200 protein-coding genes, 34 tRNA genes, 6 rRNA genes, 2 pseudogenes, 2 riboswitches and 2 other annotated features (2 of these 246 cut by a window edge) are annotated in these 230,686 nt (G+C 41.6%); of the genes and pseudogenes, 55 read left to right on the forward strand and 187 right to left on the reverse strand.

From position 1 onward, the window contains the following. The 5 genes in view from B7E06_RS18660 to B7E06_RS18680 are tightly spaced (at most 60 nt apart) and all read right to left on the reverse strand, a layout consistent with a single transcriptional unit that may run on beyond the window. On the reverse strand, positions 1–280 hold the 5' portion of the coding sequence (locus B7E06_RS18660) for a nucleoside recognition domain-containing protein (protein ID WP_082235429.1). The gene continues 1,388 nt to the left of window position 1, outside the view; 280 of the gene's 1,668 nt are visible here — the first part of the coding sequence; it begins with the start codon at positions 278–280; its stop codon lies beyond the left edge, outside the window. Then, entirely contained in the window at positions 270–1,385 is a 1,116-nt protein-coding gene (locus B7E06_RS18665; RefSeq protein ID WP_082235430.1) for an NAD(P)/FAD-dependent oxidoreductase, read from the reverse strand. The genes B7E06_RS18660 and B7E06_RS18665 overlap by 11 nt, the downstream gene beginning before the upstream one ends. A 56-nt stretch (positions 1,386–1,441) precedes the next feature. After that, entirely contained in the window at positions 1,442–2,425 is a 984-nt protein-coding gene (locus B7E06_RS18670; protein ID WP_082235431.1) for a CobW family GTP-binding protein, read from the reverse strand. Beyond that, positions 2,412–2,852, reverse strand: coding sequence for a Fe-S cluster assembly sulfur transfer protein SufU (gene sufU, locus B7E06_RS18675; RefSeq protein WP_082235432.1), 441 nt, complete (start codon positions 2,850–2,852; stop codon positions 2,412–2,414). The genes B7E06_RS18670 and sufU overlap by 14 nt, the downstream gene beginning before the upstream one ends. Positions 2,853–2,912: 60 nt before the next feature. After that, complete coding sequence (locus B7E06_RS18680) at positions 2,913–3,365, reverse strand: hypothetical protein (protein WP_082235433.1); 453 nt, start codon at positions 3,363–3,365, stop codon at positions 2,913–2,915. Between the two features lie 206 nt (positions 3,366–3,571). Between B7E06_RS18680 and B7E06_RS18685 the strand changes: the two genes are divergently transcribed. Next, on the forward strand, positions 3,572–4,507 hold the full coding sequence (locus B7E06_RS18685) for a CobW family GTP-binding protein (protein ID WP_082235434.1): 936 nt from the start codon (positions 3,572–3,574) through the stop codon (positions 4,505–4,507). A gap of 46 nt (positions 4,508–4,553) precedes the next feature. Here B7E06_RS18685 and B7E06_RS18690 read toward each other — a convergent pair whose 3' ends face one another. From B7E06_RS18690 to B7E06_RS18745, 12 genes are all read right to left on the reverse strand, one after another. Then, entirely contained in the window at positions 4,554–5,054 is a 501-nt protein-coding gene (locus tag B7E06_RS18690) for a YehS family protein (RefSeq protein ID WP_082235435.1), read from the reverse strand. Positions 5,055–5,109: 55 nt separating this feature from the next. Next, the gene (locus B7E06_RS18695) at positions 5,110–6,294 is read right to left on the reverse strand and encodes an alanyl-tRNA editing protein (RefSeq protein ID WP_179134092.1); all 1,185 of its coding nucleotides are present in this window, start codon (positions 6,292–6,294) and stop codon (positions 5,110–5,112) included. A gap of 120 nt (positions 6,295–6,414) precedes the next feature. Next, a complete protein-coding gene (locus B7E06_RS18700) occupies positions 6,415–8,550 on the reverse strand; it encodes a type IA DNA topoisomerase (protein WP_082235437.1) in 2,136 nt (711 codons plus the stop codon). Positions 8,551–8,782: 232 nt separating this feature from the next. Continuing rightward, positions 8,783–10,045, reverse strand: coding sequence for a nickel-dependent lactate racemase (gene larA, locus B7E06_RS18705; protein WP_082235438.1), 1,263 nt, complete (start codon positions 10,043–10,045; stop codon positions 8,783–8,785). 181 nt (positions 10,046–10,226) lie between these two features. Further along, on the reverse strand, positions 10,227–10,859 hold the full coding sequence (locus B7E06_RS18710) for a 2OG-Fe(II) oxygenase (RefSeq protein WP_082236066.1): 633 nt from the start codon (positions 10,857–10,859) through the stop codon (positions 10,227–10,229). Positions 10,860–11,088: 229 nt separating this feature from the next. After that, positions 11,089–11,475, reverse strand: coding sequence for a YbaN family protein (locus B7E06_RS18715; protein ID WP_082235439.1), 387 nt, complete (start codon positions 11,473–11,475; stop codon positions 11,089–11,091). Between the two features lie 222 nt (positions 11,476–11,697). Next, entirely contained in the window at positions 11,698–13,140 is a 1,443-nt protein-coding gene (locus tag B7E06_RS18720) for an aldehyde dehydrogenase family protein (protein WP_082236067.1), read from the reverse strand. 3 nt (positions 13,141–13,143) lie between these two features. Then, positions 13,144–13,890 carry an SDR family NAD(P)-dependent oxidoreductase gene (locus B7E06_RS18725; protein ID WP_082235440.1) on the reverse strand — a complete coding sequence of 249 codons (747 nt, stop codon included), beginning with the start codon at positions 13,888–13,890 and terminating at the stop codon, positions 13,144–13,146. After that, positions 13,887–14,966, reverse strand: a complete 1,080-nt coding sequence (locus B7E06_RS18730) for a tartrate dehydrogenase (protein ID WP_082235441.1) — start codon at positions 14,964–14,966, stop codon at positions 13,887–13,889. Before B7E06_RS18730 ends, B7E06_RS18725 begins: the two co-directional genes overlap by 4 nt. Further along, the gene (locus B7E06_RS18735) at positions 14,963–16,195 is read right to left on the reverse strand and encodes a M20 family metallopeptidase (protein WP_082235442.1); all 1,233 of its coding nucleotides are present in this window, start codon (positions 16,193–16,195) and stop codon (positions 14,963–14,965) included. Before B7E06_RS18735 ends, B7E06_RS18730 begins: the two co-directional genes overlap by 4 nt. 3 nt (positions 16,196–16,198) lie before the next feature. Then, positions 16,199–17,668, reverse strand: coding sequence for a sodium/pantothenate symporter (gene panF, locus B7E06_RS18740; protein WP_082235443.1), 1,470 nt, complete (start codon positions 17,666–17,668; stop codon positions 16,199–16,201). Beyond that, positions 17,665–17,943, reverse strand: coding sequence for a YhdT family protein (locus B7E06_RS18745; RefSeq protein WP_082235444.1), 279 nt, complete (start codon positions 17,941–17,943; stop codon positions 17,665–17,667). The genes panF and B7E06_RS18745 overlap by 4 nt, the downstream gene beginning before the upstream one ends. A gap of 223 nt (positions 17,944–18,166) precedes the next feature. Here B7E06_RS18745 and B7E06_RS18750 point away from each other — a divergent pair, with 223 nt between their 5' ends. Further along, the gene (locus tag B7E06_RS18750; RefSeq protein WP_082235445.1) at positions 18,167–18,865 is read left to right on the forward strand and encodes a FadR/GntR family transcriptional regulator; all 699 of its coding nucleotides are present in this window, start codon (positions 18,167–18,169) and stop codon (positions 18,863–18,865) included. Between the two features lie 78 nt (positions 18,866–18,943). Here the strand turns inward: B7E06_RS18750 and B7E06_RS18755 are convergent, their stop codons facing one another. The 6 genes from B7E06_RS18755 to B7E06_RS18780 form a co-directional block, all read right to left on the reverse strand. After that, positions 18,944–19,981, reverse strand: coding sequence for a C45 family autoproteolytic acyltransferase/hydrolase (locus B7E06_RS18755; RefSeq protein ID WP_245807777.1), 1,038 nt, complete (start codon positions 19,979–19,981; stop codon positions 18,944–18,946). After that, complete coding sequence (locus B7E06_RS18760; protein ID WP_082235446.1) at positions 19,978–21,603, reverse strand: amidohydrolase; 1,626 nt, start codon at positions 21,601–21,603, stop codon at positions 19,978–19,980. The genes B7E06_RS18755 and B7E06_RS18760 overlap by 4 nt, the downstream gene beginning before the upstream one ends. A gap of 18 nt (positions 21,604–21,621) precedes the next feature. Further along, the gene (locus B7E06_RS18765) at positions 21,622–23,124 is read right to left on the reverse strand and encodes a sodium:solute symporter family protein (protein ID WP_082235447.1); all 1,503 of its coding nucleotides are present in this window, start codon (positions 23,122–23,124) and stop codon (positions 21,622–21,624) included. Beyond that, positions 23,124–23,342, reverse strand: coding sequence for an LPXTG cell wall anchor domain-containing protein (locus B7E06_RS18770; protein ID WP_082235448.1), 219 nt, complete (start codon positions 23,340–23,342; stop codon positions 23,124–23,126). Before B7E06_RS18770 ends, B7E06_RS18765 begins: the two co-directional genes overlap by 1 nt. Continuing rightward, a complete protein-coding gene (locus B7E06_RS18775) occupies positions 23,326–24,594 on the reverse strand; it encodes a M20 family metallo-hydrolase (protein WP_082235449.1) in 1,269 nt (422 codons plus the stop codon). The genes B7E06_RS18770 and B7E06_RS18775 overlap by 17 nt, the downstream gene beginning before the upstream one ends. A gap of 243 nt (positions 24,595–24,837) precedes the next feature. Beyond that, on the reverse strand, positions 24,838–26,466 hold the full coding sequence (locus tag B7E06_RS18780) for a PucR family transcriptional regulator (RefSeq protein WP_245807778.1): 1,629 nt from the start codon (positions 26,464–26,466) through the stop codon (positions 24,838–24,840). Between the two features lie 177 nt (positions 26,467–26,643). On the opposite strand from B7E06_RS18780, the gene B7E06_RS18785 reads away from it, so the two are divergent. Both B7E06_RS18785 and B7E06_RS18790 read left to right on the forward strand, forming a co-directional pair. After that, positions 26,644–28,002: an aspartate aminotransferase family protein gene (locus B7E06_RS18785; RefSeq protein ID WP_082235451.1), complete on the forward strand. Its 1,359-nt coding sequence runs from the start codon at positions 26,644–26,646 to the stop codon at positions 28,000–28,002. Positions 28,003–28,029: 27 nt separating this feature from the next. Continuing rightward, complete coding sequence (locus B7E06_RS18790) at positions 28,030–29,490, forward strand: CoA-acylating methylmalonate-semialdehyde dehydrogenase (protein ID WP_082235452.1); 1,461 nt, start codon at positions 28,030–28,032, stop codon at positions 29,488–29,490. Positions 29,491–29,581: 91 nt separating this feature from the next. On the opposite strand, the gene adhP is transcribed toward B7E06_RS18790, so the two are convergent. The 5 genes from adhP to betA form a co-directional block, all read right to left on the reverse strand. Continuing rightward, entirely contained in the window at positions 29,582–30,595 is a 1,014-nt protein-coding gene (gene adhP / locus B7E06_RS18795; RefSeq protein ID WP_082235453.1) for an alcohol dehydrogenase AdhP, read from the reverse strand. Between the two features lie 236 nt (positions 30,596–30,831). After that, positions 30,832–32,301 (reverse strand): sigma-54-dependent transcriptional regulator, encoded by a 1,470-nt coding sequence (locus B7E06_RS18800; RefSeq protein WP_082235454.1) that lies wholly within the window; start codon positions 32,299–32,301, stop codon positions 30,832–30,834. A 1-nt stretch (position 32,302) separates the two neighbouring features. Continuing rightward, entirely contained in the window at positions 32,303–33,988 is a 1,686-nt protein-coding gene (locus B7E06_RS18805; protein WP_082235455.1) for an ATP-binding protein, read from the reverse strand. 14 nt (positions 33,989–34,002) lie between these two features. Beyond that, entirely contained in the window at positions 34,003–35,151 is a 1,149-nt protein-coding gene (locus tag B7E06_RS18810; RefSeq protein WP_082235456.1) for an iron-containing alcohol dehydrogenase, read from the reverse strand. A gap of 254 nt (positions 35,152–35,405) precedes the next feature. Beyond that, positions 35,406–37,097: a choline dehydrogenase gene (gene betA / locus B7E06_RS18815; RefSeq protein WP_082235457.1), complete on the reverse strand. Its 1,692-nt coding sequence runs from the start codon at positions 37,095–37,097 to the stop codon at positions 35,406–35,408. Between the two features lie 589 nt (positions 37,098–37,686). Here betA and B7E06_RS18820 point away from each other — a divergent pair. Further along, positions 37,687–38,136, forward strand: coding sequence for a C40 family peptidase (locus B7E06_RS18820; RefSeq protein ID WP_082235458.1), 450 nt, complete (start codon positions 37,687–37,689; stop codon positions 38,134–38,136). Between the two features lie 129 nt (positions 38,137–38,265). Here B7E06_RS18820 and proB read toward each other — a convergent pair whose 3' ends face one another. After that, positions 38,266–39,366 (reverse strand): glutamate 5-kinase, encoded by a 1,101-nt coding sequence (gene proB, locus B7E06_RS18825; RefSeq protein ID WP_082235459.1) that lies wholly within the window; start codon positions 39,364–39,366, stop codon positions 38,266–38,268. Positions 39,367–39,810: 444 nt separating this feature from the next. Between proB and B7E06_RS18830 the strand changes: the two genes are divergently transcribed. After that, on the forward strand, positions 39,811–40,140 hold the full coding sequence (locus B7E06_RS18830; RefSeq protein WP_082235460.1) for a four-helix bundle copper-binding protein: 330 nt from the start codon (positions 39,811–39,813) through the stop codon (positions 40,138–40,140). A 316-nt stretch (positions 40,141–40,456) separates the two neighbouring features. Here the strand turns inward: B7E06_RS18830 and B7E06_RS22455 are convergent, their stop codons facing one another. Beyond that, positions 40,457–40,621 carry a multicopper oxidase domain-containing protein gene (locus B7E06_RS22455; RefSeq protein ID WP_082235461.1) on the reverse strand — a complete coding sequence of 55 codons (165 nt, stop codon included), beginning with the start codon at positions 40,619–40,621 and terminating at the stop codon, positions 40,457–40,459. 151 nt (positions 40,622–40,772) lie between these two features. On the opposite strand from B7E06_RS22455, the gene B7E06_RS18840 reads away from it, so the two are divergent. Then, positions 40,773–41,384 carry a YdhK family protein gene (locus B7E06_RS18840; protein WP_082235462.1) on the forward strand — a complete coding sequence of 204 codons (612 nt, stop codon included), beginning with the start codon at positions 40,773–40,775 and terminating at the stop codon, positions 41,382–41,384. A gap of 194 nt (positions 41,385–41,578) precedes the next feature. After that, positions 41,579–42,145 carry a hypothetical protein gene (locus tag B7E06_RS18845; protein ID WP_082235463.1) on the forward strand — a complete coding sequence of 189 codons (567 nt, stop codon included), beginning with the start codon at positions 41,579–41,581 and terminating at the stop codon, positions 42,143–42,145. 234 nt (positions 42,146–42,379) lie between these two features. On the opposite strand, the gene B7E06_RS18850 is transcribed toward B7E06_RS18845, so the two are convergent. The 6 genes from B7E06_RS18850 to B7E06_RS18875 all read right to left on the reverse strand — a co-directional run bounded on the left by B7E06_RS18850 (position 42,380) and on the right by B7E06_RS18875 (position 48,721). Further along, positions 42,380–43,048, reverse strand: coding sequence for a response regulator transcription factor (locus B7E06_RS18850; RefSeq protein ID WP_082235464.1), 669 nt, complete (start codon positions 43,046–43,048; stop codon positions 42,380–42,382). Continuing rightward, complete coding sequence (locus B7E06_RS18855; protein WP_082235465.1) at positions 43,045–44,421, reverse strand: sensor histidine kinase; 1,377 nt, start codon at positions 44,419–44,421, stop codon at positions 43,045–43,047. The genes B7E06_RS18850 and B7E06_RS18855 overlap by 4 nt, the downstream gene beginning before the upstream one ends. A gap of 259 nt (positions 44,422–44,680) precedes the next feature. After that, positions 44,681–45,616, reverse strand: coding sequence for a F510_1955 family glycosylhydrolase (locus B7E06_RS18860; protein WP_082235466.1), 936 nt, complete (start codon positions 45,614–45,616; stop codon positions 44,681–44,683). 154 nt (positions 45,617–45,770) lie between these two features. After that, positions 45,771–45,974 (reverse strand): copper ion binding protein, encoded by a 204-nt coding sequence (locus B7E06_RS18865; protein ID WP_082235467.1) that lies wholly within the window; start codon positions 45,972–45,974, stop codon positions 45,771–45,773. 25 nt (positions 45,975–45,999) lie between these two features. Continuing rightward, positions 46,000–48,405 carry a heavy metal translocating P-type ATPase gene (locus B7E06_RS18870; RefSeq protein ID WP_082235468.1) on the reverse strand — a complete coding sequence of 802 codons (2,406 nt, stop codon included), beginning with the start codon at positions 48,403–48,405 and terminating at the stop codon, positions 46,000–46,002. A 13-nt stretch (positions 48,406–48,418) separates the two neighbouring features. Next, complete coding sequence (locus tag B7E06_RS18875) at positions 48,419–48,721, reverse strand: metal-sensing transcriptional repressor (protein ID WP_245807779.1); 303 nt, start codon at positions 48,719–48,721, stop codon at positions 48,419–48,421. A 304-nt stretch (positions 48,722–49,025) separates the two neighbouring features. On the opposite strand from B7E06_RS18875, the gene B7E06_RS18880 reads away from it, so the two are divergent. After that, on the forward strand, positions 49,026–49,643 hold the full coding sequence (locus B7E06_RS18880; RefSeq protein ID WP_082235469.1) for a class I SAM-dependent methyltransferase: 618 nt from the start codon (positions 49,026–49,028) through the stop codon (positions 49,641–49,643). A gap of 349 nt (positions 49,644–49,992) precedes the next feature. Here the strand turns inward: B7E06_RS18880 and B7E06_RS18885 are convergent, their stop codons facing one another. Beyond that, positions 49,993–50,511: a hypothetical protein gene (locus B7E06_RS18885; protein ID WP_082235470.1), complete on the reverse strand. Its 519-nt coding sequence runs from the start codon at positions 50,509–50,511 to the stop codon at positions 49,993–49,995. Positions 50,512–50,754: 243 nt separating this feature from the next. Between B7E06_RS18885 and B7E06_RS18890 the strand changes: the two genes are divergently transcribed. Then, positions 50,755–51,072 carry a hypothetical protein gene (locus B7E06_RS18890; protein ID WP_082235471.1) on the forward strand — a complete coding sequence of 106 codons (318 nt, stop codon included), beginning with the start codon at positions 50,755–50,757 and terminating at the stop codon, positions 51,070–51,072. A gap of 297 nt (positions 51,073–51,369) precedes the next feature. Here the strand turns inward: B7E06_RS18890 and B7E06_RS18895 are convergent, their stop codons facing one another. From B7E06_RS18895 to B7E06_RS18925, 7 genes and pseudogenes are all read right to left on the reverse strand, one after another. Continuing rightward, complete coding sequence (locus tag B7E06_RS18895) at positions 51,370–53,454, reverse strand: heavy metal translocating P-type ATPase (RefSeq protein WP_082235472.1); 2,085 nt, start codon at positions 53,452–53,454, stop codon at positions 51,370–51,372. An 18-nt stretch (positions 53,455–53,472) separates the two neighbouring features. Beyond that, a complete protein-coding gene (locus B7E06_RS18900) occupies positions 53,473–53,709 on the reverse strand; it encodes an SHOCT domain-containing protein (protein WP_082235473.1) in 237 nt (78 codons plus the stop codon). Between the two features lie 140 nt (positions 53,710–53,849). Next, a complete protein-coding gene (locus B7E06_RS18905; RefSeq protein WP_082235474.1) occupies positions 53,850–54,974 on the reverse strand; it encodes an MBL fold metallo-hydrolase in 1,125 nt (374 codons plus the stop codon). 370 nt (positions 54,975–55,344) lie between these two features. After that, positions 55,345–57,074: pseudogene (gene atzF / locus B7E06_RS18910) on the reverse strand (allophanate hydrolase). A gap of 23 nt (positions 57,075–57,097) precedes the next feature. Continuing rightward, positions 57,098–60,730 carry an urea carboxylase gene (gene uca, locus B7E06_RS18915; RefSeq protein ID WP_082235475.1) on the reverse strand — a complete coding sequence of 1,211 codons (3,633 nt, stop codon included), beginning with the start codon at positions 60,728–60,730 and terminating at the stop codon, positions 57,098–57,100. A gap of 62 nt (positions 60,731–60,792) precedes the next feature. Continuing rightward, positions 60,793–61,443 (reverse strand): urea amidolyase associated protein UAAP2, encoded by a 651-nt coding sequence (locus B7E06_RS18920; protein ID WP_082235476.1) that lies wholly within the window; start codon positions 61,441–61,443, stop codon positions 60,793–60,795. A gap of 22 nt (positions 61,444–61,465) precedes the next feature. Continuing rightward, on the reverse strand, positions 61,466–62,185 hold the full coding sequence (locus B7E06_RS18925) for an urea amidolyase associated protein UAAP1 (protein ID WP_082235477.1): 720 nt from the start codon (positions 62,183–62,185) through the stop codon (positions 61,466–61,468). Between the two features lie 56 nt (positions 62,186–62,241). After that, positions 62,242–62,358: riboswitch (guanidine-I (ykkC/yxkD leader) on the reverse strand. A 357-nt stretch (positions 62,359–62,715) separates the two neighbouring features. On the opposite strand from B7E06_RS18925, the gene B7E06_RS18930 reads away from it, so the two are divergent. Then, complete coding sequence (locus B7E06_RS18930) at positions 62,716–64,074, forward strand: APC family permease (protein WP_082235478.1); 1,359 nt, start codon at positions 62,716–62,718, stop codon at positions 64,072–64,074. A 405-nt stretch (positions 64,075–64,479) separates the two neighbouring features. Here the strand turns inward: B7E06_RS18930 and B7E06_RS18935 are convergent, their stop codons facing one another. From B7E06_RS18935 to B7E06_RS18945, 3 genes are all read right to left on the reverse strand, one after another. Continuing rightward, entirely contained in the window at positions 64,480–65,190 is a 711-nt protein-coding gene (locus B7E06_RS18935; RefSeq protein WP_082235479.1) for a nitroreductase family protein, read from the reverse strand. Between the two features lie 112 nt (positions 65,191–65,302). Then, a complete protein-coding gene (locus tag B7E06_RS18940) occupies positions 65,303–65,716 on the reverse strand; it encodes an RrF2 family transcriptional regulator (protein ID WP_082235480.1) in 414 nt (137 codons plus the stop codon). Positions 65,717–65,970: 254 nt separating this feature from the next. Further along, a complete protein-coding gene (locus tag B7E06_RS18945; protein WP_082235481.1) occupies positions 65,971–66,486 on the reverse strand; it encodes a pyridoxamine 5'-phosphate oxidase family protein in 516 nt (171 codons plus the stop codon). Positions 66,487–66,776: 290 nt separating this feature from the next. On the opposite strand from B7E06_RS18945, the gene B7E06_RS18950 reads away from it, so the two are divergent. Then, a complete protein-coding gene (locus B7E06_RS18950) occupies positions 66,777–67,730 on the forward strand; it encodes a calcium/sodium antiporter (protein ID WP_082235482.1) in 954 nt (317 codons plus the stop codon). A 133-nt stretch (positions 67,731–67,863) separates the two neighbouring features. Here B7E06_RS18950 and B7E06_RS18955 read toward each other — a convergent pair whose 3' ends face one another. Beyond that, the gene (locus B7E06_RS18955) at positions 67,864–68,685 is read right to left on the reverse strand and encodes a 5'-methylthioadenosine/adenosylhomocysteine nucleosidase (RefSeq protein WP_082235483.1); all 822 of its coding nucleotides are present in this window, start codon (positions 68,683–68,685) and stop codon (positions 67,864–67,866) included. Positions 68,686–69,147: 462 nt separating this feature from the next. Between B7E06_RS18955 and B7E06_RS18960 the strand changes: the two genes are divergently transcribed. Genes B7E06_RS18960 through B7E06_RS18970 form a run of 3 tightly spaced genes read left to right on the forward strand, consistent with a single transcriptional unit; the run spans position 69,148 to position 71,747 of the window. Beyond that, positions 69,148–69,888: a metal ABC transporter ATP-binding protein gene (locus B7E06_RS18960; RefSeq protein ID WP_082235484.1), complete on the forward strand. Its 741-nt coding sequence runs from the start codon at positions 69,148–69,150 to the stop codon at positions 69,886–69,888. A 3-nt stretch (positions 69,889–69,891) separates the two neighbouring features. Then, positions 69,892–70,749, forward strand: coding sequence for a metal ABC transporter permease (locus B7E06_RS18965; protein WP_082235485.1), 858 nt, complete (start codon positions 69,892–69,894; stop codon positions 70,747–70,749). A 41-nt stretch (positions 70,750–70,790) separates the two neighbouring features. Further along, positions 70,791–71,747, forward strand: a complete 957-nt coding sequence (locus B7E06_RS18970) for a metal ABC transporter substrate-binding protein (RefSeq protein WP_082235486.1) — start codon at positions 70,791–70,793, stop codon at positions 71,745–71,747. A 93-nt stretch (positions 71,748–71,840) separates the two neighbouring features. On the opposite strand, the gene B7E06_RS18975 is transcribed toward B7E06_RS18970, so the two are convergent. The 7 genes from B7E06_RS18975 to B7E06_RS19005 all read right to left on the reverse strand — a co-directional run bounded on the left by B7E06_RS18975 (position 71,841) and on the right by B7E06_RS19005 (position 80,647). Then, positions 71,841–73,100, reverse strand: coding sequence for an ABC transporter substrate-binding protein (locus tag B7E06_RS18975; RefSeq protein WP_082235487.1), 1,260 nt, complete (start codon positions 73,098–73,100; stop codon positions 71,841–71,843). Positions 73,101–73,190: 90 nt separating this feature from the next. Beyond that, a complete protein-coding gene (locus B7E06_RS18980; protein ID WP_179134094.1) occupies positions 73,191–74,420 on the reverse strand; it encodes a family 1 glycosylhydrolase in 1,230 nt (409 codons plus the stop codon). A gap of 54 nt (positions 74,421–74,474) precedes the next feature. Next, complete coding sequence (locus B7E06_RS18985; protein ID WP_082235489.1) at positions 74,475–76,229, reverse strand: glycoside hydrolase family 2 protein; 1,755 nt, start codon at positions 76,227–76,229, stop codon at positions 74,475–74,477. A 22-nt stretch (positions 76,230–76,251) separates the two neighbouring features. Then, positions 76,252–77,085, reverse strand: coding sequence for a carbohydrate ABC transporter permease (locus tag B7E06_RS18990; RefSeq protein WP_082235490.1), 834 nt, complete (start codon positions 77,083–77,085; stop codon positions 76,252–76,254). Then, the gene (locus B7E06_RS18995; protein WP_082235491.1) at positions 77,085–77,984 is read right to left on the reverse strand and encodes a carbohydrate ABC transporter permease; all 900 of its coding nucleotides are present in this window, start codon (positions 77,982–77,984) and stop codon (positions 77,085–77,087) included. The genes B7E06_RS18990 and B7E06_RS18995 overlap by 1 nt, the downstream gene beginning before the upstream one ends. Positions 77,985–78,071: 87 nt before the next feature. After that, complete coding sequence (locus tag B7E06_RS19000; protein ID WP_425432211.1) at positions 78,072–79,322, reverse strand: ABC transporter substrate-binding protein; 1,251 nt, start codon at positions 79,320–79,322, stop codon at positions 78,072–78,074. A 311-nt stretch (positions 79,323–79,633) separates the two neighbouring features. Next, complete coding sequence (locus tag B7E06_RS19005) at positions 79,634–80,647, reverse strand: family 43 glycosylhydrolase (protein WP_082235493.1); 1,014 nt, start codon at positions 80,645–80,647, stop codon at positions 79,634–79,636. A 138-nt stretch (positions 80,648–80,785) separates the two neighbouring features. On the opposite strand from B7E06_RS19005, the gene B7E06_RS19010 reads away from it, so the two are divergent. Beyond that, entirely contained in the window at positions 80,786–81,970 is a 1,185-nt protein-coding gene (locus B7E06_RS19010; protein WP_082236070.1) for an ROK family transcriptional regulator, read from the forward strand. Between the two features lie 413 nt (positions 81,971–82,383). On the opposite strand, the gene B7E06_RS19015 is transcribed toward B7E06_RS19010, so the two are convergent. Then, complete coding sequence (locus B7E06_RS19015) at positions 82,384–83,502, reverse strand: 2-methylaconitate cis-trans isomerase PrpF family protein (protein ID WP_082235494.1); 1,119 nt, start codon at positions 83,500–83,502, stop codon at positions 82,384–82,386. A gap of 138 nt (positions 83,503–83,640) precedes the next feature. Here B7E06_RS19015 and B7E06_RS19020 point away from each other — a divergent pair, with 138 nt between their 5' ends. From B7E06_RS19020 to B7E06_RS19035, 4 genes are all read left to right on the forward strand, one after another. Further along, positions 83,641–84,510, forward strand: coding sequence for a LysR family transcriptional regulator (locus tag B7E06_RS19020; RefSeq protein WP_082235495.1), 870 nt, complete (start codon positions 83,641–83,643; stop codon positions 84,508–84,510). Positions 84,511–84,601: 91 nt separating this feature from the next. Then, on the forward strand, positions 84,602–85,729 hold the full coding sequence (locus B7E06_RS19025) for a Bug family tripartite tricarboxylate transporter substrate binding protein (protein WP_245807780.1): 1,128 nt from the start codon (positions 84,602–84,604) through the stop codon (positions 85,727–85,729). Between the two features lie 15 nt (positions 85,730–85,744). Then, positions 85,745–87,226, forward strand: coding sequence for a tripartite tricarboxylate transporter permease (locus B7E06_RS19030; RefSeq protein ID WP_082235497.1), 1,482 nt, complete (start codon positions 85,745–85,747; stop codon positions 87,224–87,226). Position 87,227: 1 nt separating this feature from the next. Continuing rightward, the gene (locus B7E06_RS19035; protein ID WP_082235498.1) at positions 87,228–87,671 is read left to right on the forward strand and encodes a tripartite tricarboxylate transporter TctB family protein; all 444 of its coding nucleotides are present in this window, start codon (positions 87,228–87,230) and stop codon (positions 87,669–87,671) included. A gap of 166 nt (positions 87,672–87,837) precedes the next feature. Here B7E06_RS19035 and B7E06_RS19040 read toward each other — a convergent pair whose 3' ends face one another. Continuing rightward, positions 87,838–88,689, reverse strand: a complete 852-nt coding sequence (locus tag B7E06_RS19040; protein WP_082235499.1) for a DegV family protein — start codon at positions 88,687–88,689, stop codon at positions 87,838–87,840. A 267-nt stretch (positions 88,690–88,956) separates the two neighbouring features. Between B7E06_RS19040 and B7E06_RS19045 the strand changes: the two genes are divergently transcribed. Continuing rightward, the gene (locus B7E06_RS19045; RefSeq protein WP_082235500.1) at positions 88,957–89,811 is read left to right on the forward strand and encodes a hypothetical protein; all 855 of its coding nucleotides are present in this window, start codon (positions 88,957–88,959) and stop codon (positions 89,809–89,811) included. A gap of 66 nt (positions 89,812–89,877) precedes the next feature. Further along, on the forward strand, positions 89,878–91,005 hold the full coding sequence (locus B7E06_RS19050; protein WP_082235501.1) for a toxic anion resistance protein: 1,128 nt from the start codon (positions 89,878–89,880) through the stop codon (positions 91,003–91,005). Positions 91,006–91,117: 112 nt separating this feature from the next. On the opposite strand, the gene B7E06_RS19055 is transcribed toward B7E06_RS19050, so the two are convergent. From B7E06_RS19055 to B7E06_RS19120, 13 genes are all read right to left on the reverse strand, one after another. Further along, entirely contained in the window at positions 91,118–92,974 is a 1,857-nt protein-coding gene (locus tag B7E06_RS19055) for a sigma-54-dependent Fis family transcriptional regulator (RefSeq protein WP_082235502.1), read from the reverse strand. 139 nt (positions 92,975–93,113) lie between these two features. Further along, the gene (locus tag B7E06_RS19060; RefSeq protein WP_082235503.1) at positions 93,114–94,598 is read right to left on the reverse strand and encodes an aldehyde dehydrogenase family protein; all 1,485 of its coding nucleotides are present in this window, start codon (positions 94,596–94,598) and stop codon (positions 93,114–93,116) included. Between the two features lie 41 nt (positions 94,599–94,639). Beyond that, complete coding sequence (locus B7E06_RS19065; RefSeq protein WP_082235504.1) at positions 94,640–95,692, reverse strand: zinc-binding dehydrogenase; 1,053 nt, start codon at positions 95,690–95,692, stop codon at positions 94,640–94,642. Between the two features lie 405 nt (positions 95,693–96,097). After that, complete coding sequence (locus tag B7E06_RS19070) at positions 96,098–96,997, reverse strand: AEC family transporter (RefSeq protein WP_082235505.1); 900 nt, start codon at positions 96,995–96,997, stop codon at positions 96,098–96,100. Positions 96,998–97,060: 63 nt separating this feature from the next. Then, positions 97,061–98,494: an aldehyde dehydrogenase family protein gene (locus tag B7E06_RS19075; RefSeq protein WP_082235506.1), complete on the reverse strand. Its 1,434-nt coding sequence runs from the start codon at positions 98,492–98,494 to the stop codon at positions 97,061–97,063. Positions 98,495–98,514: 20 nt separating this feature from the next. Continuing rightward, on the reverse strand, positions 98,515–99,405 hold the full coding sequence (locus tag B7E06_RS19080) for a class II fructose-bisphosphate aldolase (RefSeq protein WP_082235507.1): 891 nt from the start codon (positions 99,403–99,405) through the stop codon (positions 98,515–98,517). A gap of 14 nt (positions 99,406–99,419) precedes the next feature. Next, positions 99,420–100,151: a GntR family transcriptional regulator gene (locus B7E06_RS22285; RefSeq protein WP_082235508.1), complete on the reverse strand. Its 732-nt coding sequence runs from the start codon at positions 100,149–100,151 to the stop codon at positions 99,420–99,422. Further along, positions 100,141–101,307, reverse strand: coding sequence for a diphosphate--fructose-6-phosphate 1-phosphotransferase (locus B7E06_RS19090; RefSeq protein ID WP_082235509.1), 1,167 nt, complete (start codon positions 101,305–101,307; stop codon positions 100,141–100,143). The genes B7E06_RS22285 and B7E06_RS19090 overlap by 11 nt, the downstream gene beginning before the upstream one ends. Before the next feature lie 15 nt (positions 101,308–101,322). Then, positions 101,323–102,666 carry a sulfoquinovose isomerase gene (sftI, locus tag B7E06_RS19095; protein ID WP_082235510.1) on the reverse strand — a complete coding sequence of 448 codons (1,344 nt, stop codon included), beginning with the start codon at positions 102,664–102,666 and terminating at the stop codon, positions 101,323–101,325. Between the two features lie 85 nt (positions 102,667–102,751). After that, entirely contained in the window at positions 102,752–104,800 is a 2,049-nt protein-coding gene (locus B7E06_RS19100) for an alpha-glucosidase (protein ID WP_082235511.1), read from the reverse strand. A 31-nt stretch (positions 104,801–104,831) separates the two neighbouring features. After that, positions 104,832–106,592, reverse strand: coding sequence for a solute:sodium symporter family transporter (locus tag B7E06_RS19105; protein ID WP_082235512.1), 1,761 nt, complete (start codon positions 106,590–106,592; stop codon positions 104,832–104,834). After that, complete coding sequence (locus B7E06_RS19110) at positions 106,589–107,278, reverse strand: DUF4867 family protein (protein ID WP_082235513.1); 690 nt, start codon at positions 107,276–107,278, stop codon at positions 106,589–106,591. The genes B7E06_RS19105 and B7E06_RS19110 overlap by 4 nt, the downstream gene beginning before the upstream one ends. 1,013 nt (positions 107,279–108,291) lie before the next feature. Further along, entirely contained in the window at positions 108,292–109,110 is an 819-nt protein-coding gene (locus tag B7E06_RS19120) for a DUF1206 domain-containing protein (protein ID WP_082235515.1), read from the reverse strand. Positions 109,111–109,914: 804 nt separating this feature from the next. Here B7E06_RS19120 and B7E06_RS19125 point away from each other — a divergent pair. The 3 genes from B7E06_RS19125 (at position 109,915) to ppdK (ending at position 115,032) form a co-directional block, all read left to right on the forward strand. Further along, positions 109,915–110,964, forward strand: coding sequence for an FUSC family protein (locus B7E06_RS19125; RefSeq protein ID WP_082235516.1), 1,050 nt, complete (start codon positions 109,915–109,917; stop codon positions 110,962–110,964). Between the two features lie 580 nt (positions 110,965–111,544). Next, positions 111,545–112,363 carry a pyruvate, water dikinase regulatory protein gene (locus B7E06_RS19130; RefSeq protein WP_082235517.1) on the forward strand — a complete coding sequence of 273 codons (819 nt, stop codon included), beginning with the start codon at positions 111,545–111,547 and terminating at the stop codon, positions 112,361–112,363. Then, positions 112,363–115,032 carry a pyruvate, phosphate dikinase gene (gene ppdK / locus B7E06_RS19135; RefSeq protein WP_082235518.1) on the forward strand — a complete coding sequence of 890 codons (2,670 nt, stop codon included), beginning with the start codon at positions 112,363–112,365 and terminating at the stop codon, positions 115,030–115,032. The genes B7E06_RS19130 and ppdK overlap by 1 nt, the downstream gene beginning before the upstream one ends. 1,061 nt (positions 115,033–116,093) lie before the next feature. Here the strand turns inward: ppdK and B7E06_RS19140 are convergent. The 4 genes from B7E06_RS19140 to B7E06_RS19155 form a co-directional block, all read right to left on the reverse strand. Beyond that, positions 116,094–117,869 (reverse strand): glycoside hydrolase family 66 protein, encoded by a 1,776-nt coding sequence (locus B7E06_RS19140; RefSeq protein ID WP_082235519.1) that lies wholly within the window; start codon positions 117,867–117,869, stop codon positions 116,094–116,096. Between the two features lie 57 nt (positions 117,870–117,926). Continuing rightward, complete coding sequence (locus B7E06_RS19145) at positions 117,927–120,479, reverse strand: glycoside hydrolase family 31 protein (RefSeq protein WP_082235520.1); 2,553 nt, start codon at positions 120,477–120,479, stop codon at positions 117,927–117,929. A gap of 541 nt (positions 120,480–121,020) precedes the next feature. After that, on the reverse strand, positions 121,021–124,152 hold the full coding sequence (locus B7E06_RS19150; RefSeq protein ID WP_082235521.1) for a CBM35 domain-containing protein: 3,132 nt from the start codon (positions 124,150–124,152) through the stop codon (positions 121,021–121,023). 315 nt (positions 124,153–124,467) lie between these two features. Then, the gene (locus tag B7E06_RS19155; protein WP_082235522.1) at positions 124,468–125,475 is read right to left on the reverse strand and encodes a LacI family DNA-binding transcriptional regulator; all 1,008 of its coding nucleotides are present in this window, start codon (positions 125,473–125,475) and stop codon (positions 124,468–124,470) included. A 298-nt stretch (positions 125,476–125,773) separates the two neighbouring features. Here B7E06_RS19155 and istA point away from each other — a divergent pair. Both istA and istB read left to right on the forward strand, forming a co-directional pair. Next, positions 125,774–127,329: pseudogene (gene istA, locus B7E06_RS19160) on the forward strand (IS21 family transposase). Beyond that, positions 127,319–128,074, forward strand: coding sequence for an IS21-like element helper ATPase IstB (gene istB, locus B7E06_RS19165; protein WP_179134095.1), 756 nt, complete (start codon positions 127,319–127,321; stop codon positions 128,072–128,074). The pseudogene istA and the gene istB overlap by 11 nt, the downstream one beginning before the upstream one ends. A 423-nt stretch (positions 128,075–128,497) precedes the next feature. On the opposite strand, the gene groL is transcribed toward istB, so the two are convergent. Both groL and groES read right to left on the reverse strand, forming a co-directional pair. Beyond that, positions 128,498–130,132: a chaperonin GroEL gene (groL, locus tag B7E06_RS19170; protein WP_082235523.1), complete on the reverse strand. Its 1,635-nt coding sequence runs from the start codon at positions 130,130–130,132 to the stop codon at positions 128,498–128,500. 53 nt (positions 130,133–130,185) lie between these two features. Next, positions 130,186–130,470: a co-chaperone GroES gene (groES, locus tag B7E06_RS19175; protein WP_082235524.1), complete on the reverse strand. Its 285-nt coding sequence runs from the start codon at positions 130,468–130,470 to the stop codon at positions 130,186–130,188. 259 nt (positions 130,471–130,729) lie between these two features. On the opposite strand from groES, the gene B7E06_RS19180 reads away from it, so the two are divergent. From B7E06_RS19180 to B7E06_RS19190, 3 genes are read left to right on the forward strand one after another with little or no spacing between them, the layout of a single operon-like run. Beyond that, the gene (locus B7E06_RS19180; protein ID WP_082235525.1) at positions 130,730–131,443 is read left to right on the forward strand and encodes a CPBP family intramembrane glutamic endopeptidase; all 714 of its coding nucleotides are present in this window, start codon (positions 130,730–130,732) and stop codon (positions 131,441–131,443) included. A gap of 22 nt (positions 131,444–131,465) precedes the next feature. Beyond that, on the forward strand, positions 131,466–131,654 hold the full coding sequence (locus tag B7E06_RS19185; protein ID WP_245807829.1) for a DUF4305 domain-containing protein: 189 nt from the start codon (positions 131,466–131,468) through the stop codon (positions 131,652–131,654). Between the two features lie 23 nt (positions 131,655–131,677). Next, positions 131,678–132,238 carry a GNAT family N-acetyltransferase gene (locus tag B7E06_RS19190; protein ID WP_082235527.1) on the forward strand — a complete coding sequence of 187 codons (561 nt, stop codon included), beginning with the start codon at positions 131,678–131,680 and terminating at the stop codon, positions 132,236–132,238. A gap of 295 nt (positions 132,239–132,533) precedes the next feature. On the opposite strand, the gene B7E06_RS19195 is transcribed toward B7E06_RS19190, so the two are convergent. Both B7E06_RS19195 and B7E06_RS19200 read right to left on the reverse strand, forming a co-directional pair. Further along, entirely contained in the window at positions 132,534–133,940 is a 1,407-nt protein-coding gene (locus B7E06_RS19195) for an MDR family MFS transporter (RefSeq protein WP_082235528.1), read from the reverse strand. 59 nt (positions 133,941–133,999) lie between these two features. Continuing rightward, a complete protein-coding gene (locus B7E06_RS19200) occupies positions 134,000–134,893 on the reverse strand; it encodes a phosphotransferase family protein (RefSeq protein ID WP_179134096.1) in 894 nt (297 codons plus the stop codon). Between the two features lie 66 nt (positions 134,894–134,959). Between B7E06_RS19200 and B7E06_RS19205 the strand changes: the two genes are divergently transcribed. Continuing rightward, positions 134,960–135,262 (forward strand): hypothetical protein, encoded by a 303-nt coding sequence (locus tag B7E06_RS19205; RefSeq protein ID WP_082235530.1) that lies wholly within the window; start codon positions 134,960–134,962, stop codon positions 135,260–135,262. A gap of 143 nt (positions 135,263–135,405) precedes the next feature. Here the strand turns inward: B7E06_RS19205 and B7E06_RS19210 are convergent, their stop codons facing one another. Genes B7E06_RS19210 through B7E06_RS19235 form a run of 6 tightly spaced genes read right to left on the reverse strand, consistent with a single transcriptional unit; the run spans position 135,406 to position 137,509 of the window. Further along, positions 135,406–135,609, reverse strand: coding sequence for a hypothetical protein (locus B7E06_RS19210; RefSeq protein WP_082235531.1), 204 nt, complete (start codon positions 135,607–135,609; stop codon positions 135,406–135,408). Positions 135,610–135,625: 16 nt separating this feature from the next. Then, the gene (locus tag B7E06_RS19215) at positions 135,626–135,850 is read right to left on the reverse strand and encodes a hypothetical protein (RefSeq protein ID WP_082235532.1); all 225 of its coding nucleotides are present in this window, start codon (positions 135,848–135,850) and stop codon (positions 135,626–135,628) included. Between the two features lie 16 nt (positions 135,851–135,866). After that, entirely contained in the window at positions 135,867–136,388 is a 522-nt protein-coding gene (locus B7E06_RS19220; protein ID WP_082235533.1) for a GNAT family N-acetyltransferase, read from the reverse strand. Between the two features lie 15 nt (positions 136,389–136,403). Next, positions 136,404–136,766 (reverse strand): VOC family protein, encoded by a 363-nt coding sequence (locus B7E06_RS19225; RefSeq protein ID WP_082235534.1) that lies wholly within the window; start codon positions 136,764–136,766, stop codon positions 136,404–136,406. Positions 136,767–136,781: 15 nt separating this feature from the next. Then, positions 136,782–137,126: a VOC family protein gene (locus tag B7E06_RS19230; protein WP_082235535.1), complete on the reverse strand. Its 345-nt coding sequence runs from the start codon at positions 137,124–137,126 to the stop codon at positions 136,782–136,784. 11 nt (positions 137,127–137,137) lie between these two features. Next, positions 137,138–137,509 carry a hypothetical protein gene (locus tag B7E06_RS19235; protein ID WP_082235536.1) on the reverse strand — a complete coding sequence of 124 codons (372 nt, stop codon included), beginning with the start codon at positions 137,507–137,509 and terminating at the stop codon, positions 137,138–137,140. Between the two features lie 147 nt (positions 137,510–137,656). Between B7E06_RS19235 and B7E06_RS19240 the strand changes: the two genes are divergently transcribed. Together B7E06_RS19240 and B7E06_RS19245 are read left to right on the forward strand one after the other, a co-directional pair. After that, a complete protein-coding gene (locus tag B7E06_RS19240; protein ID WP_082235537.1) occupies positions 137,657–137,863 on the forward strand; it encodes a helix-turn-helix transcriptional regulator in 207 nt (68 codons plus the stop codon). Then, positions 137,860–138,330, forward strand: coding sequence for a hypothetical protein (locus B7E06_RS19245; RefSeq protein WP_082235538.1), 471 nt, complete (start codon positions 137,860–137,862; stop codon positions 138,328–138,330). The genes B7E06_RS19240 and B7E06_RS19245 overlap by 4 nt, the downstream gene beginning before the upstream one ends. A gap of 175 nt (positions 138,331–138,505) precedes the next feature. Here B7E06_RS19245 and B7E06_RS19250 read toward each other — a convergent pair whose 3' ends face one another. Then, complete coding sequence (locus tag B7E06_RS19250) at positions 138,506–139,201, reverse strand: hypothetical protein (protein WP_082235539.1); 696 nt, start codon at positions 139,199–139,201, stop codon at positions 138,506–138,508. Positions 139,202–139,340: 139 nt separating this feature from the next. On the opposite strand from B7E06_RS19250, the gene B7E06_RS19255 reads away from it, so the two are divergent. Next, on the forward strand, positions 139,341–139,655 hold the full coding sequence (locus tag B7E06_RS19255; protein WP_143414525.1) for a DUF3892 domain-containing protein: 315 nt from the start codon (positions 139,341–139,343) through the stop codon (positions 139,653–139,655). A 92-nt stretch (positions 139,656–139,747) separates the two neighbouring features. After that, positions 139,748–140,158 (forward strand): ion channel, encoded by a 411-nt coding sequence (locus tag B7E06_RS19260; protein ID WP_342743645.1) that lies wholly within the window; start codon positions 139,748–139,750, stop codon positions 140,156–140,158. Positions 140,159–140,221: 63 nt separating this feature from the next. On the opposite strand, the gene fdhA is transcribed toward B7E06_RS19260, so the two are convergent. After that, positions 140,222–141,439: a formaldehyde dehydrogenase, glutathione-independent gene (gene fdhA, locus B7E06_RS19265; RefSeq protein WP_143414526.1), complete on the reverse strand. Its 1,218-nt coding sequence runs from the start codon at positions 141,437–141,439 to the stop codon at positions 140,222–140,224. Between the two features lie 336 nt (positions 141,440–141,775). On the opposite strand from fdhA, the gene B7E06_RS19270 reads away from it, so the two are divergent. Together B7E06_RS19270 and clpP are read left to right on the forward strand one after the other, a co-directional pair. Further along, positions 141,776–142,438, forward strand: a complete 663-nt coding sequence (locus B7E06_RS19270) for a sigma factor-like helix-turn-helix DNA-binding protein (RefSeq protein ID WP_082235542.1) — start codon at positions 141,776–141,778, stop codon at positions 142,436–142,438. Between the two features lie 25 nt (positions 142,439–142,463). Beyond that, positions 142,464–143,048 (forward strand): ATP-dependent Clp endopeptidase proteolytic subunit ClpP, encoded by a 585-nt coding sequence (gene clpP, locus B7E06_RS19275; RefSeq protein ID WP_082235543.1) that lies wholly within the window; start codon positions 142,464–142,466, stop codon positions 143,046–143,048. Positions 143,049–143,080: 32 nt separating this feature from the next. Here clpP and B7E06_RS19280 read toward each other — a convergent pair whose 3' ends face one another. From B7E06_RS19280 to moaC, 9 genes are all read right to left on the reverse strand, one after another. Continuing rightward, entirely contained in the window at positions 143,081–143,377 is a 297-nt protein-coding gene (locus tag B7E06_RS19280) for a hypothetical protein (RefSeq protein WP_082235544.1), read from the reverse strand. Between the two features lie 12 nt (positions 143,378–143,389). Beyond that, entirely contained in the window at positions 143,390–143,854 is a 465-nt protein-coding gene (locus tag B7E06_RS19285; RefSeq protein WP_082235545.1) for a DUF4825 domain-containing protein, read from the reverse strand. A 75-nt stretch (positions 143,855–143,929) separates the two neighbouring features. Continuing rightward, positions 143,930–147,346: a hypothetical protein gene (locus B7E06_RS19290; RefSeq protein ID WP_082235546.1), complete on the reverse strand. Its 3,417-nt coding sequence runs from the start codon at positions 147,344–147,346 to the stop codon at positions 143,930–143,932. A gap of 24 nt (positions 147,347–147,370) precedes the next feature. Continuing rightward, positions 147,371–147,547, reverse strand: coding sequence for a hypothetical protein (locus B7E06_RS21955; RefSeq protein WP_179134097.1), 177 nt, complete (start codon positions 147,545–147,547; stop codon positions 147,371–147,373). 15 nt (positions 147,548–147,562) lie between these two features. Next, positions 147,563–147,922, reverse strand: coding sequence for a hypothetical protein (locus tag B7E06_RS19295; protein WP_082235547.1), 360 nt, complete (start codon positions 147,920–147,922; stop codon positions 147,563–147,565). A gap of 168 nt (positions 147,923–148,090) precedes the next feature. Continuing rightward, positions 148,091–148,453: an MmcQ/YjbR family DNA-binding protein gene (locus B7E06_RS19300; RefSeq protein ID WP_082235548.1), complete on the reverse strand. Its 363-nt coding sequence runs from the start codon at positions 148,451–148,453 to the stop codon at positions 148,091–148,093. 118 nt (positions 148,454–148,571) lie between these two features. Then, entirely contained in the window at positions 148,572–150,080 is a 1,509-nt protein-coding gene (locus B7E06_RS19305; protein ID WP_082235549.1) for a flotillin family protein, read from the reverse strand. Positions 150,081–150,919: 839 nt separating this feature from the next. Then, on the reverse strand, positions 150,920–151,573 hold the full coding sequence (locus tag B7E06_RS19310) for a redox-sensing transcriptional repressor Rex (protein WP_082235550.1): 654 nt from the start codon (positions 151,571–151,573) through the stop codon (positions 150,920–150,922). 20 nt (positions 151,574–151,593) lie between these two features. After that, positions 151,594–152,079 (reverse strand): cyclic pyranopterin monophosphate synthase MoaC, encoded by a 486-nt coding sequence (gene moaC / locus B7E06_RS19315; protein ID WP_082235551.1) that lies wholly within the window; start codon positions 152,077–152,079, stop codon positions 151,594–151,596. A gap of 160 nt (positions 152,080–152,239) precedes the next feature. Here moaC and B7E06_RS19320 point away from each other — a divergent pair, with 160 nt between their 5' ends. Then, positions 152,240–154,174 carry an ABC-F family ATP-binding cassette domain-containing protein gene (locus tag B7E06_RS19320; RefSeq protein WP_082235552.1) on the forward strand — a complete coding sequence of 645 codons (1,935 nt, stop codon included), beginning with the start codon at positions 152,240–152,242 and terminating at the stop codon, positions 154,172–154,174. A gap of 276 nt (positions 154,175–154,450) precedes the next feature. Here the strand turns inward: B7E06_RS19320 and tsaD are convergent, their stop codons facing one another. From tsaD to B7E06_RS19560, 46 genes are all read right to left on the reverse strand, one after another. Further along, positions 154,451–155,479 carry a tRNA (adenosine(37)-N6)-threonylcarbamoyltransferase complex transferase subunit TsaD gene (gene tsaD, locus B7E06_RS19325; protein ID WP_082235553.1) on the reverse strand — a complete coding sequence of 343 codons (1,029 nt, stop codon included), beginning with the start codon at positions 155,477–155,479 and terminating at the stop codon, positions 154,451–154,453. Continuing rightward, complete coding sequence (rimI, locus tag B7E06_RS19330; protein WP_082235554.1) at positions 155,476–155,922, reverse strand: ribosomal protein S18-alanine N-acetyltransferase; 447 nt, start codon at positions 155,920–155,922, stop codon at positions 155,476–155,478. Before rimI ends, tsaD begins: the two co-directional genes overlap by 4 nt. Then, positions 155,922–156,608: a tRNA (adenosine(37)-N6)-threonylcarbamoyltransferase complex dimerization subunit type 1 TsaB gene (tsaB, locus tag B7E06_RS19335; protein WP_082235555.1), complete on the reverse strand. Its 687-nt coding sequence runs from the start codon at positions 156,606–156,608 to the stop codon at positions 155,922–155,924. The genes rimI and tsaB overlap by 1 nt, the downstream gene beginning before the upstream one ends. Next, a complete protein-coding gene (tsaE, locus tag B7E06_RS19340) occupies positions 156,605–157,063 on the reverse strand; it encodes a tRNA (adenosine(37)-N6)-threonylcarbamoyltransferase complex ATPase subunit type 1 TsaE (protein ID WP_425432213.1) in 459 nt (152 codons plus the stop codon). The genes tsaB and tsaE overlap by 4 nt, the downstream gene beginning before the upstream one ends. Beyond that, on the reverse strand, positions 157,050–158,030 hold the full coding sequence (gene thiL / locus B7E06_RS19345) for a thiamine-phosphate kinase (protein WP_082235556.1): 981 nt from the start codon (positions 158,028–158,030) through the stop codon (positions 157,050–157,052). Before thiL ends, tsaE begins: the two co-directional genes overlap by 14 nt. Positions 158,031–158,154: 124 nt before the next feature. Then, a tRNA-Asp gene (locus B7E06_RS19350) sits at positions 158,155–158,231 on the reverse strand. Positions 158,232–158,291: 60 nt separating this feature from the next. Continuing rightward, positions 158,292–158,368 (reverse strand) — tRNA-Met (locus tag B7E06_RS19355). A gap of 47 nt (positions 158,369–158,415) precedes the next feature. Further along, a 5S ribosomal RNA gene (gene rrf / locus B7E06_RS19360) occupies positions 158,416–158,529 on the reverse strand. Between the two features lie 64 nt (positions 158,530–158,593). After that, a 23S ribosomal RNA gene (locus tag B7E06_RS19365) occupies positions 158,594–161,518 on the reverse strand. Positions 161,519–161,683: 165 nt separating this feature from the next. Further along, positions 161,684–163,250: ribosomal RNA gene (locus B7E06_RS19370) — 16S ribosomal RNA — on the reverse strand. Together the 16S, 23S and 5S rRNA genes with 12 tRNA genes alongside form the textbook arrangement of a ribosomal RNA operon. 125 nt (positions 163,251–163,375) lie before the next feature. Continuing rightward, a tRNA-Ile gene (locus B7E06_RS19375) sits at positions 163,376–163,452 on the reverse strand. Positions 163,453–163,474: 22 nt separating this feature from the next. Further along, positions 163,475–163,548, reverse strand: a tRNA-Gly gene (locus B7E06_RS19380). A gap of 50 nt (positions 163,549–163,598) precedes the next feature. Continuing rightward, positions 163,599–163,675: transfer RNA gene (locus tag B7E06_RS19385), tRNA-Pro, on the reverse strand. Positions 163,676–163,683: 8 nt separating this feature from the next. Then, a tRNA-Arg gene (locus B7E06_RS19390) sits at positions 163,684–163,760 on the reverse strand. Positions 163,761–163,832: 72 nt separating this feature from the next. Beyond that, positions 163,833–163,916, reverse strand: a tRNA-Leu gene (locus B7E06_RS19395). A 38-nt stretch (positions 163,917–163,954) separates the two neighbouring features. Continuing rightward, a tRNA-Leu gene (locus B7E06_RS19400) sits at positions 163,955–164,036 on the reverse strand. A gap of 8 nt (positions 164,037–164,044) precedes the next feature. Further along, positions 164,045–164,120 (reverse strand) — tRNA-Lys (locus B7E06_RS19405). Between the two features lie 116 nt (positions 164,121–164,236). Further along, positions 164,237–164,311: transfer RNA gene (locus tag B7E06_RS19410), tRNA-Gln, on the reverse strand. A gap of 6 nt (positions 164,312–164,317) precedes the next feature. Beyond that, positions 164,318–164,394, reverse strand: a tRNA-Asp gene (locus tag B7E06_RS19415). A 23-nt stretch (positions 164,395–164,417) separates the two neighbouring features. After that, positions 164,418–164,489 (reverse strand) — tRNA-Glu (locus tag B7E06_RS19420). A gap of 69 nt (positions 164,490–164,558) precedes the next feature. Further along, positions 164,559–164,835, reverse strand: a sequence feature (16S ribosomal RNA rRNA prediction is too short). 61 nt (positions 164,836–164,896) lie between these two features. Continuing rightward, positions 164,897–165,796: a sequence feature (16S ribosomal RNA rRNA prediction is too short), on the reverse strand. Between the two features lie 133 nt (positions 165,797–165,929). Continuing rightward, positions 165,930–166,006: transfer RNA gene (locus B7E06_RS19435), tRNA-Ile, on the reverse strand. A gap of 22 nt (positions 166,007–166,028) precedes the next feature. Beyond that, a tRNA-Gly gene (locus tag B7E06_RS19440) sits at positions 166,029–166,102 on the reverse strand. A gap of 50 nt (positions 166,103–166,152) precedes the next feature. Beyond that, positions 166,153–166,229, reverse strand: a tRNA-Pro gene (locus tag B7E06_RS19445). 8 nt (positions 166,230–166,237) lie between these two features. After that, a tRNA-Arg gene (locus B7E06_RS19450) sits at positions 166,238–166,314 on the reverse strand. Between the two features lie 11 nt (positions 166,315–166,325). Next, a tRNA-Leu gene (locus tag B7E06_RS19455) sits at positions 166,326–166,414 on the reverse strand. Between the two features lie 50 nt (positions 166,415–166,464). Next, a tRNA-Gly gene (locus B7E06_RS19460) sits at positions 166,465–166,539 on the reverse strand. Between the two features lie 6 nt (positions 166,540–166,545). Continuing rightward, positions 166,546–166,627, reverse strand: a tRNA-Leu gene (locus B7E06_RS19465). A 7-nt stretch (positions 166,628–166,634) separates the two neighbouring features. Further along, a tRNA-Lys gene (locus B7E06_RS19470) sits at positions 166,635–166,710 on the reverse strand. Between the two features lie 22 nt (positions 166,711–166,732). Next, positions 166,733–166,808, reverse strand: a tRNA-Thr gene (locus tag B7E06_RS19475). A gap of 4 nt (positions 166,809–166,812) precedes the next feature. Next, positions 166,813–166,888: transfer RNA gene (locus B7E06_RS19480), tRNA-Val, on the reverse strand. A gap of 12 nt (positions 166,889–166,900) precedes the next feature. After that, positions 166,901–167,014 (reverse strand): 5S ribosomal RNA (gene rrf, locus B7E06_RS19485). Between the two features lie 127 nt (positions 167,015–167,141). Continuing rightward, positions 167,142–170,066: ribosomal RNA gene (locus B7E06_RS19490) — 23S ribosomal RNA — on the reverse strand. 166 nt (positions 170,067–170,232) lie between these two features. Next, positions 170,233–171,799, reverse strand: a 16S ribosomal RNA gene (locus B7E06_RS19495). A gap of 125 nt (positions 171,800–171,924) precedes the next feature. Continuing rightward, positions 171,925–172,001, reverse strand: a tRNA-Ile gene (locus B7E06_RS19500). A gap of 22 nt (positions 172,002–172,023) precedes the next feature. Beyond that, positions 172,024–172,097: transfer RNA gene (locus B7E06_RS19505), tRNA-Gly, on the reverse strand. Between the two features lie 50 nt (positions 172,098–172,147). Then, positions 172,148–172,224, reverse strand: a tRNA-Pro gene (locus B7E06_RS19510). 8 nt (positions 172,225–172,232) lie between these two features. Beyond that, a tRNA-Arg gene (locus B7E06_RS19515) sits at positions 172,233–172,309 on the reverse strand. Positions 172,310–172,381: 72 nt separating this feature from the next. Continuing rightward, positions 172,382–172,465, reverse strand: a tRNA-Leu gene (locus tag B7E06_RS19520). Between the two features lie 38 nt (positions 172,466–172,503). Then, positions 172,504–172,585 (reverse strand) — tRNA-Leu (locus tag B7E06_RS19525). 8 nt (positions 172,586–172,593) lie between these two features. Then, a tRNA-Lys gene (locus B7E06_RS19530) sits at positions 172,594–172,669 on the reverse strand. A 116-nt stretch (positions 172,670–172,785) separates the two neighbouring features. Further along, positions 172,786–172,860: transfer RNA gene (locus B7E06_RS19535), tRNA-Gln, on the reverse strand. Positions 172,861–172,866: 6 nt separating this feature from the next. Next, positions 172,867–172,943, reverse strand: a tRNA-Asp gene (locus B7E06_RS19540). Positions 172,944–172,966: 23 nt separating this feature from the next. Continuing rightward, positions 172,967–173,038, reverse strand: a tRNA-Glu gene (locus B7E06_RS19545). A gap of 16 nt (positions 173,039–173,054) precedes the next feature. Beyond that, positions 173,055–173,145, reverse strand: a tRNA-Ser gene (locus B7E06_RS19550). 4 nt (positions 173,146–173,149) lie between these two features. Further along, positions 173,150–173,224, reverse strand: a tRNA-Asn gene (locus B7E06_RS19555). A gap of 166 nt (positions 173,225–173,390) precedes the next feature. After that, entirely contained in the window at positions 173,391–173,831 is a 441-nt protein-coding gene (locus tag B7E06_RS19560) for a SprT family protein (RefSeq protein ID WP_082236074.1), read from the reverse strand. Between the two features lie 83 nt (positions 173,832–173,914). Between B7E06_RS19560 and cmpA the strand changes: the two genes are divergently transcribed. After that, positions 173,915–174,025: a cortex morphogenetic protein CmpA gene (gene cmpA, locus B7E06_RS21625; protein WP_143414527.1), complete on the forward strand. Its 111-nt coding sequence runs from the start codon at positions 173,915–173,917 to the stop codon at positions 174,023–174,025. A gap of 68 nt (positions 174,026–174,093) precedes the next feature. Here cmpA and B7E06_RS19565 read toward each other — a convergent pair whose 3' ends face one another. The 15 genes from B7E06_RS19565 to acpS all read right to left on the reverse strand — a co-directional run bounded on the left by B7E06_RS19565 (position 174,094) and on the right by acpS (position 186,579). Further along, positions 174,094–176,247 (reverse strand): Tex family protein, encoded by a 2,154-nt coding sequence (locus B7E06_RS19565; protein WP_082235557.1) that lies wholly within the window; start codon positions 176,245–176,247, stop codon positions 174,094–174,096. Positions 176,248–176,347: 100 nt separating this feature from the next. Further along, positions 176,348–176,947 carry a SpoIIE family protein phosphatase gene (locus tag B7E06_RS19570; RefSeq protein WP_082235558.1) on the reverse strand — a complete coding sequence of 200 codons (600 nt, stop codon included), beginning with the start codon at positions 176,945–176,947 and terminating at the stop codon, positions 176,348–176,350. After that, positions 176,947–177,726: an RNA polymerase sigma factor SigB gene (sigB, locus tag B7E06_RS19575; RefSeq protein WP_082235559.1), complete on the reverse strand. Its 780-nt coding sequence runs from the start codon at positions 177,724–177,726 to the stop codon at positions 176,947–176,949. The genes B7E06_RS19570 and sigB overlap by 1 nt, the downstream gene beginning before the upstream one ends. Further along, complete coding sequence (gene rsbW / locus B7E06_RS19580) at positions 177,698–178,174, reverse strand: anti-sigma B factor RsbW (protein ID WP_082235560.1); 477 nt, start codon at positions 178,172–178,174, stop codon at positions 177,698–177,700. The genes sigB and rsbW overlap by 29 nt, the downstream gene beginning before the upstream one ends. A gap of 2 nt (positions 178,175–178,176) precedes the next feature. Then, a complete protein-coding gene (locus B7E06_RS19585) occupies positions 178,177–178,506 on the reverse strand; it encodes an STAS domain-containing protein (RefSeq protein ID WP_082235561.1) in 330 nt (109 codons plus the stop codon). A gap of 66 nt (positions 178,507–178,572) precedes the next feature. Next, positions 178,573–179,583, reverse strand: a complete 1,011-nt coding sequence (locus B7E06_RS19590; protein WP_082235562.1) for a PP2C family protein-serine/threonine phosphatase — start codon at positions 179,581–179,583, stop codon at positions 178,573–178,575. A gap of 12 nt (positions 179,584–179,595) precedes the next feature. Then, on the reverse strand, positions 179,596–179,997 hold the full coding sequence (locus B7E06_RS19595) for an anti-sigma regulatory factor (protein WP_082235563.1): 402 nt from the start codon (positions 179,995–179,997) through the stop codon (positions 179,596–179,598). A gap of 2 nt (positions 179,998–179,999) precedes the next feature. Then, on the reverse strand, positions 180,000–180,356 hold the full coding sequence (locus tag B7E06_RS19600) for an STAS domain-containing protein (RefSeq protein ID WP_082235564.1): 357 nt from the start codon (positions 180,354–180,356) through the stop codon (positions 180,000–180,002). Positions 180,357–180,361: 5 nt separating this feature from the next. Beyond that, positions 180,362–181,231, reverse strand: coding sequence for an RsbT co-antagonist protein RsbRA (locus B7E06_RS19605; protein WP_082235565.1), 870 nt, complete (start codon positions 181,229–181,231; stop codon positions 180,362–180,364). A 193-nt stretch (positions 181,232–181,424) separates the two neighbouring features. Continuing rightward, on the reverse strand, positions 181,425–181,775 hold the full coding sequence (locus B7E06_RS19610) for a type II toxin-antitoxin system PemK/MazF family toxin (protein WP_082236075.1): 351 nt from the start codon (positions 181,773–181,775) through the stop codon (positions 181,425–181,427). 5 nt (positions 181,776–181,780) lie between these two features. After that, the gene (locus B7E06_RS19615) at positions 181,781–182,062 is read right to left on the reverse strand and encodes a CopG family ribbon-helix-helix protein (protein WP_082235566.1); all 282 of its coding nucleotides are present in this window, start codon (positions 182,060–182,062) and stop codon (positions 181,781–181,783) included. 159 nt (positions 182,063–182,221) lie between these two features. After that, positions 182,222–183,373 (reverse strand): alanine racemase, encoded by a 1,152-nt coding sequence (gene alr, locus B7E06_RS19620; RefSeq protein WP_082235567.1) that lies wholly within the window; start codon positions 183,371–183,373, stop codon positions 182,222–182,224. Positions 183,374–183,557: 184 nt separating this feature from the next. Continuing rightward, a complete protein-coding gene (locus B7E06_RS19625) occupies positions 183,558–184,613 on the reverse strand; it encodes a LolA family protein (RefSeq protein WP_082235568.1) in 1,056 nt (351 codons plus the stop codon). A 61-nt stretch (positions 184,614–184,674) separates the two neighbouring features. Further along, positions 184,675–186,165, reverse strand: a complete 1,491-nt coding sequence (locus B7E06_RS19630) for an NAD(P)H-hydrate dehydratase (RefSeq protein ID WP_082235569.1) — start codon at positions 186,163–186,165, stop codon at positions 184,675–184,677. A gap of 57 nt (positions 186,166–186,222) precedes the next feature. After that, on the reverse strand, positions 186,223–186,579 hold the full coding sequence (gene acpS, locus B7E06_RS19635; RefSeq protein ID WP_082235570.1) for a holo-ACP synthase: 357 nt from the start codon (positions 186,577–186,579) through the stop codon (positions 186,223–186,225). A gap of 125 nt (positions 186,580–186,704) precedes the next feature. Between acpS and B7E06_RS19640 the strand changes: the two genes are divergently transcribed. Further along, the gene (locus B7E06_RS19640; protein WP_082235571.1) at positions 186,705–187,466 is read left to right on the forward strand and encodes a rhomboid family intramembrane serine protease; all 762 of its coding nucleotides are present in this window, start codon (positions 186,705–186,707) and stop codon (positions 187,464–187,466) included. A gap of 530 nt (positions 187,467–187,996) precedes the next feature. On the opposite strand, the gene cshA is transcribed toward B7E06_RS19640, so the two are convergent. After that, positions 187,997–189,469, reverse strand: a complete 1,473-nt coding sequence (gene cshA, locus B7E06_RS19645; RefSeq protein ID WP_082235572.1) for a degradosome RNA helicase CshA — start codon at positions 189,467–189,469, stop codon at positions 187,997–187,999. Positions 189,470–189,812: 343 nt separating this feature from the next. On the opposite strand from cshA, the gene B7E06_RS19655 reads away from it, so the two are divergent. Then, the gene (locus B7E06_RS19655) at positions 189,813–190,730 is read left to right on the forward strand and encodes a DMT family transporter (RefSeq protein WP_082235574.1); all 918 of its coding nucleotides are present in this window, start codon (positions 189,813–189,815) and stop codon (positions 190,728–190,730) included. A 55-nt stretch (positions 190,731–190,785) separates the two neighbouring features. Next, positions 190,786–191,655, forward strand: coding sequence for a DegV family protein (locus B7E06_RS19660; protein WP_082235575.1), 870 nt, complete (start codon positions 190,786–190,788; stop codon positions 191,653–191,655). Between the two features lie 47 nt (positions 191,656–191,702). Here B7E06_RS19660 and B7E06_RS19665 read toward each other — a convergent pair whose 3' ends face one another. The 8 genes from B7E06_RS19665 to B7E06_RS19695 all read right to left on the reverse strand — a co-directional run bounded on the left by B7E06_RS19665 (position 191,703) and on the right by B7E06_RS19695 (position 197,763). After that, on the reverse strand, positions 191,703–192,404 hold the full coding sequence (locus B7E06_RS19665) for an alpha/beta hydrolase (RefSeq protein ID WP_342743647.1): 702 nt from the start codon (positions 192,402–192,404) through the stop codon (positions 191,703–191,705). A gap of 95 nt (positions 192,405–192,499) precedes the next feature. After that, positions 192,500–192,931: a YppG family protein gene (locus B7E06_RS19670; protein ID WP_082235577.1), complete on the reverse strand. Its 432-nt coding sequence runs from the start codon at positions 192,929–192,931 to the stop codon at positions 192,500–192,502. A gap of 94 nt (positions 192,932–193,025) precedes the next feature. After that, the gene (locus B7E06_RS19675; protein ID WP_082235578.1) at positions 193,026–193,307 is read right to left on the reverse strand and encodes a glutaredoxin family protein; all 282 of its coding nucleotides are present in this window, start codon (positions 193,305–193,307) and stop codon (positions 193,026–193,028) included. Positions 193,308–193,404: 97 nt separating this feature from the next. Then, positions 193,405–194,031 (reverse strand): SDR family oxidoreductase, encoded by a 627-nt coding sequence (locus B7E06_RS19680; protein WP_082235579.1) that lies wholly within the window; start codon positions 194,029–194,031, stop codon positions 193,405–193,407. 121 nt (positions 194,032–194,152) lie between these two features. Beyond that, positions 194,153–195,967, reverse strand: coding sequence for a ribosomal protection-like ABC-F family protein (gene abc-f / locus B7E06_RS19685; RefSeq protein WP_082235580.1), 1,815 nt, complete (start codon positions 195,965–195,967; stop codon positions 194,153–194,155). Between the two features lie 109 nt (positions 195,968–196,076). Further along, complete coding sequence (locus tag B7E06_RS22290) at positions 196,077–196,181, reverse strand: RAxF-45 family protein (RefSeq protein WP_281249131.1); 105 nt, start codon at positions 196,179–196,181, stop codon at positions 196,077–196,079. 62 nt (positions 196,182–196,243) lie between these two features. Continuing rightward, a complete protein-coding gene (locus B7E06_RS19690) occupies positions 196,244–196,705 on the reverse strand; it encodes a MarR family winged helix-turn-helix transcriptional regulator (RefSeq protein WP_082235581.1) in 462 nt (153 codons plus the stop codon). Between the two features lie 113 nt (positions 196,706–196,818). Then, complete coding sequence (locus B7E06_RS19695) at positions 196,819–197,763, reverse strand: YegS/Rv2252/BmrU family lipid kinase (RefSeq protein WP_082235582.1); 945 nt, start codon at positions 197,761–197,763, stop codon at positions 196,819–196,821. Positions 197,764–198,634: 871 nt separating this feature from the next. Between B7E06_RS19695 and B7E06_RS19705 the strand changes: the two genes are divergently transcribed. From B7E06_RS19705 to B7E06_RS19720, 4 genes are all read left to right on the forward strand, one after another. Next, positions 198,635–199,309 (forward strand): hypothetical protein, encoded by a 675-nt coding sequence (locus B7E06_RS19705; protein WP_082235584.1) that lies wholly within the window; start codon positions 198,635–198,637, stop codon positions 199,307–199,309. Between the two features lie 14 nt (positions 199,310–199,323). Continuing rightward, complete coding sequence (locus tag B7E06_RS19710) at positions 199,324–200,577, forward strand: efflux RND transporter periplasmic adaptor subunit (protein ID WP_179134100.1); 1,254 nt, start codon at positions 199,324–199,326, stop codon at positions 200,575–200,577. A 194-nt stretch (positions 200,578–200,771) separates the two neighbouring features. Next, a complete protein-coding gene (locus B7E06_RS19715; RefSeq protein WP_082235586.1) occupies positions 200,772–201,779 on the forward strand; it encodes an LLM class flavin-dependent oxidoreductase in 1,008 nt (335 codons plus the stop codon). A 14-nt stretch (positions 201,780–201,793) separates the two neighbouring features. Beyond that, the gene (locus B7E06_RS19720; protein WP_082235587.1) at positions 201,794–202,444 is read left to right on the forward strand and encodes a VOC family protein; all 651 of its coding nucleotides are present in this window, start codon (positions 201,794–201,796) and stop codon (positions 202,442–202,444) included. Between the two features lie 57 nt (positions 202,445–202,501). Here the strand turns inward: B7E06_RS19720 and B7E06_RS19725 are convergent, their stop codons facing one another. Then, positions 202,502–202,756, reverse strand: coding sequence for a DUF2164 domain-containing protein (locus tag B7E06_RS19725; protein ID WP_082235588.1), 255 nt, complete (start codon positions 202,754–202,756; stop codon positions 202,502–202,504). 321 nt (positions 202,757–203,077) lie between these two features. Between B7E06_RS19725 and B7E06_RS19730 the strand changes: the two genes are divergently transcribed. After that, positions 203,078–203,725, forward strand: coding sequence for a TVP38/TMEM64 family protein (locus B7E06_RS19730; protein WP_179134101.1), 648 nt, complete (start codon positions 203,078–203,080; stop codon positions 203,723–203,725). A gap of 31 nt (positions 203,726–203,756) precedes the next feature. Here the strand turns inward: B7E06_RS19730 and B7E06_RS19735 are convergent, their stop codons facing one another. From B7E06_RS19735 to B7E06_RS19770, 8 genes are all read right to left on the reverse strand, one after another. After that, positions 203,757–204,800, reverse strand: coding sequence for an NAD(P)/FAD-dependent oxidoreductase (locus B7E06_RS19735; protein WP_082235590.1), 1,044 nt, complete (start codon positions 204,798–204,800; stop codon positions 203,757–203,759). An 82-nt stretch (positions 204,801–204,882) separates the two neighbouring features. Next, a complete protein-coding gene (locus B7E06_RS19740) occupies positions 204,883–205,200 on the reverse strand; it encodes a thioredoxin family protein (protein WP_082235591.1) in 318 nt (105 codons plus the stop codon). Between the two features lie 73 nt (positions 205,201–205,273). Next, a complete protein-coding gene (locus B7E06_RS19745) occupies positions 205,274–206,089 on the reverse strand; it encodes a DUF368 domain-containing protein (RefSeq protein WP_082235592.1) in 816 nt (271 codons plus the stop codon). 98 nt (positions 206,090–206,187) lie between these two features. Continuing rightward, entirely contained in the window at positions 206,188–206,754 is a 567-nt protein-coding gene (locus B7E06_RS19750; RefSeq protein ID WP_082235593.1) for a nucleotidyltransferase domain-containing protein, read from the reverse strand. Positions 206,755–206,817: 63 nt separating this feature from the next. Continuing rightward, positions 206,818–207,669, reverse strand: coding sequence for an NmrA family NAD(P)-binding protein (locus tag B7E06_RS19755; RefSeq protein ID WP_082235594.1), 852 nt, complete (start codon positions 207,667–207,669; stop codon positions 206,818–206,820). An 80-nt stretch (positions 207,670–207,749) separates the two neighbouring features. Next, positions 207,750–208,361 carry a metal-dependent hydrolase gene (locus tag B7E06_RS19760; RefSeq protein ID WP_082235595.1) on the reverse strand — a complete coding sequence of 204 codons (612 nt, stop codon included), beginning with the start codon at positions 208,359–208,361 and terminating at the stop codon, positions 207,750–207,752. 102 nt (positions 208,362–208,463) lie between these two features. Then, positions 208,464–208,748, reverse strand: a complete 285-nt coding sequence (locus B7E06_RS19765) for an iron-sulfur cluster assembly accessory protein (RefSeq protein WP_082235596.1) — start codon at positions 208,746–208,748, stop codon at positions 208,464–208,466. Positions 208,749–208,880: 132 nt separating this feature from the next. Continuing rightward, the gene (locus B7E06_RS19770) at positions 208,881–209,300 is read right to left on the reverse strand and encodes an organic hydroperoxide resistance protein (protein ID WP_082235597.1); all 420 of its coding nucleotides are present in this window, start codon (positions 209,298–209,300) and stop codon (positions 208,881–208,883) included. Positions 209,301–209,750: 450 nt separating this feature from the next. On the opposite strand from B7E06_RS19770, the gene B7E06_RS19775 reads away from it, so the two are divergent. Next, positions 209,751–210,290 carry an NADPH-dependent FMN reductase gene (locus B7E06_RS19775; RefSeq protein ID WP_082235598.1) on the forward strand — a complete coding sequence of 180 codons (540 nt, stop codon included), beginning with the start codon at positions 209,751–209,753 and terminating at the stop codon, positions 210,288–210,290. A 38-nt stretch (positions 210,291–210,328) separates the two neighbouring features. Here the strand turns inward: B7E06_RS19775 and B7E06_RS22295 are convergent, their stop codons facing one another. The 4 genes from B7E06_RS22295 to B7E06_RS19795 form a co-directional block, all read right to left on the reverse strand. After that, positions 210,329–210,922 carry a lytic transglycosylase domain-containing protein gene (locus tag B7E06_RS22295; RefSeq protein ID WP_281249132.1) on the reverse strand — a complete coding sequence of 198 codons (594 nt, stop codon included), beginning with the start codon at positions 210,920–210,922 and terminating at the stop codon, positions 210,329–210,331. Positions 210,923–211,085: 163 nt separating this feature from the next. Then, positions 211,086–211,970, reverse strand: coding sequence for a diacylglycerol/lipid kinase family protein (locus B7E06_RS19785; protein WP_342743648.1), 885 nt, complete (start codon positions 211,968–211,970; stop codon positions 211,086–211,088). Between the two features lie 23 nt (positions 211,971–211,993). After that, positions 211,994–212,425, reverse strand: a complete 432-nt coding sequence (locus tag B7E06_RS19790; protein WP_082235600.1) for a GNAT family N-acetyltransferase — start codon at positions 212,423–212,425, stop codon at positions 211,994–211,996. Between the two features lie 16 nt (positions 212,426–212,441). After that, the gene (locus tag B7E06_RS19795) at positions 212,442–212,714 is read right to left on the reverse strand and encodes a GNAT family N-acetyltransferase (RefSeq protein ID WP_082235601.1); all 273 of its coding nucleotides are present in this window, start codon (positions 212,712–212,714) and stop codon (positions 212,442–212,444) included. A gap of 101 nt (positions 212,715–212,815) precedes the next feature. On the opposite strand from B7E06_RS19795, the gene B7E06_RS19800 reads away from it, so the two are divergent. Beyond that, positions 212,816–213,598, forward strand: a complete 783-nt coding sequence (locus B7E06_RS19800) for a carbon-nitrogen family hydrolase (protein WP_082235602.1) — start codon at positions 212,816–212,818, stop codon at positions 213,596–213,598. A gap of 784 nt (positions 213,599–214,382) precedes the next feature. On the opposite strand, the gene B7E06_RS19805 is transcribed toward B7E06_RS19800, so the two are convergent. Then, entirely contained in the window at positions 214,383–215,456 is a 1,074-nt protein-coding gene (locus B7E06_RS19805) for a nitric oxide synthase oxygenase (RefSeq protein ID WP_082235603.1), read from the reverse strand. A gap of 65 nt (positions 215,457–215,521) precedes the next feature. Next, on the reverse strand, positions 215,522–216,850 hold the full coding sequence (locus tag B7E06_RS19810) for a CoA-disulfide reductase (RefSeq protein WP_143414528.1): 1,329 nt from the start codon (positions 216,848–216,850) through the stop codon (positions 215,522–215,524). A 131-nt stretch (positions 216,851–216,981) separates the two neighbouring features. Here B7E06_RS19810 and B7E06_RS19815 point away from each other — a divergent pair, with 131 nt between their 5' ends. Beyond that, positions 216,982–218,157 carry a pyridoxal phosphate-dependent aminotransferase gene (locus B7E06_RS19815; protein WP_082235604.1) on the forward strand — a complete coding sequence of 392 codons (1,176 nt, stop codon included), beginning with the start codon at positions 216,982–216,984 and terminating at the stop codon, positions 218,155–218,157. A gap of 113 nt (positions 218,158–218,270) precedes the next feature. Here the strand turns inward: B7E06_RS19815 and B7E06_RS19820 are convergent, their stop codons facing one another. Beyond that, entirely contained in the window at positions 218,271–219,725 is a 1,455-nt protein-coding gene (locus tag B7E06_RS19820) for an aldehyde dehydrogenase family protein (protein ID WP_082235605.1), read from the reverse strand. Positions 219,726–219,791: 66 nt separating this feature from the next. Next, on the reverse strand, positions 219,792–220,244 hold the full coding sequence (locus B7E06_RS19825) for a GNAT family N-acetyltransferase (RefSeq protein WP_179134102.1): 453 nt from the start codon (positions 220,242–220,244) through the stop codon (positions 219,792–219,794). Between the two features lie 184 nt (positions 220,245–220,428). Between B7E06_RS19825 and B7E06_RS19830 the strand changes: the two genes are divergently transcribed. Together B7E06_RS19830 and B7E06_RS19835 are read left to right on the forward strand one after the other, a co-directional pair. Beyond that, positions 220,429–221,322: a cation diffusion facilitator family transporter gene (locus B7E06_RS19830; protein ID WP_082235606.1), complete on the forward strand. Its 894-nt coding sequence runs from the start codon at positions 220,429–220,431 to the stop codon at positions 221,320–221,322. 3 nt (positions 221,323–221,325) lie between these two features. Then, positions 221,326–221,640: an ArsR/SmtB family transcription factor gene (locus B7E06_RS19835; RefSeq protein WP_082235607.1), complete on the forward strand. Its 315-nt coding sequence runs from the start codon at positions 221,326–221,328 to the stop codon at positions 221,638–221,640. Between the two features lie 38 nt (positions 221,641–221,678). Here the strand turns inward: B7E06_RS19835 and B7E06_RS19840 are convergent, their stop codons facing one another. Continuing rightward, positions 221,679–222,104 carry a pyridoxamine 5'-phosphate oxidase family protein gene (locus tag B7E06_RS19840; RefSeq protein ID WP_082235608.1) on the reverse strand — a complete coding sequence of 142 codons (426 nt, stop codon included), beginning with the start codon at positions 222,102–222,104 and terminating at the stop codon, positions 221,679–221,681. A 139-nt stretch (positions 222,105–222,243) separates the two neighbouring features. On the opposite strand from B7E06_RS19840, the gene B7E06_RS19845 reads away from it, so the two are divergent. After that, on the forward strand, positions 222,244–222,969 hold the full coding sequence (locus B7E06_RS19845; protein WP_082235609.1) for a Bax inhibitor-1/YccA family protein: 726 nt from the start codon (positions 222,244–222,246) through the stop codon (positions 222,967–222,969). Between the two features lie 124 nt (positions 222,970–223,093). Then, positions 223,094–223,948, forward strand: coding sequence for an alpha/beta hydrolase (locus B7E06_RS19850; protein ID WP_082235610.1), 855 nt, complete (start codon positions 223,094–223,096; stop codon positions 223,946–223,948). A 90-nt stretch (positions 223,949–224,038) separates the two neighbouring features. Here B7E06_RS19850 and B7E06_RS19855 read toward each other — a convergent pair whose 3' ends face one another. From B7E06_RS19855 to B7E06_RS19870, 4 genes are all read right to left on the reverse strand, one after another. Further along, positions 224,039–224,563, reverse strand: a complete 525-nt coding sequence (locus tag B7E06_RS19855; RefSeq protein ID WP_082235611.1) for a hypothetical protein — start codon at positions 224,561–224,563, stop codon at positions 224,039–224,041. Positions 224,564–225,578: 1,015 nt separating this feature from the next. Continuing rightward, the gene (locus B7E06_RS19860; protein WP_082235612.1) at positions 225,579–226,973 is read right to left on the reverse strand and encodes an L-cystine transporter; all 1,395 of its coding nucleotides are present in this window, start codon (positions 226,971–226,973) and stop codon (positions 225,579–225,581) included. A gap of 177 nt (positions 226,974–227,150) precedes the next feature. After that, entirely contained in the window at positions 227,151–227,837 is a 687-nt protein-coding gene (locus B7E06_RS19865; protein WP_082235613.1) for a class I SAM-dependent methyltransferase, read from the reverse strand. A gap of 13 nt (positions 227,838–227,850) precedes the next feature. Continuing rightward, a complete protein-coding gene (locus tag B7E06_RS19870) occupies positions 227,851–228,597 on the reverse strand; it encodes a class I SAM-dependent methyltransferase (protein ID WP_082235614.1) in 747 nt (248 codons plus the stop codon). A gap of 169 nt (positions 228,598–228,766) precedes the next feature. Then, a riboswitch (cobalamin riboswitch) is annotated at positions 228,767–228,939 on the forward strand. Positions 228,940–229,097: 158 nt separating this feature from the next. Here B7E06_RS19870 and B7E06_RS19875 point away from each other — a divergent pair. Continuing rightward, positions 229,098–230,686, forward strand: the 5' portion of a protein-coding gene (locus B7E06_RS19875; protein ID WP_082235615.1) for a ribonucleoside-diphosphate reductase subunit alpha. 634 nt of this gene lie beyond the right edge of the window; 1,589 of the gene's 2,223 nt are visible here — the first part of the coding sequence; it begins with the start codon at positions 229,098–229,100; the stop codon falls past the right edge of the window.

The following is a 230,686-nucleotide window of genomic DNA, read 5'->3' on the forward strand; positions in this document are numbered from 1 at the left end:
GAGCCTTAACTACTAAGATGATTTCACGCAAATCTCCAGCTTCATCCATAGTCATTTGAGTAGTCTTACTGTCATCTTCGTATCGGATCCCGGGTGTATCTACCACTTGCACTCCGCCATACCTTTTTAATCTCCCCCTTGTAAAAACAACAGTGGAACCTTTCACATTTGTTTCAAGCCCTGCCTGATTTCCCGTTAAATGCCTAAAAAGGGCTGACTTCCCTACTGATTCGAGGCCTGCCAGTGCTATTACACCTTCCATTCTTCCCTCAGCAATCACAGCGCTCGCCACATCCTGAAAGATCTTCCAGATAGAAACTTTCCTTACGATAAAGGTCAAGAATATCCAAATTCAAACGAAGCCTGGATCCAACAGCCTTAGCAAGTATAGGAAATCGTTGACGAAACTTATAGATATAGCAGAATACATGACTATCATGCCGCAATTCTGGACCGCATAGAAACAATCCTTCGCATTTCGTAGATTCATCATGCTCATTGACTAAAGGTTTTCCATGGTCACCAAATTCAAAAAGATGGGAAACCATTGAAGTACTTCCTTTAAAACCTGTTGCCAATATAGGCGGGGTCTTAGAGGTAAATGAACGACCCTCTATTGTATTCACATAATAGCCACCATGGTCTTCCTTCCTTACAGATTGAACCGTTTGGTGTTTAAAGATTTTGATTCTTCCTTCAGGCACTGCTTCCTGCATTCGTTGAAACGTATAAGGAGATAAAATAACACTAGGATCACTGCTATCGAGCTTCCATGTTGGTGTTTTAGCGAGAACACGAGAACTTTTCTGAATTTCATTCAGCTGATAGGCAGCATCAAGTCCGCTTTCATAACCACCTATAACAAGGTAGTCATCCCCCTTCAATTCTTCCCACGAATGAATGTGGCTGTTATGGATACACAACTCTGCACCTGGGAATACCTCTAAATCCGGGTACTGGAACTCGCCAGCTGCCCAAACCACGAACTTACTGGAAAGCCCACCCCTTGAAGTGTTGATTTCAAATTGATGATTCCGCTTGTTTATCCCCTTTACTTCCACTCCTGTTTTTACAGGCAGATCATAATGTTCGGCAAGCAGCTCCAAATACTCCGCATACTCTTCTCCTGTAGGATGCTCTTCATTCAGCGTATAACCAGGAGAGGTCTTTGGAGCTGCCGCATTAAGGTCTGTCTGGCCAAACCCTTGTGATGGAAAAGACGGGGTGATAAACCTCATTTCTTGCGGCCAGCTCCGAAAGGATTCTCCTATCTCCCCACGATCAATAAGACAAAAACTTTTACAGCCCATCTGTTTCAAGAGGACACCTACTCCTATACCAGAAATACCCGCTCCTACAATAAGTACATCGTAATGTTTGTCCATACAAGCCCACCTCACTTTAAAAGTAATAATTACGATTTAAAAACAACAAAATTTTTTTACTCTGAAACGCATTTTCTGAATTGTTCTTCTAGGTTTTTTTTGTTTAAGTTTTTTCCGATAAATACAAGTTCACTTTTCCGAGGATCGCTTCCCCATAAACCCTTTTCTTCGCCGGCAAAAAGCATATGTACTCCTTGGAAAACAAAACGCTTATCTATTCCTTCTACATTCAGCACGCCTTTATAACGGTACAGGCTCTCCCCTTGCATTTGAACAAGAAACGAAATCCATAGGTTTAGCTTTCGTAAATCGAGGGGTCTATTTTCTTGTAAGGATATAGAAGAGATTTCATCATCATGATAATGGTTCTGATCGTCATTGGGTGAAAATCGGGAGGGAACTTCGACCTTTTCCTTCAGGTCAAATGAATAAATCCCCAGCACCTTTTCCAATTCAATCAGACTGTTTTCACATAAATACTTCGCAGCAACAGGGTTAATTTTTTCTAACCGTTTCATTAACCGTATCAAGTGTTCATTTGAGACTAAATCTGTTTTATTAAGTAGAAGAATATCAGCAAAAGCAATTTGGCTTAGTGCTTCATCTTTCTGATCTAAATGTTTTGTTACATGTTTGACATCAATCAAAGCGCACACACTGTCTATGACAAAGTCTTCAATCATTTCCTTATCCATTAAGAATGTTTGAACTACGGGAGCAGGGTCGGCAAGCCCTGTCGTTTCTATAACCACACGGTCAAACTCGATCATTCTTTCCTTTCTAGAAATAGCGAGCATAGATAGAGTATCAATTAAGTCTTTACGCACATTACAGCAAATACAGCCACTATTAATTTCTATAATCTCTTCTTCCGTTTTCTCAAGCAGTTGATCATCAATCCCTATATCTCCAAACTCATTGACAATAACAGCTACTTTCTCATCAGAATTTTTAAGGAGATGGTTAAGAAATGTTGTCTTCCCTGCTCCTAAATAACCTGTTACGATTGTTACAGGAATTCTTGCCTCATTCTCTTTCATCTTCCTGCTCCTTTAACCATTTGTCTAAAGCTTGCCAAGGCATCAGTGCACAATTATGTCTTGCTCTAAGTTTGTGTACACCTTGCAGTGCAGCAGCATCCCCTAAATCGATATCTTCCTCTATTTCACCATCCCTTATTAAACGTTCAAAAGCATCTCTCTTAATAAATACTTCCTCCATCGATTGGTTTTTCAATAGATCTGTCATCATCGAACAGGACGCCATACTAATACTGCAGCCTTCTCCTTTGAAAGATAGATCTTCAATACCTGCGGGTCCTGTTCGTAAATACAAGGTCATGACATCACCACAGGTAGGGTTTTTATAATGAACCTTGCTTATATTACTCTGCTCAGATAGTTCCCTGTAGTTACGTTTATATTTCGCGTGATCTAACACAACCTGACGATATAAATCGTCCAGCATGAAAACCCTCCTTCATATGCGTTCACTTATCAAAAGAAAGATTATGCAATAGATTAAAAGCTATCGAGGGAATGTTAACAGGAATATTTTTTGATCAAAAGGAACCCGCATTTGCATCCGTGCTAATTCTGTATAGTCTTTCCAGCTGACCGATTTGATCTTCGTATCAAGCTGATTGGCAATCTCTCTGTCAATTTGGTCGACTGTTTGCAAAAGGTCATAAAAAGTCATATTAAAGTGTCTGGCTGCACGTTCATGTGGAGACTCGCTTTTGAGACGAACCATAAACTCTTCTTTAGTAACTGATTCTTCCGCCATTTGATCTTCCATTTTGATAACATAGTTATAAATCTCTCGCTGCTCCTTAGGCAGAGTAGCGACTATCTTCTCCGTTAGTATATTTATTAAATAAATATTCATAATCTCACCTCTGAGTTTGTCAATATCCAGCTTCAAGTCTTTTTGATCACTGATATTTCCTTTTTCTCTCTTAACGCCTTCTGCAGGCAACATTAGTTATTACCCAATCTTAAATAGTAACCATTACTATTTAAGATGTTTAGAAATTAATTTAACACTTAATGCTTTAAAAAACAAGTAAAAGTTGCTTTTTTATTAATAGGAAGATAAACTATGAGCCATTAATCGTAATCATTACTTTATATTTCTAACAGGAGAAATGTATGTTAAATAGCACAACTAAGGAGTGAAAATATTATATGAAACATACTGAAATAAATATATTGTCAGGGTTTTTAGGTTCCGGCAAGACAACTTTACTTCAACAACTCTTAAAATTGGAAAAAGAGAGAAAGCGAGAGGTTGGTGTTATAATGAATGAAGCAGGTGAAATATCCATTGATTCTCATTCACTGCCCAACCACTCTCCGTTAAAGGAATTATTAAATGGTTGTGTTTGCTGTACGCTTTCTGGGAAATTAGAGTCGCAAATTGCCGATATTCTTTTTCAATATGATTTAGACGTTATCTATATTGAAACTACAGGGGTCGCACATCCAGTTGAAGTGTTAGATGCCTGTTTAACTCCCTATTTGTCCAATAAGATTAAAATTGGCTCAATCATAAGTATGGTTGATCCTAACAGCTGGACAGCACGCCACAAAATGAGAGGCCCCTTAAGAAAGCTGATTACTGAACAAGTTAAACATGCGGATATAATACTCAATAAAACCGACCAGTTAAAAAAGAAACATAAAGAAAAAATCATAGAGCAATTAGAATCCATAAATTCTAATGGAAGAATCATCCCAGCTAAATTTGCAGAGGTACCTCAGGATACGTTATTTAATATAGAAAGAATTCAACCAAGAGATCATGATCGAGAACAAACGATAGACCATCTGCATATAAAAACTTATGTTTACAAATTTTCTTGTCCTATAGATTATGAATTACTCGAAGAATTCCTCCAATTCATGCCAGATCAAATTTTTCGTATTAAGGGTTTTATACGTCTGAACGGTCAAAAGGAAACTTATCTTTTTCAATATGCATATGGAATGCCAAATCTCACCCCCTCTCCCCTGAAACTTGATAATAATTTAGTGTTTATTGGCGACAACCTTGATCACTCTCTTATAGAAGAAAAACTAAAAACCATCGAAAAAATGTCTGTTCACACAAGCAGAAATTAAAAAAGACAAGCAGAGCTTCTTAGCTCTGCTTGTCTTACTTTCACGTTCAGCCTCTATACTTTATAGCTAGTCCTTTTAAGAAATTTCTCGCGTACTGATCACCGAATTCCTTATAGTTTTTATGGCCTTCTTTTCTTAAAAGCGCACTTAATTCCCCTTTTGTAATCTTAACGTCTGCTGCATCTAATATATCGATAATTTCTTCACTTGTTAGCTGCAATGCAATTTTTACTTTCTTCAGCATCACATTGTTTACACTGGAATAATTCTTAATTGACCGATCCGGCTTATTAGGCTGGCCTGGCTTAGTTTCCTGCGGGCCTCTTTTGAACGTAATTAATCCATTCAAAAAGGATTCCAAAGTACTATTTGTACATTTAATATGAGCATCATTTTCAATAGCTTCCTCATCATCTGATCGGGTAAGCACCTTGGACACTTCTTCTTTCGTGAAATCTACACCGCCAAGTTTAAAAATTTCCACCATATCCTGATCTTTTATATCGAGTGCATATCTTAATCTGATTAATATATCATTATTATCCATTTAAAAACCTCCATAATTCTTACTTATTATTCTAAACTGTCCTTATCTCGCCATACTATAACAGGCTTTTTACTTGTTCAGCAAATGCTTCCCCATCGATTACCTTACGGCCGCCTCCTTGAACGAAATGCGGCCGTCCTCCACCTTTTCCTTCAATTAAAGGTAAAACCTGTTTGGCAACCTCATTCATATTCCGTTCAATCTCTTCACCATGTGCTAGTACAAACTGCAGCTGCTCATCTTGTTCACTGATCAGAATAATGTAGGAATCTTCAATTTCTGTAACCATCGATTTTCCTAAAGTCTGGAGGGACTGCATGGAACGATCTTTAAAAACACGGTGAATAACCTTGTCCCCTTGTGACGCTGAAATGATCTCCTGTGCTTCATAATGAATCAGCTGCTCTTCAAGCTCGGCAATTTGCTTATCTTTCGCTTTGCCAGCCTGCACCAGTTCTTCAACCTCCTGTACAAGTTGAGGTTCTGGTCTTGGAATAATTTTTTTCATATTTGTCAGTATCTCGTGCTTCTCTTCAAGCTTTTGTAACACTCGAGTTCCGCAAATAAACTCCAGGCGTACCTGCTTCTTGCTTCTCGTCCAGCCTAGAAATTTAACAGCCCTGACTTCCCCTGTAGTGCGCGGGTGTGTGCCGCCGCAACCGTTATAATCAATGTGGGGAATAATGACAAGACGAACTTTCCCATCTACAGCGAGAGATTTGCGAAGGGGATACTTCTCTGCTTCTTCAACAGACATCCATTTCGTTTCAACAGGTGAGTTGCCAAGGATAATCTCATTTACCCTCTCCTCCGCTGCTTTCATAACGTCTGCAGAAAGCTGTTCCGTATCAAGGTCGATCGTCGAAGTCTCTTTTCCTAAATGAAAGCTTGTCGTCGGAATTCCAAACTGATCATGAAAAACAGCTGAGATGATATGCTGGCCGTTGTGCTGCTGCATATGATCAAAACGCCGCTTCTGATCTACAATTCCCCGAACGATTTCTGTTTCGGCCGGAAGACTTTCTTCTATATAATGGCGCACCTCGCCGTCAGCTTCTTCTACATCGATTACTTTTACCCCATTCAACATTCCTTTATCATGAGGCTGCCCGCCTCCCGATGGATAAAAGGCTGTCTCCTCAAGCACCAGAAAAAAACCATGCTCATCCTGATCTCTCTTTATAACCTTTGACTCAAATTCCATCTGATAAGGATCTATGTAGTATAGCTTTCTCGTCATTATAACTTCCTCCTAAGTTTTCCTAGAGGTATCGTAACACGTTTTAGCTTATAGAGGGGAGGGCACAAAAATTGCCTGTTTGCTTCCACATCAATTGCGTCAGCGAACAGGCAGGAGAATTTAAGCTTTCTTTTTGTCAAAATCAAATTTAATTTTATAGTCTTCATCCAGTGTTAATGCAGTACTAAATGATTTCTTTCCTTTAAACCCTTTTAGGACCTTCGTTCGTTTCTTCTCACATAACGTTTTTATCATATTACTTGTTAATGTCTTTCCAGCTAATCTTTTTGGAAAGGTAACTGTACATCCTTCTTTATAATTGGAACAGGCGTAAAATTTATAGCGGTCGATAATTGAACCCGTTGAACAGGCCGGGCATTTAGCGACAGGCTCATTCCACTTTTTCTTTTCTCCCGTACTCTTCACTTGAACCTGCTGAATCGAATCGGGAGTCTCTTGAATGAGCTTTTCAATAAACTGACCCGTCTGCTTAAGAAACACTTGCTGTGATCCTTCACCACTGCCTATTTTCTTTAAATATGATTCCCACTTTGCTGTCAGAGATGGACTTGACAGCAGCGTACCTTCAATGGCTTCACAAAGCATAATTCCTTTAGAAGTGATATAAACGTTGTTCTTTTTTACTTCTATATATTTCTGTGCCTTAATTGTCTCAATAATACTGGAACGGGTGGCTTCAGTTCCGAGCCCTTCGACTTCTTTTAAAATCTCTACATCTTCCACATCGTCCATCAGCTTTCCACATGTTTTCATCATGTTGATCAGCTGGCCTTCGGTATATGGTTTAGGCGGCTGTGTCATGCTCTCTTTTATATGAACATGTGCACCTACCTGTTCGCCTTTTTGAACATGCGGCAGGTCTGCTTCCTTCTCCTGTTTTGCCTTAGGCTTTGGAAACAGTTCCTTCCAGCCGCGTTTCACTTCTCTCCTGCCTGTTGATTTAAATGGCAGGTCGTGGACATGTGTAAAAATTGTCGTTTCTTCATATACATAATCTCCGTGAAACATTGCCAGCGTCGTTGCCAGCACTTCACGGTAAATATTTTGTTCTTCACGAGTTAATCCATTCAGTTTCTTTTGTGAAGGCACAGATTTCGTTGGAATAATCGCATAGTGCTCCTGAACTTTACTGGAATTCACATAGCGTTTATTTGGCTTTAAGGAAACCGGAGAAAAGGATACATTTAACGTATCCTGATAGGCATTTAAATTTTTTACTAAATAGGAAAATTCACTTTCTGTAATAAAGTTGCAGTCCGTTCTCGGGTAAGAAACTAAACGCTTCTCATAGAGTTTCTGCATAATTTTAAGAACTTGAGACGGAGTATATTTCCAGCGTCTGTTCGCTACACTCTGCAGCGTGGAGAGAGAATGCAGCTTCGGAGCTTTTTGATACTTCGTTTTTTTGTCTACCTTCTCAACAATCCCTGTTAAGTCTTCCTTTTCTTTAAGTCCGTGTTTATCCATAAGCGCCTGAACCTTCGCCTTGTCCTTTTCCTTTATTTCAGCAAGACCTTTATAGTCTCCATCCTTTGATTGAAAAAGTCCTTCGATCTGGTAAAACGGCTCCGATTTAAAATTCTCGATTTCCTTATGCCTTTGGTAGATTAAATAAACGGTAGGCGACTGTACACGTCCTATCGACAGGTAGCTTGCATAACCTTTTTTTTGCAAAAGCAAAGTGAACAGACGACTGGCATTAATCCCAACAAGCCAGTCACTAATTTGACGAGCTTTCGCTTCCTCAAATAGTCGTAAGTCCTTCTCGTTCGTTTGTAAATTTTTAAAACCTTTCCGAACTTCATCCTTCTCCAGGGAATTGATCCACAATCGTCGAACAGGCTTGCCCTTTACACCGGTTAACCGGAGAATGCTGTAGAAAATATTGGATCCTTCGCGATCCACATCGGCCGCATTCACAATTACATCTGCCTGTTGGAACAGCTTCTTAACCGCTTGAAACTGGTCCCACTTTCCTTTAGAAACTTTTTCAAGGTAACGGTCAGGAACGATCGGAAGCTGATCAAGCTTCCACCGCTTCCATTCTGGTTTATAATCATGAGGCTCTTTTAATTCAACAAGGTGACCGACTCCCCATGTAATCGTTGCACCATCCGGAAATGTTTCGTCCGGCTTTAACTGTATATATGTTTTTGCTTTTTCCTGAATCGTAAATGCCTCTGCATAAGCCTTGGCCTGAGAGGGCTTTTCGGCTAAGATGACCACTCGTACCATGGTCTCTCCACTCCCTTCAATAGACCTTAAGATTACTATGGGATGAATTGGAAAGCAAGAGATGTGAGAGGAAGAAAATTAGATTAAATCTATTGTACTTTTAAAGTATGACGTTCTGCTGCAGACTGTATGAAAAAAAGCCTTACATTCAAACAACTGTAAGACTTACAAAGAATGCTCCCATTTTACAATGTAATCTGCCTCTAAACTTGTTCTCTACATAACTATGTTATTATTCTTCCACATAAGGGATCGTTAGCGGTCCTAACGGGAGAACAGCTATACTCATATCTTCCCCGTACGTTTCCTTCAAATCCAGGATCGTTTGTTCAATGGAATCTATAGGATGCAGCATAGCCCCTTTGACTTGTTCATTTGTCAGAGTAGAATAAATGTGAACATCGGCCCATACTTGAACAACCGCTTGCTTCTGGACTTGCCATTGATCAAACATCTTAAATTCCGGGTCATTGATCATGTTCAGCAATTCCTGCGGCGACTCGGCCATATCAAAAATCTTTGAATAGTTTCCGTGGTCTGGGAGTCCATCTGAACATTCTGCAGCTACAATAATGGATCCGCCTTTTTTAACAATTTTGTGGGCAGCACTCATTCCTTTTACGGCCTGATATAAGTTTTGATCCAGAGGATAACCAGAGTTGGAGACTATGACAACATCGAATCGTTCTTCACATTTAAACATCGAATGTTCTTTAGCAAAATCGCAGCCTATATCATGAGCTTCATATAATTCACCAGCAAACACCTTTGTAATGTCTTTCTCCCGGTTCAAGGTAACGTTCAGCATAAAATCAGGTTTACAGTAACTATTGATTTCACGGGTCATATCTTGAACCGGGTTATTCACCATATTGCCCCAGGTCGATAAAGGATCACCAATCATCCGGGCATTATGAAAGGTCATAATCGTTTCAATTCCCGCAATACCAGGCATAATTCCTTTTGGCCCTCCGGAAAACCCTGCAAAAAAATGCGGTTCAATAAACCCTGTTACAATACGAAAGTCGGATTCTACATAATCTTTATTTAAATAGATATCACATCCAAATTTACTTTCCCCCAAATTAACGAGCTGCTCCTTATCGTGACATCGATTGTTTACGATGCGGATATTGTCGACGACCCACTCGCCCAGCATCTCAATAAATTCTTCTCTTGTTTGGTCACGGTGAGTTCCCGTACCGTTAATAATGACAAAATTCTCAAGAGGCACATGGTCCAATTCTTCAATCAATAAAGGGACCAATATATGATTTGGAGTAGGACGTGTGATATCACTGATTACAATCGAGACAATGTCCGTAGGGGCGACAAGATTTTTCAAAGAATCTTGCCCGATTGGCTTCCTCAAAGCCTCTCGGACAGCTTGCTTTTCATCTTTCAATTTCGGTAAATTTTTCGGTTCTATAATTAATGAATGGTCTGGAAGATCAACAGATAAACCGTCTTTTCCATATAAAATTTCGGTTTTCATAACTTCCCTCCTTGCACTATTAATTTTATCATAATATGGCTATCGCATTTCTGAAAGTAATGAAAAATCAGTTATTTTGAACCTTGTACTTACGAAAAGTAAAAAGAGATCAATCCAAACGCTTGGAATTGATCTCTTATCGATTGAGAATGTAGTTTTGAAGTAAAAGCTAAAGCTCTTCTTACCGATACTGCTTTCTTCGAACCCACATCGTCGCTGCCCATTTCTCTCGAGCAGTCACAGGGTAACCACCATGGAGGGTACGCTCATTGATCACAGGATTTGAATAAAAATATTCAAAGTACACACCCATACCTTTATGAGGGGACACCGATAAATTCATTTTTGGGAAGTAGGTTTCTCCTCCCTCTTCTACATCATTTAAGTAAAGAACAAGCGTGCTGATTCTCGGATTGTTCACTGTTTTGACTTTTGATTTAAAGTAATCGTAATGTGCTTTATATTCCTGACCTTGTTTGTAATTTAAAATATGAAGTCCTTCCCCATGTTCGACGGGTACGTTCATAATTTGGGCTATTCTCTTTTCGATCCTGGCTGCAGTGATATCATCATCTGGCAAAAAGGTGCTGCTGCTCGTCCGAATGTTATTCACTTCATGCTGTGCTCCTATTTTCGATCGGTTCAAGCGGTCTTTGGAAAGACGAATAAGCTCTTCGCATTCAGCGTCTGTAACTATATTTCCTAGTATAGCAATCTTAGGCTCTTCCATCTTAGCAATAATCGTTATTTCACGGTCTTCCGTAATAATTTTGTTCCCCGCATGATCGAAAATTGATGTTTCTTTCACATGCATTGTCACTTTTCATCAACCTCTTCTGTCATTGATAAAACGCTTACAAAAAAGCGTATATCCTCGAGGAAATAAAAGGATACAATGATATAATATCACCATTTTACTATTTTTTCTTTATTTTCCATAAATTTTACAATAAAAGTTTTATAGTCATGACCAGTGTCTAGTAAAATATTTTACTTAGAAAAAGCATTCCTCCAGGAAGAGGATGATTTCCTTAAAAGTTCATTCAGGACTCGTCCTCTTCTCTATACGTTTTAGTCAGATAAATGACGATTGTGAAAAAACATCCTCCGAAAACAAACCCTATTTTCATCCAAAGGGTCGGGGCGATATAAAACGCAGAAAATAGAAAAGAAAACCAGATCATAATGAGCATTGAGATTTTCGCTTTCACAGGGATCCCTCTGCCTGATTTATAATTTTGAATGTACGTGCCGAACCATTTGTTCGTCATCAGCCAGTTGTATAGACGATCAGAGCTACGAACATAACATGCTGCCGTTAACAACAAGAAGGGAGTAGTCGGCACGAGTGGCAAAACGATTCCAAATACTCCGAGAACAAGCGAAATACTTCCTATTATAACTAAAATGATTCTTACAAATTGTTTCATGAGTAAACTCCTTAACCCATAAGGTATAACTTCTTCCTATTCCCATCGTAACCTTGATACTATTAATTATTCCAGCGTTACTGCTCAACAATTCTTACCAAATACCTCACTATCCAAAAAAATCCTCCTGCCTTTAATTTCGGCAAGAGGTGATAAATCAACCTTTATTTAATATTATTCTCAGCTTTCAATCCTGAGATAAGCTAACTACGCCTAAGAGTTTTATCTGTATTTAATAGCCACATTTTTGACAGTAGTATAATTCTTCAATGCTTCCAGCCCTTTTTCACGGCCAAAACCGCTCTTTTTAAACCCTCCAAAAGGCATCTGGATCCCACCGCCTGCTCCATAGTTATTGATAAAAACCTGGCCGGAGCGAATCCGGTCGGCAATTCGATGAGCCTTGCCAATGTTTTCTGTCCACACTCCTGTCACGAGTCCATATTCCGTATCATTAGCAAGACGGAGGGCCTCATCTTCTCCTTCGAATTCAAAAACGGTCAGAACAGGGCCGAATATTTCTTCCTGGGCCGCTGGGTGGTTATGATCCAGCCCGTCAATTATAGTTGGAGCTATATAATATCCGCGATCATATCCACCAATGTCTAATTGTCTGCCACCTGTAAGAATTTCCCCGTCTTTATCCGCCAGCTTAAGATAGGCGATAATTTTTTCAAATTGTGATTTAGACAAGATCGGGCCAATATCTACATCATCTTTACCGGGGCCTACCTGCAATTCCTGGAAAGCATTGGTAACTTTTTCTAAAAATTCATCCTTCACTGTGCGGTCTATTAACAAACGCGATCCTGCTGAACAAGTTTGGCCGGCATTTTGGATGATCGCTTTGACTACACCTTGAATGGCTTTCTCCTGATCACAGTCAGCGAATACAATATTAGGCGACTTGCCGCCAAGCTCGAGGGTTACGGGGACTACATTCTCTGCCGCAGCTTTCATAACAGAAATTCCTGTCGGCACAGACCCTGTAAAGGTGACATGGTTAATATCAGGGTGTCCAGCCAGGCTTGCTCCTGCTTCCTTCCCGTATCCGGTTACCAAATTGAATACACCCGGCAGCAGATCCGTTTCATCAAAAAACTGCGCCAGCCGGTATGCAGTAGCTGGTGTGTCTTCAGCACTTTTAACTACAGCGGTATTCCCTGTCGCTATGGCTGCTGCGACGCTCCTTGAGATGATTTGGATCGGATAATTCCACGGAACAATATGTGCGGTGACACCAACTGGTTCTCTTACTGTAAAATCGAGAATGCCGTCTTCAATAGGGATGGTTTCTCCCAATATTTTATCAGCCACTCCTCCGTAAAACTCAAAATAACGAGCGGCTGCTTCCACATCTGCCTTTGCTTGAGTAAGCGGCTTACCGACATCCTGTGTTTCCATCATGGCGAGGGATTCTTTTTCCTCGCGAATTCTGTGAGCTATTTTATTTAACAGGTAACCTCTTTCATGTGGTTTAACTTTTTTCCATTCTTCGCTTTCGAATGCTTTCCTTGCAGCTTCGACTGCCTTATCAACATCTTCTTTGCTTCCTTGTGGAATTTTCCCATAAACACTCTGATCAGCTGGATCCATGACATCGATGAACTTACCACTGGTGGACTCCTTCCATTGGTTGTTAATATACATGAGCATTTCTTTCATCACTTAAAGTCCCCTTCCTCCATCAACGTGGAGCACGGCTCCTGTTACCATCATTGCCTCATCAGTCAAAAGAAAAGAAACGGATGCTGCGATATCTTTTGGTGTCACCAGTTCTCCCATTGGGACACTTTGCTTAAAAATGGTCTCTTTAGCCTGATCAACGTCTGTGCCGGCTGCTGCAAATTGGCCCAGCATGCTCGTATCACAGGGCCCGGGATGAACGGTATTAACACGGACTTTATGTTCAGCCAATTCAATGGCCAACGCTTTTGAAAAGCTTTCAGCCGCTCCTTTTGAGGCAATATAAGATTGCAGACCAGGGCGTGGTCTTACGGCAGATATGGAAGCAATATTTACAATCGAACCTTTTTGATTACTTTTCATATATTTAGCCGCTTCCCGACAAGTTAAAAAAAGCATGGTCGTATTAATGTCGATCAGCTTTCGCCATTCACTCAAACTGACGGATTCAATCGGTGCCGCCTGCTGGGCGATTCCTGCCGAGTTAACAAGGCCGTCTATTTTACCGAAGGTGTCGTTAGATTCCTGAAAGATTTTTTCAACTTGGAATTCATCAAGCATATTCCCTTTTATAACAAGGAGCCTTTCATGACTAAGTTCCTGGAGTTTATCTGTCTGAATATCACATGCCGTTACCATTGCTCCTTTTTCAAGCAGCCTCTCAACAATGGAAATCCCCATTCCGCCATTGGCCCCTGTGACGACGATTGCATGATTTTCAAGATTCATACTTTTACCTCCTCCAGCTGTTTTCGTACGTTTGACCGTATCGCTTCTCCCATTTCTCCCGTCGTGTGCTCTCCACCCAAATCTTTTGTCCGATATCCTTCTGCAAGGGTTTTTTCAATTGCTTCCACTATGATGTTATGTAAATCTTTTCTCCCCAGATGATCCAGCATGAGCGCTGTCGACCAGATTTGTGCAATCGGATTGGCCATTCCTTTACCGGCAATATCAGGGGCCGATCCGTGTACTGGTTCGAACATGGAAGGATAATCTCCCGATGGATTCAAGTTGCCTGAAGGAGAAATGCCAAGCCCTCCTACAAGAGCGGATCCTAGATCAGAAAGGATATCTCCAAATAAATTTGAAGCTAACACAACTCGAAAAGTGTGAGGACGCTGAACGAAATAGGCAGCCAATGCATCAACATACACTTTCTCGAATTCTACTTCAGGAAATTCATCGGCGGCTTTCTCCACCACTTCATCCCAGAATTTCATAGAATGAATGACCGCATTCGATTTGGTTGCACTTGTAACGCTTTCTCCATTATCTTTAGCATAATGAAAAGCAAAATCAGCTGCCCTCCTAATTCCTTTTTCCGTCATGATGGTATTCTGGACGACCATCGCTTCACTGGTATGGTCATACAGCCTTCCTCCGGAATTAGAATACTCTCCTTCGGCATTTTCTCGAATGATAACAAAGTCCACATCCTCACTGTCGGTTAAAGGAGAATGAATGCCTGATAACTTTTTAACAGGGCGAAAATTAATATACTGATTAAATTGTTTTCTGATCGGCATGATAAACTCCCAGACGGTAACTTCATCAGGTACTCTGGCATCCCCCATAGCACCAAACAGGATGGCATCAAACGAACGAAGCTTTTCCAACCCGTCTTCCGGCATCATTCTCCCATGTTCCAAATAGTATTCGGAATTCCAGGAGAACTCGTTCATTTCAAAAGAAACCGTCTTATCGTATTTTTCGATGTCTTGTAAAAGCAGTACAGCTTCTTTCATTACTTCTGGACCTATTCCATCTCCCGGCAAGACAGCAATCGACGTCTTTTCTCTCAATTCACCTCACCCTTTTCATTTAAAAAGTGCAGGGCGGTTTCACGATAGATTTCCGTCGTTTCTGCGAGTTCTTCCACCTCTACATATTCATTGATTTGGTGAGGGAGATCCCTGTCTCCTGCTCCAATTGTTACAATTGGTACTCCGGCCATATGCAGGAAAGTACCATCTGTTGCTCCAGGCACACCATTGTAAACGGGTTCTTTTTCCATTACTTTTCGTACAGCATTGGATACTGATTGAACGATCGGTTCATTCCTATCGGTTTCTGTCCATGGCCGGTCTTCCACCACTTCGAATTCCATGCGAAAGTCTTCATCTTCTTCTGCCAATCGATCAATAATTTTTTGCAGATCCTTTTTAAATTCTTCATGATCAAAGCCGGGAACAGAGCGGACATCCAGTGCAGCCATGCATTGTTCCGGTATGACATTAATTTGCGGTTCTCCTTTAACAGGAGCCTGAAGAATGGTTGGTGTAATGCTCGGCCAGCCGAGTGTCGGGTGTTTACCGAGACGCTGATGTTCACTTTTCTCCAGTTTCTCTAATTCCACAATCATACGCGCCATCCGCCAGTTTGGATTAATACCGCTCCACGAAATCGCACCGTGTGCCATCTTTCCATAAGCTGTCAGCTTGATTCTCATGGCTCCCCTCTGTGTGATACAAACTTGATTCTCTTCAGGTTCACAAATGACGGCTCCATCTACACCTTTGGCCCAACCTTGTTTTATGAAATGCTTAATGCCAATCATCATGCCCTCTTCATCACAGGGAATGCACAGAATAATTCTGCCGCTCCATTCTTCTTTATCCTGCAGCAGCGAATGAACGGCTGTGATCATACAGGCGAGATTCCCTTTCGTATCATTCGTTCCTCTTCCATACATTTTCCCCTCTACAATTTCAGCGCTGAACGGCGGATGGTCCCATTGATCGTGGTCCCCTTCTGTAACGACATCTGTATGACCCTCAAAAAGCAAGGTCCTGCCTGGTTTACCTGAATCGATGACACCGATGACATTCGGCCTTCCTGGCACGACTTCTTCCACATGTGTTTCAATCCCAAGTTTTCTTAGATAATCTGCAGCGAAGCGGGCTGCTTTTTCTTCGTTGCCTCCTTCAATCCCCGGACGATAAACACTGGGAATCTGCACTAATTTCTTTGTTAATGAAATCACTTCATCTCTATCCCTTAACCTTCGTTTTGATAGTTCCGTAGTCTGCATCGTTTAAATGCTCCTTTCTATATTTTCAAAGTTACTTCCCTCTGCTTCGTTTACTCCTTTTGTTAATAAGCTGAAAATAATGTAGGCAACAAAAGACAAGACGACCGGTAAGACGACGGTATGAAGACCCAACGCTTCCGGGATAAAGTTATGGAATAAAACATAGGAAACGATACCTGTCACCATCGAAGCTAATGCTCCATACTTGTTACCCCGGCTCCAGTACAACCCTAATACGACAGGCCATATAAATGCTGCTTCCAGCCCGCCAAAGGCAAACAGGTTCAGCCAGATTAATAGATTAGGAGGGTTCAATGCCATAAGAAATACTAGGACACCCAACACAGCCGTTACGGCGATACTCAATTTCTTTACTTTTTCGTAAGAAGCTTTCGGTTCAATATAGTTGAGATAGACATCTTTCACGACAGAAGAACTTACTAGCAGCAACAAAGAATCGACGGTGGACATGATGGCCGCCATCGGTGCAGCCAGGACAATCCCGGCTACCCATGCCGGCAGAACTTCCATAGCAATTAATGGCATAACCCTGTCTCCAACTTCGATACCAGGAAGAATGGGCCGTGCGAATACTCCAATTAAATGCATATTTAACATAATGAAACCTACTACAATCGTTCCGATAATGAGGGCACGGTGCATCGCTTTAGAATTTTTATAAGCCATGGCACGGACAGTCACTTGCGGCAGCCCGACGACACCGACTCCGACTAGAATCCAGAAGGAGGAGACATAAGCGGCGCTCAAATTACCTTCTGATCCATACGGAGTAATCAAATTAGGGTTTTCTGCCCGCAGTCCATCCATAATATTAGAAATACCGCCGCCGGCAATAATAACACCGATTAAAAGGATCAGAGTTCCGAGGAACATGACGACACCTTGTACGGAGTCCGTTAATGCTACTGCTCTAAAACCCCCGATAATGACATAGACGAGTACGGACACAGCAAAAATAAATAAAGCACCTAAGTATGAGATTCCAGTTAGTGATTCGATTAATCTTGCACCGCCGACCCATTGAGCCGCCATGGCAGAAAATAAAAAGATAATAATGCTGAGAGCTGAAATCAATACGACCCACTTACTATTGTTATAACGGCTTTTTAAAAAGTCGATCAATGTGACGGCATCATAACGCCGGGCCATAATGGCAAACTTCTTACCAAGGATCATCAAAACAAAATAACCAGTGGCTACCTGGGACATAGACAAGAGCACCCATCCGAGTCCCTCTGTATAGGCAACACCCGGGCCGCCAATGAAGCTGCTGGCACTTCCATAAGTGGCAATCATCGTCATTGCAAGGATAAAACCACCTAATTCCCGTCCGCCAAGGAAATATTCAGAAAGAAAAGAATCGGATGACCGAACAAATTTGCTAGACCAGAATCCGATGGCGAATATTAAAACTAAAAATATGAATAACGGAATAATGACTGCCCAATTCAAGAACCATCTCCTCCTTCTTCGTCAAAGGACACATCAACAAACCAGAACTTAACAATAACGGTTACAAGAACAGCCATTACGATAAAACCGAGGACACAGCTATAGAAAAACCAGGCCGGCAATCCTAATATGTATGAATACGAATCAGGAGACTTTCCGCCCAGACCGTATGCAAAGCCAAACCACCAAATGAAATTGAAAATCACTAATCCTACTCCAATCAGTGCCTCCCGGTGAGCGATCCTGAATCTCGGATCCACTTTTCCCTTTTTCATTCTTCCACTCCTTTTAATAATTTTTTTGACCTCTTTTAACCTTAGCAAAACACTTGTGCACTCAAAAATAGGATGCCTATACATTTTACATGAAGTGTAGTATATTTTACTTGTACATATTACGTATGATGTAATATCTTGTATGTTACCGAATTAAAGGAACGTTGTAAATATAATTGATTGAAAATTTATTTTATTTAGAAAATAATTGCGGAGGAATAATATGCCGATAACTTTTGAGCGATTAAACACATCGAAGACGATTTCAAAAGAAATTGTTGCCATCATTAAAGATAATCTGGTTAATGGGGTACTGAAACCAGGAGATAAACTGCCCACTGAAAAAGAACTGATTGAACAGCTTGGGGTAAGCAGAACACCCGTACGTGAAGCTATCAAAATTCTTGAATCCCTCGGCGTTATCCAAATAAAGCGAGGAGAGGGCATGTATATTACAGATCAGCCTTCCCAGTTAACCTTAAATCCACTGATTTTCAGTTTAATAATGCATAATACAGATGTGCACAAACTCATTGAATTCCGTCAGCATTTTGAAGTATTGCTTTTAAATATGCTGCTTACTAAGGAGAACTTAAATATAGAAAAAATTGAAGCAGTCTATCAGTCACAGGTTGAACGGATGGACGCTTCCCACAGCCCTGAAACTCTTGTAGATATAGATTTAGAATTCCATCACGCGGTATTAGAAGAGACAGATAACCCGTTTCTTATCGAGATTGGCCGAACCATATATGAACTGATTCGTCCTCGAATGATCCATTTTAAACATTCCAAGAATATTGAAAGAACCCTGACCACTCATCAAACCTATTTAAATTATCTTAAAGGAAAAGATAGCTTCCACCCTACGGAAGCTGTAACCTGGATGATACAAAATAATGAAGAAATGATAAGGGAATAGAAAGTCTGGTAACTTTAAAATTTGGAGCAGACTGAAACAGCCGTAGCATCATGACGGCTGTTTTGTATATCATTCACTTTATCTTTCACATGGCTTACCGATTGACCACGATAATTTATTATCAGTCAGATTCATAACAATACTAAATACTGTCTCCATCTTTGCCCGTCCTACCTGCGCAGGAGAAGAATGCCGGCAAATAGAGCTTGGATAATTTTCGTGACTTGATAGTATTTCAAATAGATTCTCTTTTTCTATTTCTTTATCTTTTATTTCATCGACCAGCTTAGTAACCATTGAGAAACGATTAAATGAATCAGGAAGTGCATCCTCTTTCACTTCCTTTTTCATATTCTCTGAGCAGATATGGTTGGTGTGTGTTAATGCTCCGTTACTACCTCGTCTCTCAGCCGTATGGACAGGCGATACTTCCATACTTATCATCTCTTCGGATTTTGAAGCTATTAAAAAATGGGCCGCAGAAGCCATCTGATTCTTTTCGACCTTAGCATATGCTTCTTCCATGGTGGTAGATTCTAAGATAGCCCGCAAGCCTAAATGAATAGGCACTTTCGGCTTCCACGTATCGGTTACTAACGCATTAAGACAAACACCTATTCCTCTATCATTCATTCCGATTTTTCCAATAATGCCTGCTTCCGTAATCATTTGTATAGCAGGCAAGGACTCTTGTTTGATCTCAAGATGAACAATGGAGTCGTTTTGCTCTCCCTTCCAATCCCAGTTTTGGGCTAACCATGTTTTAGTCGTTTTCGGTGGAGTAAGGGCAAAAGCGGTACAGCCATCCATTGTATTAATAAGAGCTATTTCACTTCGGGCATTAAGGACGAGTACATCTTCAAATGTCACACCTGCCCCTTTGGCCAGTCCTTCTATTTCCTTTAAATAACTGAGATTATATTTTTCGATTGCATGGAGGTGTAAGCTAGCTTTCTCAATCGCTTCTTTCCATGACATAGAGGCATATTCCTTAAACATTTTTTCATATGTCTGCAAACTATTCAGAACTTGTTTTTTCGCTTTTTGACCATGCTGATAACCAATTTCAAATGATGAACCAGTTAATTTAATACTTGCATGCTGGGCTGTATTCATGAGGGCACGCCTTTCTTATTTTTGTCATACACAACTTCTCCATCAATCATCGTCCACTCTATTTGCGCCTCCAGTAATTCATCTGTATCTGAATCAATAATGGAACGGTCAAATAAAATGAGATCCGCCAATTTCCCTGACTCCAGGCTGCCTTTGCTATCTTCTTCAAAGGAGGCATATGCCCCATTAATTGTGTACATACGGATCGCTTCCAGCAATGATACTTTTTGGTCTTCCCCTATAGTTTGGCCTGTGCTGGATTTCCGGACAATTGAACTATGGATACCGCGCATCGGCCAAAAGTCAGTAACCGGACAGTCAGAAGCGATTGCCGCAGGAACACCCTCTCTTAAATAGTCCCCTAATGGATACATGTGGTCTGCTCGTTCGCCATAATTCTTTACATACCCGTCGCCATACTCATAGTGAAAAGCAGGGTTTGGAATAGGAACTACATTTTGTTCCTTCATTCTCTTAATCAAATCCGGCACAGCGACTCCGGCATGCTCAATACGATGCCTGGCATTTGGACGAGGGTGTAGTTTATTTGCCTTTTCAATACAATTTAACAGCATATCGATAGCTGCATCCCCTTGAGCATGGGCAGTAATCTGCCAGCCTTTTTCGTGGGCAGGAATAAATAGTTCATCTACTTCCTTCTGGGAGAAATAATGGACTCCGTAATTTTCCGGATCACTTGTATAGGGCTCCCGTGTCCAAATGGTCGGACCGCTGCTGCTGCCATCGAGGAACAGCTTAACCGGACCTAGGCGAAAACGGTGATCTCCTAATCCTGTCGTTATCCCCGAATCTACCATATGTTTCACCACATCCTGCGCATTACTCAAAGCGCCTACCATTGCATAAACCCTTTGCTTAATTACACCATCTCGCACAGCAAGCTGTAGGGCTCGAAGATTATCCATCCCATACCCTGTCGCATCGTGAATGGATGTGATTCCTTTCTCAGCAAACTTCCCGGAGGCTATTTTATGAGCCTGTTCCATTTCTTTTTCAGTAAATGCAGCTATACTGAACATCTTCATATGGGCGTTTTCAATCATAAGCCCTGTAAGCTCTCCGTCTTCATTCTTATCATAAGAGCCGCCTTCCGGGTCTGGTGTAGAGCTGTCGATTCCTGCGATCTGAAGAGCATGATTGTTTACGGCAGAGATGTGGCCGCAAGTTCTTACTATTATAATAGGATGTTCTGTTGAGACACTGTCCAATTCTTCTTTCGTTGGAAAGCGTCCTTCCTCCATGTTTTGTTCATTGTATCCCCATGCCCGAATCCACTCGCCTTTTGGTGTATCGATTGCTCTATTTCTTAATTCTGAAAACAAATCTTCTATAGAGTTCATATGGTTGCTTTTACAGGATACCGAAAGCTCATTTGTTCCATACATCGTAATATGAAGGTGTGAATCAATAAATCCCGGCATCAGCGTTCTTCCATTTAAGTCAATTACTTCACTGTTTTCATTTTTCAACTGAAGGATATCTTTCGTAGAACCAACGGCGATAATTTCATTTCCTTCAATCGCCATCGCTTCCGCAATTTCATTATCACGGTTTACTGTAATCACTTCTCCATCAATATATAAGCAGCGTTTATTATTCATGAAATCTCCTCCCTATTTTCATTTGGCTTCTTTTTGAGTGGAAGTTATATGGTCCTCATACAAGTCATCTACCATATCTGGGAAGAAACGTTCGATCGTTTCCCTTGAAGCAGGTTTCGTTAACAAAGACACCACTACAAAAACTGACATGTTCAATAGTAATCCCCAGATGCCAGCATGGATTCCTAGTGGATGTGGGTAAATGAATGAAAAGGCAACAGTAACGAGAAAACCTGCAAACAGCCCCCAGAAGGCCCCTTGCTTCGTAGCTCTTGGCCAGAAGAACATTCCAACGATAGATGGAAATGCCTGTCCAATAAAGCCATACCCGATTAAAAGAATATAAACTAAACTTGCCGGTTCCATAATGGATATAGGCGCGATGATAAAGGCCATGATTGGAAAAATTAATCGTCTTGTCCATTTACCTGCAGTGGCGTCATCCCATCTCAACAGTGGCTGCAGCACATCTTTACTATAGCTGAGAGCTGTAGCATGTACACAAGGTTCACTAGAAGACATAGCCGCTGCGAGGGTACCTGCCCCAAGCAGCCCGGCGACGATGACTGGCATATTATCCACCGCCATTTGAATGGCAACCGTATCTGGATTTCCAAGGTTGGGATACATAAAAATGCCAATAAATCCAACCACAATCATAGGAATCAGGACAATATAAAAAGTTGGCAATAAGGTTGCTGCCCTTTTAATAGACTTTTTCGAACTCGCCCCCATCCATTGGATCCAGTGGGTCTGCCAAATAGAAAAAACAGAAATTAAGATAGAGGTTGTCCAGAATTGGACGTTCATGTCACCCAGTCCTCCAGGTAACGTTAAAAATTCTGGAATATCAGCTTGGACCCGCTCAAAGACTGGTCTGAAAGAATAGCCGCCAGTAAACTGCTGGGTCGCCCAAAGTCCTACGAACCACGATACGACTAACATTAAACCGCCTTGAAAAGCATTCGTAACCCCGATGGCCTTCAAACCACTTCGGTATAAATAGATGGAAATCACTCCAAGGGATAAAAAGACACCTGCCCATGTTGGAATCAGACCATAACTCATCACATTTAAAATATAAGCTGCCCCCGTCGTTTGAAGGATGGCATATGCCAGTATCCCGATTGACGTGACGATGGAAGCCAATGCTCCCAGCTGCTTGCTCTCATAACGATCTGTAATGGCAGCTGACTGTGTGACATGATTATATTTCTTCCCAAGTTCCCATACTTTCGGGCCAAAATACCATGCGATGATCCCCATATAAGTTAAATAGATGACAACATAAAGCGCAGGTACGCCTTTTGAGAAAGCCCAGCCAGGTGAGCCCATAAATGTGTAGGCACTGACTCCGCCTGCGCCAATTAACAGGTACATCATAACCGGTCCCATACTCCGGCTTCCTACTCCCCACTCTTCTGCAGTGTCCATCTTTTTCCCTCTTCCGGCTGAATATCCGAGGATAACGGCAATGACCATATAAGAAACTGTAATGATAAAAGGAATGTAAATACCCATTAATCCGCACCTCCTATTTTATTGATCAGTATTAAGGTGAAGGTTGTAATGAAGATAATAGCTACCGACAAAGTCATTAAGATTGGCATACCGAGAATAATCATCTCATTGTTGACAAGAGGGATCACTGGCCAGCTGCCTAACATAATGACTACAATTATAAGGGCGAAGCTAAACCACCCTTTTCCTGTTTTAGGAAGTTTAAATGTTGCTTTCATTTCTTCTCACTCCCACAATAAAGTTTTGGTTAGTAACTACCCGAAGGACCGTTTGATAAAGGAGCTGTGTGCCAATAGTTATATCTTCGATCGAAGCATACTCGCTGGGATGATGACTAATCCCTTCTTTACAACGTACAAAAATCATTCCATAGGGGCAGATGTCAGCCATTATTAACGAATCATGAAATGGACCGCTCATTAATTTGAATGGTTCCTGCCTCATGTCTAGTAACTCTTCCTCCATAAGGGTCTTTATCCAGTCAGCACAGTATTTGGGATCACTGTTCGTTTCCTCTGTGACTTTAACTTGTAACTGGTACATTTCTGCAGTTGTATAAATAAGCTGATTCAACTTATCTTCATATTGTTTTCTCCTCTCAGGTAAAAGGTCGCGTAAATCTATCGTAAAAGTAACTTTTTCAGAGATTGTATTTCTGGAATTAGGAAAGTTATTGATAAAACCTACTGTTCCAACAGTTGGTTGTGACAAATCGCTTTTTACTATGTCATCAAACAAATGAATCACTCTGGCAGCTCCTACTAGTGCATCGCGTCGCAGTTTCATCGGAACAGCACCTGCATGGCCGGAACGTCCTTCGAATTCAACAGTCAGCCATAGAGGACCCGATATTCCTGAAACAATACCTACAGGAAGATTTTGATTCTCCAGCACTGGCCCTTGCTCAATATGCATTTCTAAAAAAGCGTGTACAGTTTCGGGGGTGTAGCGGGGAGGATTTGGATTCCCAGGGGAAAGCCCTATTTCTTTTAAAGCTTGAGCTCTTGTAGTTCCATCTTTACGTTCTAATTCTCCAGGCTCTAAATTTCCAGTAAGGCCCCTGGCACCAAACAAGCCTTTGTTATAACGAGCGCCTTCTTCATCTGCAAATGAAACGACTTCAATAGATCTATCAGGTATAACCTGTTGTTCATGCATCAACTGAATAACTTCGATTGAGCCAAGCACACCAATAGTGCCATCAAACCGGCCGGCGTTTGGCTGTGTGTCTATATGTGAACCAATGACAAGGCGCGGTAAGGAGGGATTAAACCCTTCATAGACACCAATTAAATTACCAAAATTATCGATAGTTGACGTCATTCCTGCTTCATTCATCCATCTGGAAACTAGATTCATCGCCTTTTTATCCTCTATTGAATGGGCTAATCGACAAACACCAATATCACTGATTTTTCCTATCTCAGCCAAATCACTTAATCGTCGTTGTAAACGCTGTTGATTTACCAGTGAGACTCCCCCCTATTTAAATATTTAGAATTTAATGAAGATTATAATATTACTATAAAGAAATTTACAGATTGCTACACTTATCAAAATGTTAAAAATGATGGGAACCTCTTTTACACTTTGTCCAATGTAGATTGAAGAATGATTGGAAAAAGGCCGTAGGATAAATACTTTCACTCGATTAATTCCTCGTAATTTGTCATAAAAAAAACCAAAGAAAATTTTTCTTTGGAGGATGAAGGATTATTTCGGAATAAATTTCATAAATTTATTCGCTTCGATTGCCGTCTCTAATGCTAATCGGTTTACACCAATCGTATAATCAACGTTAAGCAACTGCTCGATTTTGTCCAAACGATGATATAAGGTCTGCCGCACGATATACAGCTTCTCTGCTGCTTCTTTTTTCGAGCAGCCACTTTCTAAATAAATTGTAAGCGTGTTAAGCAAGTCACTATCATTCTCTGCGTCATGGACTAACAAACGCCCCAGGTAATCTTCGACATACTGTTCTAATTCTCCACTTTTTCTTAACTGAAGCAGAAGCCTGTAAATTCCTGCTTTATCGTAAAAAATGGTTGAACTAATATTAGCAGCAGCCAGCTGAAGGATATCTTTCGCCTGGTTATAATGCTCGCTTACATTTTCAATATCTTTAAAAACTGCGCTCACTCCTGCCTGACATTGCCTCCCGTCCAAAACGTTTTTTTCATCTACTGTATAAATGGAATTGATAAGTTTAGAAAAGTTGCTCGTATCCTTTTTAAATTCTTCTGTAGATATAAAGGAACAGATTACAGCAATTTCATGCCTTCTGACAGAAACCGCCGGAAAGAAGCCGTGCCGTTTAAACAGAGATCGGATGACCATCGACCTTTTCAACTTCATTTCTTCCCAATCCCCTTCTCCCATTTGAAGATCCGGAAGTGCAGTTTTAAAAACGATCACTCGATAATATAAGTTATTTCCGGCAAACGTAAGAAAAGTCTCGAGGTCGTTTCTGTCATATTCCTTTCCCTCCATTAAGTTACGGACAAGATCATCTTCTGATTTTAATTTCCTTTCTTCTATTGTTCTATTTCTTAATAAAATTTGTGCAACCGCTAATGAGGCCCTATCTAAAATGGAAAAGAAAAAGTCATCTGGAGAAAAACCATTAATCTGCACACATAAATATCCCCACACCTGGCCAAATCCGATAACTGGACAGATGGCAAATCCTTGATTATCAATCATTAACACCTGGTGTTGGAAGTTCTCTTTTTTCCACATTTTCACATGAGCGTGAATCAACTCTTCCAGTTCTTTCGTTTCAGGAGGGTGGTAATAGGATTTCACATCATCTGCCGCAAACAGAACAGGAAGTCCAAAATAGTCGTACAGCTTTTTCAATATTTTTAATGAGCCATTATGCGAAAGGGAGAGTTGAGTAAATTCTTTAGTCAGTTCACTTAACTCGTGCAGCTTTCTGTGATGCTGATTAATGATTAAAGTATGTAAATCCTGTGTAATATCCACGAACTTAACGATTTTCTCAAAGATGATGATAGGAAAGTTATGCTGATTCGCTAACTCTGCGATGTCTTCTGAAAGCTCACTAAAATACTCCCCCTTCTCTATACAGATTCCAGCCGCCCCTTTATCAATTAAACGTTGAAATGGCTGCTGATCATCTGTGTCCAGCTGCAGCCCGAATCCTGTAGTAAGAATGAGTTCCCCGCCATTAATTAAGGAATCGAAATCCTGTGTCTCCAAGATATGAGTCCATTTCACCGGACGATTTAATCCGCCAGCCCCAGCAGCCAGCCGTGCATCATTAAACATATCCCTGACTACCACGTCATTAACAGTAAGCTCCAATCCTTTTGGCACATTACCCCCTCCAAAATGTAAAAATAAAAGCTTTATCATTTGACACTATGTAACATGATAATCTTCTGAATTGTCTGTAAAATATAGTATGAAATATTGCTCCCCTAGTGTCAACTAAATGACAGTTAAAGGAAAATAGACAATGAGTAAAATTTATATCCGGAAGGAGAGGTATTTATGGAAAGTGTGAAAGCAGGAGTACAGTCTCTCATAGAAAAAGACAGAGAACACGTGTGGCATCACATGGCTCAGTATAAGAATGGGAATTCGCCAATGATTGCTTCTGAAGCAAAAGGTTCGTGGGTAATTGATCACGAGGGAAACCGATATTTAGACGGGATGTCCGGATTATGGTGTGTAAACGTAGGCTATGGACGTGAAGAACTTGCTGAGGCTGCCTATGAACAAATGAAACAGATGGCTTATGCGCCTCTCACACAAAGTCACGAGTCTGCTATCCTTCTTGCCGAAAAAATAAATAGCTTGTTGGAAGATGATTATATGATCTTCTATTCCAACAGCGGATCTGATGCAAATGAAGTCGCCTTTAAGATGGCCCGCCAATTTCACCATCAAAGCGGTCAACCGTCTAAATACAAATTCATATCACGTTATCGCGCCTATCACGGAAACTCCTTTGGTGCCTTATCAGCTACAGGGCAGTCACTGAGAAAGTATAAATATGAACCACTTTCTAACGGCTTTATTCACGTCTCTCCTCCTGACAATTATCGAAGACCTTCCGGACAGTCCGTAGAGGAATATAATTTGCAGCGTGCCCAGGAAATTGAAGACAAAATTATTTGGGAACAAAAAGAGACAATTGCCGGTATTATTATGGAGCCTCTAATTACAGGAGGCGGAGTACTGATTCCTCACCCTGTATATGTGAAAAAAGTTGAAGAAATCTGCAAACGCCATGGAGTTCTGCTCATAATTGATGAAGTGATCTGCGGGTTTGGCAGAACAGGCAAAATGTTTGGTCATATGCACTTCGATATAAAACCGGATATCATTACAATGGCCAAGGGATTAACAAGCGCTTATCTTCCTTTATCAGTTACAGCAGTAAGAAAAGATATCTATCAGAAATTTGTTCAGGATGAGAGTAACAGTCATTTCCGCCACCTTAACACATTTGGCGGCAACCCGGCTGCCTGTGCCCTCGCTCTTAAAAACATTGAGATTATCGAAGAAGAAAATCTTGTAAGCAGATCGGCTCTATTAGGAGAACGGCTGCAGAAGGAATTAGAAGACTTAAAAAGCCATCCTTTCGTCGGGGATATTCGCGGTTTAGGGTTTTTACTTGGAATCGAATTAGTTGAAGATAAAGATACGAAGCAGCCGGCGAGTGCCGAAAGAGTTGCCAATATTATTAAAGGCTGTAAAGCGAATGGCCTGATTATCAGTAAGAACGGTGACACAGTGGAAGGTTATAATAATATTCTTACCCTTAGTCCTCCGCTTTCCAGTACAGACGATGATTTAGAATTTATTGTAGCGGTCATTAAAAAAGTTTTTAAAGAAAATGAATAAGTTGAACACCAATCAGGAGGTTTTTATATGACGAAGACGATTGTTGAAACATTAAAAAACTATGTAGGTGGTCAGTGGATCGAAGCAAAATCTGACAAGACGGAGAAAGTTTATAATCCAGCTACAGGCGAAGTGATCGGCCATGTTCCCCTGTCTTCCACTGAAGATGTGGAACATGCAACGGCTGTCGCTGCTGAAGCCTTTCAATCGTGGAAGAAAGTGCCTGTACCAAAGCGTGCTCGTATTCTATTTAAGTATCAGCAGCTGCTAGTCGAAAATTGGGATGAACTTGCCAAACTCATCACACTTGAGAATGGAAAAAGCTTTAAAGAAGCGTATGGAGAAGTTCAACGCGGAATAGAAAATGTCGAGTTTGCAGCAGGCGCTCCCTCACTGATGATGGGACAGCAGCTGCCATCTATTGCGGAAGGATTAGAGTCTGGTGTCTACCGTTATCCGATTGGAGTAATTGGCGGTATCACTCCCTTTAACTTTCCAATGATGGTTCCCGCCTGGATGTTTCCAATGGCGATTGTAACAGGAAACACTTTTATCCTTAAACCTTCAGAACGCACGCCGCTGCTCGCTAACCGTCTGGCAGAATTGTTTGAAGAAGCCGGACTGCCAGCAGGTGTATTCAATATTGTCCATGGCGCTCATGATGTTGTAAATGGACTGCTCGATCATAAAGACATTGCTGCCATTTCGTTTGTAGGCTCACAGCCTGTTGCAGAATATGTTTATAAACGAGGCACCGAAAGCCTGAAAAGGGTGCAGGCGTTAGCAGGAGCTAAAAACCACTCTATCGTATTAAAAGATGCAAACATCGACAATGCAGCGATTCAAATCCTGAATGCAGCCTTCGGTTCTGCCGGCGAACGTTGTATGGCAGCTTCCGTCGTCGCAGTAGAAGATTCTGTGGCAGACGATTTCATCGAACAATTAGTAAATAAAGCAAATGAAATAAAAATAGGGAACGGCCTTGATGAAGGAGTATTCTTAGGGCCTGTAATCCGCGAAAGCCATAAAGAACGGACATTGCAATATATTGAAGCCGGTGAAAGTGAAGGAGCTCAGCTCATTCGTGATGGACGCCAGGATGAAGATGCGAAGAGAGAAGGTTATTTTGTCGGACCTACGATCTTCGATAACGTAACATCTGAAATGAAAATCTGGCAGGACGAAATCTTTGCCCCTGTCTTGTCGATTGCTAGAATTAAAAACCTGGAAGAAGCAGTAACGCTTACAAACCAATCTCCCTTTGCTAACGGAGCCTGTATCTTTACGAACGACGGAGGAAGTGTACGACAATTCCGGGAAACGATTGATGCCGGAATGCTTGGTGTGAACATCGGTGTTCCCGCTCCCATGGCCTTCTTCCCATTCTCCGGATGGAAAGATTCTTTCTACGGTGATTTACACGCCAATGGAAAAGATGGGCTAGCGTTTTATACACGCCAAAAAGTTGTTACGTCACGCTGGGTATAATAGAAATACTAAAAAGAAAGATCAGCTGGTTCGGCTGATCTTTCTTTTTATGATAAATAGCGCTTTCATTATCCGTCTTTGAGTTTCACTATTACTCCATTGTCACGACCACTCTTCCATCAATCTTACCATTTTCCATTCGCTCAAAAATATCATTTATATTTTCAAGGGGTTCTACTGTAATATTTGTTCTTACCTTCCCTTGAGATGCAAAAGCTAATGCTTCCTGTAAATCTTTTCTTGTACCGACAATAGATCCTCTTACAGTGACACCGTTTAACACTGTATCAAATATTGGAATTGGTAACTCTTCATTCGGAAGCCCCACTGCAACAACAGTTCCGCCGCGCTTCACAGATTGATAGGCTTGTTCGAAAGGTTTCTTGGCAACCGCTACACTGATTGAAGCTTGAACTCCTCCTAACTCATCTTGAATAACTTGAACCGGATCCGTATTCATTCCATTGATCGTTTTATCTGCTCCCAGCCTTTCCGCCAGGGCAAGCTTATCATCATGTATGTCGACGGCCACAACGTTAAATCCCATGGCTTTGGCGTATTGAAGGGCTACATGACCAAGCCCGCCTATCCCATAGATAGCCACCCAGTCACCTGGCTTTGCTTCTGATACTTTTAAAGCCTTATATGTTGTAACACCTGCACAGAAAATAGGGGAAATTTGAGCAAAATCCAGATTTTCTGGAACTTTTACGACATAATCAGATGGGGCTTTGCAGTATTCTGCATATCCTCCGTCAACAGAGTAACCTGCGTTTAACTGATAATGACAAAGGGTTTCTCTGCCTGTCAGGCAATACTCACACTCGCCGCACGCAGAATAGAGCCACGGGACTCCAACCCGATCACCAACTTTGATTGTCTTCACCCCATCTGCCACTTTTTCAACGATTCCAACTCCTTCATGTCCTGGAATAAGAGGCAGTTTCGGCTTAACCGGCCAATCTCCTGTTGCTGCGTGTAAATCAGTATGGCAAACACCACAAGCCTTAATTTTGACTAGAATTTCTCCGTATTCCAGTTCAGGAATAGGTACGTCCTTGATCTCCAACTTTTGAGAAAATTCATTAACGACTGCTGCTTTCATTTATAAAACCTCCCTGAAAGTGTTTTCATTATTCTTAGATGCAATTTTCATGCCAACTTCAAAACATTTACAGTTCGACAATATCGCCTAATAAATCGGCCGAAAAAATTGACAAAGTGCCGATTTTTCGGCTGACCAGCCAATATTTTGGCACCATTCGCCAACTTAAAACACAAATAAACGACATAGCTTTACAGCCATGTCGTTCTCTTAATTAAAATTTATAATTTATTTATCTACCTTCCCGTCTGTTCCTGTATCATCTTATCTTTTTCATTTAAAATGTAACGTAGTTTTCTTTCAGTTATATTTAATCGTCTCGCTGCATCTTTTCGGTTTCCATCTGAAAGAGATAGTGACTCCTTTACAAAAGCTTTACTCACCTGTTGTTGAAGTTCTTTCAGCTCCATTTCAATCCAAGTAAAATCCTCATCAGAGAAATTCTTTAAAGAACGGATGATCTTATGATTCCATTCTGATAAATAACTTTCCAGGTCCCTCTCCCTTTTATGCGGCAGCACTTGATTTCTTTGCAGAGCGGCCCTATTCTCTATTCCAGAGACAAGTTTCTCAGGCAAATCCTCAGGAGTAATCACTCTCTTTTCTCCTTCATTGAAAGAGATAAGGTGGAGTATTGTATTTGAAAGCTCCCGTATATTTCCCGGCCAACTATATTTTTTCAGAAAATACATAGCATCTTCCGAAACTTTTAAATGTGATTGGAATTTATTCAGGAAATGGTCTACAAATAACGGAATATCATTTACTCTCTCTCTTAATGAAGGGAGTTGCAGTTTAACAACATCCAGGCGGTAAAATAAATCCTTCCTGAATTTATTTTGAGTAACAGCATCTTTTAAGTGAGTGTGGGAAGCAGCAATGATTCTCGTATTTGTTCTGTGGGATTTTTCTCCTCCGATTCTCATATACTCACGTGTTTCCAGCACTCGAAGCAACCTTACCTGCATGGAGGTGGAAGTCTCAGCTATTTCATCCAGCAATAATGTACCCTGACTCGCAATTTCAAATATGCCTCTTCTCTTATTGACTGCACCCGTAAAAGCCCCTTTTTCATGGCCGAAAAGCTCACTTTCCAAAAGGGAATGAGACAATGCTCCACAGTTAATCCCGATAAATGATTGATCTCTTCTCACACTTGCCTGGTGAATGAAACGTGCTAAAACTTCCTTACCTGTCCCGGTCTCCCCTTCAATTAATACATTTACATTTTTAGAGGCAATTTTATAAGCTATTGCTGCTAAGTGTTCCATTTCTGAGTGTTTTCCTATTAAAAAGCCGATTTCATTTGCAATTCTATGAATGATATTACTTGCTACGTCGTTATTATTTAATAATAAGTCATCAATTTGCTTTTCCAATTGATCAATGTCATCAAATGGCTTTTCTATATAATCATCTGCTCCCAGCTTAATCGCTTCTACGGCTGTTTTTACAGTGCTGTATCCTGTCATAATAATAATTTTACACGCCGGGAATTTACGCCTTATATCCTTTAACAGATTCAGTCCACTCGCATCAGGAAGCCTGACATCGATAATGGCTAATCCATAGCTGCCCTGGTTTAATAAATTCTTAGTTTCTTTTCCACTTTCGGCCAATACCACAGGATGACCTTTTTCTGTCAGCAATACTTTAAGAAAGTTACCAACTTCACGCTCATCATCTATGACTAGAATGTTTTCCATATTAGCCCTCCCCTTCTACGTCATTTACGATTGCCGGTATTTTTAAAAAGAAACAACTGCCTTCGCCTTGTTCACTATGAATTTCCAGACTGCCCCCATGTGTTTTTGCGATCCCTAAACTAACCGACAGACCTAAGCCTGTTCCTTTAGAAGCAGCTTTTGTCGTAAAAAATGGATAAAAAACATCTGTTTGGTTTGCCTCTGGTATTCCCCTGCCATTATCACAAACCTTAAGAATGACCCATTCAGTTTCATCAATGATTTGGAAATGAGTTTGAACTTTAATTGTTTTATTTGAGTTCCTACACTCTTCCAATTCATCTTTCGCATTAATCAGAAGGTTAATGACAATCTGCTCAATTTGCTGTAAATTCCCATCGAATTGCGGCAGATCATTACTCAGCTGAAGTTCCAGATCAATATTCTGCCGTTCAATTTGATAGCCAATCAAACTAATTACCTGCTCAACAGCTGCATTAATAGAGCACCCTTCAAATAACATGTCATCCTGCCGTGAAAAAGTAAGCAGATTGCTAATAATCCTCTTACTTCTATTCCCACAGTTACGAATGTCTTCCAACATACGATAAGGCTGCTCTTCTTTATTAAATTTTCTCATTAAGAGCTGGGAGTTCCCAAGAATAGCTGTTAAAGGACTGTTGAGTTCATGAGCTACTCCAGCTGCCATTTCACCGATCGCTGCCAATTTCGCGGATTGCATCAATTGGGACTCCATATGTACTCTTTCTGTTACATCTTTCATATTAAGAATTGCTCCCTGATTTCCTTCTGTTTCTTCTTCGTAAACCGGAAAGATGGACACATCAAAAATACGGTTGTCTCTTAAAAGAATTTGTTCGTTAACCTGACTTCCTTTGAAAAGACTTTTTACTAATAAACTTTCATTCTCAGTATCAGTCAGAGAAAACACTGTTTGTAATGATTGACCATATATTTGATCGTCTGCCGCTTGAAGAAAACGAGATACCGCGGTATTAAATCTTTGAATAAAGCCTTTTGTGTCGACAACTACCAAAAGATCCTGAACACCATGAAAGGTATCTTCCCATTCTTTTTTGCTTTGAACAACTTCACTGTACAGCCGGGCATTTTGAATACAAACGGCAAATTGATTGGCCAGCTGCTGGAAAAAGGATTGATCAGCCTGGCTGTATTCAATAATTTCTTTGCTTCCCAGACTAAACACACCAATCACCTTTCCATTTGAAACGAGAGGCAGAATGCATTGACTTCGTAGTTGCAGATGACTAAATGTTTCTTCCTCAACATACGAAAGCTTCTCTTTAGGAGGCTGTGTCCGAAAAATCGCTTTTTGTTGCTTTATTGACTGCCAATAGAGTGATTTATTTTCATGAATTTCACTGCCGATTTTCAAACTGTGCAGATTTAATGGATACACGTGCTTTAAAAACAGATGTCCACCTTCAATGAGTGCTAAACCGAGGCGCGTAAAGTTAAAAATTAGATTTAGTTTATTTAAAAGATTTTCAAGCATTTCCTCCAATGGCATTTCTACATTAAAATTTTTCATCATATCGTTGATAATTTCTAACTCTGTATTCTTTTTCTTCATTTGAGCAACAGTTTTTTTCAGCTCTGTGTAATAGCTTTTCTTTGAAGACCTGATTCCTGTTAAAGACTCAATCAGGTCTTGCTTTTGATTCATGCAGACTCCCCTCCTTACAATGCCCGGCGAAATAATTCATCAATATCCTGGACAGTAACATCACGCGGGTTAGTAATCATACAAGCATCTTCCAAGGCAACTTTACTCATAATGGGGATCGCCGCTTCTTCTAATCCCATTTCAGAGAATCGCTTAGGGGTGCCAATATCCTGAGCCAGCTGTTTCACATGCGAAATTGATTTCCGGCCAGCCTCCATTACCGTCAAACCTCTTGTATCTTCTCCCATAACCTCCGCAATATGAGCAAGATGTTTAGGAACGGCTATCAGGTTATATTCCATGACATAAGGCAGTAAGACAGCATTAATTTCTCCATGAGCAAGTGGAAACCGTCCGCCTATGGCATGAGCCATTGCATGTACAGCCCCTAAAATAGCATTAGAGAAAGCCAACCCAGCCTGTAAGCTTGCCATTGCCATAGAGTTTTTAGCCTCTTTATTAGATCTGGAGGCAACAGAGGGGCGTAGATATTCAGATACGAGGGCGATGGCATTTCTTGCCTGAACATCTGTTAACGGCGTAGCAGCCACACTCACATAAGATTCAATCGCATGTGTTAAAGTATCCAGACCCGTGGACGCTGTAAGGGCAGGATCTTTTGTTGAGAGAGTGACAGGGTCTACGATCGCAATATCGGGAACTAGAGATTTGGATATGATCGTCAGCTTCTTTTTAGCTTTCTGATCGACTATAATAGCAAACTGCGAAACTTCCGATCCTGAACCCGCTGTAGTAGATACCATAACTAAAGGAGGTAACGGCAGGTGAATTTTGTCGACACCCTCATAATCTTCAATGGCACCGCCATTTGTTGCAATAATAGCAATTGATTTTGCCGCATCTAGGGCACTTCCGCCCCCAACTCCTACTACCGCGTCACATTCATTTTCTATATATACTTTTGCCCCGTGTTCTACCTCAAAGTCCTTCGGGTCAGAAGTAATATTATTAAAGACTGCATACTCAAGATGAACAGCCTTGCAGTTTTGAATAACTTTTTCTTCCCAGCCCGCATTCCTTACACCTTCATCACTAACAATAAGTACTTTTTTTGCGCCCAGTCTCAAACAGCTTTCCCCCACCTGCTGTATCGCCCCATCACCAAATATGATCTCAGGAGTAACAAATTTATTAATATACATCACTTATTCCTCCATTCCTTATTATTAACTTCTCCATATTTGATGTATTTCCTGTCTATAACCCAAGAAGGCAGTAATTTAGAATAGATGAGTCAAATTAGTATTCAGCCGTTTTATTAGCGAAATACCAGGACTGATAAATTTCCATAAATCTATCCCTCCTCTACCAATAGATTGCTGCATATCCGCATAGCTAATTCCTCAAAAAAGAAGGCACTCTATCAAAATGATAGAGTGCCTTCTCATGAAAAACATTATTTAACTGTACCTGCATCAGCTGGGTGTATTCCATGACGATAGAAGTCAGCATCCATAGGGTCCAGTGGTTTACGTCCACGGATGAGGTCGGCTGCTTTTTCTGCCAGCATCAACACAGGTGCGTGAATATTACCGTTTGTAACGTAAGGCATAGCAGAGGCATCAACAACTCGTAGATTTTCGAGTCCGTGAACCTTCATCGTATTCGGGTCTACAACAGACATTGGATCTGAAGCAGGTCCCATCTTAGCCGTACAAGATGGGTGAAGGGCAGTTTCAGCATCTTCTTTTACCCATTCTAAAATTTCTTCATCTGTTTTTACCGTAGGGCCAGGAGAAATTTCCCCAGCATTGTAAGGTTTCATAGCTGGCTGGGACATAATTTCACGAGTAACTCTGATTGCTTCTACCCACTCGCGGCGGTCCTGGTCTGTAGAAAGATAGTTATACACCATGCTTGGATGCTCTTTCGGATCTTTTGAACGAATCTTTAAGGATCCGCGGGCATCAGAGTACATTGGTCCGATGTGTACCTGGAATCCGTGGTCTGTCGGCGCTTTTTGTCCGTCATAACGTACGGCTACCGGAAGGAAGTGGAACATCAAGTTTGGATAATCCACGTCCTCATTTGAACGTACAAATCCTCCACCTTCGAAGTGGTTGGTTGCTGCCGGTCCTGTGCGTCCGAGCATCCACTGCAAGCCGATCCAAGGCATTTTCAACTTATTTAAGTTCGGCTGTTCAGAAACAGGAAGCGGACATGCGTGCTGTACATAAACTTCAAGGTGATCCTGAAGGTTTTCCCCTACACCTGGAAGGTTGACTACCGGTTTAATACCCAGTGAACGAAGATGCTCAGCATCCCCAACACCTGACAACTGAAGGAGCTGCGGCGTATTGATGGCACCGCCTGAAAGTATGATTTCGCCTGCTTCCACTTTGTGTGTCTTACCGTTTCGCTGGTAAGTCAATCCTTTGGCTTTAGTACCTTCAAAATCAATATTTGTAACATAAGCACGTGTCTTCACTGTCAGGTTTTCACGATTCATAACCGGGTGCAGATAAGCACGTGAAGCTGATAAACGCTGACCTTTGTAAACATGCTTATCAAATGGTCCGAAACCTTCCTGACGAAAGCCGTTTACATCAGGAGTTTTATTATAACCAGCTTCTACAGCTGAGTTAAAGAACGCTTGGAATAAAGGATTTTTAGCTGGTCCGCGTTCCAATTTAATTGGTCCGTCATGGCCGCGAAGATCATCATCAGGTGATTCTAAAGCATTCTCCAGGCGTTTGAAATACGGAAGGCAGTGAGCCCAATCCCATGTTTCCATACCAGTGTCTGCTCCCCAACGTTCATAGTCCATTGGATTTCCGCGTTGATAAATCATACCGTTGATCGAGCTGGAACCTCCAAGAACCTTACCACGGGCATGCTTGATACGACGGCCATTCATATATGGCTCAGGCTCTGATTCGTATTTCCAGTCATAAAGGCTCTTACCTGCTGGAAACGGTAGAGCTGCCGGCATTTGAATCAATAGATCCCATGCATAATCACTGCGTCCTGCCTCTAAAACTAGGACACTTTTATCTCCATCTTCACTTAGACGATTACCGAGAATAGAACCGGCACTACCGCCACCCACTACAATATAGTCATAAGATTCATTTACTGCTTCTTTCATCTTCCAGACCTCCTCAGAAATTAAAAAATTGAATTTTAGTAATCAAAAATGATTTCAAAAACTTATTCTTCATAACTCTGGTTCCATTGCAAAACCCATATTTATGTTTTTTCTATTAAACTATTTAATTCTTTTCTGCCTCACGTCAATCGGAGGTTACGGAACTGTTTCAATTCCAATTTTCGCTCGTTATTAAATTTGTTAAATAATTATTTAACGTATTGAACGTTTTTAATATTAACATGAGCTTATTTTTTTGTAAACCGATGATTTTCGACATTTTTTTATGATAAGCGGAGAATGCAGAAGGATAGAAAAGATAAGTCTCCCTGGAAGATTTATATAAGAAAAAACGACGAGCAGAAGAATCGTTTAAAGAAAGAGGGGGTTTCGCTTCTATCCTTATAGGGGCAGAAGAGCATTCTTTAAACGTAACTCCTGATATCTAAAGCGGGACATAGGCTGACTCATAGATTGATAGGCCAAGAAATCTGTTTGTTACATAACTGTAAAACCCTGTCGAATTATAATATGCTACGATATTCTATGGAAAAAACTATATAACCATACATAATCAGGAGGAATTTTAATGTTTAGGAAATTTGCTAGTGTCGTTTTAGCCAGTCTTATGGTAATGTTCTTATTTGCGCCAAATGCTCAAGCTGCATCATCTTCAGGGGATGAAGTGATTAACATCGCTGAAAAGTACCTTGGAACTCCATACGAATGGAGTGGAGAATCCCCAGATGGTTTTGATTGTTCAGGATTTACATACTATGTAATGAATAAAGTTGGGGTTGATCTTGAGAGAGGTTCCTATGATCAATACACACAAGGAACATCTGTAACGGCCTCCAATCTTCAAATAGGAGATTTGGTTTTCTTTTCTGGTACATATAAAGTAGGAGTTTCACACGTAGGAATCTATATTGGGAATGGAGATATGATTTCCGCTACGAAAAGTAAAGGAGTTGCCATTGACCCTGTATTCTCTGGATATTGGGGAGATAAATACACGGGGGCCAAAAGGTTCTTCTAAAGGTTAGTGTTTCAAAAAAGAAGAGGCTTCTTAAAAGTTTGATTACCTTTTAAGAAGCCTCTTTTATTACTATTGTTACCATATTACTGGTACTTTCCTTACCTTATTTGTGTCAAAACCCCTTATTCTTCATTGACTCACCCAATAATCTCTATGAATCACAACCTTTTGATCACTATTAGCTTTGATCATTGCCTCTGAACTTGATAATCCCTTAATTTCTAATAGTTGATTAGAAGAGAAATTCACAATGCCTTTTCCGATAAGCTGTCCCTTTCCATTCACTACTTCAACTACATCATTAATCCTAAAGTTCCCTACAATGTTTGTTACACCTGCAGGCAGGAGACTTTTCCCATTATTCAATAGAGCTGCTACCGCCCCATCATCTACTTCAATTTTCCCATCTGGAATGGAATGCAGCGCCAGCCACTGTTTGGAATTATTCATACTGGACTGTGAGCAGCCGCCGATATAAGTGCCATCTCCTTTTCCAACTAAAATATCAACAATTTTTTCCTCACCCGTTCCAGATCCAATAAATACTTTCACTCCTAAAAGCAGTGCTGTACGAGCTGCCTCTATTTTTGATTTCATCCCGCCGGTACCAACTTTTGAACCAGCTTCAGAAGCCCCTTTTACCAACTCATCATCAATTTCAGGAAGGTAGTTGTACTTTTTGGCATCTGGATGCGTTCGCGGGTTTTGGTCATATAACCCATTGATATCAGTTAAGATCATTAAAGAATCAGCATGTACGAGACCGCTAACCAGTGCCGATAGCATATCATTATCGCCAAAGTTTAATTCATCAACGGATACTGAATCATTTTCATTAATAATAGGGGTAACATTCCGCTTTAAAAGTTCAGATAAAGTAGCGTGTGCATTTTGATATTGTTCTTTATGCAAGAAATTTTGTCGGGTTAAGAGTAATTGGGCTGTTACAATGCCATGTTTCTTAAACTCTTCTGTATAACCTCTTAATAATTGCCCCTGTCCTACTGCCGCTGCCGCTTGTTTACCGGCAATCGTTACAGGACGAGAGGAGTAGCCAAGGTCTGTAAAGCCGGCCGCCACTGCTCCTGATGATATTAAAATCACCTCATGCCCAAGCTGCTTCAAGCGTGCAATCGCATCGACATGTTCACACAGCTTTTCAACGCTTAATCCACCTTTTGTATTCGTTAAGGAGCTGCTGCCTATTTTAACAACGATCCGTTTCTTCATATATCATTCACCATCCAATTTTTATGTAAAAAACGCCCTTCTATCCTTATATAAAGGACAGAAGAGCAGGGGATTCGCATTACCACCTTCATTGAGATTAGCTGCAACTAAAATCTACTATTCGAAAATTCTTCATCTAGGAAAATGTAACAGGTTCAATGACGACAGGTTTTAATTTTATTATTTGAGTGAAATATTCCTATTTAATTAGCTTCTATATTAATAGATTATTATGTATTAAATTTAATTAGGAGTCAATGTGAAATCAAGCTGATATACATGAAAGTTTAAAAGATGTCCTTCATATTTTATTTAAATAATTTTTCTATCTGCATAAAATCTGCAAATTTACGGGGTAATAGAAAAATGAAGACAAAGAAAATAGTATCCCGATTATAAGATACTGTATCTATGTCTAATTACTTTTTCTTAGGAGGAATGGAAATGTCTCATGAAAAGTATCAAAATGCTATTGAGAAACTGCACGAATGTATGGCTGCTTGTAATCACTGTTACGATGCATGTCTCCAGGAAGACGACGTAAAAATGATGGCACAATGTATTCGTATGGATCGCGAATGTGCGGATATTTGCGCTTTCCTCGAGAAATCTCTTTCCAGCGGAAGCCCATTTGTTTCCGAATTGGCAGAAGCCTGTGCTAAGATTTGTGAAGCTTGTGGAGAAGAATGTAATAAACACGACCATGACCATTGCCAGAAATGCGCAGAGGCATGTTTTAATTGTGCAGAAGAATGCCGCAAGCTTGTATCTTAGTAAGTGAAAATAAAAAATTACTTTAAAAGAAGGCTGGACGAGGAAAATATCGTCAGCCTTCTTTTTTGGTTTACCTGTATTACAAAAAAATATTAGGCATTAATGGCAGATGTAATCCAGTCATTAATACCTAATTTTACTTTTCTCTCTTTTCCCCAATAAAAGCTTCTATTTTACACTGGTCCAGGTAACCAGTGCAGCTTTTTTGTTACTATTAACTTTCGGTAACCAGAATTGGAGTTGTCTATCAAATATTACTGAGGATGATTTTCATATTTGCCACCGATATCAAACGGAGAATAAACCCCTTTATAGTCTACAATTGGCAATGAAATAACCATTCTCCCTTATTATTAGCTTTAAAATAAATTGTATATTCTCGGCCAGGCTTAACGTGTATCAAGTCTTTGACAATAGGGTTTTCATACGTACTGCGATTTTTAGAAGCCACCTGGAACCGGTGCCTATGGAGATGCAGCAGATTAGATTTCTACCTTCCATTCCTCCAATACCTTTCAGTAAGCTAAAAAAATTTCTCAATAACAGTCTTTCTGCACTAAAAATGCATAAAAGGAAGATATATTAAAAAGGTAAACTTTATAAATAGTGGTAAATAATTGGAGGGAATAAAGATGAAAAAATTGAAATTTCTTTTAAACATATCTTTTCTAGTTTTATTGCTTGGATTAGCTGCTTGCTCAGAGGGAAATGAAGGGGAACAGAAGGAATCGTCTGATAATAACGAAAACCAATCTGAAGAGCAGGCTTCAGATGAAAATACGAAAGAAAGTTCTGAAAGCCATGAAGGGATGGAGCATTCAGGATCCGGTGAAGTACCGGAAGGTCTGAAAGCAGCAGAGAACCCGGAATTTGAAGAGGGCAGTACAGCGATCATTCAAGAGGCTCATATGAGTGGGATGGAAGGAGCACAGGCTACGATTGTAGGGGCCTATGATACGGTAGCTTATTCTGTTTCTTACGATCCGAAAAATGGCGGGGAACGTGTGGAGAATCATAAATGGGTCATCCATGAAGAAATTGAAAAGGCTGGGGAAGAAGCCCTCGAACCAGAAGAAAAAGTGGCCCTTAAAGCGTCACACATGGAAGGAATGGCTGGAGCAGAGGCTGTCATTGACTCAGCTGAAGAAACCACCGTTTATATGATTGACTTTACTCCAACGGATGGAGGAGAAGAAGTCACCAACCATAAATGGGTTACAGCGAATGAACTTTCAAGTGAGTAATATAAGATCGACCGGTAACATTTTCTTGGCGAAATCAATAGATTTCGCCCTTTTTTATGGCTTATATATTATTGATTGAGCTGAATTCTGCTTTTATACATTTCATCTGAAGGCATTTTTTTATGCTGAGAAAATATATATAAAAGGAAAGTTGGTTTGCTAATTTAACTATAAATCTTCCGAGGAGAATAAGAATGAGTGATTTTCAGATGTTTATCGCAATTGTCTTCCTATTAATTATTATCTTCTCATTCCTATTAGCAAAAAGATTCCACCTATCTCTCCATCATAACCAGCGCATGGTCATTTCAATGATTTCTGGTACATGTTTGGGGCTTGCAGCAGGAGGAATGTTTGGATCGGTCTTTCAAGGAAATTTATTTATCGCTACAGTATTAGGAGTTACAACGGGAGCTTTTATCGGAGGAATTTGCAACTGCAGGTTAGGAGTAGTTTCTTGTATTGAGGGTTTAACAGCTGGATTAATGGGTGGTATGATGGGAGCTATGTTAGGAGATATGATCTCCATTACTGAGTCCATCATGCTAATAAAGTTATTTATAACCTTAGCAGTATGTTCTCTTATTTTGTACCCTTTTTTAGCTAGCATCTCTTGTGCTGACTCATCCATACCATCAAAAATTTGGTTTCTTAAACCTTTCCTTGTTTTCTTAATAGTAACTGGCTTTTTAATAGGAGGAACCTTGATTGTAGATGAGCCTATAAATGATCAAGTTCCACATAGTGAGCATTCATCATAGCGAGTCAAAGAATCCCGCAGTTTGGCATCCATTACTTCCAACTAGTAGTGGCATGTTTAATATCTCAAGAGAAAAGACTAGCACAAGTGCTAGTCTTAATTAATGTTCTATTCGTAAGGACTTTATGTAATACTTTTACATTTTTGAAGCAAGGATCGGCACAGTTTTGCCAATGAGCAAGGTCAGGTGGTTTATATTCATTTCCACACACTTCTCAAATCTTCTCACAAAAGATTATTTCATCCATTTATATCCAACGCCCCAGATCGTTTTCAAGTGATTATCAATAGGAAAGCCTTCTCTTCGAATTTTTTCTCTCAAATTTCGAACGTGAGAATCAATCGTTCTTCCCCCTGTATCTGTTTCAAATCCCCAGACCAATTCTAAAAGATATTCACGTTCATATACTTGATTTGGTCGTTTGATAAGTATTCCAAGGATTTTAAATTCCTTAGGGGTTAAATGAATTTCTTTATGTTCATAATGCAGCTGATGTGATTCTTCGTTCCATATTAGACCATTTATTTCAATATTCTTATGGTTAACCCCACGCCTTAAAAGCGCTTCTATGCGAGCAAGCAAGATCTCCTCATCGAACGGTTTAGTAATATAGTCGTCGGCTCCTATATTCAAACCATGAAGGATATCTTTCTTTTGATCTTTCGCCGTAAGCATAATAATTGGAATATTCGCTTTTTCTTTTATTTTTTTACATGTCGCAAACCCATCTAAATCTTTCATCATAATATCTAACAGGATTAAATCATAGTTTGTTTTATCCAATTGCTTGATAGCCTGATGTCCACTTAACTCCTGATCACAAATAAACCCATGAGGCGTTAAATATAAGGAGAGTAAATCCAGCATTCTCTGTTCATCATCAACAAGTAAAATTCTAGTCATAAACTTCCTTCCTTTGGCCAAGATAATTGAATGCATAAACCGTTTTGATTCAAGGCTTCTACTTTTCCTCCATGTATCTCTACTATTTCTTTAACGATAGCAAGTCCCAATCCTGTTCCACCTAAGTTCCTTGATCTTGACTTATCAATGCGATAAAGGCGATCAAATAGGTAAGGAAGGGACTCTTCCGGGACACCTGGTCCTTCATCTTTAATGGTAATGAGAACTCTTTTTTGTTGATTTTGAACTTTTATAAACACCCTTGGATGCCCTCCGGAGTAACGAAGGGCGTTATCTAGTAAGTTCATAATCACTTGATTAAAACGTACTGGATCTGCATAGATATCGATCCCTTCAGAAGAATCTATATTTACTTCAGCCTTATTTGTTGAGATTAAAGGGTACATCTTTTCTTTTGCTTCTAAAAGCAATGGTTTAAGTTCACATATTTGCGGATTAATGGCAAACGTATTTTCATCCATTTTAGCTAATTGAAACAGTTGATGGATCATACTAGTAAGGCTTTCAGTCTCTTCTTTGATAATTTCAAGGTATTTCCTTCTATCTACTTCAGCTGTCTGCTCTCGTGATGCAATATCAGCGTACCCTTTTAGATACGTTAAGGGTGTTCTTAATTCATGAGCAATCGAAGATAAAAAGTCATTACGTTCCTGTTTTATTCTTTCTAAATCTTCAGATAAACGGTTGATGGATTGAGCCAGCACTCCTAGTTCATCATTATAATGCTCATTTAACTCTACATTTGTTTCCCCGCTGCTCAGCTTTTCAGTCTCTTCTTTCATTCTAATGAGAGGCTTTGTAACTAGTTTTGAAAGAGTAAAAACGACAATCATAGTTACAACAAGTATGAGCCCCATGACAAAAATAAACTGTTGGGAAAGATGGGTGATAAGATTCCGTATAATTGAAGAGGGAGAAAACATATACACGTTTCCTTGAAGCTCACTATTTATAATAATGGGAGATAAAGTGGCAACGTAAGGGGCGGTTTTCCATTGCCCTTCAATAATTATTCCCTGATCTTTTGGACTTCTCTTGTATTCTTTAATGAGTTCTCTTTGAAATAAATCAATAGGTGCGGAACTGGAAAGAACTTCCCCTTTATTGTCTGTAATGACTACCTCTGTAACTGTTTCTGATTCCATTAATGCTACATGGTTTAGCGTTGATTGATCAAACCTCTTCTCCAATACATCGCGGTGACTGCCTCCACGTGTTAAAAGGCCATCTAGTATTTCATCTATTTGGTAATTGGATATATTGGTATATAAAACAAAAAACAAGGATAACTCGATAATGGTCATTAGAATAAAGAATAACATCCCGATTTTCAGTGAAATACTTTTCTTCATATTATCTCCCTTATTTAAAAGCAGTCATCCTTCCAAAAAACAGAATACCCCAACAGGAATTATAACCGACAAATTTCACAATGTTACATGATTTTTATACATTTCATACGACCGATGAATATGGCCATCATGGAATAGAAAAACCAGCACGTAAATGTTCCTATGGATAACAGCCAATCAGGCGATGCAGCACCTAGAGCAATAAGAAAAGGCAATTGCGATTAAATTATCGAAAAACCAATGCGGAAGAACACTACAACTATTTTGTTTGCCCTTGATCGATGATTTGTTTCCATGACTCTCCAGAGTCTAAAGTTAAATAGCTGCTTCCTTTGATAGTGAAAATAACAAATTCACTCTCGCTATCCGGGTTTTTTGAGAAATACATGACAGCATCTTCTTTCAACTGAGGAAGTGTAATATCTTCTTTTGCTTGATCATTCCAATTAAAACTTTTTAATGAAGGCACTCCATTATAAAGACCGTAGTATAAACGATCTCTTGTAAAAAATAATCCACTTCCTTGTCCTTGCTCAGAAATCTTCGTAAAGCTCTCTCCTCCGTCTTCACTCAGAAAAACACCTGTTGAACTTGCTACTGCTACACGGTCCTCATCGTCCGGATGCACCGCAATTTGAAATATTTCCTCTCCTAAGTTATCAGCCTTGATCTTTTCCCATGTCTTTCCGTCATCCGTACTTTTGTAGAGACCCTTTTCCATCTTGGAATTGGGACGCTCATTCCATACATAAATCGCATGATTCCTTGCCCCTACTCCCATTGCATGGAAATCGCTTTCTCCTTCAAAAGCAAGAGCGGATAGCTTCTCTTTAGTCACATCCCCTTTTTGAAGTCCCACAGGATTGGGTAAATCACTTTGTCCTCCTGGATGGCCAGACGTATAAAAACCGTTCTCCACAACATTAAAACCCATATAATCATTTTTGTGATACTTAGATTCCAGCCACTCCCCATTCTGGTAAAGCTTGATTCCTGAATGGGCAGCATAAGCAATTGTTTCGTCATTTACGTAGCCCATTCCATGGACATGCTCCAGAGACCCATCAAATGATTCTGTAGAAGCTTGTAAGGTTTCTTTTCCCTCTTCTTTTTGGCTGCTTTCTTTATCTGATTGGCTACATCCCGTAATAACTGTAATTGAAGCCAATATCATAAGGGTTAATTTAAATTTCATTTCAACCACTCCTCAAAAAAATCTCAACTGATGCTCTCAAAAAAATATCGAGAAATTGTGAAGAATTCTATATTTCCTTAGCTTTGTTTAAATAAGAAAAAATCCCAAAACTACCAACTTTGTAGTAGCTTCAGGATATCAATTTTCCATCTTATTAAGAAACTACATCGTACCCCTGTTCTTCTATTGCTTCAGTCATTTCTTGTTTACTAACATTCTCATTTGCGGAAATGTCAACGTTCCCTGTTTTCAAATCTACGTGGACTTCTTGGATTCCTGGAATCTCTTTCAATGCACCTTTCACCGCTTGCTCACAATGGCCACAGGTCATTCCTTCTACTTTAATAGTCGTTTGCATGAATGATTCATCCTTTCCAAATTGTTTATATTTTTACTCGCTTCAACCGAAGCGAATTACTCACGACACTTACAGAACTGAAGGCCATAGCTGCTCCAGCCACCCATGGGGCTAATAATCCAATGGCAGCTACTGGAATACCCGCTGTGTTATAAGCAAGGGCCCAGAACAGGTTCTGTCGAATATTCTTCATTGTTTTACGACTTAGCTGGATGGCTTTACTTAAGTGTTCAAGATCTCCACCAATCAGCGTTATATCTGCTGTTTCGATAGCGACATCTGTACCAGTTCCAATGGCAATACCAATATCTGCTGTAGCTAAAGAAGGGGCATCATTGATCCCATCACCTACCATCGCCACTTTTTGACCTTGTTTTTGCAGTTCCTTCACTTTCTCAGCTTTTTCTTCTGGTAAAACTTCGGCAAAGACACCGTCGATCCCAACTTGGTAAGCAATGGCTTTAGCCGTACGCTCATTATCCCCTGTGACCATGATAACCTGAATTCCTAATTCTTTAAGGTCAGAGATCGCTTGTTTAGAGGTATCTTTGACGGTGTCTGCAACAGCGATATACCCTTTGATTTCTTCGTCAATCGCAATAAACATGGCTGTTTTACCTTCATGTTCTAGTTCTGAAAAAGCCTCTTCATATTGAAGATAAGATAAGCTCTCACGTTCCATCAATTTTCTTGTACCCACAAAGACTTGTTTCCCCTCAACTTTTGCTTGAATTCCGTAACCAGGAATCGCTTCAAAGTCAGTTGCTTCCTTAATCTCTATATTTTGTTCTTTTCCATAAGCAACAATTGCCTCAGCTAGAGGGTGTTCAGATGCTTTTTCTGCAGCTATTAGATTAGCCAGCCACTCCTCTTCATCACCAGCAAAAGCAACAAAATCAGTAACTTCAGGTTTTCCTTTTGTCACTGTACCTGTCTTATCCAATAGAACAGTGGTTATACTCTGAGTACCTTCTAAATATTCCCCACCTTTAAATAAGATCCCTTGTTCGGCTCCTTTTCCGGTACCTACCATGATGGAAGTTGGCGTTGCAAGTCCAAGGGCACAAGGACAGGCAATGACGAGTACAGCAATGGAAGCTTCAAGTGCTGCAGGCAGTTCTCCGGGAGTTACAAATATATACCAACTAAAGAACGTAAGAATAGCTATTCCCACCACAATTGGCACAAAAATTCCCGATATGATGTCTGCCGTTCTTTGAATAGGGGCTTTTGAACCTTGTGCTTCTTCCACAATGCGTACAATTCCGGAAAGTGCTGTATCTTTCCCTACTCGCTCAGCGTTCATCTGAATCGTCCCGTTTTTGTTGATAGTCGATCCAATAACAGGGTCTCCTTCATTTTTTTCAACAGGGATGGACTCTCCTGTAATCATGGACTCATCAACAGATGAGTTTCCTCGGACTATATTTCCATCCACGGGGATTTTCTCTCCTGGTTTGACTAACAAAATGTCCCCAACTTCAACTTGATCTACAGGAACCTTTTCTTCTTCACCATTTCTGAGAATCGTCGCTTCTTTTGCTTGAAGGCTCAAAAGCTTTGTTAATGCGGCTGTAGTACGGCCTTTCGCAAGTGATTCAAATAGTTTTCCAACGAGTATTAAGGTAATCAGCACAGCGCTGGTTTCAAAATAGAGTTCTGGCATAATCTCAGGGTTCATCTGCCAGCGAATAGTCTCGACCAAACTATAAAAATAAGCCGCTGATGTTCCTAAAGCTACCAAAACATCCATATTCGCACTTTTATTCCTTAAGGATCTATAGGCCCCTACATAGAACCGAGCACCGATATAAAACTGCACCGGCGTGGCAAGAAGAAATTGAAACCAAGGGTTCATTAATAGATTAGGAACAGGTAATCCAATCTCCCATGGCAAGTGGGCAACCATCGTGTACAATAATGGAAAGGAAAGCAGAGCAGATAACCATAATTGACGCTTCTTCTTCTTAACTTCCTCTTCCTTGTAGTCTTTTTGTTCCTCACGATCCTGTTTAATCACCGCATCATAGCCCAGTTTCTTTACTTTTGCAATAATATCATCGACAGATACTCGATTCGGCTCGTATTCAACGAAGCCTGCCTCAGTAGCTAAATTGATTGTAGCTTGATCAATTCCATCCATCTTGTTCAATACTTTTTGAATACGTGATGAGCAGGCCGAGCAAGTCATTCCGTGAATGTCCAATTCTACCTGTTCCTTCTGCACCCCATAGCCCAGAGTTTCAATTTTTGCCGTAATATCTGACGGTTGAACTCGCTCTTCATCATAATGGATAGTCGCTGTTTCCATCGTCAGATTTACATTCGCCTCAACGCCGTCCATTTTATTCAGTACTTTTTCAATGCGCGTTGAGCAGGCCGAGCAAGTCATCCCAGTAATTCCTATATTCATGTCCTTTTGTTCACTCATAGATATTCACCCCCTATTTGGAGAAATGTTGGGCCACTTTCATTAATTCATCAATAGCTTTTTCGCTATTACCATTTTTAATAGCATTTGCCACACAATGATGGGTGTGACGTTCCAGTAATGAATGACCAACTTTATTTAATGCGTTATTTATAGCGGTAATTTCTACACTGTATCGGTCGTTCTCCACCATACTTTGAATGCCTCTAACTTGTTTTTCAATATGTTTCAAGCGATTTATAACAGCCGCTTTTTCTTGGACCGATCGTAGTTTTACAGACTTTTTACTACTGTTTTCGGGTAAGATTTGTTTCAAATTTCATTCCCCCTATTGAGTTTTAATATACCCCTATAAGGTATTATAAGTCAAATATTATGCTTAATGATAAAGAAATTTACGTTTTCCAAATTACCGTAACCGGGTATAAATAACGGAATATATTAAACTTGCCCCTGGACCTTCTCTATCACCATAGTTGATATTGGAAGATTATAAATTTTGGATGGTCACATAACGGGGTGTTTTTATAATGAGAACCATCATTTATGATAAAAATTACTATAATTCCAAGTGCGATAAAAAAAGAAACGTAAAATAAAGGGGCGGAGGGAGAGATCATATGGTGAACGAAAAGCAAACGAAAACGATTAAAAAAAGATATAATCGGATATCTGGCGTTTTTGACCTTATGGATCATATGATAAGGGATGAATGGAGAAAAACCCTGCTTCAGGAAGCTTATGGAGAAACTCTCGAAGTGGGTGTGGGAACGGGGGCTAATTTGAAGTATTATAACGATCATGCTAGAGTGACAGGCATTGACTTCAGCCCTAAAATGCTCCATAAAGCTCAAGAGAAGGCCGGTCACCTTACTGGACACTTCGAGTTGATGGAGATGGATGCTCAAAATTTAAAATTTAATGATAATACATTTGATACGGTGGTATCTACTTGTGTTTTTTGTTCTGTGCCAGATCCAATCCAGGGACTAAAAGAAATCAGGAGAGTTACTAAACCTGCGGGGCAAATCATCATGCTTGAGCATATGAGAAGTGATGTGGAGTGGCAAGGAAAAATCATGGATATATTAAATCCAATCGGCCTAAAGATTATAGGTGCAAACATTAACAGAAGGACAATGGACAATATTGAAAAGGCAGGTTTAAAAGTTATTCGCCAAGAACAATTAATTTCCTCAATTATGAGAAGAATAACTCTCTCCCCCAATAAGAAGTAAAGACGATCCTATTTTGGATCGTCTTTACTTCTTATTGAATAATGTTGGTTGTTTTTTCAGCTGGAACAACAGAAAAGCCTGCCCTCATAACCCTCCCATAGCAAAAATACTACCAATAACCTTCCCAAGGGAGATAATGGACGGAAACGCTTGCTCAAACTGAAAAAGCCTCCCCCACAATAATTGGGTGGCTCTCTAAGTCCTAATATTTCATCGAGAGTAACAAGTGCTGTACTACAACTTAAGCAATTTGCTTATCCATCAGCAGACAATTCAAAATTTGTGGCTTCGGCAATCCTATTGATAACCTGTTTGCCTGAAGGACATGAGAGGGGAGATGTTTTTCTTCTCAAAGGTGAAACATGTTTTTAAATGTATGAAACGTTTTTTCCTGCTCTTTTCGCGAACTCTCCGGGGCGGTATCCTTGATGAATTTATTCTTTAAAGCAATGTACCGATTGAGGATCATCATTTGCTGCAGGGCCATATGGATATGAATATTACGGACATTTTCAGCTTTCATCCTTAATCCTGAATTAAAATTCTTATTAGCCATCGTTTCTGCAGTATTCATGAGTTCAATTAACATATTCTCTTGACTCATGCCTATGGAGATTTGTTGACAGTTTAACTGAACAGGCTCCCATTTATGTAAATCATTGATTCCGATGTTTTCATTTTGAATGGGATTCATAAGGGCAATCATAACTTTCACATGGTTCTGCATGATCATGTATTGCTCTGTAGCTACCTGCTTAATTTCAGAGTTTTGAATATTGCAAATATACAACTCCAATTTATCCAATTCAGCTTTATGAACAGGCAGGTGCTCAGCCATTAAACTTAAGTCTATCATTTTTAGAATCATACGATCATTCCTCCTTCCCTTCATTTTTATTCCTTTGAATCAGAAAAATTACCGAAGAAAGAATAACTGATTGACTTAATTCTGGACTTTTTGACCAGTTATCCTGAAAACTGGCGGCTGGTCAAAAAAAGGAGAAGGAAATGTAGCAGGTTCAATATTGTAGCTAGTTCTTAACAAATTCTCCATGGATTCTCGACAGTTTATCTTTATACTAAATTTATTTCTAAAAAGGAGCTGAGTAACATGAGAAGGTTTATTATTATTGGAGCATTATCATTCGGATTGGTTGCTGCTGTCGGCGTGACAGGAGTCAGCGCTCAAAGTGGACAAATGGAGATCCTACACGAGGAAAGCATGCAAAAGATGGCAATGGAAGAGATGCATCAAAATATGCTGGATTCAAGTGCAGTCATCAATTTTGGTCAGACAAAAAAATTGATGAAAGAGATGCATCCTGAAATGACTACCCAGCAAATTAAAAACATGTACAAGCAGATGCATGGCACTAATGGAGCGGCACCCAGTGCAAACTTCAAAGAAATGAATATGAAGAAAAAATAACAAATCGAAAAAGGTGCCCTATCATCCAATTGGGATAGAAGGCCACCTTTTTTTTTAATGCCCGTTATGGCAGTTATATGATATCCTCTGAAAGGCTCAAGTTTTCAGGAAGTTTCTTATTAGAGGGCAACCGAGGGCTTCCTGATTCATAAAGTTTCCCAATCTGCCGCCTTCCTGCCTAACAAGAAACCCCCGTGTTATCCATTAGATAAAATCCACTTTACCAGTTTCCTCAGCAAAAAATTTAATCAGAAAAATAGTGGTGCGAGCTTCCAGACACCACTATTTTCTATAGTCTTATGCTTTTAAAAGCTTGGCATTGATGGCAACTATGACAGTACTGAGACTCATCAGAACCGCTCCGACGGCCGGGCTTAATATTAACCCAATGGAAGCTAATGCGCCAGCCGCTAGCGGTATGGCAACAATATTATAGCCGGCAGCCCACCATAAATTCTGGACCATTTTCCGGTACGTCTTTTTCGATAACTCCATAACACTTACTACGTCTTGAGGGTTGCTTTTCACTAGTACGACGTCTGCCGTTTCCATTGCAACATCAGTCCCGCTTCCGATAGCGATACCTAGGTCGGCAGTGGCAAGAGCTGGAGCGTCATTGACACCATCGCCTGTCATAGCCACTTTCCAGCCTTTCTGCTGGATTTTTTTAATCTGATCTGATTTATTATGCGGAAGGACTTCTGCATAGACATCCTCAATCCCTATTTGCTCTGCTACCCAATCAGCAACCTTTTGATTATCCCCTGTAAGCATGATCGGATGGATATCCATTTCTTTTAGCTTTGCGACCGCATCTTTTGCAGAGTCACGGACCATATCTGCTAACGCAATCATACCAACAAGTTCATCATCCACGAGTACAAAGACTACTGTTTTTCCTTTTTCTGAAAGGGAATTGAACTGCTCCTTATTATAGTTGAAAGAACGTTCATTGACATAACCGGGACTGACGACCATTACTTCTTTTCCTTCTACCGTTCCTTTCAAGCCTTTACCTGTCATTGATTGAAAATCAGATACTTCTTTCAGCTTCAATTCTTTTTCCTGAGCTTTATGAATGACCCCTTCTGCAAGCGGATGCTCAGAGTTCTGTTCGGCGCTGGCTGCCCATAACAAAACATCTTTTTCACTATGAGATCCTTCAGGCACAATGTCGGTTACACCGAATTCCCCTTTAGTCAGTGTACCTGTTTTGTCAAATACCACAGCATTCAAATTACGGGCCCCTTCAAAATTAGTACGGTTTCTGATCAATAAGCCTTTTTTTGCGGAAATAGACGTGGATACGGCTACTACCAATGGAGCTGCCAATCCAAGCGCGTGTGGACAAGTTATAACCATAACTGTAACCATACGCTCTAATGCCACATCGAATGCATAGCCTAACGCAAGCCAGATGAACAAGGTGCCAAAACCTGCGGTCAATGCTATATAAAACAACCACTTAGCTGCACGGTTCGCCAGATCCTGGGCTTTTGACTTAGACTCCTGAGCTTCTTTTACAAGGGTGATAACTTGAGAAAGGTAAGTATCTTCACCCGTTTTCTTTACTTCAACGATTAAAGAACCTTCCTGGTTAACTGCGCCTCCGATAACTTCCTCGTCGACATTTTTTTCCACAGGCAGGGATTCGCCCGTCAGCATCGATTCATCGATTGCAGATTTCCCTTCTGAGATAATACCATCTACAGGAATTTTTTCCCCTGGTTTTACTCGAACACGGTCCCCAGTATTCAATTCAGTTACTGGTACATCTTCAGTTTCACCATCGTCCTTGATCCGGTGCGCTTCATTTGGCATCAGCTTGACTAATTGTTCCAGCGCATTGGACGCACCCATGATCGAACGCATTTCGATCCAGTGCCCCAGCAGCATAATATCGATCAGTGTTGCCAGTTCCCAGAAGAAGTTCTTTCCGCTCCATCCAAAAACGACGAGCGAGCTGTAACCATAAGCTACGACTATAGCTAAACCAATTAATGTCATCATGCCTGGGTTCTTTTGTTTGAGTTCACTGATCCCGCCAGTAAGGAATGGCCAGCCTCCATAGAAAAAAACAATGGTGGAAAGACCGAATAAAATCCATTGATCAAATGGAAATCTCCAATCCACTCCTAAAAAATCCTGGATCATAGGAGATAGGATTAAAATCGGGATTGTCAGTAATAATGAAATGTAAAAGCGTTTTTTGAAATCCGCTACCATATCTCCATGGTCATGATGATCATGGCCGCCACTATGGTCTTCATGGTTATGGTCGTGACCGTCTTTATGGCTTTCATGGCCATTATCTTCATGGTGTGCGTGTTTGTCGTGGCTCTCTGATTCGTGTTTCACTTTGTTTTTGTTTTCCTCACTCATATTGATCCTCCTTTTCCATTACTGATCAAGCTTTCGTTTCAAACGGTCATATTCTTCTTCAGAAATTTCTCCTTTTGCCAATCTTTCCTTCAAAGTGTCGAGCGATTTATTGCTAGAAAAATTTTTCGATTTATCATTTGGACTCGGCTTCATCATCCATATAATAATTGCTATAATTGCCAGAATAATGATAATACCAATGAATCCAAACCCGAAAAATCCCCCTCCCATTCCTCCGTTCATGCCACCATTCATACCTTCGTTCACTCCTTTTCCTCATTTATGATTAATCTCCCAATTTTAACCAGAAGTATTCATTAACAATTAAATTAGGAAGGGATCCAAACTCCATACGGTGGTTTGGATCCCATTGTTCTTCTTCCTCAACCGTATGGTTAGACGGCACACCTGTTTGGGCCTACTTCCATTTCTCTTTGTTCATCTTCTTCAAGATTATTTTTCCCCATGTTGGTTTTTCTTATTTCTTCATGACTGTTTGGCTGTGGCGGCAGGTTATCCGTGACCAGGTGTATAAATTCCTCTTTATCCTTCACTTGTAATCGGTCATTCTTGTTATAGAGGTTTTCCAGCTTGTCCTGTACCGTACCATGCTCATTGATTTCTTTCATTTCTCCAAAGTGAGCAGGAAGGACAATTAAGTCTTGGGATAAGCCTTCGTAACGACCATATAAGGTTTGGTGAAGGTCATCTACCCAATCATCTGCTTTCCCTGCAAGGTCAGGCCGTCCAATGGAATCTATAAATAATATATCTCCCGTCATCAGATATTTATTGTCTACGATAAAGCTTGTACTCCCGATTGTGTGTCCAGGAGAGTAGAATGCAGAGATTTTAACAGTGCTTCCAACGGTGATTGTTGTGCCATCTCTCAGCTCATTGTAGTTAAATGCCATGCCTTCATCATCCCTTGTAGGGAAATAGTATTCAGCTTCTGTTTGTTCTGCTAATTTTTTACCACCTGATATATGGTCCGCATGAAGGTGCGTGTCTAAAACATATTTAATGGCTGTATCGTTTTCTTCGGCAAAGTTTTTATAGGTTTCCGTCGTCCTTACTGGATCGATCACAACTGCTACCCCATTTGACATGACCATGTAAGATAGACAGCCTTTCCCAATTCGAATAAATTGGTACAGCTCACCGCCGTTAGATAAATCGCTGATCTTCATTGGTTCCAGGTGCTCACTCCAGGCGGTCATTCCACCCTCAAGGTAAGTGATATCCTTAACTCCTGCTTCTTCTAGTATTTCTACTCCCTTTTGAGAAGAGATTCCTTTTGCACACACTACATAGATCGTTTGATTTTCAGGGAGCTGTTTTTTTATATCTTCCGTTTCCTGCTCTAATTTTTTAAATGGAATATTCATGCTGTTAACATTCCGCCCTTGGATAGACCAATCAATGTAGTCTTCTTCCTTGCGAATATCCAACAGGAATACGTCTTCCTCCGCGAGTACTTTTTGAGCCATTTCTTTTACTGTAATCGGTTTTAATGCCATGTTAATCCCTCCACAAAATTTTAAACATATATGGACCGCTAAGATGTATGAGGTTTAGGCAAAGAGATTTAATTACGCCAGTATAAAGATTTTTACTCTTTTTGAAGAAGTTCTTGAAATGTTAAGCAACTTCTCCTTCTGCCTATACACTTCACGGCTTAACAATTTTCAAGCCGAGGTCCACATTCTTTGAAAAACTACTAATCTCCACCCACATAAAACCATACCCCGTTAAGGTATTATAAAACGTTAAATTTTAATTACTTCTGGTCAATGTACCTCTTAAATTATAGGAAATATAAATAAAGAGCCCCTCATTAGTTCAGTTAACTAATGAGGGGCTCTATTTAAAATAGTGTAAATATTTCCTTTAATTCCTTACAGCCTCAACCTGTCTCCATCCGCCAAGAGAAGAAATATCTTCTGCTCTGGCTACAGCATATCCTTCACAAATAAAGCCTGGTACTTCAGATCCATCTTCCAGCTCTACTTTTCCGATTCCTAAAGGGGAAGGTATCAAAGTTGTGAAGTTTCCAAGGGATTCTAAAGGCATTTCCCATACCTCCACACTAATAGCTGTTCCTCCTTTATTCTGCTTAATCATACCTGGTTTAGCGGGATGACCCGGAAGCTTTATTAGCTGGTACTTCGGAGCTGTTAAAGTTTCTCTAATAAAATATGCACCACATTCACGCATTTGTTTTTCTAATGGATAGCCTCTCATATGCAGACCACAAACAACTAGATTTGTCGTTTCTCTTTTTTCATTATCCCGCTTAGTTTGCTCGTCTGCTTTTGAGCGATTCACCCAAAGATTGGCAGTACCTGCTGCTAGTCCCTCTTGTTCAGAAAGGCTGAAAATAGTAATACCAAATGGAACTTGGGGAGCCGCTTCTCCCGCTGGAACAGCTACTGCTGACAGATCAAGTAAATTGCAATGGTTCGTGTAGAGACCCATTTTGTTATTAGTTGCGATAGGGTCCTGGCTGACTTCCTCCCTTGTCCATGTCCCTCCACAAGTAGGCATGACGAGTGCAGCGTCTTTTAATAAGTTCTTCACATCTCTCTTTATAGCTTGTAGTTTGTGAATCGCTTGAAATAAGGATGGAGCGTCATAGTTTTCAGGTGAACCGGAACGTAACACTTCTTCTGTTTCAGGAACAGCTGTGGCCGGATTCGAATCGATAAACTCACCTAGTGCTGCCCAACGTTCCGCTATCCATGGGCCGTCATATAAAACTTTTGCTGCTTCTGTGAATAACTCCGTATTCACATAGACGACCGGCACCCCTAGTTCTTTCACCTTTATTACTGCTGCTTCCCAGGCTTTTTGATATTTCTTAGCAAAAGGCCCATAAAATTCAGGCGATTCTTCAGGAAGACAAATTTTTACTGGATGTTCAGGAACCAGCTTGGGCGTTTTCTTTGACCAGGGGTCTGTTGATTCTTCTCCACGGGCTTGTTCATCTATTTTTATAGCTTCGTCTAATGTATGAGTAAATACAGTGACACAGTCGATACTTTCACAAGCCGGCACTACTCCTTCTTTAGACCAGGCACCAAGGATAGGTTTAAAACCAATCAGATTATTTAAGGCAGCCGGAACGCGACCTGAGCCAGCCGTATCTGTTCCAAGAGAAAAAGCAGCCTGCCCTCTTGCAACAGCTAGGGCAGAACCTGAACTGGATCCTCCACTGATAAGTTCTTCTTTAAAAGCATTAAAGGACTTCTTGTTCCCACTAGTCCAGTAGCAAATTGGTCTAAATTTGTTTTTCCAACTGGAATCGCCCCATCAGCAATCAATCGACTGACTACCTTCGCATGCTCACCAGGTACATATGCATAATCCGCACATCCTGCCGTTGTAGGGATGGCTGCTAGATTGATATTGTCTTTAACCGCAAAGGGGACGCCCCATAGTTGAGCATCGGCCATATTTATAGTTTCCAAATGATCGAGATATGGCTGGATCCATGTGAGATCAGGAGGAGTTATCCATATATTCATAGACCGATCCTTTTCTGCACGTGAAATGATTTCCCTTATAACCTGCTTCGGACTTATTAAGCCATCCTTGTAGTTCTGCTGAAGCCAGTCCATCGTTATAAGTTCTGGTAGTTTACTCACTTAGCTGCCACCACGCTTTCTTCTTTAATTGAAGCAATCAATTGCCCTGCCTGGACTTCTTCTCCCGGCTCAACATAAAGGGATGTAATAAATCCATCACAAGGAGATTGCTGAGGGAACTCCATTTTCATACTTTCTTCTATTATAATAGGGTCCCCTTTTCTTACATATTCACCTGGAGATACGAGAACCTTCCAGACACTCCCGGGCATTTGTGAGCGGGCAGCTGTTTCTCCAACCGGGATTTCTCCTTCAGGTACGGCTTCTTCATTATCCATTTCAGATACATGCTCAGCAATGCCGGCTTCCTTCCATCTTTCTCTTTCCGCCTTGAATGCAGCCTGCTGATGTTCTTTGAATGAAGCGGCACTTTCTTTAATAGATTCCTGGAATTGCAGATATTCTCCAAGCTTGAAGGTTGTTTCTGTGATATCTGCCTCAAATCTGCCTCGTAAAAAGTCTTCTCTCATTTCCAGAAGTTCATCTGGTTCCACCGGATAAAATTGAATCTGATCAAAGAATCTAAGCAGCCATGGTTTTCCTTGTTCAAAACTCTCTGTTGAACGCAGGCGATTCCACACCTGAATCGTGCGACCGACAAACTGATAACCGCCAGGACCTTCCATTCCATACACACACATGTATGATCCACCGATACCTACCGCGTTTTCGGGTGTCCATGTTCTCGCTGGGTTATATTTCGTTGTAACTAGACGATGGCGAGGATCGGTAGGAGTCGCAAGTGGGGCTCCTAAATACACATCGCCGAGTCCAAGAACGAGGTAATTAGCATCAAAAACAATCTTCTTCACATCTTCAATGCTGTCTAAACCGTTGATACGGCGGATAAATTCCAGATTATCCGGACACCATGGTGCGTCTGGGCGCACATTTTTTTGATAACGTTCAGTGGCCAGCTGAGTGGATGGATCATTCCAGGAAAGCGGCAAACTCACTATTCTGGAAGGCACCTCAATCGATTCAAGTGGTGGCAACTGGCTATCCACTTCAAGTACTTTTTCACAGGCCTCTTTTATCGTCATTTTCAAAGGGTCAATGTGGATCTGTAAAGAACGTACACCCGGGGTCATTTCTATGGCTGGGAGACATTTTGTTTCTTTTAAATGTTCCATTAATACTTGCACCTGGAACCTTAGAAGCAGATCAAGCTCCATTTCCCCATATTCCACTAGCAGGTATTCATCACCGCTGCATCGAATCGTAATTGGGAAGCGACGGTCTGAATCCCCATAAGCAAAGATCGGATAACTTGAATCCAGCTCTTCAGTTGGGACTGGAAGATAAATTTGCGGAAGATCTTTACGCACTCCCTGGCCGATTTTCTCAATCTTTTCTTCTTGTACCTGTCGTAAGACATTGGCTTCTTCAATTGTAAGCAATTGAAAGTGTATCGTATCGCCCGGGTGCAACTGTCCGAGCTTCCAGAACTCTGCTGATGCGGTAGTCACAGGACAGACAAACCCGCCTAGACTCGGGCCGTCCGGACCTAATAATATTGGCATATCTCCAGTTAAATCAAGGGTGCCAATTGCATACGCGTTATCATGAATATTCGAAGGGTGAAGCCCTGCTTCTCCTCCATCTTCACGTGCCCATTTGGGAACTGGCCCCTTAAGACGAACCCCAGTCCTAGAACTATTAAAATGGACTTCCCACTCAGTTTCAGTCAGCTGCTCGAGATAGGTTTCGTCTAAATACTCTTTTGTACAGTGTGGTCCGGGAATCACGCCAATGGTCCATGTATTTGAAATAGCCGGCTGGTCTTCCTTAACTAGCTTTTGCAGGTTTTCGGGAACATTTCCTTTTTTCACACCGAGCACGTCTCCCGTGCGGAGTGCTCTTCCACCATGGCCGCCGAATCCTCCTAAAGTGAAGGTTGAGGAACTGCCGAGTATTTTTGGCATGTCCAAACCGCCTTCAACTAAGAAATATGTTCTCATACCTGCTTTTGCTTCATGGAAGGTCAAAACCTGCCCTCGGTTAGCGAATACAGGCTTGAACATCGGTACAGCTTGATCGTCCAGCTCTGCTTCCATATCCGCCCCTGTCAGACAGAACCACATATCATTGCGAAATCTATAAGATCCTCCTTGAAGAGTCAGCTCAAGTCCGGGTGCCTCTCGCTCATTACCTAACAGTTCATTCCCGATTCGGAAGGAATAAGGATCCATCGCTCCACAAGGTGGTACCCCTACGTCCCAGTGCCCGGTTCTCCCAGGATAGTCCTGTACAGTGGCTTGAATTCCGCCATCTAAAACTTCGATAGCATTTTCAGATGGTTGAAAGTCATTCAGCAATTGAGTAAAAACCTGTCCAAATTGAAAGCTATCTTCTTGAAGAAGCGCTTGAAGGTAAGAGAGGTTGGTTGTGATCCCGTACATTTTAGTTTCTGAAAGGGCCTGAATCAGCTTTTGGATTGCTTCACTACGGTCCTTGCCATGGACAATAACTTTGGCAAGCATCGGATCATATAAGGTGGTAATCGTGATTCCGTTCTTCACCCATGTTTCATTTCTTGCTTTTTCAGAGAAATGAGCCTGGTCCAGATAACCTGCACTTGGCCGGAAATTATGAAGGTAATCTTCGGCATATACTCGCGCCTGGATACTGTGACCTTCCATTGCCGGAACCTTTTCTTCCAGACGATAAAGTTGATCGGAAGCCTCCTTCACCATCCACTCCACTAAATCTACACCTAAGACTTCCTCTGTTACACCGTGTTCGACTTGCAGCCTCGTGTTAACCTCTAAAAAATAAAATTCTTCGCTCTTAGTGTCAAACAAAAATTCTACTGTTCCTGCACTGCGATAGCCCGCTTCTTTAGCAAGTCGTATAGCTGCTGCCGCCATATTTTTTCGTACGAACTCAGACAAGTCAGGAGCGGGACTCTCTTCGATCACTTTCTGGTTCCGTCTCTGAATGGAGCAATCACGCTCACCAAGAGATACGACTTCTCCCCTGCTGTTTCCAAAAATCTGTACCTCCACATGCCGAGCTTTACGAATATATTTCTCTAAAAATAAGCCGCCATTATTGAAATTTGATTCAGCAAGGTGGCGGACGCTTTCAAAGGCTGTACGCAGTGCTTCTTCATCGACACAAACCCGCATACCAATACCGCCTCCCCCAGCTGTACTCTTTAAAATAACAGGATAACCGATCTCTTCTCCCTTAACCACAGCTTCTTCAATCTCTTCTATTAAATCGGTTCCCGGCAGTAGTGGAACTTCAGCTCGCTCTGCCATCTCCCTCGCTGTATGTTTTAATCCGAAGATTTCCATTTGATCCGGGGTTGGCCCAATAAAAGTAATGCCTTTATCCTCACAAGCTCGAACAAAATCTGGGTTTTCACTAAGGAAGCCATAACCTGGATGAATAGCCTGTGCACCGGTATTAATAGCCGTTTGCAGAATAAGGTCTGCATTTAAATAACTATCCTTTGCGGATCCTTCTCCAATAAGTACCGCTTCATCCGCATAATCGACATGGAGACTGTCCTGATCTGCTTTTGTATAAACAGCTACAGAGGCAATTCCAAGCTTTTTTAATGTACGTTCAATTCTTACTGCAATGGCACCACGGTTCGCAATCAATACTTTTGTAAACATACAGTGTTTCCCTCTCCTTTTTACTATCGGAATATTCTGATCTTTACATTTAAAAAATGGAGCTATTGATCCCATATTAAGAGTCTTATCGGCGTTGGATTAAAACCGCTGCACGGATTATTCAATTGCGGGCAGTTGCTGATTAACACTTTAGTACGGCATCTCGCCTTCATCTCGACATAATGGCCAGGTCCGGAAATTCCGTCTTCAAAGGATAATCCTCCTTCCGGTGTAAGGGGTACATTCATGAAGAAATTAATATTAGGGGCTAGATCTCTTTTTGTATAATTCTCCCCATGCTTCGCAAGCTGGTTCATAAAGTTATCGCGGCAATTATGCATATGCAATCGATCATGGGCGTATCGGACAGTGTTACTTTGAGCGGAACAGGCACCGCCAAGCGTGTCATGACGTCCCACTGTATCTGCAACGATTTCTATAAGCTCTTTGCCCGACTCTGCTCTAAGAATTGAACCTGTCGTCAAATAGACATTTTTTTGACCCGCTATTGTAGTAAGGGCACTGTAATGATCCTCTGGCTTTTCTGCATCATAAAACAACGTATCTGCCGCTTGATTTCCCTCTTCATCTACTATTCGAAGCACCTGACCCGGAAGCAATTCGTACATCCACCCGTCTCCCGCAGGAAGCGAATAATCATACACTGCATTTTCTACTTTTCTAGAATTTATTTTGTTTGTTATCACACTCATGATTTATTCCTCCTTTAATTTTTTATTGACTGACCAATGAATAGTAATCCCAAGTATTTTCAAATGCTCGTTTGTTTTCAGGATGGTAGTTCAAACAATAATCGTCGCCTCTGACTGGAGCTGCCGGCAATACTTCCACTTTCACTGACGCCTTTGAAAAAGCCGCGGTTGGATCGAAGGGATTGGGTGTATTGGAAAGCAGCAGCAGAACATCCATCTCTGTTCGAAGAGTGACACTGTCCCCTTTCTTACTATGTCCTTCTACAAAGTGCATATCTCCACTCTCATCCACAAAGATCTTTGAAAATAAGTTAACAACTGGCCCCATGTCCCGGCTCTCCAGTCCATTTCTCACTAATTCCATTGCAAAGTTTTCCTGGCCGCTTCGATACCACTCATTTTGAATTTGCTGATAGGTTGTTTTACCATATTTTTCATCCGTAAGCTGCCTTGTCGTATAACCGCCGATTGGATCATGCCACCCAAGGTCATCTTCCAAAATGCTTACCATAGCCTGCCCATTATCACTCATTAAAATATTTCCCTTCGTTAAATGAGAAGTATGCTGAGCTTTCAATGTATCCGGCATGTTGTACTTTTCGCTTCTATTCCTTTCATTAAAAAATAAACAAGAAAGATTGGCTCCCTCCTCAAGCGCCGTAATTTTAATTTGCTTTCCTCTCGATATGCTGCCTGACCACTTTGCTCCTGCACGTAATGTCCGAGTCCAAAGGTTTCCCATCAAAATTCCTCCTTAAGATAATTTCTAATAAAAATAAAAAGCCTGGGAGATTTAGAATCTCCCAGGCTTTTGTCCCTCCGTGTATATAGGTTAATTATTGAACACTAACCTATACCGCTCTCTCTTGGACCTGACTTGATACTTTAATCAACGGAACCCTAGAAAGCTTTTTTGTCCTCGACTTCGAGAACCTTTATTAAATTTTGATTGTAATTGGAATTATAGCTACTAATCCATCTTCCCCGCAACACACATGTGAGATTATCTTACATAGTTTTTAAATCTATTAATAAATTAATTATGCGATCAAAAACTATAATGATTTCGTTTTTAAAACTTTGCATACTCCCTGTATTTATTAAAAGAAGGACAAAAAACATAAAAAAGGCAAACCAAAAAATATGTAAGAAAACCTTACATGATAGTTGTATTTTAAATTTTTCCAATGAAGAATTAGACACAAGCTTAAATTACCAATTACTTTTATTTATCTGTCGACTGGTATTAACAAAAAGTGGAAGGAGTTCCCTATGAATGAGCAACCAAAATTAAAAAGAACATTAACGTTATGGCAGGTTATTTTTTTAGGCCTTGCCTGGAACACTCCAATGATTTACTTCTCAGTTTTTGGCGTCGCTTTTGAAGGCGCCAACGGTTTTTTAACAGCAGCCTACTTTATAGCTGTCTTGGCAGTCCTATTTACAGGGGCAAGCTATGCCATTATGGCAAAGAAAATTCCGATTGCCGGATCTGCTTATACCTTCGCAAAAAAAGCCATCCATCCGAATGTCGGCTTTCTCGTTGGATGGGTATTATTATTAAACTATCTATTTGCACCAATTATCGCTGCTATTACATTCGGTATATTCCTAAACGCTGAGTTCCCAGCTGTTCCTGCATATGTATGGATTATGGGATTGATTACACTGCTGGCATTCATCGCTATTCGCGGTGTGAGTTCTTCAGCCAATATCAGCCGACTATTCGTTATCCTGCAAATCATCTTTATGGTAGTGTTCTGTTCCTATTTGGTCTATGGAATTTTAGGAGACGGCGGGACTGGAAGCCTAGTGTCTACAGCTCCTTTTATAAATGTAGATTTATCACTTTCTGTTGCCCTGGCAGGTGCCTCAATTGTTGTTTTTTCTTTCTTAGGCTTTGATACGATGACCACCTTATCTGAAGAAACGATTAATCCTAAAAAAACTATTCCAAAAGCCATTTTTATTATGATAGCCATTGTCGGAGTTCTGCATATTAGGACCTCTTATTTTATTCAGCTATCCCATCCTGGTTTCACTTTCAGCAATCCTGATTCCGCTGCACTGGAACTCGTCAGTATTGTGGGGGGGAGTTTACTGCGATCTATATTCATAACCGTCTTGATTGCTGCCATTTTTACACAAGGATTGGCTTCAGTGACCAGTGTATCCAGATTGTTATATGTTATGGGGCGAGATTCTATTCTACCGAAGAAGATATTTGGCTATGTTCACCCTAAGTTTAAAACACCAGCAATCAATATCATCATTGCCTCTGTTATTTCATTACTGGCTATCTTTATCAACATTGATGATGCGATTCGCTTCGTGAACTTTGGAGCACTAAGCGCCTTTTTCTTCGTAAATGTTTGTGTCATCAGCCTCTTCTTTAAAAATAAAGAAAAGCACAGAATTTCTTATGTCCTCGCAAACCTTCTATGTCCTATAATTGGTGCTGTGTTTATCGCCTGGCTTCTTGCTTTACTTGATACTCCCACCATTATGGGCGGGTTATTATGGATGGCTGCAGGATCCATTTATTTAATTTATCTTACGAATGGATTTAAACTGCCGCTGCCGAGAAGCACGAAAGAAAAGACTGTTGCCGAACAGAATCAGGCGATTTAAAAGCCATCTATCTTATAAAAAAAGGACAGGCTATGTTCTAAATGAACACAGCTTGGCCTTTTTTGTTATATGATTTAAAGTTTAATTGTCCTCATAGATCAGAAATTGTTGAATTAGTTATTTCCTGGGAAATTAGAGTCCTATTTTAGGGGATTTTGAATTTAAAGAGAGTTATAATTTACCTTTCATATTTTCATATTAAAATGGGTGAAATTATTTTCAGCTTGTTTATCGCTAATTTGCCTTTTATTGTGAATCACATTTAGTTCCCCAGAAATTCTTATATAATAACTAGACTCTTATTTCTGTATAACTTCACCTGTTATCGTAATAACGTTATTTTCATTCTAGATATAAAAAAGCTTCTCAAAAGTTCAGTGAACTAATGAGAAGCTTTTTGCAATTTTATTCGTAACGATCCCACTCAACCACACTTTCCATAGGAAGACGTGTTTTCTGGAAGCCAGCTTTAACTCCTTTACCAAGGGAAATCAACATAACTGTTGTATAATTCTCTGGTACATTGAAGGCTTTCATGAATTGTTCTTCATCATATCCTCCCATTGGTACGGTATCGAATCCTTTCGCTTTTGCAGCAAGCATGAACTGCATGGCAACAATTCCTCCGTCAATGTGAGCAATTTTTTCAAGTCGCTCTTGAGGGAAGTTTCCGTAGGTATCAAAGATGCTGTTGACGTACATATTCTTCACATCTTCGGGCATATTGCCTTTTTCAGCGATTTGAGAATAGATTTGTTCGGCATTTTCATAGGCTTTTTTATCTCCGAGTACTGCAATGACAGCTGACGCATCTACTATTTGCTGCTGGTTATTTGCAATAGGAAGCAATCGTTCTTTATCTTCCTGCTTGTCCATCACTAAAAAACGCCAGGATTGCAGGTTAGAAGAAGATGGTGCTAATGTTGCGGTTTCCAGCAGCTCTTCAATTTCTTTACGGTCAATCTTATATTCTGGATCATACTGACGGACAGAGCGTCGCTCTTTTGCTACCGTTAGAAATTCGGTATTTTCAAGGTCTTTTGGAGCTTCCTTCGTCGTATCGATTTCTTTTACTTTATTGAGGTATTCTTCTTTTGTCATAGTTTCCTTGGACATAAGTATGCCCTCCTTTAATTGTATCTTTCAAAAATACAGTATAGAGAAGTAACTGTTACTTTGTCAAATACAGTTACTTATAAAAAGAAAACGAAACGGCTATCGTTTCGTTTTACTGTTCGATAAGATCAGACAAAGCCTTCGTTCTTAATCCTCCCAAAATCCAAGACTCCATTTCACTTTGCAAATCACAAAGAGACTGTTGAGACGTATCTGAAAAACAGTGTTTCCCTTCCGTCTCAAAATAGTCTTTCACCACCGTCTCAGCGCTTATAGCTTCATATACCTCAGAAAGCTTAATATCTTCTGGTTTTTTAATGAGAGAATACCCACCATCCCGGCCTTCTTTAGCACTTATGATCCCGGCCTTAACTAAGTGAGTTAGAATCTTACGGAGATAGACAGATTGAGATTCAAGCTTCTCAGCAAGCTTTCCACTCGGGCAGCGATTTTCGTTTTCAGCTAAAACGATTAATGCTTTCAGGGCCATACTAAACCAACGTACATTATTCATTTTTTCTGCCATCGTTTCACCTCTTTATCTAAGATATATTTTGTTACATGTGTAAGCAAAAGTCAAAACAATAGGCAGATCAATCCTTACAGTTATTCAATAGTAAAGCTTTGATACCGCTAAACAGACCCATTACGCGTGCCCTTTCAAACAAACCTAAAAGAGCCTATTTCCTCTATAAGGAAATAGGCTCTTCCGTTCAAATATATTAATTATATTCAGGATATCGTACCCATAAAATCATCCTGATTTTCTATCCCAAAAAGTTATCTCTCGTTTTCATTAAAGTTAACAGTATCTTTTAATTTGTTGTCATCATCTAATGTATTCTTGCTGGCCATCTTTTTCACAAATTCTTTAACGACCTTGACGCTCAAGCCAGACTCCCAGTATTCAGCGATTTCAGGGGTCACTTTGACGAGTACCACATTCGGATCATCGGCAGAAGCGTTGAGCACTTTTTCGACAATCTTATTCCAGTATTCTTTCTTTTTCTCATCATCCTGGACAAATTCAGCCGTTCCGCTGATTGAAACGTAAGAACTGCCGGCATATGCCAGGTTAATAGCAGGGTTACGGTTGATCTCCTCATATTTCTCTGTATCTTTTTTTGTAATGAACCAGATCTCTTCCCTATCCATAAGTACTTCCTGTGTATGCATCGGGCGGGACATCAATCTGCCTTCCTGAGATACCGTTGTGAGCATTGCCACCTTCTCATCTTTAATCAAGTCTTTAATGTACTTAATGGTTTCCTTGTTTTCTGTGTTTTCATTAGCCATTTATATTACCCTCCTTATGTTTCTTGGCCTTTACTTTTTTCTTTTTCAAAGAGATTCTTCTTCTTCCTTTTCCCAGAAACAAACAAATTTACACTTTTCCCTCTTTAGGGGCCCCAATCATTTCCACTATCCAGGGGTTAGCAGACGATACCAAACTAAAAGACCTCCCCCTCCTTTTCTCTACTAGAACATATACTTACCAGCTTTTAAGGAAAATCCAAAACATTTTAAATTAAGCAAAAATAGGGTATGAGTAAACTATTAAAAATGAAGGAGTTTGAACAGAAACTATGCCATACATTTTATTAATTGCAGGCTTCGGTTTATTAATTAAAGGAGCCGATTGGTTCGTTGATGGTTCTTCTAACATTGCCAGGCTGCTCCGTGTTCCACCTATATTGATAGGGTTAACAATTGTAGCTTTTGGCACAAGTTCTCCTGAGGCAACTGTCAGCATCATTGCAGCTTTACAAGGAAATGCTGAAGTTTCACTCGGTAATGTTGTAGGGAGCAATATCTTCAACATTACTTTAGTTGTAGGTATAGCAGCCTTCCTATATCCATTAATGGTAGAGAGTGAAACAACCAAAAAAGAAATTCCATTCATATTGCTTGCTAGCGGAGCTTTACTCGTGCTTATAAGTGATACGGAATTACAGGGGTTAAGTGAAAATTTGCTAACACGCAGTGACGGCATTATCTTTTTATTGTTTTTATGCATTTTTATGTACTATGTAATTGAAGTTGGCCTGAAAAGTCGAAAAGAATCGATACATGAACCAGTTCCTTCAAATATTACATGGGGAAAAAACACTGGTTTATCGTTAGCAGGTTTAGCAGCTATTATTTTTGGCGGCGACTTGGTGGTAGACAACGGTACAGAGATTGCTTATGATCTGGGGATGAGTAATACATTAGTGGGGTTAACCATCATTGCGATTGGAACGTCGCTTCCAGAACTTGTGACCTCCATATCCGCTGCAATAAAGAAAGAAAGCGGAATTGCACTGGGGAATGTGGTAGGTAGTAATATTTTCAATATTTTATTTGTACTTGGAGCTTCCGCAGTGATTTCGCCTTTAAATGTAAATGGAAAGATATTTATCGATGTGATGATCATGATTGCATTAAGTTTGTTATTGTTCTTATTTTCAAGGACCAATTATAAAATTGGCAAAACAGAGGGTTTCGTCCTTATGACCTTGTACATTATTTATCTAGTTTACATTATTTTAAGAAACTGAGATTTTTTATTTAGTTTATTGAACAAAAATAAATAAAAAAAGACAGAAAGATAGGCTTTCTGTCTTTTGTTCAACCTAGCCTAACCTTCACTATCTCTGAAGAAAATTGAAATCAGGCTTTTCTTTTTCATTCTTATAAGTTTTTTAACATTTCTTCAATCACATGACTTGAGTTCTTCGCTGCTTCTTCTACAAAGTTTTCTTGAATTCCAGCAGCTTCTTCTCCAGCATCATCGGAAGCTGAGCGAATGACTACGTACGGGATTTCGTTTAAGTAAGCAACTTGTCCAACCGCTGCTCCCTCCATCTCAACTACATACGCATCAAACGTTTCATAAATCCAGTCCGTTTTTTCTTCGCTTGCGATGAATTGGTCACCTGTCGCAATCGGTCCCTTGAATACATCAACATAATCAGGAAGACCTTTCGTACCTTTCTCAGCTAGCTTAACCAGATCTTTATCTGCTTCAAAATACCTTGTATCCATGTATGGAATTTGTCCTGGTTTGAAATCTTTAGCCGTTTCGTCCATGTCATGATGCACGGTCTTCGTAGAAATAACGATGTCTCCAAGACCTAGATCAGGATGGATACCGCCTGCAACGCCAGAGTTAATTAATACATCCGCTTCAAAATCACTGATGAGCATTTGAGCCGCGGAAGCTGCATTCACTTTCCCTATTCCTGATTTTACAAGTACAATGGGCTGACCTTCTAAATTTCCTTCGTAAAAGGTTAATTCCCCTTTTTTAGTTGTTTCTTCCACTTCCATATGAGAATGAAGAATGTCAATTTCTACTTGCATTGGACCAATGATTCCTATTACTTTCTCTTCCTCTTTTTTCTCCTCTTGGTCAGCCGCTCCTGTATCCTTTGTCTGGTCTCCGCAACCCGCAAGCAAGAAAGCTAAAAACACAGCACCAATTAAACAACTTACCTTTTGCTTTAAACTCATGCTATTCCTCCTGTTAACAAAATAAAATACGAACATTATGTATTGAAAATATAAAAATGTACGTGTTTTATTTTACACAACTCCCTCCCCATTGCCAACCCTACTTTTCGAATTTGTATAAACCGAATTTAAATGGTGCTTACACACCCGCATACCTACTTAATTTTTAATTCGTATAAGTTTAAATCTCCATAAAGCACCTTCCCTGAAGCATGCTCTTTTTTAATAAAAAAAGTTTTTTATTAAAATTGTTGACTTTTTATGGATTCAACCATATATTTTGTATACAGGAAACTTTTTAGTTTACACGCAATCCCTATTTCAAAAAAGGGTCATTTTTTTACCCAAAAATTTGCACAAAGGAAAATTAAATGCTTAAAGTAAAATTTCGTGATATCACGCTAAATTAACTCATATAGTCTCATTACATCTACCGAGCTTTAGCGTTTTAGGAGGAAAATCATGAAGAATCCTGCAATCTCTATAGAAAATCTACATGTTTCCTATTATGGAAATGAAGCAGTGAAAGGAGTTAGTTTATCCATAAATCCAGGTAACCTTGTTGGAATCATTGGCCCGAATGGTGCTGGGAAATCCACCTTTATAAAAGCGATACTGGAGCTTATTCCAATGGATAAAGGAACCATCAAAGTATTAGGAAAACCAGTTAAAGAAGTACGGAAAAAAATTGCCTATGTTCCCCAGCGTAATGATATTGACTGGGACTTCCCTATAACGGTACTGGATGCGGTTCTTATCGGGACTTACCCTGGATTAAAACTTTTCAGACGTCCTAAGAAAATAGATAAAGAATGGGCGCTGAAATGTTTGCAACGTGTCGGCATGGAAGATTTCAGCAAGAGACAAATTGGTGAACTTTCTGGTGGTCAGCAGCAGCGAGTATTCCTTGCGCGTGCACTTGCTCAAAAGGCTGATTTATTTTTTCTTGATGAGCCTTTTGTCGGTGTTGACGTATCCAGTGAAGAGACGATTGTTAATATTTTAAAAGAACTTTGCCAGCAAGGAAAGACGGTTATTGTCGTTCACCATGACCTAAGCAAAGCAAATGATTATTTTAATAAACTTATCCTGTTAAACAGGGAATTGATCAGCTACGGAGCGGTCAGCGAAGTATTCCAGCCCGGTATTATTGAAAGAGCTTATCAAGGACAATTCGCTTTTATGAAAGAGTTAGGGGTGTAGATCATGGCATTTGTGGAAGCGGTTATGCAGTATGGATTCTTGCAAAAAGCATTATTAACGTCCGTTATGGTTGGTATTATCTGTGGAGTTATAGGCTGTTTTATCATTCTCAGAGGAATGGCACTTATGGGAGACGCCATTTCACATGCGGTCTTACCAGGGGTCGCTATCTCTTATGTATTAGGCATTAATTTTTTCTTCGGTGCTATTTTCAGTGGTGTACTGACAGCCATTGCAATAGGATTTGTCACTCAAAACAGCCGGATTAAACATGATACCTCCATTGGCATTATGTTCACCGCAGCATTCGCGTCTGGGATCATAGTGATTACGATGCTGAAAAGCAGTACGGATTTATACCATATCTTATTTGGAAACGTACTGGCCGTCCGACCCTCAGATATGTGGATTACCTTAGGAATCGGGCTCCTTGTTCTTTCAGCCGTCTATCTCTTTTATAAAGAATTGCTTGTCACATCGTTTGATGAAACGATGGGTGCGGCTTACGGATTACCCGTGCGCCTGATTCATTATTTCCTTATGACCCTGCTCACAATGGTTACTGTTGCTTCCCTACAGACGGTAGGTATTGTTCTAGTTGTAGCCATGTTAATCACGCCGGCAGCAACGGCCTACCTTTTAACTGAACGTTTATGGATCATGATTTTTCTGGCCGCAGGAATTGGAACCATTTCCTCGATTGTCGGCCTTTACTTTAGTTTCACTTACAACCTGGCTTCGGGAGCCACCATTGTTATTTCAGCAACAGCCATCTTTGTTCTCGTATTCCTTTTCTCTCCGAAGCATGGATTGGTATGGAAAACATTAAAAGTCAGAAAGAAGAGAGCTTCATTAACTTAGTATTCTAACAAAATATATAAATAAACTTGGAGGAAAGTCGAATGATTAAGAAGAAATTAATTATTTTAGCAACTTCTCTATTTACCCTAATACTGCTAGCAGCCTGTGGAGGCGAAGAAACCAGTCGGAATGAATCGGAAGCCACGGAAGACAGCAAGGGAAAAGTTCAAGTCGTCACCACATATTCTGTAGTATATGACATCGTAAAGAATGTCGGCGGAGATTTAGTTGACATTCATAGTTTAGCCCCTATCGGATCGAACCCTCATGAATATGATCCACTGCCAGAAGACGTACAGAAAACGACCGATGCAGATGCTGTTTTCTACAACGGTTTAAATTTGGAAGCAGGTAACGCCTGGTTCGACAACCTGATGGAAACGGCTGGAAAAGATGGCGAGGATGCTCCTGTTTTCCTTATGAGTGAAAACGTCGAAGCGATGTACTTAACAACAGAAGGCAAGGAAGGCGAAGAGGACCCTCACGCATGGTTAGATATACGTAACGGCATTAAATATGCTGAAAATGCTAGAGATGGACTGATCGAAGTAGATCCTGAAAACAAAGAAATCTATGAAGAGAATGCCAAAAATTATATTAATAGACTACAGGAACTGCATGACAAAGCTGTAAAACAGTTCAATGACATCCCTGAAGAGGAACGGATTCTCGTTACAAGTGAAGGAGCATTTAAATACTTCAGTGAAGCCTATGGGTTCCAGGCCGAATATATCTGGGAAATTAACCAGGAAAACCAGGGAACTCCAGATCAAATTACGCGTATTGTTGATATCATCAACGACAATGAGCTTACAGGATTATTCTTGGAAACAAGTATTGATGCTAGAAGCATGGAGTCTGTGTCTGCTGAAACCGGTGTGCCAATAGAGGGTAAAGTATTTACGGATTCTTTAGCTGAGCCAGGCGAAGATGGAGATACCTATATTGATATGATGGAATGGAACATTGAAACTATTAAAGAGGGATTAAGTAAATGATAAAAAAGCGGTTATGCCTTCAGAAGCATGACCGCTTCTTTACTCTTAGGAGGAGGAAACAAAAAAAGAAAGAGCGGAATCCGCCCTTTCCCTTTACTCCATTTTTGCTTTTGATTCTTTAACTGCGTCTTCCATGGCTTGTTTCGCATCTTTTTGGCCAAGCAGTACAAGGTTTACCTCTTCAAACAGAGGATCCGAAGTTTGTCCCCAGTTAGGAACATCAGGCGGAAATTTAACATAGTCAAACTGTTGGGCAACATTTGGCTGGTGGTCAAGCTCCTTAAATTTGTCGCTTTCTAGCACAGCCTTTGATGCTGGTGCCTGACCAGCTTCTGCCCAGGATATACTGTTTTCTCCAACGTAACTTATGAATTCTTTAATCCCTGCAATTTTTTTCTCATCTTTTACACTATCCAAAATAACAAAATTATGAGAGTTTCCATATACAGCCTGCGTATCCGTTCCTAATTGGGGAATCGGTGCACTGCCAAAATCTATATCTGATTCTTTAAACTGATTGATCATCCACGGCCCATTGAGTATCATACCGGCTCTCTGTTGTAAAAAGAGTGGAGTAGGACTGTCCTGAACGTCACTCGGTGCTACGTTATACTTTTCTATGAGATCTCTTTCAAATTGAAGGGCATCTATAACAGGCTTTGTGTCATAATTAATTTCTTTGTCGTCTGTAATTAATTCACCGCCGTTTTGATATACAATCGTAGGAAAGATAAAGTCCTGCAATCCTCCTGTTGGCACAACTGTTCCATATTGACCTTTATCCTTATTCGTAAGTTTTTTAGCAATTTCCAGAAATTCCTTTCTGTTTTTCGGAGGTTTGTTTGGATCCAGTCCCGCTTCCTTAAACATATCCTTATTCCAATATAAAATAAGAGGGTGAATATCCAGCGGAACACCATAGAGTTTACCATTATAAGATGCACCTTCCCATGCATTTTCGTGATAATTCTCTTTCTTTACAAGATCGCCTGTCAAATCATCCATCTGCTTTAATATGCCTTTGTCTGCATAAGTAGGAAGGTGATTAGCATGTACAATAGACAAATCTGGCACATTCTTCTTATCTTGTATCGCTAGGTCAAGTGTTTTGTAATAGTCCTCATTCGGTTTAATTTCTAGGTTAACTTCATATTGGTTCTGCGAATCATTAAATCCATCAACAATTTCTTTCATTTTAGGACCGTCTGGACCTGAGAATGGAGTCCAGAAAGTTATTTTCTTCACATTTCCTTCATCCTGTCCGTTTTCCCCGCTGCTTTCTGAGGAACATCCCATAACACCGATAACTAATAGGACAGAAAGCATACATGCCAAAAAATATTTCACCTTCATTTGTATCCCCCTTTTGTTATATGGTTTCAGCCAAATAAAATCACTAAATAAACAACTAAAGCTATATGTACCTTATTACGGATAAACACATTAATTTAATTTTGTCCTCTTAACTAATTCTTTAAATTTTCTGCCCGCTCTATTTTCCTTCCGAATCATTTGCCCTTTGTCATTCATTTTTAACGTGTACAGCCCAAAAGGCATGAGCTCCTCTTCTGCACTTTTTCCGGATGTACGATACTCCCAATCTACTAAATCAAAGAAAGGGAACCATGTATAACCAAGCAGTTCTATCCCCTCTTTTCTAATGGAAAAACAGGCTTCGACTGACTCTTTCAGCCAGTCTACCCTTTCTTCTTCTGAACCTCTAAAACTAGTCTCCGTAATCATGATAGGGGTATTATAACGACTTACCGCTTCGCGGATAATATCCTTAAGCTCTTCACCTGTACCTAAGACATGAGGATAAATGATATATCCCTTCTTATCTCGTTTCACTTCATGTACACTGAATTGCGGATAATAATTGATGCCCACTATATCAAAGCTGCAATGATGTTCCTGGAACCATTTCAATTGTTCTATCGTTAAACCATATTGCAGCATAAGATTGTACAATGGATGCCCATCATTCACGCGGCCACTTAGAAGCTCCCACATAACAAACCGATTTTCATTCCATATATCCACCTCTGGCTGCAGTTCTTCGTCATAAGTGAAGTATTTCTTCGTAGCGTCAACGTGTACCATCACTGCATCTTTATCAATGGATTGGATGGCCTTGATGGTTTTGATAATACCTTTTCCTAATTGCATAATCATGTGGTAAAACCCTTGAAGCCCTGTATGATAAGGCGGCCATACACCATTCAGCCCACAAAATTCCGCATTTACATATGGCTCATTGAGGGGAGTATAGTATTTGACAATATGACTATACCTTTTTGTAAATGCAGCAGCATATGCAGCGACACATTCAGGGTATCTTCCATTACTAAACTCATTCTTTAACCAGTGAGGGGTCCCATAATGCATAAGATCTATGATTGGTATCAAATCCGTATGATTATGGAAATACTCCATAACTTCATCTACCCATTCCCAATCATAGGCCCCTTCTTTTTTCTCAACCTTATACCATGGGATTCCATAACGAATCATCCTTGCCCCGGACTCCCGTGCCAGCTCCAAGTCTTCTTTCCACAATTCATAATGCTGAGTTAGCGCATATTCATCTAACGGACGTTCTCCTTTTTCTACCTGAGTTACGAAAGTATCCTCAATCCCTACAGCCCATATAAAGTCCTTATGTTGCTCCACTACAGCATCACCCCTATAAAAAAATCGGATGGCATCATACCATCCGATATTTAATTATTTCTGGTCATTAATTTTTTTTATTTTTTCTAATTCACATTTTGGCTTTCGATCATAGGTTAACAATCCATTGATCTCCTGTTCGACATCGGTAAGCTGTGTATAGCAATAACCTTGCAAGATTGGTGATTGCTGTAAGGTTTCTGTTTGTCTGCGATATTCTTCAATAAGGTCCTCACTCTTGCTTACTGAAGAATAACCCCAGCCTTTTTCTCCGATTTCATAAGCAATTCCACCATATTCTGTTACCATGATAGGTTCGCCACGATATGAAAAGCCTTCAGCGTATACAGGTCGGTCAGCAGCTGTCATCCCAGTTGCTGATTCAATGTCTTTAAAATAATTAGCCATTATATCGGCTGATCGGTAGTTATGGACACCGCAAATATCTGAAATAGTATGTTCCCATCCTTCATTAGAAAGGACCGGCCGGGTAGTATCAAGGGATTTGGTTAAGTAGTACATGCCTAACGAATGATGCTGCTGCTGGGTTTCCTGTGCCACTCTGGAAATTCCCCAGCTCTCATTTAATGGGACCCAAGCAACTATACTAGGATGACTATAATCCCTTTTGACCGCCTCTCCCCATTCAGCAGATATTCTTCTGACAGCATCTTCACTATATTCGGCAGTGTTAGCCATTTCTCCCCAAACTAGGAATCCCAGCTTATCTGCCCAATAAAAGTAACGGGGGTCTTCTACTTTCTGATGTTTACGTGCTCCATTGAAACCCATTTCTTTAGCAAGGACAATGTCCTGCTTCAAGTCTTCATCTGCAGGTGCTGTCAACAATGCCCCTGGAAAGTATCCTTGGTCAAGAACCAGTTTTTGATAGTAAGGCTTATTATTTAGACGGAATTCGCCATTATCTATCGACACTTTTCTCATACCGAAGTAGCTATTGACTTTATCAGCCTCTCGACCATCTTTTATCAATTTCAATTCCACATCAAACAAATGAGGCGATTCCGGGGTCCAGTACCATCCAGCGTGGTGGATATTACTGCGATCGGTAAACCTGTTTCTTAAATTGAAACTTTGCTTCTTATATTTTTCAAAAACGGTGGCACGGTCAGAAATGATGGTTTGACCTTCAAACTGTATTGTCACATTCAACTCCACATTTTCACCGATTTCCCCGGCGAACTCTGCTTCCAGCTCGATGTCGCCTCTGTCAATCTGTGGCGTCCAGCGTATAGATTCAATATGAGTTTTTTCTACAGCTTCCATCCAGACTGTCTGCCAAATTCCTGTTGTCCTTGTGTAAAAGATAGATTCTGGTTTCTCATGCCAATACTGTTTTCCACGCGGAATTGTTTCGTCTTTAGAAGGATCCTCTACACGTACTACTAAATCGTTGCTTCCTTCTTTGATCGTATGTGTGATGTCTGCTTGGAACGGAGTGTTTCCGCCTTCATGGAAAGTGACCATTTCTCCATTAACATACACCCAGGCTCGATAATCTACTGCTCCAAAATGAAGCAATATCTCTTTCCCCTCCCACTTTTCAGGGATATCAAATTCGCGATGATACCAGACGATATCATGGAAAGAAGGATCATTGATGCCGCTCTCCTCTGTCTGATAGGCAAAAGGAACAAGAATTTTTTTCTCCTTCGGAAAGGACTCATACCATTTTTCCCTCAACCCTTTATTACTATCATCGAAGGAAAAATCCCATTCTCCATTAAGATTAACCCAATCTTCTCGTACAAATTGCGGCCGGGGATATTCATTACGGATATTACTCATCGTTCTCCTCCTATTCCAATGACTACTTAATACCTGTTTGTGTAATACCTTTGATTAGTTGTTTTTGCCCAATTAAGAAAATGACAATGATAGGAACAGTTGCGATAGACGTTAAGGCCATCAACTTACCATAAGACGATACAAAACTACCCTGCTGCATGATAGCAATACCAGTAGTGATGGTTCTCATTTCTGGTGAGCTTGTAGCCACTAATGGCCACAAAAAATCATTATAGATCGTCATAAAAGAGAAAATGCCTAGTGTCCACATAATAGGCCTGGCTGAAGGCACGACTACTTTCATGAAAACCTGCCATTTGTTCGCTCCATCCAGATGGGCAGCTTCCTCCAATTCTTTCGGGAATGAACGGAAGAATTGATAGAGCAGGAATACACCGAAAGCATTAGCTGTATATGGGAAAATTAATACAGCATATGTATTTAACAATCCTGCATTGCTGAACTGCATATATAATGGCAAGAATGTGATGACCCAAGGAATCATCAATGTACTGATAAACATCGGCAATAATATTTTCTTAAAGGGTACATCTAGTCTGGCAAGTGCATAGGCTGCCATTGCATCAATAAATACAATAATCAATGAACCGGTTATCCCGGCAAATAGGGAATTGAACATCCACCTGAGCACCGGCACATTCAGCCCCTGACTAAGTAAAGTGTAGACATAATTCTCAGTGGTGAATTCTTTTGGCAGCCAATTCAGACCACCCGATATAGCCTCGATATCAGATTTAAAAGAAGTAGAAAACATCCAGAAAAGCGGGGCAACGAAAATAATGGCGATAACAGTCGCTAACAAGACTAAAAATAGAGTTTTTGTTTTATTCCTCATTATTTTGCACCACCCTTTTTAGCAGGATTTGATAATTTGAATTGTACGATGGAAACAACAATCATAATTAAGGCCATTACGATTGCCATTGCAGAAGCTGAGCCTAACTGTCTTTGTTCAAAGGCTTGCTCGACAATCCCCATCAAAAGAACCTCTGTTGAATCACCCGGTCCGCCGCCGGTCATCAAATATGGCTGACCATAAATGTTGAAGGAAGCAATCGTTGAAGTGACTACCACAAACAACATAATCGGCCGAATAGATGGAAGTGTAATATGGATAAAGTTCTGCCAAGCACTCGCCCCATCAATAGCACTGGCTTCATATAAATCTCCAGGCACCTCGTTCAGTGCATTAATGAAAATGATCATATTAAACCCAATGGTCCACCACAAGGTTGCAACGACAATAGAAATCCAGGCATATGGAAGACTTGTCAGCCAGGGGATCGGGTCAAAACCCATGTTTATTAAGTAATTGTTGATCAAACCTGAATTTGTGTCCAAAAGCCATAGCCATATGATAGCAATGACAGATACTGAGATGGAATAAGGGATGAAATATAAAGTTCTGAAGAGACCTCTTATCTTTGCTGGTAAACTGTTTACCAGCAAAGCCAGCCCCAGCCCCACAACTACCAATAAAGGCACAGAATAAATAACAAATTGCAACGTATTCCAAAGGCCTTCAAAAAACAAGGAATTTAAATAAGAATTTGGGTTAAAGATGGCAATGTAATTTTTCAAACCCACTAAAGGACGATCACTCGATAAAAGATCCCATTCATGAAAACTGATATACACCCCATACACCAACGGGATGACCAAAAAAGTCATGAACATAATGAAATAGGGTAAAACAAACAATGCTGAGGTGAAAGAAGACTTTCTAGTGTTCATGATTAATACCTTCCTTCTGTTTCCAAGAATTCTTTTAAATACTATATTTAAATAGAGAAGGGCAGGTTAGATACCTGCCCTTTTTAGTTATTGCAACCTTTCATCTGCCTGCTGCTGAGCTTCCTCTAAGGCCTCTTGAATATCTTTTTGACCTAGTAATACCTCATTGATTCCATTGTAAAGAGGATCTGAAATTTGACCCCAATTTTCTACTTCTGGTGAAAACACAGCGTTGTCAAATTGCTTTGCAACCTGAGGCTGTTGTTTCAGTTCCTGGAATTCATCACTTTCATAAGTTGCTTTTGCGGCTGGTGCTTGGCCAGATTCTGCCCAGGCCATGCCGTTTTCACTTACATAATTCAAGAAGTCTGTGATGCCTTCTACTTTTTCATCACTTACCTCTTTAGGAATTACAAAGTTATGAGAGTTTGCGAATACAGCTTGCTGCTCCGTTCCTAGTTGTGGAACTGGGGCTACTCCATAGTTGATTCCTGATTCTTCCCACTGATTCATCATCCAAGGACCATTAAGGTGCATGGCATTCTTCCCTTGCAGGAACAAAGTAACTTCACCGTCTTGTTGGACATCTGCTGGAGACACTTTATGTTTCTTGATCAAATCAAGCTCAAATTGCAAGGCCTCTACAACCGGGTCAGAAGTGAATTGTGCTTTTCCATCTGCATATAAATCTCCTCCATTTTGGTGAACGAGAGTAGGGAAAATGAATTGCTGAGGCCATAGTGTCGGAACCACAAACCCATATTGCTGTTTATCTGCATCAGTTAATTTCTTAGCATATTGGAGGAATTCTTCACGATTAGCCGGTGGAGTATCTGGGTCTAACCCCGCTTCTTCAAACAGGTCTTTGTTCCAGTAGAACATTAATGGATGAATATCTAATGGCACTCCATAAAGTTTCTCATCTACTGTTGCGCTCTCCCAGCCTTTTTCATGATAATCATCTTCTTTTACTTTGTCGCCAACGATATCGTCTAAGTTTTTAAGTACATCTTTATTCGCATATGAAATGAGCTGGTCACCATGCATTACTAAAAATTCCGGCATGTTTTTCTCTCCGTTGACCGCTAAATCGACTGTTTTATAATATTCCGATTGAGGAACGATTTGGAGATCTACATTATATTTGTCTTGTGACTTATTATACTCATCAACAATTTCCTTCATTTTAGGACCATCAGGGCCAGAGAAAGGCGCCCATAGTGTAATCTTATCTCCGCTGCCTCCTGAATCTCCCCCGGATTCTTCACCACTTGAACAAGCAGCCAATACAAATACCATTAAACTAGCAAACAATACGGCTAACCACTTTTTACTCACTAACATTCTACCCCCTATTAATATAGTGATATTAGAAACCGCTTACAAAACGATCGAAAAATATAAGTTAATTAAATAAATTAACTAACTTGTTAAAACAAGGTTACTATTAATAGATTTTTCTGTCAACATAATATCTCGATAAAATTCTAAGTATTTTCATTTTTCCTTTTTACCTCTGCCTTTTGATATCTTTTTTCTATTTTAAAAGTCACTAAGTACTTTCTCAGCAAAATACTCTCTGGAATATTTTATACAAAAGATTGATCTTAATTTTTGTATATTCATAATCTCCTTCTATACTTTTCCACTTAAACATCAGGTGTTTTTTGAAGGTTCTCCTCTGGATCGTCTCCTTTAATCACAGGCCAACCATCTTTCCATTTAATTGGATCTAACATTAGAGGTCTTCTACTGGCCCCTGTCCATAGCAAGGGCTCTTCTTTATCAATAGCATGATAGACCATCCAATCGTTATCTGCATCATCCTGGACAATGGCATTATGTCCTGGCCCCGCAAATGTATTATTTCCTTCTAGTATTACTGTGCCTCCGTTATTTGTCAGTTGATTTCCTTCCTTGTCTACATAGGGTCCTTTTAAATTTTTTGACCGCCCAACAGCGACATTATACGTACTATTTGCTCCTTCACAACAGGAACCTCTTGAGCCAAAGAAATAATAATAGTCCTCTCTTTTGATGATATATGGAGCTTCATAATCGGTTCCTGCAACTTGGAATTTCTCTCCTTTCACCGAGGTACCATCTTTGGCCATTTCTATGCCATAGATTCCATGAAAACTTCCCCATATTAGATAGGGAGTGTCATCCTGGACATAGAAAAAAGGGTCAATGGAGTTTTGCACACCTATTTCTTCACTATCAAATATTTTTCCCTTATCTTCAAAGGGTCCTTCTGGACTTTCCGAAACAGCAAGCCCAATACCAGGATTGGAATCTCCCCAAATCGATAAGGAATAATAAAGATAATACTTCCCATTATAATTCGCTATTTCAGGAGCCCATAGAGAACCACTCCCTTTCCAGGAGGGTTTTTCTTCAAATGCTTCTCCAACATATTCCCAATCGACAAGGTTTTTAGACCGGACGATCGGTATTAACTTGGGCTGTGTGTCATCTCCCCAAGCGTCCTCCGTTCCATATGCATAATAGTATCCGTCTTCCCCTTCGATTATAGAAGGATCCGCCAGCACAGGTTCAAAAACGGGGTTTTCGAATTCTTTGGTTACAGAATAGTTGTATGTAATATAACCTGCCCCTCCCGCTATTAGCACTAACAAAGCTATAATCCATTTTTTCTGCATAACATCCCCCTTAAATGAAATACTTAAGTTAATTAATTATTTTAATTAACTTTATGTTATTATAAGCAAAAGTATATTTCAATTATTTTTCTAGTAACGGAGGTATTTAATTTGCAGGTGAAAGGCAGCTTTCAGTTAATGAAATCCCTAAATCGATCAGCAATACTTAATAAAATAAGAACAGATGGCCCTATATCGAGAGCAGATATTGCTAAAGAAACAAACCTTACTCCTCCTACTGTGAGCAGTATCGTTAAAGAGTTATTGGATACAGGTATGGTTATGGAAAGCTCCCAAGGTATATCTAAGGGGGGGCGAAAACCTACCATGCTCATCATAAATGCCCAAAACTTTTATATTATTGGTCTTGATGTTGGACCCACACTAATGAAGTCATTATTAACTGACTTGAATGGCACAATAATAACGGAAACCCAAACTCCCATCCCAGAACCTACTTCAAACAATGAATTACTGGAGCTTATGAAAGCAACGGTCCAAAATTTAATATCTTCTCAGATAGAACAGGATAAAATAATCGGAATCGGCATTGGCATGCATGGAGTAGTAGATGTTGAAGAGGGAGTATCACTTTTCGCTCCTAACTTACAATTGCGGGACATTTTTATTAAAGATTTTCTGGAAAAAGAGTTTGGTATTCTCGTAAAAGTAGAAAACGATGCTAGAGCCATGGCTCTTGGTGAAATATGGTTCGGTAATGGGAATGAAGCTGAAAATATCGTCTCTGTAAATCTCGGTCGAGGCATTGGAGCGGGGATCATCATTAATGGAAAACTGTTTCATGGAGAGAATTCAATCGCAGGTGAAATAGGTCATATGACCATAGATATACGTGGCCCCAAATGCAGTTGTGGGAATTATGGGTGCCTGCAAACACTCTCTTCTGGACCAGCCATAGCGGAAAAAGCTGCAAGGGAAATAGCTATTGGAAAACAAAGTATGCTGCAAGATATGGTTGATAATAACCTTGAAGAAATCGGCGGCAGTTTGATTCACAAAGCAGCTAAAAATGGAGACCAGCTTAGTATCGACATATTAAAAGAAGCAGGAGTTTTTCTTGGAATTGGATTAACTAACCTTATTCATATTCTTAATCCAAAAAAGATAATCATAAGCGGCGGGGTTTCCCAAGCCGGAGAATTCCTTTTAGATAGTGTAAAGAAAACGATACAAAGCAGGGGATTGACTAAATCTGCTAAAAATACTGAAGTTTTAATTTCACAATTAGGCTCACACGCCACAGCGCTGGGTGCTGTTTCACTGATTCTGGTAGAGCTTTTTTCCAGAACCGATACGGAATAAATTATAAAAAGCCTTCCAAAAGTTCAGCGAACTTATGAGAGGCTTTTTGGATATGTTGTGTTTTCCCCGCCTGGTATGTCAAAAGTATGACAATCTAACTTCAGTAGGAAGTTAAACCCAGCCGGCTTACACTAACTTATATTGAACTTATATCAACAACAAACCGATAGAGTACATTAGAATAGACTAATCGCTAGAAAGCTTCGTCAATATTGTCAGCAAAACTAATCTCGATCTTTGAACGTAAAATCCCTAAGGCCCCCCCTGCTACTACTTTTCAGGTTCTTATAGCGGAAAAAAACACTACCAAACCATTGTCTAATAAGACTTAAAATTCCTCAAAAACAAACAAGTAATTTTTCACTCGTCTACTTTAAGTGTACATTCAAAACACTGCGTTTAAATGTTAATGTTTAAATTACAGACTGACTCCCATAATGACTCTTTGTGTACACCGTTCCTTCCATTAATAGACGAGCGGTTCTGCCGACTTTAATGGACAATGGAAATTCATTATATATAGTTTCCATAATTCCCGCCGGGTGACCAATAGAAATGGTGTATGTGTTCCTATCTATAATGTCAGAAAGGATAGTTCCTTCAATTTTACTGGCTGCTGTGATACATACCGCTCCTGTTATAGCCAATGCTTTATGTGGACGCTGCATGGACATCATCCTCACTAATACGTCAAAATCTTTTTCATTGTGGTATTTGCCGGCAGTATCTTGATAATCTAAGGGATTTGAAACAACTGTTAATTTAGGTGTGGCCGGGGAAAGCTTCGTAGCTTCAGCCTTGGATGCGAATCCACACTTCTCGGCGGCGTCTGCTCGTAATTCTTCTAAAAGTTCGATTTGCTCTATTGAGTATTCTTCTGGTAACTCATCTCCACGAAGACCTATATCCTGAGCGCGGACAAATACTAATGGATTAGCTATATCAACTATAGACGCTCTTATATCACCTAAGGAACAGGAAAGAATATCTATCGGTCTACCTGTAGGAAGCACTTTTCCTGTTACAGCTCCTTCTGGATTTTCAAACGATAAGAATATAGGAGAACCACTGCCTGGCACGCCAGGAATCACATAATCTCCTTCTGTCTTTACTCTTCCATTTTCCACTTCTACCTCTGCTGTAATAATTTTTTTTGTATTTGTATTAAATATCCTTACCTTCGTGATAGGTTCTTTTATTGAAACAAGCCCCTTAGCGATTGCATAGGGACCGACTGCTGAAGAGATATTTCCGCAATTCCCCTTAAAATCTACCATTTGATCATATAAGCTTACTTGTGCAAAAGTATATTCAACGTCATATGAAGGGTTGCTGCTCTTATCAATAATAGCCACTTTGCTTGTAAGAGAATTGGCTCCACCTAATCCGTCTATTTGATTAGGATCTGGACTCCCCATGATGTCCAGCAGAAACCTTTCTCTTTCCTGGTCAGTTACAGGCAAATCCTTCTTTCGCAAAAAAACCCCTTTACTCGTTCCTCCACGCATTAAAGTAATAGGTACTTTATTCACTTGTAATGCCCTCCTTAAAGAAAAATGAATGTTGTCCAGATGGTATCCATAGCGTACAATGGATTTAATTATAAGAAAAATCAAAATTTTATATGGAAGTGCATAAAATTATTTTATAAATAAGGAGAGTATTATCTTATGGACCAAAAGGATTGGCAGATTTTAAATGCCATTGCAGAAGAAAAAAGCTTAACAAAAGCGGCTGAAAAGTTATTTATTACTCAACCTGCTCTTAGTTACCGATTGAAGCAGCTGGAAGAGGCTTTTCAGACTAAGCTCTTCTTTCGTACAAAAAAGGGCATTGAATTCACTTCTGAAGGTGAGTATCTTGTCGAATACGCTAAAAAGCAGATTCAAGGTTATGCCACATTAAAAGATGAGCTCTTTAACATAGGCAATGAAGTGAGAGGCACTCTTAGGATTGGAGTTTCAAGTAACTTTGCCCAATATAAGCTTCCTGCACTATTAAAGAAATTCTCTACTTCTTATCCTAATATCCAATTCAAGGTACAAACTGGATGGAGTACTGAAATCATGAACTTATTGAATCAATCTCAAATTCACTTAGGAATTCTGCGGGGGGATTATGATTGGGAAGGAGAGAAATCCCTTTTAACAAAAGAGCAATTATATATTATTTCTAAAAACGAAATTTCCCTGGAAGAACTTCCTCAGCTTCCCTTTATTTATTATAAAACCGATAACTCACTTAAACGGCTGATCAGCAAATGGTGGAATGATCAATTTTCTCAATCCCCTTTAACCGCAATGGAAGTGGACAGACAAGAAACGAGTAAGGAGATGGTGAAAAATGATTTAGGTTTTTCTGTTGTTCCCGAAATTTGCTTAACACCTTCAGATAGTCTATATACAGAAGGATTAACCTACAAAAATGGAGAGCCTGTCTTGCGTGATACTTGGTTAATGTACCGTACAGATTTTATCCAGCTTCATATTGTGAAAGCTTTTATTGATTTCTTAATTAAGCAGCAGACTGTTAAAATATAAAAAAATTTTATAGATCACGATAATATTTACCTATTTTACTTATGGAGATGAGTTTTATAACCTTATGACAACACAAAAAAAGAAGGAGGACATGCTAGTGAGAAAAATGTATGCGCTTACTTTGATCCTAATTATTAATCTTTTTTTAGCAGGTTGTCAGCCCTTATCGCTTGTCAGTTCTAATGTAACGAATGGTAAAGAAGAAGAAGGATATAATGAAGAACTGCTAACGATGGTCGTTCCTTATGAGTCAGGAGGCGGGACAGATGTATTTGGAAGGTTTATGACGAAACCGCTCTCCAAACATATCCAGGGCAATCCAAGTATTCAAGTTGAAAACGTTCCTGGGGGCGGAAGTATTACAGGAACGAACGAATATGTAAATTCTTATGATAAGGATGGAACTAATCTAGTAACAACAAGTGCTTCTACTCATATCCCTTATTTACTGGATCAGTCATCCGTTCAGTATAGTTTTGATGAACTGACTCCCCTCGTTGGGGCTCCTACAGGTGGTGTGGTTTACGGTTCTTCAGATTTAGATATTAAAAATGGTTTTGAACTAGGACAAGTAAAAGAAAAGCTTTTTTATGCAGGGATGTCTCCCACCGGTTTAGATTTAACCACATTAATCTCTTTTGAAGTACTGGAGATAGATGCCAAAGCAGTACTGGGTTACGAAGGAAGAGGTCCAGCAAGAGTAGCTTTTGAACAAGGGGAAAGTAATATTGATTTTCAAACAACGACAGCCTATAAACAGAACATAGAGCCTAAGGTAGAAGATGGGAAAGCTGTCCCGCTCTATAGTTTAGGACAAATCGATGAAAACGGTGAAGTTGTCAGAGATCCGCAATTCCCTGATCTTCCAACTGTAAAAGAAGTTTATAAAGAACTTCATGGTGTTGAACCTGAAGGCCAAGCATGGGAAACGTATAAACATTTTCTAAATGCAACCTATACTTTACAAAAGATAATATGGGTTCATAAAAGTGCTCCGGAAAGTGCAAAAGAGGAATTGAAGGAAGCAGCCAACAAATTAGTGAAAGATGAAGAATTTAAGCAAGAGTCTTCAACGATTCTGGAGGATTATGAAATTTATTCTCAGGATGAGTTGGAAAAAAGGATCGAGGACTTAGAAAAGAATACGAATGAGGAAACGATCAAGTGGGTTTACGATTTTCTCTTAAAAGAACACGGAGTGGATGGCCGAAAACTATAGAAGTGAGGGGATACTATGATTGAAAGTGCAATAGAAGCCTTAAGTATTGTTTTAGATCCATCGAGAATGTTATTCATGTGCCTTGGTATTGGGCTGGGCATTGTAGTTGGGCTTCTGCCAGGTTTAGGCGGAACTGTAGGCATGTCACTTTTACTGCCATTTGTATTTGGGATGGATCCCTTCGTAGGTATGGCTTTGTTAATCGGTATGGTAGCTGTTGTCCATACGGGAGATACCTTTCCTTCTGTATTACTTGGCATTCCAGGCTCTTCCGGTTCACAAGCAACCATTATGGACGGATTTCCTTTGGCTAAAAAAGGCGAAGCATCCAGGGCTATGGGGGCTGCTTTATTTTGTTCTATGATCGGTGGAATTATCGGCGGTGTAGTTCTTTATTTGGCAATTCCTTTCGCCACCCCTATCATTACCAGCTTTACTTCACCTGAGTTATTTATGTTAACGATGTTAGGGTTAAGTATGGCCGGCCTTTTGGCAGGAGAATCACCTGCAAAGGGAGCCTTATCTGGTTTATTAGGGTTAATGATCGGCTCAATCGGAAGTGCACCTGCTATTACGGAGTATCGCTACACCTTCGATTTACTTTACCTATCCAATGGGCTTTCCCTTCCAGTCGTCGCTCTGGCCATCTTCGCATTTCCTATACTCATTACAATGCTGACCCATAAGGGGAGCGTGGCACAGGAGAATCACTTAACAGGCGGAGTTTTGAATGGAGTAGGTGATGCTATAAAAAACAAATTCTTAATTATGAGAAGCGCTGCCTTAGGAAGCCTGATTGGCTTTATTCCGGGTTTGGGAGGAAGTGTCGTCGATTGGCTTGCTTATGGAGCAGGTAAAAAGACAGTTAGAAATAATCAGTTTGGTGAGGGAGACATTCGAGGAGTTATTGCTCCGGAAAGTGCAAACAACGCCAAAGAAGGCGGATCTCTCATTCCGACTCTCCTATTTGGCATTCCTGGCAGCGGAACGACCGCAATCTTGCTAGGCGGATTAATTTTAATGGGGTTAGAAGCAGGACCGAAAATGTTGACAACTGATTTACCTGTCACCTTGTCTATCGTTTGGACACTTGTTATTGCTAACATAATTGGAGCAATTCTATGTATGACTTTAGTCAAACCGATTTCCAAGCTGAGCTTGATTCCCGGTGAGAAGCTTGTCCCCTTCCTGACTATCTTGTTACTAATTGGAGCTTACCAAAGTAATTTTGCCTGGGGAGACATTATAGCTTTTATTGCTATCGGTTTATTAGGATATATTATGACAATTCTTGATTGGCCAAGACCTCCATTACTTATCGGATTCGTACTAGCCATCTCCGCGGAAAGATACTACTGGATATCCATCGAAAGGTACGGCTGGGAGTGGCTTAGCAATCCTATTGTTATTACAATCGGTATTTTAATAGTCATCCTATTAACAGGAGGATCCATAATGAAAAAAATCAGCAATAACTTGCAAAGAGAAGGTGTGTAAAATGACTAAACAATCATTAAATATAATCTTTACCTTTTTTATATTTATTGTTTTTATCTGGGCAGCTGTTACTGCCCTAACCTTTTCCCGTTTAGCCCAGTTCTTCCCTTTATATGTTTCTATCGCCGGGAGTATTGTATCCGGTATTTATCTAGTAATGGAAGTTCTAAAAATAATGAAACAAAAAGACAAAAGTTCTCATTCAAAAGTTTTAATTATTAAACCAATTGTATATATAGGATGGATTATAGGATACGTATTCACTATTTTTTTAGTGGGACTGTTTATTGCTTCAGCCATTTACCTTATTACCTTTTTACTTATAGAATCTAAGTTTACTTTCTTTAAGGCCCTCTACTCCACTGGTATTGCTTTAGTTATTATCTCAGTTATAAGCAATTTACTAAACATTGCATGGCCGCAGAGTATATGGTTAGGTCTATAAATATCTAAAAAACTAAAACCTCCCATTAGTTTTACTGGGGAGGTTTCTTACATTATTATTATTGATAGAAAGTATGTTATTAAGTAATGTTCTCTATTCTTTCGGCAGGAACCCTAAGCATTTTCTAGTTTCGAGTTTTCTGCCCTCACTCCAATTTTAGTTCGTACTATTGCTCTAATCCTGCTACCCCGAAGCCCCCGGCTCCAGAGTGAGTCGAAATCATACCGCCCGCTCGGATCCAGCTTATATTTTTGAATCCTTTTTCTTTGGCAACTTCCTCCAACTGCTGCTTGATTCTTTCATCAAGTCCGATAGAGTAGATAAAATATAGCTGCTCTCTATCAATGTTGAATTCATTTAAGTAATCATTTAAGAGTTTTTCAGTAGCTCCACTCATTTTTCCACGGTACTTCTTTGTAGAGATAAGTTTTCCGTCCTTCAATTCTATGCATGGTTTTATTTTCAATAGTGTTCCAATTAAAGAAGCCATGTTACTTACCCTTCCACCCGCTTTGAGAAACTCTAGGCTCCCTGGAATGAAAGCCAGTCTTGATTTAGGAACGACTGCCTCTATTTCTTCAATTAATCGTTCCGGTTCCATGTCAGGTTCTTTTTCTAAAACTTTAGCGGCATACAGTACAATTGCAGCCAATCCTCCTGTAACGTTTAGAGCATCTATAAGAAATATGTCTTCAAACTCTTCCGCAGCAATCACAGCATTTTGAAAAGAAGAAGACGCTTTCGATGTATAACCAATATGTATAATGAAGCAATCTGGAAATTTTTCTTTTATTGTTGCAAAAAACTCTTGATATTCATGAGCATTAGTCGAGGTCGTAGAGGGTATTTTCTTCGTACGTTCATAATAGTCGTAAATATCCTGGACCGGCAAAGAACCGTCTAAGTAATCTTTTCCATCCATAATGATGTGCATAGGAACTACTTGAATATCGTACTTTTCAGCTTCATCACCCGGTAAGTCGGCACCGCTTTCGGTCGATAAGATTATCCTTCTCATTTTATCTCCCCCTAGGTTTTATTTAGGACCGTCATCACTCTTGCTTCCTTATGCTTTAACTATACATGAGATAACCGTATTACACTTGTGATAACTTTTATTTCTCTTCCATTTAGGGCTTATTTCTATTACTGCCGGTAGAATGGTTTTGCTGATGGAGAATACATAGGCATTTCTTCATATCAAACTATGATTTGTGGTATTCTTGAAGTATATTGGAAACATTTTTCCACGGAAAAGGAAGGACTTAAAAGGGGCTGAAGAAGCATGGAAAACCTCTACTCTTCTACACTTGAAAATTTGGAAAGAACGTTCATGCCGCATACCTCCGCATATCAGCGGTACATCGATTTTCATACGATGAGAGAAATGAAGCAGGTTATTAAAGAAAAACGGCCCATTTATTTCGGTCTGAATATAAAAGAACTAGTAGAGGTGAACAAAAGATATATTTTGGATGGATTTTGGAACGGTGTCTTTTTCACCGCAGTGATTCCGACTTCCAACATGTTCAATTGTACTATTGAGGTGTACGGAAAGCCGCCGAAAATGCTGCTTGGCCGCTTTGAAATGGGAGAAGATGAAGATTCATTTTTCCCTACGTTTTTAAAAGAAGAATTCACGAGAAGAAAAGGGCTTGGAGACACATTGCGTGATTTTTCGCAGGTTTTGTATACGTATGTGGAATCTTACGTGGAGCGCAAGGAAAGATCTGGAGAAATAGCCACTTCTGAACACGTCGATGAAGAAGTCCTCGAAGGCTGGAACTTCCCGTTTCTCGAGAAGCAGCCTGATCTTCAAAAAGAGTGGTTTTCTTTAAAGAAACGGACAGTGAAACAATTCAGTCGAATGGAAGAACTCACAATTGAAGAACAATACGCCCTGGAGACGATGATGGATAAAGACGTTCCTAACTTCATCGAATCGTTTCAGCAATTGTCGGAGGTTAATAAGGAAAAACGAAAAGATGAACTGTTGGAGACGATGTACGATTTACGTACGTTCATTGAAACACTTGAGCAAAAGGAAGAAGAAAGTCATGCACAGAATTTTGCCAGAAGCAAGGGGATTATTGCTTCCAAGTATAAGAAAGAAGATGAGAGTTTCTACTCCCAGAAGTAAGAAATGTTTTGCAACCGTCCCTTTTGTTTTTCTTGAAACTACTATTGTCAGATAGGAGATATGGACATGAGTGAAAATTCTTTCCTTAGAGACAAAGAAGCTGAAATGAACGCCCAGGACTTGAAAGAAGCGATGACACTTATTGAAAAAGAAGATATCGCCCGCCTGAACGAAGAGGCGGAAGCCTACGCGGAAAAGTTCGAATCTTCAAGAGACGACTCCCTTTCAGAAGTGATGAGAGAGCTCGGGGATCTCGGAGAAAAGGAACAGCGCATCGCCGGAGAGACGATGGAAACGTTGAAGCGCCCGGTAAACGATCTCAAATCTAAAGGCAATAAAGACATTCCTGAAACGTTAAGTGAACTAGAGGCCATCGTGTCAGACCTTGATCCGAAACGTACGGAAGGTAACGGCATCCAGAGATTCTTCTATAAACTAAGCAAAAAGCAGCCAATCGATCGCTACATGAAGAGGTATGAAACGGTCGACTCGAAGATTGATACGGTTGTTCGCAGTCTGCTGGCGGGGAAAGACCGGCTGGAAGAAGACAGCGTCGAATTACAGCTTATTAAGGAAAACGCCCAAAAGCGCATCTATGACCTTGACAAGCAAATCTATCTTGGGAAGAAGCTGTTTGAGCTTTTGCAGGAAAAAGAAGCTAAGGGCGAACACGATCTGGCGCTGCTTACAGAAGGAAAAGAGAAGATCATTACACGTACGAGAAACATGACACAGATGAAAATTGTGCTGCATCAGAGTATTTCTTCTGTAGATATTATTAAGAAAAACAATGAAAAACTAAAGGAATCCATTCGGAATGCCGTTACGCTGACGAAAAATATTATTACCGTTTCCGCTTCGATTCAGCTCGCTTTAAATAATCAGCGGAAAGTGATCGATACGGTGAACGGCGTCAATAAAGCAACAGAGGAGATGCTGCTGTCGAACTCCAGAAATCTAAGGCAGAATGCCGAAGAGACTACACAAATGATGGAAAATCCCGCAATTAGTATGGAGGCTCTCCAAGAGTCATTCGATAACATATTCGAAGCACTGAAAACGACAGAGCAGTCGTCCGAGCGAATCATCGCTTCGAGTGAACAGTTCATCGAAGAAATGGATGCTTTAAACGAAAATGTCAGGAAAAAATTATCCCAGACGGGCAGTCATACACAAAGAGCGCTTCGTGACTGAAGCGCTCTTTTATATTTGGCCAATTATAGCAATATAAATTCGCAAAACTGTGGGACGAGACCTTTCAGCCCATAGAGGGAAAACGAAATTTATGAACTATCAAGCCAGAGAATTATACTTTTATTTTATATTTTTTCATTCTGCGGTAAAGGGTGCTCCGTGATATTCCCAAAGCTTTAGAGGCCTGAGTCAAATTGTAGCGGCACGATTCTATAGTTTCTATGAGCTGCTTTTCTTCTGTTTCCTGACTGGTTGTATCTCTTTCTGGCACTAAGCGTAAATCCATTGCTTGTTCTTCCTGGTTTTCGTCTTCTACCAGCTCAGCTGGTAACTCTTGCTCTGTAATTTGATAATTTTGAGCGTACAACACAGCACACTCTATTGCATTTTGAAGCTCTCGCACATTACCTGGCCAATGGTAATGCTGTAAAATCTGCATGGCCTTTTGATTGATATGAAAGTTTCCGCCATGCCTTTGCAAAAAATAATTCACGAGCAAGCTAATATCAGTTTTTCGTTTACGAAGAGGTGGAAGATGCAAACGAGCAATGTTTAAGCGAAAATATAGATCTGAACGAAATTTCCCTGTATTTACCCATTCTTTTAAATTACGATTGCTTGCCGCAATGATGCGTACATCAATTGTTCTAGGTTTGCGTTCTCCAATACGGACAATCTGCTTTTCCTGTAATACACGCAAAAGCATCGCTTGAATAGCAGGCGGCATTTCGCTGATTTCATCCAAAAATAAGGTTCCACCGTCAGCTGCTTCAAACCATCCTTTATTTCCAGTTTTGAGTGCTCCGGTAAATGCTCCTGGTACATACCCAAACAATTCACTCGGCGCTAAGTCTTGTTGGAGGGCGGCACAATTTGCGGCTAGAAAAGCTTTGTTTTTTCTATCACTTGTTTCATGTACCGCCCGCGCAATTAATTCTTTTCCGGTTCCGCTTTCTCCTGTAATAAGAACCGCTGTATCGGCTTTTGCTGTTCTCTTTGCATTTTCAATAACTTGAATCCACGATTGGCTTTCCCCTTGTAAAACAGAAAAAGCTGATGGATTTTGGTTGTTAACAATTCGTTTGCTGTTTGCACTTTTTATTTGCACAATATTGCCTACCAGTCGGCCATCTCTTCTAACCGGTACTATTTTTCCTTCACTTGTTTGTCCATTTTCTAATTGAATCTTACCTTCGTAAACCTCTGGACGTACTAGACCCGGGTCCACATATTCTTTCATCGTATTTATACTTGTTCTATATTTATCAATGATGGTGCCTTCGGTATCAATAGCAATTACTTTGTCTTCCTGTATGTTTTCGATATAGGCTTTAAATTCGTCTCTAAGTTTTTCGATATCCTGAAGAATTTCTGCATGCCAAAGCGATTCAATCGATTGTACAAACACGGCAGTCAGACTTAAAGCGTTTTCAGGAAAACATTTATTAATGGTTGTCAAATCCAATACACCCGCTGTTTTACGGTGAAGAGGATGACGAATGGGAACTCCGGCACAAGAAAAGGGATGCCAATTTTCACAAAAGTGCTGAGGACCTTTAATTACAATATCATTATCAATGGACAAGGCAGTCCCTATGGCATTTGTACCTGAGTGAGCTTCATTCCAATGCCCTCCTTCAAAGAAACGAAATTCTTGCAGTTGTTCTTTTAAACTGCCTTCAACAAAGGAAGAAATAATGCGGCCTTCACTATCCGCAAGGTTGAGTGAAAAATCATTTTTGTTGAAGTATTTCTCCATTTCTCTGCTCACTTGTGTGAAAATACGATGGATTAGACTACTAGAAGCAATTTTTTGTATATCTTGATAGTTAAAGATTTGAGGAGCTTTTTTCAAATCAGGTCGGATCCCGTGGCGAACGCTGCGTTTCCATGACTGAATAATATCTTCAGGAATTTCTTCAGATACTTGGTTTTTTATAATAAAATTCTCCCAATCTTTCTGGTGCATGCTCTGCCTCCCAACAAGATCATAGTCCTTTAACCAAATTCCTTAATATGTCAGATTTATTATAACATTTTGAATAAAACAATAATAAAAAACAGGATGCCTTTTCATAAGACATCCTGTTTAAAAGTATTTTATTGGTTTAGTTCATATTAATCCAGACGCTTTTAACTTCCGTATAGTTTTCTAACGCATACGATCCCATCTCACGGCCGCTTCCCGATTGTTTGAAACCTCCAAATGGAGAAGCAGGATCAAAGACGTTATAGCAGTTAACCCATACGGTGCCCGCCTGCAGGTTATTGGCAACATAATGAGCATTTTTTACGTTTTCTGTCCATAACCCAGCCGCCAGTCCATATGCTGAATTGTTCGCACGTTCAATCACTTCATCCAAATCTTCAAAAGGCATGGCAGCTACAACCGGTCCGAATATTTCTTCTTTGGCAATCGTCATGCTGTCATCGACATTAGCAAATACCGTCGGCTCTACAAAGTAGCCGTTATTGAATGGATTCTGGCCGCCTGTCAGCATTTCTGCACCTTCATCTTGTCCCTGCTGAATATAATTCATGACACGGTTTTGCTGAACGTCTGATACAAGAGGTCCCATCTGTGTTTCCATATCAAGACCAGGCCCTTGTTTAATGCTTTTCGAATGAGACACCATATCAGCAACGAAATTATCATATGCTTTCTTTTGAACGAATACACGAGAACCCGCACTGCAAACCTGCCCTTGATTAAACATAATTCCGGTAAGGGCTCCCGGTATAGCTTTGGACATATCTGCATCTGGAAGAATAATATTCGGAGATTTACCGCCAAGTTCTAATGTAACTCGTTTCACCGTGTCAGATGCCTGGCGCATAATTTGTTTTCCAATCTCCGTTGAACCAGTAAAAGCTACTTTATTTACTTTTTCATGGTTTACAAGAGGTTCACCAGCCGTCGGTCCGAACCCAGGAATAATGTTGATAACCCCTTCAGGGAAGCCTGCTTCTTCTGTTAATTTTGCCAGATAAAGAGCGGATAGCGGCGTTTGCTCGGCAGGCTTTAAGACGACCGTACATCCTGTAGCAAGTGCGGCGCCTAACTTCCATGCGGCCATAAGAAGTGGAAAGTTCCATGGGATTATTTGTCCTACTACACCTACCGGTTCATGTCTTGTATAGTTAAAATAATTGCCCGAGACCGGAATCGTCTGGCCGACTATTTTAGTAGACCATCCTGCAAAATATCGGAAATGTTCAATAGCCATAGGGATATCGCCATTACGAGTTTCATTAATCGGCTTACCATTATCAAGTGTCTCAATTTGAGCGAGCTCTTCCAAATTTTCTTCCATTAAATCAGCCAGTTTATAAATCAAGCGGCTGCGTTCGGCTGAGGTCATTTTTGACCACGGACCGTAATCAAAAGCTGCCCGGGCTGCCTCAACAGCACGGTTTACGTCTTCCGCTTCGGCTTCACTTACATTAGCCAATACTTCACCAGTAGCCGGGTTTTTCGTTTCAAATGTCTTTCCGTTCGCCGATTCCATCCATTCCCCATTAATGAACAGCTTTTTTTGCCCTTCCAAAAATTCTGCAGCTTTCGGTTGAAGATCTACCGTCTTTTGCATCATGATTCCTCCTTATTTTTATTAATATAAATGTTAAGTAAGCGCTACCATTTGTTCACAACAGATACTCCAACATTATTGTAAGTTCCCATACCTTCAATAACGCTGCTCACATCTTCAATGGCTACATGATTTGTGACAAGTTTGCCTGGTTGTAGTTTTCCTGTACCAATCATCTCCAGCATAGAAGGGTAGTTTGGAGCCTGCATGCCAAATGAACCGAGAAACTGAAGCTCTTTCATCGTTATCAAGTCAGCTGGAACAGGAACTATTCCTGCTTCCTCACTAGTTGTTAAACCAATTTGAATATGGCGGCCGCGTTTTCTAAGCGACAAAATTGAATTTGTAATCGTTTCTGTAATACCAAGCGCATCTATAGACACGTGCGCTCCGCCTTTTGTTATTTCTTGGATGGCTACTGATGGGTCTGTTTCCCTGCCGTTTATCGTTATCGCGGCACCGACTGATTTTGCTAAATCCAGCTTTTCCTTACTAATATCCACAACAATCACATTAGCTCCTGCTGCATTTGCAATATGCGCAGCAGCCAGCCCCACACCGCCTACTCCGTAAACAGCCACCCATTCCCCTGGCCTTACTTTAGCCTGTTCTGTAACGGCGTGAAAAGAAGTCATAAAACGACAGCCGACACTCGCTCCTTCTTCAAAGTTCACCGATTCTGGCAGAAGCACCATATTTAAATCTGCATTAGGAATGGCCGTGTACTCCCCAAAGCCTCCCCAGTAAGAAAAGCCCGGTATTTCCAAGTTGTCACATATGTTTTGATGACCAGACAAGCACTGTTCGCAAGTTCCATCTCCCTGGCTGAACGGAACAATGACTCGATCTCCTACTTTAAAGTTTTTCACGTCCTTGCCAATTTCCTCTACCACACCTGTAAACTCATGACCCAATACCCAAGGAAGTTCCAGGTTCACATCTACCCAGCTGAGATCTCCCATCCAGCCGTGCCAATCGGAGCGGCAAATTCCATTCGCTTGCACACGAACGATCGCTCCATTAGCATCTACTTTAGGATCTTCGACTTGACGAACTACCAATGGACTCTTTAATTGTTCCATGACTGCAGCTTTCATGTACATCCCTCCTAAAATGATGATGGTATATTCTCCCCTCACCTTATATAATGCAAAAAACATGCCAATTTAATTTGGCTGTCATTTTAGGAGTTTACTAGTGTGAGCAAGTACTCGTGACACAGAATGTTCCAAGCTGCTGAAACAGTTTGTGGCATAAAATGAAACAATATGTGTTTTTCCAAAACCCCCTCTCTTACAACACAATTTGTTCTAAAAAATAACAAAAGAACTCGAATTCTTCCTAATATATTTACTATAAAATTTATTTTGTTAAAGAAAAACCTCCCATAAGTTCATTAAACTAATGGGAGGCTTTTAAGCCAAATTTTATTTATAATTCTTATCTATCAAATTTTTTTGAGGACAGCATATATATTCTTCACAATAATCATTCATCTATATTTAACTTACCAGGTAAATAACGCATGGAATTGTAAGTATACTTAACACAGTTGTTGTAAGAGTGGCACTTGTCACCATCTGTGGATCTGTTTGAAATTGAATGGCGTACATGGTTGTGTTTGCAGCCGTTGGAGTCGCGGCCATTATTATCATAATTTGTTTCATTAATGAATCGACTGGCAACCCCCATACAATTAAAGCAGCTATAATAGGAGCAGCCACCAATTTCAAAATTACCGCAGTAGATATTTTTTTGAAATCTACGACCAAAGGTTTTATTTTTGCGAGCTGCATTCCTAAAGTGATCATAATCACAGGGATCGCGGCATCTGCAATTAGGTTAACTCCATCTAGCAGAGGACCAATAGATACATTGAAACTATTGCAAATAAAGCCTAATATTGCTCCATAAACCATTGGCATATTACGTACCGACCGAAGCGCTGCTCTTACCCCATCTGCATGGTCGCTTCCCTTCGCTGCATAATAAACCCCAAGCGTACTCATTAACAGTTGTTGTAAAACCATAAGTACAATCGCTGTTTTCAATCCAGCAGTTCCGAATAAAAACAATACAAGAGGCGTACCATAATTTCCATTATTCATGAAAGCACAAGAAAGGATTAAAGCACACTTTTCTTTTTCTGTGTAGTGTTGATATTTTGATAAAAGCGTCACAGTAAATATGATTAAAAAACAAAGTCCAAGCATGTATATAGTTATATACACATAAGAGAAATTAATAGATTCTTCATAGAAAGTCCGAAACACTAAAAAAGGAACCAAAATATAGAGGGCTAACTTCGAAAAATTGGTTATGTCAAAATCAAATATTTTTTGAACGAGATATCCGGTGCCAAAAACAAAAAAGATAGGCAATAATATTGTAAAAAATTCCATATTATTTTCTCCTGATAAATATTTAATGAAAAAAGGGAGCCGGTATTAGGACTCCCCACACTTTTAATTATTTAATACAATTATTTTTTCTTCAGTCATTTCTTCAATGGCATAACGAGGCCCTTCTTTTCCAGTTCCACTTTTCTTCACGCCGCCATATGGCATATGGTCTACTCTATAGCCTGAAGTGTCATTAACAATTAGCCCTCCAACATGGATCCCATCCATGGCTTTCATAACAAATGACATGTTATTGGTAAAAAGCCCTGCCTGCAAGCCATAGTCAGAATCATTAACTCGGGTGATAACTTCATCTTCTTCTCTATAAGTGTCGATTGCTACTACAGGTCCAAAAACCTCCTGTCGACAAACTTTCATGTTATCATTCACATTTGTTAAAACCGTTGGGTGATAAAAGACTCCTTTTCTAGCACCACCTGTCGCTACCTTAGCTCCTGCCTCAACAGCTTCATTTACCCATCGTTCCACTCTCATTGCTTCTTCTTCTGCGATCATTGGACCCATTTGTGTATCTTCTTCCAATGGGTCACCTAGCTTTATTTGTTCCGTAGCCTCACAAACTTTTGATAAAAATTCCTCATATATCTCCTCATGAACGTAAACGCGTTGAACAGAGATGCAGACTTGGCCAGCGTTGTTAAAACTTTTTTGTGCTACAAGTTTAGCAGCTTGTTCAATATCAGCATCGTTATGAACAATTGTTGCTGAATTGTTCCCTAGTTCAAGTGCTACATTACGCAATCCTGCTTGTTCCCGGATTAACAATCCAACTTTTGGACTTCCTGTGAAAGTAAACATATTGATCTCTTGATTAGAAGTCAATAACGGGCCAACGTCTTCTCCTTTTCCTGTCAATACACTCAAACGACCTTTTGGTAAACCAGCTTCTTCGAATAGACGTGTGAGTAGCAAAGATGACACTGGTGTCTGCTCTGCTGGTTTTAATATGACACTATTACCAGCTGCAATCGCAGGGCCAATTTTGTGACAAACAAGGTTAAGAGGAACATTAAAAGGTGTAATGGCTGCTACAATGCCAACTGGATAACGTCTTGTGAAAGCTTTACGGTTTTCTGAACCGGGAGCTGCTTGCACAGGAATTTCTTCACCGTGAATCCGTTTGGATTCTTCAGCAGAAATTTCTAAAGTTAAAGCCGAACGTTCTACTTCGCCCCGAGCTTCTGTAATTGGTTTTCCTACTTCTTCAGCAATCGCTCTCGCAAATTCTTCCTGGTTGCTTCGTAGTAACTGAGCGACCTTAAGTAACACCCCATAACGCTCATACTGAGAAAAAGGTTTAGAGAATGCTTCTTTGGCACTTTTCACAGCACGTTTAACATCTTGTTCTTCTGTTGCAGCGGTTTTGGCAAATACTTCTTGCGTGTACTTATTTAAAACGGTATCCTTTTCATCTTTTTCTATCCATTCACCACCAATAAATAATCCAAAAGAATAATCTATAGCAGTTTTATACATAGCAACGACCTCCTAATTGATTATAACGTTACGATCTTTTCTTTTATAGAATAGTCACTGGCACGTCCTGTACTTCCAAAGACATCAATTTTTTCTTTGACTTTCTCTTTCATTTGCTCAAGACCTGCTCCTAAAGAATTAGCAAGTACAAAATCTTCCGGCTGATTTTGCATATAGGTTTGTAATCCTTGAGTAAAAGCCTGACGTAGTTCTGTATCGACATTAATTTTCGAAATTCCTAAGGAAATGGCACGTCTAACTTGTTCATCAGGTACATCAGAACCTCCATGAAGAACAATTGGACGCTGGATAGCATGGGAAATCTCTTCTAAGCGATCGAATTGGAGATTAGGAGTTTGGTGATATATACCATGGGCCGTGCCAATGGAGACTGCTAAATAATCTACATCCGTAGCAGTAACAAAATCGACCGCTTCCTGTGTTGTTGTAATCAAAGCATCTTTCTCCTCAACAGTAATATCATCTTCTGTACCGCCGATTTTTCCAATCTCACCTTCTGAACCAATCCCTAAAGCACGGGCAGCCTCAACGACTTGTTTTGTTACTTTCGTATTTTCTTCAAAAGATAAGGCTGAGCCATCAAACATAACCGATTGAAAACCTAATTGGATAGCTTCCATTGTTTGTTCATATTGACGGCTATGGTCTAAGTGAACACAAAGCGGCACACTAAAGCTATCAGCAAAGCTATCGAGCATATCTTTCATAGGCTTTAACCCAAGAGTTTGAATAACCTTCTGACCAATCTGGATCATAACTGGGGATTGTTTTTCTTCTGCAGCTTGCAATATGGCCAGAATAGTTTCTGCATTATGGGCACTAAAAGCCCCTACTCCATATCCATTCTTAAGTGCTTGATTTAACATAGTTTTTCCATCAATAAATGGCATTCTCATTTCTCCTTTTATCGCTTTAATTCAAAACTATAATGATATTGATCATGACGATACTTGGTTTTTGTATATTCAATAGGACGATCATTAACCCCAAAACTTAATCTTGTCATTTCCAACAAGGCTTCTCCCGCACGAATACCAAGTTCATCCGCTTCATTTATGGTTGCATTAATGGCAGCGATTTTCTCTTTTGCCCGATTCAAGTAAACGTTGTATTTTTCAAGGATTTCATAATACCGAGCTTCATCAAGATCGTATTTAATTAAGATATCGCCAATATCTTTCGGCCAACACGTTCTCTCAAGCGCTACAGGCATCTCGTCAGCAAATCGAATTCTTTCTATTAAAAGAATGGGTTGATCATCTTTGATATCAAGCATAGACTTTTCATGGTAAAGGTTGTCCTTAAATTCTGCACGAATTAAACGACTCTTTGGCGTTTGGCCTCTTTCTAATACTTCTTCGGCAAACCCTTTCAACTGACTAAGATTCCCACTTAATTTTCTTGGTTTAACAATCGTGCCTCGCCCCTGTTTCTTTTCGACCAGTCCTTCTTGCACTAAAATGGAAACTGCTTGACGAATCGTAGTTCTACTGACATTAAATTCTTTCATCAATTCTTGCTCAGTTGGGATTAATTGATCTGGTTTCCAATGACCGTTTTGGATCCGGTCAATAAAAACTTCTTTTAATTGTAAATATAGGGCAAGGTCTTTATTTGGATTAATATCAGTACTCACTAAGTTCCACTCTCCTCTGTTTAACTGGAGGATAGGAAGGACTGTCACCTCCTAACAATGGGGTAAGCCATTGATAATATGCCTGGTGACTTTCAATGAAAGCAGGTGGCATTAGTCTTTCTTCCTCAGCTATTACATCTTCTAACTTAACGGGTTTTAATTCCATTGTATAACAAACAGAAGGCTTACGCTCAATAGATACCATATATCCATCATAGTCTTGCTGCAGCCATTGACCTCCCGTGTAGCCAACTTGATAAGCTTCGTTGGCATCTACTTGGGATTTACAAGAAGAAGAGGATCTTTGATTCATCCCTAAGAGCTCGGCTCTTGTGGTTACGTTCAATTCCTGCTTAACAAATTCCCCTATTTCATTAGAGATACCTCCCAAAATAGAACGACCATTCACTTGTTCTAATTTAGCCTGTTCCCCTTTCTTCCATTGGACCCCTTCACTAACAACGATGAGGGCATAGCCATAAGAAACCAAAGCTTCCTGAACAGAGTTAATCATAAGCTTTTTATCTATAGGTTTCTCCGGGATTGCTATAAAATGCGGTCCTTCTTCATCATATTCTTTAAATGCTCCTGAAGCAGCAGCCAACCACCCGGCATTTCTCCCCATAGTTTCCAAAACACGTACTTGCTCAAAGTTTTTCATGGAGTATAAGTCACGACTCATGTCTTTGGTTGTTTGTGCAATATATTTTGCGGCGCTCGCAAATCCGGGGGCATGATCAGTTGCACCCAAATCATTGTCTACTGTTTTTGGCATTCCGAGAACTTTAAGCTCAACACCTTGCCTCTCTGCTTCTTGCTTCACTTTATATAAAGCTTCCATCGTCCCATTCCCTCCGATGAAAACTAATGTATCAATATTGTGTTTATTAAGGTTTTGAACGGATTTTTCAATAGCTTCCTCATTAAATGGATAACGTCCTGATCGTAAACAAGCTCCTGGGAGATCTTGATTATCAAGCACCCAATTCAGCATAGAGGAATCACCTGAACGAAATTTTTCTTCTACAAGACCTTCGTAGCCATCTTCCACAAAGGTAACTTCGAATTTGTCTTTGACACTTTCTATAAAGCCAGCAAGTGTAGCGTTAATAACAGCTGTAGGTCCTCCCGCTTGCCCAATCGCAATTTTATTCATAGGGTGTTCTCCCCTTTAATCATTAATATAGACCACCGTTTCCAAGCCGAGCTGGCGGCCAAGTTCAATCAATTCATCAGCAACATCTTCATAGACAAGAGCATAATGTGGTTCGAACCCTTCTTCCATTAAACTGTATAATGTATCATTAATATCTGTTTCTAATTCCACTTCTACCGATGTTCCATTAAACCGCTGAGGTGTATCCAATGCATTCCCTCGCATTATTAACAAACGGTACCCTTCAGGTGTATAACCTACACGGAACATAGTCACTTGCCCTGGTTTTAACCCAAACTCCATGGTAAAACCAAGCTTTCGATTTGGATGTACTCCAGGACGTGCTCCCTGGTCTGGGTGGGCAAGTGAATAGGCTCCAGCTCCACAATGCCAAAATACAACAGAATTGCTGGCTTCATTTACATGAACCATATCCCCAAGATATGGGGCATTCCCTCCACTTAATTGTTGTAAAATGAACATGGACACCGATCCATGAATATCAGATTCACACGAAGAAACAATACCATCCTCTGTAAATTGAGATAGAGTAGAACAAGCAGCAGCTCCCAATTCATTAAAGAAGTCGGGCCAGCAACGTATGGCTAAACCTGAAAGGTTTTCTTCCTGAATAATAGATTCGACATACGTAGTAAACTGGGCAAACCTTTGAACCGTTTCTTCATTACGATTCAGACCGATCACCTGCTGTTCTGCACGGTCTATAGCATGCTCCCACTGTTCCTGTGGCAGCTTTTTAGATTCTTCAAATGCCTTCATCAAATCTACTTTTTTGATCTCAACACCTAACTGTTTATGTAACAGTTCTTCATCCGTTCCCGAAAAAAAGAATCCAGGTGGATGTTCACCAATTACGCCAATTTTAAATTGCTTAAGCTCTTGAATTACATATTGGACTTTTAAAAACTTAAGCAGGCGGCTGCGGATTTGTGCCTCTTCAGGATTTCCAAATAAGAAGCCATACGGGTGGTGTGCGCATTTCAATACATGACTCGTACTATTTCCACCTGTGAGTGAATTCAATCGTAGTCTGCCATTAATGCTCGGCTCCCTAATTGACCAAACCATCACCGGAGCCTCCACTTGTTTGATCAGTTCCTCAACAAATTCTCCATCGGCAAAGGTGACACTTTGGTATATGGATGTCAAGATGTTTTCTTTGTCAATTCCTTTCAGGAAATCACTTAATTCATCAGGAGAAGTCAATATCTCTTCCGGTTCTATTACTTCAACCCCAAGACTATTCAGCATGGTTGAACTTTTTTTCCTTTGAGCTTCCCCTGCGTCTAAATCAAATGTCTTTCTGCCTATTGGGACATATAAAACAGTCATACTCATTACGAGGTACCCACCTTTGTTGTATTTGAATTAATTTTAACATACATTACTACCTTTAACAAAAGGTTACTATCTTTAATGAGAGTTATAGTGCGTAATTATTTTGAATGTGTTTAAATAGGTCTTTATAAAATGAATCTTTTCTGTAAAAAACAGGTGGTTCCCCAAAATTAGTTTTAACTTCATACGTTCCCGCTTGGTACTCTTGTCCACTCCACAAGTGCACCCAGTCATCATCTGGAAGGTACACGGACCAAGATGATCTGGCCTCTTCATAAACAGGAGCAACTAAAACATCTTCTCCAAGCATGTACTGATACTGAATGTCATACGTCTTTTCATCTTCTTCATATTCCATAAAGAGAGGACGTTGAACTGGTATTCCTTTGTCTGTATTCTTTTTAACAAGCTCTTTTAAATAAGGTGCTAGCTCTACATGGATGTTAGTCATGCGGGCAAAATGCTTCATTGTTTCTTCGTCTTGATCATATTGGTAATTATCATCCGGCCGATTTCCTTCATGACTTCTCATAACTGGTGTGAACGCAGCCAGTTCCAGCCATCGAAGAAGCAATTCCTTTGTTCTTTTATTTCCATGGAGAGAGGTATATCCCCCAATATCACTGTGGTGAAGACCATTTCCGCAAAGTCCTGCCGACAAGGCTGCTGGTATGACAGATGCTATACCGTCATCCAATTCCCAGTTCACACTTTGATCACCAGCCCATAACAACCGGCAATACTGCTGGCTTCCGGTATAACCGGCACGCATGAAATAAACAATATTATCTTGATTACCTGATTCTTCCACAGCTTCATAATTGACCTTAGCCCACAGCATTGGCCAAGCATTATGCATTAATTTTGCTGAAACTTGGTTATATAGTTTAGCGTCTGTTGGTAAATACTCTCCAAAGTCAGCCATCCAGCCATCAAGTCCAAAATCGATCATATTAACCTGGATAACTTTTTTATACCAATTAAAAGCATCGGGGTTGGTTAAGTCGACTATCCCACAATCGAACTCTCCAAAATCAACTAGATAAACCTCGTCCTCTTGATTCAGGACAAGGTACTCCTGCTGAATGGCTTCTCTATATAAATCACCATCATTAATAAGGTATGGATTGATATACCCTAATAATCGAATGCCATCCGCTTTCCATTCTTTCAATTTCACATCAAGATTTGGATACTCTTTTTCGTCCCATTTCCAATTCCAATTTAACCTTCTACCGAAGGAAGTGACTCGTTTGCCTTGCCAATCTTGTGCCCAAACAGCTCCAATTTTAATTCCACTCTGTCGTGCCTGATCGATCTTCTCTTGTACCTTCTCCGTTCCACCTTGCATACCAAGCCATATACCATCATAAACCCACTCAGGCAGTTCGGGCTGACGGCCCAAATGAGCAGTAATACGTGTTACTAGATCCTTATAAGTTTCTCCACTTTCAAATAAAATGGATTTTGGTACTTCCCATACTTGGAGTTCATGAAAGTCATTATTTCTAAAATCAAAATCTGCATATGCCGTTGTTTCTACATGGCAGAAATATTTCATCGTAGATATGAAAGTCGGCTGGGGATAATTCGTGTGGTAATAATCCCCACCTGCTTTGTCATGGATATCTGCTTGCCATGTAGTATAAGTAGATTTATTTCGTCCCACCCCAGGTTCAGAAGTCCAAAGAGGGAAGTGCTTTCCCTTTAAATTTAAATGGGACATTTGCTGCCCACATCCATAGATTCTTTCATTATCTTCTGAATTAATTCGAATCCAGAAACGATTAAACATCTCCCGATCCCCATTAAACTCTAAACGAAGACTATTATCTTCATACACCAAGTTCATCAGCAATATAGCCTTGTCTTCTTGTGACCGTTTCAACTGAATTTGGTATCCTGATTCATTTTCTTCAACTAATGAGTATCTCAATCCATTTCGTTCTATTAGATAGTCGTCAATATCAAAGTTTCCTCTATACATTTCCATTTTCTCGTTTCCTTGTCCTACAAATACACATGGCGATTCTGGTGTATGGTGAAGAAGTAAACGACCATCCAATTCTATTTCAAATTGATCTCCTCGAGCGTGTACATTTAATCCTTGTTGTGAACCTGTGGCTGTTCCCATGAAACAGACCCCCATTCCATTTATTAAAATATTATAGATTGCCTGCTTTTTTTAACTGATCTTCTTGTAAACTGGCATATTTCTTCTCCCAATTCTTTTTCGCAATCATTAGAATAGCCACTGTTATTGCTGCTAAACCTGCGGAAGCCATCCAGAATCTATTAGAAACAATTGCATTTGGGTAGGCCAACCCAATTGGCGAGAAGACGATATAAGCGAATATCATTAAGCTCACTAGTAATACGGCTGTAGGAAGTGCATATTTCCAAGGAACCATATCGACTTTAGGGCTATACTTGACAGAATAAGGTGTTGCAAGAGGGCGAATGTAACCGACAACGAGCATAATTGCTATCTCAATAACAAAAAGGATCGCTGAAATATGAATAAAATTCATTGTAATTTCAATACCGAATAGCTGGTCCAATCCCCACACCAGCATATAATAAGTAACAACGTGGAATATCACAGCGATCTTTGCACCTAGCGGCGGTACAAATTTAGACGCTATCCCAATGAGAACGATAGCAATAATTGGGATGTTGAAAAAACCTGTGAATTGGCGAATAATATTCCAAAGCCCTTCTGGTGCATTCATAAGTAATGGTGCAATAAAAAATGAAACCAGTGCTAAAATAGTGCCAAAAAACTTACTGACTCGAACTAATTGCTGGTCGGAGGCTTCCGGCCTAAATCCAGGCTTATAGATATCTAATGCAAACATAGTTGCGGCACTATTCAACAATGAGTTGAAGCTTGAAAACACTGCCCCTAAAAGGACTGCCAAGAAAAGACCGGAGAAAATAGTAGGCATCAGGTTAGATACCATTGTCGGATAAGCTAAATCCATTGTCTGCATTCCACTTCCATACAAATGAAAGGCGAGCACTCCTGGAATCATCATAAGAATAGGAACAATTAACTTATAAAATCCAGAAAACAGAACTCCTTTTTGGCCCTCTGCCAAGTTTTTAGCTCCTAGCGCCCTTTGAATGACGTACTGGTTAGTGCCCCAATAAAACATGTTCATAAAGATCATTCCAGTAAAAATTGTAGAAAATGGAACAGAGTCTTCACTGGATCCAATGGCATTCAACTTATCCGCATTATCGGTAGTCATTGTCTTGAATCCTTCAAAGAAATTCCCATCACCTAAAGCAAACAATCCTAAAATAGGAATCATAAGACCAATGACCAATAAACCGATCCCGTTTAAGGTATCTGATACAGCAACCGCTTTCAATCCGCCGAAAATTGCATAAATGGCACCAATTATTCCTATTATCCATATGACTAACCAAATGGATGATTCGTATGAAATACCTAGTAAACCTGGAACATCAAATAACTTTAAAACAGCTAATGCCCCAGAATACAAAACAGAAGGGATCGTAACAAATACATATCCAAGCATAAATAACAGAACAATATATCTTCTTACACCATCATCAAACCTTGTACTAAGAAACTCTGGTAAAGTAGAGAACGCTCCGCCAAGATATTTCGGCAACAGCACCAAAGCCATTATAATAACAGCAATTGGAGCTGTTACTTCCCAAGCCATATTAGATAAATTCGCGCTATACGCTTGTCCATTTAACCCAATCAATTGTTCAGCGGACAAGTTTGTTAATAATAAACTACCAGCAATAAATCCTCCTGTAAGACCACGTCCAGCTAAAAAGTATCCATCGGAGTCATTTACTTGCCCCTTTGCTTTCCGATAAGATATCCAACCGACAAGTCCCATAAAGAATACACATGTAATTAAAGTAAAAGCAATGCTATTCATGATCTTCCTCCTTGAATGAATTCATTTTCTAAAAACTGGACAAATACATTCGGACCCTTTATCCCAACATGCGCTCCACTAGAGACAAACCGTAAATGCTCTTCATGTGCCAACAACCACTTATTTTTCATATATAATAGAGAATCTTCTCTTTTCTCTTCTTCATTAAGGGGGCTATTTGTACCTTCAGGTAAGATAACCACACATTTAAAACCATCAGAAGTAACTTTACAGGGTGCAAGGTGCAAAGTAGTTTGATAGATTTCTATTGCTGTGCCTTTTGGTATGTAGAATGCTTTGAGAAACTTGGTATCAAAAGTTTTTTGCTCGACTTCATTTAAATGGCCTAATAACAAAACCAGGTCAGTAACAGCAACATTAATTTCACTGCCTTTATGGTACTCTAACCCCCCTAAGTTTGAATTGTTTCCATTACAATAACCAATTTGACAACTCATTCCACCATAATACTTTCTTTCAATTAGTGTCTTTAACTCTTGATTTTCTAGCTCTGCTGCACTAGGGAGGTATTGGTTTCCTTTTTCAGGGACAGGTATGGTATCCATCTTCTCCTCAAACTTATCCACTGGAAAATCTTCTAATACTCTTCCGTAGCGTATAAAAGAACTGTCTTTGACATCATGAACCTTCAATGAATCATTAATAGCCTGTAATTTTTCTATCATATTGTTCCTCCTAATAAAAGGTATCTACCTTTAAACAAACATCACTATCTATTGTTGTACTCTATTCTAATGGAAGCGTATTCAAAAAATCAAGTGAATTTTTAAATTTTTAGAATTTTTATTACGGGTTCTTTTTTATCGTTTTTCATTATGCAAGCAGACTATCTTTGTTCTCCTTACTTAACTATTAAAAAACACAAAAAAAGACTACCACCTTTTTCTAAAGTAAGTAGTCTTCTTAATGTTTTATACAGTTTTAATTTAAGCTAGGGGGGAGTGTAAGAAAGACCTTACATCATAGCCCCATTCTCATAGTAAATGAAATACTTAGTTTTACCTGGAACATTACTTGAGACTTTTTCCAGAACTAAATTTGCAGTAGATGTCCATACAACGGTAGTCACCCAAGGGGCATCGGAAATTTATTTACAAAGCGGGATGTACGAAGACCACATACATAAATTAAGAAGACAATACAAGAGAAAAGGTACACTACTCAAAAAGGGGTATCTCGCACACCTTCCGGAAGAGGCAGAGTTTACAGGCGGGGAGTCTGGTTTTTATTCGACCATTATACTGCCTGAACGAATAAAAGGGATGCAGCTGGTGGATCACCTTAAACATAAGAATGTACTTCTACAGGATACAACAGCTATGTATCTCAAAATATCGGAAAGAAAACGTAGTTCGACTAAGTGTGTCACAGGTTGAAGATAAGAATATCCCGATAGGTATTGAAAAGATTGGTAAAGGAATTCGTGAGTTACTATGATAGCTGCGTCCAGATACTCTTTGCCACTCTTCTACCGTCTTCATAGTTTAGGTTGGTTTCTGTGTGTAAAAGTTTATTGCTAACTATGTAAAAATGTTGTATAGTTTAAGAGCGATGAGCTATTTGTATAAGACGAATTATAAGCTTAAAAGCTAAACGGCGAATGTGGTCGTCGGTATATTCGCGACAAAAATCGAAAAGCCTTCCCCTTAGAGGGAAGGCTTTTTTGCGTACTAGAGACTTATTTAATCTTTCCAAAGCTCATATGTTCATGACGTCCACGTATAATCTGATAGACCCCGTATAAAATTAAGCCTAATGCGACCACGCCTAAAACCCACTGGCCGTAGGGTGTTTGGGCTAGTTCAGAAAGGGCTCCATCAAGTCCCTTCGCTTGATCAGGATTAGAGTTTACGGCTGTCTGTACAAAGAAAAACCCGATAAGTCCTAATACCACTCCTCGTGACATTAATCCCATTTTCCCTGATTTACAAGCAATTTTTTGTTCGTGAGGATCCATTTGGCCCGTTTTAAATTGCTTCATAAACCTTTCGCTCCATCCGGTGAAAAGCTCGTAGAGGCCGTAACCGATAATGATAATACCAATTGCACCTAAGATCCATTGCCCAAACGGCTGGGATAACAACTGAGCTGAAAGTGATTCTTCTGATTTGCTGCCACTGCCTGCGTGCATGGCTATCTTGAGTGCTTTGAAAGCAAGGGCACCATAAATGACCCCACTTACGGCATAACCTATCCGGGAAATAGCTCCCTTATTCTGAGGGTTTTTAATAGCCTTAATAAATCCCCAGATGACATAACCAATTAGACCAATTCCTACTAACCATAGCAGGATTTCTCCAAATTTGACTCCCGCTAAGGTACGAAGCATCCCGCTCGTTCCGGTTGTTTTTCCTCCTACACCGATGGCCGCCATAAAGGCGAGAATCCCTACAAGGCCGTAAACCGTCCCTTTAGCCATGTAACCGAACCTGCCAAACCGACGAATCCAGGGTTTGATTTCTTCTTTTGTTTGTTGAGATTGCGTTCTAGTTGTCATTGCTGAACTCACGACTCCTCACTCATTTTCCTTAGAATTTTTATTCGCCTAGCTATATCCCAAGATACTCTGGAAAAATATTTGCAACATGATTCTTAGATGTGCACCTAAATTGTATAGTATTCTAAGAAAAAAGGGATGTTCATGTATTTAACTATAAAAGAAACAACAGATTACTGAGACCTGCTGAAGAATTACTTTTCTTTTCCTAATCCATTTATTTTCAACAGAGTACCCATTAAAGAAGCCATGTTGCTCACCCGTCCTCCCGGTTCAAAAAACTCCAGACTCCATCCTGGTCCACCTTTACTACTCCTCCATAATGATTTAACTATACATGATAAATCCGTATTAGCATTGTGGTAACTTTTATTTTTCGTACTTTTACTACTGCAGGTGTTATTCTTTATTGATATCATTAAGTCCTTTGAATTCTTCAATCACAATATCAACATTCATACTTTCAGGGTTGCTGACTGCTGCTAGATCGATTTTCATTCCCAATGGGTATCGGGGTCAGCGGGCGACATAATCGAGCTTTCACTTTGCCTTCTTGTTTATCAAAAAACAAGCTGATGGTTGAATGACGAATTATAAGCTTAAGAGCTAAATGACGAAAGCGGTGGTCGGTACATTCGTGACAAAAATCTAAAGCCTTCCCTTTTTATAGGGAAGGCTTTTTTGCGTACGAGAGATTTAAATAATCTATAATTATAATTCTCTCTTTGCAATAGTTTACACAATTGCTTATGATAAGAGCGTGAAAAAAATCCTTTGTCAATGTTAGAGTAAAGGAGGAATCAGATGAATATTGGAGCTCGCATGCTTAAAACAGGGATCGCTGTTACCCTCTCCTTGCTCTTATGTCATGCTTTTAATTTTACAACAACTGGATTTGCTGCGATCGCCGCTTTTTTAGCCATCCAGCCTTCCGTTTATCGATCATGGAAACATTTGCTCGATCAAATTCAAGCCAATGTCATCGGCGCCCTCTTTGCCTTTGGCACGCTTTATCTCCTTGGGAACCATCCTGTGGTTACTGGAATTATTGTAATTCTTTTAATCGGTATAAATTCACGGTTAGGTGTTGAAAACGTCGGACTTTCTGTCGTAACTGCCATTGCGATTTTAGAAATACAAGATCCGCATGTATTTCAGTTTGGCATGGAGCGATTTTTATCCGTCATGGTCGGAATCGTTTCCGCAGTGCTCATCAATATGATATTTTTACCACCTAAATATGAAGAACGATTGCTCTCCCATATAGAAACCACCGGCGAACAACTTTCCATGCTTCTTCGCTCGCTTGTTTTTGGAGAACTAGAGAAAGAAGCCTACCGGGAAGCGAAGGAAAGCGCGGAGATAAACATAGAAAAAGCTGAAAAACTTTTTGATTTTTACCGCGATGAATTCAACCGTTTGTTTAGAAATGCTCCTTACAGTCGGGCGAAAAAGCTTGTACTTTTCAAACAAATGATCATGATTTTAAAAAAGGAGCTTGAAGTCATAGACCATTTCGAACATCAATCTTCCGCTCTTTTATATGTCAGTGACGGTCTGAAAGATGATATTCAGGAATTTTTGTACGCTTTAACGAATTATGAGGAAAAAATATTTATGAAATACGAACGTAAAATCAAGCGATCCTACTCAGATGACCTGCATGATAAAATAGAAGAACAGAAAATTCGACTTCTTTCCCATTTAAGCAAGACCACGCCTGATAGAATCACAGATTTAGAAGATGTAAAAAAGCATTCCTACTTGTTTGCCCTAGTGTCCTCCCTCTCTCACCTATCAGACGAACTGGAGAAATTAGACATACTCGTAGAACGTTATCATAAATACGAATGAAAAAATTCCAGGTTTTTGGGCTTTTTTTATTTTATGTAATCTGAAAAATTCTCTTCCTTCCTAATGCTAATGAACAGATATATTTTATACGAAGAAGGGTGGCGACTTTGCTTCCGAACCTATTATTGATCCTCCAGTTACTAATATTGTCCTTCCTCCTGACACTATCGGAAAGACTGCCTTTGATGTGTTATTAACAAAGATTCATAACCCTAAATATATGAGTCACATTGAATTGCCCCCTCTCTAATTACTCGTAAATCATGTGGCTGTAAATAAACTATTTAAACATTAACTAACTTTAGAACAGAGTCTATAACTAAGACTCTGTTTATTTTGTTACTTCATTATCCCCCTCCCCCTTTCAAAATATTAAAACAGAGATCGCTTGAGCGTCTCTTTATCACTTTCACCTGCTATTATCTCCCACTTTATCAAAAAGAGATCTTTTTCTATTGCCACTAAATTAAAATAGTGTTACTATACTACCCAATATAGTATGACATATTAAAAGTAAATAGATTATTAGTATGTCACTTTAGAATGAAAGTCATATTAAAAGGAGGATAAGAAAATATAAATGCGGAAAAAAGAAACTGTATATGTTGTTTCAGATTCAGTCGGTGAAACAGCTGATTTAATGGTAAAGGCTGTGTCCAGTCAATTTACAGGGCAGGACATTGAAATCAAGCACTTTTCCTATGTAGAAAACAAGCAGGACATTAACAATGTTATTACGGTAGCGAAGTACAGTGATGCTATCATTGCCTACACCATTGTCCTCCCTGGATTAAAGGAATACCTCGATGTTAGAGCAGCAGATGAAAAGATTCTGACAGTTGATCTCATGCTTCCTTTAATAGATGCATTCACTCAAAAATTTAACAGTGAACCCCATGGTCAGCCCGGACAGATGAGAAAGCTTGATGAAAACTATTATAAAAGAGTAGAAGCTATTGAATTTGCTGTGAAATATGATGATGGACAAGAAGTAAGAGGGCTGAGACTTGCAGATATTGTACTTATAGGTGTTTCCAGGACTTCTAAAACCCCTCTCTCCATGTACTTGGCAAATAAAAAGTTCAAAGTGGCCAATGTCCCTTTGATTCCAGAGATACCACCTCCTCAAGAGCTTTTTTCCATCCCAAGAAGCAAATGTGTAGGATTAATGATTACACCAGAAAAACTGAATGATATTCGCCGAGAACGGCTGAAAAACTTAGGTTTAACTTCGTCTGCGAATTATGCTTCACTCGATAGAATCCTTCAAGAACTTCATAGTGCGGAAAGTATTATGAGAAAAATCGGCTGTCCAATTATTGATGTTTCTAATAAAGCAATTGAGGAGACAGCCGACATTATTTTAGCGATGTTTAATAAAAGGGGGAGCTTTGTATAATGGATAAAAATTTTGTATTCATGTTCGATCAACCAGAAAAAGGGAGCAAGGAACTTCTAGGAGGCAAAGGCGCTAACTTAGCTGAAATGACACGTATTGGTTTACCAGTTCCTTATGGATTTACGATAACTACTGCAGCCTGTAATTCCTATTATGACACAGGACAGGTGATCCCGCCTGAGGCAGAGCTTCAAGTGTTGAAAGCCCTTAAACTACTTGAGGAAAAAACAGGTAAGAAATTAGGCGATGCAGCAGACCCTCTCCTCGTTTCCGTGCGTTCCGGAGCGGTACACTCCATGCCCGGCATGATGGACACGGTGTTAAACCTTGGTTTAAATGATGAATCTGTACAAGGAATGGCAGAACTGACTAATAACCCGCGCTTTGCTTATGACTCCTACCGTCGGTTTATTCAGATGTTCAGTGATGTTGTCCTCCATGTAGACAATTTTCATTTCGAACGTCAGCTGGAAGAACTCCGCGAAGAAAAAGGCTATGATTCCGATACAGAAATAACCGCTGAAGAATGGCAGCAGGTTATTGGAAATTTTAAAGATATTGTAAAAAAACATGCAAAACGCAGCTTTCCTGAAGATCCAAAGGACCAGCTGTTCTTAACCATCAATGCAGTGTTTGACTCCTGGAATAATCAGCGGGCAGTCTTGTACCGCCGTCTTCACCAGATACCTGGACACCTGGGAACCGCAGTAAACATTCAAAGCATGGTATTTGGAAATATGGGAAATGATTCAGGCACAGGGGTAGCCTTTACCCGTAACCCCTCTACCGGTGAATCCAAACTTTATGGAGAATACTTAATGAATGCTCAAGGTGAAGATGTAGTGGCAGGCATTCGCACTCCTCAACCTATCGCAAGTCTTCAGAAAGAAATGCCGACCGTCCACCAGCAGTTAATAGACACCTGTCAGCTGTTAGAAAACCACTATAAGGACATGCAAGATATCGAATTCACCGTTGAACGCGGAAATCTTTTTATCCTTCAGACACGAACAGGGAAACGCACCGCCCAAGCTGCCATTAAAATTGCGGTTGAACTCGTTAAAGAAGAAATCATAGATAAGCAGGAAGCCGTTTTACGTGTAGATCCTGACCAGCTCAACCAGCTGCTTCACCACCGGATTGACCCAGACCATAAAAGGACACCATTAACTTCTGGCTTACCCGCTTCTCCAGGAGCAGCTACAGGACAAGTCATCTTTGATGCGGATGAAGCAGAAGAGCTCGCCAAAAACGGAAAAAGGGTTATTTTAGTCCGTCCAGAGACTACGCCAGATGATATCCATGGAATTGTAGCTTCACAAGCCACAGTGACAAGTCGAGGGGGAATGACAAGTCATGCGGCAGTAGTGGCTAGAGGCATGGGAAAAGCCTGTATCTGCGGCTGTGAATCTTTGAAAATACATTTAAACTCAAAACAGTTCTCCGTAGAAGATGTGGTAATTAAGCAGGGAGATACAATTACAATCGACGGTTCAACAGGTGAAATCTTCCTCGGAGAAATACCCATGATTGAACCACAGCTTTCCGACGAATTTCAGCTGCTTTTAAGATGGGCAGATGAACAAACTAAAATGGGGGTTAGGGCAAATGCTGATAATCCACAAGACGCGGCAAAAGCACTGGAGTTTGGAGCAGGAGGCATTGGTCTGTGCCGTACCGAGCATATGTTTATGGATGCTGGCCGAATCCCTCTTGTCCAGGATATGATTCTGTCTGAAACCAATCAGGAACGTAACCATGCACTTGATAAACTGTTACCTATGCAACAGCAGGACTTTGAAGAAATATTTAAAACGATGCAGGGATATCCGATTACAGTCCGGTTATTAGATCCTCCCCTCCACGAGTTTTTACCGGATAAAGAAGACCTGCTCGTTGATGTAACAAAGCTGCAAATCACAGACCCTTCTTCTAAGGAACTCAATGAAAAGCAGGAACTTCTGCGGAAAGTCCGTCTACTTGAAGAATCCAATCCAATGCTGGGGCATCGCGGCTGCCGCCTTGGAATGATACACCCTGAAATATACGAAATGCAGGCTAAAGCCATATTTCATGCCATCTCTGCCGTAAATAAAAAAGGGATTCAAGTTAACTCAGAGATTATGATTCCTTTAGTCAGTCATGTAAATGAACTAAAAAATATGCGTCAACTGGTCGTAAATATCGGAGAACAGATTAAGGAAGAAACAGAAGAAGACTACAATTACCTTATCGGTACCATGATTGAAACACCACGAGCCGCGTTAACAGCAGATCGAATCGCACAGGAAGCCGACTTTTTCTCTTTTGGAACGAATGACTTAACTCAAACCACCTTTGGATTCAGCCGCGATGATGCAGAAGGCAAGTTCCTGCAGCATTACGTTGAAAACGAAGTGCTGCCAAGTAATCCATTTGTTTCTTTAGATCAAGATGGAGTAGGAAAACTTGTTGAAAACGGTGTGAAAATGGGAAGAGCGACAAAGCCTGCGCTTAAAACCGGTATTTGCGGAGAGCATGGTGGTGAAAAGAAATCCATACAATTCTGTTTTGATTTAGGTATGGATTATGTAAGCTGTTCCCCATTCCGCGTTCCAACTGCACGTCTTGCAGCAGCTCAGGCAACTATACGCAGTAAGCAGAAGGAGCAGGTGCTTCAATATAATTAAAACTGAAATGCAATTAAAGTACCCTAAACTCAATTAATTTGATGTTTGGGGTTTTTTCTTACTAATTGAGTTTCTTCTGTTAATATAGTGACCCAAAATTACATATAACGTTATAACGGTATCTCCCTCGTTTGATTGCAAACCAAAATAAGAGTGAAACATATACTTTCAAATTTTGAGAGAATTATTTATAACAATGGGTTCTTTATGAGTAACCTAATGGCTTTCTTTCTTACACCATTTATAAAGATGTACTTTAAAAACCACAATACCTTACACAAAAATAGCACAGTATCTCTAAACTCAGTCCCACTAACCTGCCCCTATACTTGAATACTCAGTTTTGAGATTAATTGTCGTGCCACTTAAATCTTTGCCATATGTATCTTCAAATTTAAGAACAAAAAAAGCCTCTCAAGAGTTTACAAACTCGAGGCTTTTAGATCAAGACTCAAATATCAAAAATCCATTCAACATATAATTATTGTGCTTCAAATCCTCATTCCTTAACTATAAAGGGTTTGAGGACAGCTTACATCATGCCGCCCATGGTTTCAGCATGATAAATAAAGATTAATAATACACGTTTTAATAGAAAAAATTCGCTTTAAATAAGCTCTACTCAATTTCCATATATATTATAAATAATCACTAAATGAGTGAAAGTATGTCAAAAAGTATGTCATCTATTGCTCAAACAATTATCCATTTCGATTTACTCAGAAATTAATTTTCAAACAGTTACTCAAAATTGTTAATCGTTATTTTTGAAAATGAACTTTTACTCAAGTTCATTTTCAGGAATTCTTTAGCTGGTTTATTAATTCGGACATTTTTGTTAAGTAGAGTAAATCAGCTGGCCCTTCAACCAATAGGTTGTTCTTAGAAACAAATAAATTTTGAGCTACTTCATACCTTAAGCTGTCCATTTTATGGGGCACAGTTCAATGATCCCGAAAAGGAAACTGCATTGATAATGCCGTTAAAAACTAAACTGCCATACACCAATTGAATGTAGTGCCGTGGCTACTTGATATTTTTTAGTCTAATATAACTGTGTGTCATTCCATTTCAGGATTGGGATCTTCATATTCTATGGTAATCATACTCCAGTACTCGAGGTTAGGGACAGTCAAGAATAACATTCCTGCCTTTTGTTCAAATTCTACAGATGTGGGTATACCTTGAGCATTATCTGGAGAAGCCACCCATATATTTTTTATTCTTCTGGATTCTTGCAAAGTGATAGACAACGGGCCTGTTTTGGAAGGAGGTGACTGTGTCCCTTCAGAATCACGCCATTCCATATGAGATGCATCCATGTAGTTGAGCAGATGTATCATTTTTTTATTTTCAGTTTTTTTTGCAAAAGTGTAAACAGTCCCTTTTTTTGGTTTATCTGCAAATGTTACATTCTCTGATGAAAGATTTGCTTCTGCTGGGGATAGTTCATCCCCGCGTAAAAGGTTTTGATACCCTACCAGAAAATCATAATAATGAACAAGTTTTTTTCGTAATTTCTGCGGCATAGAGAGATTCTCATTAGGAAAAAATTCTTTAGCAAGCATATGTTCTCCAAGTTCTATATGGGCGCCGCCATGAGCAAAGATTAGAGCATCTGTATAAAGAATTCCCGGCGTATTAAAGAATCCCTTTTGATCGCCTTTATCATAATTCATATAAGCAGCTAGGACGGTATTTTTTCTGTAGTCGATTCTGTTGGCCACCAGGATATTTTTTAACTGAGCATAGGTTGTAATAGGGTCCCATACTTCTGTATATAGAAAAGGAACTCCTGACGCAGCAATTTGCTGTTGGCCGTATTGATTGACAGCATTCATTACAAACGTGTGATTAGGGAATCTTTCTTTAACAGACTGCAAGAAATTTTTAAAGCCCTCTGTCATACTCATTGGTTGTCCATATCCATTGAAGACCTTCCCTCGATCTCCTAATTGATCAAGATGCCAGCCATCGAAACTTAATTCATCGAATACGGTTTGCTGGTTGTAAAAAATATAATCCTGCCATTCTTTATTACCAGGGTCTGTTAAGAATATATCACTTTTCCAGTCATCAGGAAGCGGATGAGTATCAATGGTTTGCTGATGTTTATCCTTGAACACATACCATGAAGGAAGCACACCATCTGCTTCAGCTTCTTTTAAACTTCCATACAATAAATTATAACTCATTGTTTTCATTCCATTTTTATGAGCAAGCTCAATATAGTTTGCTATTGTAGAAAGGGAAACAGGCTTATTTGCAACGTTTGCCCAGTTGGTTAAGACACGGCCGTCCTGTTTTTTTAATGGAAGATGGTGCTCATCATGCCAATCGTAAAACTGAAGAGCATTAATATGATATCGATTCAACTTTTTGATTATGGTTTTTTGGTCCTGTTTTTTCATATCAGAGAATTTTGAAAGAAACCCGTACCTTGGGAAAGCTGTCCAATTGGATGAGACGTCTACAGCAATAGTAGAAGCTTGCTTCTGGTTATTTAAGGAAATTGCGACTAAATAGCCTTGATGATCCCGTGAAGGAGGTAACCAATCCCATTCAAAGCTCTTTCCATTAATGGACAAGGTCTGTTCATCAATTTTCATTCCCCGATGGTAATAGGAAACCTGAATAAAACCTTCAGTATAGGAGGTATTGAGTTCGCCCTTAAATTGTACCTTTTCTCCAGGATTATAGGCAGCCTTATCTTTGGCAATAGAGCTGATGGAAATATGGGGCCCATGATCGTGTTGGTCCGATCGAAGCGAAAAAACAATCAGCAATATAAGCATTACTCCTATTCCGCTTATTAAAAACAACCATTTTATATTCATAACGAATCACCTATATATGAGGGGGCTGACGAAAAAACGCCAGCCCTCTCCCCCATATTATTTTCTTTTATTACCTTTAAAGAAAATCTTAATCTTGTGTTTTTCATCTGCTGGTACATTGACATAAAGAGAATTATTTTCTTCATCATAGAAGTATGATTCCTGATTAGACTTTACTTCTTCCACTGACGTTACTTGGTTATATTTTGCGCGGGCTGCCTGGACTTTCTTTGGAGCAGCTTCGCCATTCAATTTAAGTGTATAGGAGTCTAATGCTGTGTTGTATCCTGTTGCTTGTTTCTTCGTTTTGAATTCTATATGCTTCCCTTTACGTTGAATCACTAAGTCTGTGATGTTATACTCACCATCTTTATAATCAAGGGTAGCACCATCGTCTTCATAGAAAGAGTAGGTTGCTTTTTCATCAAGGTAGGTATCGAGTACTAAATTCTCTAATGGTTTTTCACCCGTGTATTGTTGGACCTCACGTGTAGGAATCATAGAATCTTTTTTCACGTAAATTGGAAGATGATCAAGCTGGGCATTCGTGTGAATGGTTTGACCGCCTTCATATTCTTCGCCTGTCCAGTAATCAACCCAGGTTTCTCCTTCTGGAAGATACACATCACGTTCTGTCTGTCCTTGTTTAACAACTGGAGCAAGCATCATAGAGGAACCGAACATGAATTGGTCACTAATATTATGCGTGTTTTCATCTTCCTGGAACTGATAAACAAGCGGCTGTTGGACGGGTGTTCCATTTTCAGAAGCATCAATGAACGTATTGTAAAGATAAGGCATTAGCTTGTAACGCATTTCAACATACTTCTTACTAATGTCTTCCACTTCTTGGCCAAAGGCCCATGGCTCTTGTCCCTGTTTTTCCCCTTCAGCTTTTTTGTCACTATCATAATGGATACGAGAGAATGGAAGGAACGCCCCTACTTCAATCCACCGTGCGAACATTTCTGCATCCGGACGTCCTGCGAAACCGCCGATATCATTTCCGACGAAAGGTACACCGGAAAGACCAATGTTTGTGTTCATTGGAATTGACATTTGTAAGTGATCCCATTCACTGACATTGTCCCCAGTCCAAAGGGCAGCGTAACGTTGAGATCCTGCATACATATCACGAGTTAACACGAAAGGACGAGTATTTGGCTTATACTTTTCGAAAGCCTTATATGTAGCTTCCGCTTCGTCATGGCCGTATAAATTATGGTATTCAGCATGGGTGCGTTTGTTTTCGCCTTCTCCAAAGGTTACATCTAGCGGCATAGTATGATAGGGACCGTCAAAAACAGCTGGTTCATTCATATCGTTCCAAATGCCGTCTATACCTTTATCAAACAGGATATTGTGTTTGGTTGCCCACCATTCACGAACTTCTGGTTTAGAGAAGTCTGGGAACATGGAGTCTCCAGGCCATACTTTACCTACGAAATTTGTACCATCCGGATTTTTAGCCCAGTAGTCATTAGCTGTGCCTTCATCGTACATAAAGTATCCAGGATCCTTTTTAACAGCAGGGTCGTTGATTGTGATTTTATGGAAATTCATATCATCAAGTTTTTGATGAAGAGCTTCGCTGCCGAATTTATCAGACCATGTGAAAACACGGTATTCGTCCATATAATCAATATCAAAGTGCATAGTGTCAATAGGAATATTTTTTTCGCGGTACGTCTCAGCTACACGTTCAATATCCTCTGCCGAATATTCCCACTTAGATTGATGAAGACCCAGTGTCCATTTGGCAGGTTTGTCTATCTTACCCGTCAAATTAGTATAACTGTCAAGCACATCTTCAATTTCTGGTCCGTACATAAAGTAATAATTTAACTTTCCATCGTCGGCATAGAAGTAGTAATAATCATCGCTTTCGCTCGCCATTTCAAAATAGGAACGGTTCGTGTTATCAAAGAAAATACCGTAAGCTTTGTCATTTTTTAAACCGATGAAGAAAGGGATAGATGTATATAAATATTTTGTATTGGGCTGGTAACCGTAAGCATCTGTGTTAAACATACCGATACTTTCCCCCCGTTGATTTACCTCAAGTCCTCCCTGTTCGCCAAAGCCATAGAAAGCTTCGTTTTCATTGGTTTTCTTGTAAACATAAGGTTTCTCGCCATCATAGCCTGAACCATTCTTCATGTAGTCCTCGTTGATCACATTTCCTTTTTTATCAAGGAACTTAATACCAAATGGTTCTTTTTTAATTTTGACCGTGATTTCATTAGTAGTCAGAGTAATTTCTCCATTTTGTTCTTTCACGTCAAAGGATGGTGTGTCCCATTCCTTTTTCGCAATAGCTTCAGAAAAGTATTCTTCTTCACCATCATTCAGGATGGAAATTTTAGCCATGTCCTCAGAGAATAGTCGAATAAATGCTGTTTGGTCTGAGGAGAGATCGAGCTTTACACCATTTTCTACTTGTTGAACGCCTTCAACTTGCAGTTGTTTTTTAACAGCTTCTTGGTTCAGCTCTTTGTCTGGGTGGGGTTGAGTTACAGCTAATACATTAGGTGCCTGTGCGGCGAATATGCTCGCAGCTATAGCTGTGGTAGCAACTAAGCGAGAAATATTTTTTGATGGTTTGTGCATATTTATTCTTCCCCTCGAATTAATATTTATGGCAACCGGTTGCACAAATTAACTGTACATCTATGCAAAAAATTTGACAAGAGAAGGTTTAGTATCGATTCTAGGGTGACTTATGTACTATTAAAACTTTTGTAACAAATATGTAATCGCTTTTAAAAAATATGTAAAGGTTTGCAAAAAAATGAAAATTGAAACAAATGGATCATTGCTTTCTACACCTATTTCTAAGTATAACCGAACATAAATATAAAACTTATCCTTCAAATTTACACATTCACACCAATACAACAAATAAAAAAGCCCCTAACCGTTGCAGGATCAACGACCAGAGGCTTTTAAGACTTAGTGATTCCGCGGGCTCCATCCTGTCAAGGTGGACAACTGTCTAGGAATGATTGTAATGATCTTAGTGGTAAAAGCCTATTTTAAAAAGAGCTATCTTTCCTATTTCAGAATAGGAGGCTCTGATATTCCGGACTTTTTTCCATCACTATACTTGATTTGAAAAAATCAACAGCAAATTGTAGTGCTGCTTTTCATCTTAAAATTTCACTTGTACTTTCTTTTGTTCACTACTTGGAATATTCACCCACAGCGTTTTGGTCTCTTCTTCATAAAAATAGGTTTCATCTTTGGTTTTTAATTCTTCTAAACTGCTCACTGTTTTATACTTTCGACTAGCTGCATGAACCTTTTTAGGTATTGACTTATCTTTTAATCGAATGTAATAAGATGGAATCTCTGAGTCCGAATGCTTATTATAGACTTCCACTTTATTTTTATTTTTATTAACGATAGTAACATTAGAATTATGGTCTTCCACTGGTGTAAGCTGAATATCGTCCAAAGTCAACGAACCGCCCGCTTGACCACTAACCATGTTTCCAATTTTAAGAACATCACCTTTAGAGACATTAATATTAGGAATCGTGATTTTAGACATGTCATTTGATTCTGAAATATCAACTTTACGAGTGTCTTCCCCATTTTTTATATATAGAATAGCTTCATCAAAACTGCTATTTCTCTTCACATCGGCAGTCAGGGTATAGGCTCCTGGCTTTGGAACAACATACTGCCAAACGTCAGAGGAAAAATCCTGGTCGCCGGCAATTTCAAGAGCCCCATCCCTAATAGTAGTATTCACCATATTACTTCGGCTCCAGTGATCAAAGTCATCATTAAATTCACCATTTCTCAAAGTCGCAGATTTTTTATCTGATGGTGCACCTAATGTTATCGAATCTAAATCAAAACTACCAGAAATATAGTCTACTTCAATAAGATTAGTACCTTCTTGAAGTTGCACCTCTGTTCCTTTCTCTTTCCATCTCTCTTTCGTTGCTTGTAATGTCACATCCTGACTATCTGTAGTATTTCCGCTCTGTTCTTCTCTTACCTGAACAGTTGCTTCACTATCTTCTCCAGCTGAATAGTTCAAGTTTAGGTTATAGTTTCCGGTTTCAGGAACACTGACTGCATAGGTTACACTTTCTTCCTCTTCATTGAAGTCGCTAAGATAACCAAACCCGGCATGGCCTTTTTTCTCCTTAGCAAATTCTACACCATAGGTATACGAAGCTACTTCTGCTTCAAAAGCTTTTTGCACCTGCGAAGGGATAACCTTTAAAAATACACTGTCATGTGGAGCGAGTGTTACAGAGTAGTCGGACTGAATCCCAAGGTCTTCATGCGTCCATACATCACGTATATGACCTTCTTGAATTCCCAGCTCTTTTTCAAAATTGAAGTCAAAAGTCTGCTGTTCATCCTGTCGATTAAATAAACCGGCGGCCCATGAACCATCAGGAAGCTGTCCCACCCAGCGCTGACTGTCCCGACTATCATTGGATTTCCCATAATGCTCTGCTTTATTGTAGATAGGTTTACCTGCCAGACCCATTTTATTAAACTCAATGAGCTCGGTGTTTTGATAGAACTTATAATTATCTTTTATGGTGTCATACTGATCCGCGATAGCAATTGGAGAGCCCGCTAAAGTATAAAGAGACAGGGTTGTTTTCTTCTCATTTTCTGCATTTACTCCTTCAAATGTATTTAATTTTAAGAAGTCCCCATCAAGAATCATGCTGGATCTTCCACTTATATCAGAAAACCCTGTAAACCCTTGGAATGAGTTGGCCCACTGAGACCAGCCTTCTTGCCACTCCTGCCTTCTTTCACTAATGTGATCCCAGCCGCCTCCAAAGGCATCTTCATTGATTCGAATCATATCCCCATATTTTCTTTCAAGTTCTCCATGTTCGTAAAGATGAGGCATCACCAGACTTAAAAACATATTATTTTCTTCAGCAGCTTCAGACATCCACTTCAAATGCGTCTCATAGTTCTCGCGGCCATGAGGTTCTCCTACTTTACCAAGATTCGGGTCCATTCCATCCTCATACCATGAAATAAAGTCTACACGCAGAAAGTCCGCTCCCTGCTCCTTGAAAAAGTCGATATACCCTTTCACATATTTCTCGGCATCTGGGTGCTCGACATCCAACCAGTAAAGAGCTCGTTCATTGCCCTGTCCGCCATTAAATCGGTCACCGTCTGTCGGGTCACCTGGATCTCCCTGATCAATCAGTTCTGCCACATAAGTAGGACCATCAGGATTATCTTCAGTACCTTTCACAATATATTTGTCCGGATTTTTTACAACTTCTGGACTGACCCAAAGAGGATTGTAATAGATTCCAAAATCCATCCCTTTATCTTTAATATAGTCACCCCAGTATTCCCAAGTGTGCCCCTCTGGATACTTTTCTGACGGATACTGGAATTCTTCTTCATTTTCACCCTCTTCAGGCTTTTCCCCTGTCTTATACAATTGCACATTATCTAACTGAAACGAGCTATGCTCTCCTGCAGCATCTATATTAAACTCTATAGTCAACTGCCCATTCGTTACATTAGCCTGTAATTCAAAAAGTCCATAACGTGGTTCGCCATATTCATTGGCTAGTCCATCATTGAGTTCTACTATTTGTTCCTCCGATGAATCAGTATAGCTCGTTAACTTCATATCCGCTGAACTTGTACCGTCTAAGTAATTTTCTACGTCATTTGGAAACTTCACTCGTGCTTCTACCGTATAATTTCCATCCTCCAAGCCTTCTACAGTCTGAGAGATTCTGGCTGTATGTGGCTCTGGATCATAAACATATAGCTTTAACCCTTCATAGGCATCATTCCCATCTACGCCTGTAGAGGCTTCTGTTTCTATATTCCATCCCTCTGCATTCCCGGTTTCAAAGTCTCCATTAACCAATAAACCATCTGCATTCTCTTCCCCGCTGCCATCCATATTTAATGGTCTCTTCATCCAATTATCATTATGACTGACAACATATCCGTTATCATTGAGTAATGTCGCCCCCTCAATCCATCCATCGGTTGCGATCATATCATAACCATAGGGTTTAAAATTTTCGGCCATCCAATCAATATTATCCTTAAACCGATCTTCAGGCATGTATGTATTTTTGTCATGCTGATGTTCATAGGTTGAGAAATACATAGGACCTGAACCTTTCCTAGTAAACTCACTATCCTGGGCAGCCACGGCTGTAGTAAACACCGACGATAAGGCGAAAGTAGAAAGGACACAAAACACTCCACTTTTACTCACTAAGCCTTTTTTACGCTTTCGGGAACGCTTAATCATTAAATCTCTCCTCTTTAATTTTTTAATCTTTTAAGGACGGACGACTAAAAACTAAAACAAACAGACTGCCAGGCGTCTTCCCCTCACTTCTAGTCTCCCTCCTATTGGCATATTTGAGTAAACGTTTACTCACTATGTGTTATTATAAGCGCTTACATAATTATTTGTCTACTAATTTTTGAAAATTCAAACAAATATTGATTAGCATTACTGGCAGGATCCTTGTGTATAAAAGACTTACAGTTTTTATAATATTTTAAGATCAATCAGTAAACGTTTCCTTTTGTTTAAAAAAATAACCCGTAAAAGGATTGCTTACAGCAAAACTTTTACGGATTCACGTTCAATGATTTGGTGGGGCATAATAATACTCTGGGTTGGTTTACTTGTTTTTAGGGCTTCAAACAGTAGCTCAGTTGCTTTCTCCCCCATTTCCCTTAGGGGCTGGGATAAAGTAGTGAGAGGTGGGATGGACATCTCAGCAATTTTTAAATTATCATAACCTATAACGGAAATATCATCAGGGACTTTAATGTTCATTCGATAGGCGGCAGCCATTGCACCAATAGCCATCTCATCACTTGCTGCAAATATTGCAGTCGTATCAGGAGCTGCTTCCAATAACTCTCTAAACATTATAAGTCCATCTTCATAAGAAAATCCTCGGGCTGAAAAAACGGGAGGATTTTCATTACCTAACTGGTCCTTCATAGCCGCTTTAAAACCATCAATTCGAGGGTAACCGGCTATTGGATCTTCCTTAATCCCACTGATCATGCCTATCATCTCATGTCCTTTTTCAATCAGATAGGAAGTAGCCGTATATGACGCATCACGATCATCCACTTTCACATAAGGAAGCGGATGTTTGGGAGACTTTGTAGACACCAAAACAGCAGGAACATTCATTCCTTTAATAGCTTCATAATACTCCTGCTTAATTTCTTCACTGGCAAATAATATCCCTTCCACCCTCTTTTCACTTAACAGTTTTAAATAATCGAGCGTTTTCTCTCCCTGAGAAGCAGTATTGCAAACGATCACACTGTGGCCCAGACTATGAGTAACTTTTTCTATCCCATGCAATAATTCAGATGACACCATTCCAGAAATATCTGGGAACAGCACCCCTATGGTTTGTGTTTTCGTGTTTTTCAATCCTCGGGCTATAGCATTGGGTTTGTACCTAAGCTCCTCAACAGCTTCCATTACCAGCTTTTTTGTTTTTTCTGAATACCCAGCTGATGTACTGTTTAAGATTCTAGAAACCGTTGCAATTGACACATTCGCATATTTGGCTACATCCTTAATGGTTGGATTAATAACCGTCCCCCCCCCCCTTCACTACGAGTAAACGTTTTCTCTTCAGATGTATCGTACGATAAGGGGTTCGCCCTGTCAATACTTTTCAACCCGTGTAAAGATTCGCTAATTTCACACGTAAACGATGTTTTACCAAAACTTGATTACAGCCACTCAAATGTACCAGCGTTGACATAGATTTTACCACTAAGTGACAAGGGATGTACCAGTTAATGACAGGGCTTTACCACTTATACCTTTGTATAATTAATGAGCACACCTACGGGTGTGACATTATTTATATTGGAGGTATTTTTTTGTGATTAATTATCGAAAGATACTGGAATTAAACGATGAGGGGATTAGTCTTAGGGGGATTTCCGCAAGTACAGGGAATTCCCGTCAAAAAGTCACAGAGGTTATTCGCTTAGCAGAAAAGAAGGGATTAGTGTGTCCCTTAGAAGATGAAATGACAGATAAGTGGATTGAAGAGTTTCTTTATCCAGAGAAAACTCTGGAGGCCTCTGGCCGACACCCTTTAAATTTTGATTACATTCATGAAGAGTTAGCGAAGCCGAATGTGACGCTGTCATTATTACATCACGAATATGAAGCAGATTGTCGAGCGAATAACAAGATTCCCTACTCCTATCGCAGCTTTTTACGTCATTACAGTAAATACGCTGAGAAATACAAAGCTACTTTACGTATTCGCAGAAAACCAGGTGAAATCATGGAGGTGGATTGGGCGGGGTCAACAGCCTCATTTTCGATAGAGATACTGGAGAAAAGGTAAAGGCGTACGTTTTCGTTTCCACATTGCCATGTAGTCAAATTTCTTATGCGGAAGCAAGTTTATCGATGGACTTGCATTCATGGATCACTGCACATAATCGTGCGTTTGCTTATTTAGGAGGATCGACACATATCTTGGTGCCGGACAATCTTAAAACAGGGGTTACAAAGCACACGACACGTGAATTAATATTAAATCCTACTTACAAGGAAATGGCCGAGCATTACAATACTGTAGTCATGCCTGCAAGAGTGGGAACTCCCAAAGATAAATCAAGTGTTGAGGGATCCGTAAGAGTAATTTCTACATGGATTATTGCTGCTTTAAGAAATACTCAATGTTTTAGTCTTGATGAACTGAATGAGGAAATTCGGAAGAAGCTGGAGGAATTTAATCAACGCTCATTTACTAGAAAAAAAGGCTCTCGTCTGTCGGCATTTACGGAGGAGGAGAAATTCGCCCTTTCCCCTCTTCCATCTACACCTTATAAAATGTCGGAATGGAAAACGGCAAAAGTCCGTCCGGACTATCACATCTCTGTTGAAAGTATGTTTTATTCCGTTCCCTATGAATATATCAACCGACAAGTGGAAGTGAAGCTTTCAGATGATTTCGTTGAAATCTTCTTCAACCATATGCGTATTGCCTCTCATAAACGATTATATGGGAAGTTTGGTCAGTTATCTACTATACGTGACCACATGCCTGATAACCATAAATTATTTGTAGATCAGACCCCGGAAGCCGCCGTCGAATGGGGTGAAAGTATAGGCACTTCAACTTTGACTGTCGTTCGGTACATTCTAGATGCGTCACGATCGGAGAAACAAGCTTTACAATCCATATTTTCATTAAAGAAATCTGAACGCCGTTATACAAAATACGAAATTGAGCGCGCCTGTAAAATGGTCATTTCTATGACGAAAAGACCGACGGTCAAAAGTGTCCAAACTCTCTTAAACAACAATAAAAAGAATGAGGCTGAGCAAGAACTGAGACGCAAAGCAGAGGTCAACAAAAATAACTTTGGTTTCACACGTGGAGCTGCATATTATGGAGGTACGAAACATGATGAATGATCAAACGTTAACGAAGTTACTCGAAATGAAACTAAGCGGTATGGCGGATGCCTATAAAGAACAAGTCTCAAACAAGGAATTTCATAAGATGAGTTTTGAAGACCGTTTTACTCTACTCGTCGATTTAGAACATTCCCGACGTAAAAGTAATAAGCTTCAACGATTAATTAAAACAGCTACTTTCAGTAATTCAAATGCTTGTATTGAGGATATTGAGTATCATGAGGATCGCCGATTAGATAAGGAGTTGATTCTTAAGTTAGCCAGTGGGACCTATATCCAAGATCACCACAACGTTATTTTAAAGGGACCGACAGGTTCAGGAAAATCCTTTCTAGCAAGTGCATTCGGAGTATCAGCTTGTCGTCAGTTTTATAAAGTGAAATATATTCGTTTACCAGAATTACTGGACGAGCTTTCGCTCGCAAAATTGGCCGCCGACGGGAGCTATAGAAAGGTGATTAAGAAGTACAAAAAGGTTGATGTACTCATACTTGATGAGTGGCTTTTGACAGATATGTCAACGGAAGAAGCAGCCATACTCCTTGAAATTACTGAAGCCCGTCACAAAGTCGCATCAACCATTTTCTGTTCACAAATTGACCCTAATGGGTGGCACTTAAAATTAGGAAATGAAACGATAGCTGAGGCTATATTGGACCGCATTATACATGACTCCTACCAAATTATGATAGACGGAGATATTTCTATGCGTGAACGCCATGGTATAGGGGCAGAACTCTGAAATGACTGAAGCCAAACACTCCTCCATTTAACTAAAAAATTTAACAGAACCCCTACAGTCTATTTTATAGAATTTCGTAGGGGTTCTTGTTTATTGGTAAAGGGATTGGCATTGCTTGGTAAAATCCGTGGCGTTTAATGGTAAAAAAGATGGCAAGGGTGGTAAGATCCAGTGGCTGTAATCAAAACTTTTGTAAATTCGCCACTAAAGATTCAACAGCACCCATATGTAACAGGCCTTCACAAATTTCTCCAAAAGCGTATGTTATTTAAGGTTACGCAGATTAAAAAAGCCTCTCAACAATTAAAAAGTATGTTGAGAGGCTTTACTTAGAATATTATTTTATTTTTTAATGACATAAAGTATGTCATTAAAGGGTTTAACGAGGCTGAAACCCCCTACACAATAGGGTTTTGGTCGTTATTACATCATGCCGCCCATTCCACCCATGCCGCCCATATCAGGCATACCGCCACCAGAACCTTCTTCTTCAGGAAGGTCAGCAACTACAGCTTCTGTAGTTAAGAACATTGCTGCAACAGATGATGCGTTTTGCAGAGCGGAACGTGTAACTTTTGTAGGGTCTACGATACCTTGCTCAACCATGTTCACCCACTCGCCAGTGGCTGCGTTGAAACCAACGCCCACTTGCTCGCCTTTAAGGCGCTCAACGATTATGGATCCTTCAAGGCCGGCGTTAGTAACGATTTGACGTACTGGCTCTTCAAGGGCGCGTAGTACGATTGCTGCACCTGTGCCTTCATCATCTGTAAGGCCAAGGCTTTCTACAGCGCTCACGATGTTGACTAGTGCTGTACCACCACCAGCTACGATGCCTTCTTCTACTGCTGCTCTTGTAGAGTTCAGGGCATCTTCAATGCGAAGCTTACGCTCTTTAAGCTCAGTTTCAGTAGCGGCACCAACTTTGATGACAGCTACTCCGCCAGCAAGTTTAGCCAGACGCTCTTGTAATTTTTCTTTGTCGAATTCAGAAGTTGTTTCTTCTGCCTGTGCGCGGATTTGAGTGACGCGGGAAGCGATTTGCTCAGGGTTTCCGCCACCTTCAACAATTGTTGTATTTTCTTTAGAGATGACAGCTTTAGACGCGCGTCCAAGCTGGTCTAGTGTTGTATTCTTCAGATCAAGACCTAGGTCTTCTGTGATCACCTGACCACCAGTTAGTGTTGCGATATCTTCAAGCATTGCTTTACGGCGATCGCCGAAGCCTGGTGCTTTAACAGATACAGCGTTGAACGTGCCACGAAGTTTGTTTACAACAAGTGTAGCCAGTGCTTCGCCTTCTACGTCTTCAGAGATCAATAGAAGCGGCTTGGACTGTTGTACAACCTGCTCAAGAACAGGAAGAACTTCCTGGATGTTGTTAATTTTCTTATCTGTAATTAAGATGTAAGGGTCTTCTAGTACAGCTTCCATTTTATCCTGGTCAGTAACCATGTATGGAGAAGCATATCCGCGGTCGAACTGCATACCTTCAACCACTTCAAGTTCTGTAGAGAAGCCTTTAGATTCTTCGATTGTGATAACTCCGTCGTTTCCTACGCGCTCCATTGCTTCTGCGATCAGCTGTCCAACTTCATCGTCAGCTGAAGAGATAGAAGCTACTTGTGCGATAGAATCTTTGCCTTCGATCGGCTTGGAGATTTTACGAAGTTCTTCTGTTGCTACTAGTGTCGCTTTTTCAATTCCGCGGCGAATGCCTACTGGGTTCGCACCGGAAGTTACGTTTTTAAGTCCTTCACGAATCATTGCTTGTGCAAGTACAGTTGCAGTTGTCGTACCGTCACCAGCAACGTCGTTTGTTTTAGAAGCTACTTCAGATACAAGCTGTGCACCCATATTTTCAAAGTGGTCTTCTAATTCGATTTCTTTAGCGATTGTAACACCGTCGTTCGTAATTAGTGGTGCACCGAACTTCTTGTCCAGTACTACGTTACGTCCTTTTGGTCCTAGTGTTACTTTCACGGCATTTGCCAATGTATCTACTCCGCGCAGCATCGCGCGGCGTGCGTCTTCACTGAATTTAATTTCTTTTGCCATAAAAAAATGCCCTCCTCATCAAAATTCGTATTGATTAGATTGATCAGCCGTCATTACTGAACGACAGCTAAAATATCACTCTCGCGAATGATTAAGTATTCTTGGCCTTCGTATTTCACTTCTGTTCCTGCGAACTTAGAGTAAATGATGTGGTCGCCTGATTTTACTTCCAGGGCAACTTTTTCACCGTTTTCTGTTACGCGGCCTGTTCCTACAGCTACTACTTTACCTTCCTGCGGCTTTTCTTTTGCAGAATCAGGCAGTACGATTCCGCTTGCAGTAGTCTGTTCTTCTTCTACTAATTCAATAACAATACGATCACCTAATGGCTTTAACAATTAGGACACCCTCCTTAGTCAGCATTAATATCGTTTATTAGTTGCTTATTAGCACTCTCTGTTAGTGAGTGCTAATCACAATTATTATCATAATCAAATCGTCTCACATTTTCAAGTAAAAAAAACTAAATTTTCATCATCATTTTTTGACACGTTTCCACATTGTATAAGTCCTTATATTTATGGGTAGTTTTTAAACTATGGTAAAATACATAGGGTATAAACAGCCTTGTTTTTTATGAGAAAAGGAGATATGTACATGCCCAAAAGATATTGGATTATTATTATCACCTATATAGCCACACAGTTTTCGGCTTTACTAGGTGTTCCTGCTTTAGAGGCCTTAGGCATTGCCCGTGCGTTTGGTGCGATTGCTCTCTGGTCCGTTATCAGCTTTACAGCTGCTACGATTATTATGATTGTTTTACTGCGACCTGATATGAAGGAAGCCCGGATGAGATCTGACCGTTCAAGCGGCGGGAAAATTCTTGCCTGGTCGATTGCCGGGGTCTTCCTCGCCTTAATTGCTCAGGCCATTGCTGCTTTGATTGAAACTGAATTGTTCGGCATCCCGGCTGGATCGGAGAATACGATGGGGTTGATGAATATTGCCCGTGAAGAACCTCTGTTCATCCTATTACCCGTTTTATTTGCTCCTATAACGGAAGAAATCATTTTCCGTAAAGTCATTTTCGGACAGATTTATAAGCGGACGAATTTCTGGATTGCTGTAATTATTTCGGCCCTTGTGTTCGGTGCGTTCCACTTTGACTTTCAGCATATGCTCGTATACTTTTCCATGGGCTTAGTCTTTGCATTTCTTTATGTAAAAACAAAAAGCATCATTACACCGATTGTCGCGCATATGGCAATGAACAGTTTTGTCGTGTTTTCGCAGCTCTTCTATTCGGAAGAAGATCTTCGCCGAATGCAGGAACAGCTGCAGACCATCTTAACGGGAGGGTTATTTTAGTATGAGAGCCTCCCCCCTTCTGATGGCCTTCATTTATTTTTTATTTGGAGCCGCATTTACGTATATTGCGACCTTCACGGCCACAGAATCTGTATGGAATTTTAGAACGCTCCTGCCGGTATTGGTAGCCACCTTTAACTTCGCTGTGGCGATCCGGCTGTTCATCATTCATTTCAAGGTAAAAAAGATAAAAAATAATAAGAAAAAGTAATACAGAGAAAGGAATAGGTGCTTATGAACGCTATTCTTCACAGACAGCGGCTTAGTCTCGGAACCGTTACAGATGAACACTTGCTTGAAATCGAGAAGTGGTTTCTCAACTCTCAGTTTATGAGAAATTTGGATGCCGAACCTGCACGTCCCAAAAATCTGGATTCTTTAAAAAAGTGGCGGGAAGAAGCATTGAATAGCGATAAGCACTTCCTCTTTTCCATAAGCGAAAGCGATAATTTTATCGGCTATGTTGAATTAAGCGGAATTCTATGGAACCAGCGGAATGGCTGGGTCGCGATTGCCATCGGTAATCCTGATAATCAGGCGAAAGGTCATGGAAGTGAAGCAATGGAACTGCTGATCAACTATGCATTTCATGAGCTGAACCTGCACCGCCTGCAGCTGACCGTCTTTGAATACAACCAGCATGCGATCTCGTTATATAAGAAGCTGGGGTTTACATATGAAGGAGCTCAGCGCGAGTTCGTCATTCGCGACGGTGAGGCGTACGACATGTTAATGTACGGGCTGCTGCAAAGAGAATGGAGTGAAAGAAAAGCGGCAGAGAAGTTAGAAGAATAACTTCTCTGCCGCTTTTTTATTTTAACCCGGGGTGCTGAAAAGTGTAAGGTTTTCAAGTGGGCATATTCTAACATGCAATTAGAGTCCCCGTCAGCCCACCTATTTTTCAAGGTTCCGTTACTCTTGTAAACTTAAGGGCCAGGGGGAAACGGCGAGACTCCTGTGGGAGAAAGGGACATGGCGAGATCCCGATGGGCTAATAGCCCGAGGAGCTCGTCGTCCCCCACGGAAAGCGAATCGTTTCCCATGGCCCTCCCTCAATCATTCTCAAACGGAACAAGTTTTCACCCAAATTTCACACTTTTGTCTTCTCATCCTGCACGCCTTTCAAAATAAAAGAAAAAGGCAGTGCAAGCACCAGCACAACCGCTGAAACGAGGAAAGCCTCATTTAAAGTGCTTAATGTAGCCATCTGCTGATCGATATCAGGGGCCATCGCAAGCTGGGCCCTGCGCACTTCGTAATAAATCGAAAAGAACACAATTCCTAAAGATGAAGACATCTGACGAATAATATTATTCATCGCAGACCCTTGAGCCACCAGGTGCTCAGGGATAGAATTCATTCCTGACGTCGTTGCCGGCATGTTGCCCATACCCATTCCGACACCGCGAACTGCATTCAATACGACAATCCACCAAAAAGGCGTGGACAGCTTTAGAAAACCCAATCCGGCTGAAGCTAACGCCATAATCGCAAGCCCCGGCGGTACAACATATCTCGGTCCTTTTTTATCGAGCAGCCTTCCGCCTAATGACATAAACAGCCCGCTGGCAGCCGCTGCCGGAAGGAATAACAGTCCTGTCATCACTTCATTGAGGCCGTACACGTTTTGTATCAATAAAGGAAGCAGAAAAATTCCGGAAAAAAGACCGATTGAAGCAGAAGATGTCACTACAATGGATGCTGTATAGGTTGGCACCTTAAAAACAGATAAGTTTAGCAGCGGATCATCCTGGCGGTTTTCATAAAATACAAAGAGGACCACTGCAATAATACCCGCTCCTATTAAGGATAGACTTAACGGTTCAAGCAGAAGTTCAACCGATCTCCCCCGTCCGAGTGCGTAAAGAATCGCTCCTATTCCAAACGTAACGAGCAGAAATCCTATGAGATCGAAATTTTTCGCAGGGTCTTTTTCTGTCGGTTTCAAAAATTTTGCAGACAAAATGAGTCCTGTCAGCCCAAATGGAATGTTAAACGCAAACAACCAGGGCCAATCCAAATATTGAATAATAGTCCCGCCGATGGTCGGTCCAATAGCAGGTGCGACCATAACCGATACACCGTAAATTCCGACAGCGAAACCGCGCTCATTCCTCGGAAAAGAGTTAAAAATTAAAGCCATGGCAATCGGCATCATCAGCCCGCCGGCCATGCCCTGAATCGCTCGGGAAACAATCACCATTGCTAATGTATTCGATAATATGCCGGATATCGAGCCGGCAATAAACAAGCATAAACCAGATAAGTACACTTTCTTTTTCCCAAAACGATCTCCGAAGTAGCCGGTTAATGGCATCGTCATCCCCATCGAAACCATAAAGATTGTCAAAATCCAGCCTACCGATACGGCGTTGGAATCGAATATTTCAATAAACCTAGGGAGTATCGGGTTTAGCATGCTGTTGTTTAAGATGACGGTAAAGGTTCCAAAGAGGACAGAGACTACCACTAACCACTTATTGGGCAGCTTGCTCATCTCTGATCCCTCCTTAAGTATTCAACTGTTTATTTTTACCCCCTTCACATTCTCCTAAACTAAGAACGATTTTTCATTTCTTGTCTAATCTCTTCAGCCGCTTCCTCAATCCAATCAGTTTTTCCTTGTCTGTTTCCTTCAAGCGCGTAGCGAATGTGGCTGAATGTTACAAAGTAAGAGATCTTCTGGATACAATTTTCAATATCCGGATACCTCATCTCTTTTAAAACCTTTCTTGTAAAATTCTCGCCGCCATCCTCCAGTATGTAAATAAACTCGTGGTCCGGGTCACTGACACTCAGATCACCAAAATCAATGATGCCTGTTAAATCCCCTGTATCCGGGTCTATCAGAAAATGATCAGGAGATAAATCACCATGGAGAAAAACTTGACAGGAAGAAACAAAAACAGGGTTATTAAGGAAGCCTTCAAACCGGGAGGAAATATACTGAGCTAAACGGTGATCCAGGTGCGGAAAAAGTTCATCCACAGCCTCTTCATAGATCTTTTTATAAAAATCGTTAAGCTCCCACTTTTCCACGCCAAGATTAAATGCTTTTTTAATAGGAAAGGACTGAACTTCTTTTATGAATTGAGCAAGCTGAGAAGCCAGCCGTTTCTTTTGGCCAATGTTCATTTTTAATACAGCATCTTCCTTTAAAAGCTCCCCAGGCAATAGGCGATAGCCGACAAAAAGAAGGCCGTTTTCCTGCCTGCCTGTAAACTCGAATTCTGGCACCGCTATCGTTACCAGCTTTTTTAGTTGAGGAAGAACACGGATTTCTTTGTTTAAATCGCTGGACGCTTTTTCGTTTTTCGCAAAGCGAAATACCCACTCGTCATTGACGAGCAAGGCTGTACTCATCATTCCTTCTCCTAGTTTTTCTGCAGATTTTAACGGGAAATCAGGAAAATTTGAGTGGATTTCTTTTATAAAAAATGAATTTTCCATATCCAAAAACAACCTTTCACACATAAAACTCTTCTTAAGATAAATACTAAGCGGGAGGTGAATATAATGGAACCTTTTCCAATTATCCATACAAATTTCTGGGATGCCGTCCTTGCCGTTCCTTCTGTAATTATCCTGACACAGATCTTTAAGATGACTTTTCCTATACCAAAAGCTCTGATCCCTACCCTTGCTAATGTGCTGGGACTTTTTATTTCTATCTTCATTTCCCATCCCAACAATATTTGGGCAGGTATTTTCATGGGGTTCTTTTATGGAAATGCCGCAGTAGGTGTCTATGCATCCCTAAAAACGTCTTACATTGCTTTCAAAAGAAGGAAGAGGAAAAGCTCTTATGCAAAAGCTTAGCGGCTTTTCCTCTCTTCATATTCTCTAAGGATATAAACAGTTCCTATATGTAGACAGGAAATCAGTGTATTGGTTGTTAAATAAGCATATGTAAAGAGAAAAATGTAACCCTGCTTATATACCCATTCTCTTAAATCCACAATTTAATCGCCTGAACCTCCCGCATTTTGTTTATATACTTGGTCGGCACGATAAACACTTAAAAACATGGAGACGAATGAAATCACAATAAATACGACCCAATACTGGATGTCATACAAAGCTGTAAGAAAAGCAAAGACTCCCGCCAAAATAGCCACGATAAAACCAGTCATAATCTTTACATCCTTTAAGACAGGCCAATTCATGGTATTGCCTCCTCATTTAATGATTACGCTCATTTCCTCGTTTGAAATTGCCGGTGATTTTCGCCATAATCAGCTGTTCCGCCTTTTCATCATGGGCATTGTTTATATGATCGATAAATTTTTTCGCTTCTTTTCCTTTTAGAATTTTCACCTGACGTCCTTGATGATATATAAAAACGCTTTCATTTTTATTGAGCTGATAACTGAAAGGATTCTCATCCAATCGATTCCTTTTATCCATCACAACCTCCGAATTGTTATAGATATTTCTCCATTCGTATATCCTGCCACATTTTCCCCTGCCAGTACGTGAAATCATCAATTCGCCCAATTACCTCGTATCCAAGGTTCTTATAAAGTGTAAACGCCCGTTTGTTGAATTCAAATACTCCGAGTTCAATCCGCTTATATCCATTCTGATAAATTTGTTCCTCTAAATGCTTAATCGCTTTACGGCCAATCCCCTTTCCTTGTCCTTCGGGTTCGCCTATCGTTATCCCTACCCAGGCGGTATTCGGCTCCTTTTTATAAAGATGTTCAAAATGTGCCATGTAGTTCATTTCGCCGACTAATCGCCCATCGACATAGATGAGGTATATATTTTGATAGGAAAGCCGTTCCAATAAGTCAGCGGGAGTGACCTCTGACTGCCTTTCTAATTCTTCTCTGTTTTGGTTAGGCCTTGTCATTGGTACAAGCAGCGGATCGCTTTCCCATTTCGTAAATGCAGCAGCAAGGCTTGGAGTGGGCTGAGCAAGTGGTATAAATTGAATGTTCACTGGGTAATTTCCTTTCTATTTCTGCTGGATCAATCCAATTCCAATCCCTGTTGGATCTACTAAATACGCTAAGTAAAATTCGTCGAACTCCATTTTTTCTCTAACGATCATCGCCCCGTTTTTCTCTGCTTCTTCGAGAGCTTCATCCATAGATTCGACTTCAATTTGTATACGGGTACCATGAGGAAAATCATGAGGTCCTTTACTAATCCCGCCGTCTATTCCTACTTTATCTTCTTTATTTGTAGAAACCGACCAATATTTCCAGCGTTCCTTTCCGACTTCCCAGCCAAAAACCTTCGAATAAAATTCCGCAGCTTTTTCCGGTTCCTGACTGCTTAACTCAAATCCAACGACACGTCCTGTAATTCCTCTCATCGTAGGCTTCCTCCTTTATTCAAAAAAACAAACCTGTAAACGGTTTTGATCGGGGTCGTAAAAATCAAAAAAGTGATTTACCCCATCAATATGTAATTCGCTGATAGATACGCCTTTTCCCTTCAAATTATTATTATAGGTTTTTTTAATATCTTGAGAAAAAAAGATCGGATAGCTGCTCGTATTGGAGGAGACCTTCCCCTCTTCAATCGTTAGAGGAACGCTGTCTTTTCCAATACTTAACACACGGTACCCTTCGTCTTTAAAAGCTACCTCAAAACCGAGAACCTGCTCATACCAACTGCAGGACGCTTCTACATCACTAACGGTTAAACACATCGTATCGATTCTATCGATCATTCCACAACTCCTTATAAATTATTGACTTCCTGGCGCTCTATCAAAGGCTGGCGTGTCAGGCACAAGATCCCCGCTGCAATAAATAATACAGATTGAATAAGCGTGGCTCCCAGTGTAGAAATCCCCATTAGCACAGCAGTACCTATGAGGACAATACCTGATCGTCTTCTATGTTTTTTAAAATAAAACAGTACAGCACACCCTGCAATTAATCCGATAAGGTGAATGCCCAGCACTATCCAGGCATACCGCAGCTCTACCATTACAGGCAATTGATCCGGGTACTGTAAGTAAATAAAAGCTACAAAAAGCATTCCTAACAAAACAACAAGAAACTGCAGAACCAATGCAATTGTGATTAATATTTTCTCAGCCGACCACATGAAAATGACCACCTCCTTTGGAAATAATTTCTTATGATAATTATACGATACATACATCCAATCGTTTCAATAAAAAATGTAAAGTTGAATTGACTTTATGTTAAGTTGAGTTTACACTAAAATCAATAAAAGTAAAGTTGGTTGAATATGAATTTATCAAATCGAGTTAAAGAAGTACGAATTCAGAAAGGATGGACTCAAGCAGAGCTGGCGAAAGCAGTGGAAGTATCGCGACAGACGATTCATGCATTGGAAAAGGGAGATTATATTCCCTCCTTATTGCTTGGTATGAGGATGGCTAAAGTCTTTGATTTACACGTGGAAGAAATCTTTACTCTGGAGGACGAGCGATGAGTACGAATAAAAATGCAGTGATTACCATTACTTTGATTGTTTTATTCGGATGGGCGTTAACTTCATTATACAGCGCGCAAATGCAGTTTGCAGAAATTTTAAAGGGACCGGACCACCCATGGGAAATTAATATTCCCATCTTCCCTCTTCTGACTTTTTTTGTAGTTGGAGGTGTTCTGACCTTTATGACTTACTTTAAAAATAGCAAGAAGCAGCATTCCTGGAAACAGGCCGCACTGCTCCCCCCGGAGTTAGAAGAAAGCGATGAACGTGAACGTCATTTAACAGGGAAAGCGTGTCGGAGCTCCTATGTGGCCATGTGGTATGTCTCTCCTGTCGCTGCTGCATTACTGCTTTTATATCCGATAGTGATCGACTTTATGCCCTATTACCCGATATTTGTGATCCTTATGATTCCTATCGTTCAGACTCTTACTTATTTCATTAGCTGGAAGAGAAATTATTAAAGGCTATAAAAGCAATAAGTTTGCTAGTACAACAGTAGATCGCAAATCTCCGTTTGACTGAATACAAGGATGAGGCCTGGGGGCAACGGTGAGCTTCCCCAGGCTAAAGACTTCCGGTCTCTAATTAAACAAAATAAAAACACTCAAATCACTGGAGATTCAAGTGTTCACCGTATTATCTGAATAAAGCCAGAAACCGTTCAAGCTTCCCCTTTGGTTTGACCGAGTCTTCCAGACGCTGATTAAATTCGTTTTGGGACTGCCATTCCTTTCTTTGCTCATCCCTCATCTGCAGCAACTCCTGTTTTAACGCTTCACTTCTCTCTCTTTCCTGCTCAAGCAGGGCTTCATAGTGATTTCTCTGCTGCTCTGCTAATTTCTCGATATTGGTGGAGGTTTTCTGTGCAAAATTCCCCACTCCAGAACTGATGACATGGTGGTCCTGTTGAAGACGGGCTACCTTTGTCTTCAGTTCACTCATATCGTTAGACAGCTGGACATTTAATTCTCTTGCTGCTGCCAGTTCACTCATTAAGGCTTGAAAGAATTCACTAAACTGGGACGGATCCTGAAGAGATTGGTCATATGTATCCGCAGCTGTCAGTTCTGTCGGATGCTGCAGCCTGTTCTGCTGCTTTTCAACCAGTTCTTTCGCCGTATCGTCCTGGGGCTTCTCCGTGTCACGGATCGCTATTAAAGCCTCAATATCTGAACCGACAAAAATTCGGCGGTCGCCGTCTTTGAAGAATTCATATCCATTCCTTTCAAGTATCTGCCCATATCTTCGAACCGTTGCTGTAGCGATTCCTATATCTTCTGCTACTTCTTTAGTAGAGAAAGCTCGCTCATTGGGTTGTATATCGTGTCGCATATCGGGCCTCCTTTCCTAAAATAATGAAGGTTTTTTAGAAATTTTTCAAGATAAATTGGTAGCGTTGCACAGATTAAATCAATGAATTTAATAGGGAATTGGTTTCAGTAATTTGGTGAATAATGTATAAAAAGGAGGAATAACTATGTCAGACTTTGAAGAAATTTATAATCAGTACAAACAGCAGGGCGAACAAAATGCAGCACAGGAGCAGGCAAATCAGCCTCAGCAGGGCCAGGAACAAATCGTTGCTGTGAGAAAAAACGACGATGGAGATATTATTGCAGTTAAAACAAACAGCGGACGTGAGCTGGATTATGTCTCGGCTTTAAATGAAGCCAAGCAGGGAAATCTTGCCCATGTAGATGTTTTCCATAAATACGGCCGTGATATCCTGCGCAGTGAACCAGATGGTATTAAAGAAAACAACTTAGATAACCTTCCAAACTTTTAAATCATGCTGCCGCCGGTATTTGTGCCGGCGGTTACTATTTTAACAGATTGAGTTTACCTCTGCTTCCCACAGGTTAATAAAGGGGGAAAGAGGTGAAAATATTGGTAAATTTTTTAATGATTGCGGCAATAATATTTATTCTTGTAAATCTTGTCTACTTCTTTTCCAACAAGACCTACCGGAAAAGCTATTTCAGTACTGCTCTCTTTCTTAAATTATTCTTTGTTTCTGTCGGAGTAGTTATTGGTTTTGCCTTTCTTTATTACATGATGTCTTTTAAATCTTTGGTTATAGTTGAAGGCAACGATTCCATGGCACCGGTAGACCCTTCCTTTAGTAACTTTCTTTACTTTAGTGGTGTCACGATGCTATCTGTCGGTTATGGAGATTATGTTCCAGTCGGGCCCTCCCGCTTCTTTTCTTTAATAGAATCAAGCCTCGGGGTTCTTCTTCCTACAGCCTATTTTATGAAAGCACTGGATTCATCTAAAGATGAGGAATAACAAAAAGGATATATGAAAAGACGCTCATCTCAATGGATAAGCGTCTTTTTTTTAAACTATCTCTTAATTTTTCAGCAATCCATGAGGGTCGAGAACGAACTTCTTCGCCACACCGGAATCAAATTCTTCATAGCCGCGCGGGGCATCCTCGAGGCTGATGACCGTAGCATTTACGGCTTTTGCAATTTGAGCTTTTTCCTTTAAGATCGCCATCATTAAGCCTCTGTGATATTTCATAACAGGAGTCTGTCCTGTTACAAAGGTTTGGGCTTTAGCCCAGCCTAAGCCAAAATCAAGTTTCAGAGAACCACGCCGTGCATCTTCATCGGATGCTCCCGGATCTTCGGTTACATAAAGGCCGGGGATGCCGAGGCCTCCGCCTGCTTTGGTGGCTTTCATAATGGAGTTAAGTACGGTGGCCGGTGCCTCCTGATGGTCATGTCCGTGCGCTTCGAATCCAACACAATCCACGGCAACATCGACTTCTGGAACGCCAAGGATCTGATCAATTTGTTCAGATATGTCATCATGTTCGCTTATGTTTATCGTTTCACAGCCGAAGCTTCTTGCCTGCTGCAGTCTTTCTTCAATTAAATCACCGACAATTACGACAGAAGCTCCCAGCAGCTGAGCGGAGTGGGCGGCCGCCAGTCCTACAGGCCCAGCCCCTGCAATGTAAACTGTTGATCCAATTTTAACGCCGCCTGTATAAGCTCCGTGAAAACCTGTCGGGAAAATATCAGAAAGCATCGTCAAATCAAGCATTTTATCCATTGCTTCATCTTTATCGGGGAACTTCAGGCACTGGAAGTCAGCATAAGGAACCATTACATATTCTGCCTGTCCTCCGACCCATCCGCCCATATCTACATAGCCGTAAGCTGAGCCTGGCCGATCTGGATTTACGTTCAGGCAGATATGAGTTTTCTGTTCTTTACAGTTGACGCAGCGTCCACAGGCAATGTTAAAAGGAACAGACACTAAGTCTCCCTTTTTAATAAACTCGACATCGCGCCCTGTGTCAATGACTTCTCCCGTGATTTCGTGGCCAAGCACGAGACCTTCAGGTGCCGTTGTCCTCCCTCTGACCATGTGCTGATCACTTCCGCAAATATTGGTGGATACAACTTTTAAAATCACTCCATGATCACAGTGCCGCCCCACGTTCTGAGGGTTTACTCCAGGTCCATCCTTCAAGACCAGCTCAGGAAATTCGATATCTTTCACTGTTACTCCGCCATTACCTGTATAAGCTACTGCCCGGTTATTCGTCAAATCCATCTACCTCCCGCTTAATTTTGGTAACGCTTACAAAAAAGCCATAAGAGTTTTGGGCTAACAACGCGGCACCGCCCTCCCCTGTCTTAAGTCAAATTGCCCAATCTTTCTACATTTTCCCCTTCCTTTTTTTCCCTAAACTTTACAGTTCCTTATTAAAAAGACTTTTGACAACTTTTTCTTGGAACGTGTCGCTTTTTAAGGAACACCTTCTTACATATAAAGAGCTGTAAAATCAACTATAATAGAAGAAATACTTTTTAAAATTTTAACTGCCCATATCTTTTTTTCTTTCTTAATCGTTTAAGGGATAGAGAGGAACTTAAAGGAGTGAGGACCATGCATGCCAGGCCTGGCACTAAATTATGCTTAGATCCGAAGGAAAATAAAGACCTCTATTTTAAGTTAAGCCGCTACTGTTTCTTTTTGTCTCAAAACAAATGGGATGGTGAGGATCTTGCTCAGGAAACAATAGCAAAGGCACTAAACCATTACGGCCATAACATGGAGTTTACAAGTGCGTTATTGAAAAAAATCGCCCGTAACCTATGGTTAGATCAGCGTCAGAAGCAAAGCCGTGAACATATAGGGTATGCATCTGAAGAAAAGATCCCCGAAAATGTCCTTGCAGATTCTGGTCTTTTGGAAAAAGTAGTGGCCTCCCTGACCTCAAAGCAAGCGGTCATATTATCATTGAAAGACGGATTTCATTTTAAAATAGCAGAAGTTGCCGAAATTATGGGTATGTCCGAGACCGGGGTTAAAGCAGCGATCAATCGGGCAAGAAAAAGACTGACAACAACTGAAGTAAATGAAGAAGCATCTGTTATACAGATTGTAGAATCATCAGACGTGATTTCAGACGTTCTCATTCAGTCAATTCGCTCAAATGATCCTTCCCAGCTGATTAAACAGATTCCAGCCTTATTCCCAGAGTCACAGGAGCCTACGCTTAAACTCATGGCTTCCTCTCCTTCGAGTTCCCTCTTAATGGCCGCCTAGGCTGTAAACGAAGGAGGAAGATACTATGTCTTTAATTCCATATGTCATTGAACAGTCGAGACACGGTGAGCGTTCCTATGATATATACTCAAGACTTTTAAGAGACCGAATTGTAATGGTCAGCGATGAAATCAATGACCAAATGGCGAACACCATTGTCGCCCAGCTGCTCTTTTTAGCAGCAGATGACCCGGATAAGGATGTTTCCATTTATATTAACAGTCCAGGAGGTTCAACTTCCGCTGGCTTTTCCATCCTGGACACGATGCAGTACATTAAACCGGACATTCGTACGATCTGTACAGGGATGGCAGCCTCCTTTGGTGCAATGCTTCTTTTAGCAGGAACAAAAGGAAAGCGCTACGCTCTACCGAACAGCGAAATTATGCTGCATCAGCCGCTTGGCGGAGCTCGTGGCCAGGCGACGGACATCGAAATCTCTGCCAAACGAATTTTGAAACTGCGCGAGAAGATAAATGAAATGATTGCAGAACGAACCGGTCAGCCGCTCGAAAAAGTAGCGGTGGACACGGACAGAGACTATTTTCTCAGTGCGTCAGAAGCAAAGGAATATGGGATAATTGATGAAATCATCCAGTCACAGAAATAAGAAAACGGCAGTCCATTATGGCTGCCGTTTTCTTAATAAAATCCTTCTATTCCTGTTTCTTCAAACACCTTCCAATGACCATTCATCATGGAAGTATAATTTCTCATAAGAATGTAACTCTTCTCTTCGGTTTGAATGAAGTATGTATCGGAACCCCGATAATCTATGTCTATCACCTTTTGTCCTTTAAAAGAATCATCCTCATCTAAAAATTCTTCCACTGCTTTTTTCTCATTAAATTCTTGGATCAGGCTGTATGGGCCGAAAATGGCTACGGCCGCTATTATGATTACCGAGATTCCTATGGTGAACCAATGTTTTGCTTTCACTTTCGCTCTCCTTTATCTATCTAATAAAACTTCTGTCTTACTCTTTTCTATAAGCTGCTTCGCTTCTTCCTCACTGCCTAGATTCTCTAAATTTCCAAGCTTACTTGCCTGATCTCTCGTTATTTTATATTCCTGATCTTCAAATTCAAAAGCCACCCACTTGGCGTTCTCGACAGTAGCAAATAAGATCACACCATTATAGACAGCGGTCTCCTTATACTCGGAATCATTGAAACCTTCATATGTCAAAGTCATCCCAAAAGGCTCTTCTTTCGTCTGCAGATGAAGCTCTTTAAAAGATTCACTGTGGGAAAGTAGATGGATAATGGCAAGAACGGAGCTATTATCCCCGATTAAAGCCCCTTGGTAATCAAACACATCTTCCTTTGACTCACTGTTTACGTTCAAAGCCTGACATCCGCTGATTAATAATATAGCCAGTATTCCAACTAAAAGATATGGCTTAAATAGTTTCATATAATCCCTCCCGTATGATTCCCCAGCTTGTAAATATTCAGTAAGTAAACAAGCAGCGCTCTCCACACCGCTTGTTTAATCCCATTTCTTAAAGGCAAGCCACAGCCGTTTCATCTTCTTAGCTACCGGTTTGTTTGATGAATCATTCTGCTGCTTCTGCCACTCATTATAACTGGCAATACCGATAAGCAGGAAGCCTGCGAACAGAAGATATACCCACCACGGAAGATTGCCCCAGTAAGGTCTCGTCTGATAGAGTACGTTGAAAATGAGCACTCCCATCCCTACAAAGAAGTAGGACTTCATACGAAGCTGCATACCGGCAATCATTGAAATCAGCGACAGTCCGCCAATGATCCAGGCATCCCAGATGGTATGGCTCTGTATCGCATCGACAACAAGATAAGCCGCAATTAAAAGCACAGCTCCAAATTGGATATAATACATAGCAGATGCGAACTCCTGCCACGTTTTCTTTCTCATCAGCGCAAGAACTCCAAGAAGCGGAAGCACTTGCAGCTCAGCTTGTATTAAATCTGGAATATAGGTTTGATAGTCATGAAGGAGCAGCAGGTAAACAATATACAAACTTGCCGCTCCGCCCGTATTGAAAACTTTATCTACATAAGGCTGAGCCCATTTGACCGCATTGACAAAGAACCAGATACTGAGAAGCACGACTGGAAGGACACGCAGCCAGACGTTTTCCTCCCAGATGACAAGATAATTCAAATAAGCGATGTACAGAAGGGCTATCCAGGAATAGGCGTCGGCCCGGTTTCCTGGACCAGCGAGAAGCTTATGAAAGTAACGACCGGCTGCCAGAAGAATAAGAGAAAATCCCGATAGCGCTATAATGTACAGGACACGATCCCAGTCGGCTCCCGCCTTTTCCCATAAAACCAATGTTAAAAACAGTGGAATCAACCGGATGATGGACCAGTCCCGTTTGTGTAAAAAGAATAAAATCAACAGAACATAGCCGAATGAAAGGATCCAGTCATATCCTAGCCACCAGCCTTCTCTCTCAGCAATTAAATACAATCCAAGGATGGAAAAGGGCACGATGTACCAGTCGATTCGTTTTTTCCAAACGTGTGGAACAGCTGCCCATATTCCCGTAATAAGAACACTTGTGACGAGGAAAATATAAATTGCCGATACAGATTGTAACAGGTTATAAAAATCGCTCATTGTTAAGAGAAGCAGGAACAGCGTCGTCAATGCGGCATACAGCATCAGCTTAATTTTCCATTCACTTCCCGCGGTCAGTGCGCTGTAGCTGTATAGACTCAAAGGAACGAGTAAAAGGAAAGGACTTACCGACTCATTTCCAATCTGATTGAGCAGCAATAAAGCGATAATCAGCGGCTGAATACCATGGCCAAGCCAGTAAAAGTACGGCCGCATCCCCTTCCATTTTTTCTCGCCCCATTCCCCAAGCCATAATAAGACGACAGGCGCAAAAGCCATATAAATAAGAAAAGCATTAAAGGTCGTAATATTTATCGTATCTAAGAGCGAAATATAGAAACCAAGGACAGTTACAGAGACAAATCCCCAAAGAATCTTATAACTGACGAACTGAACGAGCCAATACATTACCCCTATTCCAATCAGCAGCAGCAGCGGTCTGATGAAAACCGTATCTGTCTGATGAGGATTGATCAATAAGAGCATCGCTAAAATATACGTTCCCTGACCGGTGTAAAACGCGGCTGTTGAAAGTCCTTCTTCCATTGCCTTTTTCCAGCCTATATGAACGGCTAATAATATCAAGCCTGTTAATGCCAGGTGAAAAGGCAGGGCTAAACCGTCTTCATAAGCAGGTATCCAGCGGACCAGGGGCATATATAAAACAGCGGCTGCCAGCAGCCAGGAAATCGGCTGAATCCATATCGCTGTCCTTTTAATATCCTCGATCTCTGTTTTCCTTTTTGTTACGTACGCTAAAATACCGAGAGAGAAAAACATAAATGAGCTGTATCCATATAAATGTTCATTAGTACCGTAAATAAGTGAACAACCTAATACTAGGGCAGACGCATAAAAAGTGCTTTCTTTAACAGCTTTTAACCAGCGGTTCTCCGCCCATAACCCCGGATAGATGAGGGTGATCGATGCTGTCAAAAACATAAATAGAAAGAGTGGACCGAATTCCGTCAGTTCCCACAGCTGCCATATCGTAATAAAGAAAAACAGAGGTGTCATATATTGAAAAACCGGATATTTCGTTAAGTTGGAAAGCAGCAGGTAGTTCGCTGTAATAATGGCATAAGCCGTGAGCAGCAGCCACGATTCAACTTCCCCTCTTAGCAAAATACTTTCATAGCTGATATAAAAAAATGCACAACACGAAACGACACCACTCGTGTAACGGAACACTTTTTCTACAAAGGTATGATTTTTAAAGGCGTATGCAAATCCTAAATAAATCAGGCCGGCCAGCGCGTAAACAACAGCGTCTACTGATAGCAGCGGCGAATGCTCAACGAGCTGATAAACGGCATAAACGATCATCACTGAAAAAACAAACTGATATTCCTTCGTTCTGTAGACAAACACCATCGCCATATAGATACTTGCCGTTAAAAGCAAATTAAAGCTGTAAAAGACTTCACTTTCGAAGAAGAACAGCATTAAGAGCGTGGACAGCACTAAGTTGAGCTGCGCGTACAGAGGCACTTCTTTCATAAAAATCGCAAGCTTCCCGTTATGACGGTAACGAACATACGCAAGGAGCAGTGTCGCATTAAACAACATAAGCAACATGTAAAATGCATCAACAGACAGCGGCAGAGCTCCAAGTGCAAAACCAGCGGTCAGCGATAAAAATACGAGTGAAATCCAAACATACAGACGGGAGTTGTGAGAAAACGCAATCCGAATGTATAGCGGCAATGGAAGCAATGTTCCCATTAATCCTAGAAGATATCGTCCTTCTCCAAATAGGGAGAAATAGTTTCCAAACAACTCAAAATAGCCAATCGCCAGGATGCCAATTGGGATCAGCAGGCTTCCTAATGTAAGAAAAGCAAATGCCGTCTTCGTAATTTTTAAAAACTTACCGGTAATGTGGCTGAGACCGAAGAAGAACAGTGAAACAAACGCTATGGAAAAAACCTTCATAAGCGGTCCCATCTGTTCCCACTGGCTCGTTGCAACAATCAGACCCGTAATCAGCAGGAGAGAAACCCCAAGAATTAAAGACCATGTAATATTTCTCTCTCTAATTTCCTCAGCTGATTTTTCCTTTTTAACCTGGACAGGCTGGACCTCTTCTTTAGAAGCTGCACGTTCACGCTCAAGCTCGGTCTGTTTCTTGAGCTCACTTAATCGTTCTTCCTCCAGCTGTTGAAGGTGCTCGGCATATTGACGGTTGGCAAACAGTAATTTATCGTATTCCTCATCGGTTATGTACCCTGTGTTCCAAAGCTTCCCGAGCCTTGCTTTAAACACCTCATTATTTCTATCCTCTGGTAAAGGAGCCACAGACCTTCCCCCTTTTCAATATAGTCATAAAGCTTCTATCAAGATTCTAATGACACGGACGATCCCTTTTCCAAACAGCAATAGCAGCCGAATTGGAAACACTATAATTTCCGGCACCCACCAGAAGAGTTCCCAGAAGAATCGTAAAGTTTCTTTACGACGTTCTTTCCATTTCTGCTTTCGTTCCGATTGACTGCTCATGAAGACACCTTCCTTTTACATATTAGAAACTCCGTTAACAAAAAAGGCCATAAGCAGGCTGATTAAGGCTAAACCAGTAACCCTTAGTGCGGCCGCCGTATGATTTCTGAATTCAAATAAACCTGCTAGGATTCCGGCTGTGCCAAGAACAACCCATACCGGCAGAAAGATAGCATCAGCTATTTCCATAGGTAAAAGTGAGTAAGCGCTCGTTATAAAAAGCAGCCATTGCAGGAGAAGTAAAGAGAACACAATAGTTGTCATTTTATGTGGAGAAGACATCGTCCATTCCCGCTTTCTACTAAAAACATGGGCGAAAATCATGAGGAGTAATAGGAAAAGAATAAGTCCGAAAAAGATCAGGCTGAATCCCAAAAGAAATAACCTCCCTTTCTATATCGATTTATGAAAATATTGGTTACATTATTACATTACGATTACATCAGTAATTCGTTTCAAAGAAATATGAATTGGCTTAAATAAGATCATCAAAAAAGAACACCTGCCTAAAAAGAAGCAGGTGGATTTGTTTTATTTTATGGTCTACTGTGCGGCTTCCTCTATTTGTTTTTGCAGCTTTTTCGTCAGTTTATTAAAAACTAAAGAGTGAGAGTGGCTAATCAGCTCTTCAAGCAGTCCTTCAGGGAGGTCGGCATCAAGATAGACCGAATTCCAGTGCGTTTTGTTCATATAATAGCCGGGGATGATGCCTTCATATGTATCACGCAGCACTTCCGCTCTCCCGGGGTCGCATTTTAATGATATAATCGGTTTCCTTTCTGAGTCCCCGCCTACCATGGCATACATTTTCCCGCCAACATGATAGCGGTCCGCGCTCCATTCTTCTTTGTAATCGTGTGTAGTGCCTGCTAATTTCATACAGTACTTGTGAATGTGCTCTTTCATTGTTTTCCTCCTACTCTTTTTCTCTTATTTTATATAAATTAAATTCTTACATCTATAGGGATTAACGGCCGACACGCTGAAAAGAAAAGCATGCAGTTACCTGCATGCTTCTTTTCTTTTATTCTTTTTCTTTCTCTTCATTTTCCTCTTTACTGACACTCTCGTTTTTATGATCGGTTTCCTGAATTTCAGGCTCTGCGGCTGAAGATACTTCTTCGAATGATTCATGTGTCCGGCTGCCGAAGTGGTTTGCTTTTCCGCGTGAGACATAGCTTTCAAGCATCGCTTTTAAATCCATGCCTGTTGTTTCTTTTAAAGATTCCTGAATTCCGAGCATTGTTGATGTTACACTGTTTGCAATTTTAGCTGATCCCCCTTGGGAATCAGCTCCACCCATATCGATCACTTTCATGTCTTTAATTTGTGATAGGGGCGCTGAAATTTTTTCCGCGTATACAGGCAGCACATTGATCAGCATTTCCACAATAGCCGCTTCGCCGTAGTGTTCCATTGCTTTGGCCATTCGTTCTTTTGATTCGGCTTCTGCCATCCCGCGCTGGCGGATGACCTCTGCCTCAGATTCCCCTTTAATACGCTCTGTTTCTGCTTCAGCCTCTGCTCGTTTCGTTACTTCATAGGCTTCTGCATCAGCAATGGAGCGGCGGCGTTTGTTTTCTTCCTGCTCCATTTCAACAGCGCGCTGCTTCTCTATGTATCTTACTTTCAGCTCTTCTTCTTTCACTTGCTGTGCGAGCTTCTGCTTCTCGAGTTCTCCTGCTTGATCAGCATTCGCTCTTGCCCTATTCGTTTCTCTTTGGAATTCCGCTTCCTTAATATCTCTCTGGTTGGTTGATTCTGCAACGGCGGTCAGTCGGCGGTTTTCTTCATCTTTTGCTTCCTGATCGTTTTTTGCATGATAGATTCTCGTTTCTTTAGTTGCATCTGATTCTGCCATATTCGCTTTCTTCTGAACCTCAGCAATATGCGGACGTCCAAGCGCATCAATATAACCGTTTTCTTTATCTACATCTTCCACATCATTTAATGCAAAAGAAGTAATTTCAAAACCCATGCCTTTTAAATCTGACTCTGCAATCTTTTTCACTTGTGTGTTCACTTCTTTAAAATCATTGTAAATTTTTTCGATGGGAAGTGAGGCAATAATAGACCGCAGATGGCCGTTTAAGACATCTTTTAATTCTGATTCCCGTTCATTCTGTTTCTTGCCGAGAAACTTCTCAGCAAAGTTCGCCATAATCTCAAGCTCGCTGCCAATACTGATTACAGCTGTACTGACTACTCGTACAGGTATTCCTTCTTTTGTATAAGCTTTTTCCGAATCAACTTGAAGCTGAAAAGACGTCAAATCAATCGGCGTAGCTGTCTGAAACATACGCAGACGGTACCCGCCGCCACGGATGATTTTTACAGACCGGCCGTTGTCATCTTCGAACACATTTTTCTCTTTCTCCGGATCTCCAAGCTTTGGACCTGTTACAACTAACGCTTCATTAGAGCTTGCAGTTTTGTAACGCAGACGGAAAATTATAAATGTGGCAATACCGCCTATCACCACTACCGCTCCAATGATCGTCAAAATGACCAGGAATAATGCATTTTCCAACATAATAAAACCCCTTTTTCAAGATTGTCCATTTAAATATCCAAAAAACGGACCTTATATTACAAGACGATTACAAAGGTTAAAAAGTTTCAGTTTTTGACGGATTTTTGCAATCTTTTCTGAGGTTAGATGGTAAGAGCACTTTATAGGGGCAAAAAAAAGAGAATAACCTTATTGGTTATCCTCTTAGTATATTAAAAATCTTTCTGTGACTGATCAACATTTTTTGCTAGAGTATCTGGTTATTCAGTACTCTTATTTACTCTTATAAAGGATTGATTCTTAAAAAAAGTAGATTTCTGTTCCGTTTGTCTAAATATAGAGAACCGGGCCTGGGGAAAGACTCGCTTTCCATGGGCGAACGGTGAGCTTCCTCGGGCTTTTAGCCCTCCGGGATCTCACCCTGTTCTATCCTCCCATAGGAGTCTCGCCGTTTCCCCCGGCCCTTTATGTTTTTTGGAGTAACGGAACATTGAGTAAGAGGACTAAAGTAGTGGATTTTTTCAAAACATAGAGTTCCGTTTACGCCATCATCGGTAAAGAGGCTGGGAAATGACGAGACTCCTGCAGGGAGATAGAGCCGTGGTGAGATCCGCGAGTGCAACGAGCTAGCTCACCGGCTCCCCGCGGAAAGCGAGTTATTTCCCAGCCGCTTTTCTCCATACATGATAAACGGAACAGCTCTTTCTCTATTCATAAAGATTGCAGGACTCCTACAGGGAGATAGAACCAGGGTGGGATCCGCAAGTGCAGCGAGCTAGCTCACCAGGCTCCCCGTGGAAAGCGAGTTATTTCCCAGCCGCTTTTATCTTATTATAGTAAAAGGAACATATCTAGTCTTATTAATTATCCTCTTCTTCAACATCCAGAGGATAGTGTTTTAAGAAATAAACGAGCGCCTGAAGTTCAACAGCGAGGTCGATATGGTGGACACGAACATAGGCTGGGACAGTAATCCGAGCTGGCGTAAAGTTCAGTATTCCGGAAATACCGGCTGCCACCAAACGGTCAGCAATCCCCTGCGCCACAGAAGCTGGAACTGTGAGGATTGCCACAGAAATGTTATCCATATTCTCCTCTAAGTCATCCACGTGCTTAATCGCTACACCGCCAACGTTTTCCCCCACTCTTGACTTATCAGCATCAAAAGCAACATCAATCTTCGTATTGTTATTTTTTGTGAAATTATAATTTAAAAATGCGGTTCCCAGATTACCAACTCCAATCAGGGCGACATTTGTAGTTTCATCCTGATCAAGGGTCTTTCTGAAAAAAGTCAGCAGATGTTCGACATTGTAGCCGTAACCTTTTTTTCCGAGGGCTCCGAAGTAGGAAAAATCTCTGCGGATTGTGGCGGAATCTACTTTAACGGCTTCACTGAGTTCTTTAGAGGAAACGCGGAGTTTCCCCTGGTTATGCAGGTTGTTGATAAATCTGTAGTATAGCGGCAGACGTTTTGCCGTAGCTTGTGGTATTTTTTGATTTTCCATATCCATTTGCTCCAAGGACCCTCCTTTTACCGATCGCTTCTCCGGTAGTCCCCGTTTTCCCCACCGGTTTTTTCTTCAAGGCGGGTGGGACCAATAACCATCCCTTTATCGACGGCTTTGCACATATCGTAAACGGTTAGTGCTGCAGCAGAAGCTGCCGTTAACGCTTCCATTTCAACACCCGTACTTCCTTTAGTTTTTACAGAGGCGTATATGATTAATCGATACATATTATCTGTTTCCCACTGAAAGTGAATATCGATTCCTTTTAATGACAAAGGATGACACATAGGAATCCAGTCGGATGTCTTCTTTGCTGCCATAATGCCGGCTACCTGGGCGACAGCCAGAACGTCGCCTTTTTCCATTTCATCGTGGGTAATTTTATGATATATTTCCTCATTCACTTCGACACTCGTGCGCGCGACAGCTGTGCGTACTGTGTCCCCTTTTGAAGAAATATCCACCATTCGGGCTCGTCCCTGTTCATTAAAGTGAGTGAAATCTGACATTACTCTGACTCCTTTATCTAGGGTGTTGTTACTAGAAACAGTACTCCTATTTTACCAAAAAATCAAATAGAAGTCGTTAAGTCTTTCACAAAGTCGAGCATGTCTTCTTGATCCTCTGATCCTACTTAAGATACACTTATGATGACTGAGGTGAAAACATATGATTCTCATGCAGCTGAACCAGTTAACAAAGCGCTTTGGCGCAGAGTTGATTTTAGAGAATATAAAACTAGAAGTACAGAAAAATGATCGTATTGCGATTGTCGGCCGGAATGGGGCCGGGAAAAGCACCCTGCTGAAGATGATGGCAGGAGAAATGAGTTATGACAGTGGGGATATTTTCAAGCCGAAAGATGTAACTCTTGGCTACCTGGCCCAGAATACCGGACTGCAGTCGAGTGATTCGATCTGGGGAGAAATGGAAAAGGTATTCTCTCATTTTAAAAAGCTTGAACGTGAGCTCCGGGAAATGGAAGCGAATATGGCGGATCCGAATCTGCTCGCCGATCAGAATGTTTATCAAAAACTGTTAAGCAGCTATGATCAAAAGCAGAATTACTATAAAGAAGCCGGCGGTTATCAATATGAAGCGGAGATTAAGTCGGTTCTAAATGGTCTCAACTTCCGTAATTTTGACTGGAATACACAGATCTCTACCTTAAGCGGCGGACAGAAAACCCGTCTGGCCTTAGGTAAACTCCTTTTAACAAAGCCCAATGTACTCGTTCTTGATGAGCCGACCAACCACTTGGACATCGATACATTGTCCTGGCTGGAGGACTACCTGCGGGGATATGATGGAGCCGTCGTCATCGTCTCACACGATCGTTATTTCCTGGATGAAATCGTTAATACCGTCTATGAAATTGCCTATCAAGGTTCGAAAAAATATCACGGGAATTACAGTGACTATTTGCAGAAGAAAGAAGCCGATTATGAGCTTGAACTGAAGAAATATGAAAAACAGCAGGGCGAAATCAAGCGGATGGAGGACTTCATCCAAAAGAACATCGTCAGGGCGACAACTAGCAAACGAGCACAAAGCCGACGAAAGCAGCTTGATAAAATGGAAAAGCTCGATAAGCCGAAGACCGAGCTGCAGTCGGCTAAATTCAGCTTTCAAGTGGAGAGAAAAAGCGGGAATGATGTGCTGAAGCTGAGAGACCTCGCGTTTCGCTATAGTGACTCATCCGACTTTTTATTTGAACAGCTGACACTTGATATAAGTCGAGGCGATTCCTTTGCGCTTGTCGGCCCTAACGGTGTCGGTAAGACGACTCTGCTTAAAACGATTATCGGTGATTTACATGCAGCAAAGGGTGACATCAAGCTTGGTACAAATGTCGATATCGGCTACTATGATCAGGAGCAGACAAAGCTCCATTCAAAGAAAACCGTGCTTAACGAACTATGGGATGACTATCCATTAAAAAATGAAAAAGACATTCGAACCATTCTCGGAAACTTTTTATTTTCCGGGGAAGATGTATTAAAACCTGTTTCTGCTTTAAGCGGCGGTGAGAAGGCACGCCTGTCACTTGCAAAGCTGATGATGCAGCAGTCGAACTTTTTAATCCTTGACGAGCCGACCAACCACCTGGATCTCGACAGTAAAGAAGTATTGGAAGCCGCGCTTGTGGATTATCCGGGAACCATTCTCTTTGTTTCCCACGATCGTTATTTTATTAACAAAATCGCTTCCCAGGTTGTAGAGATGCAGCCAGACAATACACGTGTATTTCTTGGCGATTACGATTATTATTTGCAGAAAAAGCAGGAAGAACAAGAGCTGGAAGAACTCGAGTCTGCCGATATACTGGCAAACGAGCCGAAAGCGAACCAGCCTTCTGAGCCGAAGAACAGTTTTGCACAGGATAAAGCTCAGAAAAGCGAAGAACGTAAACGCCAGCGGCGCATGGCTGAAATTGAAAAAGAGATTGAACAGCTCGAAGCTAAGATTGAGGAAAATGATCAGCTGCTCTGTGAACCTGAGGTCTATCAGGACCATGAGAAGTCACTTAAACTGACGGAAGAAAACAACAGCTCACATGAAAAGATCGAAGCTTTAATGGAAGAATGGGAATCTCTTGATTAGCCGCCTTTTTAAAGGCGGCTTTTTCTATGCATAACTCCGTATTAATCGAATTTTTTATCCACAGTGTTTTCAACAGATGTGAATTGATAAATCAATTCTCAACAAGTTTATACACATTATCCACAGTTACACACTAACTTATCCACAAAAACTTGAGACCGTTTTCTTTATTGAAAAATAGCAGAATTTCTTAAGTTATCCACTGCATAAATATTCATTTGTGTATAACTCTGTCCACAAAAAAAGACTCCCTTTTCTGAAAAGGAAGTCTTTTACTTAATTCTTTCTTTCCCCATATAACTCTAAGTCTAATCCTGGATTGGCATTTAAATCATAGGCAGATCGATGTCCCTGGCGATAGGCTACAGCTCCTGCCGCAGCAATCATCGCGGCATTATCTGTACAAAGATGGAGAGGAGGAATTAACAGCTCCATATCTTCTTCTGCAAACCTCTTTTCCAAGGCTTTTCTTAAGCCACGGTTGGCCGCTACCCCGCCTGCTACGATTACCTGCTTGACTTTATGCGCTTTAGCCGCCTGATAGGTCTTTGTGGATAACACATCAATGACGCTTTCCTGAAAACTTGCGGCCACGTTTTCCACAGGTATACTTTCATTTTTTTGTTTCGCATTGTGAAGCTTGTTGATAACTGCAGATTTTAATCCACTGAAGCTGAAATCGTAAGATCCTTCTTCCAGCCAGGCACGCGGAAAATCAATGGAAGCTTCTCCTTCTGCGGCCAGCCTATCAATATGAGGACCTCCTGGATATGGAAGCTTTAATGTACGAGCGACCTTGTCATATGCTTCACCGGCTGCATCATCCCGCGTCTCTCCGATCACTTCAAATGACCCGTGCTCTTTCATTAAAATAAGCTCTGTATGGCCTCCGGAAACAACGAGTGACAAAAGCGGAAACTCGAACTCCTTTTCCAGACGGTTAGCATATATATGACCAGCAATATGATGTACACCCAGCAGTGGTTTCTGTTTAGCAAAGGCTAGTGCTTTAGCTGCGTTTACACCAACGAGCAGGGCTCCGACTAGACCGGGACCTTCTGTTACGGCAATCGCTTCGATATCGTCCATCGTGAGTTCAGCCTGCTCGAGTGCTTCTTCTAAGGTTAAAGTAATCTGCTCGATATGATGGCGTGACGCTACTTCCGGGACGACACCGCCAAAGCGTTTATGGCTTTCAATCTGTGAAGCCACTACATTGGTGACGAGTTCACGTTCATTTTTTATAATCGCAACAGCCATTTCATCACAGCTTGTCTCAATAGCGAGTATATATTGATCCTTCATTTTAATCCCACCCACATGACTAATGCATCTTCCCCATTGTCTGTATAATAGTTTTTGCGAATGCCGCCCGGCACCATGCCGAATTTTCGGTACAAATGCTGAGCAGCTGTATTAGAGACACGTACTTCGAGGCTGAGCTGAATGGCTCCCATTTCGATTACCTTTTCAAAAGATTCACGGAAGAGCCTCTCTCCGTAACCTTTGCCGCGATAATCCGGATGAATCGCGATATTGGTAATATGAGCTTCATCAATTATGAGCCATACCCCGCAATAACCGAAGATTCCACGTTCGTCTTCAATCACATAATAATGAGCATACGGATTAACCCCTCCGACTTCATTTAAAAACGTCTCCTTGGACCAGGGAACTGAAAAAGTGGCTTGTTCAACAATTTCTACCTGGTCCAGATCACTTTTCTCCATCTCTCGAATTCGTACCATTACTGCTTCTCCTGCTGAGCGAGCCACTTGGCCTCTGCTTCCGGCAGGCGGAGGTAGTTTGGTACAAGCTCATGGACAGAGCCTGCTTCTCTATGTGAGGCTGCTAGAGCCAGGTAAGCAGGTCTTGCGTAGTGATATGCTGCATCAGGGAAATATGCCTGATCTGCAAGAATGTTTTTAATGGTCTCCTGATGAATGGAGAGATCCTGACTTAAAAATAAAACTCGTTCGGATTGGTTCTTTAAGCTTTCAAGCCAGTCTGTCATTAAGATATTAGCTTCTTCTTTTACAGGCTGCATGTTTTGATCATAAAGTCCTGTGTAAACAAGACCTCTTCTTGCATCAAAAAACGGACAGATCAACCCATGGAACAGCCTCCCCTGGCTGGCCAATGCTTCTAAGCTTGAAATACCGACGACTGGAATGTTTAAAGACCAGGCCATTGTTTTAGCAGTAGTTAAACCGATCCTAACTCCTGTATAAGAACCTGGTCCTTTAGCTACAGCGATGCGGTCAAGTTCTTCAGGTTTTGTCTGTGTTTCTTTCATGAGTTGGTCAATCGCTGGCATAAGGCGTACAGAATGGTTCTTTTTCACAAAAGTGATATGCTCGCCAATGACTACACCGTCCTTAACGACAGCGATCCCAAGTATTTCGTTTGATGTATCTATCGCTAATACATTCATTGACCCAGCTCCTTACATAACCTTGCAAAGCGGGAAGTACGTGCATCCAGCTTGATCCTGCGCGAGTCTTCCTCAAGATAATCAATCGTGATTACCAGTCGTTCATCCGGCAGATACTCTTCGATAAACTGCGGCCACTCCACAACCGTGACACCTTCTCCAAGAAAATATTCTTCAAAGCCAAGATCTTCGTCACTGTCTTCCAGCCGATAAACGTCCATATGATAGAAAGGCACACGCCCTTTATACTCCTTCATAATTGTAAAGGTTGGACTTTTTACAGTGCGTGTTACTCCGAGGCCCTGGGCCAATCCTTTGGAAAAAGTTGTCTTGCCGGCTCCGAGCTGTCCTTCAAGTGTCAGAACATCCCCCGGTTCCAGTTTTTCTCCAAGATTTCTGGCAAGGTCCATCGTTTCTTCAGCTGTATGTGTCGTTATCGTTTTAATCATCTTCATCACGATCCTCTTGCAAATGGATATAGCCCGACTTTTCTAAAAGCCGGCGCTGATTATATTGATATAAGTAAACTTGTCCTGTAGCTTTCTTAGCGGGCTCACACCAGCCAACCTCAGTCACTGTAACGTTTTCTTCAGCTGCAGCAGCTTGAACGAACGGCCAGTCTTTTTTCCCAACCGTCCCTATTAGTTCAAAATCTTCTCCGCCTGATAACACCCAATCCTCATAATCGTCAGGAAAAAGCTCTTCGATTACTTTTGTGTAAGGAAGCTTTGAGAAATCAAGATAGAGATCCACCCCTGCTTCTTCAGCAATTTCATTAGATTCGCTGGCAATTCCGTCACTAATGTCATTTAAGCAGACCCTGGAAACTCTCTCAAGCCTTTGGGCAAAATGAACTCTTGGATCGGGCGTGCGGTGGCGGCTGATAAGAAACTCGTTCGGTTTTTCTTTTAAAAGACACTCAAGCCCTGCACGTGAATCACCCAGGGTACCGGTAGTAAATACGATATCCCCTTCTCTTGCATGTCTACGGTAGCGGGCTTTCCCTTTTGCTGCAAAACCAATAACTGTAATCGAAACACACAGTTCTTTCCCAGATACCGTGTCCCCGCCAATTAAATCCATTCGATACTCTGCTGCTAAACTCATCATGCCCGTGTAAAGCTCCTGTAATTCCTCTTCACTCCAATGAGGAGGAACGACAAGCGAAACTAAGTAATACGCCGGCGTACTACCCATGGCGGCTAAATCACTCAGATTAGCAGCCAATACCCGGTAGCCGACATGATAAGGACTCATTGTTTTTTTAGAAAAATGCACATCCTCTACCATCGTATCCACAGCAGTGACAATATCCTGTGAGGTCTGGCGAAATACAGCCGCATCATCACTGATCCCTTTAATAAGAGAAGACTGTCGGTACGTACGAGGCTGAATAGAGTGGATAAAAGAAAATTCGTCCATAAAAACTGGCTCCCTCCGCGATCTTCATTCACTCACTCCATTATAGCAAGGACGGGCCTTAAATTAAATTTATGCATAACAAAAGCCTTAGGAAAACCCTAAGGCTGAAAATTTAAATTGAAAATGGCGGTCCGGACGGGACTCGAACCCGCGACCTCCTGCGTGACAGGCAGGCATTCTAACCAACTGAACTACCGGACCATTCATATATTTAGGCTTAAAAAATTCTTCAACATACTTGTTGAAGGTAATAAAATAATTTGGTTGCGGGGGCAGGATTTGAACCTGCGACCTCCGGGTTATGAGCCCGACGAGCTACCGAACTGCTCTACCCCGCGACAATATGGGTTAACCGTAATTGGTTCCCATTAAAATATTAAGTTAGACGAGGCAGCGTCCTACTCTCACGGGGATAAACCCGACTACCATCGGCGCTGAAGAGCTTAACTGCTGTGTTCGGCATGGGAACAGGTGTGACCTCTTCGCTATCGCCACCTCATCGTATGAAGGGTAAACCTTCAAAACTGGATAAGACTGCTTTCTATCAAACCACGAAAGAATTAAAAGATAAGTCATCGATTGATTAGTATCTGTCAGCTCCACGTGTCACCACGCGTCCACTTCAGACCTATCGACCTCATCGTCTCTGAGGAATCTTACTAACTTATAGTTAGGGGAAATCTCATCTCAAGGGGGGCTTCATGCTTAGATGCTTTCAGCACTTATCCCGTCCACACGTAGCTACCCAGCGATGCTCCTGGCGGAACAACTGGTACACCAGCGGTGTGTCCATCCCGGTCCTCTCGTACTAAGGACAGCTCCTTTCAGATTTCCAACGCCCACGACGGATAGGGACCGAACTGTCTCACGACGTTCTGAACCCAGCTCGCGTACCGCTTTAATGGGCGAACAGCCCAACCCTTGGGACCGACTACAGCCCCAGGATGCGATGAGCCGACATCGAGGTGCCAAACCTCCCCGTCGATGTGGACTCTTGGGGGAGATAAGCCTGTTATCCCCGGGGTAGCTTTTATCCGTTGAGCGACGGCCCTTCCATACGGTACCGCCGGATCACTAAGCCCGACTTTCGTCCCTGCTCGACTTGTAGGTCTCGCAGTCAAGCTCCCTTGTGCCTTTACACTCTGCGAATGATTTCCAACCATTCTGAGGGAACCTTTGGGCGCCTCCGTTACTCTTTGGGAGGCGACCGCCCCAGTCAAACTGCCCACCTGACACTGTCTCCGGACCGGATCACGGTCCTGGGTTAGAATGTCCGTACAGCCAGGGTGGTATCCCACCAGCGCCTCCACCGAAGCTAGCGCTCCGGCTTCTCAGGCTCCCACCTATCCTGTACAAGCTGTACCAACATTCAATATCAGGCTACAGTAAAGCTCCACGGGGTCTTTCCGTCCTGTCGCGGGTAATGCGCATCTTCACGCATAGTATAATTTCACCGGGTCTCTCGTTGAGACAGTGCCCAAGTCGTTGCACCTTTCGTGCGGGTCGGAACTTACCCGACAAGGAATTTCGCTACCTTAGGACCGTTATAGTTACGGCCGCCGTTTACTGGGGCTTCGGTTCAACGCTTCGCCTTACGGCTAACGCATCCCCTTAACCTTCCAGCACCGGGCAGGTGTCAGCCCCTATACTTCGCCTTACGGCTTCGCAGAGACCTGTGTTTTTGGTAAACAGTCGCTTGGGCCTTTTCACTGCGGCTCCTCGGCAGAGGAGCACCCCTTCTCCCGAAGTTACGGGGTCATTTTGCCGAGTTCCTTAACGAGAGTTCTCCCGCTCACCTTAGGATTCTCTCCTCGCCTACCTGTGTTGGTTTGCGGTACGGGCGCCATCCTTCCTCGCTAGAGGCTTTTCTTGGCAGTGTGAAATCCGGAGCTTCGGTACTCAATTTCCCTCCCCATCACAGCTCGACGTTGCCGGACGGATTTTCCTATTCCGACCGTCTTGCTGCTTGGACGCACGCTTCCAATGGTGCGCTCTCCTTATCCTCCTGCGTCCCCCCATCACTCAAATGGAAGGAAGGCGGTACAGGAATATCCACCTGTTGTCCATCGCCTACGCCTTTCGGCCTCGGCTTAGGTCCCGACTAACCCTGAGAGGACGAGCCTTCCTCAGGAAACCTTAGGCTTTCGGTGAAAGAGATTCTCACTCTTTTTTCGCTACTCATACCGGCATTCTCACTTCTAAGCGCTCCACCAGTCCTTACGGTCTGACTTCACAGCCCTTAGAACGCTCTCCTACCATTGATCCATCCGGATCAATCCGCAGCTTCGGTGGTGTGTTTAGCCCCGGTATATTTTCGGCGCGGAGTCACTCGACCAGTGAGCTATTACGCACTCTTTGAATGGTGGCTGCTTCTAAGCCAACATCCTGGTTGTCTAAGCAACTCCACATCCTTTTCCACTTAACACACACTTAGGGACCTTAGCTGGCGGTCTGGGCTGTTTCCCTCTCGACCATGAACCTTATCACCCATGGTCTGACTCCCAGAACAAAGTCTCTGGCATTCGGAGTTTGACTGAATTCGGTAACCCGGTAGGGGCCCCTCGTCCAATCAGTGCTCTACCTCCAGGACTTTCTATTCTGAGGCTAGCCCTAAAGCTATTTCGGAGAGAACCAGCTATCTCCGTGTTCGATTGGCATTTCACCCCTACCCACACCTCATCCCCGCAATTTTCAACTTGCGTGGGTTCGGGCCTCCAGTCAGTGTTACCTGACCTTCACCCTGGACATGGGTAGATCACACGGTTTCGGGTCTACGACCGCATACTATATTCGCCCTATTCAGACTCGCTTTCGCTGCGGCTCCGCTTCTCATCAGCTTAACCTTGCATACGGTCGTAACTCGCCGGTTCATTCTACAAAAGGCACGCCGTCACCCATCAATGGGCTCCGACTACTTGTAGGCACACGGTTTCAGGATCTCTTTCACTCCCCTTCCGGGGTGCTTTTCACCTTTCCCTCACGGTACTGGTTCGCTATCGGTCACTAGGGAGTATTTAGCCTTGGGAGATGGTCCTCCCGGATTCCGACGGAATTCCTCGTGTTCCGCCGTACTCAGGATCCACTCCGGAGAAGAAAGGATGTCGATTACGGGGCTGTTACCCTCTCTGGCGGATCTTTCCAGATCGCTTCGTCTATCCTCTCTCTTTGTAACTCCAAAGGAGTGTCCTACAACCCCAGAAAGCAAGCTTTCTGGTTTGGGCTGATTCCGTTTCGCTCGCCGCTACTTGGGAAATCGCATTTGCTTTCTCTTCCTCCGGGTAATGAGATGTTTCAGTTCCCCGGGTCTGCCGTCCAACGCCTATGTATTCAGCGAAGGATGCTGTTCCATTACGAACAGCGGGTTTCCCCATTCGGAAATCCTGGGATCCAAGCTTACTTACAGCTCCCCCAGGCATATCGGTGTTAGTCCCGTCCTTCATCGGCTCCTAGTGCCAAGGCATCCACCGTGCGCCCTTATTCACTTAACTTTCATCTTCGTGAAAAGACTTTTTCTTACGTTGGTTTGATGTCTTGTCATATCTTATCCAGTTTTCAAGGTTCACAAGTTTGAGAGTTTGATCTCTCAAAACTGAACAACCAACCAGTACGTTTTCCGAAGGAAACGGCGCAAACGCCGCTCCTTATATCCTTAGAAAGGAGGTGATCCAGCCGCACCTTCCGATACGGCTACCTTGTTACGACTTCACCCCAATCATTGGCCCCACCTTCGGCGGCTGGCTCCATAAAGGTTACCTCACCGACTTCGGGTGTTGCCAACTCTCGTGGTGTGACGGGCGGTGTGTACAAGGCCCGGGAACGTATTCACCGCGGCATTCTGATCCGCGATTACTAGCGATTCCGGCTTCATGCAGGCGAGTTGCAGCCTGCAATCCGAACTGAGAATGGTTTTATGGGATTTGCTACACCTCGCGGCTTCGCTGCCCTTTGTACCATCCATTGTAGCACGTGTGTAGCCCAGGTCATAAGGGGCATGATGATTTGACGTCATCCCCGCCTTCCTCCGGTTTGTCACCGGCAGTCACCTTAGAGTGCCCAACTGAATGCTGGCAACTAAGATTAGGGGTTGCGCTCGTTGCGGGACTTAACCCAACATCTCACGACACGAGCTGACGACAACCATGCACCACCTGTCACTTGGTCCCCGAAGGGAAGACCCTATCTCTAGGGCGGTCCAAGGATGTCAAGACCTGGTAAGGTTCTTCGCGTTGCTTCGAATTAAACCACATGCTCCACCGCTTGTGCGGGCCCCCGTCAATTCCTTTGAGTTTCAGCCTTGCGGCCGTACTCCCCAGGCGGAGTGCTTAATGCGTTAACTTCAGCACTAAGGGGTGGAAGCCCCCTAACACCTAGCACTCATCGTTTACGGCGTGGACTACCAGGGTATCTAATCCTGTTTGCTACCCACGCTTTCGCACCTCAGCGTCAGAAACAGACCAGAGAGTCGCCTTCGCCACTGGTGTTCCTCCACATATCTACGCATTTCACCGCTACACGTGGAATTCCACTCTCCTCTTCTGTCCTCAAGTTCCCCAGTTTCCAATGACCCTCCACGGTTGAGCCGTGGGCTTTCACATCAGACTTAAGGAACCGCCTGCGCGCGCTTTACGCCCAATAATTCCGGACAACGCTTGCCCCCTACGTATTACCGCGGCTGCTGGCACGTAGTTAGCCGGGGCTTTCTCGTGAGGTACCGTCAAGGTACCGCTCTATTCGCACGGTACTTGTTCTTCCCTCACAACAGAACTTTACGATCCGAAAACCTTCATCGTTCACGCGGCGTTGCTCCGTCAGACTTTCGTCCATTGCGGAAGATTCCCTACTGCTGCCTCCCGTAGGAGTCTGGGCCGTGTCTCAGTCCCAGTGTGGCCGATCACCCTCTCAGGTCGGCTACGCATCGTCGCCTTGGTGAGCCGTTACCTCACCAACTAGCTAATGCGCCGCGGGCCCATCTGTAAGTGATAGCCAAAGGCCATCTTTTACTCTTTCCTCATGAGAGAGAAGAGGTTATCCGGCATTAGCCCCGGTTTCCCGGGGTTATTCCGGTCTTACAGGCAGGTTGCCCACGTGTTACTCACCCGTCCGCCGCTCATTCCACTAACGTCACCCCCGAAGGGGATCGGTTAGCTTCCTGCGCTCGACTTGCATGTATTAGGCACGCCGCCAGCGTTCGTCCTGAGCCAGGATCAAACTCTCCAAAAAGTAGTTTGACTTGCTCATTTGCACACCGAATGTGCTTCTTAAAAAATTCGATCTATATAATATAGAAAGAAATGTTTTGACGTACTGGTTGGTTCGTTCAGTTTTCAAAGATCAAATTGTGTTAATGGTGGGCCTGAGTGGACTCGAACCACCGACCTCACGCTTATCAGGCGTGCGCTCTAACCAGCTGAGCTACAGGCCCCAATATCACATCTAGTAAATAATGGAGCGGGTGAAGGGAATCGAACCCTCATCATCAGCTTGGAAGGCTGAGGTTTTACCACTAAACTACACCCGCATATAAAGTTTAATTGATAAGTAGATTTTTTAGCATCGATAGAACTCTCATGGTCGGGAAGACAGGATTCGAACCTGCGACCCCTTGGTCCCAAACCAAGTGCTCTACCAAGCTGAGCTACTTCCCGTAAGTAAATGGCGCGCCCGAGAGGAGTCGAACCCCTAACCTTCTGATCCGTAGTCAGACGCTCTATCCAATTGAGCTACGGGCGCTTATTGAAGCGACATATTCTAATATATCATGCTTCAGCTTGTGTTGCAAGAACTTTTTTAAAAAAACTTTAGTGCGGCCGAGAGGACTTGAACCTCCACGGGGTCGCCCCCACTAGGCCCTCAACCTAGCGCGTCTGCCGATTCCGCCACGACCGCTAATTGATTAAGTAATTCCCTAAAGCTTAATTACTAAGTGCGGGTGGAGGGACTTGAACCCCCACGCCGTGAAGCACTAGATCCTAAATCTAGCGTGTCTGCCAATTCCACCACACCCGCAAAATGAATGGTGAGCCATGGAGGGCTCGAACCTCCGACCCTCTGATTAAAAGTCAGATGCTCTACCAACTGAGCTAATGGCTCTTAATGAAATGTTAGATCTCATAAGTCTGTTACTTATTTTATTTAAAGCTTGTTTAAAGCACAAGAACTATCATATAACTTTCAAAAAGGTTTGTCAACCCTTTTCACACATAAAATGGCTGGGCCAGCTGGATTCGAACCAGCGCATGACGGTACCAAAAACCGTTGCCTTACCGCTTGGCTATGGCCCACCTAAATGGCGGTCCGGACGGGACTCGAACCCGCGACCTCCTGCGTGACAGGCAGGCATTCTAACCAACTGAACTACCGGACCCAAACCTAAATGTATGTAAAAAGTGACCCGTACGGGATTCGAACCCGTGTTACCGCCGTGAAAGGGCGGTGTCTTAACCGCTTGACCAACGGGCCATATTCAAAAATGTAATGGCGGAGAAGGAGGGATTTGAACCCTCGCGCCGCTTGCGCGACCTACACCCTTAGCAGGGGCGCCTCTTCAGCCACTTGAGTACTTCTCCGTAATGGCTCCACAGGTAGGATTCGAACCTACGACCGATCGGTTAANAAATGCTGGCAACTAAGATTAGGGGTTGCGCTCGTTGCGGGACTTAACCCAACATCTCACGACACGAGCTGACGACAACCATGCACCACCTGTCACTTGGCCCCCGAAGGGAAGACCCTATCTCTAGGGCGGTCCAAGGATGTCAAGACCTGGTAAGGTTCTTCGCGTTGCTTCGAATTAAACCACATGCTCCACCGCTTGTGCGGGCCCCCGTCAATTCCTTTGAGTTTCAGCCTTGCGGCCGTACTCCCCAGGCGGAGTGCTTAATGCGTTAACTTCAGCACTAAGGGGTGGAAGCCCCCTAACACCTAGCACTCATCGTTTACGGCGTGGACTACCAGGGTATCTAATCCTGTTTGCTACCCACGCTTTCGCACCTCAGCGTCAGAAACAGACCAGAGAGTCGCCTTCGCCACTGGTGTTCCTCCACATATCTACGCATTTCACCGCTACACGTGGAATTCCACTCTCCTCTTCTGTCCTCAAGTTCCCCAGTTTCCAATGACCCTCCACGGTTGAGCCGTGGGCTTTCACATCAGACTTAAGGAACCGCCTGCGCGCGCTTTACGCCCAATAATTCCGGACAACGCTTGCCCCCTACGTATTACCGCGGCTGCTGGCACGTAGTTAGCCGGGGCTTTCTCGTGAGGTACCGTCAAGGTACCGCTCTATTCGCACGGTACTTGTTCTTCCCTCACAACAGAACTTTACGATCCGAAAACCTTCATCGTTCACGCGGCGTTGCTCCGTCAGACTTTCGTCCATTGCGGAAGATTCCCTACTGCTGCCTCCCGTAGGAGTCTGGGCCGTGTCTCAGTCCCAGTGTGGCCGATCACCCTCTCAGGTCGGCTACGCATCGTCGCCTTGGTGAGCCGTTACCTCACCAACTAGCTAATGCGCCGCGGGCCCATCTGTAAGTGATAGCCAAAGGCCATCTTTTACTCTTTCCTCATGAGAGAGAAGAGGTTATCCGGCATTAGCCCCGGTTTCCCGGGGTTATTCCGGTCTTACAGGCAGGTTGCCCACGTGTTACTCACCCGTCCGCCGCTCATTCCACTAACGTCACCCCCGAAGGGGATCGGTTAGCTTCCTGCGCTCGACTTGCATGTATTAGGCACGCCGCCAGCGTTCGTCCTGAGCCAGGATCAAACTCTCCAAAAAGTAGTTTGACTTGCTCATTTGCACACCGAATGTGCTTCTTAAAAAATTCGATCTATATAATATAGAAAGAAATGTTTTGACGTACTGGTTGGTTCGTTCAGTTTTCAAAGATCAAATTGTCTTAATGGTGGGCCTGAGTGGACTCGAACCACCGACCTCACGCTTATCAGGCGTGCGCTCTAACCAGCTGAGCTACAGGCCCCAATATCACATCTAGTAAATAATGGAGCGGGTGAAGGGAATCGAACCCTCATCATCAGCTTGGAAGGCTGAGGTTTTACCACTAAACTACACCCGCATATAAAGTTTAATTGATAAGTAGATTTTTTAGCATCGATAGAACTCTCATGGTCGGGAAGACAGGATTCGAACCTGCGACCCCTTGGTCCCAAACCAAGTGCTCTACCAAGCTGAGCTACTTCCCGTAAGTAAATGGCGCGCCCGAGAGGAGTCGAACCCCTAACCTTCTGATCCGTAGTCAGACGCTCTATCCAATTGAGCTACGGGCGCAAAACATATTATGGTGCCGAGGGCCGGACTCGAACCGGCACGGTGGAAACCCACCGCAGGATTTTAAGTCCTGTGCGTCTGCCAATTCCGCCACCCCGGCACGACACTTGCTAGTAAGGTTTGTATCTTATATCACGGTTGTAAGTAAAATGGAGCGGAAGACGGGATTCGAACCCGCGACCCCCACCTTGGCAAGGTGGTGTTCTACCACTGAACTACTTCCGCGTAAAATGCGGGTGGAGGGACTTGAACCCCCACGCCGTGAAGCACTAGATCCTAAATCTAGCGTGTCTGCCAATTCCACCACACCCGCTAATAAATGGTGAGCCATGGAGGGCTCGAACCTCCGACCCTCTGATTAAAAGTCAGATGCTCTACCAACTGAGCTAATGGCTCTTAACGAAAAACAAGGACTAAATGGTGCCGGCCAGAGGACTTGAACCCCCAACCTACTGATTACAAGTCAGTTGCTCTACCAATTGAGCTAGGCCGGCAAAATGGTGGAGGATGCAGGGCTCGAACCTGCGACCCCTTGCTTGTAAGGCAAGTGCTCTCCCAGCTGAGCTAATCCTCCGGATTATGTAAGGTATGGCAGCGTCCTACTCTCACGGGGGTAAACCCGACTACCATCGGCGCTGAAGAGCTTAACTGCTGTGTTCGGCATGGGAACAGGTGTGACCTCTTCGCTATCGCCACCAAACCTTATTTTTTAGGGACAAGATATATTATATTGTCCTTTTGGGAAAATATCAAGGGTTTTTAAAAACTTTTTAAATAAACCCTCAAAACTGGATAAGACTGCTTTCTATCAAACCACGAAAGAATTAAAAGATAAGTCATCGATTGATTAGTATCTGTCAGCTCCACGTGTCACCACGCGTCCACTTCAGACCTATCGACCTCATCGTCTCTGAGGAATCTTACTAACTTATAGTTAGGGGAAATCTCATCTCAAGGGGGGCTTCATGCTTAGATGCTTTCAGCACTTATCCCGTCCACACGTAGCTACCCAGCGATGCTCCTGGCGGAACAACTGGTACACCAGCGGTGTGTCCATCCCGGTCCTCTCGTACTAAGGACAGCTCCTTTCAGATTTCCAACGCCCACGACGGATAGGGACCGAACTGTCTCACGACGTTCTGAACCCAGCTCGCGTACCGCTTTAATGGGCGAACAGCCCAACCCTTGGGACCGACTACAGCCCCAGGATGCGATGAGCCGACATCGAGGTGCCAAACCTCCCCGTCGATGTGGACTCTTGGGGGAGATAAGCCTGTTATCCCCGGGGTAGCTTTTATCCGTTGAGCGACGGCCCTTCCATACGGTACCGCCGGATCACTAAGCCCGACTTTCGTCCCTGCTCGACTTGTAGGTCTCGCAGTCAAGCTCCCTTGTGCCTTTACACTCTGCGAATGATTTCCAACCATTCTGAGGGAACCTTTGGGCGCCTCCGTTACTCTTTGGGAGGCGACCGCCCCAGTCAAACTGCCCACCTGACACTGTCTCCGGACCGGATCACGGTCCTGGGTTAGAATGTCCGTACAGCCAGGGTGGTATCCCACCAGCGCCTCCACCGAAGCTAGCGCTCCGGCTTCTCAGGCTCCCACCTATCCTGTACAAGCTGTACCAACATTCAATATCAGGCTACAGTAAAGCTCCACGGGGTCTTTCCGTCCTGTCGCGGGTAATGCGCATCTTCACGCATAGTATAATTTCACCGGGTCTCTCGTTGAGACAGTGCCCAAGTCGTTGCACCTTTCGTGCGGGTCGGAACTTACCCGACAAGGAATTTCGCTACCTTAGGACCGTTATAGTTACGGCCGCCGTTTACTGGGGCTTCGGTTCAACGCTTCGCCTTACGGCTAACGCATCCCCTTAACCTTCCAGCACCGGGCAGGTGTCAGCCCCTATACTTCGCCTTACGGCTTCGCAGAGACCTGTGTTTTTGGTAAACAGTCGCTTGGGCCTTTTCACTGCGGCTCCTCGGCAGAGGAGCACCCCTTCTCCCGAAGTTACGGGGTCATTTTGCCGAGTTCCTTAACGAGAGTTCTCCCGCTCACCTTAGGATTCTCTCCTCGCCTACCTGTGTTGGTTTGCGGTACGGGCGCCATCCTTCCTCGCTAGAGGCTTTTCTTGGCAGTGTGAAATCCGGAGCTTCGGTACTCAATTTCCCTCCCCATCACAGCTCGACGTTGCCGGACGGATTTTCCTATTCCGACCGTCTTGCTGCTTGGACGCACGCTTCCAATGGTGCGCTCTCCTTATCCTCCTGCGTCCCCCCATCACTCAAATGGAAGGAAGGCGGTACAGGAATATCCACCTGTTGTCCATCGCCTACGCCTTTCGGCCTCGGCTTAGGTCCCGACTAACCCTGAGAGGACGAGCCTTCCTCAGGAAACCTTAGGCTTTCGGTGAAAGAGATTCTCACTCTTTTTTCGCTACTCATACCGGCATTCTCACTTCTAAGCGCTCCACCAGTCCTTACGGTCTGACTTCACAGCCCTTAGAACGCTCTCCTACCATTGATCCATCCGGATCAATCCGCAGCTTCGGTGGTGTGTTTAGCCCCGGTATATTTTCGGCGCGGAGTCACTCGACCAGTGAGCTATTACGCACTCTTTGAATGGTGGCTGCTTCTAAGCCAACATCCTGGTTGTCTAAGCAACTCCACATCCTTTTCCACTTAACACACACTTAGGGACCTTAGCTGGCGGTCTGGGCTGTTTCCCTCTCGACCATGAACCTTATCACCCATGGTCTGACTCCCAGAACAAAGTCTCTGGCATTCGGAGTTTGACTGAATTCGGTAACCCGGTAGGGGCCCCTCGTCCAATCAGTGCTCTACCTCCAGGACTTTCTATTCTGAGGCTAGCCCTAAAGCTATTTCGGAGAGAACCAGCTATCTCCGTGTTCGATTGGCATTTCACCCCTACCCACACCTCATCCCCGCAATTTTCAACTTGCGTGGGTTCGGGCCTCCAGTCAGTGTTACCTGACCTTCACCCTGGACATGGGTAGATCACACGGTTTCGGGTCTACGACCGCATACTATATTCGCCCTATTCAGACTCGCTTTCGCTGCGGCTCCGCTTCTCATCAGCTTAACCTTGCATACGGTCGTAACTCGCCGGTTCATTCTACAAAAGGCACGCCGTCACCCATCAATGGGCTCCGACTACTTGTAGGCACACGGTTTCAGGATCTCTTTCACTCCCCTTCCGGGGTGCTTTTCACCTTTCCCTCACGGTACTGGTTCGCTATCGGTCACTAGGGAGTATTTAGCCTTGGGAGATGGTCCTCCCGGATTCCGACGGAATTCCTCGTGTTCCGCCGTACTCAGGATCCACTCCGGAGAAGAAAGGATGTCGATTACGGGGCTGTTACCCTCTCTGGCGGATCTTTCCAGATCGCTTCGTCTATCCTCTCTCTTTGTAACTCCAAAGGAGTGTCCTACAACCCCAGAAAGCAAGCTTTCTGGTTTGGGCTGATTCCGTTTCGCTCGCCGCTACTTGGGAAATCGCATTTGCTTTCTCTTCCTCCGGGTAATGAGATGTTTCAGTTCCCCGGGTCTGCCGTCCAACGCCTATGTATTCAGCGAAGGATGCTGTTCCATTACGAACAGCGGGTTTCCCCATTCGGAAATCCTGGGATCCAAGCTTACTTACAGCTCCCCCAGGCATATCGGTGTTAGTCCCGTCCTTCATCGGCTCCTAGTGCCAAGGCATCCACCGTGCGCCCTTATTCACTTAACTTTCATCTTCGTGAAAAGACTTTTTCTTACGTTGGTTTGATGTCTTGTCATATCTTATCCAGTTTTCAAGGTTCACAAGTTTGAGAGTTTGATCTCTCAAAACTGAACAACCAATCCAGTACGTTTTCCGAAGGAAACGGCGCAAACGCCGCTCCTTATATCCTTAGAAAGGAGGTGATCCAGCCGCACCTTCCGATACGGCTACCTTGTTACGACTTCACCCCAATCATTGGCCCCACCTTCGGCGGCTGGCTCCATAAAGGTTACCTCACCGACTTCGGGTGTTGCCAACTCTCGTGGTGTGACGGGCGGTGTGTACAAGGCCCGGGAACGTATTCACCGCGGCATTCTGATCCGCGATTACTAGCGATTCCGGCTTCATGCAGGCGAGTTGCAGCCTGCAATCCGAACTGAGAATGGTTTTATGGGATTTGCTACACCTCGCGGCTTCGCTGCCCTTTGTACCATCCATTGTAGCACGTGTGTAGCCCAGGTCATAAGGGGCATGATGATTTGACGTCATCCCCGCCTTCCTCCGGTTTGTCACCGGCAGTCACCTTAGAGTGCCCAACTGAATGCTGGCAACTAAGATTAGGGGTTGCGCTCGTTGCGGGACTTAACCCAACATCTCACGACACGAGCTGACGACAACCATGCACCACCTGTCACTTGGTCCCCGAAGGGAAGACCCTATCTCTAGGGCGGTCCAAGGATGTCAAGACCTGGTAAGGTTCTTCGCGTTGCTTCGAATTAAACCACATGCTCCACCGCTTGTGCGGGCCCCCGTCAATTCCTTTGAGTTTCAGCCTTGCGGCCGTACTCCCCAGGCGGAGTGCTTAATGCGTTAACTTCAGCACTAAGGGGTGGAAGCCCCCTAACACCTAGCACTCATCGTTTACGGCGTGGACTACCAGGGTATCTAATCCTGTTTGCTACCCACGCTTTCGCACCTCAGCGTCAGAAACAGACCAGAGAGTCGCCTTCGCCACTGGTGTTCCTCCACATATCTACGCATTTCACCGCTACACGTGGAATTCCACTCTCCTCTTCTGTCCTCAAGTTCCCCAGTTTCCAATGACCCTCCACGGTTGAGCCGTGGGCTTTCACATCAGACTTAAGGAACCGCCTGCGCGCGCTTTACGCCCAATAATTCCGGACAACGCTTGCCCCCTACGTATTACCGCGGCTGCTGGCACGTAGTTAGCCGGGGCTTTCTCGTGAGGTACCGTCAAGGTACCGCTCTATTCGCACGGTACTTGTTCTTCCCTCACAACAGAACTTTACGATCCGAAAACCTTCATCGTTCACGCGGCGTTGCTCCGTCAGACTTTCGTCCATTGCGGAAGATTCCCTACTGCTGCCTCCCGTAGGAGTCTGGGCCGTGTCTCAGTCCCAGTGTGGCCGATCACCCTCTCAGGTCGGCTACGCATCGTCGCCTTGGTGAGCCGTTACCTCACCAACTAGCTAATGCGCCGCGGGCCCATCTGTAAGTGATAGCCAAAGGCCATCTTTTACTCTTTCCTCATGAGAGAGAAGAGGTTATCCGGCATTAGCCCCGGTTTCCCGGGGTTATTCCGGTCTTACAGGCAGGTTGCCCACGTGTTACTCACCCGTCCGCCGCTCATTCCACTAACGTCACCCCCGAAGGGGATCGGTTAGCTTCCTGCGCTCGACTTGCATGTATTAGGCACGCCGCCAGCGTTCGTCCTGAGCCAGGATCAAACTCTCCAAAAAGTAGTTTGACTTGCTCATTTGCACACCGAATGTGCTTCTTAAAAAATTCGATCTATATAATATAGAAAGAAATGTTTTGACGTACTGGTTGGTTCGTTCAGTTTTCAAAGATCAAATTGTCTTAATGGTGGGCCTGAGTGGACTCGAACCACCGACCTCACGCTTATCAGGCGTGCGCTCTAACCAGCTGAGCTACAGGCCCCAATATCACATCTAGTAAATAATGGAGCGGGTGAAGGGAATCGAACCCTCATCATCAGCTTGGAAGGCTGAGGTTTTACCACTAAACTACACCCGCATATAAAGTTTAATTGATAAGTAGATTTTTTAGCATCGATAGAACTCTCATGGTCGGGAAGACAGGATTCGAACCTGCGACCCCTTGGTCCCAAACCAAGTGCTCTACCAAGCTGAGCTACTTCCCGTAAGTAAATGGCGCGCCCGAGAGGAGTCGAACCCCTAACCTTCTGATCCGTAGTCAGACGCTCTATCCAATTGAGCTACGGGCGCTTATTGAAGCGACATATTCTAATATATCATGCTTCAGCTTGTGTTGCAAGAACTTTTTTAAAAAAACTTTAGTGCGGCCGAGAGGACTTGAACCTCCACGGGGTCGCCCCCACTAGGCCCTCAACCTAGCGCGTCTGCCGATTCCGCCACGACCGCTAATTGATTAAGTAATTCCCTAAAGCTTAATTACTAAGTGCGGGTGGAGGGACTTGAACCCCCACGCCGTGAAGCACTAGATCCTAAATCTAGCGTGTCTGCCAATTCCACCACACCCGCAAAATGAATGGTGAGCCATGGAGGGCTCGAACCTCCGACCCTCTGATTAAAAGTCAGATGCTCTACCAACTGAGCTAATGGCTCTTAATGAAATGTTAGATCTCATAAGTCTGTTACTTATTTTATTTAAAGCTTGTTTAAAGCACAAGAACTATCATATAACTTTCAAAAAGGTTTGTCAACCCTTTTCACACATAAAATGGCTGGGCCAGCTGGATTCGAACCAGCGCATGACGGTACCAAAAACCGTTGCCTTACCGCTTGGCTATGGCCCACCTAAATGGCGGTCCGGACGGGACTCGAACCCGCGACCTCCTGCGTGACAGGCAGGCATTCTAACCAACTGAACTACCGGACCCAAACCTAAATGTATGTAAAAAGTGACCCGTACGGGATTCGAACCCGTGTTACCGCCGTGAAAGGGCGGTGTCTTAACCGCTTGACCAACGGGCCATATTCAAAAATGTAATGGCGGAGAAGGAGGGATTTGAACCCTCGCGCCGCTTGCGCGACCTACACCCTTAGCAGGGGCGCCTCTTCAGCCACTTGAGTACTTCTCCGTAATGGCTCCACAGGTAGGATTCGAACCTACGACCGATCGGTTAACAGCCGATTGCTCTACCACTGAGCTACTGTGGAATAATTTTCAAACTCGCAATGTCAGCGACGTTATATATAATATAACATTTGAAAGCTTGTGTCAATAAGTTTTATGTAATTTTCATCGTGCAGCTTGTCAACTCTTGGTCCCTTTGTTCAGGGCTTATTTAATTTAACACGGACTACATATTTCGTCAATGGATTTTTACTGTTTTTTTAACTTTCCTTTACATTTTCCACAAACGTAGCGTGTAGTATTGATTTTACGCTTCCTGCGATAGGTTTGGCCGCAGTCGGTACATTTATAAAAAATGGCTTTTTCTATATCAGAAGGAAGAGGTTTGCAGAATCGCGGCGATCCTGTTTTTTTTAAAAGATCCTTAAATTCTCGATCTCCATGAGAAAATCCCTTTCCTTCTATATGAAGATGGTAATGGCAAAGCTCATGTTTAATAATTCCCTGAAACTCCTGTTCCCCGAGTTCGTTTAAATACTTTCCATTAAGCTCAATGATTCGTTTTGATGGGATATATCTTCCGCCGGTCGTACGAAGTCTGGGATTGATAATTACTCGATCAGCAAAGGGCTTCCCGAAAAAATCCAGAGAGATTTGGTTTGTCCATTCCTGAAGCTGTTTCTCAGTCATTGTCAATTTGACACATCCTTCTTCCTATTCGCATAAATTATTATAAATCGGATGATTCCTAAATTCAAAGGGAGGAGATTTCTGTGCCCCGTTGGTTACAGAAACAAATGTCCAACGCATTTTTGAATAAGGATAAGTATCAAATTAAAATGTTGAATCAATGCTGGTATTTCTACAGGCATCGTTTAAGATAAAAGCAGATTGCTGAATCGCAATACATTTAAAAAACCTGGAAGACAGATTGTCTTCCAGGCGTTCATGTTTATTTATTAAGCATCGTCAGTGCAATACGCTGCTTTTGCGTATCAACCTTTTCTACCCAGACAGTGACAACATCACCGACGGCCACCACATCCATCGGATGCTTTACAAATTTGTTCGACAACTTCGAAATATGGACAAGTCCGTCCTGTTTCACTCCGATATCTACAAATACTCCAAAATCGACTACGTTTCGCACCGTTCCCTCTAGTTCCATTCCCTGTTCAAGATCTTCCATAGAAAGAACGTTTGTTTTTAGTAATGGTTTAGGGAGATCATCTCTTGGGTCACGACCTGGTTCAGCCAATGCTTTTACAATATCCCGTAATGTCGGCTCTCCTGTTCCAAGCTTTGCTGCCATTTCTGACAAATCTATTGTAGAAAGCTTATCCTTCACTTCCCCTTTTCCAATATCCGCGGGAGAAGAGTGGATTTCTTTTAACAACGCATAAGCCGTTTTATAGGACTCCGGGTGAATGGATGTTTTGTCGAGTGGTTCCTCTCCCTCCAAAACACGAAGAAAACCGATACTCTGTTCAAAAGTTTTTGCACCAAGACGGGGAATCTTCTTCAGCTGCTTGCGGCTTGTAAACTTACCTACCTCTTCTCTTTGCTTAACGACATTGTTGGCAACTGCTTTACTTAAGCCAGATACGTATTGCAAAAGAGATGAGGAGGCTGTATTTACATTAACCCCTACCTGGTTTACGGCTGTTTCAACGACAAACGTTAAGGATTCATTCAGCTTCTTCTGTGTAACATCGTGTTGATATTGTCCCACTCCAATTGATTTCGGATCAATTTTCACAAGCTCGGCCAGTGGATCTTGAACTCTGCGGGCGATGGATACAGCACTACGTTCTTCAACCTGCAGATCTGGAAATTCTTCGCGTGCCAGCTTGGAAGCAGAATATACACTTGCTCCGGCTTCGTTTACGATCATATAGGCGGCCTTCAGGCCATGTGACTGAATCATGTCAGCAATAAACTGTTCTGTTTCTCTTGACGCCGTCCCATTCCCTACAGCAATCAGCTCTATCGGGTATTGATCGAAAAAACCTTTAATTGTATTCTCTGCTCCTTTCACATCATTTCGAGGAGGTGTTGGATAAATAACCGCAATTTCAAGCACCTTCCCTGTTTCATTGATGACGGCAAGCTTACAGCCTGTACGAAAAGCAGGGTCTACACCAAGCACCATTTTCCCTTTTAACGGATGCTGCAGCAGCAGGCTCTTTAAGTTGCTTGAAAATACTTCAATCGCTTGCTCCTCAGCTGTTTCTGAAAGTGAGCTGCGTATTTCTCTTTCAATAGATGGCTGAATTAAACGCTTATAACTGTCTTCGATCGCCCATTCCAGGATTCCCCGATGTTTGGTATCAACAGACCGTTTAATGATTTTATTTTTTAAATACTCCATAATCGTCTCTTGGGGAGGATGGATGGATACTTTTAATATGTTTTCTTTTTCCCCACGGTTTAAAGCAAGAATACGGTGGGAGACAATTGAACGGATAGGCTCTTGGTAGTCATAATACATTTCAAAGATGGACTTTTCGTCTTTTTCTTTATCCTTCTCTTTGGATTCGATCGTTCCTGAACGAAATGTTTTCTGTCTGATGCTCTCCCTGTAGGCTGGATCATCTGAGATCCACTCAGCCAGGATATCATTTACTCCTTCTGTTACGTCTTCTACCGTATGTAACTCGTGTTCTTCGGAGAAAAATTTCTCAGCTTCTGCTTCATAATTAAAAGGCTGCTGTTCCCAAACCTTCAAAGCTAAAGGTTCAAGTCCTTTTTCTTTAGCGACTGTAGCACGTGTTCTTCTTTTCTGCTTATAAGGACGATAGAGATCTTCTACTTTCTGCAGTTTTGTCGCACTTTCAATTTCTGACTTTAGCTCATCTGTCAGTTTTCCCTGTTCTTCAATAAGCCGTGTAACTTCTTCCTTTCGCTGAGAAAGGTTTTGTACATAATTCCATTGATCTTCAATTGCTTTAATTTGCACTTCATCTAGTCCGCCTGTCATTTCTTTTCGATAGCGGGCGATGAACGGAACAGTATTTCCATCTGCTAATAATTGAATTACTTGCTCTATAGGCTTTACAGCAATGCCGGTTTCTTTTCCTACCAGCTGAATATGTTTATCACTCAAAACGAGTCCTCCTCATCTGTCGATCTACCTTATATTGTATCAAACCTTACACACTTAATAAGGGATCTTATTCATGAATTTTTCCAAGAATAAGATCCCTTTATTTATAACTCATGGCAATAAGTGTCGTATCGTCATCAATACTATTACCATAAAGCTCTTTATATTGCTGAGTCATTACTTCCGGATTTGTTGAATTTATATGCTTTGCCGATAATTTCCGATCCTGTACACCGTCGGAAAACATAAGAAACATCATTCCTCGTTCAGCTTTGCCTCGGCTCACACGTAATTTTCGAGGGTATCCGGCCAAATATCCTGCAAGCGGAATATTTCGGCTCCTTTTCCCTTCCTGATCTATGATAATAATTCCGATATTCCCAATAGAGGAATAGGAATAGGTTTGTTCCGTAAAGTCGATATTAAGTATGCCTAGCACAACTCCGCGTTTGCCAAGTAAAGCATCATTGCATTTAGTAATAATCGACTCAATCTCCAAGTCAGGGTACTTTTCAATAACATCCATAACAGCCTGCGAAGATTCGCTTGCCAGCTCTCCGCTTCCTAAACCGTCCGCAATCGCACATACAAACTTTCCATCTGTCTCTTTGTAGTAATAACTATCTCCACAATAATAATTCCCTTTTTTCGCCTTCTGATAAATGGAGACAGCTACTTTAGCTGCAGAGTCCGCTTCCACTAAAAAGCCTCAACCGATTCTGCCTGTAAGGCTTCTTTTAGTTTTCGAAGAGCTCGACGCTGAAGGCGAGAAACGTGCATTTGTGAGATACCCAGCCTTTCTCCGGTATCTTTTTGGCTCAAATTCTCAAAATACGTACACTGAAGAATTTCCTGTTCGCGTTCACTCAAGATGGGCAATACTTTCTGAAGCAGCATTTTCTGATCAATTTGATCATAGCCGCCTTCCGGATTCCCAATCAGGTCAAGAATCGTCACTGTACTTCCATCTGAATCCGCTTCAATTTTCCTATCAACAGAAAGAGCTTTATAGCTTTTGCCCATTTCCATTGTTTCCAGTACATCTTCTTCAGAAACTTCAAGATAATCAGCAATTTCAAGAACAGAAGGGGAACGCTGCAAGTCGCTTGTCAGCTCTTCTGCTGCTTTTTTTATCTTTGGACCAAGTTCTTTAATCCGACGCGGAACGTGTACACTCCAAGTTTTGTCGCGGATGAAACGTTTTATTTCTCCAATGATTGTCGGTATTGCAAAAGATTCGAATGATTTCCCAAACTCAGGGTCATACCGTCGAATCGCAGCAAGCAGACCTAACATCCCCACTTGGACAAGGTCCTCATGAATCGTACTGTTTTTTGAATACTTACGGGCAATGGATTCGACTAAATCATTATAAGTTAAGACGATTTTTTCCTGGATTTCTTCATCTCTTGGATTTTCTTGTAAAAATGCGATCCATTCATAAACCTCATCATTGTGATGTTGAGATTTTGTCGCCATCCTGCCCCACCTCATTTTCATGAAGGTATTTTGTCATCAAGACAATAACTCCATATTTGCTGTTAATCTCAACTTTATCCATAAGGGCATCAATTAAGAAAAGTCCGAACCCGCCTTCCCGCAGTTCGCCGATATCATCATTGTGCTGGTAAGGTCCGATATCTTCCTTAATTTCACCCAGATTAAAGCTTCCGCCATGGTCGGCTACCATTACTTCAAGGCGGTCCTTATAAACTCCAAAGCCGATGGTGATCTCACCTTCGCCTGTTTCCTTATAAGCATGCTTCACAGCGTTCGTAATCGCTTCAGAAATCGCTACCTTTAAATCTTCAATTTCTTCATAACCAAACCCCATACGATTAGCGATTCCAGAGGTACTCAAGCGCACAACACCCACATATTCAGCTTTAGCAGGAACTTTCACCTCAACAAAATCAAATGATTCCATGATTACATTCCACCTTGTACTTTATTCTCAATGTCCATAATCTCGGTTAATCCAGTGATTTTAAACAAACGGTAAACTCTATCCTGCATATTCACAAGCTTTAAAGAAGTGTCATGCTCCTTTGTAGATTTAAGAGCGCTGATAAAAACACCAAGCCCTGTAGAATCCATATAGTTTACGTCCTGCAGGTCTACTTCCACTGTCTGGCCGTTTTCTTTAGTAAGAGGGAGCAGCGTATCTTTCAGCTTCGGTGCTGTAAATGCGTCTACCTCTCCGGAAAGTGCCACTCCGGCTATATTTTCTTTATTTGTAACATCAATTGTTAAATTCATCTCGTATGCCTCCCCTTGAATCTTAAAAAAGTTCAGTAGAGTAAAAATACCCGGTCGGATATTATTCTAAACCTTTCTCTTTAAAATTATTAATGTAAAATCATCTCGCAGGTAGAAATCCTGCAGCCGCTCAAAATGCTTATACACTTGCTCGACTGTTTCCTGAGCCGGGAGATGAGAATATTTTCTAATAATCTCAAGGACCTCATCTTCTTCTATAAAGCGGTCCCCCTGCCTGCACTCTGTTACACCGTCCGTAAGCAGTATCACCATATCACCAACATTAATCTGCTGAGAGCACTGCTCGTAAGTAGCTTCAGATGAGACACCCAGGACAAGTCCTGAAGCGTCGATTTCTTCAAACTCATCCTTCTGACTATTGTAGTAATAACCAGGCTCATGGCCGGCAGAGGAAAATCTGAAGACGTGATCCTGCATATTATATAATCCGTAAAACATCGTAACAAACATACTGGCATCCACGTTTCGTTCCACCACGCGGTTTAAACTGCCTAAGATGACACCAGGATCCATCAAGTTTTCAGGAAAGCTGTCCATTGAATATTTAATCATGGACATACAAAGTGCAGCAGGGACGCCTTTACCAACTACGTCAGCAATGGCTATACCAAGAGAACCATCTTCATCTTTTACGAAGTGATAATAGTCTCCGTTCATCTGCTTAGAGGGGACGCTTACCGCTCCTACTTCCAGACCGTCAAACTCCGGTTTTTCTGTAGCAAGCAGCGTCTGCTGCATATTAGCAGCAACAGAAATTTCCGACTTCAGTTCAAGCTGTCTTTCCCTCAGAGCCTGATACTCTTGATAAGCCAATCCATAAGAAATCATCGTCTCTAGAAGGAAATCCATGGAAGACTGAATATATTCAGGCATATCAGGGTATAGTTGCTGTAAAGACTCAATGTGTACATTAATTATTTCTTCGGGAGAAATGTTCTGCTGCATTGAGTGCTTACTAAATTGTTCAGCCTGATAAAGAGCCTGCTCATCTTGTGTCTTTATATATTGGTGCATTAATTCTTTATAATTTTCCAAATCGAGTTTAAGCGTACTCATCGTATCCCCCCTCTATCGGAGCCATTTAACGACTTTGATTTCGGTCCCCTTGCCATATTCAGAGAATATATTAAAATCATCCATTAATCTTTTTACCCCCGGCAGCCCTGCTCCAAGACCGCCCGATGTGGAAAATCCGTCTTCCATTACTAGGCTTAATTCTTTAATTCCGGGTCCATCATCCATCGCAATAATGGTGATCCCTTTTTGATTCATATCTTCAATTGGTTCAAAGCAGATCTTTCCTGTCCCTGCATACAAATAAATGTTTCTCGCTAATTCGGAGATAGCGGTCGCAATTCTGGCCTGGTCCACTGTTCCAAAGCCAATCTTTCTGGCAATATCACGGCCAAGCTGTCTTGCGCCTACAATATCCCACTCTTTTTTGATATTGACACAGGATTGGATATCCATTCTCACTCCTCCAATTCCTGTCGCAGTTTGATCAATCCTTGTTCAAGATCCAGGGCAGTTGGGACATCCTGCAAATGAATTCCCAGGTCAATTAAAGTCATGGCTACAGCAGGCTGGATTCCAGTGAGAACCACTTTGGCCCCCATTAGGTCAGACATTGTGACTACATCACCAAGAACCTTTGCGATAAAGGAATCAATAATATCAACAGACGTTAAATCGATGACAACGCCTGTAGATCCACTTTCATGAATTTTACTTAATAAATCCTCCTGAAATTGAATGGCCGTTTGGTCGTCCAGATCAATTTGAATCGAAATCAGCAGGTAGTTATGAAGCTTTAAAATAGGTATTCTCACTGTTATCACTCCCCGTCCAGAGAATCAATTAGCTTTTCTATATCTTTTTCTTTATCTTGTGTTTGTTCAATGGTGCGGTTGGTTAATTCCAGGGCCGTTTGGAAGCCTTTGCGAAGCGAGCTCTTTGTAGGGAACTTTCCAAGATCGATCCCCAGATTAACGATCGTCTGCGCAATTTCCGGACGAATACCTACCAGAATGCAGCGTGAACCGATCAGACGCACGGCTTCTGCTGCCTGAATAATGTGATGGGCCACCATTGTATCTACTACTGGAACACCTGTAATATCGATAAGCACAACTTCTGCATTATGCTTAATGACGCCATCTAACAGGTTTTCCATAATAAGTTTAGCTCTTTCTGTATCAATTGTGCCAATCAACGGCATAATTGTTATGTTTTCCATAACAGGAATGAGCGGGGCGGACAGCTCCTGCAGAGCAACTCTCTGCAAAGACACAATGTTTTCCCAGCTTCCCGAAAATTCGTTAACGAGCTTATTTATTACAGGGTCCACCCAGTTATCAACCTGGCGAAGGACCTCCCCGAAGTACTTAGAATCCACCTGATCTGATCGCTGCAGAATAAATTCAGTGATCACCCGGCGAAAGACTTGCATTCCATCAGTTAAGTAACTGAGCGGCCAGCCAAGATTAATCAGACGCTCTGAAAAATCCTCCAGCTCCAACGAAATTCCATCTTTCTCAATACTGGAGAAAATAACGTTAACGAATTCCCTGTTAGTATTTTCAAAAAGCTCGTCCGATATAGACGAAGTATATTCGCTGGACTTCTTGCTGTTCACTTCTTCCAGCCACATTTTTACGATATCATCGCTGTATTCAATAACCATTCCTTTTAATCTCTTGTCCATTAATAAACCTCCACTTAACCCGATCTTATATTCCCCGTTCATAGCTATACAGGTATAATATTAACAAATATGCTGTATTTTTTGTACTCATTAGTTCTATTCTATACTTTTTCCTAACTTCTCGCCAACTCAATAAGTTATTTCAACTATTTACCATACAAAAAGCAAAGCTGCCCTTATCAGGCAGCTTTGCTTAAAAATCAATCAGTCCTAAACTAATTTGTAAGGCTTCATTGACCTGTTTCATCATCGGCTCATCAAGCTGTGTGATTTTATCGGTCAAACGCTGTTTATCAATCGTTCTGATTTGTTCCAATAAGATAACAGAATTACGTTCAAAACCATATTTCTTTGCATCGATTTCAACGTGTGTGGGAAGTTTGGCTTTTTGGATTTGTGCCGTAATCGCGGCGATAATTACTGTGGGGCTGAAACGATTCCCGATATCGTTTTGCAGAATGAGTACAGGGCGCACTCCTCCCTGCTCAGATCCTACAACAGGGGACAAATCAGCGAAATAAACATCTCCTCGTTTGACTATCACCGATTTCACACCCCGCTCACTAATTGCTCCAGGGTGTGATCTGCCTCCTCTTCGGCCTGAAACGCTTCTGAAGCGATGTTAAGATTAATTTTAGCCATTTCCATATAGCCACGTCTCATTGATTCTCTAATATGGCGCTGTTTCTCTTCACGCAGATACATTTTCGTCGCTTTACACATGAAATCGCTCCGATCACTATTTTCCTCTTGAACATGTCCATCTAATTCTACCAAAAGGTTACTCGGAATCCGAATCACAATTTCTCGCATGCTGTCGGACACTACCATACACCTCCACCATCTTCTCCCAAAAGAAACCAGTCTAATTAAATTCCAATTTAATCTTATCATCAGGCCGTGTCTATTGCAAAGGAGTCTTTGGTTTTTTTCGTGAAAGATGTAGCCTGGCGTCAGTATGCTATAGGACTTTCTGCATAAATATCTAACCTATAAAGAATTCTCTACTTCTACTTTATGCCCGTTTTCCAAATACATTCGTGGAATTCTCCGGCCAAGCATACAAGGCACTTCATAATTAATGGTTTCTAAATAACCCGCTACATCATCCGTATGCACTTTTTCATTTCCTTGCTTTCCAATTAATGTAACCTGACTTCCCAAAGAATATTCCTTGTCTAGCTTAATCATACATTGGTCCATACAGATACGCCCTACAATCGGGTGTTTTTTTCCATCAACCAAAACTTCAAAGCCTTGAAGTTTTCGGATCCATCCATCGGCATAACCGATAGGAATAGTCCCAATCCACTCTTCCTTCTTCGCCTGATATGTCGCTCCGTAGCTTAAACTGTCTCCAGGATTTACTTTTTTAACGTGTACCAGTCTGCTGTGCAGGGACAAAACGGGTTTTAAGTCAATCGGCTGTTCTTCTTTTACATCAGGTGATGGATAAAGCCCGTACATACTGATTCCAAAACGTACGAAGTGTTTCATCTGTTCTGGAAACCGCATGCTTGCCGCACTGTTCCCTGTATGCATCTCCACTTCATCCGGCCAGTTTGCTTTTAAATAAGCTGCCATTTGATCAAAACGCTTCACCTGTTCGTTATAGTAGAAAGTGTCGTTTTCATCTGCCGTGGCAAAATGGGTAAATACTGCTTCTAATTTCAATTTTTCATGCTGCTTAATTCCCGCAAGCAGCCTGTCCATTTCGTCAGTTGACCGGATACCGATTCTTCCCATTCCCGTATCCCACTTCATATGAAGACGGAGTGGTTTTTTTAAATCCGGAAGTGACTCCAGCCATTCTTCTTGAAAAACCGTAACGGCAATGTCATGTTCTGCTGCGATCACTGCATCCTCCGGCCGCGTCCAGCCCATAACAAGAATTGGAGCTGTCAGCCCAGCTTCCCGAAGCTTTAAAGCTTCATCAAGCAAAGCAACGGCTAGCCGCTCAGCTCCGGCATCCAGCGCCTTTTTGGCCACCTGTATATCGCCATGACCGTAAGCGTTTGCTTTTACAACCGCGTAAATGCCAGTATCGGGCCGCAGCCGCTGTTTTAGTTGTTTTATATTAAATGCAATATGGGACAGCTCTACCTCTGCCCAGGTATCTCTGTAATAATTCTCTGCTGACACTTCCAAGCGCCCCCTGTTCTAAATGCTGTCTTTCTTATTATTGAACGTTAAAAAAAACGTGTCAACTATAGGAAGCGGCGCTTATACATGCTGCCGGTTAGATAACAAATCCTTTTGGTTCTTGACATTTTCCTCTTAGAAAAAAATAAAAGCAGACCGTTAAGCCTGCCTGCATTTTGTACATTTATTTAACCGAATATCCGTTCACCGAATCAGCTACAGCTACTAGTTCTTCCTGTGTCAATTCATTACTGGCAACGTGATAAGTCGTATCTCCCTTAGTCCATTCAAGTTTTTGATTGGATAAGGCACCCACTGATCCATCGGATAACTGCACAAGATCACCATTTACCGCAACCGTTTCTCTGGCACTTGCCGGCTGCGTTACAGCTGATTCCTGGATTAGTGTAAAGTCTTTTTCTCCTTTATACGTCATAATGGTTCTTGTACCATTCTCTGTCGTTACTTCCTGTTCATCAAAAAGACTGGAGCCAAAGGTTTCTTCAGGATAAAGAACTTCAGCGTCAGCAGACTCTTCAGATGATTCCTCTGGTTCTGTCGGCTGCTCTTCTGTTGCGTTTACGGCCGTATCTTCTGTACTGCCCATCGCCATGTTTTCATCGACATCAAAGTCTGTTTCCTTAAAGGAATCGTTCTGAGCAAAGTTAGAGAACTGTACTTCTACGATGGAGGCTGAATCTTTATCCAGTACTTTGACCATGACAGGCGCGTATGTTTTCTTATCGAAGTAAACTTCCTGGAATGGCAGTGACTGATTGTTTTGGTAGTTGGTTTTCGTCTTAAAGACGTAATGATTGTCCGTCGTATTAAACTCGGCTTCACTATCGGCTTTTATGTCTCTAATCAGTGAGTCGAGCAAGTATGGCTGGCTTGTGTTTTCCGGCCAGTCGCTCTGGAATTTGAAACTCTTATTCAGCGCCGGTGTAAGTACAAACACACCGCTGTTATTCTTTAGGATGATTTGACTGCCTTTTTCATCTCGATCACTGGCAAGCTCCACTTTATAGAAATCTTTCTTTTTGTGGGAGATTTGAATCTGATATTTTTGATCTTCTTTACCGGTTTTCATCGTCATCGTTGCGTCTGTTTTATAACCAGCCATCTCCGCCTGCTGTTCTTCGAGTTTTTTCACGACATCTTCTCTGGATTGTTCTCCACAAGCACTGAGCACAAGAAGGAAAGTCATGATCATTAAGAAAAGGATCGGGAAACGCTTCATCTTGATTTCAACTCCTTTGTCTCTTCTCTGATGACAAAGGGAACGTTACCCAATGGATGATTTAAGAAAATGTACGAAGTGTCTGGGACAGCCCTTCAATCAGGTCACTGGCCAAAAGCCCTCTCATCGAATGCTCTTCAGCGGTTAAGTGTTCAGCGGTCAGACCGTGAATCACACAGCCATTGGCTAAAGCGTCAAACACAGAATCGGATTGCAGCATGAGAGCCAGCAGCACTCCTGACAGTACGTCTCCGCTTCCGCCTTTTGCCAGCCCGGCATTTCCCGACGTATCGACACGCTGTCTGCCATCCGGGGCAGTGATTATCGTGTTCGGTCCTTTGAGCACAACATATACTCCATAACGACGGGCAAAATCTCGGCTGATGGAATAAGGAGAAGCGAGAATCTCTGGAATCGAATGGCCGGTTAAGTGAGCAAATTCCCCAGGGTGCGGAGTTAAGACGATCGGACGGTTCGGACCAGGCATGGTTCCTAACTTTTCTTTAAAATGGTAGAGTCCGTCTGCATCGATAAGCAGCGGGCCTTCCGTCCCATTGATAAGCTCATCTAGTAAAAAGGAACTCTTTTCCTCTCTGCCGATTCCCATACCGAAAGCCACACCGTTAAACCCTGAAAAATCAGCAGCCTCCGCTCCGATAGGCAGATACGTTGCTTCCCGGACAAACGATGAGACGAGCGGGACAGCCTCTTCAGGTGTGGCTACTGTCAACAAGCCGATACCGCTTCTCAGCGCCGCCCTTGCCGTCATGGCAATTGAGCCAGGCATATGAAAGGCGCCGCCTACGGCTAATCCTTTGCCATGGCTGCCTTTATGAGATAATGCTTGTCTGTCAGGCAAGGTCGCTTTCACATCATCCGCTGTCCAATGGCTGCATTGAGGATTGGAAAGAATAGTAGAAGGCAGACCGATTTCAACAACCCTCCATTCGCCATAAAAAGGGCTTGTATGTTCAAGGAACACACTCTGCTTCGGGGCCGCAATGACTGCCGTAAAATCGGCTTGAATGCCTTTAAAATCATTTATTCCTTCGTCAGCTGGCACACCGCTTGGAATATCAACAGCAATCGTATAGGCCTGATGTTCATTAATGATAGGAACAATTTCAACAAAGGGCGGCCGAAGACTTCCCTTCACCCCAATCCCTAACATCGCATCAATAATGACATCAGCCTTATGCAGCTCTTTTTCCCATGATGAAAGATCCTCAAAAGGGTGAACGGTATACCCTGATTGGACATACAGTTTTTTATGAACAAGCGCATCCCCTTTAATTTTTTCATCTGGCACGACCTGCCAGGCCTGTACATGATAACCGCGATTTTTTAGAGTTCGTGCGATAACAAAGCCGTCCCCTCCATTATTTCCTCCGCCGATTAATACCATTACCTGATCATTAGGCTGAATCTTGCTTTCCAGCTCTTCGCATACAGCACGGCCGGCGTTTTCCATAAGCATAGATCCCGGCATTCCAGCCGTCTCAATAGCGAGGCGATCCCATTCGTACATTTCCTGTGCGGTCACAATATCCATTCGTTCCCTCCTACCCGCATTACCATGCTATGAATAAATGTATGTAAATATGTCCACTCACACTTCCTCCAGGACGACTTGAGCGACGGCCTGATGCCGGCTGTGAGAAATAGCAGCCCAGATGATGTAATTATCAAAGCCTGATACTTTCATCTGTGGCGCTCCTTTAGCATCAGGAAGCACTTCCATGTCCTGAAAGCTTAATCGGCCAATGCCAGTACCCACCGCTTTAGCAAAGGCTTCTTTCACCGCAAATCGGCCGGCTAAGAACTCTACCTGCCGCTGGCCATTTAAGTTATGAAAAATCCGCTGCTCTTCTTCAGTTAATATTCGTTGAACCAATCGTGGATTTCGACTTATACTTTCATTAATACGCTCGAGGTCAATCAAATCCACACCAATACCTTTAATCATGTTCATCTTCCCTTTTCATTAGATGTTTGTAGTATACCCGATCTTTCCCATGTTAAAAAAGAATACTAGATTAGAATTTTGATTATAGTAGAAATAGAATACTTTTTAAAAAGGAGAACCCGCTCATGTTTGTTCGCACGGAAAGCTTTCAGGAATTTTTAAAATTTTATCCGGTCGTTTCAATTCTCGTTGCCATCAACCTCGGCTTATGGCTGTTTATAGATATATTACAGTTAGGGCCGGCCTTGGAATTTTACCGATTTGGCATTGGGAATAATTATTTACTGGGGCAAGGAGAATGGTGGAGAATCATCACCCCGATTTTTTTACATGGCGGCTTTACTCACGCGCTGTTTAACTCATTCTCGCTTGTATTATTCGGCCCCGCCTTAGAGCAGATGCTCGGCAGAGTTAAGTTTATCATTGTTTATATGGCAGCTGGAGCGTTCGGTAATATCGGTACTTATTTAATTGCTCCTGACGCCTTCTATCTTCATCTCGGAGCGTCTGGAGCCATATTCGGTCTTTTTGGTGTTTATCTATTTATGTTTTTCAATCGAAAAGAGCTTCTTGGACCGGCTAATTCACAGATTGTCATGGTTATTTTGATACTCGGCCTGTTTATGACGTTTACTCGCCCTGGGGTTAATGTATGGGCGCACCTGTTTGGTCTGATTGGCGGTTTCGCCCTGGCTCTTCCGCTCCTTAAAGGAGCACGGCCGTTTTCACTCTGGCAGAACCGGGCCAAACATTCTAACAACAGTGGGGATATTGCTTTTAATCCGAATCGGTGGAAGCGGAAGCAGACGTTTAATACTTACGGTAAATATATTTTCTGGGGAGCGATTATCTTTCTTGTGGCTCTCGCTTTGTTTAGCAGGCTTTAAGTCCTTCCAGTCAGTATCAGTAAAAAGCCCTTGGAATTACTCCGAGGGATTTTTTTAGGGAAGAGCTTTTCATTTTAGGATGAGCATAGACTGTGCCATTTACTATAGTAAGAGAAACAAGGCTGGGAAATAACTCGCATTCCGCGGGGAGCCGATGAGCTAGCTCGTTCCACTCGCGGCTCTCATCCTGGCTCTATCTCCCTGCAGGAGTCTCGCCATTCCCCAGCCTCTTTACCGTTGAGGGTGGAAACGGAACTCTGTAGTTTCAGTAACCGTTCTAATGAAAATAGGCTTTCCTTACCCAATGTTCCGTTACACAAAATAAGATAAAGGGCCAGGGGAAACGGCGAGACTCCTATGGGAGGATAGAACAGTGTGAGATCCTGGAAGGCTAAAAGCCCGAGGAAGCTCACCGTTGCCCAAGGTTTCTAAAACAAGATTAACGGCTCAATCATCCTCTTTAAGCAAGAATCAAAGATAAGCAAAAAAATCCCCCGGAAAAAACTTCCCGGGGGATTTTTCTTAGTTATTTAGTTAGAGCTTCTGTTTTTCTGGAAACTTCTGTTGCTCTTCCCTTTGAAATTACGGGATTTTTGTTTATTAAATGGACGCTTGCCATCTTTACGATATGGCTTCTTGCCGCTGCTGCCTTTTCCTTTTCCACCGCCGCGCTGGGCACCCTTCACACTGATCGGCTGCACAGAGCTTAGACGGACAGGAACTTCACTGCGCTCTTTCGTCATCAATTTCAGAGCAGCAGCTATGATTTCGGAAGCATCATGCTGTTCTAAAAGTTCATTCGCAGAGTTTTGGAACTTGGAAAGATCCTGCTGCTCCATAGTCTCTACCAGGTTTTCAACAGCTACCTGCTGCTGACCACGGCGAGCTTCATCAGAAGATGGAACGCTCATACGTTCAACTTGCTTCTTCGTCAACTTCTCAATTAAGTTAAGCTGTGCTTTTTCCCGCGGAGTGACAAAAGAGACGGATATCCCTTTACGTCCAGCACGTCCCGTACGTCCAATACGGTGGACATAGCTTTCAGGATCCTGCGGAATGTCAAAATTATAAACATGGGAAACATCTGAGATATCCAGGCCACGCGCTGCTACATCTGTAGCTACAAGGATTTCGATACGGCCTTTTTTAAATTTATTCAGCACAGACATCCGCTTGCCTTGCGTTAAATCTCCGTGGATTCCTTCAGCACGAAAGCCTCTAGCCTGCAGTCCATCAGACAGCTCATCGACACGGCGCTTCGTGCGGCCGAATACGATCGCTAAAGCTGGAGCTTGAATGTCGAGCAGGCGAGTCAGAGTATCGAACTTATGCTTTTCAGGGATCTCCACATAATACTGTTCAATATTTTCGACCGTCATTTCTTTTGCTTTTACTTTTACTTCTTCTGGACTCTTCATAAGAGTTGTAGCGATATTACGGATTTCTTTAGGCATTGTTGCTGAGAAAAGAAGCGTCTGACGATGCTCCGGCAATGCTTTAAGAATATCACGGATATCATCGATAAAGCCCATGTTCAGCATTTCGTCTGCTTCATCGAGTACCGCTGTGTGCACGTTCTCCAGTTTGATGGTTTTACGGCGAATATGGTCGAGAAGACGTCCAGGAGTTGCTACAACTACATGGTTGTCTTTCAATGCACGGATTTGACGATCCATATTGGATCCACCATAAATAGGAAGGGTACGAATCCCTTTAAATTTACCCAGACGGTTGATTTCTTCAGCCACCTGAATGGCAAGTTCACGTGTTGGGGCTACAACAAGCCCCTGAACTTTGCGAATATCCTTATCGATTTTTTCGATCATCGGAATACCAAACGCTGCTGTTTTTCCCGTACCAGTCTGTGCCTGGCCGATGACATCTTTGCCTTGTAACCCAAGTGGTATTGTTTGCTCTTGAATCGGTGTAGTTTCTTCAAAACCCATAGTGTCTAATGCTTTTAAGACAGGCTTTGACAAACCTAATGAATTAAATGTTGTCACTTCCATACTCCTTTATATATATAAAATGAAACTTCGTTCTCTAAAACGGGCAGTTGATCGTATCATTAAGGAGATGCAGAATCCTCCGTTTATGCTCCGCTTCAGCTGCAAGGGAGACCGCCCCTGTCAGATCACGAAATCGTCTACCTCTATTATGATTAGGACATGTAAAAAAAGCCTCCAGTATATTTCTGCTACGGAGAGGCTTCCAAAAACCCTGCCTGATAGATTCATTCATCATAACACACATAGCATAATTAATTCTACACATTTTTGTTATGCTTTTCAATCGTATCAATGATAAAATTAAGAAAGCCATTTAATTGTAAAGGGGGATGTTCCTATGGAAAAACCTCCATTTCATCCATATATTCTTTTATTTATCGGTGTTTTATCCATTTCAACCTCAGCCATATTTGTAAAATTAGCCGGGGACGCTCCAGCATCCATTACTGCTTTTTACCGATTGTTTATCGCCTTTTTAATCCTTGCCCCCTATGTAGTCGCTAAGCATATGAAAGATTTTTTAAACATTCAGTGGAAAGACTGGGTGTTTGCAGGAATGTCAGGAATTTTTCTGGCTCTTCATTTTATTTTGTGGTTTGAATCATTAAATTATACTTCTGTCACTAGCTCTGTCGTATTAGTTTCCATGCAGCCAATTTTTGCCTTTGTTGGAACGTTCTTGTTCTTTCATGAAAGATTTTCAGCAGGAGCCGTACTCAGTATGCTGATCGCCATCACCGGAAGCGTCATCATTGGCTGGGGAGATTTTCAGGTAAGCGGAATTGCATTACTTGGAGACTTACTTGCACTTTTAGGAGCTGTAACTGTAACCGGTTATTTCCTTGTAGGCCAAGACTTAAGAAAAAGGCTTTCCCTTACCTCCTATACATTTGTCGTTTATGGAGTAGCCGCTCTAAGTCTGTTGATTTATAATATTGCCTTACAGGTGCCTTTGGCAGGTTATTCATCTGATCAGTGGATGGTATTTTTAGCACTTGCCATTATCCCAACTTTTTTCGGACATTCTATATTTAACTGGTCCTTAAGGTGGGTGAGTGCTTCAAAAATTTCAATGAGTATTTTAATTGAACCCATTGGAGCTTCCATATTAGCGTACGTTATCCTGGATGAAATTATTTCTTCCTCCCAGTGGCTTGGCGGTTCCATCGTATTATTTGGATTGATGCTCTTTATTATCAGCACAAAAAAAATGAGGAAGCCCAAAATAACCCACCTTCCGGAAAAAGGTGAATAGTTTTTTTGTTATCCAAAAACAGATAAATAATTAACTTTTGAGAGCAGGTGAAGAAATGGTAATTCAAATGATTATTGATGGCGGAGCAGACCTGCCACAATCTATGATCGATAAGCATCAACTAAAAGTCGTACCCCTTAATATCCATTTTGGGGAAGAACAATATAAAACAGGTGTAACGATGGACTTGCCCACCTTTTACAAAAAGCTTGAAGAAACGGATATCTGGCCGTCTTCCTCCTCACCAAGCCCGCAGGATTTTTATGAAAAATATAAAGAAGTGGACACGGCCCAGCCTATCCTCGTCCTCGCCCTGACGCAAGGCTTAAGTTCAACCTATAACAGCGCACGGATTGGACGTGATATGCTGCTTGAAGAAGAACCTGATCGAGAGATTGCCGTTTTAAACACGAAGACCGCTTCCTGCGGCATTGCCCTGTTGGTTGATGAAGCTGCAAGAAAAATAGAAGAAACCTCTGATTTTTCAAGTATAGTCGCACATATGGAAAAGAGGATCGAGCAGACAACAACACTGTTTGTACTTAAAACACTTGAGAACGTCATCCGCGGGGGACGGCTCGATCGTGTGAAAGGCACGATTGCCAAGACACTTAATATAAAGCTGTTAATGAAAGCTACTGATGATGAGGGGTCTATTGATGTTACAGAAAAAGTACGCGGGAATAAAAAAGCGATCCGCCGTTTCATCGAGCAAATCGGGGAATATGCCCATCAATTTGAAAATAAAGTGATTGCCTTATCTCACAGTAATGATGAAGCCTATGGAAAGAAAATTCTACAAATGATTAAAGAAAAATATCCTTTCAAAGATTCAATATTTACAGAAACAGGACCTTTAATATCAACCTATGCCGGAGACGGCGGTCTTGTTATCGCCTTTTTCCGCGATGATCAGGACAGGTAATGGAAAATCCACCCTCTAAATGACGGGGTGGATTTTTTCTTAAAAAATTATAGGTCTACGGCAAATTTCAGAACATTCTCGAATAAGACGTCACAATCTTCTCCGTGACAGATTAAATGCTTCGATTTCGGCAGAAACACTACTTCTTTTACAGGCGATTTAATCTCTTTCTCAAGGAAGTTAGCTGCTTTACTTGGCACCATCCCATCAAGCTGCCCTTGCATTATCAGCGTTGGGCATTGAATATCTTTTAAATATGGTTTCGTAAATTCCACACAGCGCATAAACTCGAGGCTGGAGAGTAAATGAGTCTGGGTAACCTTCGTCCGGTAACGCAAGTATAAATCATTTGAAGACAATACCCCTTTCCAAGCATCCCCTGCCATTCCGAAAATGTCTTTAACCATTTGACTGAAACTAATATATTTTAAAGCTGCTGAGAGGAGAATCAGCCGGTCTACTTTATACTTAGCTGCCAAATAAGAAGCAATCATTCCGCCCATCGAAAAACCGATTAAAACGATATGATCGTATTCTTTTTTTAATTCAATGAGAGCGAGCTCCGCCGTCGCGATCCACTCCTGGTAATAGTGGCCTCTTAAATTAAGGCGCTCTCCATGGCCAGGCAATGTTGGGGCCTCAATGTGCCATTTGGTGTACTCTTTTAAATAGTCGACGAGTGGTTCCACTTCGGCCGGACTTCCTGTATATCCATGAATACATAAACAAGCCGTTGACAATTTCTTCACCATCTTTCCTCATTTTGAAACATATACCCTCTTCAAGTGTAGTCCTTTATATCTATTATCATATAGATCTTTACCTATGTAAAAAGGGAGCGTTTTTAGCGCATCCCTTTAACAAACGTTCCTATTCCTTTAACCACCGGGGAAACCTGCTTAATCGTCTGCATGACCTGCCCTGTCGTATTCATCATTTTGTTGAAATCCAGCTGGCCTTCATCATCCTGGAAATATGACATCAAGTTCTTTTTTGTGTATCCATTGGCTTCCCCTTCATTGTAACCTCCATACCCATAACCATACATGTAGGAAGGGTCGTATGCCTGCTGCCAGCCATACATTTGATTAGTCCCCGCACTGCTGTCCTGTGCTGAAAAAGCCGGCTGTGCTTGAGGAATGGTGTAAGGCATATAAGATGTCTGCTGTGTCTGATTCATATCCTGGGTTGTATAAGGAATAAAGTTTCTGTACATCTGCTGATAAGAAGGGGTATAGGGTGGCTGCCAATAATAATTATTTGAGTTTGAATACATAAGAAGTCCACCTTTGCTAATTACTACTACAGCCTATGCCCATACCCTATATAAAGTGTAAAAAAAACAAGTGATTATAAAATCACTTGGTATTTTATGAAAAGTTATAATGATTAAGATGCTGGTATTGTTCTTTATCTTGAATGCCAAATATTCGCTTAAGCTTTCGCTCCTGGTAACCGAGCACTTTCTCATCGTCAATAAAAGTTGCCGGTGTACCGTATACGTTCTGTCTTTGAAGTTCTTTAAAGTAGGTTTTATTCTCTGAGATATTTTTCTCTTCAAAATCGATATCCCATTCCGAAAGCTTTCCTATGACCTTCTCACATTGAGAGCACCCGTTACTTGTATAAACAACAACTTTATGCTGACTCATAGTTGAACCTCCTTTACCTGACCTGCACTCTGTGTCACCATTTTAATACCCGCCTCATTTACATAATAAACATCTTCTTGACACATCACTGTAATAATCATCGAATATCCTCAATCAACTGATCTCCGGAGACTAAATCGTAACTTTTTTGCTCTGATTCAGGAACTTCCAGCAGATGGACAATGGCCGCAGCCACATCTTCTCTTGGAATATCCCCAAAATCATCTATATGTTCCTTCAATGTCACCTTTCCTGTCCCTTTATCGTTGGTGAGCATTCCCGGCCTGACAATTGTATAATTAATTCCCGCTTGTCTTACATGTTCATCTGCTCGGTGTTTTGCAAACAGGTAATGACGAATTTCTACAGGGGCTGACTCCGGTCGGTCTGCAGCCATTGAGCTTAACATAATAAAACGCTGAACCCCATAAGCTTTCGCTTTTTCAATCGATTTTATGGCACCCTCCTGGTCTATAAGAATCGTTTTGTCGGGACCCGTATTCGGTCCAGACCCTGCAGCAAAAATGACTGCATCTATATTATAAAAAGCATGATCGATTTCTTTTTCAAGGTTAGCAAGCACCGTAGAAGCTCCCTGTTCTTCAAAGTAAGGCACCTGATCCGTATCTCTAACCATTGCTACAGGCTCATGACCGTTTTCCATTAACTTCTGAACAATATTCTTTCCTACTTTACCATTGGCTCCAATAACTAATACGCGCAATTCTGCCGCCCCCCTCATTAATTTACAAAATATACCTTTTATTTTCCCGGAATTTGCAGAATTTAAACACCGCTCCTAAAATAAAAAGCCGCCTGTATCCAAAGAGATACAGGCGGTATAATCAGCTTTCCAGCCACTGGTTATATAAATTCTCAATTCTCCTTTTCAAGGTATGACGTCTATTTCCTGATTCTTCAGAAGCCAGCTGATTCTCTAACTCCTCAATTTGCTGTTCATAGCTTTTCATTTGTTTTTCATGGCTTCTCGTTTGCTGCTGTTTATGTGTTTTTTTGACTTCCTTCTTTAGTCTATTTTCTTCAAGCAGTTCTTCCCAGCGGCTGCGGGTTTGCTGATAGTTTCCTAAAAAACGGTGAAGCTTGCCGTCGACTAAGTAGGCAGTTTCATTAAAGCACTGATTTAAAAAGTAGCGGTCATGCGATATTCCAATTATGGTACCAGAGAACCCTTTTAAAGCTTCTTCAAGCACTTCCTGTGATTCAATATCTAAATGGTTGGTCGGCTCATCCAAAACGAGCAGGTTAATTCCTATATGCATAAAAACAGCTAACTGCAGCCTCATTCGTTCCCCACCGCTTAAGTGGCCGATATTTTTAAACACATCGTAGCCATAAAACATAAAGCCTGCGAGGATGTGGCGGGCCTGCCCTTCAGTTACAATGACATGTTCTCTGAAATAATCAATCAGTCGGCAATTGTCTTCAATCCCCTGAAGCGGGTGCTGAGGAAGATAGCCCACTTGAATGGAGGAACCTTGTTGAACTTTCCCCTTATCTGCCTTGAGCTCACCGAGCAGAATTTTTATAAAAGTAGACTTACCGCTTCCATTTGTCCCAATGACAGCCAGCCGATCCTGAAAGCGAAGGTGCAGAGAAACATCTTTAAGAACATGGTTATCATCAAAACTGATACCAACATTTTCAGCAAGCAGTACGTTCTCCCCGCTTCGCTCCTTCATTTCCAGAGCCAGGTTCATGCGTTTTGGATCAATTATCGGCCGATCCATTTTCTCCATGCGCTCAAGAGCCCGCTCCATACTTTTCGCCTTTTTAAAAAGTTTCTCATTCGGAGGGTTGGCTTCATTCGCCCACTGCCGCAAACGCCGGATGGCTTCCTTCATTTTTTTAATCTTCTTCTGCTGCTCCTGGTACTGGTGAAATTCCGCCAGCAGCTTCTCTTCTTTCTGCTTCTCAAAAGAGCTGTAATTTCCTTTGTAACGCTCTGTATCACCTGATTCAACATCAATGATGGTGTGTACGACAGCATCAAGAAACTCCCGGTCATGCGAAATAATGCATACAGCTCCCTTGTATTCCTGCAAGTACTTTTCAAGCCACTCAATCGCATGAAGATCCAGGTGGTTTGTCGGTTCATCAAGGAGAAGGATATCCGGTTTTTCGAGCAGTATTTTTCCGAGAGACAGCTTTGTTCTCTCACCGCCGCTTAAGCGGCTGACCGGCTGATCCAGCAAATGATGGATGTGAAGTCCGTGTGCGACCTTCTGTACCATGGACTCCATTTCATATCCGCCTTTTTCCGTAAATTGTTCCTGTATTTCACCGTATTTCTTTAATGCTTTTTCCAGGCAGTCTGGATCAATCATTTCCTTCTCAAGCTTCTTCATGTCATCGAGCATTTGATGAAGTTCCTTAAATGCACTCATCAAATAAGCCGTTCCGTTATCATCAAATGTTTCTGAAATCTGCTTCAAATAACCAATTGTGAGTCCTTTCTTAATAAACAGATTCCCGCCGTCAAGCGATTCTTCCTTTGTGATCAGCTTAAATATTGTGGTTTTTCCACTCCCGTTTCTACCGACTAACCCGACTTTCTCTCCTGCATCAATTTCAAAGTTCAGGGATTCAAAAATAACTTTTCCCCCGATTATTTTATAAGCATCTTTCAGCGTAATATTCATTTGTTTTCCTCCTAAAGGCAAACAAAAAAAGCCCAAGGCCTCACAGGACCTTCGGCTTTTAGACGTTCGCAGTCTGAAATAAGGTATGAGACGTTATCATTTTTTCTATTTAACTGCTAAAAATGGGCATACTTCCCCCTTGTACAGTTAAATCATGAAAAAGCGCACGATTGATATATAATAATTCACGATCAATAACGTGCTTTGATAACATCCTTCATACCTCCTTTCTCTGCCTTTAGTTGATTATAGTATAACGCAAATGAACAAGGTGTGCTAGTTCAATTTAGCCGCATAAATCCCGAGCTTTTTCAACAGTTCAATGGCCTGCTTCTTTTCCTCATCTTTCAGACCATCGGTAATCTTCTCGATCTGCTGCCAATGATCAGGAAAAATGTCGTGCAGGAGCTGTTTCCCCGTATCATTAATTGACGCATACGTAATCCTTCGATCATTCGGATCAGGAACTCTTTCAATGTAACCTTTTTTCTCAAGCTTATCTACAACGTACGTAATACTGCCGCTGGCAAGTAAAATCTTTTCCCCAATTTTTTGAAGCGGCTGTTCTCCTTCATGATACAGCAGCTCCAATACTCCAAATTCGGTCGGATTGAGCCCGTATCTTTGAATATCGTCTTTTACAAGGTCCGAAATTGCGCGATTCGCTTTGGATAAGACAACAAACAATTTTAATGACGGATCCTGTTTTTTTCTAAGGTATGATTCCTGTTCGTCCATATTCCTCTTCCTCTCATCCACCCTATTTCTTACGTTTAATATAACAAAGAATCAAAGATTCCTAAAGTATTACAGAAAAAAACCCGCTTCCTTAATGTAAGCGGGTTCTTGATTCAAGAAGATTCAGTCTGTGTGCGCCCTTTCTCTACATTTCTCATGACTTCAGGGTCAGGTGAAAGAAAGGTGAAATGATCTTCAAGGACTTTAATGTGTGACGGGGTTGTTCCTTTAATCTCTCCATCCATATCAATTTCCTGAGGTACTTCCACATCGACAAAGATCTCTTTGCCGCTTGCATACGTCAATTCCTGGAAACGTTCAGGTTCGGCAGCTGGATTATTCATGGCGAGAAGCTCCCGAAAAAGAGTAAGGTTTGAATTTTTTATCATTAAAACATCCAGCATATTATCCTCTGGAGTGGAATCAGGGAGCGGCACTTGACGTGTGCCAATAAACCGCCCATTCATAATGAGGATCATTACCGCTTCATCCCTGTACACCTCTCCATCGACTTTTACAGTAAAGCGGAATGGATCAGCCTGATTCATCGTTTTAAAAGCACTGATAAAGTAGCTGAGGACTCCAAAACGGTCCTTCTGATTTTCATCAATATTAGTAGATGTCTCTGTAATTAAACCGATCCCCCAGAAATTAATAAAATAATCATCGTTGGATTGTCCGGCATCCACTTTTACTTCTTGACCGTTAATTACACCGCGGGCCGCCTGCTGCATGTCCTGAGGAGTTCCAAGAACACGGCTGAAGTCATTACAAGTGCCGCCGGGAAGCACTCCAATTACAGGGCGCGGTTCAATTTCTGCTAAACAGTTTATACATTCATGAATGGTTCCGTCCCCTCCCAGAATGAAAAGGACATCAATGGTTGAGGCATATTCACAACAGGTTTTCTTAAACTCGTCCAGGCTTTCTGTCTGGATTACAGTGAGTTCCTTTACCTCTTGAGAGATAATTGGGAGTGTTACTCCGAGATTATCTTCAAGTTCTCCGTTACCTGCGTTTCCGTTATATAAAAATAAACCACGTTCATAACGAGGCATAACTTATCCTCCTTCTGTGCACTTCTATCTAATATTGTTTCCTAAAAACTGGGGTGCAAAACATTATCTGCTTTACCCATAGGCTCCACGAAGGCTGATATTATCTCTTTCTTGAGAGGATAAGGAGAGACCTGTTTTTTAAATTTGTGAGTAGAGAGATTCTCATCTAAAGGGGAAGAGAGTTCCGTTTACCTTGATATAGAAAACCGGGCCAGGGGAAACAACTCGCTTTCCATGGGCGAACGCTGAGCTTCCTCAGGCTAAAGCCTTCCGGGATCTCACCCTGTTCTTTCCTCCCATAGGAGTCTTGTCGTTTCCCCTGGCCCTTTTTCTTTTTGAGAGTAACGGAACATTGAGTAAGAAAAGATCATTTCCTTAATAGTGATTACTGAAAATACAATATTCCGTTTAACGACCAATGGTAAAGAGGCTGGGAAATGGCGAGACTCCTGCAGGGAGATAGAGCCAGGTGAGATCCGCGAGTGTAACGAGCTAGCTCACCGGCTCCCCGCGGAAAGCGAGCTATTTCCCATACTCGATTCCTCTTATACAGTAAACGGAACAGTCTTTTTAAAGAAGCCTCCTGATGGAACACCGAACAAGGGCGAGGCCCCAGAAGGCTTTTGCCTGAACAAACTCAATGTCCGCCCATGGAAAGGGAGTCTTTTCCCAGGCCAGAGTCTCAAAAATAACCAAACGGAATGGGAAATCTCCAGTGAATTAAAGAAGTCCACAGAATTAAGCTTAGACACAAAATACAACATTTCCCACCATGTAAAGCAGTAATTTACCAATTTTTGATAAACTTTCATAGAAAGATTAAAAATTTTCAGTTAAACTAAAGGATACATGGATTGAGGAAGGTGACGTCATGACATACTCTATTAATCTGTTAAAACTTCTCACCCGCAGGCGGGAGCAGATATACGCTTTACAAAAAGCAGAAAAACTAAAAAAAGGCTGGCTCGTGTTCTTTATCTTACTTATTCTGACTCTCCTTACATACATATGGACATCCTGGATTGGTCTGGGTACAGAACCATTATCCGGAGATATAAATATACTCAGCCGTGTTGATTATGAGCTGCATAAGGTTTGGTTTTTGATCGGAAGGGCCGCCTTTTCCGTTGTCCTACTCTTAGGAGTTCTCTACTTCACTCCTTTCATTTACTGGATCTTCTTTGACTTACACTATAAAAAAGTGGTCACTATTCAAATGACTGTTTGGCTTATAATGCTTCTTGAACGTATCACCTGGATACCTCTTATGGTCTTTTTTGGACTGGACTGGTATGTCTCTCCTTTTTCATTTGGGGTGGTTGCATCTTATGTCACTTCTATCGAATGGCTGATTTACTTCTTCGGTTGTCTATCTATTTTTCAGCTTTTTATTATCTGGTTCCAAATTTATTGCATTACCCGTTTATCAACTTCGAGAAAGTGGTGGATCATTACTGGTGTTCTTTTATGGAATCTTATTTTATTTGCGGGAACAGCAGGCTTATCCTATTTTGACCACTCGATCGTTACACTACTTCTTTCCTAAAAGGGTGAATGGTAATGAGGAAGAATCTAAGAAAAAGAATATTACTAGCCGTCCTGCTTCTTTTCACAGCAGCCAATATCCTGCTCCTTTACTTTGACTCTGGGGAGAAAGTGGAAAGAAAGGCTTACATAAACAGCTGGTCCGGTACTTTTACTGATGATTTACAGGAAACATTACATATGCGAGGGGTTTTTGCAGCGGCAGAGAACAGCCCTGTATATTTTGAGGATGAAAATGGCTCCTTTGATGATTTTCTCGTAAATGAAGGCGATGAAATTGCTGAAGGGGATGATCTTTACACGTATCAAGTCACTGACTATGAGCAACAGACAGAGGCATTACAGCTTGAGGCCGGAAAACTACAGGAAGAGATTGCTGCTATTGATACATATGTTCAAGAAATGGAAGCCGCCTCTTTAGAAGAACAAGAGAGCGAATCTTTTGGCATTCCGTCTTCAGGAGAGGATGAGGATAAAGAACAGGATCAAGCTTCTTCGGCCGCCGCCCAAATAATTAAAGATGAAGCCATTGCTGAAAAAATAAAAGAGCGGTCACAGATGGAAGCACAGCTTACGATGGTGGAAGAGGAGCTAGAGCAGCTTACTTCAACAGGACAGACGATAACCGTCCAAAGCCCTGTGGCCGGAGTAGTCACCGGCCTTTCTGAAACTTTAGAGGATCCCTTATTAACCATTTCTTCAACTGACCTTCTTGTCAAAGGGCAGCTGAGGGAGAAATATAGAAAACTTGTGGAAGAACAAATGGCTGCTGCAATAACGCTGGCGGATGACGGGAAATCGACCGAAATGGAAGGTACTGTTACCAAAATTCATACTTTTTCAGATAATACTAATGCTAATAAAGTGAGTAAGTACCCTGTAGAAATTACTATTCCGGAAGTGTCTGAAGAAATACTTCCTGGTTATCATGCGGATGTTGATATTATCACATCAGAATCAACGGATGCTTTAGCAGTGCTTGAGCCTGCTCTCAAAACTGAAGAGCAGCCGTATGTCTGGCAGATGAACAAGGATGGAAGAGTTTATTATAAACAAGTCGAGACTGGACTAAGAGATGACGGACGCATAGAAATCGTGAATGGGATTGAAGAAAATACAAAGCTTGCTGTTTCAGAAAAAAATCACTATCGAAACGGTATCCCTTTTATTACAAGAATGGACCTGGACCAATTACACGTAAAAAAAGTAGGAAAGCAGTCGGCTTCGGTAATTAAAGAAAACCTATTTTTAGGACTGTTTAACCGGTAGCTTGGAATATGAAAAAGGCAGGTGGACCGCCGGTCGGCCTGCTCTTTTTTATATAAAAGTTAACCATCTTTAAAAACCTTTTACCTCTTTAAAAACAGTCCCGTGTTTTAATCTCAGTCTTTTGTTAAAAAACTTTGCAAAAAATCCTTCCTCATGACACGATATAAAAGAAATCGTTGAAAAAGGGGCGGCTAATGATGAAATTAAGTGTACTTGATCAATCCCCTATTCTTTACGGGATGACACCTCAGCAAGCATTACAGCAGACAACAGAGCTTGCCATAATGGCAGATAAATTAGGTTACCACCGGTTCTGGGTCGCAGAACATCACAGTACGCACACACTGGCTGGATCTGCGCCCGAAATATTGGCTACACACCTGCTCGGCCAAACGAAGAGAATCCGAGTTGGAACGGGTGGTATCCTTCTTCCCCATTACAGTTCCTATAAAATTGCAGAAACCTTCAGGCTGCTGGAAACATTATACCCTCAGCGTGTTGATCTGGGAATCGGTCGGGCTCCGGGCGGAATGCCAAACGTGAATCTTGCCCTTAATAAAGGCAGGCTTCCACGCCTCGAGAATTATCCCTCCCAGGTCCGTGAATTAATATCTTATCTTCACGGAGAAGACCCAGAAGGTATGGGCATCCATGCCTCTCCTTCCGGTTATACTACCCCTCCTGTCTGGATGCTCGGCTCCAGCGGCACAAGCGCCAGGACAGCGGCAGAGATCGGTGTTTCCTATTCGTTTGCTCACTTTATTAATGGCTACGGCGGAGCAAAAGCGATGAAGCGCTATATCGATTACTTCCAGCCTTCATTACAGCAAAGTAAGCCAGCTGGAAATGTTTCTATATTTGTCGTCTGTGCCGAGAGCGATGCAGAAGCTGAATACTTGGCTGCCAGTCTCGATCTGGCTTTATTAAAAATTGAGCAAGGGGAGCTTCGTTCACATTTTCCTACCCCTGATGAAGCCTTTAACTATTCATACACAATGTTTGAAGAAAAGCAGATTGCAGAAAATCGAAGCCGCATTATCGTAGGCTCTCCTAATAAAGTAAAAGACGGAATTGAAAACCTGGCCGAGTATTATAATGTCGAAGAAGTAATCATTAATACAATTGTTTCACCATTTGAAAATCGACTTCAGTCTTATCAACTTCTTTCAGAGGCTTTTCAGTTAACAGAAAATGTTATGTAAGAGGAGGTTCTCATATGTTAGCTTTTGATCATCTTGTCATATCTTCTGCAAATCCAATATCCGATCGGCAGAAGCTTTTAGAGGAATACCAGCTGAAAGGAGTCCAGGGGGGAAAGCATTCTCTTTGGGGAACTTATAATGAGCTGTGTTACTTCTCCAATGACTGTTACGTTGAATGGCTTGGAATGGACTCTCAGGTAACAGCCTCCAAGTCGGATAACCCGCTCATTCAGGAGTTTAATCAAACGTTTGACCAAGGAATAAACCGTCCCTTCCAATTTGCCTTAAGAACTAATGATATGGAAAGCTACCTCCGACATTTTCAAGATAAAGACATTCCGTACAGCGGCCCTTTTGCCGGTGAGCGGAAGCGGCCGGATGGATCGCTGTTAAAATGGCGGATGCTGTTTCCAAAAGGTTCTGTTTCTCCCCTCCCTTTTCTCATTGAATGGGAAGGAAAAAACATACCTTCTTCTGCTAATGACATCAATTTGGAACGATTCCTTGAACTTAGAATCGGCAGTTCAGAACCTGAAAAAATGCTGGCTGATTTTAAAGATATTTACCGTTTCGGCCAGCCGGTCGGCCAATTGGAAAACGGCAGATTACTAATAACTAAAGGAGAAGGGATTACGGCTGTTTTTAACTCATTTCAAATTAATTAGGACGATCCTGCCCTAACGGAGGCGGGATCGTCCTTTCATTTAGACTTTCACCTTTAATTATCGCTTGGGGCGCCCAGCGGTCCTTTCCAGAGAAAGTAAGTCTTCGTCCAGATTGATCACCTTCTGCTCCACCATTTGTCTCGCATCATAAATTCCTTTGTTATACATAAACGGCCCCAGTTCTTCTACCATAAAGTGAAGAAGCTGGCCGGCTGCGAATTCTCCTAAAGGCTCCATTCGTTCAATCTCGAAGTATTCCTGAATACGATCGATCATATATTTCTTTTGTTCAGTCGATAATGAAGGATTCATGTCATCACTTCCTTTTTACGTAATCGTATCATATAACTATGCATCAGGGGGCCTAATTTATAGGCTGACACACAGCGGAGACGCTCTTTCATTATTATCATATAATACATAATTATTAATCTTGCCAAAGATAAGATATGACAAAATGGAGCAAATTTGCCTAAAATCTCTTATAATAAAGCTAATAAGCTGATGAAGCCGTTATTTATGTACTGCCTTCCACCATCGTCCTTCCAAGGGTTTAGAGAATTTGAATCATACTGTCCGGCTTTCAATCCTCGTCTGTTTAAACTTAATGAAGGAAAATATGAGGTGGTTCAATTGAGCAAAAGTGCCGTATTACGAGGGACTATACTGCTACTGTTGTTTGCTGCTGTCGCCTGGTTTGTAAGGTATCACCTGGATTTATCTCCTCGGGAAATCCGCAATTACATTTTATCCTATGGCATGTGGGGGCCGTTAGTCTTTATCGGCATGTACACACTTGGGCCTTTTATCGCCTTTCCTATATCCATTTTATCTTTAGCGGCTGCTTTTACTTATGGTGTCTGGCCGGGAATGCTTTATATTGTTCTTGGAGCTTCAGGAGCCGCAGTTGTTGGATTTATTATGGGGAAATGGTTCAGTGATTCGATCATAAAGATTCCTCACACACCAAAAATGGAAAATCTATATGACCGTATGGAAGCAAACGGGTTCCTTTATGTACTCACACTAAGGCTGATTCCAGTGATTGGTTATAATGTGCTGAGCTATGCTGCTGGTATCGCCAAGGTCAGATGGCTGCCCTTTCTAGCCGCAACATTAATCGGACTAATTCCCGGCACCCTTGCCTACTGCCTAGTTGGAAGCAGCTTGGCTGAAGGTGATTTGAGTTTCGTGCTTGCAGGTCTTTCGATTTTGGCATGGGTAAGTCTTGCCATTTTCCTTTTCAGGAAAAAAGTTTTTACATTATTAAAATTAAAATAAGGCGTTTTCCTTGAATGAAAGGAAAAACGCCTTATTGGTATTTTTTTATAAAACTTTCATTTCTTTTTCTCTTATGCTTCCACGCCCTGTGGCTGTGTTTTTGTATCTTACCATAGAGAAAAAGACCTTTTTCATTCCCTGTAGATATAATAGATATAGTATTACTCTTAGGCTTAAATGGCTGAAGAGGACTTCCTTTCGCATAGCTTTTCAAGTTCTCAAATAATACAGCTCCCTGCTTAACTGCTTCCTCCCCCTTTTTATACCACTCCCTGTCAGCATCTATCGATACCCATTTTCCGGCTCCAAACATAAAGGGGTAATCTTTAATTTGCAGAGTATCTGTAATGAGAGGAAAGCCTTGATCATCGGTTGCCAGGCCGGATTTTGTGTAAACATTCTGTGCCTGTCTTTCTTCCAGCCATAATAAATCACTGTGCCTGATCCGATTGTTGGACTCAGTCAGCACAAAGTCATCATAAAGTTCCTTTACCTTCTCCTGTTCCCAAAACTGCACACCTGCATTTTTTAAAAGGAAGCGGAGCTTTTTGTCAGCTCCTTTCCTCCCTGAGGAGAAAACGTTTGAGGAAGTAACAAGACGGACATAACCTGCTAACTTATTTTGATTTTTATAAGCTTGCAAGGACAGAGCCAGTTCGGTGGCAGCCGTGCCCTCGCCGACAATTAGGGGAAATGGAGCTTCTCTTAAGCTTGGAATCTGCTTTATGAGGGCGCTGGCGGACTGGTCAGAAGTAAAATCATCTGTGCCCAGATCAAAGCTGATTACATCAAAGGGATAAACCGCCCCTCCTTCACAACGAAGCTTTTTTCGAACAGGATCAACAGATGCGGCTCTTTTTTTCACAAAATATACGCCTGAGCGCTTGGCCAGCTGTTCTACATTGATCCGAATATCTTCTTCCTTATATAATCCTTCCGCATAATCTGGAATCATTTCTGAGTGATAATAAAATTTTGATGGGGAGAGAAGGCAAACATCCACATCATTTATTGGATTTTCTCCATGTTGATAAATAACTTCTAAATGGGCCTGTCCTGCCCCTACTAGTAACACTCTTCTTCTCAGAAAGAACCCCTCCCTTAAGTCTTACGCTTTTAAAAACACCCACATGGCTAAGCCATGTGGGTGCACAGTTTTACAGTTTTTCTTGTAAAAAGGCTTGAACTTCCTCTGGAGTTTTAGCATACGCACTATGAAGATGGCCGATTTTTTCACCCTTTTGGAAAATAAGAATGCTTGGAATTCCCATAACTTCATATTTATCCGCCGCTTCAGGCAGTTGATCACGATTTACTTCATACCACTTATAGCCTTTGTACTCTTCAAGAATATCACCGATAAACATGTCCATTCTGCGGCAATCCGGACACCAGTCCGCATGATATTTAATAATAACCGGCTGCTCGCTTTCAATTGTTTGATCAAATACATTCTGTTGTTGAATCGGTTCCATAAAATAATGCTCCTTTTTACGTTCATTTGCTACATATGATACATGGTATTCGAACGAATGTCTTAATTCCTGCTTATTTATATTCCACTCTACCAAGGAGCCATGCACTTAGCAACCCGCCTATGAATGTTACAAGACTGAGGACTAGTAGAAAAGTTGAACCAGGAATACCGGGAAAAATAACAAACACAGAACCTACGACTAACCCGATGATAAGAGCAAAAGTAGCGGATGTATAGTTTTCAAGAAAGTAATTGATAATCTTACTCATAAAAATAATCCCCACTGCTACACCTGCACCTACTGTCAAAATAATATCAAACTGCAGATTCGCCACTCCAGAAATAATCGTGCTGTACATGCCAATAAGCAGTAAGATAAAGGAGCCGCTGATTCCAGGAAGAATCATGGCACTGCTGGCCAGCCACCCTGAGAAGAAAAGTCCAATATATGAAGCAAGCGTTAAATTCGTCATTGGGTCACCTTCACTTGTTTGAAAGAAAGCCATCGATCCAACTAGAATAACTCCAATCAGCAGAATAACATAATGCCTGCCTTCAAAATTATGCTTCATATCCGCTTTGTGTGTTAAATATGGGATCACACCGATGATTAAGCCTAAAAAGAAAAACTGAGTCGGACCCGGGTAATGCTCGAACAGCCATTCAATTAGATTAGCGAGCATAAGAATAGAGAAAATGATGCCTGCCCCAAGAGGAAGCAGAAATTTTAAATGCTTCTTCCACTCTTTGCTGAAGAAACCGTTAATCGCTTCAATCAGCTGATCATAAATCCCTAATACGACAGCGATCGTTCCTCCGCTGACACCAGGTATAACATCGCTGGCACCCATTAAAATGCCGCGGTAAATATTCTTCCATCTCCACATTATTATTATTCTCCTTCTCCATAACGATCTCTATGTTTATCTAAACCTATTATATTTTATCAAAAAACTTCTGGTAATATGGCAGTTTTTATGAAAATTTAATACAGCAGCTTTTCCAGCCAGTGGTGCTTCGGCTGGTGCTGGATTAATGCCTGCTTCAACCATTCCTTTTGACGTTCATTCAAATGTGGAAAAACACTTTTAAAATCATGTTCATCTTTATCATTTGTATTTTTCGCTTTATAGAGGAGTACAATCTCAGGGTTTAAATAAGGAATCCCCTGCTCAGAATGTAAATTCATATGGGCAAGCGGGAACGTTATTTCTTCATCTCTGCGGAATACCCAGTTTTCCTTGTTTTTCCAGTTAAGGAGGATCTCCAGCCTGGCCTCCTCCCTGTGAGCATGAATCTCATGAATGTGCTCTTCCAGGGGCTCCTGCAGGTTATTCTCAATTATCCGGGATTTGTCGCTGATATACGTTTCCCAGCTGTTCAACAGCTGGGATAGCTGTGGAAGCTCCTCCCTGAACACAGCAGCCTCAATGTCTCCATGTTCCCTTGTCTCTTCGCCGATATGTAAATCAATCGCCCAGCCGCCAGCGACCATCCATTTCCCTTCAAATGTTTCGAAAAATTGTCTCATCTGCAGACACGGTTCAAACATACAGACCCTCCTTTTATAATAATGTACCAGGAACCGACAGGGTACCTGGTACAAAAACTCTGTTTAGTTTTCCAAAAATAATTGCTTATAATTCCTGATAAATTCCTTCAAATTGCGCGGCTCACGCTGCAGAATCTTCTCAGCATCCAGGCTGGTTGTTTGAAAATAACCGTTCTTAGCCGAAGTATAAATATTAGCCTGCTGTTTAGCTAGCGAACTGCGGTATCCATTTTCATAACAATATTCAAGAAATTGGTGCTTTGTCAGGTTGGAGTACGTAATTTTTTTCTGTAATTCTTCAGAAAAAAGCTCAGCGGCCTCATACATAGTAATAGCCTCTTTCCCTGTTATCTTGTACACATCTTTAGCAGTCGATGAATTTCTCAACATCATTAAAATAATCTCTGCAATATCCCGGCTGTCAACAAAACTAATTTTCGCCGAGCCAGCTGGAGCATTGATCTCCTGTTTTTCTCTAATCGGCTGGATTTGATATTTTAAAAAATCCTGCATAATATGACTGGCTCTTAAGATTGTGTAATTGAAACCAAGTTCCATAATTGCTTTTTCTATCTTACGATGGGGGAGAAAACCCATCCGCTCTGCTCCGAGAACAGATAGAAAAACTAATCGTTCAACCCCACACTCTTTTGCTGCTTTCATTGCATTTATAATAGGCTGAACATCCACAATATTAGATGGCCTTGTTAGAAACCAGCGCTTGATTCCTGTGAATGTCTGTTCAAAGGTAGATTCTTTTTCATAATCAAATTCCACACAGTCCGCTAAGCTGTTGTTTAACATTTCATTCGCCTGCAGCGGGGCACGGCAACCAGCACGAAAAGGAATGTTTTCTTCAAGAAGCCAGCCTGCCAGCTCGCTTCCCACAAAACCTCTAACCCCTGTAATAAGCATGGTCTTTTCCCCCTTCGCTTAGCTTTCTACTTAATACTTCCACTAAAAAGGATACTTCTAATCATATAATTGCCTATTACCTAGAAAACTTGTGAAATTAAATACCAGACATTCCAGAGGGATAAGAGGGTCACCATCATCTTTTCAGCGGATGAACCCGTTCTGATCGTAAGAATAAACCGAAAATACTTTTTCGACAGCGGATAGAAGATGGGAATCCCCCGCTTTGTTAAGTAATCGCCTAGCAAGTGGGAGACTACTCCTACTATGAACCCTGCAAAATAGTATGGCGGTACTTCAAAGAAAAAAGTAATCACCATATGATAAAAAAACAGGAGTCCAATAAATACAACAGAGTGGGTCATTTTTCTATGACTTTTTACCATGATGAGTAACGGAAATGTCAGCATCACAAAAACTTTCAGCTGTTCTCTGTACGTTTCTAAATAATCCGGGGCAAAAAGATATAGAGAAGCGGCTGCCAGCAGTATGTACATAAGGCCTCTCCAAAACTTACGTCCTAATGTCGAGCTTGGTGTGTCAATATCAGGCAGAAGTGAACCGAACAGCACGAACACAAAAAACAATATCGTTTCAAGAGTACTACTTGGGATAAAATCTACCTGAGGTAAAAGGGTAATAGCTATTAAGCCTGCTGTTACTCCAACAGTTTGGTGACCAGATGCCATCATAATTGTATATATACCTCAACTTTCAAGAATTAAGCCCCGATTCGACAGGAATCGGGGCTTTTATTATCTTATCCCATAAAATTATTTCCGTAAATACGGTCGTTAACAGTCCTTCTCTGGAAGTCCATGCATTTGGAATTTAGGTCCTTCCATCGTAGACTTTCCATCAATCGTCAGGTTCTCTGTTAAATGGAGAATTCTCCGATCGACAGCTACAGGAATAGAATTAATATGAAGAATCTCATCGTCCGCTTCCGGTTCAGAAATCGTCATCCCAATATCCGGCTCACCACATCCATAGCCGGCAAAATACAAGCGCAAACTCCCTGATCCGACATCATCCAATAAATCATCAAGGAGTTCACGGGCTTCGTCTGTAATTCTCATCTTTTATTTTCTCTCCTTAAACATACTCCTATCTTTAGTATGAGGCATTGTGTGTTTTTATTGCACTAAACTGCTCATAATAAACCACGATAAAAAAGCCTCCATGCAAAGGAGGCTTTTTTATCGTAATCATTATACAGCTTTTGCATTTAGCTCAACATCAATGTTACCACGAGTGGCCTTGGAGTAAGGACAGAAATCATGGGCATCCTTTACAAGCTTCTCTGCTTCTTCCTGTGAAACACCTTTCACATTGACATTTAAAGTAACACCGATTTTAAAGCCATTATCAGACTCATCTTTTATAAGACTAACATCAGCTGTTGTTTCGGATTCTATGTCCTTCTTCTGTTTGCTTGCCACCAAATTAAGAGCTCCGTCAAAGCATGCGGAGTAGCCTGCTGCAAACAGCTGTTCAGGGTTGGATCCTGTTTCATTACTATCGTTTCCTGGCATAACCAGATTTACGTCAATAATACCGTCATCTGATTTTACCTGACCTTCACGGCCGCCTTGTGCTGTAGCATGAGAAGTAAACATTACATTACTCATTATACTCACTCCTTGATTATTAGAAATCATTCACAAATATAATGTACCTCAAATAGATGGTCACTAAACCTTTATACTTTTTTTGAAAGTCCGTAGTCGACTCAGGCGCCATTTTCACATTTTCTGTAGAATAAATGCAAGTATGGCAGCATTATCTATAAATCCAAACAAAATTAGAAAGTCGGTGCAACGGAAAGATGAAGCAGTCAAAGAACAAAAAGAATAGCCGCCAGCTTATCTTTCATATTTACCTCTGGAGAAAGAAAACATTTAATAAGAAACGGTTCAATGTTAACCAGAAATTTTATTCTTCACCAAAGCTTCCTCAAATAACTTCTCTTTTCCTTCTTCTGTCACAATTGCTTATTGCCTACGTATGATTTAACATAATGAGTATCAGCCACATATTATATCAGGCACCATCCGAACGAACAAAGGAGAGACCTTGTCATGAAGATTCTGCTTCTTAACGGCACAATCGTCGGCAGTAAAACAAAATCACTGTTAAATGAAATCGAAAGATATATTCATAAACTAAATAAAGGCTACGAGACCTCTATTATTTACTTAGAAGATTACCAAATGGAATTTGTAGATGGGCGCCCTGTTGAGGAATATAATGAGGAAATGCAGCAGCTGATCCGTCAGGTGGAAGAAGCGGACGCTTACGTGATTGCTACACCGATTTTCCAAGGGTCAATTCCCGGCACTTTAAAAAACCTTTTGGACGCTATTTCTCCAAGGGCTATGCGTCATAAGCCTGTCTCGATTGTAGCCAACGGAGGAACACTGCAGCATCATCTAGTCATCGAAAATCAGTTGAAACCAATCCTTAACTATTTCCGCTGCCTTGTGACCCCAAATTACGTGTATACCCACACTAATCATTTTTCTACTCAAGGTGAATTAATCGATGAAGACGTTCATAATCGGCTTCGGGAAATGACCGACGTCTTTCATCAGTATATTGAAATGAGCAAAAAAATTTAAAATAATATCCCTCCTTGATTTAAGGAGGGATATTTCTTTTATCCGAGCACTTTCCTTATGTAATTTTGCGTTTCTTTAAACGGAGGGATGCCTTCATATTTATCAACATTTCCCGGTCCTGCGTTATACGCAGCTAAGGCCATTTCCTTATTACCATTATAACGGTCGAGCATTTGTTTAAGATATTTTGTTCCACCAATAAGATTTTCCCATGGGTCAAGAGAGTTCTTTACACCAAGACCTGCTGCAGTTTTTGGCATAAGCTGCATTAACCCTTGAGCACCGGCAGGGCTGACAGCTTTAGGATTAAAATTAGATTCAGCCTTAATCACGGATCGTACGAGGTTTTCATCAAGATCATTCACCCTTGCTGCTTTGCTTATTAAATCGTTTAAAGAAGAATTATCTGATGCTTTCAGTTCTGAATTTACGGAAGGCTTTTGAACAGGGGGAAGAGGCTGCATAAAAGCATTTGGGCGCATTATTCGTAAGGCAGGTGCTGAAACAGCTTCTGTCTGATTCAGATATTGCTGAAATGATTGAAGAATTGATTGAAACTGGGCGCTTGAGCCCGGCGTAGTTTGCGAAGGCCTTTCTTGCTGCTTCAACGATATGGCCTGCATATGTATCATTGATTGCACCCTGCTATATTCCATTTGTTCACCCCGACTCTCCTGTTTTCTTTATTTTACCGGAGCTGAAAAAAATAGACAACTAGATCTCCGTTTCAACCCGAAAAAACTAAAAGAGCCGGAGGATTATTCTTTCAAGAGCCTCCCTCACCTGAAGAGGCTGCTATTTTACAATCACTTCTATATGCTCTGGTTTTACCTCAATAGACACAGGAAGCTCGTCTCCCTCTTCACCATCCACATTTGTATGAAGGTTTTTATCGGATGATATTCGAAGCTTCTTCGCTGTGAAATACTCCACATCCTTATCGTTTTTAATGCTTCCTCTTAATACTGATGTAATGATAGAAGCCAGCCTGATCATATTAACTTCTTTAATTGCATAACAGTGTAAAACTCCGTCATTCACCTTTGCCTCCGGGGAAAGCCGTTCAAATCCACCCGTTGATTTCGTTAAAGCCGCCAGGAATAAAAAGGAATCCCCTTCCCAGACTTTATCATCATATTCTACGCTAAGCGGATAGGATTGACTGGAAGCCAGTGTTTTAATCCCTTCAATAAAGTAGGCGAGAGAACCAAATTTCGTTTTCTGTTCAGGAGAAACTTCAAAGGTAGCCTCTGCAATAGCCCCTACGGCTACAATATTCACAAAATATTGTTGGTTAAATTTCCCAACATCTACTTTCTTCGTACGGTCTGACCGCAGAACTTCAATGGCTTCCTCAGGGTTAAGAGGCAGGTCTAACGCTCTGGCAAAATCATTGACGGTTCCTAAAGGAATGACGCCCAGTCTGGGACGATGAGCTTGACCCACCATTCCGTTAATCGTTTCGTGGAGCGTCCCGTCTCCTCCTAAGGAGACGACTAAGTCTATTTCCCCTTCACAAGCTTCTATACAATAATTGGTGGCATCAAACTCTTTTTTCGTCTTCACCGTCTGAAGCTCATAGTCTTTCTCTCGAAGAATCTCTTCTATTTTATCTACATAATGAACCGCTTCTTCCTTACCGGAAGAAGGGTTCACAATAATCATAGCTTTCTTAGGCAAAAGCGCCCCTCCTTGCTTGCTTCCTATTTGGCAGTATGAATTTTTATATGATTGAAAGTTTGAAAGAATTCCCTTCCATAGCTGCCAGGTACTTCTGCATGGATGCTTTGGATGTTCTGACTTTCCATCCAGCTTCTCATGGATGCCATAAGCTGTGTTCCGATGCCTTCACGTCTGTAAAATTCCTCAACGTATATTTCACGAATCCACCCTTCAGTGTCTTCGAGCGTTCCAAAAATATAGCCGATCATACGTCCTGCCATTTCAGCAACAAAAAGACGTCGATCCGCTTGATCATTAAATAAGTGTTCAGCCGCCCAGTCTTTTCTTTCTCTTAACTGCTCTGTTCTCTGCGGTTCACCCATCTGTTCATCGACAAGCTTTGCCCAGTCAATAGCATATCTTGTTACATGCACTAAGTCCTTAGGCTCCGGCTCTCGAACAAGAACCGACATAAAATCGCCCTCCTATTTATTTCTCCAGCACATCCTGAAATTCAGAGTGTTCATCGATCACTGTCTTCGCGAATGAACATACAGGTTTAATTTTTAAGCCATGCTCTCTGGCGAAGTTAACGGCATTTTCCACCAGTTCTGTAGCCAGGCCTCTCCCTTGCTCTGTTTCCGATACTTGTGTGTGAGTAATAACCATGAAGGATCCTTCTTGCTCATAAGCCAGTTCTGCCACTCTCTGCTCATTATCTTCTATATAAAAAATTCCATTGTCTCTTTGTATTGTTTTCACAGATATTCACCCTTTCTTCACTTATATACCCGTAACCTTTTAAGGCTATTCAATGATTAGAGGAAATTAATTTGTTAGAATATAAAAAAAGAGGTGAAACGATGACAACTACTATTGCTATTATTCAAATGGATATCGAGTTTGGCGATCCTGAAACAAACCGTAATAACGCTCTGCCCCGTATAAGAGAAGCCGCCGAAAACGGTGCAGAAATTATCCTGCTCCCTGAGCTGTGGACAACAGGATATGATCTTGAACGTTTTGATGAAATTGCTGAACCTTTAGATGGACCCACCCATAAAATGATGGCCGATCTTGCAGAAGAATATGGGGTAACTGTTGGAGGATCAGTGGCCGAGGATGATCATGGCGATTACTACAATACATTTGTCGCTTATAACCACGAGAGAGACATGGTCCTTAAATACCGTAAAGTCCACCTGTTCCGGTTAATGAACGAAGAGAAATTTCTTCATGCCGGATTTCATAAAGGAAACTTTGTTGTCGGTAATACACTTGCAGCAGGGGTTGTATGTTATGATATTCGTTTTCCAGAATGGATTCGCACTCATATGTTAAATGGAGCCCGCGGGCTTTTCGTCGTGGCGGAGTGGCCAAAGCCGCGTGTCGAGCACTGGCGCAATCTGCTGATCAGCCGAGCGATTGAGAATCAATGTTTCATTATCGCCTGCAACCGGACAGGTGCCGATAAGAACAATGAATTCGGCGGGCATTCCATTGTTATTGACCCTTGGGGGAATGTAGCGGCTGAAGCTGGAGATGGTGAAGAAATCTTATATTGTGAGGTCGATTTTTCCCGGGTAGAAGCAATTCGTGAACAGATTCCTATCTTCCAGGACCGCCGGCCAGACTTATACGAATAATAAATAGGGCTGCTTAGTCGTTAATGACTCTAGCAGCCCTTAGTTTCTAAGATGCTGTTCCGGTTGCCTGAATATGGAGAACCGGGCCTGGGGAAAGACTCGCTTTCCATGGGCGAACGGTGAGCTTCCTCGGGCTTTTAGCCCTCCGGGATCTCACCCTGTTCTTTCCTCCCATAGGAGTCTCGCCGTTTCCCCTGGCCCTTTATGTTTTTTGGGGTCACAGAACACTGAGTAAGAAATGACGATTTCCTTACTCAAATTACAGCGTTCCGTTTATACGCCCAGTGGTAAAGAGGCTGGGAAATGGCGAGACTCCTGCAAGGAGATAGAGCCGTGGTGAGATCCGCGAGTGCAACGAGCTAGCTCACCGGCTCCCCGCGGAAAGCGAGCTATTTCCCAGCCGCGTTTCTCCACTCATAATAAACGGAACCGACTGTTTTCCCTGCAGAAACAAGAGAAATGACGAGACTCCTGCAGGGAAATAGAGCCAGGATGAGATCCGCGAGTGCAACGAGCTAGTTCACCGGCTCCCCGCGGAAAGCGAGCTATTTCCCAGCCGCGTTTCTCCACTCATAATAAACGGAACCGGCTTTTTTCGTTCCAGAAACAAAAGAAATGTCAAGACTCTTACAATGGAGATAGAGCCAGGGTGAGATCTGCGAGTGTAACGAGCTAGCTCACCAGCTCTCCGTTTAAAAGCGAGCTATTCCCCAGCGTTGATAAACGGAACAGCTCGTTCTTTTTCACCATTGAGAGAACGAGAAACACGAAAAGCCGGAGACGATCACTCCGGCTTCCAATCTTTATAGGCTTTTTCCTGGTAAAAATAATTAGGTGAATCCATCCGATTATTAAATGACTGGTGAAAGACCTCTGTTGTAGCTGGGGAAACAGGCGGAATAAGCCATGTCCAATCGCCTGTGGCTTCCCTTCCGCACTGTATCTCTTTATTTTGAAACAGCTGAAATTGTTTAGCTGCACTGTGGTGATCTACGATGCTGACTTTATCCTCTTTATAGGAATGAATAACGGCCTGATTGAGTTCAATTAACGCCCTGTCCTTCCAAAGAGACGTACTCCTTCTCGTATTAAGTCCCATTGCTTCTGCAACTGCCGGAAGCATATTATAACGGAATTCATCAGCAAGGTTTCGAGCTCCAATTTCCGTCTCCATGTACCAGCCGTTAAAAGGAGCCGCTTTGTAATTTACTCCGCCGATTTCAAGCCTCATATCAGATATAATCGGTACGGCATACCATTTTAAATTGAAATCAGCAAACCAGTCATATTCAGGATGACGAAGAGGTACTTCCACAATGATATCTTTTGGGATTGAAAACCATTTAGGAGGACGATTTCCTATTTGAATAACGAGTGGTAGAACATCAAAGCTGGTCCTTTCACCTTCCCAGCCAAGTTCCCGGCACTTAGTTGTAAATTCAACAGAAGCTGGATCGCCAATAATACCTTCTTCATTTTCATATCCTGCATAACGAATCAGCTGGTGATTCCATATTTTTATTTCTAATTCAGGGTTGAAAACACTGATTGTGGAACGCACTTTTCCTTTGTTTGTTGCATATTCGATATGATAAAATAACGCATCACGTATCTCTTCTTCGGTTTTTAAGCCGCGGCAGTCCTGAACCTGAAGGCTGTCCCAAAACAGCCGGCCGATGCAGCGGTTACTGTTTCTCCAGGCTGTCTTCGCCCCATACTCCAGCTCTTCAAATGTATGATCATACATTCCTGCATGCTTAATCGAATCCTTGACTTCAGCTATCCTCTTTTCTATTTGCGAGGACTTCCCCAGTTCTGTGTAACACTGATGTATAAAAGCTTCTGCTTCCTGCTGCATGACTCTATCCCTCTCATAGTTCTTTTGCCCTTATACTACCACAAGCAGAGGAAATACTTCGAAGGTTATGTTGCTTTTCTTGCTGCCTGCTGGATAGGGTCCCACACACTGTTATACGGTGGAGCATAGGAGAGGTCCAAGTCAAGAAGTTCATCAATTGTCATTTCATGATAAAGGGCTGTAGCCAGGACATCTGTCCGTTTGTCTACACCTTCTTCACCAATAATCTGCCCTCCTAGTAGCTTTCTTGATTTTTCATTGTACAAAAGCTTCAAGGTTATTTTGTTTTTAGCATAATAACCAGCGGCATGGGTAGATTCGACAGAAACTGTTCGATAAGGTATATGCTCCTGCTCCGCTTCACGGCAGGATATCCCTGTACGCCCCAATGTCAAAGAGAAAAACTTTAGGATTGAGGTACCAGTAATGCCCTGGAAACTTTTATGGATATTCACCATATTTAAACCGGCAATCTGGCCTTGCTTATTCGCATGAGTTCCAAGGGGTATGTAATCATGTCTCTCTTTTATTCGGTGATATTGAGTAGCACAGTCTCCAGCCGCATAAATATCCATAATACTCGTTTCCATAAAGCTGTTTACCTGGATGGCATCATTATAGCTTTTATAAATCCCTGTACCTTCGAGAAACTTTGTATTTGGAGTAACTCCAACTGCAAGAAGAACATGGTCACATGTATACTTACCCTTATCTGTGATTACACTTTGAACTCTTTCCTCACCTTCAAAGCCTTCGACTGACTCTCCAAGAGAAAGCTCTATGCCATTGCGATCAGCTTCTTCATGAATGAGAGCGGACATTTCAGGGTCAAAAATCTTTGCAAGCTCTCCGCTTCGATCAATTAGTCGGACTTTTTTCCCTAAGTTCACGAGGTTTTCTGCCATTTCCAGTCCGATATAGCCTCCGCCTACGATCGCGACACGCTCGACACTTTTATCTAAGTCTCTCATAATCGCCTCTGCATCCGGGATAGTTTTTAAAGGAAAAATGCCTTCAAGATTAATTCCTTCCCACGGAGGCAGGATTGGATCCGCACCTGTAGCGATCAAAAGCTTGTCATACTTCACTTCGAATTCCTTTTCTTCCTCGTGATCATACCCGTGAACAATCTTTTGATCACAGTCCACTTTTGTCACTTCCTGATGAATTCTTGCATCAATTCCATGCTTCTCCCGAAAGGTGTCAGGAGTGCGGGCAATTAAGTCTTCAGATGAATTGACCTCTCCTCCTATTAAATAAGGAAGCCCGCACTGGCCATATGAATACACTCCTCCTCGTTCAAGTGTAATCACTTCATGCCCTTTACTATTTCGAACGATCTGCATCGCTGCACTCATTCCGGCAGCATCCCCGCCGATAATTACAATTCGCACATCCATCACTCCTTCTAACATAGTTATACCCTTAAATTGTCACGCTAAAAATCCGCCCTTTACAAATTCATCCCCCCACGTTAGTATGAATTATTAAACTTTTCAAAAAACGAATCGGAAGGTAGGAGTCTATGAAACAATTCAATCAGTCTGAATCCATAAAACGGTTGCCTGATCAGTTTTTTGCCAAGCTTGTTGACAAGCTGAATACATATCGTAAGCAAGGCCATGATCTTATTAACCTGGGACAGGGAAACCCCGATCAGCCAACCCCTGACCACATAGTTGAAGCCTTACAAAAAGCTGCCGAAAATCCTGTCAATCATAAATACCCGCCTTTTCATGGGTTTGATCACTTAAAGGAAGCAGTAGCTGCGTACTATAAGCGTGAATTTGATGTCGATGTGGATCCAGAAAAAGAAGTAGCCATTTTATTTGGCAGTAAAGCCGGACTCGTGGAACTAAGTCAATGTTTTCTAAATCCGGGGGATATTGCGCTCGTGCCTGATCCCGGCTATCCGGATTACTGGTCAGGCGTAGCTCTGGCTGACGGAGTCATGGAGCCGCTGCCGCTTCTTGAAGAGAATGCATTTCTTCCGGACTACAGCGACATTGATCCGGAAGTTCTAAAGAAAGCGAAGCTTATGTTTCTTAATTATCCTAATAACCCTACTGCTGCTGTTGCAAACCGTGAGTTTTTTGAAGAAACGATTGAAGTAGCTGATCAGAACGATATATGTGTCGTTCATGATTTTGCTTATGGCGCCATCGGTTTCGATGGGGACAAGCCTCTAAGCTTTTTAGAAATGCCAGGAGCTAAAGATGTTGGAGTTGAAATATATACAATGTCGAAAACTTATAATATGGCAGGATGGCGAATCGCTTTTGCAGTTGGAAATCACAGTGTTGTCGACGCCCTCGAGCTGATCCAGGATCACTATCACTGCAGTCTTTTTGGAGCGGTCCAGGATGCAGCGGCTACAGCACTGCTTGAATCCCAGAAATGTGTGGAGGATTTACAGAAAACCTATGAGGAGCGCCGTAATATCCTACAGGAAGGGCTGCGGGAAGCTGGCTATGAAACGGCTCCTTGTAAGGGATCCTTTTTTATGTGGCTGAAGGTTCCTGATGGTTTTACTTCTGAGACATTTGCCGATGCCCTTCTCGAAGAAGTGGGACTGTTTGTCGCTCCCGGCATTGGATTTGGAAAGTATGGAGAGAACTATGTAAGGATAGGACTAAACAATTCTCACGAAAGCTTAAAGGATGCTGTCCAGCGGTTTAAGAAGTTCAAACAGCAGACATAGAAAATCCGCCGAGGCGATATGTCTCCGGCGGATTTTTCATGTAGTTTTAAAAAAGCGCGTGAACTATAATATCTCACGCGCTTTTTACACTCTTTGAGTCTCTCTTTCTATACTTAAAACGGAAACTCCCGATAACCATCCATTACACCAATCCACTTCACAGTTGTAAACTTATCAAGTGCCCACTGGCCTCCGAATCTTCCAAGACCTGACTCTTTTTCTCCGCCAAAAGCAACGTGGGCTTCATCATTTACAGACTGATCATTAACGTGAATCATTCCTGTTTTGACCTGCTTGGCGACTTTCACTCCGCGCTCTATATTTTCTGTAAAAACAGAGCCGCTTAATCCGTAAGGTGTATCATTGGCTACTTGAATGGCCTCTTCTTCATTCTTCACCTTTATAATGACAGCTACCGGGCCAAACATTTCATTTTTAGCCGCCGGCATATCATTTGTTACATGGGTGAAAAGTGTCGGTTCGAGCACATTTCCGTTGACGTTTCCACCTGTAATCAACTCTGCGCCTTGATCCTTCGTTTTCTGGATTTCATCCTGAAGCCGCTCGACCGCGCCTTTATTAATCAGTGGACCAATTACAGTGTCTTGATCTTCAGGGTTTCCTGCTTTTAAGCCTTCAACTTTCTCCCTAAAGGCATCGACAAACTTGTCATGAATGTTCTCATGGATAATGATCCGGTTTAAAGACATACAAATCTGGCCCTGGTGAAGGAAATTTCCGAAGGTTCCTGCTTCTACTGCCTTTTCTATATCCGCATCATCGAGGACGAGCATTGCATTGTTGCCGCCAAGTTCGAGTGCCGTATCTTTTATATGCTTCCCGGCAAGCTCTCCGATATGGCTTCCGACTTCAGTTGATCCTGTAAACGAAATAAGTTTTGCCGAAGGATGTGTAACAAATTCATCACCAATTTCAGAACCTCTCCCGACGACGACGTTTACCGTTCCTTTTGGAAATCCTGCTTCTTCCATTAAATCAGCAATAAGAAGACCTGAAGTTACTGGTGTATCAGATGCAGGTTTAATAACGATGGTGTTTCCTGTCGCTAATGCAGGAGCAGCTGAGCGCATGGCTAAGTGAAATGGGAAATTCCATGGCCCGATGATTCCTACCACTCCCTTAGGCGCCCGATAGACTCTGTTTTCCTTTCCGGGAGTATTCGACGGCAAAATCTGGCCGGTCATTCTGGTTGGAAAAGAAGAAGCTTCTTTTGTTATAGCCATTGCCGCTTCGAATTCCACCTGGGCTTTCACCTGAGTACTTCCAGCCTCTTTCGTCAGCCAGTCGATAATTTCGCTTTTTCTATCTTTCATTACGGTTATCAGCTTATCAAAATACCCTTCAACTTCGGCAGGGGGCAGCCCTTCCCAATTACTCCTTGCATCCTCTGCTGCCTGATAGGCTTCATTTAAATCTTCCGCATTTGCTGAAGGAATCGTTGTAATTGTTTCATTTGTATAAGGATTTATATTTTCAACAGTTTTCTCACTGGATCCTTTTTTCCATTCTCCATTGATGTATTGCATTGCCCACTTCTGTGAACTCATTAAAAATCCCTCCCAAAAATAGGTTCACAGACAAATGTTCCCGACTACTATTCTTGATTAAACATTCTAACGCGCAGGAGGCATTTTCAATACCATATCTACATGGGGAATATTATCTTCCAGATAAACGTCCGTTACTTCTTCGAAACCGAATGATCGGTAAAAATCTCTTAAGTATTCCTGTCCATGAAGCTGAACAGCAGACACTTCCCATTCATAAAGCGTCATTAGCGCCGTATTCATCAATTTTCTTCCATAACCTTTTCCTCTAGCTTCCTGTGTCACTAGTACACGTCCAATTGAATAATATTCGTCCGGTTTTTCTGGCGGAACGATGCGACAATAAGCTACAATATCGCCGTTATCTTCCTTCCATATATGTGTACACTCCTCATCCCGTCCATCAACTTCCTCATATGGACAATTTTGTTCAACAACAAAAACCTGTGTACGAATTCGAAGAATGGTATATAGCTCTCTTTTCGTTAAATCATCAAACATTTTTTTATTCCAGCCCACTTAAGAACCTCCTCTGGTGCAATTAGTATCAGATTGCCTGTTCGTTTAAATTATATACCTTCGGGTAAATTAAGGTAGCCAAAATTTGTCCATTCCCCCCTTAGATGTAATCACTTTATATTCATTCTATATTATGATATTTATGAACACATACACACATATTGAAATAAGGAGGCGGTTTAGCTTGGGACATCACCATCATCAGGACCATACAACCGGAAACATTAAAGTAGCATTTTTTCTTAATTTTTTCTTTACTATTATTGAGTTAATTGGCGGTATTTTAACAAATAGTATGGCTATTATTTCAGATGCTCTGCATGATTTAGGGGATTCCCTGTCATTAGGACTCGCCTGGTTTTTACAAAACTTTTCAAAAAAGCAAAAAAACCAGCAGTTCTCGTTCGGTTATAAGCGATTTTCTTTATTGGCCGCTTTAATTAACAGTACGGTGCTAATAATCGGCTCCTTCTTTATTTTAACTGAGGCTGTACCCAGGCTGCTAGATCCACAGCAGCCCCATACTGTTGGAATGATGGGGCTTGCCGTCCTCGGTATTTTTGTGAATGGAGCAGCAGTTTTTAAACTTCGCAGCGGTGAATCAATGAATCAGAAAGTTATCAGCTGGCACCTGCTGGAAGACGTTCTCGGGTGGGCAGCCGTGTTAATTGTCAGTATCGTAATGACGTTTGCCGACCTGCCCATCCTTGATCCAATTGCGTCGATTTTAATTACCCTTTACATTTTATATAATGTTATCCTTAACTTAATTAAAACGATGCGTCTGTTCCTTGAGGCAGTACCAGAGAATATTAATTTAAACGACATTATTCGTAAGATTCAGCAGCTTCCATCTGTACAGTCCACCCACCATACTCATTTATGGTCACTCGATGGAGAGCACCATGCTTTTTCCACACATGTCGTTGTGCCTGCCTCTTCAAATAAAGAAGATCTATGCGCTATTAAGGAACAGGTGAAACAGGCAGTAAGTCACATTCATCTCGATCATATGACGATTGAAATCGAATATGAGGATGAGTACTGTTCGATGAAAGAAAATGAAAAAGGAGGCTGACCTATGGATGACCACCCTTTTTACTCCAAAGACTTGGACGAAGAAACATTGTTTGTCGTCACCCAAACCTTTAAAGCTCTATCAGATCCGACGAGGGTGAGAATCTTAAACCTTCTCTTTGAAAAAGAGTATAGTGTGAACCAAATTGCTGAGAATCTTCACCTCAGACAATCTACCGTTTCCCACCAGCTGCGTTTCTTAAAAAATTTAAGACTTGTGAAATACCGCAGAGAAGGAACCACTATGTATTATTCCCATGATGATGAACACGTCATTAATGTGCTCCAGCAAATGATTCAGCATGCCCTGCACCACTAAAAAAGCTGCTTCCCACAATGAAGGGAAGCAGCTTTTTCTTACATTTCTAAAGTTTGCGGTGTTTTCTCTTCAGCGTTCATCAGGCGTATCGTTTCAGGGTAAATTTCAAGCACGATATATTCAGGATCTTCTTTTCCGTTAAACCATCGATCCATATGGTCATTCCAAAGCCAATCTTTAATTTTTTGATCTTCCCTGATTTTTGCCTGGCCTTCTACTTCAAGATAGGTATCCCCAAAGCCTTCTCCTTCATAACCAAGGAGGATATGGACATTTGGGTTCTCATCAATTTCATCAGCCTTGTGAGTCTCTCTGTTAGTCGGAGTGTAAAACGTGAACTCATCATCATTTGAAAACGTCATATAACGAGTATGCGGCTTTCCCTGCTTTACAGATGCCAATGTTCCGATTTTGTGCTGCTCCATAATATCATATATTCTCTTCTTTAATTCTTCTTGATTCAAAGTAATTCTCCTTTCTAAGTAAAAACTTATCTTTAGTTTTCCTGTAAAAAGGAAAATATAAACATCATAATACTTTCGCATCGAGTGGCTTAATTGTTAGCATTAATGGGAAATAGACATTGAGACAGGAGGGATAGACATGCGTTCGGGAAATCCAGTATTAAATGATAAAATTTTTTCCAGAGAAAATACTTCCGGAAGATCTATGAGCTTTGGAGGCACAATAAGTAAAACCACCTTATTGTTTCTCTTTTTATTAGGTACCGCCGGGTATACATGGTATCAATATGAACAGGGTGCCGATGTAAGAACAATGATGATGATCGGACTTGTCGGGAGCCTGATTTTTGCCTTAATTACTATTTTCATTAAGAAAGCCGCCCCTGTAACTGCACCAATTTATGCGGCCCTTGAAGGCTTTTTTATTGGAGGGCTGTCCTCTATTCTTGAATCCATGTATTCAGGAATCGTTCTTCAGGCTGTATCGATCACTTTTGGCATAATGGCCGGATTACTGATTCTTTACTCACTGAGAATTATCCGGGTTACTCAAAAATTCAGGAAAATGGTGATTGCCGCAACCCTCGGTATTTTAATCGTTTACTTAATAAACTTTGTTTTAAATATATTTTTCAATTCCCAGGTTCCTTACCTTCACTCAAATGGATGGATAGGTATTGGCATTAATCTCTTCATAGCCGGAATCGCCGCTTTAAATCTCGTTCTGGATTTTGATTTTATTGAACGGGGAGTCAGACGAAGAGCTGCTAAGCATATGGAATGGTATGGAGCATTCGGGCTTATGATTACGCTTGTATGGCTGTATCTGGAGGTTTTGAGGCTGTTGCAGAAGCTGAGGAGATAATAATTGATTAAAACGCCGTTCATTATGACAAACATGTAACAATTGTAACAAAAATGAAATAATAGGTTTATAATAAACTAATTCTATATTACACTAAGGGCAGTACATTTTTTGGAGGCTCACCATGTTGGATAAAGTGAAACATCATCAAAAAAAGTTTATATGGATTACGATTTTATCCTTCGTAATGGGAGCATCCCTATTCTTTTTGAGCTCTACACCAACACGCTCCGAGCCGCCGTCTGTCGTGACACCAACTGTATTTGTACACGGTTATAAAGGCGGTCCTGGATCCTTTAATACAATGCTCGATCGATTCGAAGATAATAATTGGGGAAAGAAGCGAATGGTCATTTACGTAACGTCAGAAGGTACAGTTAGAATTCGCGGAGGCATTCCTCATGACATGAATCCTTTCATACAAATCATTTTTGAAAATAACCGGGCAAGCATCGCTGATCAGACAAACTGGTTAAGAACCATTATGACGACCCTTCGACACGATTATGCGATTACACAGGTTAACTTAGTCGGTCATTCTATGGGCGGATTGGCATCCACTAACTTTCTGCTAAACAACCAGAAAGGCGATTATCCTGGAGTCCAGAAGTTAATCACAATCGGCAGTCCTTTTCTGGGAATTGGCCAGATGGAGTATTTTAATATAAATACAGGAGAAGCAACAGTAGACCTGCAGATAGAATCCAACGCCTTAGCTACAATGTTAAACAGTAAAGAGAATTTCGATGAAGAGATCCAGGCTCTTGCCATTGCAGGAGTTATCAATGAAAACGACCGAGAAGAAGAACATTGGGATGGACTTGTTACGAAGCAAAGTGCATTTGGCCTTCAGGGGATTGTTCCAGCTAAAAACTATAATGCACTCGTGTTTACCGGTCCCGCAGCGACTCATTCAGGGCTGCATGAACATGAAGGTGTAGACAAAGCCGTGGCTGAATTTTTATGGAACATACATTAAAGAGGAGAACTCCCCGGTAAAAGGAGCTCTCACTTGAGAGCAGCTGTTATTAAAAGTTCCTTCACCTTTCTTGTGGAGGAACTTTTTTATTTATAAATCTTGATAATCCCGCTTAACCACTCCTCCAATTGCACTCATAGTCTCATCTTTAAAATCCATAGGTACGGGCTGTGCGGATGGGTCTCTATAATAATATTCCTTTTTGTCTTTTTGAGGTTGATATCCTAATTTCACTAACTTTTCCCCAAGCGAGTCCGGGATTTTGTCAATTCCGGATTGCTCCTTGAAATAATCTGTTGGATAAATTTTCACATCTACATCCCCTGCCCCCGCATGAACGACAAACAAATCCCTTGGCTGCTGAGTAATCCACTGACCTTTGGAAAACACAGAAATACGAATTTTTTCAAGAGACGATATTCCTTCCAGATTTATCCCGAAAATTTCCATTATAACTCTTCGGACCTCAGACGGTGAGATTTTCTCGCCATAGTCCATCAAATATAAGTCCATTACTTGGACCTTGGATAAGTCTTTTATACAGGTCTTTGTGGCACAATTTCCATCCTGTCTGAGCGACCGCTCTACACGCCTGATTATCTCTTCTGAATACATGTGATAATACTCCCCTTTTTTAAAGTTAACCTCTCTAATTAGTTATTCTCCAAATGGAACTTAAACCCTGCAATATTCTACAAAAGTTGACAAGAAAACGGAACCTTTAGCTCATGACGGTTACTGGAACATTCTATTTTTGATCTTTTATATTATTTACCCGATTTACATACGCTTTCACAAATAATTATCGTGGTTATTTTATGATTATTTGGTTATTTTTACTTAAAAGGCCTTCAGGAACCTGTTTTAAGTCTCTCAAGTGGGGAAAGTTAATTTCTTTTCTCATTATTATGAAAGCCGAGACGGGGGAATGACCTGCTATTCATGAGCGAACGGTGAACTTTCAGGCTAATGCAATCCACCCTTGGTCTGTACTCCCATCTTTCTTTCTCAAAAAAGGTGACCTCTGTTCCGTTTGCCTGAATATAGTGAACCGGTCCGGGGGAAACAACTCGCTTTCCATGGGCGAACGGTGAGTTTCCTCAGGCTAAAGCCTTCCGGGATCTCACCCTGTTCTTTTCTCCCATAAGAGTCTCGCCGTTTCCCCCGGCCCTTTATGTTTTTTAAGAGTAACGGAACATTTAAGAATAGGGGATCGATCTCATGAGAGAGCTTACTGAGATTACAGCGTTCCGTGTCCACTATTCATGGTAATGCGGCAGGGAAATGGTGAGACTCCTGCTGGGAGAAGAGCCATGGTGAGATCCGCGAGCACAGCGAGCTAGCTCACGAGCTCCCCGCGGAAAGCGAGCTAATTCCCAGCCTCTTTGCTTCTTTCCAAAGTAAACGGAACAGTCTTTTCTCTTTTTTAAAAGTGAGAAAGTGAAAATGCGACAATCTTAAACTTCTTCAGGGAGATACAAAGTGAGACCCGTGTGTGCAACGATCTCACCGGCTCCTAAAACAGAGTAAGGGAAATTAAACTCATATTACAGGAAACGGAAGAAGCTGTGGAATGTTACTTGATAGGTTTTTATAATAAAAAAGAGCCGGGCATCCGGCTCTTCGAAGGTTAGATAGCAATATCTTTTTCAATTGCTTTTGGATCATTAAATTTCTCCCGATTGAATTTCCCAAGAATTCTTGAGGTCATCGTCCCTGAAGTCATTGCACCGTTTACATTTAAAGCGGTACGTCCCATATCAATTAACGGTTCTACGGAAATCAATAGGCCGGCTAATGCTACAGGAAGGTTCATGGATGATAACACAATAAGGGCAGCAAACGTAGCTCCTCCCCCTACACCGGCAACTCCAAATGAACTAATTCCAATTAAAAGAATTAATTGAATTAAAAATCCAGGACTCAGCGGATCAATGCCTACAGATGGGGCGATCATAACGGCAAGCATTGCAGGATAAATACCAGCACACCCATTCTGTCCGATGGTGGCACCAAAAGAAGCAGACATATTGGCCGTTCCTTCGTCGACTCCGAGGCTGTTTTTCTGAGCTGAAATATTTAAAGGGATGGTTCCTGCACTAGATCTTGAAGTGAAAGCAAATCCTAATACCGGGAGCACTTTTCTTAAATACATAAACGGATTTAGTCCGCTTAATGCAATCAGTGCAAGGTGAAGAATAAACATAACGAGTAAGGCCGTATATGAAGCGAGAACAAATTTTCCAAGTTCTAGAATTCCGGCTACATTCGTCTGTGCTACAGTATTCGCCATCAATCCCATAATTCCAATTGGAGTCAGTCGGAGGATTAATGTCACTATTCTCATGACGACAGCGTAAACCGCTTGAACACCTTTCGTGAAGACTGCAGCCTGCTCGGGGTTTTTTCTTCGGAGCCCAAGTACGGCAATGCCGACAATTGCTGAAAAGATAACTACAGCGATTGTAGAAGTCGCACGTTCACCTGTCATATCTAGAAACGGATTGGCAGGAATGAATTCAAGAATCTTTTCAGGTGTGCTCATATCCTGAAGATTTCCTAAATTCTCCTCCATATAAAGACCTCTGTCCTGTTCCTCTTGACCGGCTTCGATCTGGTCGGCATTTAAGTCAAATAAAAGCGAGCTTCCGACACCTACAAGGCCTGCCGCCATTGCCGTAGTGACTAGAATCCCAATAATCCATCCAGACATTCTGCCCAGCTCTGAAGCTTTCTCCAAATTAATAATTGCCTGGATGATAGATACCATTACAAGTGGAATGACGATCATCATCAGTAGTTTGACATAGCCGCTGCCCGCCAAACTGTACCAGTCTGTCGTCTGAGCTGCGATTTTGGATTCTGCACCAAACGCGGTCTGCAAATAAATACCTAAAATGATTCCAAATCCAAGACCTGCAAACACGCGTTTACTGAACGAAAAACTTTTTTGCTGCATTTTAATCAAGACAGCAATCAGAGCCACTAAAACCGCAACGTTTACAACTACTAATAATGTACTCATGGTGTAGCTCCCTTCTTGCGTTTAATAAAATATGAGTGCTGCTCAAAACTAATAATTCCGATAAGATGTATCAGCATTCATATTATTTAAACTTAATTTAAATCTATGTCAATATTGAAGTAAACATCCTTGTTAGAAAGAAAAAATGCGCCAGAAGCGGCGCATTTTTGTTCCTGCTTATTCAACTGGTTTCTTTAAGATAAATACCCACATAAACGTTAAGGCCTGCTGTAAGTCACGCGGGAAGCTTGAGAGGTCTTTCCCTTCCGCCTCCCGCTTCCATACACCGTGTCCATCAATCAGTTCCCAGCCCGATTCTAAAGCTAACTGCTCAAACTCCCATGGCATCATCGTATTACAGATGACTTCCTCTCCGTATACGCGACGATAACTGTTTACTCTGGGTTTTGCTGTTGGCCCAAGGATCCCAATACACAAATTGCCGCCAGGCTTTAATATGCGCTTCATTTCCTTTAATCCTTCTGCTGGAACTTGCACCCATTCGAGACTGTTTATCGCCATAATTGCATCAAAGCTGTCATCCTTTAATGGAAGCGATACAAGATCGCCCTGAACAAATTGAAGCTTGTCTTCTTCCAACCTGCTTTTTGCACGTTTGATCATGTCCTCTGATATATCCACTCCAGTTACATTAAAACCAGTTTGAAAGAGCTTAAATGAGCCATATCCATCGCCACACCCGAGATCGGCCACAGTGCTTCCTTTTTCTATATACTGTTCCATAAAGGGAATGATTGTCTTCCGGCTGCCGCTGTCCCACATGGCACGGCTGTTGGTATTCCAAAATTCAGCTCGTTCATCCCACTGTTTTTCTGCCTCTTTATGCCAATTAAAAGATTTCATTTTTTTATTCTCCTTACTTTCGAGCTTTTAATATAAAGGTAGCAGGTACTTTACTCGCTTTAAAAGAAGAATAATAACGTTCCGAGTAAAACACATCTTCTTCAGAACACTCGCACTCAATAAGCCTTTCTATCGTAAACCCTGCTTGAATGAGTTCATTTATGTAGGTACTCATCGTTCTCCGTTTCATTACAGCCTGAATACCCTCTTCTTTAAAGCTGTCAAAGACCCGATCCTGAGAGCTGGAGTAAGCCTGCTCCACTTCTATTCTACCTTCTTTGACATCCAATGTCGGGTAAAAAGGATGCTCCCAGCTGAATACAAAGATTCCTCCCTTTTTTAAAGAGGAATACACTAAAGATAAAGTTTTTGGTAAATCCATCGTCCAGCCAAGAGCGTAAATTGAGTAGACGATATCGAAATGGTTACTTGGAAGTATCCCCTTTGCTTCTTCCATCGGACAGCAATGCAGGGAAACATATTCATAGGGGAGAAGCTTTCTTGCCGTTTGCAGCTGAGCCTCCGAAATATCAACTCCCCATAATTCTTTTGCTCCTTTATTTCTAACATATTCTAAAGAATGGCCGCTTCCACATCCAATATCAAGCACAGCAGTCTGATTGATATTTCCGAGCAGCTGAAGCTCTTCTTCATTTTGGCTATAGGGTCCGTAAAAAGGTAAAGCATCTTTTCCGTTAAAATGCTGAGCGATCGAATTCCAGCAGTTTTTATTAATGGTTAACGCCTTTTCTGCATCCATGAATATCCTACCTTTCTCCCTATAAAATTCGATATTGAAATAAGCGTTCCCTCTATTTTCAACCATATTCTTTCCTGAGTTTTTATATAAAATTGTTGCATTCATTTTTAATCTTCGTTATGCTTATAACACAATATAAGCTAACATTTAAAAACAACAACACCATATATAGTATCCGCGAATAGAAGATGCCACTAGGCTTAATAGGGAATCTGGTGAAATTCCAGAACTGCCCCCGCAACTGTAATCACTCGCGAAACGGATCACCCACTGTGCATGCACGGGAAGGGCCAGAGTAGAATCGAGTGTAAGTCAGGAGACCTGTCTTCGTTCGCAGAAGTTTCTACTTCTTCGGGGTTTGAGAAGATGAAACGATGGAATGCAGGAAGGCAGCAGATTTCCTTTGTTTCATGGTTTCATCCGCTCAATTTAATGAGCGGATTTTTTTATGGACCGAATTAATTTCTTTATAAATACCATTTAAACAAAGGAGTGCTAATATGCAATCTCTTCAAACCGCCTTTTGGCAGGAATGGCTCGAATCTCAAACGACTTCTTTTCCTTCATTAGAAATGAACCGTATGATTGAAAAAGCAAAGACGCTGCAAGGCGATCAAAAAGAACAGGCCAAATCCCTTATCCTGGAATGTCTTGCGGAAATTAGTGAAACAGCGCCCGATTGGACATATCTGGCCAGCCGCATACATTTACAGCAAATGTATGAAGAAGCCAGAAAAAACCGTAACACAGAGCACGTCTACTCAGGTCTCCATGAACTAATCAACCTTCTGATTGACGAAGGGATTTATACTCCGACATTGCTTGATTACTATACGCCTGGAGAACTGAAAGAGTTAGAAAAATCCATTGTGCCTGAACGAGACGGCCTCTTTACTTATATCGGAATCAAAACGCTGGGCGACCGTTATTTAGCGAAATCTAAAGCTGGTGCTGTCTTTGAACTTCCACAGGAGCGCTTTATGATTATCGCTATGACAGTTATGGCACAGGAGCCTGAAGACAAAAGAATTAGATTAGTAAAAGAAGCCTACTGGGCCTTGAGCCATCTTTATATGACCGTTGCTACCCCTACCCTTGCTAATGCAGGAAAAAGATACGGACAGCTGAGTTCGTGTTTTATCGATACAATTGATGACAGCCTGCAGGGAATCTATGACAGTAATACAGACATCGCCAACTTAAGCAAGCATGGCGGAGGGATTGGCGTATACTTAGGAAAAATTCGCAGCCGCGGCAGTGACATTCGGGGATTCAAAGGGGTTTCTTCTGGTGTCCTGCCATGGATGAAGCAGATTAATAACACAGCAGTCAGCGTTGACCAGCTTGGCCAGCGCCAGGGTGCCGTAGCTGTTTACTTAGACGTCTGGCATAAGGATATCTTTCCGTTTTTAGACAGCCGTTTAAACAATGGAGATGAACGCCAGCGGACCCATGATTTATTTACCGGTGTCTCTATTCCAGACTTGTTTATGGAGACTGTAGAAAACCGTGAAGACTGGTACTTATTCGACCCACATGAAGTACGCACTGTAATGGGCTTTTCGCTTGAAGATGCTTATGACGAAGAACGAGGTTACGGTACGTTCAGACAGCGCTATGAAGCATGTGTAAATAATGAACAGCTTACTAAAGAAAAAGTTCCGGCGATTGAGATTATGAAGCGGATTATGATTGGACAGCTCGAAACAGGTACACCTTATATGTTTTACAGAGATGAAGTAAACCGCATGAACCCTAACTCCCACAAAGGAATGATCTACTGCAGCAACCTTTGTACGGAAATTACTCAGAATCAGAGTCCAACCACTCAGGAAGAACAGCTTGTCGAAGATGGAAAAATTATTACGATAAAGACTCCAGGCGACTTTGTAGTATGTAACCTCTCAAGCATTAATCTTGGAAAAGCCGTTCCAGCCGGCGTATTGTCAAGACTCGTTTCGATTCAGGTTCGTATGCTTGATAACGTAATCGATAGAAATACCATCCCTGTGCTTCAGGCTCAGTTAACGAACCAGTCTTACCGGGGAATTGGTCTTGGCACGTTTGGATGGGCTCACCTTCTCGCCCA

The sequence above is a fragment of the Halobacillus massiliensis genome, assembly GCF_900166625.1.
Lineage (GTDB): Bacteria > Bacillota > Bacilli > Bacillales > Halobacillaceae > Halobacillus_A > Halobacillus_A massiliensis.

Bases quoted from the DNA above. Each gene is read 5' to 3' on its own strand.
- B7E06_RS18760 (WP_082235446.1), bottom strand. From the start codon at position 21,603: ATGAATAATAAACGCTGCTTATATATTGATGGAGAAGTGATTACAGTA.
- B7E06_RS18945 (WP_082235481.1), bottom strand. From the start codon at position 66,486: ATGGCTAATGAAAACACAGAAAACAAGGAAACCATTAAGTACATTAAA.
- clpP (WP_082235543.1), top strand. From the start codon at position 142,464: ATGTCTTTAATTCCATATGTCATTGAACAGTCGAGACACGGTGAGCGT.
- B7E06_RS18680 (WP_082235433.1), bottom strand. From the start codon at position 3,365: ATGTTGCCTGCAGAAGGCGTTAAGAGAGAAAAAGGAAATATCAGTGAT.
- B7E06_RS19250 (WP_082235539.1), bottom strand. From the start codon at position 139,201: ATGCGACACGATATACAACCCAATGAGCGAGCTTTCTCTACTAAAGAA.
- uca (WP_082235475.1), bottom strand. From the start codon at position 60,730: ATGTTTACAAAAGTATTGATTGCGAACCGTGGTGCCATTGCAGTAAGA.
- B7E06_RS19055 (WP_082235502.1), bottom strand. From the start codon at position 92,974: ATGCACCAGAAAGATTGGGAGAATTTTATTATAAAAAACCAAGTATCT.
- B7E06_RS18830 (WP_082235460.1), top strand. From the start codon at position 39,811: ATGTCTCATGAAAAGTATCAAAATGCTATTGAGAAACTGCACGAATGT.
- B7E06_RS19655 (WP_082235574.1), top strand. From the start codon at position 189,813: ATGGAAAAACCTCCATTTCATCCATATATTCTTTTATTTATCGGTGTT.
- B7E06_RS19060 (WP_082235503.1), bottom strand. From the start codon at position 94,598: ATGATGCAAAAGACGGTAGATCTTCAACCGAAAGCTGCAGAATTTTTG.
- B7E06_RS19100 (WP_082235511.1), bottom strand. From the start codon at position 104,800: ATGGGAACAGCCACAGGTTCACAACAAGGATTAAATGTACACGCTCGA.
- B7E06_RS18955 (WP_082235483.1), bottom strand. From the start codon at position 68,685: ATGAGTTTAAAGCAAAAGGTAAGTTGTTTAATTGGTGCTGTGTTTTTA.
- B7E06_RS19035 (WP_082235498.1), top strand. From the start codon at position 87,228: ATGACTAAACAATCATTAAATATAATCTTTACCTTTTTTATATTTATT.
- B7E06_RS19670 (WP_082235577.1), bottom strand. From the start codon at position 192,931: ATGTATTCAAACTCAAATAATTATTATTGGCAGCCACCCTATACCCCT.
- B7E06_RS19585 (WP_082235561.1), bottom strand. From the start codon at position 178,506: ATGAATTTAACAATTGATGTTACAAATAAAGAAAATATAGCCGGAGTG.
- B7E06_RS18925 (WP_082235477.1), bottom strand. From the start codon at position 62,185: ATGGGAAACCTTTGGACTCGGACATTACGTGCAGGAGCAAAGTGGTCA.
- B7E06_RS19050 (WP_082235501.1), top strand. From the start codon at position 89,878: ATGAGTGAAAATTCTTTCCTTAGAGACAAAGAAGCTGAAATGAACGCC.
- B7E06_RS19235 (WP_082235536.1), bottom strand. From the start codon at position 137,509: ATGTGGTCGGCTGAGAAAATATTAATCACAATTGCATTGGTTCTGCAG.
- B7E06_RS19310 (WP_082235550.1), bottom strand. From the start codon at position 151,573: ATGGATATGGAAAATCAAAAAATACCACAAGCTACGGCAAAACGTCTG.
- B7E06_RS19710 (WP_179134100.1), top strand. From the start codon at position 199,324: ATGAGGAAGAATCTAAGAAAAAGAATATTACTAGCCGTCCTGCTTCTT.
- fdhA (WP_143414526.1), bottom strand. From the start codon at position 141,439: ATGGATTTGACGAATAACCGGGCAGTAGCTTATACAGGTAATGGCGGA.
- B7E06_RS19075 (WP_082235506.1), bottom strand. From the start codon at position 98,494: ATGTATAAAACTGCTATAGATTATTCTTTTGGATTATTTATTGGTGGT.
- B7E06_RS18690 (WP_082235435.1), bottom strand. From the start codon at position 5,054: ATGGATAATAATGATATATTAATCAGATTAAGATATGCACTCGATATA.
- B7E06_RS18785 (WP_082235451.1), top strand. From the start codon at position 26,644: ATGGAAAGTGTGAAAGCAGGAGTACAGTCTCTCATAGAAAAAGACAGA.
- rsbW (WP_082235560.1), bottom strand. From the start codon at position 178,174: ATGGAATCATTTGATTTTGTTGAGGTGAAAGTTCCTGCTAAAGCTGAA.
- B7E06_RS19605 (WP_082235565.1), bottom strand. From the start codon at position 181,231: ATGGACAAGAGATTAAAAGGAATGGTTATTGAATACAGCGATGATATC.
- moaC (WP_082235551.1), bottom strand. From the start codon at position 152,079: ATGTCAGATTTCACTCACTTTAATGAACAGGGACGAGCCCGAATGGTG.
- B7E06_RS19210 (WP_082235531.1), bottom strand. From the start codon at position 135,609: ATGAATTGGCCTGTCTTAAAGGATGTAAAGATTATGACTGGTTTTATC.
- B7E06_RS19675 (WP_082235578.1), bottom strand. From the start codon at position 193,307: ATGAGTCAGCATAAAGTTGTTGTTTATACAAGTAACGGGTGCTCTCAA.
- B7E06_RS19105 (WP_082235512.1), bottom strand. From the start codon at position 106,592: ATGAATAGCATTGCTTTTACTTTAATTACATGTGTATTCTTTATGGGA.
- B7E06_RS18790 (WP_082235452.1), top strand. From the start codon at position 28,030: ATGACGAAGACGATTGTTGAAACATTAAAAAACTATGTAGGTGGTCAG.
- tsaE (WP_425432213.1), bottom strand. From the start codon at position 157,063: ATGAAGATGATTAAAACGATAACGACACATACAGCTGAAGAAACGATG.
- B7E06_RS19865 (WP_082235613.1), bottom strand. From the start codon at position 227,837: ATGAAATCTTTTAATTGGCATAAAGAGGCAGAAAAACAGTGGGATGAA.
- B7E06_RS18975 (WP_082235487.1), bottom strand. From the start codon at position 73,100: ATGAAGGTGAAATATTTTTTGGCATGTATGCTTTCTGTCCTATTAGTT.
- B7E06_RS18865 (WP_082235467.1), bottom strand. From the start codon at position 45,974: ATGCAAACGACTATTAAAGTAGAAGGAATGACCTGTGGCCATTGTGAG.
- B7E06_RS18735 (WP_082235442.1), bottom strand. From the start codon at position 16,195: ATGCAGACTACGGAACTATCAAAACGAAGGTTAAGGGATAGAGATGAA.
- B7E06_RS18745 (WP_082235444.1), bottom strand. From the start codon at position 17,943: ATGAAAAAGGGAAAAGTGGATCCGAGATTCAGGATCGCTCACCGGGAG.
- B7E06_RS19040 (WP_082235499.1), bottom strand. From the start codon at position 88,689: ATGAGAAGGATAATCTTATCGACCGAAAGCGGTGCCGACTTACCGGGT.
- B7E06_RS19720 (WP_082235587.1), top strand. From the start codon at position 201,794: ATGTTAGCTTTTGATCATCTTGTCATATCTTCTGCAAATCCAATATCC.
- B7E06_RS18665 (WP_082235430.1), bottom strand. From the start codon at position 1,385: ATGGACAAACATTACGATGTACTTATTGTAGGAGCGGGTATTTCTGGT.
- B7E06_RS18770 (WP_082235448.1), bottom strand. From the start codon at position 23,342: ATGAAAGCAACATTTAAACTTCCTAAAACAGGAAAAGGGTGGTTTAGC.
- B7E06_RS19790 (WP_082235600.1), bottom strand. From the start codon at position 212,425: ATGTCGGTTCTTGTTCGAGAGCCGGAGCCTAAGGACTTAGTGCATGTA.
- B7E06_RS19805 (WP_082235603.1), bottom strand. From the start codon at position 215,456: ATGCAGCAGGAAGCAGAAGCTTTTATACATCAGTGTTACACAGAACTG.
- B7E06_RS19755 (WP_082235594.1), bottom strand. From the start codon at position 207,669: ATGCTTATTACAGGGGTTAGAGGTTTTGTGGGAAGCGAGCTGGCAGGC.
- abc-f (WP_082235580.1), bottom strand. From the start codon at position 195,967: ATGAATATTACGCTGAAAGATGCTTATAAAATAATCGGGGGAAAAGTT.
- B7E06_RS19010 (WP_082236070.1), top strand. From the start codon at position 80,786: ATGAAATCCCTAAATCGATCAGCAATACTTAATAAAATAAGAACAGAT.
- rimI (WP_082235554.1), bottom strand. From the start codon at position 155,922: ATGGTACGAATTCGAGAGATGGAGAAAAGTGATCTGGACCAGGTAGAA.
- B7E06_RS18965 (WP_082235485.1), top strand. From the start codon at position 69,892: ATGGCATTTGTGGAAGCGGTTATGCAGTATGGATTCTTGCAAAAAGCA.
- B7E06_RS19070 (WP_082235505.1), bottom strand. From the start codon at position 96,997: ATGGAATTTTTTACAATATTATTGCCTATCTTTTTTGTTTTTGGCACC.
- B7E06_RS18800 (WP_082235454.1), bottom strand. From the start codon at position 32,301: ATGGAAAACATTCTAGTCATAGATGATGAGCGTGAAGTTGGTAACTTT.
- sftI (WP_082235510.1), bottom strand. From the start codon at position 102,666: ATGAGTATGACTGTTTTATATGTCCCAATAGGCAGAAAGACATTTGAT.
- B7E06_RS19025 (WP_245807780.1), top strand. From the start codon at position 84,602: ATGCTAGTGAGAAAAATGTATGCGCTTACTTTGATCCTAATTATTAAT.
- B7E06_RS19560 (WP_082236074.1), bottom strand. From the start codon at position 173,831: ATGACTGAGAAACAGCTTCAGGAATGGACAAACCAAATCTCTCTGGAT.
- B7E06_RS18885 (WP_082235470.1), bottom strand. From the start codon at position 50,511: ATGATTCTAAAAATGATAGACTTAAGTTTAATGGCTGAGCACCTGCCT.
- B7E06_RS19815 (WP_082235604.1), top strand. From the start codon at position 216,982: ATGAAACAATTCAATCAGTCTGAATCCATAAAACGGTTGCCTGATCAG.
- proB (WP_082235459.1), bottom strand. From the start codon at position 39,366: ATGAAGAAACGGATCGTTGTTAAAATAGGCAGCAGCTCCTTAACGAAT.
- B7E06_RS19190 (WP_082235527.1), top strand. From the start codon at position 131,678: ATGAACGCTATTCTTCACAGACAGCGGCTTAGTCTCGGAACCGTTACA.
- B7E06_RS19750 (WP_082235593.1), bottom strand. From the start codon at position 206,754: ATGTTTGAACCGTGTCTGCAGATGAGACAATTTTTCGAAACATTTGAA.
- B7E06_RS19765 (WP_082235596.1), bottom strand. From the start codon at position 208,748: ATGAGAATTACAGACGAAGCCCGTGAACTCCTTGATGATTTATTGGAT.
- B7E06_RS19590 (WP_082235562.1), bottom strand. From the start codon at position 179,583: ATGAGTACGCTTAAACTCGATTTGGAAAATTATAAAGAATTAATGCAC.
- sufU (WP_082235432.1), bottom strand. From the start codon at position 2,852: ATGCTGGACGATTTATATCGTCAGGTTGTGTTAGATCACGCGAAATAT.
- B7E06_RS19130 (WP_082235517.1), top strand. From the start codon at position 111,545: ATGCGGAAAAAAGAAACTGTATATGTTGTTTCAGATTCAGTCGGTGAA.
- B7E06_RS18670 (WP_082235431.1), bottom strand. From the start codon at position 2,425: ATGAAAGAGAATGAGGCAAGAATTCCTGTAACAATCGTAACAGGTTAT.
- B7E06_RS18820 (WP_082235458.1), top strand. From the start codon at position 37,687: ATGTTTAGGAAATTTGCTAGTGTCGTTTTAGCCAGTCTTATGGTAATG.
- B7E06_RS19745 (WP_082235592.1), bottom strand. From the start codon at position 206,089: ATGTGGAGATGGAAGAATATTTACCGCGGCATTTTAATGGGTGCCAGC.
- B7E06_RS18850 (WP_082235464.1), bottom strand. From the start codon at position 43,048: ATGACTAGAATTTTACTTGTTGATGATGAACAGAGAATGCTGGATTTA.
- B7E06_RS19860 (WP_082235612.1), bottom strand. From the start codon at position 226,973: ATGAGTACATTATTAGTAGTTGTAAACGTTGCGGTTTTAGTGGCTCTG.
- B7E06_RS18870 (WP_082235468.1), bottom strand. From the start codon at position 48,405: ATGAGTGAACAAAAGGACATGAATATAGGAATTACTGGGATGACTTGC.
- B7E06_RS18755 (WP_245807777.1), bottom strand. From the start codon at position 19,981: ATGAATACAGCCCAGCATGCAAGTATTAAATTAACTGGTTCATCATTT.
- B7E06_RS19835 (WP_082235607.1), top strand. From the start codon at position 221,326: ATGGATGACCACCCTTTTTACTCCAAAGACTTGGACGAAGAAACATTG.
- B7E06_RS19845 (WP_082235609.1), top strand. From the start codon at position 222,244: ATGCGTTCGGGAAATCCAGTATTAAATGATAAAATTTTTTCCAGAGAA.
- B7E06_RS19625 (WP_082235568.1), bottom strand. From the start codon at position 184,613: ATGAAGCGTTTCCCGATCCTTTTCTTAATGATCATGACTTTCCTTCTT.
- B7E06_RS19850 (WP_082235610.1), top strand. From the start codon at position 223,094: ATGTTGGATAAAGTGAAACATCATCAAAAAAAGTTTATATGGATTACG.
- acpS (WP_082235570.1), bottom strand. From the start codon at position 186,579: ATGATTAAAGGTATTGGTGTGGATTTGATTGACCTCGAGCGTATTAAT.
- ppdK (WP_082235518.1), top strand. From the start codon at position 112,363: ATGGATAAAAATTTTGTATTCATGTTCGATCAACCAGAAAAAGGGAGC.
- B7E06_RS18810 (WP_082235456.1), bottom strand. From the start codon at position 35,151: ATGTATATTAATAAATTTGTTACTCCTGAGATCATATTTGGTGATGGG.
- B7E06_RS21955 (WP_179134097.1), bottom strand. From the start codon at position 147,547: ATGAGCAGTCAATCGGAACGAAAGCAGAAATGGAAAGAACGTCGTAAA.
- B7E06_RS19195 (WP_082235528.1), bottom strand. From the start codon at position 133,940: ATGAGCAAGCTGCCCAATAAGTGGTTAGTGGTAGTCTCTGTCCTCTTT.
- B7E06_RS18725 (WP_082235440.1), bottom strand. From the start codon at position 13,890: ATGAATCTTGAAAATCATGCAATCGTCGTCACAGGGGCCAATGGCGGA.
- B7E06_RS19200 (WP_179134096.1), bottom strand. From the start codon at position 134,893: ATGGAAAATTCATTTTTTATAAAAGAAATCCACTCAAATTTTCCTGAT.
- B7E06_RS19855 (WP_082235611.1), bottom strand. From the start codon at position 224,563: ATGTATTCAGAAGAGATAATCAGGCGTGTAGAGCGGTCGCTCAGACAG.
- B7E06_RS19820 (WP_082235605.1), bottom strand. From the start codon at position 219,725: ATGAGTTCACAGAAGTGGGCAATGCAATACATCAATGGAGAATGGAAA.
- B7E06_RS19090 (WP_082235509.1), bottom strand. From the start codon at position 101,307: ATGAATAAAATTGCGATTGGGCAAGCGGGAGGACCTACAGCTGTTATT.
- B7E06_RS18990 (WP_082235490.1), bottom strand. From the start codon at position 77,085: ATGAGGAATAAAACAAAAACTCTATTTTTAGTCTTGTTAGCGACTGTT.
- B7E06_RS19145 (WP_082235520.1), bottom strand. From the start codon at position 120,479: ATGCACAAACCATCAAAAAATATTTCTCGCTTAGTTGCTACCACAGCT.
- thiL (WP_082235556.1), bottom strand. From the start codon at position 158,030: ATGGACGAATTTTCTTTTATCCACTCTATTCAGCCTCGTACGTACCGA.
- B7E06_RS19205 (WP_082235530.1), top strand. From the start codon at position 134,960: ATGGAACCTTTTCCAATTATCCATACAAATTTCTGGGATGCCGTCCTT.
- B7E06_RS22295 (WP_281249132.1), bottom strand. From the start codon at position 210,922: ATGATACATATGCAGGCCATATCGTTGAAGCAGCAAGAAAGGCCTTCG.
- B7E06_RS18880 (WP_082235469.1), top strand. From the start codon at position 49,026: ATGGTGAACGAAAAGCAAACGAAAACGATTAAAAAAAGATATAATCGG.
- B7E06_RS18920 (WP_082235476.1), bottom strand. From the start codon at position 61,443: ATGAGTGTGATAACAAACAAAATAAATTCTAGAAAAGTAGAAAATGCA.
- B7E06_RS18960 (WP_082235484.1), top strand. From the start codon at position 69,148: ATGAAGAATCCTGCAATCTCTATAGAAAATCTACATGTTTCCTATTAT.
- B7E06_RS19695 (WP_082235582.1), bottom strand. From the start codon at position 197,763: ATGCCTCGTTATGAACGTGGTTTATTTTTATATAACGGAAACGCAGGT.
- B7E06_RS19020 (WP_082235495.1), top strand. From the start codon at position 83,641: ATGGACCAAAAGGATTGGCAGATTTTAAATGCCATTGCAGAAGAAAAA.
- sigB (WP_082235559.1), bottom strand. From the start codon at position 177,726: ATGGCGACAAAATCTCAACATCACAATGATGAGGTTTATGAATGGATC.
- B7E06_RS18855 (WP_082235465.1), bottom strand. From the start codon at position 44,421: ATGAAGAAAAGTATTTCACTGAAAATCGGGATGTTATTCTTTATTCTA.
- B7E06_RS19120 (WP_082235515.1), bottom strand. From the start codon at position 109,110: ATGACAACTAGAACGCAATCTCAACAAACAAAAGAAGAAATCAAACCC.
- B7E06_RS19305 (WP_082235549.1), bottom strand. From the start codon at position 150,080: ATGTTGGAAAATGCATTATTCCTGGTCATTTTGACGATCATTGGAGCG.
- B7E06_RS22290 (WP_281249131.1), bottom strand. From the start codon at position 196,181: ATGTTATCAAAGCACGTTATTGATCGTGAATTATTATATATCAATCGT.
- B7E06_RS18940 (WP_082235480.1), bottom strand. From the start codon at position 65,716: ATGGCAGAAAAAATGAATAATGTACGTTGGTTTAGTATGGCCCTGAAA.
- B7E06_RS19660 (WP_082235575.1), top strand. From the start codon at position 190,786: ATGGTAATTCAAATGATTATTGATGGCGGAGCAGACCTGCCACAATCT.
- adhP (WP_082235453.1), bottom strand. From the start codon at position 30,595: ATGAAAGCAGCAGTCGTTAATGAATTTTCTCAAAAGTTGGAGATCAAG.
- B7E06_RS18805 (WP_082235455.1), bottom strand. From the start codon at position 33,988: ATGAATCAAAAGCAAGACCTGATTGAGTCTTTAACAGGAATCAGGTCT.
- B7E06_RS19800 (WP_082235602.1), top strand. From the start codon at position 212,816: ATGACAACTACTATTGCTATTATTCAAATGGATATCGAGTTTGGCGAT.
- B7E06_RS18715 (WP_082235439.1), bottom strand. From the start codon at position 11,475: ATGAAACAATTTGTAAGAATCATTTTAGTTATAATAGGAAGTATTTCG.
- B7E06_RS19125 (WP_082235516.1), top strand. From the start codon at position 109,915: ATGAATATTGGAGCTCGCATGCTTAAAACAGGGATCGCTGTTACCCTC.
- tsaD (WP_082235553.1), bottom strand. From the start codon at position 155,479: ATGAAGGATCAATATATACTCGCTATTGAGACAAGCTGTGATGAAATG.
- B7E06_RS18720 (WP_082236067.1), bottom strand. From the start codon at position 13,140: ATGAAAGAAATGCTCATGTATATTAACAACCAATGGAAGGAGTCCACC.
- B7E06_RS18890 (WP_082235471.1), top strand. From the start codon at position 50,755: ATGAGAAGGTTTATTATTATTGGAGCATTATCATTCGGATTGGTTGCT.
- B7E06_RS19320 (WP_082235552.1), top strand. From the start codon at position 152,240: ATGATTCTCATGCAGCTGAACCAGTTAACAAAGCGCTTTGGCGCAGAG.
- B7E06_RS19215 (WP_082235532.1), bottom strand. From the start codon at position 135,850: ATGGATAAAAGGAATCGATTGGATGAGAATCCTTTCAGTTATCAGCTC.
- B7E06_RS19270 (WP_082235542.1), top strand. From the start codon at position 141,776: ATGCATGCCAGGCCTGGCACTAAATTATGCTTAGATCCGAAGGAAAAT.
- B7E06_RS18970 (WP_082235486.1), top strand. From the start codon at position 70,791: ATGATTAAGAAGAAATTAATTATTTTAGCAACTTCTCTATTTACCCTA.
- B7E06_RS19245 (WP_082235538.1), top strand. From the start codon at position 137,860: ATGAGTACGAATAAAAATGCAGTGATTACCATTACTTTGATTGTTTTA.
- B7E06_RS18895 (WP_082235472.1), bottom strand. From the start codon at position 53,454: ATGAGTGAGGAAAACAAAAACAAAGTGAAACACGAATCAGAGAGCCAC.
- betA (WP_082235457.1), bottom strand. From the start codon at position 37,097: ATGAAAGAAGCAGTAAATGAATCTTATGACTATATTGTAGTGGGTGGC.
- B7E06_RS19725 (WP_082235588.1), bottom strand. From the start codon at position 202,756: ATGAATCCTTCATTATCGACTGAACAAAAGAAATATATGATCGATCGT.
- B7E06_RS19140 (WP_082235519.1), bottom strand. From the start codon at position 117,869: ATGAATATAAAATGGTTGTTTTTAATAAGCGGAATAGGAGTAATGCTT.
- B7E06_RS19640 (WP_082235571.1), top strand. From the start codon at position 186,705: ATGTTTGTTCGCACGGAAAGCTTTCAGGAATTTTTAAAATTTTATCCG.
- B7E06_RS18840 (WP_082235462.1), top strand. From the start codon at position 40,773: ATGAAAAAATTGAAATTTCTTTTAAACATATCTTTTCTAGTTTTATTG.
- B7E06_RS19005 (WP_082235493.1), bottom strand. From the start codon at position 80,647: ATGCAGAAAAAATGGATTATAGCTTTGTTAGTGCTAATAGCGGGAGGG.
- B7E06_RS18995 (WP_082235491.1), bottom strand. From the start codon at position 77,984: ATGAACACTAGAAAGTCTTCTTTCACCTCAGCATTGTTTGTTTTACCC.
- B7E06_RS19080 (WP_082235507.1), bottom strand. From the start codon at position 99,405: ATGCCATTTATTGATGGAAAAACTATGTTAAATCAAGCACTTAAGAAT.
- B7E06_RS19595 (WP_082235563.1), bottom strand. From the start codon at position 179,997: ATGGATATCCAATCCTGTGTCAATATCAAAAAAGAGTGGGATATTGTA.
- B7E06_RS18950 (WP_082235482.1), top strand. From the start codon at position 66,777: ATGCCATACATTTTATTAATTGCAGGCTTCGGTTTATTAATTAAAGGA.
- B7E06_RS19870 (WP_082235614.1), bottom strand. From the start codon at position 228,597: ATGGATGCAGAAAAGGCGTTAACCATTAATAAAAACTGCTGGAATTCG.
- B7E06_RS18930 (WP_082235478.1), top strand. From the start codon at position 62,716: ATGAATGAGCAACCAAAATTAAAAAGAACATTAACGTTATGGCAGGTT.
- B7E06_RS18985 (WP_082235489.1), bottom strand. From the start codon at position 76,229: ATGAGTAATATCCGTAATGAATATCCCCGGCCGCAATTTGTACGAGAA.
- B7E06_RS19760 (WP_082235595.1), bottom strand. From the start codon at position 208,361: ATGATGGCATCTGGTCACCAAACTGTTGGAGTAACAGCAGGCTTAATA.
- B7E06_RS18750 (WP_082235445.1), top strand. From the start codon at position 18,167: ATGCCGATAACTTTTGAGCGATTAAACACATCGAAGACGATTTCAAAA.
- B7E06_RS19690 (WP_082235581.1), bottom strand. From the start codon at position 196,705: ATGGACGAACAGGAATCATACCTTAGAAAAAAACAGGATCCGTCATTA.
- B7E06_RS19300 (WP_082235548.1), bottom strand. From the start codon at position 148,453: ATGAAAGAGCACATTCACAAGTACTGTATGAAATTAGCAGGCACTACA.
- tsaB (WP_082235555.1), bottom strand. From the start codon at position 156,608: ATGAATGTATTAGCGATAGATACATCAAACGAAATACTTGGGATCGCT.
- B7E06_RS19180 (WP_082235525.1), top strand. From the start codon at position 130,730: ATGCCCAAAAGATATTGGATTATTATTATCACCTATATAGCCACACAG.
- larA (WP_082235438.1), bottom strand. From the start codon at position 10,045: ATGAAAACCGAAATTTTATATGGAAAAGACGGTTTATCTGTTGATCTT.
- B7E06_RS18700 (WP_082235437.1), bottom strand. From the start codon at position 8,550: ATGGTACGAGTGGTCATCTTAGCCGAAAAGCCCTCTCAGGCCAAGGCT.
- B7E06_RS19225 (WP_082235534.1), bottom strand. From the start codon at position 136,766: ATGAGAGGAATTACAGGACGTGTCGTTGGATTTGAGTTAAGCAGTCAG.
- B7E06_RS18900 (WP_082235473.1), bottom strand. From the start codon at position 53,709: ATGAATGGTGGCATGAACGGAGGAATGGGAGGGGGATTTTTCGGGTTT.
- B7E06_RS18710 (WP_082236066.1), bottom strand. From the start codon at position 10,859: ATGCATGTGAAAGAAACATCAATTTTCGATCATGCGGGGAACAAAATT.
- B7E06_RS19230 (WP_082235535.1), bottom strand. From the start codon at position 137,126: ATGATCGATAGAATCGATACGATGTGTTTAACCGTTAGTGATGTAGAA.
- B7E06_RS19150 (WP_082235521.1), bottom strand. From the start codon at position 124,152: ATGATTAAGCGTTCCCGAAAGCGTAAAAAAGGCTTAGTGAGTAAAAGT.
- B7E06_RS19715 (WP_082235586.1), top strand. From the start codon at position 200,772: ATGATGAAATTAAGTGTACTTGATCAATCCCCTATTCTTTACGGGATG.
- B7E06_RS18685 (WP_082235434.1), top strand. From the start codon at position 3,572: ATGAAACATACTGAAATAAATATATTGTCAGGGTTTTTAGGTTCCGGC.
- B7E06_RS18765 (WP_082235447.1), bottom strand. From the start codon at position 23,124: ATGGGTATTTACATTCCTTTTATCATTACAGTTTCTTATATGGTCATT.
- B7E06_RS19615 (WP_082235566.1), bottom strand. From the start codon at position 182,062: ATGGTAGTGTCCGACAGCATGCGAGAAATTGTGATTCGGATTCCGAGT.
- B7E06_RS19705 (WP_082235584.1), top strand. From the start codon at position 198,635: ATGACATACTCTATTAATCTGTTAAAACTTCTCACCCGCAGGCGGGAG.
- B7E06_RS19770 (WP_082235597.1), bottom strand. From the start codon at position 209,300: ATGAGTAATGTAATGTTTACTTCTCATGCTACAGCACAAGGCGGCCGT.
- B7E06_RS19185 (WP_245807829.1), top strand. From the start codon at position 131,466: ATGGCCTTCATTTATTTTTTATTTGGAGCCGCATTTACGTATATTGCG.
- B7E06_RS19110 (WP_082235513.1), bottom strand. From the start codon at position 107,278: ATGATAGAAAAATTACAGGCTATTAATGATTCATTGAAGGTTCATGAT.
- B7E06_RS19775 (WP_082235598.1), top strand. From the start codon at position 209,751: ATGAAGATTCTGCTTCTTAACGGCACAATCGTCGGCAGTAAAACAAAA.
- B7E06_RS18845 (WP_082235463.1), top strand. From the start codon at position 41,579: ATGAGTGATTTTCAGATGTTTATCGCAATTGTCTTCCTATTAATTATT.
- B7E06_RS19030 (WP_082235497.1), top strand. From the start codon at position 85,745: ATGATTGAAAGTGCAATAGAAGCCTTAAGTATTGTTTTAGATCCATCG.
- B7E06_RS19740 (WP_082235591.1), bottom strand. From the start codon at position 205,200: ATGGAACCGATTCAACAACAGAATGTATTTGATCAAACAATTGAAAGC.
- B7E06_RS19065 (WP_082235504.1), bottom strand. From the start codon at position 95,692: ATGAAAGCTGCAGTCATGGAACAATTAAAGAGTCCATTGGTAGTTCGT.
- B7E06_RS18860 (WP_082235466.1), bottom strand. From the start codon at position 45,616: ATGAAATTTAAATTAACCCTTATGATATTGGCTTCAATTACAGTTATT.
- B7E06_RS18905 (WP_082235474.1), bottom strand. From the start codon at position 54,974: ATGGCATTAAAACCGATTACAGTAAAAGAAATGGCTCAAAAAGTACTC.
- istB (WP_179134095.1), top strand. From the start codon at position 127,319: ATGATGAATGATCAAACGTTAACGAAGTTACTCGAAATGAAACTAAGC.
- B7E06_RS19285 (WP_082235545.1), bottom strand. From the start codon at position 143,854: ATGAAACTATTTAAGCCATATCTTTTAGTTGGAATACTGGCTATATTA.
- B7E06_RS19045 (WP_082235500.1), top strand. From the start codon at position 88,957: ATGGAAAACCTCTACTCTTCTACACTTGAAAATTTGGAAAGAACGTTC.
- B7E06_RS18935 (WP_082235479.1), bottom strand. From the start codon at position 65,190: ATGTCCAAGGAAACTATGACAAAAGAAGAATACCTCAATAAAGTAAAA.
- B7E06_RS19630 (WP_082235569.1), bottom strand. From the start codon at position 186,165: ATGGATATTGTGACCGCACAGGAAATGTACGAATGGGATCGCCTCGCT.
- B7E06_RS18695 (WP_179134092.1), bottom strand. From the start codon at position 6,294: ATGACGAGAAAGCTATACTACATAGATCCTTATCAGATGGAATTTGAG.
- groL (WP_082235523.1), bottom strand. From the start codon at position 130,132: ATGGCAAAAGAAATTAAATTCAGTGAAGACGCACGCCGCGCGATGCTG.
- B7E06_RS19240 (WP_082235537.1), top strand. From the start codon at position 137,657: ATGAATTTATCAAATCGAGTTAAAGAAGTACGAATTCAGAAAGGATGG.